This is a genomic window from Massilia putida, assembly GCF_001941825.1.
GTDB classification, from domain to species: domain Bacteria; phylum Pseudomonadota; class Gammaproteobacteria; order Burkholderiales; family Burkholderiaceae_D; genus Telluria; species Telluria putida.
Genome location: NZ_CP019038.1, coordinates 746,723 through 977,408 on the forward strand (window position 1 = coordinate 746,723; position 230,686 = coordinate 977,408).

Genomic DNA, 230,686 nt, shown 5'->3' on the forward strand with positions numbered 1-230,686 from the left:
GGTGTACGCCAGCACGCGCGCGTCCGTCGGCAGCGCGCGGCGTGCGGACGCGCTCGTGCCGAGGTCCAGCCGCACGCGGCCGAGCAGGCCGGCCACGTCGCGTTCGTGCTCGCTGCGCAGCTGTTCGAACGGCCGCGCCGCCGCGTCCGCGACCTGCGCCGTCACGCGCGCCAGCGGATGCTCGCCCTGGAAGCGCTTCGCCGCATCGGCGACGTAGCTGGTGCCGGCCCCCACGATCACGGTCAGCGCGTCGCAGCCGGAGAACACGATGCGGCCGTTCTCGACGGCCACCTTGCCGCCCTCGTTCACGACCCGCACCTGGCTCGCGTAGTCCAGAGCGTTCGTCGTGGGCGCCTCGTTCGGCAGCGTCCAGCCGGCCAGCGTGCCCGTTGCGTACAGGCTTTGCGAAGCCGCGGCCAGGTGCGCGCCGTGGCGGTCGGACAGCGCGATCGAGCCGGTGTACCGGCCCGGCTTGTCCGCCGTCAGGCGCAGCACGAGCACCTGGGCCGGATGGCTGGCCCATGCCTCGCGCAAGAACTGCACGCCGCCGCGCGTGTACGTGACGGCGTGGATGGCGTGCGCGAGATCGAGCGTGCGCCGGTAGTCGCGGGCATCCGCGTCGTGGCCCGGCAGATCGACGACGACATCGCCGAACGGCTGGAAGGCGCCCATCTCCTTCGCGTCGCCGGACCACAAGGTGATGTCGTTGAACTGCAGGTGTTCGCGCGCGAGTCCGCCGAATAGCATGGCGCCGATACGGCCGTTGCCGATCGGGAGCGCTTCCTTTTCCCAGCCCTGGTCGTTGTCCTGGGCCGGACGATCGTAACGCAAGACGAGATCCGGCGCCGCCACCGCCGTGCAAGCGATGGCCGCCACCGCGAGCGCGAGAGCCGTCTGTCGTACGACGGCGCCAAGCGGATTGGGCATCATGTGATGAAATCGATTACAACGAAAGTCCATAAAGTTCGCTTTCCAGGCGCCGTCAGTTCGTTGCGGGTCTGCCGAAGACGATGCCGCGTCCGGCAGTGCTCATGTAGACGACGCCGTAGCGGTTCATGTCGCCCACGATGAACTGGCCGTCGCCCGGTCCGCCGTACTGGTGCGTATCGTCATTGATGCGGGTCCAGGTGGCGCCGGCGTCGACCGACCGGTGGATGCCGCGCACGCCCCCGACGTCGCCCCAGATATACACCGCGGGGTAGTCGTGCCCGTCCGCGGCCTTGCCGAAACCGACGGCGCCGCAATAGCGTACCGGCGCCAGCGCGGCGACATGCTTGCCGCCGTCGACGGAGCGCGCCAGGCCGCCGTTCTTGAGCGCGATCCACACATCCCCCGCCCGGCCGGGCGCCACGCGCACGAGGTGCGATCCGCCCGCCGGCAGGCGCGCGCGCGGGGCGAACGTCGCGCCGCCGTCCGTGCTGACGAGCAGCGCGGTGTCGTCGTAGGTGTAGAAGACATCGGGGTCGACTGGGTCGCCCACGGGACGCAGGTTCGGCTTCGCGAGGCCCGCGACCGCCGTCCACGTGGCGCCGCCGTCGGCCGAGCGCCAGACCTCCTTCGCCTTTTCCGGCGCATGCAGGATGACGGCGCCGTCGGCCGACATGGCGACCTGCCCGCGCCGGCCCTTGATCGCGGCCGTCCTGCTCCACGTGGCGCCGCCGTCGTGCGTGACGAGCATGCTGTCGCCGACGCGCACCATCGTCTTCGTATCCGTGGCCGCGACGGCGAGGCCGGTCGTCGTGCCGATCTGCGGATCGTGGATGCGGCCGTGCCGTGCCGGGTCGTCGTGCACGAAGCCGTCGATATCGCCGATGGCCGACACGAGCGGGCCGCCCGGGATGCTAACGAGGGCCAGCGGGACGGTTTCTTCCAGGCCGTCCACGGTGAACGTCCACGTGGCGGGCGCCGCCTCGATATTCGCCGTACGGAACACGCCGTTGCCGGACGTGACCCACACCGCGTGCGGATCGGCCGGATCGAATTCGACGGAACCGGTCCAATGGATCCCATGCCCTTTCAGCCACGGCACGCCGGCCGCGTCGCGCACGAAGCCGCGCGCGATCACGTCGGTCCAGGACGCGCCGCCGTCGTGCGACAGGAAGATGCGGTCGCCCTTTGCGTCGCCCTGCGGCAGGAAGGTGTTGATGGTCGAGACGACGAGGCGTTGCGGATTCTTCGGATCGGCGCTGATGCCGGCGAACGGGCGCGTCCAGCCGGCCGGCGTGATGTTCGTCCAGGCGCCGCTGGCGATCGCATACTTCCACACCTGGCCGCGGTCCATCGGCTCGCGGCCACCACGGTCGGGATGCGGTCCGGCGCCGTTCGCGAACGTGACGATCAGGTTCCCCGCCCCATCCGGCACGGCGCGCTGCGGCATCAGGTCCACCGGCGCGCCGGCCACGGGCTCGAACGTGGCGCCCGCGTCGTCGCTGCGGTAAAGATTCGGTCCGACCGCGCCGAAGCGCGACACGCCGACGAACACGCGGCGCGCCTGGCCGTCGCGCACGCTGGCCGGATCGGGCACGACGAAATCGATGCCGACGTCGTTCGGCGTGGACGTCACCGGCAGGCCCGCCACGCGGGTCCACGTGCGGCCGGCGTCCACGCTTTTGAACAGGCCGTCGCGGCGCGTGCCGACGTACAGCAGCTTGCCGTTGCCGGGATCGACGACGAGGCGCTCCCCATCCTGCCGGCCCATGCCGTTGCCGTGGGTCTTGAACTGGCTCGTGACGTCGACGATGGCGAACGTCTTGCCCCCATCGGTCGAATGCAGGATCGCGGTGCGGCCGCCGTTCAGGTAGGCGATGCCGGCGAGGAGCCAGATATGGTCGGCCTCGCGGGGGTCGACGGCCAGCGCATCGATGCCAAGCAAGCCGGTCTGGTCTTCCGCCACCCAGTCGAGCAGCGGGAACCAGCGGTGCCGGCGCGGGTCCCAGCGGTAGGCGCCGCCCACGTCCGTGCGCGCGTACGCGACGCCGGGCGCGGCGCGGCTCGGCACGACGGCCGTCACGAAGCCGCCGCCGCCAATGGCCACGCTGTCCCATACGTACGGGACCTGCTGCGCACCCGCGCGTCCCGCCAGCAATGCCAGCGCAAGGCCCACCGCAGCCACCAGCTTCATCGACCTCATCGGAGCGTCTCCATCAGATATATTTTTCTAGCAGTACTTATCGCTATGCTAAGCGATGCGATGTTCGCGGCGCAAGGATAATGTTCGCGATAACATATGCTCACACCCCGATGCCCGGCGTTTAGTGTGTTGCGTGACTTCCCTACGATACGCCACGAAACGCCGTCAAAAGATACCGCTGTCACGACACGGGTGTTGTATTTCTCATACGTCAGAAAAATATTTTTGCCAGCCATGAAATCGATTGCGTATAACATCGAATCGTGATCTTACTGCTGGGCACGGCTGTAATACGCTAACACGAATACCAGCTGAGAATTGCCGTTTTCACTCGGAATATCAGAGGCTTGCCGAACGTCGTCGGAACACGCTTCGGTCCGCGCGACGGCAGCCGAGAAGTCGCTGGCGGCAGCCGTTTTTCCCACCGTGGACGCACAACGTCCTGTTGCGTTGTCACAAAACTTACACGCACGTAAGCAACCGGGAAAAATTTATGGTAGCGTATAACAACCAGTGTTAGACATCACATTGACCTGGCTTTGTTAGAGCTTGTTATAAAAAACACTACCTGATCATCGGGGGAGACAATGAGGAAGTTTCAGAAGACCGCAATTGCTGCAGCGGTTGCGCACGTAGCCGTCCTTTCCAGCGCCGCAGCATGGGCCCAGACGACCGGCGATGCCAGCGCCGGCAGCGCCCCTGCCGTCGTCCACGTGAGCGGCCAGCGCGCCGCTTTGCAGTCGGCGCAAAAACTCAAGCAGGACTCCGACGAGGTCGTCGACTCGATCGTCGCCGAAGACATCGGCAAGCTGCCGGACCGTTCGGTCACCGAGGTGCTGCAGCGTATCGCCGGCGTCACCATCGACCGCAACATGGCGGGCGACCCGAACCGCCAGTCCGTCGAAGGCTCGGGCGTGTCGGTGCGCGGCCTGACCTACGTGCGTTCGGAAATCAACGGCCGCGACGCGTTCTCGGCCGGTGGCGGCCGCTCGCTCGGCTTCGCCGACGTGGCGCCGGAGCTGATGGCCGGCGTCGACGTCTACAAGAATCCGTCCGCGGAACAGATCGAAGGCGCCGTCGCGGGCCTGGTCAATCTGCGCACGGCCATGCCGTTCGACTACAAGGGCTTCAAGGGCTCGCTGGGCGTGTCGGAATCGTATTCCACGCTGCGCAAGGGCGCGCCGTCCCCGACCGGCACGATCCTGCTGTCGAACCGCTGGAACACGTCGCTCGGCGAATTCGGCGCGCTGGTCGACTTCGCCAAGGCAAAAAGCCCGACCCGCTCGGACGGCGTGGGCGTCGACCCGTATTTCCCGCACGTGAATTCCACGGATCCGGCCAAGTACGACCGCTCCAAGACGCAGTGGATTCCGCTGGGCGTGGGCTACCGCTCGCAGGACTTCGAACGCACCCGCCGCGGCGACTATGCCGCGTTCCAGTGGCGTCCGAGCCGCGACCTCACGGCCGCGCTGACCTACTTCAAGACGAAGTACAAGGAAGACCTGGACGAGCACGTCGTCTCCTCGGCCGAGGACAAGTGGTACCAGCAGGTCGCCAGCGCCAACTCGGTCTTCGACAGCAACGGCGCGTTCCAGAGCGGCACGATCTCGAACCCGACCTATGGCGGTTCGCCGTTCAACAGCTCGCAGCGCATCAACACGCGTGAATCGAGCACACGCGACACCTCGCTGAACGTGCAATGGCGCGTGACGCCGGACCTGACCTGGACCAACGACTTCCAGCATGTCCATTCGACGACCGAAGGCTTCGACGCCGACGTGTCGACGGGCTTCATCCTGCCGAACCAGACGATGGACATGCGCGGCAGCGTCCCGCAGATCGGCCTGGGTTCGCCGGCCTATATGGCGGATCCAAACAACTACTACTGGGCCTACACCCAGGAAGCGCTGGACCACGCGGTCGCCACCCAGAAGGCATGGAAGTCCGACTTCAAGTTCCAGTTCGACGACCCGGTCCTGCGCGACGTCCGCTTCGGCTTCCGCATGGCGAACCGCGAAGGCGTCAATAACAAGGCCCAGAAGTTCTACAACTGGCAGGCAATCACGTTCCCGTGGATGGAAGGCTGGCAGATCCCGCACGTTGCCCGCCTGGGCGATCCGCGTTTCGCCGGCGGCGCCTCGCTGCAGAAGATCGACAACTTCTTCGACGGCAAATACAACCTGCCGCCGATGCTGTTCGCCGACGAGGCCGTGGTGCGCGGGTTCCCGAACGAGTGGGCCAAGATCCACGCCTACCACGATGTCCTGTGCAAGGAACAGGGTTCGAGCTGCACGCCGTGGGCCCCGGCGACGTTCAACGATCCGGCCGCCACCAACACACAGTCCGAGAAAACCCGGGCCGCCTACACGCAGCTGCGCTTCGGCTGGGACAACCTGAAGTACCCGATCGACGGTAACATCGGCGTCCGCTACGTGAAGACGAACGGCGCAGGCAGCGGCTACGTGTCGTTCACGCCGCCGCCGCCCATCACGATCGGCAACGGCGTCGCCGTGTCGGGCCAGGAAAAGCTGATCAGCATCGCCCCGATCGCGCAGGCGCAATCGTTCGAGAACTCGTACCACAACTGGCTGCCGAGCCTGAACCTGCGCATGAAGTACAGCGACAAGCTGCAGTTCCGCTTCGCCGTCGCCAAGGCGATGGCGCGGCCGGACTTCAACCAGCTCCAGGTCCAGACGACGCTGTCCGCCCAGAACCTGCAGACGACCTACAAGGACGCCACCGGCAAGACGACCGCGGTCCAGTTCAACGGCACCAGCCTGACCGGCAACAGCGACGGCAACCCGCTGCTGAAGCCGACGACGTCCACCAACGTCGACCTGACCGCGGAATGGTACTTCGCCAAGGCCGGTTCGCTGACGTTCTCGGCGTTCAACAAGGACATCAAGGACATCGTCATCACGAAGAATTACTCGTACACGGCGATGGACGTCAGCGGCAAGCCGCAGGCGTTCGTGGTGACCGGTCCGGTCAACGGCGCCAAGGGCTTCGCCCGCGGTTTCGAGATCGCCCACCAGCAGTACTACGACTTCGTGCCCGACTGGCTGCGCGGCATCGGCACCCAGGCCAGCTGGACCTATGTGTCGAGCGAGCGCAAGCTGAACGATCCGGTGTTCGAGGCATGGTGCTCGGGTAACGACGCGTCGTCGAACTTCAACCTGTTCATCAACGGCTGCGATACCGACGCCCGCGCCTTCGGCAAGACTCCGCTGCAGGGCCTGTCGCGCCACACGGTCAACTTCGCGGTCATGTACGAACAGCACGGCCTGTCGATGCGCCTGGCGTACAACTGGCGTTCGCGTTACCTGCTGGGCGTGACCCAGTGGGGCAGCCGCGGCAACAACGGCCTGAACACGAATCCGGCCGCCGATCCGAGCAGGTACCTGATCCCGACGACGAACAACGACCAGGCGTTCGGCCTGCCGCTGTACCAGGCACCGTACGGCCAGCTGGACGGCTCGATCTTCTACGACTTCACGGACAAGTTCCGTGTGGGCCTGGAAGCCACGAACCTGACCAACTCGTACACGCGCCAGATCATGGAGCAGCACGCGGGCAACTTCACCCGCCAGGTCTTCATGAGCGGTCCGCGCTACACGCTGCTGGCACAGTACTCGTTCTGATAGTCTGATAAGCAGGCCTCCGCACCGACTGGAATCCGCATGATTCGATACAATCGCTGATCCGATCCATGCGCACCGCCGCCGCGCCCTTTCCGGGTCGCGGCGGCGCTTTTTTTAACGTATCCGATAAGGAGCCCACATGAACATCCAAGGCGAAATGATCATCGGCAAGCGCGCCGTGCGCGGCAGCGCCGCGCTGCTGCGCGCCTACAACCCGGCCACGCACGCCGAGATGGAGCCCGAATTCGGCGCCGCCACCATGGACGACCTGGCTGCCGCCTGCCTGCTCGCCGAACAGGCGTTCGACGCCTACCGCGCCACGTCGCTCGAGCAGCGCGCGCGCTTCCTGGAAACCATCGCCGAGCGCATCATGGACATCGGGCCGCTGCTCATCGAGCGCGCCTCCGCCGAGTCGGGCCTGCCGGCCGCGCGGCTGGAAGGCGAGCGCGGACGCACCTGCAACCAGCTGCGCCTGTTCGCCAAGGTCGTGCGCGACGGGCACTTCCTGGAAGCGACGCTGGATTCCGCCCTGCCCCAGCGCACGCCGCCGCGTCCGGACCTCCGCATGCGCAAGATCGGCCTGGGCCCCGTCGCCGTGTTCGGCGCCTCGAACTTCCCGCTCGCGTTCTCCGTCGCCGGCGGCGACACCGCGTCCGCGCTGGCGGCCGGCTGTCCCGTCGTCGTGAAAGCCCACAACGCCCACCTTGGCACGTCGGAACTGGTCGCCAAGGCGATCCGCCAGGCCGTGGAAGATTGCGGCATGCCGGAAGGGACGTTCTCCATGCTGATCGGAACGGGCTTCGAGATCGGCCAGGCGCTCGTATCGCACCCCGCGATCAAGGCCGTCGGCTTCACCGGCTCGCGCGCGGGCGGCCTCGCGCTCGTGAACGCGGCCAACGCGCGCAAGGAACCGATCCCGGTCTATGCCGAGATGAGCAGCATTAACCCGTTCTTCCTGCTGCCGGGCGCACTGGCCGCCGGCGGCAAGAAGCTGGCGCAAGGCTTCGTCGATTCGCTGACGATGGGCGTGGGCCAGTTCTGCACGAACCCGGGCCTCGTGATCGGTCTCGCCGGCGCCGACCTGGACGCGTTCCGCACGGCCGCCACCGAAGCGCTTGGTGCCAAGGGCGCGGGCACGATGCTCACGGCCGGCATCCACCAGACCTATTTGGACGCCGTGGCGCGCCGCTCCGGGATCGACGGCGTGGAACTGGTCGCGCAAGGCAGCTCGGAAGGCTGCGGCTGCGCCGGGCAGGCCATGCTGTACCAGACGGATGCCGCCACGTTCCTGTCGAACAGCCTGCTGGAAGAAGAGATCTTCGGCCCGACCTCGCTGATGGTCACCTGCAAGGACGAGAGCGAGCTGCTCGAAGTGGCACGCCGCGTCGAGGGCCAGCTGACGGCCACGATCCACGCCACGGCGGCCGACCGCGAGCTGGCCGGCAAACTGATGCCGACCCTGGAACGCAAGGCCGGCCGCATCCTGTTCAACGGCTTCCCGACCGGCGTCGAGGTGTGCCATGCGATGGTCCACGGCGGCCCGTTCCCTGCCACGTCGGACAGCCGCACGACGTCCGTCGGCGCCACCGCCATCGAGCGCTTCCTGCGTCCGGTGTGCTACCAGGACGTGCCGGCGGAGCTGCTGCCGGAAGCGCTGCGCGATGACAATCCGCTGGGGCTCACGCGGATGGTGGACGGGACGTTGCAGTAATCGTAGGGTGGGCGGCCCTCCGCCCACGTGTGACGTTCGCAAATCGCATACGCCACCCTACGGCGTCAATGTCCAATCGACGCTGTCGACCGAGGGGCCTGCCTGCACCTCGATGCGATTGCTGCCCGGCGCCAGGCGCACCGGCCACCGGGCGATGCGGCCTTCCACAGGCCTTTCGCCCAGGTCGACGCCATTCACGCGCAGCCGCACCGCCGGCTGATTGCTGTACACCTTGACCTCGGCATCCGCCGCGGTCCGCCGCACCGCGCGCCGCGACGCGATGTGGACCATCGGCTTCTTCGACCAGTTGGCCTGGTACCAGTAATACGCATCCTTGCGCACCCGGCGGTCCATGCTGACGAGGCCCTTGTCGTTGATGCCCGGCGCATCGCCTTCGCTGCGGCCGCTCGACGCGAAATCGAAGCCGGTCCACACGAAGCTCGCCCACAGCCAGGGCGCCGCCTCGATCTGGCGCCACGCCGCTTCGTGGTACAGGGCCTGGTACTGCTCCGGATGCCAGCCACTCTTCGCCTCCGGACGGCGCGGCGGGTCTTCCTGCTGCAGTGCGCTCGCCCCCGCGCCGTACTCGCTCAGCGCCTGCGGCGTCTGCGGCCGCAGCGTGCGGTTCGCCGCCAGGAACGGGCCGAGATCCGCGAACTCCTTGTCGTACCAGCCGAAATACACGTTCGACGCGATCACGTCCGTGTGCATCGCCTGCGGTCCGTCGAGCGGCGCGCAGCAGTTCGCGTACGCGGTCGGTCGGCTCGCGTCCTCCTCGTGCACCAGGCGCTGCATCGCGTCGAGCACATGGCTGCTGACGTCATCCACCTTGTAGATCTCGTTGCCCAATCCCCAGACGAGCACGGACGGGCGGTTGACGTTCTGGCGCACGAGTTCGCGCGCCTGCTGGGCCGCGTTGGCCGCGAACGCGTCGCTGGCGCCCACTTCCGACGTCAGCGGCAGCTCCGTCCAGACCAGGAAGCCATAACGGTCGGCCAGCGCGTAGCTGTGGGCGTTGTGCTGATAGTGGGCGAAGCGCAGGCCCGTCACGCCCAGCTCTTGCAGGATGCGGTAGTCGGCATCGATGTCGGCATCCGACACCGCCGTGCCCTTGCCCGGCACAGACGTCAGGTGGACGTTGACGCCATGGACGCGGTACGGACGGCCGTTCAGCAGCAGACCCCGTTCCGGGTCGAGCCGCACGGTGCGCACGCCGACCTCGTCGTCGACGCGGTCGACCGTCGCCCCCGCCCGCGCCACCGTCACGTCGCTCTTGTACAAATAGGGATCGTCGACGCCCTGCCACAGGTGCGGCGCCGCCAGTACGGCGTCCAGCTCGACCGGGACGACGGCCCGCGCCGGCAGCGCCGCGGTTTGCCGCGCGGTCGCCACCACCCTGCCCGCCGCGTCGCGCAGGCGCGCCGTCACGAGCACGCGTCCGGAACGCGCGCGCTCGTTCGCGACGCGCACGCGCCAGTGCAGCCGGGCCGCCTTGTCCGTCACGGCCGGCGTGCTGAAATAGACGCCGGGTCCGCCGGCGTCCAGCATATCGATGTGCACGTCGGACGTCGTCACGAGCCTGACGCTGCGATACAGGCCGCCGTACAGCGTGTAATCGCCGCCCAGCGGCGCGACGTCCGGCTGGCGCGCGTTGTCGACACGGACGCGCAATTCGTTGGCGCCCGGCTTCAACCGGTCCGTGACGTCGAAGCGGAAACGCGCGAAGCCGCCCTCGTGGCGCCCGACGTGTGCGCCGTTCAGCCAGACGTCCGTCGACAGCGCGGCGCCGTCGAATTCGAGATAGACGCGGCCGCGGCCCGCGGACGGTGCGGCGAGCGTGCGCCGATACCAGGCGGGCCCGCGGTACGGATGCGGCGTCGTGGCGTCGTCCGCATTGAACGTGTGGGGCAGCCGCACGGGCGTCCACGCTGCCTGGTCGGGCGCGTCGCCCTTGACGAAGGACCAGCCGTCGTCAAGGGCAACGGTGGCGCGTGGTGCGGCCTGGGCGGCGGTGATACAGCTCAGCGCGAGGACGAGCATTCCGCAGATGCGATAGGCAAGACGACCCATGCATGACTCCGATGAGAGGAACCCCAAATGCGTCGTCCCCGCGCAGACGTGGACCCACGTTCCGCTCGCGTTTCGACAACGCGTGCGAAATGAGGGCCGGCGCCTGCGCCGGGAATCGTTTCCGGCAATGCCGGGAACGACGACTCCGTGGCAACTCAGTGGTTATGACGCGGCATGTCGTGCCCCACGCCGCGGTACGGCAGCGCGAGTTCCATGCAGGCGCCCGTGTGCAACTGGCCGACGGTGGCGCGGTAGATCTGCTGCCACGGCGTCTGGTTCGGCGGGATCGCCGGCGGCGCATCCTTGCGGCGCTTGTCCAGTTCGGCGTCGGAAATCAGCACGTCGCAGCGGCCCATGTTCAGGTCCACGCGCACGACGTCGCCCGTGCGCAGCAGCGCCAGGTTGCCGCCCGCCGCGCTTTCCGGCGACGCATTCAGGATCGACGGGCTGTCCGACGTTCCGGACTGGCGGCCGTCGCCCAGCGTCGGCAGCGCCGTGATGCCCTTCTTGATCAGCGCATCGGGCGGTTGCATGTTGACGACTTCCGCCGAGCCGGGCCAGCCCACCGGGCCCGAACCGCGGATCACGAGCATCGTGCGCTCGTCGATATTCAGGGCCGGATCGTTGATGCGGTGGTGGTAATCGTCCGAACCGTCGAACACGACGACACGGCATTCGAACGCGTTCTCCGAACCCGGCGCCGACAGATAGCGCTGCCGGAACGATTCCGAGATCACGCTCGTCTTCATGATCGCGAAGTCGAACAGGTTGCCCTTCAGGACCATGAAGCCGGCCTTTTCCTTCAGCGGCGCATCGAACGAGTAGATCATTTCGCGATCGATGCTTTCGCGGCCGACGAGGTTTTCCGCCATCGTCCTGCCGGTGACGGTCGGACGGTTCGAACGCAGCAGGCCTTTCTGCTCCAGCTCCCACATGATGGCGGGCGTGCCGCCGGCGCGGTGGTAACGCTCGCCGAGGTATTTGCCCGCCGGCTGCATGTTCAACAGCAGCGGCACGTCGTAGCCGTATTCCATCCAGTCTTCGGGGGTGATCTCGACGCCGGCGTGACGGGCCATCGCCACGATGTGCGGCTGCGCGTTGCTGGAACCGCCGATCGCGGCGTTGACGACGATGGCGTCGATGAACGCATCGCGCGTGAGGATCTGCGACGGGCGCAGGTCCTCGAACGCCATGCCGACGATGCGCTGGCCCGTCTCGTAGGCCATCTGGCCGCGCTCGCGGTACGGCGCGGGAATGGCCGAGCAGCCGGTCAGCGACATGCCGAGCGCTTCCGCGACGGCATTCATCGTCGACGCGGTGCCCATCGTGTTGCAGTGGCCGGCGGACGGCGCGGAGGCCGTCGCGATGTCGATGAATTTCTGCTCGTCGATCTCGCCCGCGGCCAGGCGGCGGCGGCCCTTCCAGATCGCGGCGCCCGAGCCGACCAGTTCACCTTCGAACCAGCCGTCCAGCATCGGACCGCCCGACAGCACGATCGCCGGAATGTCGACGGTGGCGGCGGCCATCAGCTGGGCCGGCGTCGTCTTGTCGCAGCCGGTCGTCAGCACGACGGCGTCGATCGGATAACCATGCAGGATCTCGACGAGGCCCAGGTAGGCCAGGTTGCGGTCCAGCGCCGCGGTCGGGCGGCGGCAGTTCTCGAAGATCGGGTGCAGCGGGAATTCCATCGGGATGCCGCCCGCGTCGCGGATGCCGTCGCGCACGCGCTTGGCCAGGTCCAGGTGGATGCGGTTGCATGGCGAGATGTCGCTGCCGCTCTGGGCGATACCGATGATCGGTTTGCCGGAGCGGAGCTCTTCCGGGGTGATGCCGTAGTTCATGAAGCGCTCGAGGTACAGCGCCGTCATGTCGATGCGCTCCTCGTTGTCGAACCAGTCCTGCGACCGGAAGCGCTTCGGTTTGCTGTTCTGTTGTGTCATTCCGTATTACTCCTGCAGCGCCAGCACGTGGTGCGGCAATCCGGCCGTCTCGGCGCGGAAAGTGAACAGCGCGCCCGCGAGCGGCTGCTGGGCCAGTTCCTCGGCCGACAGGCCCTTGCGGGCCGACGTCGCGTACACGGTGCGCAGATCGTCGCCGGCAAAGGCCAGCTTGGTGATGTTCGAGCAGGGGAAGCGCACTTCGCCCACCTTGCGGCCGCTTGGGGTGCGGCGCTCGATGCGCCAGCCCCTGAACACCGCGATCCAGACATGCCCTTCGGCGTCGACCGCCATCCCGTCCGGCCAGCCGCCGTCCGTGATTTCCGCGAACAGGCGCTTGTTCGACAGGCTGCCGTCTTCCGCCAGGTCGAAAGCATACACCCGTTTATCCAGCGTGTCGGTGTGGTACAGCGTGCGCCCGTCCGGACTCACGGCCGGGCCGTTCGTGATGATGTAGCCCTCGTCCATGCGGACGACGCTCTTGCCGTCGAAACGGTACAGGACACCCGTCGGTTCGGCCTCGCCGTCGTCCATCGACCCGAACCACAGGCGTCCTTGCGGATCCACGTGGCCGTCGTTGAAGCGGTTGCCCGCCACGTCCGCCTCGACTTTCACGAACGGGACGAATGCGCCCGTCGCTTCAACGAAGCGGTACAGGCCGTCCTCCAGCGAGACGACGAGGCCGCCGTCCGTGGCGCGCACGACGAAGCTCACCTGGCCCGGCGCGGCCCAGCTCTTCCGATCGGTGCCGTCGGCCGCGCAGCGGTGCAGGCGGCGCCCCTTGATGTCGACGAACCAGACCTGCCGGTTGCCGGCATCCCACAGGACACCCTCGCCCAGCGTGGCCTCGACTTCCCACAGCGGGATCGGTGCGGAGGCGATGGCGCAGTCGGTCTCCATGTTATGCGCCATACCAGCCCGCGTCGACGAAGTATTCGCGGCCGCTGATGTGGCGCGCGTTGTTCGATGCGAGGAACAGCGCCAGCGCCGCCACGTCTTCCATCTCGACGCGCTCGGGGATGCACTGGCCGGCCAGGATGCGGGCTTCTTCGTCCGGGTTGTGCCACAGCGCCTTCTGGCGCGGCGTCACGACCGCGCCCGGGACGACGGTGTTGGCGCGGATGCCGTGCGGGCCGAATTCGCGCGCCTGGCTGCGGGTCATGCCTTCGATGGCGGCCTTCGCCATCATGTACAGGCCGAGCTGCGTGTGCGGCAGGTGCCACGAGATCGAACCGAAGTTCAGCAGCACGCCGTATTTGCGTTCCTTCATGCCCGGGATGACGGCCTGCGCGCAGAAGTACTGGTGGCGCAGGTTGACGTTCATGCGGCTTTCCCAGTACGCCGGCGTGACGTTCTCGATGTCGTGGCGATCGTCGTTGGCGGCGTTGTTCAGCAGGATGTCGACGCCGCCCGCCTCTTCCTCGATGCTTGCGAAGGTGGCTTTCAGCTCATCGATGTCGGTCAGGTCGCACTTGATGAACTTGGGCGCGTGGCGCGAGGCCGCCAGCGACGCTTCCAGCGCGCGCGAGGCTTCCTCGGCGATGTCGAGGAAGTACACGCGGGCGCCCTGCTTGACGAAGGCGGCGGTCAGTTCGCTGCCGATCCCGCTGCCGCCGCCGGTGATGACGACCCGCTTGTCGGCGAGGTCCGGATACGTCGCGTAGACGAATGCTTGGTTTTGTTCAGACATGTAGTTCTCGTTATATTCAGTTCACAGCAGGCCGCGTCGGGCCAGGTTGGCGTACAGTGCCCGTACGCCGAAGGTCCACGGTGCGATCGCATCGCTGCGCTGGACCGTGTTGACCAGCGTGCCGAGGGACGGCGTGGAGATGCTCACGCGGTCGCCCGCATGGTGGGTGAAGCCGCCGCCTTGCGCATCGCGGTCCTTGATCGGCGAGAACATCGTGCCGAGGAAGAGCATGAAGCCGTCGGGGTACTGGTGATGCTTGCCGCAGGTCTGGCTGACCAGGTCCAGCGGGTCGCGGCTGATTTCGCGCATGAAGCTGGCGCCCGCCAGTTCGAAGCCGTCGTCGACGCCTTCGATCAGCATGCGCACTTCCGCGTTGCGCAGCGTGTCGACATTGAAATCGCCGTCGAACAGGCGGATGAACGGGCCGATGGCGCAGGAGCCGTTGTTGTCCTTGGCTTTACCCAGCAGCAGCGCGCTGCGGCCCTCGATGTCGCGCAGGTTGACGTCGTTGCCGAGGGTCGCGCCGACCACTTGCGCGCGGCTGTTCACGGCGAGGACGATTTCCGGTTCCGGATTGTTCCAGTGCGACGACGGGTGCAGGCCGACGGCCGCGCCGTGCCCGACCGCCGACATCGGCTGCGACTTCGTGAACACTTCCGCGTCCGGGCCGATGCCCACTTCCATGTACTGCGACCACATGCCGCGTGCCGACAGGTCGGCCTTCAGGCGCATGGCGGCCTCGCCGCCCGGTTCCAGCTCCGACAGGTTGGTGCCGATCGTCGCCTGCAGTTGCGCGCGCAGCGCGTTGGCACGGCCCGGATCGCCCTTGGCCTGTTCCTCGATCACGCGTTCCAGCAGGCTGACGGCGAACGTGACGCCGCAGGCCTTGATCGCCTGCAGGTCGCACGGTGCCAGCAGGCGCACCGGGGCACGCTCGTCGCCGGCCAGCGCGGCGGCGACGAGCGCGTTCACGTCGCCCAAGTCCTCGCCTTCCGCGCCGCGCACGATGGCGACCAGGTCGTCGCGCTCGAACAGTTCGGACACGGTCGGGGCGTGGCGCGTGATGTCGACCACGCGGCCCTTGCGCACCGCGACGACCGCGGGACCATTGGTGGGGGCGGAACGCCAGACGCGACCGACCATCAAGGCCTGGTCGAGGTCCTGGGGCAGCGGATTGGCTTGGATAGCTGTCATGTTTGTCTCTCTTGGTTTATGCCACCGTCAGCGTGGCCTTCTTCAGGTCGACGCTGTTCGGTCCTGCGAAAATGGTGAACGTCCCGGGCTCGACGACGCGTTTCATGTCGGCGTTGTAGAACCACAGGTCGGACGGTTTGATGTCGAACGTGACGGTGCGCTTTTCGCCCGGCTCCAGGGTGACGCGCCGGAAACCCTTCAGTTCGAGCAGCGGGCGGGTGACGGAGCTGACGTCGTCGCGGATGTACATCTGCACGACCTCGTCGCCGCGCACGGCGCCGGTGTTCTGCACGTCGACCTGCACCTGGGTCGTGCCGTTCGTCGCGATCCGGTCCTTCGCGAGGCGCGGCGCGGAGATGTCGAAGCGCGTGTACGACAGGCCGTAGCCGAACGGGTACAGCGGCGTCGTCACGCCGTCGATGTAGCCGCGGCGGCTGCTCGGCTTGCGGTTGTAGAACATCGGCAGCTGGCCGACGTTGCGCGCGATGGTCACGGGCAGCTTGCCGCCCGGGTTCGCGCGGCCGAAGATCAGGTCGGCGACGGCGTTCCCCGTCTCCTGCCCCATGTACCAGCATTCCATCAGCGCATCGGCGCGCTCGGCCAGGTAATTCACGGACAGCGGACGGCCGTTCAGCAGCAGCACGACGGTCGGCTTGTTCAGCGCGAAGATGGCGCGTGCGAGGTCGTTCTGCTGGCCGACCAGGTCGAGCGTGGTGCGGTCGCCCAGGTGGTTGTCGGCCCACGCTTCGCGCGCCGTCTGTTCGTTATCGCCCAGGACCATGACGATGGTGTCGGCCTTCTTCGCGGCTTCCACCGCCTCAAGGATCAGGCGCGCATTGACCTCGGGCTTGGTCCACACGATCTCGTCCTGGCCCCACACATGGCCTTCCGTCAGGCGCACGCCTTCCGAATAGTCCAGCGCGAAGCCGTGGGCCTGCGCTTCCTTCTGCAACGCCTCGTGGATGGAGACGACATGGCGCGGCTTGTCCGAATAGCCGCCGATCGGGGTGTCCTTCGCATGCGTGCCGACCAGCAGCAGCTTGCCGACCTTCTGCGGCGCGAGCGGCAACAGTCCTTTGTCGTTTTTCAGCAGCACCGCTGTACGCTGGGCCGCTTTGCGCGCGAGGGCGATCGCCTCCGGCGTGGCCGTGCGGGCCTCGGCCTGGGCGGCGTCGGCGTACGGGTTCTCGAACAGGCCCGCCTCGAACTTCAGGCGCAGGATGCGGCGCACGACGGTATCGATCTCGCGCTGCGCGATCTTGCCTTCCTTGACCAGTTCCGCCAGCACCGCATAGCCCGCCGGGTCCGGCGTCTCGATGTCGACGCCCGCCTTGAACGCGGCGAGGCCCCCTTCCTTCACGGAGCCGACGAGGTGGTGGCGGCTGCCCAATTCGGCCACCGCCATGTAGTCGGACACGGTCAGGCCCTGGAAACCCCACTCGCGGCGCAATACGTCCGTCAGCAGCCAGCGGTTGGCGTGCGACGGGATGCCGTCGATCTCGTTATACGACGGCATCACGGCCGCGATCTTCGTCTCCTTGATGATCTTTTCGAAGGGCGGGAAGAACTCTTCGCGCAGCGCGCGCTCGCCCACGTTGGCGGGGCCGATGTTGGTGCCGCTCTCCGGCTGGCCGTGGCCCGTCATGTGCTTCAGCGTCGCGTAGACCTTGTCCTTGGCCAGCGGCAGCGAGTCGCCCGAGAAGCCCAGCACCGCGGCCTTGCCCATCGCGCCGCACACGTGCGGGTCTTCGCCGTAGGTCTCTTCGATGCGGCCCCAGCGCGGCTCGCGCGCCACGTCGACGACGGGCGCCAGCGCCAGGTTGGCGCCGCGCGCACGCATTTCCTTTGCCGCGAACGAAAAGACCTGCTGGACCAGTTCCGGGTCGAACGTGGACGCCAGGCCGATCGCCTGCGGGAAGCTGGTCGCGTCGGGCGCCACGTAGCCGTGCAGCGATTCCTCGTGCATGAAGACGGGGATGCCCAGGCGCGTCTGTTCCATTGCCCACTTCTGCACGGCGTTCACGTATTCCGCCGTTTCCTTGGGGCCGCGGTTGCCGACGGCACCCGAGTTGCCCGCGTTGTTGTCGGCGCCGATCTGGCGGTCGGACGGACGCGCGAACATGCCCATGCCGTTCGGGTGCACGCGCCTGGCCTTCTCGCTCGAGAAGCTCGTGTCGGCGTTCTGCAGATCCTTTTTGGAGAGCCAGACGCACTGCAGCTGCGCGATCTTTTCATCGAGCGTCATGCGCCCCAGCAGATCTTCCACGCGCGCCGCGACGGGCGCACCTGCCTGCTTATACACCGGCGCGCCGCCCTTGACGGCCTTGGCCGCCATTGCGCCCGGCACGACGGCCATACCGGCCGCGCCGCTGACCGTGGCCAGAAATTCCCTGCGTTTGATACCCATCGACTCGTGTCTCCTGCTTGTTTTTGTATGTGCCGCCGTGTCGCCGGCGGATGGATCTGGCTGGCATGTGACCAACATTCCAATAACAGAAATGTTACCGCAACCATTCCAGTCTAATCGGCCCATTTGGCCCTTGTCAATCAATTATTCGGAAGATGTCCGGCGGAGGCGACGCAACGCGTGCCGGACGCGCGTAGAAGAGCCCACGCAATGGCGGGACCGGCTGGGAAAGCGGAAAAGCGGGATGTTAGCGTGAACAAACTGCCACACCCGGACGGGTGCGGCAGGTCATGTGGAAAGGGTACGGACGGTGCCGGCCGGACGGCGCCGGCCGGGGAGTATCAGCCGGCGCGCTTGCCGGCCGCCAGCGGCAGCAGTGCGGAAGGACGGGTGCGCGGCGCGGCGTCGGACTGGCGGCGCACCAGTTCGAAGTCCATGCGTACCTGTTCCGGTTCCGCGGCCTCGCCCTCGCGCAGCGCACGCACGCGGCGCACAAGCGATTGCACGGCTTCGCGCGCCATGCCGGCGATGGGCTGGCGCACGGTCGTCAGCTCCGGCCAGATGGTGGTGGCGAGCGCCGTGTCGTCGAAACCGGTGACCGTCAGGTCGCCCGGCACGTCCAGGCCGAGCCGGTGCGCGACGGCGACGGCGGCCGCCGCCATGTCGTCGTTGCTGGCGAAGATCGCGGTGGGACGCTCTTCCAGCGCCAGCAGGTGTTCGGCGGCGTCCAGGCCGGAGCGGTACGTGAACATGCCTTGCACGACGAGTTCGGGGGACGCGTCGGCGCCGAGTTCCGCGATCGCGGCGCGATACCCTTCGAGGCGGCGCGCGCTGGCCGTCTGGTTCGGATGACCGACGACGAAGCCGATGCGGTGGTGCCCCAGGTTGACCAGGTGGCGCGTCATCGCGTACGCGGCTTGGTAGTCGTCGATGCTGACCGCGCCCACGTGGCTGTCCGGCAGCCCGCACGCCACGACGACGGCCGGGATGTTCGCCTCCGCGATGGCGGCGAGCACTTCTTCGCTGTCGCACAGCGGCGGCGGCAGGATGATGCCGTCCAGGCCATTGTCGACGAGGCGCCGCGTCTGCTCGGCCTCGTGCTCGCCGGCCTCGCATTTTTCCACGAACAGCTGGACGTTGTTCAGGCCGGACTGGCTCAGGAGACCGACGAGGAATTCGCTCAGGTAGGCCGCGCTCGGGTTACTGTACAAGAAGCCGACGCGGATCGGCTTCGAGCCCGCGAGGTTGCGCGCTTCCTGGTTGGGCGTGTAATTCAGTGCCGCCACGGCTTCCGCGACCTTGCGCCGCGTGCTGTCGCGCACGAGGCCCTTGCCGTTCATGACGCGCGATACGGTCATCGCGGACACGCCCGCGAGCTTGGCGACGTCGGCCATCGTCGGCTGGCCCCGGCGCTCCACCTCTTCCTGGACGGACTCTACTTTGGCTTTGGTCATGTTCTCCCGATTCCCCATCGACTTTTGTTTGCGCTATCTTAACACTTGAGGGGCATGCAAAGATAGCCATAAAAATGGACGTAAACACCCAGAAATCGATTTCGCATTTTCAAAGTTTGCGCTAACATTCCTGCGCCGGGCGGGCCGCCGTATCCGGCGCCCATATAAATACAACGGAGACTACGATGGAACGATTTCTGCGGCACGCCCCTGCGCGGCTGATGGCGGCGCTCGCGCTGCACGTCCTGCTGGGGCTTGCCGGCACCGGACTTGCCCACGCCGCGCTTGACGACGGCTACGACCTCTGGCTGCGTTACCGGCCCCTCCCCGCCTCTCAACGCGCCGCGCTGCGATCCGGCGTCACCGGCATCGCAACGCCGGACGATACGCCGACCGTGCACGCCGCCAGCGCGGAACTGAAGCGCGGCCTCGCGGGCCTGCTGGGACGCGCGGAGAACGCCATCCCGTCCCTCGCCCAGCCCCGTGCCGGCAGCATCGTCCTGTCCCGCGCCGAGCTGCCGGCCGGCCTGCTCGACGCCGACGCCGTGCGCCGCGGCCTCGCCACGGCGGGCAACGACGGCTTTGTCGTGCGCCGCACGCGCATCAAGGGCGACCCGGTCACGCTCATCGCCGCCAACACGGACATCGGCCTCCTGTACGGCAGCTTCGCGTGGCTGCGCCAGTTGCAACTGGGCGCGGCACCGGACCAGATCGCGCTTCTCGACAAGCCCGCGCTGCCGCTGCGCGTGCTGAACCACTGGGACAATCTCGACCGCACCGTGGAACGCGGCTATGCGGGCGAATCGATCTGGAACTGGTGGGAGCTCCCGAACATCATCGATCCGCGTTACACGGATTATGCGCGCGCCAATGCGTCGCTGGGTATCAACGGCACGGTCCTGAACAACGTCAACGCGAAGGCCGAGGTACTGAGCCCGTCCTTCATCGCCAAGGCCGCGGCCATCGCGAACGTGCTGCGCCCGTACGGCATGCGCGTGTTCCTGTCGGTCCGCTGGTCGACGCCGCTGGAGCTGAAGGAGACGAAGACGGCCGACCCGCTCGATCCGCTCGTGGCCGCGTGGTGGGCGCGCAAGGCGGACGAGATCTACCGCAGCATCCCCGACTTCGGCGGCTTCCTCGTGAAAGCCAATTCGGAAGGCCAGCCGGGCCCGCAGGACTATGGCCGCAACCACGCGGACGGCGCCAACATGCTGGCGCGCGCGCTCGCGCCGCACCAGGGCGTCGTGATATGGCGCGCCTTCGTCTACAGCCCGCCGGCGCATCCGGATCAGGTCAGCGACCGCGCGGCCCAGGCCTACGACCAGTTCAAGCCGCTGGACGGCAAATTCGACAAGAACGTGCTCGTGCAGGTGAAGAACGGCGCCATCGACTTCCAGCCGCGCGAGCCCGCGCACCCGCTGTTCGGCGCGATGCCGGACACGCCGCTGATGATGGAATTCCAGGTGACGAAGGAATACCTCGGCTTCGCCACGCACCTCGTCTATCTCGGCCCGCTGTTCCAGGAAACGCTGCGCTTCGACACCCGCGCCGGTAACCAGTCGATGACGGTGGCGCGCGTGCTGGAAGGGGCACAGGATGGTCATGTGGGCGGCATCGCCGGCGTCGCGAACATCGGCAGCAGCCGCAACTGGACCGGCTCCACGTTCGACCAGGCCAACTGGTACGCCTTCGGCCGCCTTGCATGGAACCCGGACCTGGACAGCCGCGCCGTCGCCCGCGAATGGGCGGCCCAGACTTTCGCGCCGGATGCGCGCGTGGTCGACCCGGTCGTCGACATGATGATGCGTTCGCGCGAGGCCGCCGTCGACTACATGACGCCCCTCGGCCTGCACCACATCATGGGCACTGGCCACCACCACGGGCCGGCGCCGTGGGTCGACGACCTGGGACGCGCGGACTGGAACCCGGTGTATTACCACCGCGCGGGCAAGGACGGCATCGGCTTCGACCGCACGGCCACGGGCAGCAATGCCGTGGCCCAGTACGCGCCCGAAGTCGCGCGCCGCTTCGCCGACCCGGCCACGACACCGCCCGAATTCCTGCTGTGGTTCCACCACCTGCCGTGGGACTACCGCATGCCGGACGGCCGCACGCTGTGGACCGACCTGGTCAACCACTACGATCACGGCGTGGCCGAAGTGGAGGCGATGCAGGCCGAGTGGCAGCGCGTGCGCCCGTTCGTCGACGCGCGCCGCTTCGATGACGTGGCCCAGCGCCTCGCCCAGCAGCGCCGCGAAGCCCAGTGGTGGCGCGACGCCTGCATCGCCTATTTCCAGCACCGGGCCGGGCTGCCGCTGCCCGCCGGCGTGCGCCCGCCCGCGCAATCGCTCGATGACTACCGGAAGCTGACGTTCCCGTTCGCGCCGGGTCACGGCTGAATGTTTTACCCCACCACGTAAAAGAGAAGGACAATAGAATGACATCGAGACGAGACCTCATCAAAGCCCTTGCCGGCGCCGCCCTGCTGCCGGGCGTCGCGCCGTTCGCGCGCGCCCAGGGCCCCGCGGGCGAACCGCTCAAGGACATCGCGGCCCGCAAGGGCATGCGCTTCGGCACCGCCATCAGCGCCGGCCGCAACCAGTTCGGCGATGCCGCCTACCGCGCGCTCGTGGAACGAGAGTGCAACCTGATCGTGCTCGAAAACGAAATGAAATGGCAGGCGATCGAGCCGGCGCCGGGCAAGCCGAACTTCGGCCCGGCCGACGAGGTGGCCGCCTGGGCGAAGGACAAAGGCATCGCCGTGCGCGGCCACAACCTGTTCTGGCAGGCGGAGAAATGGCTCCCGGCCTGGGTCGCCAAGCAGAGTTTCGGCCCGCAGCCGGCCAAGGCCGTCGAACACCTGATGCGCACACACGTCAGCACCGTCTGCGGCCACTTCGGCAAGGCAATCGGCAGCTGGGACGTCGTCAACGAAGCCGTCGACCCGGCCGACGGCAAGCTGCGCCAGAACGCCCTCACGCGGCCGCTGGGCGCCGTCGAACAGATCGACCTCGCGTTCCGCCTCGCGCACGAGTACGCGCCGCACGCGCAGCTGGTCTACAACGACTACATGCGCGGCGACGCCGGCAGCGCGCGCCACCGCGCCGGCGTCCTGTCCCTGCTCGCCGACCTCAAAAAGCACGGCACGCCCATCCATGCGCTGGGCCTGCAAAGCCACATCGGCTCCTGGGACGAGACGGACAAGGGCCGCGCGGACCTGATCGAATGGCGTAAATTCCTCGACGAGGTGACGGGCATGGGCTACGACCTCCTGATCACGGAACTGGACGTGAACGACCGCCGCCTGCCCGGCGACATCGCCAAACGGGACGCCGGCGTGGCCGCGGCGACGCGCGACTACCTGGACGTGACCCTGGCGTACCCGCGCCTGCGCGACATCCTCGTGTGGGGCCTCGCCGACAACATCAGCTGGCTCCAGACCTGGGACGAGGCGCCGCGCACGGACAAGCTGCCGATGCGCCCCACGCCGTTCGACGCCCAGCTGAAAGCGAAGCCGATGCGCCAGGCCATCGCCGACGCCATCAAGGCGGCGCCGGCACGCCAGGCTTGAGGCTTCCGATATCGATTCGGGTATCGGTCGGCGCCCACAAGTGATTGGCGCGCCGGCCGATCGGTCTCTATACTCGCGCGACCTCCTTCCACTACCGCCTTCGACATGGATTCGAACCGCCGCCGCCTCCTGGCCGCCTCCCTCGCCACCGCTGCCGCAGCCGGCATGCCCTCGTTCGCCGGTGCCGCGGCGCAGAAACGGCGCGCGTCCGCGCCGGTCGCCGGCCTGGCGCCGACGCCGCCCATGGGCTGGAACAGCTGGAACTCGTTCGCGACGACGATCACCGAAGCGCAGACGCTGGAGACCGCCGACATCATGGCCGCGAAGCTGCTCCCGTTCGGGTACGACATCCTCACGGTGGACATCCAGTGGTACGAGCCGAACGCGAACAGCTATGAATACCGCAAGGATGCGGAGCTGACGATGGACCAGCACGGCCGCCTGCTGCCGGCCCCGAACCGGTTTCCGTCGGCGGCGGACGGCGCCGGCTTCAAGAAGCTCGCCGACCAGATCCATGCCCGCGGCATGAAGTTCGGTATCCACGTCATGCGCGGCATCCCGCGCCAGGCCGTGCGCCGGAACACCCCAATCCTCGGCACGAACCTCCACGCGCGCGACATCGCCGACACGGAATCGGTCTGCACGTGGAACGGCGACATGTACGGCGTCGACATGACGAAGCCCGGCGCGCAAGCCTATTACGACTCGGTCTTCAAGCAGTATGCGGCGTGGGGCGTCGACTTCGTCAAGATGGACGACATGTCGCGCCCGTATGAAAAGAACTGGCGCGAGATCGAGGGCGCGCACAAGGCCATCGCGGCCAGCGGCCGCCCCATCGTCCTGAGCCTTTCGCCGGGCGAGACCGACCTGCGCTGGGCCGACCACGTGCCGCATTACGCGCAGATGTGGCGCATCTCCGACGACTTCTGGGACGAGTGGCGCCTGCTCGCCGAACAATTCCAGCGCCTGGAAAACTGGAACCCGACCATGCGCGACAACGCGTGGCCCGACGCCGACATGCTGCCCCTTGGCCGCCTCGCGCTGGGCGCGCGCGACACCAGGTTCACACCCGACGAACAGCAGACCCTGATGACCTTGTGGAGCATCGCGCGCTCGCCGCTGATCATGGGCGGCGACCTGCGCCACCTGGATGCGAAGACGCTCGCGCTGCTGACGAACCCGGAGGTGCTCGCCGTGAACCAGCGCGGCCGCGACAACCGTCCGCACCGGGCCGATGCCGGCATGCGCATCTGGAGCGCCCGCCCGACGGACAAGCGCGGCGTGCAATACCTGGCGCTGTTCAACACGTCCGACGCGCCGGCCGGCATCGTGTTCGACCTGTCGCGCCTTGACCTGGGCGACCGCGCCGTGGCGGTACGCGATCTGTGGGCCCGGCGCGACCAGGGCACGGCCCGCGGCGCGATCCGCGCCACGCTGCCGCCGCACGGCTCGGCGCTGCTGGGCCTCACCGCCTGAGCGAAGCGCCGGCGTGACAAAGGGTGACTATTCGAAGCGCATACCCTGGCAGTATGGCGACGGTATAAAAATTAGAACATGATGGCTGTAATGGGCTCCGTCCCTGATAAGATCACACAGCCATCACGTTCCGTCTGTCGACTTCATGAGAATCCACCCGCTCACCGGCGAGTTCGCGCAGCCCGCGAACGAAACCGCCTTCCTCGTCCAGAAGCTGCCGCAGACGCGGGCGCTGCTCGGCTTCACGCTCGTATTCTGCACGCTGTTCTATCTGGCGTTCTCCGTCTCGGACCTGGCCGCGCTGGGCTATGGGACGACGTACCTGCAGCTGTGCGCGGCGCGCACGGTCGTCGCCGCGACGGCCGGCACGTGCGCCTGGCTCGCCTACCACAAGCCGCTCACCGTCGGCGCGACGCGCGTCGTTGCCTGCGTCGCGGAAGTGGTCGCGCTCGCGTGCTTCATGTTCATCGCCGTGCACCGGCCGGACGAGTTCCACTGGCACGCGATGTCGCTGGGAATCATGCTCATCGTAATCTACCTGTACATCCCGAACAGTTTCGCCAACGCGCTGCTGCTGGCGTCCGGCGCGACCGTCGTGTTTCTCGCGCTGACCTTGAAGTTCGGCCGGCTGTCGGCGGCCGACGACGTCACGATGGTCATGCTGCTGGTGCTGGCGAACGCCTTCGGCGCGCTCGCGGCGCGGCGCTTCAACCAGGTGTCGCGCGAGGAATACCTGGCGCGCGCGCAGCTCCAGCACACGGCGGCGCGCGACCACCTCACCGGCTGCTTCAACCGGCGCTACCTGCACGAGAACCTGATGCGTCCCGGCCAGGTGCGCGCGCCCGACAACGGCGGGCTGCTGACGGTGGTCCTGTGCGACATCGACCACTTCAAGCGCATCAACGACACGTACGGCCACGCCAGCGGCGACGCCGTGCTGCGCAGCTTCGCGGATCTGCTGCAACGCATGACGCGCGACGGCGTCGACAGCGTGGTGCGCTACGGCGGCGAGGAATTCCTCGCCATCCTGCCCGGCACGGACCTCGACGGCGGGGTCAGGCTGGCCGAACGCCTGCGCACGCGCTTTGCCGACACGAGCGTCATGGCCGACGACGGCACGGAGCACGTGCGCACGACGGCCAGCTTCGGCGTCGCGTGCGCCGACTTCACGGCCGGCGCCGGCGACCACGTGCTGCGTGACCTGATCGCCGTGGCCGACAAGCTGATGTACGACGCCAAGCGCGGAGGACGCGACCGCGTCCACGCGCGCTGCGCCTGCGATCACGATGCGGCCGGGCGCCGCGTCCCCGGATTGGTCAATAGGCGGTGACGGAGAAGTTGCGCGCGGCGAAATCCATGCCGCCCGACGACGACGTGATCTCGAACCCGTACTGGACGTCGCCGACGGTCACATTGCCCATCCAGCCGAGGTTCTGCAGATAGCGCATGATGGCGAGAATGTCGACCGTCGCGTTGTTGGTCTTCGACGTGCGCAGGAACGAGAACACCATGTTGCCGCCGTTATTGCCGCGATAGACGTTCCACGCGGCCCCGCCGACGTTCACGTTCGTGTACACTGGGATCGCGCAGCCCTGCGCCGTCCAGTTGTACGAAATCGGCTTGACGTTGCCGCAGCCGGCCGACGTGCCCGTGTAGTTCAGCCACAGCATGATCTCGTTGGCGTGGTTCGTGTCCCAGATATCGTAGGTCGATTCCCAGGCACCGCCGGCCGGCGTCGTGGCCGACACGACGGACGTCACGCGCGACAAGGCACTCAGCGACTTGCCGACGTAGAAGCTGATGTGCGGGTACGACTTGATGCCGCCGGTATTCGGCTGGTCCGACCACACGCCCCAGTCGGTGGGCGAATTGGCCCACAGCGTCTGGGGGCCCGCGCCCGAACCCCACACATCGTTGTTGAAGCTGTATGCGCCCATCGTGGTCGACCCGTACTGCGCAGTGGTCGACCAGGTTGCCGCCTGCGCCGGGGCGGCGAGACTTGCTGCAAGTGCCACTGCGGTCATGCCAAGTGCCTGCTTCATATCGTCTCCTTGATATTCGCCCCGCTTCGGGCGGACCAGCCTGCCGGGATCCGCAGGCGGCATCCGGGGCGCAAACGCCGCATTCTTATGATATCGATTTCATCGTAAGGAAACGGGCGGATGGAGTCAATCGAGCGGACAACCGTACGAGGCGCTTTCGCGCCGACATGCCATCTTCGTATGGCAAATGTGGATTTCGATATAGGTGGATCGTTACTCGCGCACTTTGCCGCGCATGGCCTTCACCTGCCCGCTGCGCGACTTGGCCTCGAGCCGGCGCCGCTGCGAGCCGAGCGTAGGGCGCGTCGGCCTGCGCACGGGCGCCACCGCGGTGGCGGCATCGACGAGGGCCTGCAGCCGCGCAAGCGCGTCTTCCCGGTTGCGCTCCAGGCTGCGCCAGCGCTGGGCCTTGATGACGATGACGCCCTCGCGCGTGATGCGCGCGTCCGCCAGCGCGCGCAGCCGGTCCTTCACGTACGGCGGCAGCGTGGATGCGCCGATGTCGAAGCGCGCCTGCACGGCGTTCGACACCTTGTTCACGTTCTGGCCGCCCGGCCCCTGGGCACGGATCGCGCTGAACTCGACGTCAGCAGGATCGATCGCGATGGCCATGCCCCGGTCCCGCGCGTCAGCGCACCTGGCTGCCCAGGATCGCCCCGTTCGCCGTGCCGTAGACGTAGGGACCGTTCAGCGACGAGCCGTCGGGATACGTCCGGGCGCTCTGCTGCGACCAGTCCGACAGGTCGAACGCCGCCTGCACCTTGAAGCTGTACTGCGGGGCGGACGGATACGGCGACGGCTGCGTCGGCTGGGCGCTCAGGCGGTACACCTGGATGCCGCTGGTGTCGTTCAGCGGCAGCTTGCTGGCGCATTGCGACGGCGTGCGCACGATCTTCGCGAAATAGGCGGAATTCTGCGGCGTGTACAGCGCGGTCGTGTTCTCCGCGTTGTACGGATTGGCGACCAGCTGCGCCTTCGCGCTCCCCCGTGGCCCCGATACCAGCACGGCCGTCTCTTCGTCGATACCGATGCCCAGCACCGATCCGAACGCCTCCACGCCGCCCGGACACCCGCTGCCGATGCGGGCGACGAAGCCGAACAGCCGGCCCAGGCGGTCGCGCGTATTGAAATGGTCGTCCGTGATCGTCTTTTCCAAGGTCGGGATGGCCAGGAAGCTGCCGGTCTGGACGAATTTCTTCGACGATGTGTTGAGGGGATCGATCGTCATGTATTTGTTGAACGGGTCGGCCAGCGCCTGGTCCGACGTGACGCTGCCGTTCAACGCGGCGAACGCATACTGGCCCAGCATCGCATTGCCGGCACTCGTCCCGCCGACCGGGATGCCGGCATCGACCGCATGTTGCAGCGCGGTGTCCAGCGGGGTGCCTTGCCACTCGTTGTAGTAGTCGGCCTGGTCGCCGCCGGCGATGAAGATCGCGCTGGCCTTGGCGATCACGCCCAGCACGAACGGATCCTCGGCGGCCTTGCGCGTCGGGATGATGAGCGTTTCGACGGACGTCACGCCCAGGTCGACGCCGCCGACCGTTTCGTAGTTGCGCGGCGTCGTCGTGTCGACCTGCGCGAGGCGGCTGTAGATGTACGGGTTGTACGCGTCGGTGCCCGTCGCGCGGATGATCACGAAGCGGCCGCCGGTGGCGCGCGTGATGCCCGCCTGCGCGATCATCCAGCGGAACGCCTCCGCCACGTCATAGCCGCCGCCCATCAGGACGACGGACGGCGTGCAGGCCGTGCCCCAGCACGATACCGGCTTCGCGCTCACGGGCGCGGACGGATTGCCGGCATAGCTGTAGGTATAGTTCGAACCGGCCAGCGCGGGCTGGATGGCAAGGAACGGCATGGCGGCGAGCAATGCCCGGGCTGCCTTCGTGCTGAGTGTGGATGTCATGCTGGCTCCGTATGGTTGGCAGGCTCAGCATATTAGCTTTTTTATACCGTTGGAACCAGCGTTTCGATGTATCGTCACGGTTGTCCACTTTTCACCGAAAGCATGCACGATGAGTTACGACCTGATGGTATTCGACCCGGACGCCGCACCGGCCAAGCGCCCCGCCTTCCTCGACTGGTATGACGAGCAGACGGACTGGGGCGACGATCTCGCCTATGACGACCCCGCCGTCGCCGCGCCCGCGCTGCAGGCGTTCTACGCCGACCTGGCCGCAGAATTCCCGCCCGTCCCCGACGACGGCACCGAAGGCGAAGGTGCGGCGGATTACACGATCACCCCTGCCCTGATCTACATGACCTTCGTCGACTGGGACCGGGTCGACGCGGCGTGGGAAGCCGTGCACCGCCTCGCCGCGAAGCACGAACTGGGCTTCTTCGACGTCAGTTCCGACCTCGCCGAAGCGTGGCTGCCCGACCGCAAGGGCGGGCTGCGTATCGCACACTCCGACTAGTTCGCCCCGATGCGCGGGCTCTCCTGCGGACCGAGGTAGCTCGGCTTCAGGCCGCCCGCATCGATCACGACGCGCTGCAGGACGAGGCCCGGATCGAGCGCCCAGAACTTGAGCGTGTGCGGTCCCGCCGCCTTCACCGCATGGGCCGTCGTAAACTGCGCGACGCCGTCCGACACGATCCGTTCCCAGTGCTGGAGCGATGCGTCGGCATGGACGTCGACGACCTGCGGCGCCTCGTCGTCGATCGAGACGGCATAACGCAAGCCGGCGCCCGGGCGGAATTTCAGCGTCGGCGCCAAGGTCGCCTGCACGTTCACCTTGCCCGGCTCGAACAGATAGACGTCGTACTCCAGATGCATGCCGTCCGCCGGCGCGAGGGCCGGGGCATCCACCGGCAAGGTCGTCATGCCGGACAGCGTGCGGCCCAGGCCCGGCACGCGCAGCCATTCGCGGCCGTGCGGCGCGAACGCGCGGCTGTAGTGCTCCGCCTCGATGGCGACCGTGCCGCCCGTCTCGACGAAACCGGAGACCGCCGCGTTGCGCTGGTCCGCGTGACGCAGCGGGACGTCGACGGTGGCCACCTGCCCGTCCGGACCGCTCACGAGCACGCGGCCGCCCGTCGTCCCGGGGGGCACCTGGTCCCAGCGCACGTCGACCGTGAGCCGCTTCGTCTTGTCCGTCGTCCCGGCGGACTCGCTCAGCACGATCCAGGGCTGGTCCGCGCGCGCGCTCCACGCCAGCCGCGCCGCGCCGCGGTCGAACACGTCGATGAAGCGCGCCGACTTGTCGAAGGGCTCGAAGGCCGGCAGGCGCAGACTGGTGGCGGCGGGCCACGCGGCCTCGCTGCCCTCCACCGCGACACCCAGCGCAGGCGCGGCGGGCAGCGCGATCTCGCGCACGTCCGGCATGATGTTCGTCGCCGGATCGCGCCAGCTCGTGTAGCCGATGTGCGTCTGCGCCATCATGTGGTTCCACTTGCCGCCATTGATGGCGTGGTACTCGCGCGAGATCGCGGCGTCCTGCGCGAACAGGTCGCGCGCACGCGCGGCCAGATCGTTCGTGTCCGCGCGGCCCTGGCTGGCGTGGATGCGGTTGGCCTGCACCGTCGCATACAGTTCGCCCAGCGCGCCGGCCGCGCGCACGGGATGTTCGACGAGCTGGAAGAACGCGTCGCGCTGCGCCGGCGCCAGCTTCGCTTTCACACGCGCCGCGCGCGCGGCCAGGTCGCGCCAGTCGGCGGCGATACGCTCGGACTCGCGGTAATTGGTCGCGCTGTACGTGCCGGGTTCCAGCTGTTCCGGTTTGCGGCGCCCGTTGTAGCGGGCGTACGTCTCCACGATATCGGCGATTTCCGCGGCATTCTCGGCGCCGAACTCGCGCGTCGCCCACAGTGTCAAATAATCCGGCAGGCGCGCCGCCGGCCATGCGGCCGGATTCCATGCGTAGGTGAGGAAGAACTCCGTCGGCACTTCCATCGGTTTCAAGTCGCCGACGTTCACGACCCACAGCCGGTCCGCGCCCAGGCGCCACGCGAGGTGCATCTGCTCCCACAGCTTCGGCAGCGGCGTCACGTTGATCCACTTGTACGAGCGGGGGCCGCCCACGTAATCGAAGTGGTAGTAGACGCCGGCGCCGCCGCTGCGCTTGCGCTCGTCGAGCGTCGGCAGGCGGCGGATATTGCCCCAGTTGTCGTCGCACCAGAGCAAGGTGACGTCGTCGGGCACGCGCATGCCCTTCTCGTAATACTCCTGCACTTCCTTGTACAGGGCCCAGACCTGCGGCACCTCGGGCAGCGGTTTGCCCAGCGTCTTGGCGATCATCGCGCGCTGGTCGGCCACGATCCGCTGCAGCAGCGCGACGTTGGACTCTTCCGACATCGGCTCGTCGCCGTCGCCGCGCATGCCGAGCGTGATGACCTTCTCGTAGTCCTTCGACCGGTCCAGGCCCTGCTGCCAGAATTCGCGCAGCACCAGGGCGTTGCGGCTGTAGTCCCACGGGCCCTTGCCGTACTTGGCCCATTCCGCGTGGGCGCGCATCAGGGGTTCGTGGTGCGACGTGCCCATCACGATGCCCATCTCGTCGGCCAGCGGACCGTTTTCCGGGTCGTCGTCGTAGAACGCGTTGCCCCACATCGCGGGCCACAGGTAGTTGCCGCGCATGCGCAGGATCAGCTCGAACAGCTTCCCGTAGAATTTATGATTGAAGCCGCCGAATTTCTCCTTGGCCCAGCCGGACAGCGCCGGCGCCTCGTCGTTCAGGAAGATGCCGCGGTAGCGCACGACGGGCGCATCGGCCACGCGCGTGCCGGCCGCCACCGCCAATACGTCATGGTGCGGTGCCGGCACGTCGGCCCACCAGTTCCACGGCGAGACGCCGATCTGCTCCGACACCGTGTACAGCCCGAAGATCGTGCCCCGCTTGTCGCTGCCCGCCACGACCAGCGCGCGCGCGATGCCCGGCAGCGGGTCGCGCACGGTCTGGACGAGATAGCCTTCCCACTTGCCGCGCAGGCCCTTCGCATCGATCTTGTTGTCGCGCGCGAGGCGGTCGATCAGCGCGCTTTTGCCGAGCGTGCCGACGATGACGACGTCCGACCCGCGCGGCACCGGGCCGCCGGCCTCCAGCAGCGCGGGCCGCGTGCCGGACACGCGTTCCACGTCGGCCTGCAGGTCGGCCGCCGCGCGGCGCACCCCGGCGTGGTCGTTGCGGTCGACGACGATGCGCGCGGCCTGGCCGGCACGCGCCAGCACGACGGCGTCCTTGCCTGCATCGAACGTCACGAACGGACGCTCTCCCAACGCCCATGCCTGCGGCGATGCCGCGAGCGTGAGCACGGCGGCGGCGACGAGTGATTTCATAAGTCTCCTGATGTTGTAGGTATGCTTGCGCGACTCAGTGCGCGGCGATCCGGCACGTCCTCAGTTGTTCCAGCGGGACGGCCTCGGCCATCGCCCGGTAGCCGGCCGGCGACGACGGATGCAGGCCGTCGTTGTCCAGTGCCTTCAGCAGATGATCGGGACGGGCCGGATCGCGCAGCGCCGCATCGAAGTCGACGACGCCGTCGACCACGCCCGCCGTGCGGATCCACTGGTTGTAGGAGAGACGGTCGGCCTCGTTGTCCGGGCCCGGCGCGTAATAGCCGCTGCCGCCGTACGGCCCGATGGTGCCGCCCAGGACGCACACGCCCTGCGCGTGCGCGCGGGCGACGATCTGGCGGTAAGCCTGTTTCAGGTCGTCCAGCAGGCGCGCGCGCTCCGCGGGGCAGTCTTCCTTGTTCCGGTGCTGCACGCCGAAGTCGTTCACGCCGATCATGACGATGGCGTGCGACACGCCCGGCCGCGCGAGCACGTCGCGTTCGAAGCGCGCGACGAGGTTCGGGCCCAGGCCGTCGCGCAGCATGCGGCCGCCGCCGATGCCCGCGTTGACGACGCCGATGTCCGTCATGCCGGCGCCGCGCAGGCGCGTGGCGAGACCGTCGGTCCAGCGCGCATACGTGTCGGGCTGGACGCCGTAGCCGTCCGTGATCGAATCGCCGATCGCGACGACGGTGTGCGCATCGGCGCCTCCGAGCACCTCGACGCCCGCGATCTGGTACCAGCGCGTGAACGTGTCGGCCTGCGGCCAGCTGGCGGCCGCGACCCCGTTGCCGGCGACGCGGAAGCTCGTCGCGCGGGCGCCCGGGTGGCCCGTCTGGCGCGCGGGGGCCTGGGCGAAGTGCAGCGAAATCGCGAGATCGGCGCCGGCCGCATGCGGCAGGTCGACCGGATCGCTCAGGTATTCGGCGCCGGCCGGAATCGTGACGGCCGCCGCGCCGCCGAAGCGCAGCATGCGCAGGCTGGCCGCGTCGACGTCGGCGCGGCCGGGAGCCAGTGCCAGCGCGACGCTGCCGGCGTCGATCGTGAGCGGCGCCGTGCCGAACACGTTGCTGAGTTTGACGCGCAACGTTCGTCCGCCGAGCGAGACGCGCACGATCTGGCGCAGGCTCGCGTCCTGCCATTGGGCGGCCGGCAGCTCGTTCTGGCCCTCCGGCACGAGTTGCGCACTGCCCCAGGAGGCGACCCAGTGCTCGCCTGCGGACGGCCCGGAGGCCGTTCCGCCGGGGATGGCGGCACAGCCGCCGAGGGACAAGGACAGGAGGCTGGCAGCCAGAATCGATTGACGGGGCATCGTTATTCCTTCACACTGAAACCAAATGGTTGCGCTACCATTTTAGTTTATATAAATGTTACCGGCAACCGGAACTATTTTTTTCGCATGCCCGACATCACCAGGAGACCGATATGCCCCTCATCCAGCGCGCCGCCAGCCCGATCATCACCGAGATGCAGGTGATCCCCGTGGCCGGGCGCGACAGCATGCTGCTGAACCTGTGCGGCGCCCACGCGCCCTACTTCACCCGTATCCTCGTCCTCCTCAAGGACAACGCCGGCAACACCGGCATGGGCGAAGTGCCCGGCTCGAACGGCATCCTGCGCGCGCTGGAAAACCTCGTGCCGCTCGTCACGGGCACGGAGGTCGCGCGCCACAACCGCACGCTGAACGTGCTGCGCGCCGCGATTTCCGGCGTCAGCCACCGGGTCACGTCGAGCGCCGAGGAAGCCGTCATGAAGCAGCCGCACGAGATCAACCTGCGGCTGGAGAACGTCGTGACGGCCGTCGAAGCGGCGCTGCTCGACCTGCTGGGCCAGCACCTGGGCGTGCCGCTGTGCGAACTGCTCGGCAACGGCCAGCAGCGCACGCACGTGACGATGCTGGCGTACCTGTTCTACATCGGCGACCGCACGCGCACCGATCTGCCATATGACGCAAACGAGGACGGCGCCTCGGCCAAGGACGGCTGGTACGAGGTGCGCAACGAGGAAACGTTGACGCCGGAGCGTATCGCCGACCTGGCATCGAGCGCCGTCGACAAATACGGCTTCCGCGACTTCAAGCTCAAGGGCGGCGTGATGCGGCCCGAGGACGAAGTGGCCGCCGTCGCGGCGATCAAGCGGCGTTTCCCGGATGTGCGCGCGACGCTCGATCCGAACGGCGCCTGGTCGCTGGAACAAGCCATTGCGGCCTGCAAGGGCCAGGGCCACGTGCTGGCGTATGCGGAAGACCCGTGCGGACCGGAAAACGGTTATTCGGGCCGCGAGATCATGGCGGAATTCAAGCGCGCCACCGGCATCCGCACCGCGACGAACATGGTGGCCACCGACTGGCGCCAGATGGCCCATTCACACCTGCTGGGCGCCGTCGACATCCCGCTCGCCGACCCGCACTTCTGGACGATGCAGGGCTCCGTGCGCCTGGCGCAGCTGTGCCACGACTGGGGCCTGACCTGGGGCTCGCATTCGAACAACCACTTCGACGTGTCGCTGGCGATGTTCACGCACTGCGCCGCCGCCGCGCCGGGCGACATCACGGCCATCGACACCCACTGGATCTGGCAGGAAGGCCGCGAGCGTCTCACCAAGGAACCGCTGCGGATCATCGATGGGCAGGTCGCCGTGCCGGACGCGCCGGGCCTGGGCATCGCGCCCGACATGGCGCGCATCGAGGAAGCGCACGCGCTGTACAAGAAAGTCGCGGCCGGCGCGCGCGACGACGCGATGGCGATGCGCTACCTCGTGCCCGGCTGGACCTACGATCCGAAGAAGCCGAGCTACGCCCGCTGAGTCTCCTCGGCCGGCCCGCCCGCGCACACGTCGAATACCCAGCGCCGCAGCCAGCGGTGCGCCGGATCGGCTTCCATGCGCGGGTGCCACATCATCGACACGGTGAGCAGCGGCGTCGCCACCGGCAGCTCGAACGTGTGCATGCCGTCGCGCAGCCGGGCCGTGTGGCGCTCGGGGACGTTCGCGACGAGGTCGGACGCGCGCGCCAGCGCGAGGGCCGTGGCGAACGAGCCGACCAGTACCGCCACCGGCCGCTCCAGGCCCAGCGGCGCCAGCGCCGCGTCGATGGCGCCCCGCTCGCGGCCGCGGCGCGACACGGACACGTGGCGGCACGCCGCATACCGCGCCGGCGTGATGTCGCCGGCGGCGAGCGGATGCCCGGCCCGCACGGCGCCCACGAAGCGGTCGCGGAACAGCGCGCGCGTGCGGATCTCCGGCCCCGTCTCCTCGCCGATCACGCCGATCTCCAGGTCGATGAGCCCCTCGCGCAGCGGCGCGCTGTCCTTGTTCACCTTTTGCACGAAGCGCAGACGCGCGCCGGGCGCGTCGCGGTCCAGGCGCGCGAGCAGCGCCGGCCCATAGTTTTCCACGAAGCCGTCCGTGACGCGCAGCGCGAACACGCGCGCGATCGTCGCCGGGTCGAGGTCATCGCAAGGACGCAGCATGCGCGTCGCTTCCTGCACGAGGCGGCCGGCCTCGTCGCGCAAGGCCAGCGCGCGCGGCGTGAGCACGAGGCCGCGGCCCGCGCGCACGAGCAGCGGGTCGCCGGTGACCTCGCGCAGCCGGGCCAGCGCGCGGCTCATCGCCGACGGGCTCAGTTTCAAGCGCCGCGCGGCGCCGGCCACGCTGCCTTCGGCCAGCAGCACGTCGAGGGTCACGAGCAGGTTCAGGTCGGGCATCGTCATCCGCGCACGATAGCACAGCCGCATGCCGCCCGCGCGGGCAGCGCCGGCATGGCGCCGCGTGCACGGTGTCATTGCGTCCGGCGCGCCTTCCGCCGGCGCGGCGCATGGCCTAGTCTTCACGACATACCAGACCAGGAGCCGCCATGCCGACGAAAGCCGCCACGCTGTCCCATCCCGTTCCCGCGCGCACGGCGTTGCCCGGCCTCGCCCTGTGCGTGCTGCTGTCGTCGTTCGGCGCCAGCAGCGCCAACGTGGCGCTGCCCGCGCTGCAGCGCGCGTTCGGCGCGGGCTTCGCGGCCGTCCAATGGATCGTGCTGGCCTATCTGCTGGCCGCGACGGCCGCCGCCGTGGGCGCGGGCCGCCTGGGCGACATGATCGGCCGGCGCCGCGTGCTGCTGGGCGGGATCGCACTGTTCGCGGCGGCGTCCGGCCTGTGCGCGCTGGCGCCCACGCTGCCGCTGCTCGCGGCCGGCCGCGCGCTGCAGGGGCTCGGCGCCGCCGTGATGCTCGCCCTCGGCATGGCGCTCGCCGCCGGCGGCCTGCAGCGGGGCGGAACGGGCAGCGCGATGGGCCTCCTGGGCAGCATGTCGGCCGTCGGCACGGCGCTCGGGCCGGCGCTGGGCGGGCTGTTGCTCGCGGGCCCGGGCTGGCGCGCGGTCTTCGCGGCGACGCTGCCGGCGGCGCTCGCCGCGTTCGTCCTCGTGCGGCGCGTGCCGGACGATGCGCCGGTCCCCACGGCGCGGCCGCCGTTCGACGCCGTGGGACTGCTGCTGCTGGTCGCCACGCTGCTCGCGTTCGCGCTGGCGGCCACCGGTGCGTCCGGGCGCGGCTGGCTGTCCGGCGCGGCCGTGGCGGGCGCCGTGCTGTTCGTGCGGATCGAGGCGCGGGTCGCAGCGCCGCTGGTGCCGCTCGTCCTGCTGCGCGACCGTGTGCTGGCCGGCGGCTTCGCCACGAGCGCGCTGGCGATGGCGCTGATGATGACGACGATGCTCGTCGGCCCGTTTTATCTCGGGCGTGCGCTGGGACTGACGCCGGGACAAGCCGGTCTTGCACTGGCGTGCGGTCCGCTCGTCGCGGCGCTGGCGGGCGTGCCGGCCGGGCGTCTCGTGGACCGGCGCGGCGCGCGCACGGCCGCGGCAAGCGGTCTCGCGGCGATGGCGTCGGGGTCCGGTGTGCTGGCGCTCGTGCCGGTACGGATGGGCGTCGCGGGCTGGATCGCGCCGCTGGCCGTGCTGACCGCCGGCTACGCCCTGTTCCAGGCGGCGAACAACACGGCCGTGATGGAGGCGGTAGGCAGCACGCGGCGCGGCGTGGCCGCGGGGTTGCTGAACCTCGCGCGGCATGTCGGGCTGATCGCCGGGTCCGCGCTGCTGGGCGCCGCGTTCGCGGCCCACCCGCGCGGGACGGCGGCGGAGGTCGCGGCAGCAACCCATGCGACGTTCGCGCTCGCGACCTTGCTGCCGTTGCTGGCGCTGGGTGCGGCGCGCCGCTAGCGCATCAGACGGCCATCGAGCTCGGCACCTCGCATTGGAGGAATTTGTCGAACTCCGGCAAGGCCATCGGGCGGGCGAACAGATAGCCCTGCGCTTCGTCGCAGCGGCAGTCGCGCAGCGTCTCCATCACCTCTTCCGTCTCGATGCCTTCCGCGACCACCTTCAGGCCGAGCGCATGCGCCATGTGGACCAGCGCGCCGACGAAGGCGTCGCCGTTCGCATCGAGGGACTGTTCGAGGAAGAACGAGCGGTCCAGCTTGAGCACGTCGACGGGAAAGCGCTTCAGGTACGACAGGCTCGAATAGCCCGTGCCGAAATCGTCCAGCGCGAGCTTCACGTCGAGCCGCTTGAGGCGCCGGAGCACGTCCACGGATTGTTCGGTGTCCTCGATCAGCGCGCTCTCCGTCAGCTCCAGTTCCAGCGCGCGCGCCGGGAAGCCGGACTCGCGCAGCGCCTGCTCCACCTCGGCGACGAGACCGGCCGTGCGCAGCTGGCGGGCCGACACGTTCACGGACACGTGCAGCGTCATCCCGTACTTGTCGCTCAGGTGCCTGCCCACGCGGCAGGCTTCGAACAGCACCCAGCGGCCGATCGCCTCGATGTGGCCGCGCTCCTCCGCGATCGGGATGAATTCGAAGGGCGACACCTGGCCGAGGTCCGGATGCTTCCAGCGCAGCAGCACTTCCACGCCGCGCAGGCGCAAGGTGCGCACGTCAACGCGGGGCTGGTAGTGGAGCTCGAACTGCCCGAGCTCCAGCGCGCGCCGCAGCGCCGCCTCGATCTGCAGCCGGCGCCGCGCTTCCACGCTCATCTCCGGCTCGAAGAACTGGTACGAGCTTTCGCCCAGCGCCTTCGCCTTGTACATCGCGGTGTCCGCGTTCTGGAACAACAGGTCGGCCGTCGCGGCGTCCTGGCCGGACAGGCTGATGCCGATGGAGGCGCCCACGCACATCTCCAGGCCGTCGATGTAGAACGGGACGGTCAACGTCTTGAGCAGCCGTTGCGCGATGCCGGCGGCGGCGGCGCGGCCCGTGCAGTGGGCCGCGACGACGAATTCGTCGCCCCCCAGCCGCGCCACGACGTCGCCCGGCCGCATACACGACTGCAGCCGCTGGCCCACCTGCTGCAGCAGCACGTCGCCGGCCGCGTGGCCCAGCGAATCGTTGACTTCCTTGAAGCGGTTCAGGTCGATGAACATCACGGTCGTCGCGGCCTGGCTGCGCGCCTGCGCGAGCATCGCCTTCAGGTGGTCGTTGAGCCATGCGCGGTTGGGCAGGCCCGTCAGATCGTCGCGCGTGGCCAGCTGTTCGAGGCGCTCCTCGGCGAGCTTGCGGTCGGAGATGTCGTGGAAGAACACCGACAGGCCGTCCTCGCGCGCATACACCCGGAGGCTGAGCCAGACGCCGGCCGGATCGTAGAACGCCTCGAACGACGCGTTCTCGCGCCGTTCCATGGCACGCCGGTAGACCCCGGCGATCTCCGTGCCGGCCAGCCCGGGCGCGATGTCCCACAACACATGGCCCGTCGACGTGCCCGGCTCGACGCCGGCAAACACCTCCGCCAGCGTGTTGGCGTAAGTGATCTCCCATTTCCGGTTGACCGAGAAGAAGCCGTCCTCGATGCTTTCCAGGATCGTGCGCACGTGCGCATGCGCATGCTCGACCCGGTGCAGCATCTCCCGTTCGCGCGTGATGTCGCGCGACACGAGCACGGCGCCGAACACGGCGCCGGTGACGGGGTCCGCGACCTTGCGGACCTTCGTGCCGAGCGAGATGTAATGGCCGTCGCGATGCTGTTTGCGGACCTCGATGACCTCGTCGATGTCTTCGCCGGCCAGGATGCGCGCGAGCACCACCGACGCCGCCACCTGGTCGTCCGGATGCAGGAAGCAGACGGCCGGCTGTCCCACCATCTCCGCCGCGGCGCGGCCAAGCACGGTCTCGTACGACGCCGACAAATGGATGTAGCGGCCGTCGATGCCGCAGTGCGCGATCAGGTCCATGCTGTGATCGACGATCAGGCGGTGCTCGGCCTCGCTCCTCAGTGCGCGGTCGAGCGTGGCCCTTTGTTCGGTGACGTCGGCGAAGGCGCCGCTGTAGCCGTCGCGGTGCGGCAGGCCGGACACGACGAGACGGCGCACGCCGGCAGCGCCGCATCCGATCTGGACCTCATGATGAAACGGCGCGTGCCGTGCCATTGCATCCGCGACGCAGTGCGCGACGTCCGCCCCGTCGGCGGCGGCCCAACGGTGCAGCCAGTCCGGCAGGGACGATCCGCTCGTGAAAGGCGGCAGCAGATCCGGCCCATGGTCGACCGCGGACTTGCAGATGCCCTGCGTATCCGTGGTCCAGATGCTCGCGATGAACGATGTGGGCTGATGCATGGGGTCTCGAAAAGTGGGAACCGAAGGTGTCTGCCGTCATTATGCGGCGAGACTATTGCCGTAGGAAAACTCCTACGTGTATTTGACGGGATTTGTTGCCCAGCTACAACTGAACCAGACGTGAGGGCGGTGCGGCGTGCGAGGAGGAAGAGGACGTGAGCGCGGGCCGGCCGCGTGGACCGGCCCGCGCGGGGAAGCGGGTTACTGGCGCAGCAGCGTGCGCAGCGTGCGCGACAAGTCCTCGGCCGAGAACTTGGCGACGTAGGCGTCGGCGCGCACGTTCTTGACGTGTTCCTCGTTCGTCGTGCCGGACAGCGAGGAGTGGATCACGACCGGCATGTTGCCGAAGCGGGCGTTGGACTTGATGTTGCGGGTGAGCGTGAAGCCGTCCATTTCCGGCATTTCGAGGTCGGTCAGCACCAGCGCGACCTTGTCGTGCACCGTCTTGCCCTCGGCCTCCGCGGCTTCGGCGATGTGGTTCAGCTGGTCCCAGCACTCCTTGCCGCTCTTGGTCATCACGAACGGCAGGCCCATGGCGTCCAGGCCCTGCTCGATCAGCGCGCGCGCCACGACCGAATCGTCGGCCGCGAGAATCACGGCGCCCGGCTTGAGTTTCATCTTGTTGCCGACGGCCTGTTCGATGTTCTCGGTGTGCGCGTCGGGGTTCAGGTTGCGCAGGATCGTCTCGACGTCCAGCACCTGGGCCAGGCGGGCCGGCTGGCCGTCCGCCGCTTCCAGGCGCGCGATGCTCGTGACCATGCCGCTGCCGGCGCTCTTTTCGGCCGACATCACCTGCGTCCAGTCGAGGCGCACGATTTCTTCCACGCTCTCGACGGCGAATGCCTGCGTGGTGCGCGCGAATTCCGTCACCAGCATGATGTTCAGACCGGTCTTGGGCGTGACGCCGGCGATGCCCGGCAAGTCGAGGACCTGGATGATCTGGCCACGCAGATTGACCACGCCGAGGACGTGATCGGGCGCGCCGGCCACCTTGGTGATCGTCGGCATGGCGACGATCTCGCGAATTTTAAAGACGTTGATGCCGAACAGCTCGCTGTGCTCGCCGCTGGCGTCGCCGCCGAGACGGAAGAGCAACAGCTCGAATTTGTTCGTGCCCGTGAGGTTGCTGCGCTCGTCGACTTCTTGCTGAACCGATTTCATGTCCCATCCCAAAAGGTTGATTCTTTTGGGAAATTCTAGTCGTGAACCGTGTATCGGTGTAAAGACCAGCATGAATCTCCGTCACTTTTTGGCGATTTCGCACAAAAAAACCACACCCGTTTGACGAAATCGTAACGCCCCGCCGGACCGCCAGCCGCTTTTCGCTCAGTGTCCCGTGTAAGGCAGACAACTGGTGCCGTTCTCCCTGGTGCCGACGAGGGCCGCGACGTTTTCCGGGCTGTCGCTGAACTTGACGGGCATGTGCGCGACGGTGGCCAGGTGCCGGTCCAGCACGGCCCTCAGAATGCGTGCCCGGTCGCGTCGGGCTCGCGGTGCGGGATGTCGACGTAGAACAGGTGGACCAATCCCGCCGGGGGTTGCCTTGATCAATCGTCACGCCCGGTCCGCGCGTACCGCTTACCGCGATTGTCACATCAACGGCCCCGCAAACTTTCACACTTTGTCGCGTGGCGCCCCGGCGGCACCGGCCGCATCGACCTCGCGCAGCGCCTGCCGCGCCATCTCGAGAATCCCTTCGAACGATTTGGCCGCCGCGATGAAGCGCCCGTTGTGGCAAAAGCCCGCGTCCGGCACGCCGGTGACGGCCGCCAGGTCGGCATCGCGCAGGCCGGCCCAGGCCGCGGGCAGGTCGGCGCGCGCATCGAAACTCTCGGCACTGACCGGCACCGTGTGGATCATGTGGCGCTGCTCGGCCAGGCTGTAGCTGATGACGAACAGGACTTTCGGCATTTCCTTGCGCACGACGGCCGTCCACGGCAGCGCCGCGTTCTTGAGGAACAGCACGCGGCCGCCCTCGAGCACCTCGGCGCGGCGCACCTGATCGACGGCGAGCTGCGCGCCCACGCGGTATTTGACGGCGTTGATCATCAGGTCCGTCAGCAAATCCAGCACGCGGCGGAACTGCGCGTCGCGATAGGCTTCCGCCGCCGGGCCATAGCCCAGCCGCTGCTCGTCCATCCAGTTCGGGTTGAAGCCGGATACGATGGCGGACAGGCCATAGCTGCCCGGCGCGTTGCGGGCCGCGCCGACGTCGGACAGGTCGAGGTATTGCACGACGTCGGCATCGATCGCGTAGGCCATCTGCTGGGCGGCCTCGTCCGTCAGCTTGTAGCCCGCGTGCCGCTCGGCCAGCAGCGCGACGCAGCGCGCGCCGTATTCCCGCCACACGAGGCCGGCACTGGCATACGGCACCCCGCTGGCGCGGGCGCCGTCGAAACCCTTCTGGTGGTGGTCGAAGCGGCCTTGCGCCGGATCCCACACGCCGCCCACGTCGATGGCGACGTCGGCCTTGGCGATTGACGCCGGGTCACGCGTGCGCACGAGGTCCGCCTCCGGGTACAACAACATCAGGACGGCCACCGCCCACGCATCGTCCGCGTGGAATTTGCCGCCATGGGTCACGATCAACATGCTTGCTCCAGTCTGAATATGCAAGCCCGATGATACCGGCTTTGGCGGCAACGCCGGGCACGGGTATCATGATGGGTGTTCCCAGCCGCCTCACACGACCTCGAAGGAAACGCCATGCCGATCCGCTTCCCCGCCCTGCCCCTCGCTTTCGTGCTGAGCCTCGGCCTGGCACCGGCCGCCGCGCGCACGGACGCGCAGGCGAGCGCGGGCGCGGCGAAGGGCTCGCTCGTGATCGCCGGCGGCGCGCTGCGGGCCGACAACGCCCCGGTGTGGAAAAAGATCGTGGAACTGGCCGGCGGTCCGGGCGCGCGCATCGCCGTGTTCCCGACGGCGGCCGGCAATCCGGAGCGCTCCGGCCGCGCGACGGCCGAGATCCTGGCGAGCTACGGCGCCCGTCCCTTCGTCGTGCCGCTGTCGGCGCACCTGGCCGGCACCGACGTGCACCGCGCCGCCGACGACCCGCAGCTGGCCGCCAGCGTGCGCGCGGCCGGCGGCGCGTTCTTCACCGGCGGCGACCAGGGCCGCATCACGGCCGCGCTGCGCCACGCGGACGGCGGCAACAGCGCCGTGCTGGACGCCCTGTGGGATCTGTACCGGCGCGGCGGCGTGATCGCCGGCACCAGTGCGGGCGCCGCCATCATGAGCAAGACAATGTTCTACGAAGGCCGCGCGCCGCTGCCCACGCTGCGCGACGGCATCACGGACGGCCGCGACGTCGCGCCGGGCCTCGGCTTCATCGGCGACGACGTCTTCGTCGACCAGCACCTGCTCATCCGCGGCCGCTTCGCGCGCATGCTGCCCGCCATGCTGGCCAAACATTACCGGCTGGGCCTGGGCATCGACGAGAACACGGCGGCCGTCGTCGCGCCGGACCGGTCGATCGCCGTCGTCGGCTACAAGGGCGCGCTGCTGCTCGACCTGGGCCAGGCCAGCGTGGACGCGGCGCGCGCCGGCTTCAACGTGGCGGGCGCCCGCATCAGCTATCTGGACAGCGGCGACCGCTACGACCCGGCCAGCGGCCGTTTTACCCCCGGTCCCGACAAGGAAAAGGTCGATCCCGCCGATCCGACCTATCGCGGCACGCTGTTCGCCCCGGACATCCTCGGCAACACCGCCGTCGTCGACCTCCTGATGAAGCTGTGCGACAGCGACCAGACCCGCGCCACCGGCATCGCGTTCGGCGACCCGGCCGGCGCCGCGGCGGACCGCGGTTTCGAATTCATCTTCACGCGCACGGCCGAGAGCGAGGGTTGGGAATCGAACCGGGCCGACACCTATTCCGTGTACCGCGTGCGCATGGACGTGCGGCCGGTGCGGCTGACGTTGCCGCTGTACCACGTCGAGTGAAGCTCAGCGGGCGATCGACACCGCCAGCGTCTCCTTGACCTCTTCCATCACGACATAACTCTTCGACTGGCCGCCATCGGCCACGTGCAGGATCTCGCCCAGCAGCCGGCGGTATTCCGTCATCTCCGGGATGCGCGCCTTGATCAGGTAGTCGAAATCGCCCGACACGAGGTGGCATTCCATCACCTCTGGAATCGCCAGCATCGCGCGGCGGAAACGTTCGAACGCTTGCTCGGACTTCTGGCGCAGCGTGATCTCCACGAACACGAGCACCTGCAGCCCGAGCGAGCGCGGTGTCACGCGCGCGTGGTAGCCGGCGATGACGCCGTCGCGCTCCATCCGCTTAACCCGCTCGATGCAGGGCGTCAGCGACAGGCCGACGCGCTCGGCCAGGTCCTTCATCACGATGCGGCCGTCTTCTTGCAGAATGGAGAGGATGTGCAGGTCGATGCGGTCCAGCACACGGTTCGAGTCTTTTTGCACGCGCATGATTGTTTACTAAAAAGTAAGTCGAAAACAGAAACTATTATGGCAGACCCACAACTAAAATGAAAACAATTTCTAATTCCTAAATAACCAGAGACACAGGGAAAAGCTATGCGCGTCATCGTACTCGGCAGCGGCGTGGTGGGCGTGACCACCGCTTATTACTTGGCCAGGGCCGGCCACGAGGTGTCCGTCATCGACCGTCAACCCGGTCCGGCCCTCGAGACCAGCTTCGCCAACGCGGGCCAGATCTCGCCGGGCTACGCCTCGCCGTGGGCGGCGCCGGGCATTCCGCTGAAAGCCTTCAAATGGCTGTTCCAGCGCCACGCGCCGCTGGCCATCCAGCCCGACGGTTCCCTCTTCCAGCTGCAATGGATGTGGGAAATGTATAAGAACTGCGACGCCGACCGCTATGCCATCAACAAGGAACGTATGGTACGCCTCGCCGAGTACAGCCGCGATTGCATCCGTGCGCTGCGTGCCGAGACGGGCATCGCGTACGAGGGCCGCCAGCAAGGCACCCTGCAGCTGTTCCGCACGCAGGCGCAGTTCGACGGCGCCGCCAAGGATATCGAGGTGCTGAAGGAAGCCGGCGTGCCGTTCGAGGTGCTCACGCGCGCGCAGCTGGCCAGTGCCGAGCCGGCGCTGGCCCACGTGCGCGAGAAACTGGTCGGCGGCCTGCGCCTGCCGAACGACGAGACGGGCGACTGCCAGCTGTTCACGACGCGCCTCGCGCAGATGGCGCGCGAACTCGGCGTCCGCTTCCAGTTCGACACCGCCATCGAGCGCCTGGACATCGCGAACGGCCAGGTGGTCGGCGTGCATACCGACAAGGGCCGCGTGACGGCCGACCGCTACGTGCTCGCGCTGGGCAGCTATTCGCGCCTGCTGCTGCAAGACCAGTTCCGCGTGCCCGTCTACCCGCTCAAGGGGTATTCGATCACCGTGCCGATCGTCGACGCCGCCAGGGCGCCCGTGTCCACCATCCTCGACGAGACCTATAAAATCGCCGTCACCCGCTTCGACGACCGCATCCGCGTGGGCGGCATGGCGGAGATCGCGGGCTACAGCAAGGCGTTGAATCCGCGCCGCCGCGAGACCTTGGAACTGGTCGTGAACGACCTGTTCCCGGGCGGCGGCGACGTGTCGCGCGCGACGTTCTGGACCGGACTGCGCCCGATGACGCCGGACAGCACGCCGATCGTCGGCGCCACGCCGCTGAAGAACCTGTTCCTCAACACGGGCCACGGCACCTTGGGCTGGACGATGGCATGCGGCTCGGCCAGCGTCATCGCGGATCTCGTCAGCGGCAAGGTCCCGGCGATCCACGCCGACGACCTGGCCGTGTTCCGCTACGCCGGCACGCGCCCCGCCGCCATGCGTCCTGCGCTGGCCAAGGCATGAACGCGGCCGCCCGTCCTTCCCACGTGGCGCAGGCCGCGCGCAACGGCGCCGTGCTGACGGTCGACCTGGACGCCATCGCCGCGAATTACCGCCTCCTGGTGGAGCGTGCCGGCGGCGCCGCCGTCGCCGGCGTGATGAAAGCCGACGCGTATGGCCTCGGCATGGCGCGCGTCGCGCCGGCGCTCGTGCGCGCGGGCTGCCGCGTGTTCTTCACGGCCCATGTGGACGAAGGCATCCGCCTGCGTGACATCGTCCCTGCGGATAGCGCCATTTATGTGCTCCATGGCCCGCCGCCGGGCACCGCCGCCGACTTCGTCGGGCACGGTTTGATCCCGGTGCTGAACGATCCGGGCCAGGTGCGCGAATGGAACGCCTTGTGCGCACGACTCGGCCGCCGCCTCGCGTGCGCGGTGCAGGTCGACAGCGGCATGTCGCGCATGGGGCTTTCTTCCGCCGACCTGGCGGCGCTGGGCGAGGCGCGCGACTGGCTGGCCGCGTGCGAGCCGGTCCTGTTGATGAGCCACCTGGCCTGCGCGGACATGCCCGGCCATCCGCTGAACGCACGCCAGCGCGCACGCTTCGACGCCATCCGCGCGCGGTTCCCGGCCATGCCGGCGAGCCTCGCGAATTCGTCGGCCGTCTTCCTCGGTCCGGACTTCCGCTACGACCTCGTGCGCCCGGGCGCCGCGCTGTACGGCATCAATCCGCAGCCGGACGCGCCCAATCCGCTGCGCCAGGCCGTCTCGCTCGACGCCCGCATCGTGCAGGTGCGGACGATCGAGGCCGGCGACGCCGTCGGCTACGGCGCCCGCTACGTGGCGGACGGCACGCGCCGCATCGCCACCATCGCCGTCGGCTACGCGGACGGCTGGCTGCGCGCGCTGTCGGGCCGGGGCTGCGCCTACGTCGACGGCGTGCGCGTGCCCATCGCCGGCACCGTGTCGATGGACAGCATCACGCTGGACGTCACCGGCATTCCGGAAGCGCGCCTGCAGCCCGGCATGACCGTCGAGCTGCTCGGGCCGCACCAGCATGTCGACCAGGTCGCGGCCGAAGCGGGGACGATCGGGTACGAGGTCCTGACGCGGTTGGGCGCGCGTTTCGAGCGGCGGTACGTGCACGAACGGTGACAATGTGCGTACCTGTGCCGATGGCGAACTGATATCGTTAACCCTCGTCCACAACGCATCGAAGGAATGTCGCCATGGAAGCCTTTTCCGTAGCCGTTTCGCTGGCCATGTTGACCGCGCATGCGCCGGCGTGCCCGCTGACGCAGTCCCTGGTCGACCGCTACGGCATCTCGTTCTCGGGTTTCACGAAGGCGATTCCCGCCAGTCCGGCGCCCGACACGGCGCATGGCGGGCCGTTCGCGCGGCTCGTGATCCCGGACGACAGCAAGGTTGCCGACGGCTTCCGCCACACGGTCGTCGTCGACACGAGAACGAAGAAGGCCTGGATTCTCCGCACCGGCGGCTTCGTCGGCGTGGTCGAGTGGTATGGGCCCGTCGACGCCGGCGACGCATCGGTCGCCGGCTGCCGGCTCGAGCCGAAGGCTTGATCCCATGCGCATCCTGTTGACCGGCTCCTCGGGCTGGCTCGGCCGCTTCCTCGCGCCGCTGCTGTGGCAGGCCGGGCACGATCCGTTCGGGCTCGACGTCGCCCCCGGCCGGCACACGCACCGGGTGGGCAGCGTCACCGACGCGGCCCTGGTCCGGCGCCTGTTCGCCGAACACCGCTTCGACGGCGTGATCCACGCGGCCGCGCTGCACAAGCCGGACATCGCGCGCTACCCCCGCCGGGCCTTCATCGACGTGAACGTGACCGGCACCCTGAACCTGCTGGAAGCGGCCGTCGCGCACGGGGCGAGCCGGTTCGTCTTGACCTCGACGACGTCGCTGATGATCACACAGGCCATCCGCGACGAGACCGCCCCCGCGGCCGTGTGGCTGGACGAGACCAGCGGACCGCTCCTGCCCCGCAACATCTACGGCGTGACCAAGCGCGGCGCCGAGGAGCTGGCGCGGCTCTTCCATGCGGACCACGGCCTCCCGGTGGTGGTGCTGCGGACCGCCCGCTTCTTCCCCGAGGACGACGACACGCACCGCGCGCTCGCCGGCGAGAACATGAAGGCCAACGAGTTCCTGCACCGCCGCCTGACCGTGGAAGACTGCGCCCGGGCGCACGTCGCCGCGTTCGACCGGGCGCCGGCGCTCGGCTTCGGCCTGTACATCGTGTCCGCGCCGACGCCGTTCGGCCGCGCCGACGCCGCCCAGCTCAAGGCCGATGCGCCGGCCGTGATCGCCAAATACTTCCCCGACGCCGCCGCGCTGTACGCCGCCCGGGGCTGGACGCTGCCGGCGCGCATCGGCCGCGTGTACGATGCGGCCGCGATCGAGCGCGACCTCGGCTTCCGCTGCCGGACCGACTTCGCCGCCGTGCTTGCCGCGTTGCGCGACGGCGGGCCGCTGCCCTTCGCGCACGATCCGGCCTACACCTCACCCAACGATCATTTCTTGCGATGAAGCAGGCGGGCGCTGACCGGCCTGCCCGCCACGTATTCGATGAACTCGATATGGTTGATGTCGTACACCAACGGAAAACTGATCCTGACTTCCTCGCCCGGGCTGCCGCAGCTGCCGGGGCCGAGTGTCAGCAGATACGTCGGCATGCTGCCCGGGGCGCCGGCGACGAATTTCCTGCCGCGGCCATCCCGGTACACCGTGCCGGGGCGTTCTTTCTTCTGCACGAATTCGCGGACACACGCGGGCGCCGATTTGTTCGGTTCGCGCCAGGAGATGGTCGCGTCCTTGATCGTCAGGCCCGCATAGGGGGCGTCCTGGTTCTCGTCCACCAGCCAGCGTCCGTGGAACGTCAACGGCTCGGCCATCGATGACGGGCCGCAGCCGAGGCCGAGGAAGAATGCAAGCAGGCGCGCGCGCAAAACAAGTTTCATGAAAATTGACCGGTGATCGCAAATACCGAAATACAAATGGAGAAAATCTCGCTACATATTTTGCACATTATCGGGGCTATAGTGGTGAAATCGGTTTTTCCAACAATAGGAGAGTCACCAACATGATGAAACACCTCTTGATTGCCGCCGGTGCCGCCTGTCTTCTGAGCGCCTGCGCCCAGGACCCGGCCGCCGGCGGGCAACAACCTTCGCGCGAAGACCGGGAGGCACCGACCGGTAGCATGATCCCTCGCCGCCACGCACCGGGCGGCCCCCAGGTCATCAACAAGGACCAGATCGACACGAACCAGATCTTGAATCCAGGCGCCACCCAGCCGCACGTGAAACCCTGGCCATGCGCACGCGGCGGGCGTGAATCTTGAACAAAAACCTGTTATCGTGACAACGTAATACCAAGCTACTCCACGAAACAGTTCGAGAAACACCGGAGGCCGCATGTCTGCATTCCGTTTCTCAGTCGCGGCGGCGCTCGTCCTCGCCGCCGGCGTCCATGCGCAGGTGTTGGACGGGCCGCCGGCGGTGGACGTCATGACCGCCGTTCCCGCGCCGCCCTTCAAGATCGAGACCCTGCCGCGCACCTACATGGGCAATGTCGCGGACACGGGCGAGACGCGCATCTTCGACAACGGCAGCGCCTTCGGCGTCTACCGCACCGATCCGAGACTGGTCGCCGGCATCAACCTCACGCGCCACGTCGCCATCGAGACGGGGTACACGAACCTGGTGAACCGCGGCCCCTACCTGGCCGATTACACCCGTCCGGACGATGTCGGCGGCGCGCTCGGTGTCAAGGGTTTCCACAGCTATCTGGCCACGAGACTGGAGGTGCCGCTCGACGAGCGGCTCCAGTTGATCGGCAAGCTGGGCGTGGCCCACAGCGAGTTCAACCGCCCTGTCCTGCGCAGTGCGTCGGCACGCGAGATCGACATCGGGGCCTATGTCAGCCTGGGCCTGCAATACCGGCTGGGCAGCAATGCAACGCTGGTCAGCGCCTGGGAACGATACGGCACGACCGCACAACGCTGGGGCGTCAACACCAACAACAATGGCTTCAGCATCAAGCTGAACATGGATTTCTGAGACACAATGGCCGGAGGTATGGTTCGGCGGCGGCCGAAGCGTCCCGGCGCGCGGCGCGCTAGCATGCGGGCATGGAACTCATCGATTACCTGAACACCCATTTCGTGACCCGCGCGCACCTGCTCGCGGCCTGCGCCACCGACAGTGCGCGGCTTGACGCCTGCACGCGCGCCGGCACGATGCCCGCACCGTCGTACCGGCTGAAAGTCCGGATCGACTGCGCGTCATTCTTCGGCGACCACGTCGAAGACCACGCGATCGACTGGTATGCCCGCGGCTATGTGGACTGGCTGCGCATGCTGTTGGACGGCGCGGACGATCCGTACGCCGTGTTCGCGGCGCGCTACCGGGCCGCGCTGGAGGCACAGCCTTTGCGCCACGCACTGCCGGCGCCGGAACTGGCCGCCGATGCGCATGTGCAAAGCGAGTGGCGGCACTTCATCGCCGGCACCTACGGCCTGTGCACGCGCACCGGCCTGCCCGAGGACGTCGCGGCGAAGGAACTGGCGATCCGCGTCATCCGCGCGCTGACGGACGACGGCAGGCAGCTCGACGGCGCCGGGCGCGAACGGCTGGCGGCGGCCATCGACCTGCTCGACCGTGCCAGCAGCCCGTTCGCGCCGCACGAGCGCGCGCGCAGTTCGCGCGGCCGCTACGTCGATGCGCTGCGGCCGTGAAAATGGCGCCGGACCTGTCACAAACCGGCGCACCGCCCCGTCTAATGAATAGAAGGCTGCATTCCGCAGCCTCGTTCATCGAAAGGACACATCATGTCGCACGCCGCCCGCATCAACCTGTTCACCTTGGCCCCGTCCGCCCTGAAAGCCATGATCAACCTGTCGCAGACCGTCAAACAGGGCGCGCTGGGCCCGCGCCTCGTCGAACTGGTCAACCTGCGCGTGTCGCAGCAGAACGGCTGCGGCGTCTGCGTGGACATGCACTGGCGCGACCTGATCAAGCAGGGTGCCGACCCGCGCCACCTGAACAGCGTGGCCGCGTGGCGCGAATCGCCGTTCTTCAGCGAGCGCGAACGCGCGGCGCTGGCCTGGGCCGACGCCGTCAACGCCCTGCCCCACCGCGACGACACGGACGCCGCCTGGCCTCTGGTCCGCGAGCATTTCAGCGAGTCCGAGATCGCGGAGCTGGGCTACACGATCGCCGTCATCCGCGGCTGGAACGCGATCAATCTGTCGCTGCGCAATCCGATCCCCGTCGAACCGCCGGCAGGCATGTGATCAGCATACGGCGGCCGGGTCGAACAGCGGATTCTCGATGAGCCCCAGGACGTTGCCGAACGGGTCCTTCAATTCCGCCACCTTGATGCCTTCGCCCACTTCCTGGACGGCTGCATGGACGGTCGCACCGAGGCCGACGACGCGCGCGACCTCGGCCGCGATGTCGTCCACGCCCCAAAAGGCCGTCGAGCCGTTCGTACCCGGCGTGCCGTCCGGAACGAGGCCCAGCTCGAAACCGCCCACGGCAAAGCCGACGTAGAACGGCTGGTCGAAATACGGCTGGACGCCGAACACGTCGGCGAACCAGGCTTTGGCGCGGCCGAGGTCGGCCACGGGATAGGTCACGGTGCGCAATCCTTTGATCATGGAAGTCTCCTGTCGAAAACCGACATGATGCCCGTTCCGCGCCGCCGTGGATTGGAAAAATGGAAGCCTAGCTGAACGGCAGAGCGCCCAGCAGGCCGACCAGGGTGCGCGCGTATGTCCCGTCCGGATCGAGGTCGGGATCGAACACGGTCACCGTCATGCCGGCGCAGCGCGGGTCGGGCACGAGGCCGGACAGGATGATCGCCAGGTCGGCCGGTGCGATGCCCGGCGATCCCGGGCTATCGACGGCAGGCATCACGGCCTCGTCGAGCACGTCCACGTCCAGGTGCACCCAGAAGCGCTGGCCAGGGGTCGCGCCGAGCGTGCGTCGGATGCGCTCCAGCACGGCGTGCGGCCCCATGTCGTTTGCGGCGAACACGTCGATGCGGTCGATGGCCGTGTCGTTCACGTCCGGCCAGGCGAAGTCGGGATTCCGTCCTTCCCGTTCGCCGATCTGGACGACGTGGCGGTCGTGCACGAGCGGCGACGTGACGTCCGGCCAGTCCGTCATCAGCGCCTCGCCGCGGCCCGTGGCCAGCGCGAGGTCCATGCCGGCCACGGCGCCGAGCGTCGCCGCGGGGTCGTAGTTGCCCGGATGGCGGAAGTCGCTGTGGCCGTCGATGTGGACGAGGGACAGCGGCCCGGTGCGCCGCGCGCCCGCCAATGCCCCCAGCAGGATCGAACAGTCGCCCCCGACGACGAGTGCGAATTCGCCGCGCGCGCAGACCGGCGCCACGTGGCCGGCCAGCGCCAGGTTGAAGTCGCGCATTGCCAGGCCGTTGCGTAGGCGCGTGCCCGGATCGGGGCCGGGTTTCCAGGCCGGCCGCGCCATGATGACCGGGTCGCGGGCGCCGACGGCATCCAGCAGGCCCGCCGCGAACAGGGCGGCCGGTGCGCACCAGGTACCGGGTTCGTGGCCGGGACGCAGCGGGCGCAGGCCGAGATTCGGGGGAGCGGCGATGACGATCATGGTGGGGCGGGTACGAAGGATTGCGGGGTCGCATCCGCGAACTGGCGGAACGCGTGAATGAGATGGGACTGGTCGTAGTAGCCGCAGTCGACCGCGACGCGCGCCCAGTCGACGTCGCCGGACCGGTGGCGCAGCGCGGCATGCGCACGGCGAAAGCGGCACACCATGGCGAACGTCTTCGCGGGCAAGCCGACGCGTTCGCGGAACAGCAGCGCCAGGTGCTGGCGCGAAACGCCGAGATCGGACGCCAGGTCCTCGATGCGGACGGCGCCGCCGCCCGCCTCCACCCGTGCGACGGCCGCCCACACCAGCGCGTCCGCGCGCACCGGCTCGCGCGTGCGCAGGCGCGCGAGCAAAGCGCGTTCGATGATGGCGCAACGGGCCGTCGTCGTCAGGTCGCGGGCCCACAACGATTCCGCCAGCGCCTCCGCCTGCGCGCGTGGCCACAAGTCGGCCAGCGCCGGGTGGCCATCCTGCAGTTCGCACAGGGGCAGGTCGAAAAAGGCGCGCGCGGCGCCGGGCAGGAAGCGCACCGCGACCGTCAGCACCGGCGCGGCCGTCTCCACATGGTGGGGGCGCGACATCATGCCCGCGACCTTGCCCAGCGGCGCGCAATCCTGCCACAGGATGTCGATGCAATTGTCGGGCAGTACGCGCGTGCGCACGGGCGCGCCGTCCGGGACGGCGTGGCTCGTCCACAGGCACGCCACATGAGCCGCCAGCGCGGGATGCGGCGGGAATTCGCGGTACAGGTGCATGGTGGCGTCAGTATAGCCGGCGCGGCGCCGTTCGCGGCACCACCCGATCCCGAATCGGATGCCGCCACGGCTTTGAGCGACACGAACACCCGTACGATGCGCGGGCGCGAGCTCGTACCGCCCGGCCAAGGGGCAGCCCGAGCGCGTCAACGCGCAACAGCATATGCCGGGCGTGACGCGCCTTCGCATCACTGCATCGTATAGGTCTGCAGCGCCGTGTCGACGGCGTAGTTGCGCGCCGTGTCCCAGTACGTGAAGCTGTAGCGCACGACGTCGCCGATCTTCAGGCCGCCCGCGATATACGTGTTCGTCGTGCCGTCGAGGCGCATGCGCACGTTCTGCTGGGTGCCGTTGTTCACGGTGTAGTGGACGTCGGCCCAGCTGCCGGTGGTCGCCGTGAACTGCAGGGTCGTCGCGGAAGTCTGCGTCACGTACGTCGGGCCGGACGGCGGCGGTGGCGTCGTCGTGCCCGAATCCCACACGATGTCGTCGATCGCGAACTGGAACGTGGATGCCGGCAGGTTGTTCGCGTCGCTGGAGATCATGAAGACGTCGAACAGGGACTGCAGCGCCACCTTGGTCCCGATCAGCGTGGACACGGGGATGCTCCCCTGCGCCCAGTCGCCGTTGCGCACGAGGCCATAGGCCGTCGTATTGGCCGGGAAGTTCACCCAGTTCTGGTTCGTGTACGTATCGCCCACGCCGATGTTGAACGAGACGTTCGCCGGAATCTTGATACGGAATTTCATGGTCCCGTTGCGGTAGTTCGTCAGGTCGCGGGCCTCGCGCGCCTGCACGCCGCCGCCGAACCACTGGCCGGGAGCGTTGTAGCTCCAGGCGATGACGTTGGCGCCCTCATACGGCGGCGTGTTGCCGGCGCCGGACGATGCGCTGTTCCACAGGAAGATGTCGGAACTCGTGCCGGCCACCAGCTTGTTGTTCACGGGCGTGTTGTCCGTGAACACGCCGAACTTGCCCGCCACTTCCGGGACGGTCTGGTTGCCCAGCTTGACCGACCCCTTGCCGTCCAGCTGATACACACGGATATAGTCGACGTACATCGTGCCGGGCAGCGGGGCCGTCACCTGGCCAGGGGTTGCGGCGTCCGTGAAATTGCCGCCGACGGCGAGGTTCAGCAGCAGGTAGAACGGCGCCTGCAGCGACGTCGAATTCACGGGCAGCGGCGCGTCGTACATATCGTGCTCGATCCCGTTGTCGACGGTGGTGAAACGCATTGCGCTCTCGGTCCAGTACAGCCGGTAGGTCACGAAGCGGTTCGCCAGCGACGTCGCCGGGACATACCAGTTCTTCGTCTGCCACGCGGTCGAGGCGGCGCAGCTCTCGTTGCCGGGTACGCAGGCGGCCTGCTGCCAAGTGATCACGTTCGAGCCGACGAAGTTGTTGGCCGACGGCGACCCGGCCGCCGCCCGCACGGACGCCTTGTGGCCCATCTCCATGATGTCGATCTCGCCGTTGCGCGGCCACGTCTGCGGGCTCGTGCCCAGCATCCACGCGGCCGGCCACAGGCCCGTCGCGATGTTGGGGGTGCTTATGCGGATTTCGATCATCCCGTACTGCACCTGCACCTTCCCGTGGCTGTCGATCTTCCCGGACGTGAAGACATTGCTGCCCACCGTCTGGTTCTGCGCGCGGATCGCGAGCGCGCGCGTACCCGGCTCGAACGGCACGTCGGCGATCGAGACGTTGTTCGGGCTGTAGTACTCCAGTTCCTGATTGCCGTAGCCGCACAAATTGATCTGGCAGCCGTTGCCGTCCGTGGCGGTCCAGCGCGATGCGTCCAGGCCTGGCCCGTTGAATTCCTCGGACCACAGCAGCTGGCCGATGGCCGGGCTGGTGACGCTGGCTTGCGCGTACAGGCTGCACGCCAGCAGGCCGGCGGCCGCCGCCGCGTGGAAAGCTTTCCATTTCAAGTGATGTTTCTGGTTGTCGTTATTCACTTCGACTCCTCTGTTTCACTGCACAGAATTGTGGACGTCCTTGCGGAACGTACCACGCCGGGCCGGCTCGGTTGCCGGTCTTGTTGGATTCTTGTGAAGACTGGAATTGGAAACGTTTCCAACGCGGAGACGAAAATATAGCCCGGTTTCGCCGGTGCGTCAAATCGAATCGTGCGCGACTTTGCGCGTGCCGCCCGCCGGCCGACACAGGCGAAAGACAGCTGCTACACTCACGCGATTGACCCGTCACCGACACTTGAACCGACCATGAAGCGTGCAAACAGCGGCCTCGTATATTCCACCGACGGGGGACGCATGTGCCCCGAATGCCGGCGTCCCGTCGCCTCGTGCACGTGCAAGGCCGCGGCCGTGCCCGCGGGCGACGGCGTCGTGCGCGTATCGCGCCAGACCAAGGGCCGCGGCGGCAAGAGCGTCACGCTCGTCAAGGGCCTCGCCCTCGATGCCGCCGCCCTGGCGTCGCTGGGCAAGCACTTGCGCACGGCATGCGGTTGCGGCGGCACCGTGAAGGATGGCGTGATCGAGGTGCAGGGCGACCACTGCGACCTCGTCATGGAAGTGCTCGAGAAACACGGCCATCGTGCGAAGCGCGCCGGCGGGTGAGCCGGCTCAGAACAACGCCCCCTGCGGACTGGTCAACCGGGCAAAACTGTCATCCAAAAACGGCAGGATGCCATCCGCGACGGGTTCCAGCTGCTTCGTCAGATAATGCTCGTAGTCGATGGGCGTGCGGCGCGTGTCCAGCGTGTCCAGCGGTTCCGGGCCGGCCGTCGTCATCACGTAGCGGATCCAGCCACCGTTGCGGTATTGCGCCGGCCGGCCCTGGCGCATGTGGAATTCGTCGGCCGCGCGCGCCGCGCGCACGTGCGGCGGCACGTTGCGCTCGTACTCGACCAGCGGCCGGCGCAGGCGCTTGCGGTACACGAGCTGCTCGTCGAATTCCCCGCGCAACGTACGCGCCACGTAGTCGCGCACATAGTCCTCGTACGGCTCGCCGCGGAACACGCGGCCGTACAGCTCCTGCTGGAAGGTCTGCGCCAGCGGCGTCCAGTCCGTGCGCACCGTCTCCAGGCCCTTGAAGATCATCTCCTCGCTGCCGTCCGCGCGGCGCACGAGGCCCGCGTAGCGCTTCTTGCTGCCCTCCTCCGAACCGCGCACGGTCGGCATCAGGAAGCGGCGGAAATGCGTCTCGTATTCCAGCTCCAGCGCGCTCTCGAGCTTCAGCTCGGCCAGCAGATGGTCGCGCCACCAGCCGTTGACGTGGTCGACGAGCGCGCGGCCGATGCGCTCCGCCTCGTCCTCGTCGTGCGCGCGGCCGAGCCACACGAACGTCGAATCGGTGTCGCCGTAGATCACCTGATAGCCGCGTGCCTCGATCAGCTCGCGCGTGCGGTGCATGATCTGGTGACCGCGCATCGTGATCGACGACGCCAGGCGCGGATCGAAGAAGCGGCAGCCCGTCGTGCCCAGCACGCCGTACATCGAGTTCATGATGATCTTCAGCGCCTGCGACAGCGGCGCGTTGCGTGCGCGCTTGGCGGCATCCCTGCCCTGCCACACGCGCGTGACGATGCCGGGCAGGCAGTGCTGCGTGCGCGAAAAACGCGCGCCGCGGAAGCCCGGCACCGTGTCCTCTTCCGGTTCCTCGAGACCGGCGACGAGGCCCACCGGATCGATCAGGAACGTGCGGATGATGGACGGGTACAGGCTTTTGTAGTCCAGCACGAGGACGGAATCGTACAGGCCGGAACGCGAATCCATCACGAAGCCGCCCGGGCTGTCCGCCCCCGGCACGTCGCCGATGTTCGGCGCCACGCGCCCGAGCCGGTGCATCAGCGGGATGTACGCGTGCTCGAACGCGGCCACGGAACCGCCGCTGCGGTCGGCCGCCAGGCCCGTCACGCTGGCCCGCTCCAGCAGGAAGGTCATCAGGCCGGACTTCTCGAAGATGCGCGTGACGAGCACGCAGTCCTGCAGATTGTAGGTGGCCAGAGCCGGCTTGTCCTCGTCGAACATGCGGTCGATTTCCGCCATGCGGTCGTACGGGTTGTCGATGGACTTGCCTTCGCCCAGCAGGCTTTGCGCCACGTGCTCCAGCGAGAACGACGGGAAGCTCCACGTGGCCGAACGCAGGGCCTCGATGCCGTCGATGACGAGCCGCCCGGCGATCCCGGCGAACCAGTGTTCCTGCCGCCCGCCGTGCTCGCGCCATTCGATGGCGCTGCCGTCGCGGCCCAGGCGCAGCGGGCGCTGCATCTGCTGCGCATGCTGTTGCAGGATGCGCAGGTCGAACTGCACGAGGTTCCAGCCGATGATGGCGTCCGGGTCGTAACGGCGGATCCAGTCTTCGAGACGGTCGAGCAGGTCGCGGCGCGTGGCGCACACCTCGTAGTCGAAATCGAGTGCGGACGCGTCGCCGTTCGCGGGGCCCAGCATGTACACCTGGCGCTGGCCGCAGCCTTCCAGCGCGATCGAGCGCAGCTCGCCCTGCATGGTCGTCTCGATGTCGAGCGAGACCGTCGACAGCACGGGGCGATAATCCTGCACGGGTTTCAACTGCGCGTCGACGAGCAGCAGCGGGTCGGCCGCATTGGGCGTGCCCGCGAACGCGACGGGCGCCGTGATGAAGCGCTCCATCAGGTAGCGTTCGGGAGGTCGCACATCCGCCTCGTAGACGTCGATGCCGTGCTCGCGCAGGCGCTTCTCCAGGCGCAGCAGGTGGCGGTACTGCGTGCAGTACAGGCCAAGCACGGGACGGTGGCGGAAGTCGCACAGCGACAGGTCGCGCAGCTCGGCGCCCCGTTCGCGCTGCAGCAGCAGGCGCGCCGTATCGCCCAGCTCCGCCGGGATGAAGGCGACGGCCGGCTGCGGCGCGATGCGCACGCGCCGCGGCCCGCCTGGGGTCGCGAGCCAGAACTCGACCTCGACGCCGGCGTCCGTGTCACGCCAGTGACGCGTCAGCAGAAAGCCTTGCGTGTCCATGATGTCAGGCAGTCGCGAAGCGTGCCAGCTCCGCTTCCGTGAAACCGGCCCGGCGGCGCGCCTCGACGTTGAAGGGTCCCTTGAGCACCGGAGCCTTGTACTGCACCGTCAGCGCGTCGTACGTCGCCACCGGTTCCAGGCCGCGCTGCGCGCACAGGTGGAAATACCAGCGGTTGCCGATCTCCACGTGACCCACTTCGTCGCGCAGCAGCACGTCGAGGATGCGCGCGGCCGCTTCGTCGCCGGCCTGCGCCAGCTTGGCGCGCAGCGGCGGGATGGCGTCCAGGCCGCGCGCCTCCATCGTGCGCGGCACGAGGGCCATGCGCGCGAGGACGTCGCCGCTCGTCTTGGCGACCATCTCCCACAGGCTGTCGTGGCCGGAAAAATCGCCGTACGCGCAGCCGAGCGTGCGCAGGTGCGCCGCCAGCAAGGTGAAATGATGGGCTTCTTCAAACGCCACGCGCAGCCAGTCGGTGTAGTAGGCGTGGGGCATGCCGGGGAAGCGCCAGACGGCGTCCAGCGCGAGGTTCACGGCATTGAATTCGATGTGGGCCAGCGCGTGGACGAGCATCGCGCGGCCTTCCGTTGTGGCCATCGAGCGGCGGCCGACGAGGCGCGGCGGCACCAGTTCCGGCCGCGCGGGACGGCCCGGGATCGCGGCGGCGCCGGCATCGAGGGCCGCGGCCGTGTCCAGCGCACAGACCCCGGCGCGGCTTGCCTCGGCAAGCGCCGCGACGCCCCGCGTCTTGGCGACCGGGTCGGTCTCGATCAATAACTCGAGCGCGCGTACGCGCAGCTCTGGCGGGAGCGCCATCGTGGTCCTCTGCGACAAAAGCCGGCAGTTTACCATCTGGCGCCCCCTGGCGCGGGTGCGCCCTTACTGCTGCTGGACCGGCGTCGTGCTCTGCGGCGGCTGGTTGGGCGCCTGCATGTCCGACTGGTCCGCGCGCGGCGGCGGCAGGCCGCTCGTCTGGCCGGTGGTCGGCGCGACGGCGTCGTCCTTGCCGGTGACGGTCCCCGCACCCGAGCCGGTGGCGCCGGTGCTCGAGCTGCCGTAGGCGGTGGCGCCCGGCTGGGTGGCGGTGGCCGGCGCGGCGGGCGTCGTCGAGACGACGCGTTCCGTCACCTCGCCGCGCGGGGCCGCGGCCAACAGCTGCGGCGCATGCGCCATGTCGTGCTGGTAGATCTGGCGCGCCTGTTTCAGGCAGGCGGCGCGGTTGCCGGACGCCTGATGCTTGCACGCCGCCTGCTGCTCGGCGTACGCGGCGCTGATTTCCTTCTTCAGCGTGGCCATGCGCTGGGCCTTCGTCTTGTCGCCCTGCGTCCACCGCGCCGGATCTTTCACGGCCTTGGGGTGATTCTCGGCCAGTGCGGGCACGCTGGCCGCGCACAGCGCGCACGCGATCCATGCGCCGCGCAGGATACTGGATGCTTTACTCATCACGACCTCCTGATACCGTAGAAAAGGCGACGCCACCCGGCGTCAGCCAAAACCCCGTCGAAATGACGGGCACGGGCTCAGTATAGTGCCACCGAGCGGATGACCTGCGTTCCTTTCCCCTTGTCAAATAAACAGCGGAAGTTTCACTTCTGAAAACGCCGCCATACGAATATTTCATAGGTGACGCGAAAAATGGATGGGGTCGCGGCCCCGTTTCCTGCCTAGAATCCGGAACTTGGTCGCTTGACAATAACAATACGGAAACCGATGAAGCAAACTTCTTTCGCCCTGGCGGCCGTTCCGGCCCCGGGTTTTACCCTCGCGAATGGCGCCTGAAGCGCGGAAACACGCGCGATTCTCTACCGAGACAACCTCATGAACCTGATCTCCCGCCTAGACTCCATCGTCTTCCTCATCTACTTCGTCGTGGTCGCCGGCTATGGCCTGTGGGTCTACCGCCGCAAGAATTTCGGCAAACACGGGGCGAACACCTCCGCCTCGCACGACTACTTCCTGGCCGAAGGCTCGCTCACGTGGTGGGCCATCGGCGCCTCGCTGATCGCGTCCAACATCTCGGCCGAGCAGTTCATCGGCATGAGCGGCTCGGGCTTTCGCATCGGCATGGCCATTGCCGTATACGAACTGATGGCCGCCGCCACCCTCGTCATCGTCGCCGTGTTCTTCATGCCGGTCTATTTGAAGAACCACATCTACACGATGCCCCAGTTCCTCGAGCAGCGCTACGGCAAGGCCGTCGCCACGACGATGGCGCTGTTCTGGCTCGGCCTGTACGTCGTCGTCAACCTGACCTCGATCCTGTACCTGGGCGCGCTGGCCATCGGCAGCGTCACCGGCATCGGGGTGCTGCCCTGCATGCTGTTCCTGGCCGTGTTCGCCGCCATCATCACGCTGGGCGGCATGAAGGTCATCGGCTACACCGACGTCATCCAGGTCACCTGCCTCGTCATCGGCGGCCTCGTGACCACGTGGCTGGCGCTGGACCTGGTCGCGAAACTGGGCAACGGCCACGGCGCGCTGCAGGGCTTCTCGACGCTGTACGACACGACCCGCGACCACTTCGAAATGGTGCTGGGCCGCGACAACAAGAACTACATGGACCTGCCGGGCCTGTCGACGCTGATCGGCGGCATGTGGATCGTGAACCTGAACTACTGGGGCTGCAACCAGTACATCACGCAGCGCGCCCTCGGCGCCGACCTGCCGACCGCGCGCAAGGGCCTGCTGTTCGCCGCGTTCCTGAAGCTGTTGATGCCGATGATCGTCGTCATGCCCGGCATCGCCGCGTTCGCGCTGGACCGTGCCGGCGTGCTGGGCGACGCGATGCGCGTGGGCGGCGAACTGAATCCGGACCGCGCGTATCCGACCCTGCTGGCGCTGCTGCCGTCGGGCCTGAAAGGCATCGCGTTCGCCGCGCTGACCGCCGCCGTCGTCGCCTCGCTGGCCGGCAAGGCCAACTCGATCGCCACCATCTTCACCCTCGACATCTACCAGAAGCGCTTCCACCCGGACGTCGGCGAGAAGAAGATGGTGTGGATCGGCCGCATGACCGTCATCGTGTCGATGCTGCTGGCCGTCGTGATCGCCCCGCTGATGGGCATCGACAAGAAGGGCGGCTTCCAGTACATCCAGGAATACACGGGCTTCGTCTCGCCGGGCATCCTGGCCATGTTCCTGCTGGGCTTCTTCTGGAAAAAGACGACGTCCAGCGCGGCGATGTTCGCCACCATCGGCGGCCTGGTGTTCTCGATCATCCTGAAATTCCTGCCGGCGATGATGGACCTGTCCTTCCTCGCGCCGATCGGCTTCGCCCACGACAACGGCGCGGGCGTGTACGAGATCCCGTTCCTGGACCGCATGTTCATCGTGTTCTGGCTGGTCGTGGCCGGCATGGTCCTGCTCTCCACCGTCTTCGCCCGCGGCAAGGTCAAGGCGCTGATCGTCGATACCAAGCTGTTCAAGGTCGACGGCGCGTTCGCCCTCGGCTCGGCCGTCATCTGCGTGGTGCTGGCGACGATCTACGGCATGTGGTGGTAAGCACCTCCACGTAAAAACGCTCGGTCGACGAGATCCTCGCGATCGGCGAGCGCGAGGGCTGGCGTGCCGTGCCCTGCTCGCGCGGCGGCGTGTTCGACATGGTCGAGCTGTGGCTCGAGAACAGCCTGATGTTCGAGGTGCTCACGCCGGAAATGCGGCACGATTACCGGACCGGGTGACCATGGACATGTGGCGCCTCAAGCGCCACGCGGAGCCGCTGCCGGCCTGATTCTGCGGATTGCCGGGACGCCGGCCGCGCGCCCCAGTTGCACGTGATCGAAGCGCTCGCCCGCCACGTCGTCCAGCACGACGGGCGGCCGGGCATCCGGCGCGGCGGTGCGCAAGTCGGCATGGTGCACCTCGACGTTGCGCGCATGGCGCACGTACAGGCCGTACGCGGGCGTGACGCCGAACATGCTGGGTTCCGGATAATGGTCCGGCTGCTCGGGCGGCGCCCGCCTCGCATCCGCAGCCGTGCCGCCGCCGCCGTACACGATGGTGATGTTAGCCAGCCTCACGTCCTCGACGGGCGCTTCCGGCAGGCCCGCCACGATGGACGCATACGGCGCGTTCGCCTGCGACACGACGACATTGCTGATGTTGATCCTGCGGATCGCACCGACGGGCGAGCCGGCGGGGGCGCGCAGGCGCCGGCCGAGGCGGATGAACAGCGGCGCCGTCGTCAGGTCGCGCATCGCGAGGTTGTCGACGGTGACGTCCTCGATGACGGCGCCGTCCACGCTTTCGATGGCCAGGCCGCGGCAGTGCTCGAACACGCAGTTCGCGATCGCGATATTACGGAAGCCGCCGTTCGATTCCGTGCCCAGCTTGATGCGGCCGCACACGCCCTCCTCGTCCGGCGCCTTCACCTGCGTGGTCTTGAACGTGCCGTCCAGCAGCGATCCGAGGTCGAAGCCGGACACCTGGCACCCCGTGATGGCGACGTGCTCCGTGAAGCGCGCGCGGCCCAATGCGTAGGAACTCTTCAGGCAGATCGCGTCGTCGTTCGGCGTGTTGACCGCGCAGTCGCTGATGCGCACGTTGCGGCAGCAATCGATGTCGAAGCCGTCGCGCTCCGTGTCGACGGTGACGTTCGCGATCGTCAGGTTGTCGACGCCGGTCGCCAGCAGCGCGAAGTGGCCGCACTTGAGCATGGACACGTCGCGCAGCAGCACGTTGCGGCAGTTCTTCAGCGCGATCGCCTTGTTGCCCTTGCCGTCCATCTCCGCGCCGAACACCGTGCCGGCGCGTGCGCGCTCGCCCATCGGATCCTTGTCGCCGAGCGAGGACGGCATGTCGCCCGCCTTCGACGGCCGGTTCGCGCCGGGCCCCGAACGCGTGAGGCCCCGGCCCCAGATGCGGCCGGGGCCGAGGATGGCGATGCCTTCCAGATTCTCGCCCCAGATCAGCGAGTTGTGCCAGTGGCTGTGGCCGAAGTCCTGGTAGGCGTCGTATGCGTTCGGCTCGGCGGCGTCGTAGCGGCCCGGGTCCCGCGCCGGATCGGCCGCGACGATGACGCTGCCCGCATCGAGGTACAGCGCGACGCGGCTTTGCAGGCGGATCGAAAAGCTCAGGTAGCGGCCCGCCGGAAAGCGCACCGTGCCGCCGCCGGCGGCGCCGGCGGCCGCGATGGCGGCGTTGATGGCGTCCGTGTCGAGCGTCATGCCGTCGCCGCGCGCGCCGAATGCGCGCACGTCGACGTCGGTGGACGACGCGCCAGCATACGCGGGACGCAGCGCGTTGGCGCAGGCGCCCGCGCCGAGGGCGAGCAGAAGGCGGCGCCGGGCCGTGCCGGCGGCTGTCATCGGATAGTCACGGTTCATGATACGCACCACCATAACACCGCCGCGCCACGCCGACTGCGCAAGTTGCTGATCGGTTGGATGGGTAATTTTCTTCAATACCGGCCCGGCGCCGCCCGCTATCGTCTGCCGCATCCCTCAACATGAAAGGAAACGCAGATGAGCATGTTCGCCTCGATGGCCGCTTTCGCCCTCGCCACCTCCATCTCTCCCGGTCCCGTCAACGTCGTCGCCCTCGGCAGCGGTGCCCGCCACGGCTTCGGGGCCAGCCTGGCCCACGTGACCGGCGCGACGGCCGGCTTCTGCCTGCTGCTCGTGCTGGCAGGGCTCGGCCTGCACGAAGTGGTCAGCGCCTGGCCCCAGGTGACGGCCGTCGTGCGCTGGGCCGGTGTCGTTTTTCTGCTCTACATGGCGTGGAAACTGGCCGCCGATGGGGGCGAACTGGGCGCGTCGCACACGCCGGCGCGGCCGTCGATGCTGCAAGGCGCCGCCATGCAGTGGCTGAGTCCCAAGGCCTGGCTGGCCGCGCTGGCGGGCATGGGCACGTATGCGTCCGACGGCGACGCGGCGGCCGTCTGGCTGTTCGCGGCGATTTATTTCGTCGTGTGCTGGCTGTCGGTCGCCGCCTGGGCCTGGGCCGGCAGCCGCCTGCAGGCGTGCCTGGACACGCCGCACCGGGTCCGGTTCTTCAACCGCACCATGGCGGGCATGCTCGTGATGAGCGTCGTCTACCTGGCGGCGGCGTGACGATCAGTCCCGGTACTGGCCCGGGGTCGCGGCCGTCATCCGCTTGAAGACGCGCTGGAAATGGGCCTGGTCGGAAAAGCCGACGTCCAGCGCCACCTGGGCGATCGGCGCGCCCGCACGCAGCCGCGCCTTCGCGTACTGGATGCGGCGGTTCGTCTGGTATTCGTGCGGCGCGACGCCGTAGCGCTTCTTGAACGCGCGGATCAGGTAGGAGCCGGACAGGTGCGCGGCATCGCATAAGTCCTGCAAAGGCAGGGCGTTCGCGAAATGCGCGTCGATATATTCCGCGACCCGCTCCACCTTTTGCGTCACGGCTTCCGGATGGCGTCCCGGCGCGAGTTCGCCGTCCAATAGCGCCACGAAGTCGACGACGGCGGCCTCGCGTTCGGCCACGCCGCGCCGCGCATCCGTCAGCACGCCGAACAGCCGCACGCCCGCGTCCACCACGTGCGGCGCGCGCAGCGCGGCCTGGTCGTACGGACGAAACGCGGGATCGGACTCGCCGCGCAGGCGCGCCTGGACGCGTCCCAGCCAGACAGCATCAAGGTAAAACATCACATACGACCACGGCGCATCGCCCACCGGATTGCAGCCGTGGACGTCCCCCGGATTGACGACGACGACAGCCCCCTGCTCCACCACTTCCGCATGCGTCCCGTTGACGTACGTGCTGCGGCCGCCCGTGATGACGCCGATGGAATGCGTCTCGTGCCAGTGGCGCCCGTAGTGCAGGCCGCGTCCGTCCGCGACGCGGCGGGCTTCGATGAACGGCAAGGCGGGGTCGCGCCAGAAGGTCTGCTGCGCGCGGTGTCGGTCGGGTCGGGTCATGACCTATTCTAACCAAAAAAAAGCGCCCCGCAGGGCGCCAAAGTGCCGAAACCCGTCATGTCCGTCAGGCGCGCCAGGCCTGTGCGAACGCCGCGGCGCGCTGCGCCAGTTCGTCCAGCGTCACGCCGGGCGTGAACAGCTGGCTGCCGATTCCCGCGCCCGTGGCCCCCGCCGCCCTCCACGCGGGGATCCGCCCGGGCGTCACGCCGCCCACGGGCCACAAGGGCGTTGCGGCGGGCAGCACGGACTTCATCGCCTTGAGGCCGGCGGGGCCGATGGACTCGGCCGGGAACAGTTTCAATGCGTGCGCGCCCGCGTCCAGCGCGGCGAAGGCTTCCGTCGGCGTGGCGACACCCGGCGCGCACAACATGCCGGCCGCGCGCGCGTGCGCGATCACGGCCGGGTTGCAGTTCGGTGACACGAACAGCCGGCCGCCGGCCTGCGCGACGGCATCGACGTCGGCGACGCTCAGCATCGTGCCGCCCCCCACGATGGCGTCGGGCGGCGCCATGTCGACGAGGATGCGCATGGCGTCCAGCGCGCCCGGCCGGTTCAGCGGCACTTCGAGCATGCGCCAGCCGGCGTCGAACAGCACGCGGCCCACCGCGGCGGCGTCGCCGGGGTCGAGGCCGCGCAGGATGGCGACGAAGGGCAGATCGGGGAGATTCATGGGGACATCCGGTCCAGGAAGCGCGCCAGCGCGGCGCAATACACGCGGTCCGGATCGAGGCCGGAGAGCGTCATGCCGAAATGAGCGGCGGCGCGCGCGTAGCGGCCCCGCAATGCGTCTGATCCGATGCAGGTCAGCGGCGCGTCGCCGCCGGCCGCGACGAATTCGGCGCCGACGAGCAGGCCGCTGACGAACGACCGCGCGTGCGCGGCCGGCATGCCGCCCGTGACGACGCGGGCGCGCACGCCGAACAGCGCGTTCGACAGCGGCGCGCCGCGGCGGGCTTCATCCAGGCCGGCGGCGAAGGCGCCATCGTCGCCGCCGTCTTGCGCCATCAGCGGCGCCAGCGTGCCGTGCGCGGCCAGGGTCGCGAACAGTTCGCCCGTCATGAACGTGGCGATGCGCCGGACAACGCCATCGGCCAGGAGCACCCATTTGCTGTGCGTCCCCGGCAGCACGAACCAACCGTCGCGGCGACCCAGCGCGACGGCGCCCAGCAGCTGGGTCTCTTCGCCGCGCATCACGTCCACGTGTCCGCCGCGCTGGGCGTAGCCGGGAACGACCAGGCAGGGGCGTGGGGCACGTGGATCGTCGATGCGGGACACGTGGTCCGGCAGCGCCTCCAGCGGCACGTTGACGTCGAGATAAGGGACTTCGCGCCAGCCCTGGGCGCTGCCCACCATGCCGGAAGCCACGACGGGAATACCCGGGCCCACGTCCAGCGCGGCCAGCAGTTGTGCGAACGATCCCGCGAAATCGGGGCGGGCGGCCAGCATGCCCTGGTCGTCGGCCCGTTCGGCCAGGCAGGTGCCGGCCGCGTCGACGAGGTAGGCGCGGCGGTTGCTCGTGCCCCAGTCAATGCCGAGCAGGCGCGGGGCGGTAGGTGGCGCGGACGTATCCATCCCGCCATGCTACCCGCACCACGGCCCGTCCACCCATCGCGTGTGTGCGCGCTGCTATCCGGATTTGATATAGGTGACGCGCGCCGTCGGCTTGGGCCGCGTCGCCGTCTCGCGCAGCGCGCCCAGCATGGCTTCCGCCGCCGGCGACAGCTGGTGGTGGCGGCGCGTGATGATGCCGTAGACGTCCATGCGCAGATTCAATTCGTACGGCAGCACGGCCAGCAAGCCGCTGTCCAGGTAGGGTTTCACGAGTTCCACCGACATCGGCGCGACCATGTCGCTGCCCAGCAGCAGCGTCGTCACGACGGGGAGCTCGGCCGTCGACACGGTCTCCGCCGGCTGCTCCAGGCCCTGCGTGAGGAACAGCGCCGCGATCCGGTCGCGCACCATGCTGCCGGCCGGCGGCACGATCCACGCCTGCCGCGCCAGGTCGGCCAGGTCCAGGCCGCGCGCGCCCAGCAGCGGGTGGCCGGCCCGCACGATCAGGCAGTGCGGCTCGTCGGTGATGGGCTCGAAATGGAATTCGTCGGCGATGGCGCCGTCGACGATGCGGCCGATGACGATGTCCAGGTCGCCCGCGCGCAGGCGCTCGACCAGCTGCTTGCTGCTGTCCACTTCGATCGACACGTTCAGCCGCGCATGGCGCGACTTGAGCAGGGTGACGGCGGCGGGCACCAAGGTCGTCGACGGCGTCAGGATCGCGCCGACCGCGACGCGACCGCGCAGGCCGGACATCAGTTCCATCACTTCCTGGTAGGCCGCGTCCATCTCGGCCAGAGAAGCGCCGGCGCGGCGGATCAGCACCTTGCCGTACCAGGTCGGCTCGACCCCGCGCGGCAAGCGCTCGAACAAGGTGACGCCCAGCGCGTGTTCCAGCTCGCCGAGCAGCTTCGACGCCGCCGGCTGCGTCAGGTTCGCGGCCTGGGCGGCCTGCATGATCGATCCGTGCCGGCCGAGTTCCACGAGCAGGACGAGGTGGCGCGTCTTGAGGTAGGCGCGGACGAAGCGGTCGGAACGTGGATCGGACATGGCTGTGCGGCGTGAGCCTGGAAAGTTTCCATAATGATAGTTGCCCATCCGTTCAGGGTCAAACCCCGGGCGGGTGGGCCGTATCCGGAATAACACTTAGTACGCCGGACAAACCTGCCGGTTGTCCCTGAGGTACCAAGGTCGTACACTGGGCACTTCCGACCGGGCATCTCGACATGACAAAGTTTCTTATCTCGTTCCCTGCAAGTGCGATGGATGTTCCTGCCGAAGACATGCCTGCGGTGAGTGATGCGTCGCATGCGGTCATCCGGGAAGCAAAGGCTGCCGGGGTCTACGTGTTTGGCGGCGGCATCAACAGCGAGGTCGCGCCGGTCGTCGTTGCCGCGGACGGGAGCCGCACCACCGGGACATACCCGCAGACCAGGGAGTTCGACGGCGGCTTTTGCGTGCTCGAGCTTCCGTCCAGGGCAGATGCCGTGCAATGGGCGGCCAGGCTCGCTGCGGCCTGCCGCTGTGCCCAGGAGCTGCGCGAGTTCTACTACGATCCTGACAGCTGACATCGGCCGCTGCCGATTCAGTCGTGATAAACCTGGCTCCTGCCCCCATCCACCAGCAGATCCGTCGCGTTCACGAACCGCGCCTCGTCGCTGGCGAGGAACAGCGCCGCGTTGGCCACGTCCTCCGGCTCCCCGATCCAGCCGCACGGCAGCAGTGCCGCCTGCCGGCTGCGTTCCGCTTCGGGGTCGGGGCAACTGGCCAGCCAGGCCTCGATCCGCTCCGTCATGATCAGGCCAGGCGAGATCGAATTCACGCGGATGCCCCGCGCCGCGTACTCGACGCCGAGCGAGCGCGTCAGCCCGATCAGCCCGTGCTTCGCGACGGGATAGGCAAAACAACCCTTGATCACCTTGTGGCCGTGCACGGACGCGATGTTGACGATGCTGCCTCTGCCTTCCGCCAGCATCGCCGGCAGCACGGCGCGGCAGGCGTTCCAGGCGCCGTCCAGGTCGAGCGACATGCAGCGCCGCCAGCCCTCCGCGTCCAGTTCGAGCGGATCGGCGAACACGTTGACGCCCGCATTGTTGACGAGGATGTCGATGCGGCCGAAACGCTCCAGCGCCAGTTCCGCCAGGCGCTCCGTCGCGCCGGGGTCGGTGATGTCGGCCTGGACGAACAGGCTGCGCATACCGCCCAGCTCCCCGCTCAGCGCCTGCGCGGCGGCATCCATGACGTGGCTGTTGATGACCACGCGCGCGCCTTCGCGCACGAACCGGCGCGCCACGGCGGCGCCGATACCCATGGTGGAACCGGTGACGATCGCCACCTTCCCTTCGAGTCGTCCGTTCATCTGTTCCTGCCGCTTCCCTGGTGTTGCATGTTTTTATATACCATGCATCGTACACCACGGACCGGAAGGCTTGCCATTACCACTCGGCCACGCTGCCGTCGGCGTGGCGCCAGACCGGATTGCGCCAGTCGGACGCCTCGCGGCTCGCCTCGATCACGCGTTCCTCGTCGATCTCCACGCCGAGGCCGGGCCCCGGCAGCGGCCGGATCCAGCCGGCGCTCAGGCGGAAATCGTCCTTGTTCTTCACATAATCCAGCAACTCGGCGCCCTGGTTGTAGTGGATGCCCATGCTCTGCTCCTGCAGCACGGCGTTGTGGGCGACGAAGTCGACCTGCAGGCACGACGCCAGCGCCACCGGTCCGAGCGGGCAATGGGGCGCGAGCGCGATGTCGTGCGCTTCCGCCATCGCGGCGATCTTGACGCATTCCGTGATGCCGCCCGCGTGCGACAGGTCCGGCTGCACGATGGCGAGCCCGCCCCGCTCGAACACCCGCTTGAAGTCGAAGCGCGAGTACATGCGCTCGCCGGCCGCCAGCGGAATCGACGTGGCGTCGGCCAACGCGCGGTAGTATTCGTCCTGCTCGGCCAGCACCGGTTCCTCGACGAACAGCGGCCGGTACGGCTCCAGCTCGCGCAGCAGCACCTTCGCCATCGGTGCCGACACGCGGCCGTGGAAGTCGACCCCGAACTCGATCTCGAAGCCGAATTTCGAACGCACCTCGGCCACGCGGGCGACGGCCTGGTCGACCTTGCGCGCGCTGTCGACGATGCCCAGCTCCTCGGTGCCGTTCATCTTGAACGTGTCGAAGCCGGCCTCGCGCAGCGCGGCGATGCCGGCGATCAGCTCGGCCGGACGGTCGCCGCCCACCCAGCTGTACGTCTTCATCCGGTCGCGCACCAGGCCGCCCAGCAGTTCGTACACCGGCCGGCCCAGCACCTTGCCCTTGATGTCCCACAGCGCCTGGTCGATGCCGGCGATGGCGCTCATCAGGATCGGGCCGCCGCGATAAAAGCCGGCACGGTACATCGTCTGCCACAGATCGTTGATCCGGCCAGGATCCCTGCCGACCAGGTAATCGGACAGTTCATGCACCGCCGCCTCGACCGTGCGCGCGCGGCCCTCGATGACGGGTTCGCCCCAGCCGGTGACGCCCTCGTCGGTCTCGATCTTGAGCAGCATCCAGCGCGGCGGGACGCGATAGGTGGTGAGTCGGATGATTTTCATGGCGGCCAGTGTAGCCGCGCGCGGCGGCGTCGATGCATGCGCAATCGCGGGCGAGCTATACCGTTACGATATAGACTCAGACCTTGAACTCGTCCAGCGACCGGCCGCTCGCCAGCGCCTCCGCGATCCAGCGCGGCTGGCGTCCCCGCCCCGTCCAGGTCTGGCCGCTGTCGGCCGGGTTGCGGTAGCGCGGCAACGCCTTCTGCACGAGCGCATCCAGCGGGATGCCGGCGGTGGCCGCGAGCGCGTGGATGCGGGCGCGCGCGCGCTCGCGCTCGTCGCGGCCGCGGCGCTTGATTTCCTGCTCGATGTCGAAATCCAAACCTTTCAGTTCGGCCAAGTCATAACCGCTGAGATCGATCGGCGCCATGGTTCGGGGTCCTTTGCCAGGAAGGGAACGCGGGCCTCCATTCTACTATGCCGGCGCCATCTGATATGTGAACTGCAACGTCGCCGCCGCGCCACATTCCACACATCGTAATACTTTCCGTAGGGAATTGCATGTTACGATTCTTCATCGGCGCCGACCCCAGTCCCCGGCGACGTCTTCTTTTGCGGCCCCTGCCTCGCCGCCGTTCACGCGACTGGTACGGCCATGCTGATGACCTCGACGATACCCGAAACTTCACGCCTCGCGGCCCTGACCGCGCTCGACCTGCTCGACACCCGGCCGGAGCCCCGCTTCGACCGCTTCACGCGCCTGGCCGCGATGACCTTCGGGGTCCCGATCGCGCTCATCTCGCTCGTGGACGAGCAGCGCCAGTGGTTCAAGTCGCGCTGCGGCCTGGACGTCGAACAGACGCCCCGCTCCATCGCGTTCTGCAGCCGCGCGATCGCGCAGCGCGAGATGCTCGTCGTCGAGGACACGGCGCTCGATCCCCGCTTCGCCGACAATCCGCTCGTGAAGGGCGACCCGCACATCCGGTTTTACGCCGGGCAGCCGGTCTATTGCGACGGCCACGCCGTGGGCACGCTGTGCCTCATCGACCGCAACCCGCGCCGCTTCGACCCGCCGCAGCGCCAGGCCCTGCGCGACCTGGCCGACCTCGTCGAGGTGGAACTGAACCAGGCGCGCGTCACGACGGCCCGCGTGATGGCCGAACAGGCGCTCAAGTCGCTCAACGCGGAACTGGAACAGCGGGTCGCGCAGCGCACGGCCGAACTGGAAGCGCGCCTCGTCGAACTGTCGGCGGAAGCCGCCCAGCGCAAGGCCGCCGAGCTGCTGCTCCGCGACGCGGAAAGCTGGAACCGCACGATCGTCGCGACCTCGTACAGCGCCTTCGTCGGCGCCGACTCCGAGGGCCGCATCGTCGAATGGAACCCGGCGGCGGAGCGCATCTTCGGCTGGAACCGGACCGATGCCCTCGGCCGCCCGCTGGCGGACCTGATCGTGCCGGAAGAACTGCGCGCCGCGCACGTGGCCGGCATGCGCCGCTACGTGGCGACGGGCTCCAGCAAGATCGTCGACCACCAGGTCGAACTGCCGGCGCTGACGGCGAGCGGCCGCCGCATCACGGTGGAGATGAAAGTCGGTGCCTACGAATGGCAGGGCCGGCGCTGCATCGGCGCCTTCCTCGACGACGTCTCCGAACGCAACCGCACGCGCCAACAGCTCGAGGAAAAGCAGGAACTGCTGGACGCCGTGCTGGAATCGATCGACGTCGCCGTCGTCGCCTGCGACGCGGAGGGCAATCTCACGCTGTTCAACAAGAAGGCCCGCAAGCTGCACGGCCTCGATCGCGAGTGCGTGAAATCGACCGACTGGTCCACGCACTATTCCCTGTACGAAGCCGACGGCCACACGCCGCTGGCCGCCGACGAGGTACCGCTGGTGCGCGTGCTGCGCGGCGAGGTGGTGCGCGAGCAGGCGTTGACGGTCGCGCCCGCGGGCCTGCCCGCCGCCAAGCTGCTGGCCAGCGGACGCCCGCTGCGCAGCAAGAACGGCCGCACGCTCGGCGCCGTCGTCGCCCTGCAGGACATCACGGAACGCAACGCCGCCCGCGAACAGCTGGAAGCGAGCGAGCGCCGCCTGCGCGCCGTCACGGAAAACCTGCCGGCGCTGATCGGCAAGGTCAACGCGGCCGGGAAGTTCGTGTTCCTGAACGGCCGCGCCATCCAGTTCTACGGCAAGCCGGCCGCGGCGCTCATCGGCCACGACGTACGCGACGCGTATTCGGAACAGGAATACGCCAAGCTCGAACCGCATATCCGCCGCGTCCATGCCGGCGAACGCAGCGCGTTCGAAGACGTGATCGAGGTCGGCGGCCGCCAGCTGTACTACCAGTGCGTGTTCGTGCCGCAGCGCGCGCCGGACGGCACGCCGGACGGTTATTACGCGATGGCGTTCGACATGACGGCCCGCAAGCTCAGCGAGCTGCGCCAGGCCGAGAGCGAGGAGCGGCTGCGCACCATCACCGACAACGTGCCCGTGCTGATCGCCTACCTCGACGCGGACCGCCGCTATGCGTTCGCCAACGCCGTGCACGCGTCGTGGCTGGGCGTGCGTCCGGCCCAGGTCATCGGGCTCACCGTCGAGGAAGCGTTCGGCCCCGCCTTCCACGCACCGCAGGCCAAGGCGCTGGAACAGGCCTGGATCGGCAACGCGTCGCAGTGCGAGCACGAGATCGTACGCAAGAACCACACCCGCATCGCCCACTCGACCTTCCTGCCGCAGATGCGCGACGGCCGCGTCGTCGGCGTGTACATCCTGACGACGGATGCGACGGCGTCGCGCATGCACGAGCGCAGCCTGCACGCGCTGGCGCATACCGACCCGCTCACGCAGCTGCCGAACCGGCGCCGCTTCGAGCAGGCCCTGGAAGGCGCCACCAGCCGCTCGCGCCAGGGCGACCGCGACTGCGCCCTGCTGTACCTGGACATCGACTTCTTCAAGCAGATCAACGACCGCTACGGCCACGCGACGGGCGACGACGTGCTCGTCGAATTCGCGCGCCGGCTGCGCGCCGGCGTGCGCTCGTCCGACCTCGTCGCGCGCCTGGCCGGCGACGAATTCACGGTCCTGCTGCACGACGTGCGCAGCGAGGCCGACGTCGTGCGCGTGGCCCGCAAGATCCTGGACGCCGTCGCCGAGCCATTCGTGCTGGGCACGCAGACGCTCACGGTCGGCACCACGATCGGCGTCGGGCTGGCGTCCGGGGGCACCCTCGACCCGCGCGCGCTGATGGAAACGGCCGACCGCGCGCTGTACGCGGCCAAGAAGGCCGGACGCCACACCTACGCCATCTTGCACACGGGCGAATACGCCTGAGGCGCTACGGGCGGTCGGCCCGAGCGTCCTCCGCCTTGTCTTCGCTGTCGACGCGGCGTCGCCAGATGACCTCCCCGTCGCGCAAGACCTCGCGCACGCGGTGGTAGGGAATCATGCGCGCCACGCCGTCGCGTCCGACGACGTCGAACGAGAAACGGCTGCCCTCCCCCAGCACGACGCGCTCGAACGGAATGCGCACGATGCGTTCGCGCCGGCGGTCGCGGTAGCCGATGACGAAGCTGCCGCCGCCGAATCCGGGGTCCCAGACGATGCGGTGCAGGATGTCCTGGATCGGGACCATCGCCGCTACATCACGAGGCGGGCGTCGCGCCGCAGCATGTCCCGCAGCCCGTCCTGCGCGACGGCGGCGCTGAAATAATAGCCCTGCATCTGGTCGCAGTCGTGGTCGCGCAGGAACGTCAGCTGTTCGCGCGTCTCGACGCCCTCCGCGATCACCTGCAGCTTGAGGTTGTGGCCGAGCGCGATGATGGCGCGCGTGATGACGGCGTGGCCGTCGTGCGTGTCCGTCGCACCACCGAGGAAGGAGCGGTCGATCTTGATGCAGTCGACGGGGAATTTCTGGAGGTGGCTGAGGCTCGAATAGCCGGTGCCGAAATCGTCGATCGACAGACGCACGCCCAGCAGCTTCAGCTGGGCCAGTGCCTCGCGTGCCTCGTCCGGGTGGTCCATCAGCTGGCTTTCCGTCACTTCCAGTTCCAGCCGGTGCGCCGGCACGCCGTGCCGGGCCAGCGTGTCCGCGAGGCGGTGCGCGAAGCGGCGCTGGCGCAGCTGGCGCGCCGACAGGTTCACCGCGATCGTGAAATCGTCGATACCCAGCGCGCCGAGCGCGCGCAGGGTGGCGCAGGCTTCGTCGATCACCCAGTCGCCCAGCGGCACGATGAGCCCCGTCTGTTCGGCCACGGGAATGAACACGTCGGGCGGGATGATGCCGTCGACCGGATGCTGCCAGCGCACGAGCGCCTCGGCCCCGACCACCTTGCCGGTCCGCAGATCGACCTTCGGCTGGTAGCCGAGCACCAACTCGCGATGGCGGATCGCGCGCGCCAGGCTCGCTTCGAACAGCAGGTGCTGGTGCACGACCTGGTTCAGCTCCTCCGAATAGAACTGCACGTTGTTGCGGCCCAGCGTCTTGGCGTGGTACATCGCGGCGTCGGCCGCGCGCATCACCTGGTCGACCGTGCGGCCATCCTGCGGAAACAGGCTGACGCCGATGCTCGTGCCGGGCAGGATCTCCGTGCCGGCCACGACGATCGGCGCCGACACGCTTTGCCGGATGCGTTCCACGAGGCAGGCCAGCTGGGCCAGGTCGGGCTGCTCGCCGATCACCAGCACGAACTCGTCGCCGCCCAGGCGCGCCACCGTGTCTTCGTCGCGCATGCTGTCGCGCAGGCGGGCCGCGACCTCACGCAGGACGGCGTCGCCGGCCTCATGGCCGAAGGTGTCGTTGATGTGCTTGAAGTTGTCGAGGTCGAGGAAAGCGAGCGCACCCTGCTTGTGGTTGGCCGCGGCGGTCTCGATCGCGACCTTGAGGCGTTCCTGCAGCAAGGTCCGGTTGGCCAGGCCCGTGAGTCCGTCGTGGTGGGCCAGGTGCTGCAGCCGGCGCTCGTAGTGCCGCGCTTCAGTGATGTCGCTGATCACGGCGACGAAGTGCGTGACCTCGCCGTCGATGCTGGCGACCGGGTCGATGCGCAGGTCGTTCCAGAAGATCTCGCCGTTCTTGCGCCGGTTGCGCAGGACGGCGCGCACGCTTTCCTGGCGCACCAGCGCGTCGTGGATGCGCTGGCGCTCGCCCACGTCGCAATCGTCGACCCGCAGGAAGCGCGGATTCCTGCCCTTGACCTCGGCCAGCGTATAGCCCGTGATCTGTTCGAACGCGGGATTCACGTACTCGATGACGTTGTCGGCGTTGTCGGCGCAGCACGTGATGACGATGGCGTTGACGCTCGCATACATCGCCCGCTCGCGCACGCGCAGGCCGTGTTCGGCTTCCTTGCGCGCCGTGATGTCGAGTCCGGTGCCGAACACGACGGGCAGGCTGCCCAGGTTAGCCCGGGAACAATGAAACAGGAACGCCGTACGCTTGCCCTCCCGCCCGATCAGCTCCGCCTCGTGGGACGACGAGCCGCGCTCGAACGCTTCCAGGATCTTTTGCACGATCGACGCCCGCGCGCTGACGTCGAAGAAGTTTTTGACGTTAAACGTCGGCAACTCTTCGCTCGTCATCTGGAGCGCTTCCTCGAGCTGGTGGTTCCACAACAGGAGATGCCCGCTCTGGTCGATCACGTAAAAAACACAGGGCAATTCCTCGATGATGTCGGCGATGGGCAGGTCCTGGATCAGCGCATAGCGCGTCGGCGCGAGGCCGGAGCGCGGCACGACGATCACGCTGAAGGCGCCGGGCTGGTCGGGATCGAGCGATTGCGGCGCCACCGTCACGCGCACAGGGACACGGTGTCCGTCCGCACAGATGATCTCACCCGTCGAGTCGGCATTGACGCGGTCCCGGATGGCGGTGACGGCGGCGGCGTCGTCGAACGCGACGATCGTGTCCAGCCTGCGGTCGCGGATATCGGCCGCGCCATAGCCCGCCAGCTTTTCGCAGGCGCGGTTCCAGCTCGTGATGGCGCCCGTCGCATCGACGACGAACACCGCGAGGGGCAAAGGCGATAGGTTCACGGGTTCCTCCTGAGAACCTGCCGGGCTTGCTCAGATGTCAGGTCCGGCGGGCAAACATCATAGCGCAGTCCCGATGCCGGGGGCGCCATTTTAATGTCGTATGGCGTCGCGCCCCCTGTCCGGGCCTGGTGGCTCGGTATTGGGTTGGTGTGCGGCATCTGTCGGTTAGTTCCATATTGTCCGCACGGACCGGGTCCGTGAACTTGGCGCCGTTTAGCGCGATGCCTGCGGCTCGGCCAGCCGCTCGCCACCCGCCTCCACCTGCGCGACGGCCGCGTCGTCCGGCACGGCATCCCGGCGCCGCAACGCGTACCGGTTCAGTCCCGCCATGTGGACGCGGCACAGATAGTCTTCCCAGTCGATCAGGCGCGCATCCACCGGATACAACGTGCGCCCCTCTTCCCCGAAGCGCGCGGCCAGCGCCAGCAACCCGGCATTGTGGAAACGGTAGCGCGGGTGCGCGTAAAACGCGAACGTCAACGCCAGCGTGCGCGTGGTGCGCAGCTTTTCCAGCGCGCGCGGGGCGCCGGGCGCGCCCGCGAGGCGGCGCAGCCCGTTCCACACGGTCGCGCCGAGCCCGAAGGCGCCGAGTACGAAGCGGAACGTGCCCTCGCCGACCGTGCGGAAATCGTGCTTCGGCGCGGCGTGGAACAGCCGGTCGTACTTGTGCCAGTTGCGTTTCGACTCCGTCTGCAGCAGGTGGATCAGGTCACCCAGCGCGAGCGGATTCGTCGACCCGCTGCAGCACTGGTAGATGCGCCGGCGCGGCTCGCCGGACAGCGCCTCCGCACCCGCCAGCACGATCGCGTTGGCGACCAGGTCGACGGGGACGATGTCGATGATGCCCTCGCGCCGCGCCGGGAAGAAGCTCGTCTTGCCGCGCGCATAGGCGAGGATGACGGCGTCCGCCACCTTGACGCCCTCGATCCATCCCGGCGCCGGCTCGCGCAGCGTGCTTTCGATGATCGCCGGCCGCACGATCGTCAGCATGCGCCCGTGCATGGCGCGCAGCGCGACCTGCTCGCCCAGCCATTTCGTGAACGTGTAGGTGTCGTTCCAGCCGTGGCGCTGGGCCTCGTTGACGCCGAGGTCGGTGAGGCGCCGGCGCAGCCGTTCCGGATCGTGGCAGGCGGCCCGCACCCGCTCGATCTTGCGCTGCAGCGACGCGATCAGCGCATCGACGTCGTACCAGCCGTCGCGGTGGCGCGGGATCGCCGCGCGTGCCGCGCCGGCCGGCGCCACGATCTCCTCGCGCATCTCGCCGCGGTTGTAGCCGTTCACGTAGCACGTCGACACATGCACGAGCGGCGCACCCGCCACGCGCGCGAACGCCGTCACGTGGCGCAGGCTGAGCGTGTTGATGGCCAGGGCCTGGTCGAGCGGCTCGCGGAAGTCCACGCTGGCGGCCGCGTTCACGACGATGTCCACGCCGCGCGCGAGCGCCGCGAACCGCTCGGGCGGCAGGCCGAAGCCGGGTTCCGTGATCTCGCCCGTCACGCATTCCACGCGCTCGGCCAGGAAGCGTTCCAGCCAGGCCGGCCGCACGGCGCGCAGGTGGTCGAACACGGACGATGCCGCGATCTCGCGCGTAAAGCGCGCGCGTGCGTCGCCGTGTTCGCCGGCGCGGACGAGCAGCACGATGCGGTCCAGGTCGGGCATGGTGCGGATCAGCTTTTCCAGCAAGACCTTCGCGACGAAACCCGTCGCGCCCGTGAGGAGGATGCGCTTGCCTGCGAAGGCGTTGCGCACGTCCGGCATCCCGGCGGGCGCCTCCACCCCGGCCGCATCCGCGGCCGTCTCGTTGATCGATGTCGTCATGGTGTCTCCGTTGGATGATGGGCCTAGATGATCCGCGTCAGGCGGAACATGGCCGTCATGGCGAGGGCCGGCAGCGCGTGCCGGTGGCAGCAATACGTCTTCTCGACGCGCCCCTGGAAGCGCGACTTGGCGAATTCCAGCCCCTTGAAGTTGTACAGGAAGTCCATCCGCTCGCGGATCACGGACAGGGTCGTGCGCAGCAGGCGCGATTCCTGCGGCTCGATCTCGTCGGCCAGCATCAGCGGCGTCAGGCCCAGGTCGATGAACGGCACGCCTTCTTCCTGGAAGCGCGCCATCGCATGCGCCATCAGCGCGTACCACAGCCCTTGGCGGAAGTTGGCGGACGAGCGCGAGATGTTCGGCACGTAGCCGACGAGGCGCCCGTCGCGGTAGAGCGGATCGAAGAACACGAAGCCGACCGCATCGACGCCGCGATAGGCATAGAAGTAGCGCGTGCCTTCGCGGTAATCGACGATCATCGGCCGGATCAGGAAGCGGATCTCGTTGTTCTTGCACCGGCGCGTGCGGATCCACGCGTCGGAAATACGGCGCACGTCGTGGTCGAAGCCGCTCTCGCGGATCTCGATGCCGCCTTCCCGCGCCGCGTTGATGGCGGTGCGGATGACCTGCTTGCGCGCGCCGCGCAGCGACCAGCCGTCGAGGTCGATGCGCGCCTCGCTGCCGAACTGCGTGCCGTAATAGCCATGGCGCGCATGCAGGTGGTCGACGACGTCCTTGCCCACCTGGACGAAGACGGCGTCCGGATGGCGCTCGAGGAACGCGTCGAGCATGGCGTCGCGCAGGTGCGGCGGGCACACGGGCTCGCCCAGCGCGAAGCGCATGCCCCAGTACTTCGCGTACGCGATATAGCCGACGCCGGGTACTTCGAAATACGACATCCCCGGCTGCATGGTGCAGAACGACAGCGCATGGCTGCCGTACTGGCGCAGGCAGGCGGCGCGTCGCGCCGTGTCGTGATGGGACAGGTCGGCGGCGATACGCCGGTCCAGCGCAACAGCGTTTTGGCTCATGTGGGCTCCGGTGGATTCGATGCACCGTCGTTCCCGCGGACGCGGACATCCATACCGAGTGGGCCGGGGCCGCTCGGCATGGATTTCCGCCTGCGCGGGAATGACGGCTCAGGGCCTCAGGCCGGCTTGCGGCCGAGGACGGACCAGTAGCAGTCGAGCAGCAGCAGCTTGTAGTGCTTCTGTTCGCTGACCTGCAGGCCGAATTTCTTCATCCACTCCGGATAGTTGTAGATGTTATGGAAGGCGTTCCCGGCGAATAGCCAGAAGAAGCCGACGGCCCCGTACCAGTACAGGGTCTTGATGACGCGGCTGAACACGTTCCCGCTCGGGAACGAGAAATCGCCGACGACGATGTGGGCGCCCGGGCGGCCCAGGCGGATCAGGTGCGCCAGCACGCGCAGCATCATCTCCTGGCTGAACACGTTCAGGAAGAAGTTCGCCACGACCATGTCGTACTGCTCGAATTCCTCGACGAGCATGATGTCGCTGTGCACCTGGCGGATGCGCACCGTGACGCCTTCGCGGTCGAGGTTCGCCTGGAACTTCTTCAGCATGGTGGCCGACAGGTCGACCACGGTCACGTCGGCGCCCAGGCGCGCCGCATGGACCGCGTCGCGGCCGTGGCCGACGCCGGCGAACAGCACCCGGTCGCCCGGACGCAGCTTGTCCAGCATCGCGACCTTGCAGCGGTGGATCGATTTGCCGCTGTAGAAAGCGCTGAGCCAGTCGTAGATCGGCCCTACGAGCTTGTACTTGTCTCTCATGTTTGCCCTTCCGGTCTTTCCGACCTTGATATGTGTCTCCTCTACCCCGTCCACGTTGCATGAACGGCAAGCACCATTAGAGTAATTGAAAGCACGCGCCCGCCAGGGTCCGGCGCTCTGTCCTTGGAAGCCAAAACACTGGCTTTGCGGGTCACGCCGTCCATACCGTCCGCTCAACGCGCTGATTAAATGCGGCGCGACGCCGCCCGTTCGTTGACACCTCTGCCATCCCGAATCGATACTCGGCGGGCATGCTCCCGAGATCCCTCAACCGCCGCAATCGAACGAACGATGAACCTTCCCGCACATCGCCGCCTGTCGCTGTTCGCCCTCGCCGCCGTCGCCACCGCCGCCCCGGCGGCCGAACGCCTGACCATCACCGTCGCCCAGGACCTGTCCATCGCGCGCCCGTCCGAGACCATCGCCGTGCCGTGGAAGAGCGTCAACGACGCGCTGCCGCACGCCGGCATCCAGCACATCGTCGTGAGGGACGCTAGCGGCCGCGTGCTGCCGCACCAGGTGACGAACGTGGCGCCGGAAGCGAAGGACCCGCAACGCAACGGCGTGGCGTACGGCGACCTGCTGTTCCAGCATGACTTCGCGCCCGGCGAAAAGAGCGCCACGTTCACGGTCGAGAAGAGCGACGCCGTCGTGCCGCCGTTCCCGACCAAGGTCTCGGCCCGCATCGTGCCCGAGCGCCTGGACGACTTCGCGTGGGAAAACGACAAGATCGCGCACCGCACCTACGGTCCCGCCCTCGCCGCGCCGGCGCCGGCCGGCTCCGACAAGGAGGTACTCAAGACGAGCGGCCTCGATATCTGGTTCAAGCGCGTGCCCTACCCGATCGTCGACCGCTGGTACAACATCGGCCACGACCACTACCACCACGACGAGGGCGAAGGCATCGACATGTACAACGTCGGCACGACCCTCGGCGCCGGCGGCACCGGCATCTGGGCCGGCGGCAAGCTGTACTCGGGCATCAACTTCACGCACTGGAAGGTGCTCGCCAACGGGCCCGTGCGCGCCATCTTCGAGCTCACGTACGACGGCTGGGACGCGGCCGGCACGCAAGTCTCGGAAGTCAAGCGCTTCACCGTCGACGCCGGCCACTACTTCGACCGCATCGACAGCACCTTCATGTTCGCCGGCGGACATCCGCTGCAGGTGGCCGTGGGCCTGAACAAGGACCCGGCCGACAAGGGCGAGGAAGCGCGGGCCACGCTCGCCGAGGACAAGGCGTCGAAGGCGCTCGTGCAATGGGTCGCGCAGAAGAAGATGGGTGATTTCGGCGTGGCCGTGATCGTGCCGTCGGCCGCGCAGTCCCCGAATTCGCCCGCGTACGGATCCGACGCCCGCAACGCGTTCATGCTGGCCCCCGTCACTTCCGGCCAGCCGCTGCGCTACTACGTGGGCGCCGCGTGGACGCGCGCCGGCGAGATTACGTCCGAGCAGCAGTGGAAGCGCTATGTGTCCGACGAGGCGGCGCGCGTCGCGTCGCCCGTGCGCGTGAGCCTGTCCGCGCGCTGACGATGGACGGCCGGACACCAGACCCATGGGTCAGCACGAACGAGACGGCGCAGTGGGGCCTCGCCGCCATCCAGAACCTGGCGCTCATCGGCGACGCTCTGCCCCGCATCTAGGAGATCATCTTGCTGAATCGTTTCATCGGCGCGGCGGCCTGCGTTGCGGCCTTCCCGGCCTGCGCCGCGACCTATTATGTGGCACCGGCGGGCAGCGACGCCGCGGCCGGCACCGAGGCCGCGCCCTGGCAATCGTTCGCGCACGCGCAGGCCGTCGCGCAGCCCGGCGACACCGTCTACTTCCGCGGCGGCCGCTACGTCTACACGCATGCGACGGCGGGCTGCGCGTCGCGCCGCGCGACCGTGTCCGGCATCGTCCTCGACAAGAGCGGCACGGAGAACCGGCCGATCCGCTACTGGGCCTATCCGGGCGAGACGCCCGTGTTCGATTTCGCCGGCATGAAGGACGATTGCCGCGTGAAGGGCATCGAGGTCGTCGCCGACTGGATTCATTTGAAAGGCCTGGAGATCACGGGCGCGCCGCAGCAGCCGGAGAATCGCCTGAACCACGAATCGTGGGGCGTGTGGATCAACGGGAACCACGATGTCTTCGAACAGCTCGATCTGCACCACAATATGGGGCCCGGCCTGTTCATCAAGGACGGCGGCTGGAACCTCGTGCTGAACAGCGACTCGCACCACAACTACGACCCGTACACGTCGAACGGTGCGGGCCAGAGCGCGGACGGCTTCGGCGCCCACGTCAGCGCGGGCCATCCGGGCAACGTCTTCCGCGGCTGCCGCGCGTGGGCCAACACGGACGACGGCTTCGACCTGATCAACGCGTATTCTCCCGTGACGGTCGAGTATTCCTGGGCCTGGCAGCACGGCTATCTGCCGGGCACGCACACGCCTTTGGACGCGGGCAACGGCAACGGCATCAAGGCCGGCGGCTACGGCGGCAAATATGTCCCCGACGGCGTGGTTCACGTCGTGCGCTATTCGGTCGCCTTCGACAACAAGGTATCCGGCTTCTATGCGAACCATCACCCGCTGGCGCTGGACTTCTTCCACAACACGGCGTTCGGCAATGCCGTCGACTTCAATATGCTGGGCGTCGCGCCGGACGGCAGTCCGGTCTACCTGGGCCGGCTGCGCGACAACCTCGCCTACCCGTCGGGCGCCCGGTTGAAGGTGGCGGGCGCGGACAGCGCGGACAATTCCTGGGACCTGGGCCTGGCCTTGACGCCGGCGGATTTCGAGAGCGTCGCGACGACCGGCTGGGACGCGCCGCGCAAGCCGGACGGCAGCCTGCCCGACGTGCCCATGTTCCATCCGACAGCGTGCAGCGCGGCCGCCGGCCTGGGCGCGTTCCCGGCCGGCGTCCGGCGATTCGCGTTCGGCCCCGGCCCGGCGCCGGCCGGCTACACGCGCGTCGACGGCGTGTACACGGCCGCACGCGGCTACGGCTTCGAGCCCGGCAGCCGGCCGGACGGCGCCCGTCCGTACTACTTCTCGGTCGCTCTCCCGGAAGGCAATTACGCGGTGACGGTCACGCTGGGCGACGACAACGCCGCCGCCACGACGACCGTGAAATCCGAGCTGCGCCGCCTGATGCTGGAAAACGTGCAGACGCGACCCGGCGAGATCGTGACCAAGACGTTCGACGTCAACGTGCGCACACCGGCGATCGCCGCCGTGGATGGCGTCGCGGCCGGCGAGGTAAAACTGAAGGCGCCGCGCGAAACGGTCGAGGAAGCGTGGAACTGGGATGCTCACCTGACGCTGGAAATCAACGGCACGCGCCCGGCCGTGCGTACGATCGCGATTGCGCCCGCCGCCGTGCCGACGTTATTCCTGCTGGGCGATTCGACGGTGTGCGACCAGCCGGCGGAGCCCTACAACAGCTGGGGCCAGATGCTGCCGCGCTTCTTCAAGCCGGGCATCGCCGTCGCCAACCACGGCGAATCGGGCGAGACCTACCGCGACTCGCTCGCGCGCCGGCGCCTCGACAAGATTCTCAGCGTGATGAAGCCGGGCGACATGGTCGTCATGCAGTTCGGCCACAACGACCAGAAGCAGATCAAGGATGGCAAGGGCGGACCGTTCACGACGTACAAGGCGGAGATCAAGGCGCACGTGGCCGCCATCCGCGCGCACGGCGGCCTGCCCGTGATCGTCTCGCCGATGGAGCGCCGCGGCTTCGACGCGGGCGGCCACGTGATCCCGTCGCTCAAGGATTATGCGGACGCCGCGCGGCAGTCCGCGCACGAGCTGGGCGTGCCGTTCATCGACCTGAACGCGATGAGCAAGACACTCTATGAAGCCCTCGGGCCGGAAGGTTCGACAGCCGCGTTCGCGGAACCGGCGCCGGGCCGGCTGGACAACACCCACCACGACAGCTACGGCAGCTACGAGCTGGCGCGGGCCGTCGTGCTGGGCCTGCGCCAGGCACGCGTGCCGGCGGCCGCGTTCATCGTCGACGGTTTCGATTTCGATCCCGCCCATCCGGACCCGGTCGCGACCTTCGCCGTGCCCCCGAGCCCGCACCGCACCGAACGGCGCCCGCTCGGCGACGAGGGGCACAACGAGGGGAGCGAATGAGGCGGCGCGCGGCGTTGGCCGCGCTCGCGGCAGGCGCGCTGGCAGGCTGCGCGAGCCGCGCGCCGGCACGCTCCGGCGACGCCTACCTCTTCGCCTACTTCATCGGCAACGGCGAAGACGGCCTGCACCTGGCCGGCAGCCGCGACGGCTACCGCTGGGACGCGCTGAACGGCGGCCGCAGCTTCCTCGTGCCCACGGTCGGCAAGGCGCAGCTGTTGCGCGACCCGTGCATCCTGCGCGGCCCGGACGGGATCTACCGCATGGTGTGGACGAGCGGGTGGAACGAGACAGGCATCGGCTACGCGTCATCGCACGACCTCGTGCACTGGTCGCCGCAGCGCGAACTGCCCGTGATGGCGCACGAACCGACGACGCTGAACGCATGGGCGCCGGAAATCGCCTGGGACGACCGGCGCGGCGAATACCTGATCTTCTGGTCGTCGACGATCCCCGGCCGCTTTCCGGCGTCCGAGGCCGCCGGCGACAGCACGGCTGACGGCGGGGGCGCGAACAAGTACAACCACCGCATCTACGCGACGACGACGCGCGACTTCGTCACGTTCACGCCCACGCGCCTGTTCTACGATCCGGGCTTTTCCGTCATCGACGCCACGTTCGTCCGCACGACACGGGGCGACTGGCTGCTCGTGAAGGACGAGACCCGCCACCCGCCCCGCAAATACCTGCAGCTGGCGCGCGCAGCCGGCCTGCAGGGGCCGTTCGCGCCGCCGGGCGCGCCGATCACGCCCGCGGACCTGTGGACGGAAGGGCCGACGGCGCTGCAGGTGGGCGACGACGTCATCGTGTACTACGACGCTTACACGGCGAAGCACTACGGCGCGCTGCGCTCGCGCGACCTCGTGCATTGGGAAGACGTGACGGCGCGGATGCGGTTCCCGGACGAAGGCACGGCAAGGCGCATGCGGCACGGGACGGCGCTGCGGGTGCCGGCCGACCTGCTCGACGTGCTGCGCGCACGCTGACGCCGCGATCCTCGGCCGCTTGTTGAAGGGCAACGGTGCGCGGACAGTCGGCCGGTTGGAGTACGCTCGTCCTTCCATGTCGTGATCCCGGAGGCCGACCGTGTCGATGAACCCATCAGAACCCGATCAGGAAAAACAGGAGCTCGTGCGGGTTCCCGTTGTCCGCGAGGAGGCGTGGGTCGAGAAACGGATCGTCGATACGGGACGCGGCGTACGCATCCATAAGACCGTCGCCGAACATCCGTGCCGGATCGACGAGCGCCTGCTGCGCGACGATGTACAGGTCAACCATGTGCCGGTGGACCGCATCGTCCCGCTCGACCAGGCCCCCGCGACCCGCTACGAAGGGGATACGCTCGTGATACCGATCCTCGAGGAAGTGCTGGTCGTCGAACGGCGCCTGCGCATCAAGGAAGAGCTCCACATCACCCGCACCCGCCACGAAGAACGCCACGTCGACACCGTCGTGCTCAAGTCCGAGCAGGTCAGCGTGGAACGCTTCGACGAGCGCGGCGACACCACACCCACGTGACAATCACCGGAGGACGCATCATGCAACATACCCTAGTCGCGGTTTTCGACAACCGCACCGATGCCCAGAGCGCGATGGACGAACTGCTGGCGTCGGGCTTCACACGCGACAACGTCAACCTGTCCAGCGCCGACCTGGCCGGCACCACGACCACCACCGGCGCGACGCTCGGCACGACCCATGAGGCCCATGAAGAAGGCGTCGGCGCCTCGATCAAGCACTTCTTCGAAAACCTGTTCGGCGCCGACCACGACGAACACGCCACCCGTTATTCGAACGCCGTCACGGGCGGCCAGCACGTGCTGACCCTCACCACCGATTCCGAACCGGAAGTGGAACGCGCGGCCGACCTGATCGAGCGCTTCGGCCCGGTCGACATCGACGAGCGCCACGACCTGTCGGGCAATGCCGCCTCGCTCGGTGCGGGCGCCTACCAGCCGGCCACGTCGCCGTCCGTTTCGACCGGATCGATGCAGTCCGGCACGCAAGCCGGCAACCTGTCGGGCAACCTGTCGGGCAACCTGTCGGACAACCCGTCGGGTAACCTGTCGGGTAACCTGTCCGACAGCCGCACCGATTCGCTGCAGCGCGAGACGGCCGCCCAACCGACCGGCAACGCCGCCATCCCGGTCGTCCGCGAAGAAGTCCAGGTCGGCAAGCGACTGGTCGAACGGGGCGGCGTGCGCGTGTTCTCGCGCGTCGTCGAGACGCCCGTCAACGAAACGGTGAACCTGCGCGAGGAACACGTCAGCGTCGAGCGCCGGCCCGTGGACCAGCCGATCAACCCGGCCGACGCCACCGCGTTCAACGACAAGACGATCGAGCTGCGCGAAACGGCCGAGGAAGCCGTCGTGCAGAAAACCGCGCGCGTCGTGGAGGAAGTCGTCGTCGGCAAGGAAGTCAGCCAGCGCCAGCAGCAGATCCAGGACACGGTGCGCCATACGGAAGTCGACGTGCAGCCGCTGCAGGGCGCGGCCACCGATGACGACACCTACTACCGCAACGACTGGCAGACGAATTACGCGCGCCTCGGCGGCACCTACGACGACTACGCGCCGGCCTACCGCTACGGCAACGAGATGCGCCGCGACGCCCGCTACCAGGGCCGCAACTGGGACGACGTGGAATCCGACCTGCGCAGCGACTGGGATACGCGCTACGGCAGCAGCGGCACGTCGACGTGGGAGCGCATGAAAGCGGCCGTGCGCTCGGGGTGGGATCGGATGACGTCGTAATACACGCGTGCCGGCCGGACATGAGCGGTACAATGCCGCCATGTCCGCTCCCCCCTCCTCCTTCGACGTCGCCGTGGCCGGCACCGGCCCCGGCGGCGCCAGCGTCGCGCGCGAACTCGCGCGGGCCGGCGCGCGCGTGCTGATGCTGGAAGCGGGCGGCGCCGCGCCGCTCGCGGGCACGCTCGCGCAGATGGCCGGCATGGCGGCCGTGCCCGGCCAGGGCGCGTTCCTGCACCGCGACCTGTCGCTGCTCGTGTGCGCGCTGACGACGGGCGGCACATCGACGATCAACTTCGCCACCGCCGCGCCGCCGCCGGCCGCCATGTTCGCCGCCCACGGCATCGACCTGGCGCCGGCGCTGGCCGCCTGGCGCGCGGAGCTGCCGATGGCGCCGCTGCCGGACGACCTCGTCGGACCGATGGCCGCGCGCATCATGGCGGCGGCGCAGGCGCGCGGCCTCGCCTGGCACAAGCTGGACAAGATGATCCGCCCGGCCGGCTGCCGCCCGGGATGCTGGCGCTGCGTCTACGGCTGTCCGTTCGGCGCCAAGTGGTCGGCGCGCGAGCTGGTCGACGACGCCCGCGCGCACGGCGCCACGCTGCTGACGGATGCGCGCGTGACGCGCGTCGTGCTGGAAGGCGGGCGCGCAACCGGGGTCGAAGCCGTCATCAAAGGCCGGACGAAGACGTTCCGCGCCGGCCATGTCGTGGTCGCCGCCGGCGGCATCGGCAGTCCGCGCATCCTGCGGGCGTCCGGGCTGCTCACCGGTCGCGTCCCGTTCTTCAGCGATCCCGTCGTGGCCGTGATGGGCACGGTCGACGGCATCGCAGGGGGCGGCGCCGAGGTGCCGATGGCGGCCGGCGTCGGCATGCCTGCCGCCGGCATCACGCTGTCCGACCTCACGCTGCCCCGCCCCATGTACCAGGCGTTCGCGGCGCAGGCGGGCCGCGTCGATCGCCTGTTTGCCCATGACCGCACGCTGACGATCATGGTCAAGATCCGCGACGAGATCCGGGGCAACGTCGGGCCCCGCTGGGTCGACAAGACGCTGCATGCCGACGACCGCCGCCGCCTCGACGACGGCATCGCCATCGCGCGCGGGGTCCTGGAGCAGGCCGGCGCGCGCCACATCTTCGCCAGCCACCACTTCGCCGCGCATCCGGGCGGTACGGTGCGTATCGGCGATGCGCTGGATGCCGACCTGCGCACGTCCACACCCGGCCTGTCCGTCTGCGACGCGTCCGTGATCCCCGCGCCGTGGGGCCTGCCGCCGACGCTGACCCTGCTGTGCCTGGGCTGGCGCCTCGGCCGCCATCTGGCGCGCGCGACGGCCCGTCCGACACATCCAGCCGGCACCGTGAATGCATCGGCCGTCCCCGCGCAGGCGAGCACCTAGATGCCGAGCTTGGGAGGATAGCGCCGGTGGCGCTATCCCGCCTGCGCGGGAACGACGTTTTTTACGCGACAGGACCAACGTGCCAGACCAGGTCACGCATCCTTTCGCTTCGGCCAGACAGACCCTAGCGCCCTACCGGCAATGTCGTCGTCAGCTTGATGTCGGCCGACGACTCGCCGACCATCAGCTTCACGGGCACCGTCTCCACGTCGAATCGTCCTGCCTGGGTGTTCCAGTAAGCGAGGCGCCGCGCCGCGAGCGGGATGCGCGCGGTACGCGTCTCGCCAGGTTTCAGGTTCACGCGCGCAAAGCCGACGAGGACCTGGCGCGGCCGCTCCACCTGCGACTTGGGCCAAGCCGCGTACAGCTCGACGACGCTGTCGCCCGCCACCCTGCCGGTGTTCGTCACGTCGACGTCGACGGTGACGCTGCCGCTTGCGGCCAGCGCCGGGGCGCTCGTGCGCAGCTTCGCGTACTTGAACGTCGTATACGAGAGCCCGTGCCCGAACGGGAACAGCGGCTGTCCCTTGAAGTACATGTAGGTGCGGCCGTGGCGGATATCGTAGTCCATCATGGGGGGTAGCTGCGATTCCGCCGCCGGCCACGTCGCCACGAGCTTGCCGCCGGGGTTGTAGTCGCCGAACAGCACCTGCGCCAGCGCCGTGCCCTGGTCCTGCGAGGAATGCGCCATCTGCACGATCGCGGGCACGTGCTCTTTCGCCCAGTTGATCGTGTACGGGGAGCTCGACACCAGCACCATCACCGTGCGCCGATTCGCCGCCAGCACCTGTTTCACGAGACCTTCCTGCGCGAGCGCCAGCGTCTCGCGGTCGCGGCCCTCGCGGCCGTCGCCGGGATCGGCGCAGGGTTTCGTGCCGGCGTCCGTCCAGTCGTGCGCCATGTTCGGGCCGCAGGTCGGGTCGTTGCCGACGACGACGATGGCCACGTCCGCGTCGCGCGCCGCCTTCACGGCCGCGTCGCCGGCGTTGTCGGCGGCAAAAGTCACCTTCACGCCCGGGCCGACGGCGGCCTTGATGCCGTCCAGCGCCGTCACCTTGTACGGCGGCAGGCCGCCATACCAGTCCCAGTGTACGCTGTCCGCATGGGGGCCGATCACGGCGATGCGCTTGACGCGGTCCTTCGCGAGCGGCAGCGCATGGCCGTCGTTCTTCATCAGCACGATGGATTCCAGCGCCATGCGCAGCGACACGGCCTTGTGCGCCGTCCCGTCCCACGGGGCCGGGCCGTCCTTGATGGCGGCGTAGGGGTTGCCGGCCGGCGGGTCGATGAGACCGAGCTTGACCGTCGTGCGGAATTTGCGGGCCAGCGCCTCGTCGAGGTCGGCCACGGTGATGGTGCCCTCCTTCAGCGCGGCGCGCAGCTCGTCCTGGTATTTGTCGAGGTACTGGTTGATGCCGGCCTTCAGGGCCGCCACGGCCGCCGTCTTCTGGTCCGGATACCGTTTATACAGTTTCACCAGGTTGCCGATGGCGCCGCCGTCGCTCGAGATCACGTCCGCGCCCCACCGGTCGATGACGAGGCTGCGCAGCACGGGATGTACGCCCATCGGCGTGCCGTTCCACGCGTTGTACGATGCCATCAGGGCGCGCGCGCCGCCGTCCTCGAACGCCATGCGGAACGGCGCCGCATAGTATTCGTGGAACAGGCGCTCGTCGAAGTCGGACGACGAGTTGCCGCGCCCGTTCTCGTTGCTGTTGGCGAGGAAGTGCTTCAGCAATGCGGCGCCGCGCCAATACTTCGGATCGTCGCCCTGGATGCCGCGCGTGAACGCCGTCGCCATCGTCCCGACGAGGAACGGGTCTTCGCCATACACCTCTTCGCTGCGGCCCCAGCGCGGGTCGCGCGCGAGGTCGGACTGCGGGCCCCATTGCATCAGCATCGGATGCTTGTATCTGCCGCTTTGCGTGATGTAGCGGGCCTCCGTCGACTGCACGGCGCCGGCCTCGCGCACGAGGTCCGGATCCCAGCTGGCGCCCATGCCGGGCGGCTGCGAGAACTGCGTCGTCGTGATGGGCTCGCGCTGGCGCTTCGATTCGCCCCGCTGGACGACCCCGTGGATGCCCTCGGTGCTGCCGAAGCTGGGAACGCCGAGGCGCGCCACGCCGGAATCCGTCGACAGCGCATCGATCTTCTCGTCGGGCGTCATCAACGACAGGATATTGGCGATGCGCTGCCGCAGGGGCAGGTTCGGGTCCTGGAACGGGTACGTGGCGGCCCGCGCCGGCATGGCCGCGGCGGCGCACAGCGCGCCCGCCAGGGCCGTGGCGCGGATGATGTTCGTCTGCATGCTTGTCTCCATGTGTGAACGTTTGTTGTTAGCGCGAACATCAGCATGATAACCCAGTAATGAAACCGTTTTCACAACCTCAGTTCAAATCTCCATGTCATACGCTAAAAGTTTCTTGCATGCCGTAAAGACATCGGTACAATCAGCATGCATACAAGAGGAGACAGCATGACTTACGAACGCATCGTGGTCCTCGGCGGCGGCACGGCCGGCTGGATGACCGCAGCGGCCCTGGCCACGGGCCTCAAGGGCAAGACGGTGGAACTGGTGGAGTCGGAGGACATCGGCACGGTCGGTGTCGGCGAAGCCACGTTCCCATCGATCCGCGCCTACCACCAGATCCTCGGCATCTCCGAGGCCGACTTCCTGCGCGCCACGAACGGCACGTTCAAGCTGGGGATCAAGTTCCGCGACTGGCGCGTGCGCGGCGAAGACTACTATCACACGTTCGGCGATTTCGGCCAGTTGAGCGGGGCCGAGGCGCTGTGGGGCCAGTACCGCCGCCACGTGAACGCGGGCCTGGCCACGTTCGGCGAGCAATGCCTGCCGACCGTGATGGCGATGCACGACCGCTTCTGCGCGCCCGGCAAGGACGCCGCCGGTTTCAACTACGCCTACCACTTCGACGCCAGCCTGTACGCCCGCTTCCTGCGCGACCACGCGATGGCACGCGGCGTGCGCCGCACCGAGGGCAAGGTCGTCGACGTGGCGCGCAGGCCCGACGGCGGCGTCGCATCCCTTACGCTGCACGACGGCCGCGTCATCAAGGGGGATCTGTTCATCGACTGCTCCGGCTTCGCCTCGCTGCTGCTGGGCCGCACGCTGGGCGAACCGTTCGTGGATTTCAGCCGCTGGCTGCCCGTCGACCGCGCCTGGGCGGTGCCGTCCGCGCGCGTCGGCGAAGGCCTGACGCCCTACACCCGCGCGACGGCGCTCAGCGCCGGCTGGGCGTGGCGCATCCCGCTGCAGGACCGCACGGGCAACGGCCACGTGTTCTCCACCCGCTTCATCGACGAGGACGCGGCGCGCGAAGAGCTGCTGCGGCAGCTGGATGGCGAACCCCTTGCGGAGCCGCGCCTGCTGCGCTTCACGACGGGTCACCGCGCGCGCTTCTGGTCGCACAACGTCGTCGGCATTGGCCTCGCGACGGGCTTCCTGGAACCGCTGGAATCGACCAGCATCTACCTCGTGCAGGTCGGGGTCGGCCGCCTCATGACGTTGCTGCAGCGGGGCGGCACGGTCCCCGAGGCGCTCATCGACGCCTATAACACGGGCCTCGTGCGCCAGTTCGAACGCATCCGCGACTTCATCCTGCTGCACTACTGCCTGACCGCGCGCCGCGACACGCCGTTCTGGAACGCGATGGCGGCCACCGAACTGCCCGAGACGCTGGCGTACAAGCTGCACGCGTGGCGCCAGACCGGCGCACTGCACCAGTACGACGAGGAAGGATTCGACGGCCACAGCTGGCTCGCGATCCACGCGGGCATGCACCACTGGCCGGAACGCAGCGACCCGACGCACGCACAGATTCCCCTCGAGAAGTCGCTAGAATGGGTGCGCGAGCGCCAGCAACAGCTGGCCGGGGCGGTCGCGTCGGTGTCCACGCACGAAGAGTACCTCGCGCACATCCTCGGGCGCTGAACGTACCGCGGACGTCACGCGCGGGCACGGGGGCCGGCGCTGGCGGCGTGCCAGACCGTAGGGTGGGGTCATTGACGCCTCGGGCGTCCATCACGTGCCCGCGCGGACGTTCGCATCGCGCCTGCGTTGCGCGTCCGCTCTTGTGAAAAAAGCCATTGTCAATAAAGGCAATACAGTTTTCGTTATAGTGCCTATTCACAGGTCGCATGACCTGCCGGTCGACTTCGGCTCTAAGCTTCCTATCTCATAATGACGAGACACCCGGCGAAGCGCCCGCACGGCGTAGTAGACGGGCCATAACACAGGAGCAGACGCCATGTCCCAGCCTCAAGTCCAGCGCGTAGAACGCGTGGATACCTTCACGTCCTCACAGCCCGCCACCGGCAAAATCGACCAGTATTTCGAGATCACGGCGCGCGGCAGCACGCAGCGCCGCGAAGTCATCGCCGGCATCACGACCTTCCTCGCGATGGTGTATTCCGTCTTCGTCGTGCCGGGCATGCTGGGCCAGGCCGGCTTCGACGTCAGCGCCGTGTTCGTCGCGGTGTGCCTCACCGCGGCCTTCGGTTCGCTGGCGATGGGCCTGTGGGCACGGCTCCCCATCGCGGTCGGCTGCGCCATTTCGCTGACCGCCTTCACCGCCTTCGGCCTCGTGCTGGGCAAAGGTCTCTCGCCCGCCATCGCACTGGGCGCCGTGTTCCTGATGGGCGTGATCTTCACGGCGATCTCCGTCACCGGCCTGCGCTCGTGGATCCTGCAAAACCTCCCCGCCGGCGTCGCGCACGGCACCGGCGTGGGCATCGGTCTGTTCCTCTTGATGATCGCGTCCAGCGAAGTGGGCTTGATCGTCAAGAATGCGTCGCCCGGCCTGCCGGTGGCGCTGGGCCAGATCACCTCGTTCCCGGTCGTGATGAGCATCCTGGGCCTGGCCGCCATCTTCGGCCTGGAACAGCGCAAGGTGCCGGGCGGTATCCTGCTGGTCGTGATCGCCGTGTCCATCCTCGGCCTGGCGTTCGATCCCAAGGTGCACTTCACCGGCGTGTTCTCGTGGCCGCAGCTGAGCGCACCGGGCCACGCATCGCTGATCGGCGCGATGGACATCAAGGGCGCGCTGAGCATGGCCGTGCTGCCGAGCGTCCTGGCCCTCGTCATGACCGCCGTGTTCGACGCCACCGGCACCATCCGCGCCGTCGCCGGCCAGGCGGGCCAGGTCGACGCGAAGGGTTACATCCACAACGGCGGCAAGGCCCTGACGGCCGACTCGCTGAGCTCCATCTTTTCCAGCCTCGTGGGCGGCGCGCCTGCCGCGGCCTACATCGAATCCGGCGTCGGCACCGCCGCCGGCGCCCGGACCGGCCTGACCGCGGTCGTCGTCGGCCTGCTGTTCCTCGTCCTGATCTTCTTCTCGCCGCTGGCCGGCCTGGTGCCGTCGTATGCCACCGCACCGGCGCTGATGTACGTCGGCCTGCTGATGCTGAGCAGCGTGGCGCACATGAAGATGGACGACAAGCTGGATGCGCTGGCCGGCCTGGTGTGCGCCGTGTTCATCCTGCTGAGCTGCAATATCGTCACCGGCATCATGCTGGGCTTCTGCACCCTTGTGATCGGCCGCCTGCTGGCCGGTGAATGGCGCAAGCTGAACTTCGGCACCGTCAGCATCGCCGTCGCGCTGGCCGTGTTCTACGCCGGCGGCTGGGCAATCTGACCCGGCCTAGAACATCCCGTCCCGGTTCGCCATCGGGACGGGCGCCGCCTGGGCGATGTCCCACATCTCGGCGATACGTCCCTCCTCGAAGCGCAGGATGTGGACGATCGCCAGCTCCATACCTCCCTCTTCCATCACGGCACGCGAATGCACGGCCACCAGCGGGCCCTCGGCGATCGCGCGCTGCACCTCGAACACCATGTGCGGGAAGCGTCCCGCATTCTCCTTCATCGCCGCCCGCAACGTGTCCGCATCGGCACCGACATGCGGATTGTGGTGCCGGAAACCCGGCGCCGTGTAGCGCGCGAACGCCTCGTCGACTTGTCCGCGCGCGGTCAACCGCAGGAAGTCGGTTGCCGTTTCTTTCAGTGTGATCGTGTCGCTCATGCCGGTCTCCTTGTCGTGATCGATCCGGCATGATGCCGGCCCAACCGTATCGTACGCCGCATCTTTACGAAATTGTGTAATCTAAGTGACAACTACTTACAGGAGAACATCATGAAAGCCACCACCATTTCGAGCATCATGCTTGCCGTCGCCGTCCTCGTCACCGGTTGCCACAAGGCCCAGGACAAGAACGGCATGGGTCCGGCCCAGTCGGCCGGCAAGACCATCGACGACGCCGGCGCCAAGGCCGCCGCCGAGTCGAAGGAAGCCGCCGCCAACGCCAATGCCGCCGCCCAGCAGGCCGGCGCGAACGCGAAGGAAGCGGCCCACGAGGCCAACGAAAACGCCAAGGTCGCGGTCGACAAGGCCAACGACAAGATGCACCAGGCCGGCGCCGAAGTCCGCCAGGACACGCACGAAGCCGCCCAGAACGTGAAGGAAGGCGCGAAGGATGCGACGGCCGCCACGGGCCGCGGCCTGGAACGTGCCGGCGAGAAAATGCAGAACGCGGCCGGCAAGTAAGGCACATCACCGGATGCGCGCGGCGGAGTGACACCGGAGACGGTATACTCCGGCGATGCGCATCCAGCTCTTTTCCGACCTTCACCTCGAACGCGACCCCGGGTTCCAGCCGACGATCTTCGCCGACACGGACGTCGTCGTCCTTGCCGGCGACATCGGCTCATACCAGGCCCGTTCGCGCCTGGCCACGGACGACTTCGGGCTCGCCCGTTTCGCACCGGGCCACACGGGCGCCGCCGCGCGCGTGCTGTACGTGCCCGGCAACCATGAATTCGATGGCCTCGACTTCGCCGAGACGCAGGCGCGCCTGCGCGCGACGTGCGCCGCGCTGGACATCACGTGGCTCGACCGCGCAACCGTCACCATCGGCGACGTGCGCTTCATCGGCACCACGTTATGGGCCGATTTCGATGCGCTCGCGTCCAGCGAAACCGACATCGCGCGCCAGCTCAAGCAGCGCGAAAAAGCCTTCCGCGCCGCGAACTACTACCTGAGCGGCAACACGACGCTCGTGGACGGGGTGCCGCTGCTGGCCGAGGGCCAGCGCGAGCTGTCGTTCGCATGCCAGGCGTGGCTGCGGGACGCGCTGGCCACGCCGTTCGAAGGCACCACCATCGCCGTCACCCACTACGCCCCGAGCCTGCGCAGCGCCGACCCGCGCTACGGCATCACGCCCGGCACGGCGGGCTTCTGCAACGCCATGGACGACCTGCTGCCGTTCGCCGACATCTGGATGCACGGGCACCTGCATTGCGCCAACGACTACGTGGTCGAAGGCGCGGGCTGGCGCTGCCGCGTCGTGGCGAATCCGCTCGGATATGCGAGCAAGGGGGAGCAGGCGGCGTTCCGGGAAGATCTCGTGATCGAGGTCTGAGGCCACGACCGCGGGAATGACGCTGGCTTTCGTGCGCCGTCATGTCGGCACGGCGGCTACCCCTATTCCCGCACACCCTGGTACATCAAGGCACTGTCGTTCATCCCGAACTTGAATCTGCGGTTCATCGCGATGATCTCGGCGCCCGCCAGCAGCGTGGGCCCGTAGCCGTGCGCCGCCTTCACGCTCGTCGGACGATAGGCGTAGAACGCGGGATCGAAGGCCATGCCCGTGCCCACGCAGATGCCTTCGATCTGCCCGTTCGGCAGCACCTTGCTCGCGACCGCATTCCACGCCAGGTTCGCCATCGGCCCGTAGGCCTGCGCATCGACATAGCCCCGGTTGACGGCGCGCGCGATGGCGTAGGCGTAGATCGCCGTCGCCGACGTTTCCTGGTACGTGTCGTCGCGGTCGATGAGCTGGTGCCAGAAGCCATCGTTCGTCTGGTAGCTGGCAAGCCCCTTGATATGGGCACGCAGCTGTTGCAGCACGGCCTTGTAATCCTTGTGATCCTTCGGCAGCACTTCCAGCACCTCGACCATGGACATCACGGCCCAGCCGTTGGCACGCGCCCAGTGCATCTCGGGATGATCGCGCAAGCCTTCCACATAGCCGTGCATATAGATGCCCAGGCGCGGATTGAACATGCGCTTCGAGAACTGCAGCACCTGGCGCGCCGCGTCGTCGTAGTGCTTGCGGTCGCCCGTCGCCTTGCCCAGCCAGGCGATGGTCGGCACGCCCATGAACATATCGTCCAGCCACAGCGTATCCGGCAACGGACGCATCTTCACGCCGCCTTGACCGTCCGGGCCGCCCCGCGCGAGCGTGCCGTCCTTCAGCCGGTATTCCTTGTTCGTGACGAAGTCGCCGCAGATGTCGATCATCTGCGTGTAGTCCACCGGCGAGCCGGCCAGCTTCGCCTCGATGAAGCTCTGGCACAACGCACCGGCGTCGTCCAGCGCGTGCGGGTTCAGGAAACTCTTGATCGGGGCCGCCGCGTGTTCGCGGTCGGCCTGCACCAGCGGCAGATACGTCTTCGTCAGCCCGGCAAGCAACCGGTGCCGCCGGATCGTGTAATCCGTGAAGCGCCGGTCGCCCGTGGCGGCGCCCGCGGCCAGCATCCCGGTGTACGTCACGCCCCATTCATAACTCGTCAGGCGGAAGTCGCCCGGCTTCAGGACCGCATTCGGATCCGGTGTCGACAAGTCCGTGATGGGCGCGCCCGTCCGCTGGTCGATCACCTCCGCGGGCGTGGCCTTGTCCAGGTAATCGAACACGCGGTCCAGCACGGCCTTGACCTCGGCCGCGTCCATCGCGTAATAAGGCGTCGGGTAGTGGACTTCCAGCGCGTGCAGCATCGCATCGGCCGCGACCGTTCCCTTTCCCTGCGGGGCCGGCGCCTGCTGCGCGTGCGCGTCCAGCGCGAAGGCTGCGGCCAGGGCCAGCGCGCACCGCGACATCGATCGTTTCATCAACCTGTCTCTTGTCATTCGAGTCTTCGTATCGTGAGATCGTCCACCGTCTGGCGCGACCAGGTCGTGCGCAACCCCAGGTGGCCGCGCGTGAGCGGATGCGGATCGCGGTAGGTGAACCATGTGTCGCCGTCCACGCGCACGCGCGTGCAGCCGTCGTAGACCGCGATCTCGATCCGGTAATCGCGGTTCGGCGCCAGCAGGTGCGCGGCGTCGGTGTATTCGCCGACGAGCGCCCGCCGGCCGTCGCCATAGCGGCGCAGGCGCGTCGTCGTGTTGCGGTTGCCGCCGATGCCCACGTAGTACATCGACAGATCGTCGTAGTCCCCGAACTTGCCGCTGCGCGTGAACAGGTTCTCGCGTTCGGGATCGTGCGCCATCCAGAACACGTTCAGGTCGGACAGCCGGTCGTGCTGGGAGCCGGCGACGACGACGCGGCGCGTGAAGCTGATCAGGATGTTCCCGGACAGCGGCTTGTCCAGCCACATGGTGGCGCCGCCGGCGACGTCCATCAGCAGCCGGCCGCCGCGGTTTCCCACCACGTTGCCGGGCTTGCGCGCATACCCGGCGACCCAGCCGGTGAGCGGTCCGCTGAAATCGTCCCGGACCAGCACCGCGCCCGGCCTGCCCCACTCCGTGCACGCCGCGGGTTCGGCTGCCCCGGCCGGCGCGGCGGCGGCGGACTGTGCGGCCAGCGCCGCCAGCACGGCAAACGCGAGCCTCATTGCGCCGCCACCGTCCTGTCGGCAAAGTAGGCGCCGAGCGGATTGCCCGGCAGCGCTTTCAACCCCGCCACGACGCGCTCCGCGTTGAACTCGGCCCCGAGCGCATTCGTGTGCGTGCGCGCATCCGCGAACATGGTGTCGACCCGCTCCGCGCCGATCCGCTTGTAGCCGTCGGCCACGAGCACCGTCAAGTCCATGAACAGCGCGCCGTTCGCGTCGGCGACCTGGCGGTCCCAGTCGGCGAACGTCGCGAAATCGCGGCCTTCCTGCCAGCGGTCGCGGTGCGGCACCGGCGCCACGAGGACGACGGTCGCGCCCTTCGCCTTCGCATCCACGACGTAGCGCGCCATATACCAGCCGAAGCTGTGCACCTGCTCCTTCGTGCCGTCGGGACGCGTGTCGTCGACCGTCTCCGGCCCGATGCCCGGCCTTGATGCGCGGTTCTTCATCGCCGGGTCGCCGATGCGGCCGCCGTCGTTGTGGCCGAACTGGATCAGCACGACGTCGCCGCGCTTCAACTGGTCGCGCACCTTGTCCCAGCGGCCTTCCGTGAAGTACGTGCGGCTGCTGCGGCCGCCGATGGCGGCGTTCACCACATTGATCTTGCGGGCGTCGAAGTAGGGCGCGATGCGCTCGCCCCAGCCGATGGCGCCGTTCACGCCGCCGCTGTTCACCGTCGAATCGCCGACGAGGTACAGGGTCGGCAGGCCCGCATTGCGCGGCGTCTCGTCGCGGAGCGTAGCGGCGTCGACGACGGGACGCGCATCGTCACGCGCAGGCGGCTGCGGGTTCTCCGGCGCCTGCGGTTTCAGCCACGCGGCGATGCGCGGATCGCCCAGCGCCTTGAGCCCGTCGACGACGACCTGCGCGTTCAGTACGGCGCCGGCCCAGTTGGTGTGCGTGTGCTCGTCCGGCGTCGTGTGCGGGAACAGCTGCACGACCGCCGCCATGCCCAGCGCGTCGTAGCGGCGCGCGACGCCCTCGTTCAGGTCGATGAAGCCGACGCCTTCCGCTCGCGCGACCGCCGCGGCCCAGCCGCCATACGTGTCGCGGTCGCGCTTCGCGTGGCCTTGCGCGTCCCACTGCTTGTGCGGGATCGGTGAGCAGATGACGGGGGTGGCGCCCTTTGCGCGGATGTCGGCCACGTAGTTGCGCAGATACCAGCCGTAGCTGTGCACCACCTCGTGCTTGTGCGTGAGGAGGTTGTTGATCTCCTCCGTCTCGTCCCCCACGCCGCGGATCGTCCCGCGCGCCCGGCTCGTGTCGTTGAAGGCGCCCGCGTCGTTATGGCCGAACTGCATGACGACGATATCGCCCCGCTTGACGAAGGCGAGCGTCCGTTCCCAGTGTCCGCTCGTGATGTAGGTGCGGCTGGACAGCCCGCCGACGGCGCGGTTCACGACGTTCACCCGCGCCGGATCGAACCACGCGGTGAGCGGATTCCCCCATCCCCACTGGCCCGCCGCGCCCTTCCCCTGGCCGTCGTCGCGGCCGTTGCGGACCGTCGAATCGCCGATCAGGATCAAGGAAGGCAGCTGCGGATTCGCGGGTTCCGGCAGCGTGACCTGCGCACGCGCCGGGTCGGTATTGACGGCGGACGGCAGTGTCTGGGCGTGGGCATGGGCGACGGCCAGGAGGATAAGCGCGACGGCGGCGCGCATCAGGCGGGAAAGCGGCGGCATGGCGGTGTTCCGGTCTCGTTGTTCTGTTCCGCGTCGATTCTATGCGAGCCGCGTCGCCCCTCGAGACCCATCCTGTTAAAGAATCAGGAAAATGATCGGTTGACGACCGCCGCCGCTGCAACAATGGCTGGATTCGCACGACAAGGAGAGCACCCGATGCGTCCACCCGCCGCAGCTTCGACGCCGTTACAAACGCTCGACGCGCAGGTTGCGCAACTCGTACGGCGTGCCCTCGAGCTGGAAGCCGATGCGGCCCGTGGCCGGCTGCGCGATCGTGACGCCGTTCTGTTTGACGCCGTTGATCGTCACGTCGATGCAGCCGCCGCGCACCAGCACGTCCATGCTGTTCCACTCGCCCGGCGCGCGCTCGCTGTCGGCCGCCGTGCGCGCCTTGATCGGCGGATAGGCGCCGGGGGCGGTCGTCAGCGGCTCGTTGAACGTGGCGCCCGCCATCGGCAGCAGGTCGCCGGCCGAGCCGTGCTTCGTCTGCACCTGGATGCTGAGCGGCCACACGCCGTCCTTGGGACCGGACGCCACGTGCAGCAGCACGCCGCCGTTGCCCGGCTTGCCGGGCCAGCGCCATTCCACATGCAGACGATAATCCGTGTACGTGTCGCGCGTCGCGATGAACCCGGACGGCTTGCCCGCCACCGCGATGACGCCGTCGGGACGCGCCTGCCAGACGCCGTCCAGCTCGGCGTACGGCGTCGTCACGATATCCAGCGCGCCCAGCGCCGAACCGGCCGGCGCCTGCGGCGCCGACGCGCATCCCCCCAGGCTCGCGCACAACAGCGCGCCGCCCAACCACCCAAGCTTTACCATGTCAGGACCTCATGATGAATCGTTCGAATGAAAACAGGAGACTTTGCATGAAACTCGTCGCCGGCGCCCTGCTCGCCGGTTCCGCCGGTTCGATATCCGCCGCGCCTCAGCTCCCCGCCGCCGCCGTGATCCCGCTGTGGCCCGAGGGCGTGCCCGATGCGAAACCGGGACTCGGCCCCGAGCACGTCGACGACGGCCGCACGTCCAACGTCAGCGAACCGACATTGACCGTGTACGGCCCCGCCGTCGACCGCCCGAACGGCACGGCCGTCATCGTCTGCCCGGGCGGCGGCTACGTGCGGCTGTCCACGCAGCGCGAGGGCGAACAGTACGCGGCGTGGCTCGGCACGCTCGGCATCACGAGCTTCGTCCTCAAATACCGCATGCAGGAATTCGGCCACCCGGCCCCGCTGCGCGACGTGCTGCGCGCCGTGCGCATCGTCCGTTCGCAAGCGGCACGGTACCACATCCGCCCGGACCGCATCGGCGTGATGGGCAGCTCGGCCGGCGGCCACGTGGCAGCGAGCGCCGGCACCCTGTTCGACCATCCGCTGGGCCGCACCGGCGCGGAGCTCGACAAGGTGAGCGCCCGTCCCGACTTCCTCATGCTGATGTACCCCGTCATCACGATGGAGGCCCCGGCCGCGCACGCGGGCTCGCGCAAGGCGCTGCTGGGTGCGAACCCGGCGGCGGCGGACGTCCAGCTGATGTCGCTCGAGAAGCAGGCGACGTCCGCCACGCCGCCCACGCTGCTGATCCACACGCAGGAAGACCAGACGGTGCCCGTCGAGAACAGCATCCTGTTCTACCAGGCGCTCACGCGGGCGAAGGTGCCGGCCGAGATGTATTTGTTCGAGCACGGGTCGCACGGCATGGGGATGCGGGCCGGCCTCGGGACGGCATCCGATTGGCCGAAACGGGCGGAGGAATGGTTGAAGGCGCGGGGGTTGCTCGACCCTGCAACATAGAACACCATTCCCGAGGAAGCGGGAATCCATGCGTCGCGTGCTCATCGCTTCAGTATGGATTCCCGCCCTCGCGGGAAGTCATGTCCGGCAGTGCCGCAAATGACGGCTCTAAGGTTCACTCGAGATAAAACACCCGCTTCAACGCCCTCTCCCTCGGCCGGTTCCCCGGCTCCACCTCCATCAGCGGCGCCATGTGATCCCACCAGCGCCGCATGACCGGATGGTCCGGCAGCGCGGCGACCGTGTGGCCGGGCCGCAGCTTCAGCACCGCGAACAACTGCAGCGTATCCTCGTCAAGGAAAATCGAATAATCGTGGATGCCGGAGTCACGCAGCAGGTCGGCCAGCTCCGGCCAGATGGCGTCATGGCGGCGCTTGTATTCGTCGACATGGCCCGCCTTGAGCTGCATGATGAACGCACGCGTGGTCGCTGCGCTCATCGCACGCCGCCCTGCGCCATGCGCTTGAGTTCCGCCGCGGCCAGCATGAACCCGCCGACGCCGTAGTCGTAGCTGGATGTGGGCCGGTAGAACGCCGGCTCGGCGCCCGTCTGCTGGATGTTGCCGACGCGGCCGTCCGCATACACGTTCTTCAGGATCCCGGCCCACGCCTTCGCGATCACGGGCCGGTATGTCGCGCCGTCGAGCAGGCCGTGGTTCACGCCGTAGGCCATGCCGTACACGAACAGCGCGGAGCCCGAGATCTCCGGCAGCGGGTACGCCTTCGGGTCGAGCAGGCCTGCGTGCCACAGGCCGTCCGCCCCCTGCAGCGACGCGATTCTCTCCGACATCTCGCGCAGCTGCTGCACGTAGAAGCCGCGCTGCGGATCGTCCGCCGGCACATAGTCCAGCACGCGCGCAAGACCCCCCATCACCCAGCCTTCGCCGCGCGACCAGAAGATCTTCTTGCCGTTCGCCTCGCGCTTGTCCTTGTAGCTCGCGTCGCGCGCGTACAGGTGCTCGTCCTTGTCGTACAGGAGGTCGGTCGTGCGCTTCCAGTTCAGGTGCATGTAGTCGAGGTATTTACGCTCGCCCGTCGCCTTGAACATCTTCGCCCACACGGGCGGCGCCATGAACAGGGCGTCGCACCACCACCACGGGATGCGCGGATCGCCCGGTTTCAGCGTCGCCAGCGGCAGCAGGTCTTCCATTTCCGCCTTCGTCAGGCGCAGCATGCCGGGGTTCTTCTCCTGGAAGTACAGGTCGAGATAGGTCTGGGCGATGGAGAGGTCGTCCGCGTTCGGCAGGCGGTCGCGTTCCTGGAAATCGAAGTGGCGCGCCATCGCGAGCATCGCGTCGCGATATCTCGCATCGCCGGTCGCCTCGGAGGCGGCCATGAATCCCGTGTACATCACGCTCTCCGTCCAGATGCGCGAGAAATACGGTTGCGAGCGTGCCAGCTGCCAGTCGGCCACCTTGCGCAACGCCTTGTCGATGGCGGCCGGCGTCAGCTCGGGCGACAGGTCCGTCGCGAGGGGGCCCGCATCGATGGGCGCGTCGCCGAAATGGCGGGCGATGTCCTTGTCGATGACGGCTTGCATCGCCGGCGTCGGTTGCGGATGGTTGGACGCGGTCTGCGCGAAGGCGGGCAGCGCCAGCGCGATGGCCGCGGCCAGCAGGGAAAGTCGTCGGTTCATATCGTTCTTGTCCTGTTCCGTGTTGATCATCGGGCGCCCTCGCCCAACAGCTTGACGGGTCCCAGCAGGCCTGCCGGCTGCGGCGCGATCAGCGCCGTGTCCTGCAGGACGAAGCGCTGGCCGTAGCGGGCGGACAGCAGGCGGTAGTCCGGCAACGCGTGTCCCGCGAGCGCGTTCAGCGCGAGATTGCCGACACGGACCTCGATGCGGTTGCGGCCCGGCTGCAGGAATCCCGTGACGTCCACGGCATACGGCGGGTGCCAGACGGCGCCCGCGTAGCGGCCGTTCACATACACCTGCGCCGCTTCGCGCACGGGACTGTCGAACATCGCGCGCATCCCGGCGGGGACGGCGGGCGTCGTCGCGAGCGGCCTGCCCGGGCCGAAATCGAGCACGAGGCGAGGCGACGCGAGTTGCGCGGCCGTGAACTCGACGTCCTTGTCGTACGTGGCGACGCCCGAGAAATAGCGGGTCGCGTCGAAGTCGGTCCAGGAACGCAGCGCGTCGAGACGCAGCGCCTGCGGCCGGCCGGGAAAGCGCAGCGTCCAGTCCCGGCCCAAGTCCGCGATCTCCATCGTGGCCGCGGCGGGCGCCGGCGCGGCCGGCAACGCATCGGCCAGCACGAGCACGCGCGATTCGTACGGCGCCAAGTCCAGCCGGGCCGGCAGCGTGGCCGCCGTCATGCGGCCGCTGTCCGGCGCGATCCACACGGCCGCGCGCCGCACCGATGCGAAGGTGGCCTCGGCATGCACCGCGCGGTTGCTCGTATTCGCGATGAAATAGATATCGGCATCGCGCAGCCTGCGGCGCACGAACCCGACGTCGGACACCTGTACAGCCACATTCGTCGACAGCTTCATGTCCGGCGCCAGCACCGCCTGCAGCGCGGCGCCGACCGCGTCGTCGTCCGCCACGACGCGTACGTTCGCCTGCGCGAACAGCGCCTTCGCTTTCGCCGCGACGGTCGCGGACACGCGCGCCGCATCCTGAAACCCTGGCGCCAGCGACGGCGCACCACCCACCGCCACGATCTTCCCGCCGCCGCGCACGTAGTCCGCGAGCTTGTCGATCACCTCGGGCGCCAGCCGCGTCACGTGCGGCATCACGAGCACGGGATACTTGACCCCCAGCGCGAGGATCGCCTCGGCGTCGATGTAGTCGAGGTTCTGGCCCGCGTCCAGGATCTGGCCGGTGAGCGCCGGCGTCACATATCGATGCATCTCGGCCGACAGCGACACCTTGCCCGGCACGAGCGCCGCGTACACGTCGTCGTTCGGCAGCAGCACGGCGACCTGGTTCGCGGGTTCGCCCTGGCGCATCAGCCAGCTCAACCGCGTGAGGTAGGCCGTCACGTCGGGCATCACGTTCCACCACGGGTTGTGGTCGTTGAACACGGCGGCCGCGTAGAACGCGTACCCCGGTTCGAGCGTGCCCGGCGGCGTGTACGGCCAGCCGTGGCCGACGAACTGGTTGACGCCTTCGAGCAGCATGCGGTCCGCTTCCGCCTTCATGTCCAGCGGCGTCGCGGCGAACGCGGGCGAGTGCAGCCACGTCCACGTCTCGGCCGAGATCACGGGACGGCCATACAAATGCCCCGCCGACGTTGCAAGACGCGTGAACGAGAATTCGCGGAATTGCGGCCCCTCGCCTTCCGGCAGCGCGACGAGGCGGTTGCTGGACAGCGACACGGCCGGCTCGCCATAGGTCTGCGAACGGAATCGCGTGCCGTGCTTCCTGGCCCAGTCGTCGATCGGCACGAGATAGCGCTCGTTCACGAGCTCCGTCTGCGTCAGCGCCCAGTCGTGCCGCACGGCCGCCGCATCCGGTCCCTGCCCCGTGAATATGGCCGGCAGGTGCGGCACGATGTCGTACCCGCGCCGCTTCCTGAATTCGGCGGCGAAATCACTCGTCCAATCCGTGTTGTAGACCTCGAGGCTGTCCGAGAACACGGCATACGGCGGGGCGTCGCCGAACGCCTTCATCAGCGGTTCGGCGACGGTGGCCAGGTGATGGTCGACGGCCTTGCGGCTCAGGTGGTCGAGCACGAACCCTTCCGCCCCCAGCGCCGCGCGCTTGACCTGCTGGCCCGTGCGGCTGGCGATGTAGGCGACGACCTTGCGCGGATCGCTTGCCGGCGCGATGCGCGCGCGGCCGTCGGCGCCCTCCTGCGCCTGCAGCGGCTTCAATGCGGCGGGGTCCACGCTCGCGCCGACGAAGGTCGCGATCAGTGTCTCGCCGCTCATCACGGCCGGCAGCGCGAAGCTGGACGCGCCGGCCGGCACGTCGACGACGGCCTGGCGCAGGCGCGACGCGGCCTCGTCGACCGTGACGTGCGGTCCGCCGTACGGCCAGCCGCTGGCCAGGGTCATGTCGACACGTAAGCCGTTGGCGCGGCCCGTGCGGTTGGCGAAGCTGACGGCGTCGAGGAATTCGGGCGACAGATACGGCACGTTATGGATACCGCGCGCGGCATCGTCCAGCTCCATCGGATACACGGGCTGGATCTCGAAGCCGCCGATCCCGCCGGCCTTCATCGCGAGGATTTCGCGTTCCAGCTCGGGTTTCTGGACGGCGGGGCCGAACCACCACCAGCGCATCATCGGACGCGCGTCCGGCGGTGGCTCCGATAGGCGTGCGGCGACGTCGGCGAACGTGGCCGACGGGCCGGCGGCATGCGCGGCGCAGGCGCACGACAGCACGGCGGCCAATACAGGCTTGCGCGGGGAGCGCTTGCTCATGCGGGGACTCCTGGCGAGTGAACGGTGACCACCGTCATTCCCGCGGAAGCGGAAATGACGGCCTTGAGCGTGTACCGGTACTGCTCAGACAATCCCGCTGCCGCTCGCCCCGGCCTTGGCCGGCCGGGCGCTGGCAACACGATCACGATACCCGCTCGCCCGATAGCACGCCACCGGATCCGCCGCGCCGCCCGCACGCACGCGCGCCATCGCGAGGATGGGCGACACGTCCGTCCGGAACGCCGCCTTGAGCGCCTGGGCCGACTGCAGCGCGTCGTTCGCTTCCTGCAGCGCCGCCAGCTGCGCGCGGTTGACGAGCGCCGCCTGTACGTACGCGCGCTGCACTTCGACCGCGCTGTTCATCAGGCTCTCGATCGGATCGGTCACGTTGTGCGACTGGTCCAGCATGTACGCCGGCGCGAACGACGGGCCCTCGCGCAGCGCCGCGTCGGCCAGTTCGTTGAAGACCAGGAACAGCTGGAACGGATTGATCGAACCGGAATCCAGGTCGTCGTCGCCGTATTTGCTGTCGTTGAAGTGGAAGCCGCCCAGCTTGCCGAACTGCGCGAGGCGAGCGACGATCATCTCGATGTTCGTGTTCGGCGCATGGTGGCCCAGGTCGACGAGGCATTTCGCCTTCGGGCCAAGTTCGGTGGCGCACGCGAAGCTGGTGCCCCAGTCGGCGATGGTGGTCGCGTAGAACGCCGGCTCGAACAGCTTGTGTTCGATGAAGACGCTCCAGTCGTCCGGCAGCGCGGCGTAGATGCTGCGCATGCTCTCCAGGTAGCGCTCCAGCGCGCCGCGCAGATTGTGCTGGCCGGGGAAGTTGGCGCCGTCGCCGACCCACACCGTCAGCGCCTTCGACCCGAGCTCGCGGCCCAGTTCGATGCAATCGATGTTGTGCGCGACGGCCTGCGCGCGCGTCGCCGCGCTATTGGCCGTCAGGCTGCCGTATTTATACGTGTGTTCCTGGCCCTGCTGGTCCTGGAAGGTGTTCGAGTTGACGGCATCGAACGCGAGGCCCAGCGCATCGGCGTGCTGGCGCAGCTCCTTCGCATCGGTGGGCCGGTCCCACGGGAAGTGCGGCGACACGGCCGGCGTCGCGCGCGTGAGCTGGTTGATCACGCCGCAGTCGTCGAGCTTTTCGAACACGTTGCGCGGCTCGCCGCGGCCCGGGAAGCGCGCGAAGCGGGTGCCGCCCGTGCCCACGCCCCAGCTGGGCACGGCCACGGCGAAGCGCTGCGCGAGCGCCGTCAAGTCTTCGATATCGCGGCCGCGGCGCGCCAGCATGCCGCCTAACGCGTCATAGTCGGCCTGCAGCTGGGATGCGGTCTTGGCGTTGTGGTCGGCCACAAATCCGGCATCGATAAGGGTCGTCATTCCTGTCTCCTGGTCGTCGGCGGCACCGCACGGCGGGGCCGCTCATATTCTGGGTTTGAATTATCGCGTGAAAGCGGCCGCGTTGCCCGCATCGACGTTCAGCACGTTGCCCGTGCTCTTGCCGGATTTTTCGCTGGCGAAGAAGTACACGGCTTCCGCGATATCTTCCGGGAACACGCTCTTCTTCAGCATGCTGCGCTTGCGGTAGAACTCCTCGACGTCGTCGGCGTCGATCTTGTTCGATGCGGCGCGCTCTTCCTTCCACTTGCCGTCCCAGATGCGCGAGCCGCGGATGACGGCGTCCGGGTTGACGACGTTGACGCGGATGCCGTGCTCCGCGCCTTCCAGCGCGATGCAGCGGGCCAGGTGGATCTCGGCCGCCTTCGCCGTGCAATAGGCCGACGCGCCGCTTGAGGCCACGAGGCCGTTCTTGCTGCCGACGAAGATCATGCTGCCGCCCAGCTTTTGCCGCTTCATGATCTGGAACGCGTCGCGCGAGACGAGGAAGTAGCCGGTGACGAGGATGTCCTGGTTGCGCTTCCAGACCTCCAGCGACGTTTCGTCCAGCGGCGCGGCCGACGCGATACCCGCGTTGGACACGAGCAGGTCCACGCCGCCGAAGCGCAACGCGGTGGCGGACAGGATGCCCCCCACGTCGTCCTCGATCGTGATGTTCGCCTGCACGGCCGCCACGTTGTCCTTGCCCGCGGCCTTGACGAGATTCTGCCTGGCGCCTTCCAGCGCTTCGGCATCGATATCGGTCAGCATCACGCACGCGCCTTCCTGCAGCAGCTGGCGCGCCACGGCCTGGCCGATGCCGCCGGCGCCGCCCGTGACGACGGCGATGCGGCCCGCGAGGCTTTTCGGCTTCGGCATGCGCTGCAGCTTCGCTTCTTCCAGCAGCCAGTATTCGATGTCGAACGCTTCCTGTTCCGGCAGGCCGACGTATTCGTCGACGCCGTTCGCGCCGCGCATCACGTTGATCGCGTTGACGTAGAACTCGCCGGCGATGCGCGCCGTCGCCTTGTCCTTCGCGAACGACAGCATGCCCACGCCCGGGATCAGGTAGATGATCGGGTTGGCATCGCGGATCGCCGGCGACGTGTCGCGCTTGCAGCGCTCGTAATACGCGGTGTAGTCGGCGCGGTAATCGCTCAGGGCCTGATCGAGACCGCTCACCAACTGATCGAACGCGCGATCGGCATCGGGGGCGGCGGAGTCGAAATCGAGCACCAGCGGGCGGATCTTCGTGCGCAGGAAGTGGTCCGGGCACGAGGTGCCCAGCGCGGCCAACGGCGCGAGGTCGGCGCTGCACACGAATTCCAGCACGGCGTCGGAATCGTCGAAGTGACCGAGCTTGTATTCCTGCTGGCTGATCTTCCCGCGCAGCAGCGGCATCAGGCGGGCGGCGAGGGCCGCGCGCGCATCCGCCGGCAGCGGATCGGCGACCCGGCCGCCGAACACGGGCTGCCTGACGTTCGCGGCCAGCCATTCCTCGGCGCGCTTGATCATCGCCAGCGTCGTCTCGTAGCACGACCTGGCCGTGTCGCCCCAGGTGAACAGGCCGTGGCCTTCCAGGATGATGCCCTTCAGCTGCGGCTGTTCCTGCGACAGCTTTTCCAGTTTCAGACCGAGGTCGTAGCCGGGACGCTGCCACGGCAGCCACCCCAGCTCGCCCTCGAAGATTTTCTCGGTCAGCGCGCGGCTGTTCTTGCACGCGGCGATCGCGATGACCGCATCCGGGTGCATGTGGTCGACGTGTTTACGGGCGATATAGGCATGCAGCGGCGTGTCGATCGACGCGGCGCGCGGGTTCAGGTTGAACGTGCAGTGCGGCAGGTAGCCGACCATCTCGTCCTCGTGTTCCAGGCCGCGGTAGCGGGCTTTCAGGGCCTGCAGCTTGTCCATGTACAGCGTCGAGAAGCCATCCAGCTTGATGGAACCCAGGTCGCCGCCCGAGCCCTTCACCCACAGCACCTCGACCTGTTCGCCGCTGAGCGGATCCGTCATCGCGACCTTGGCCGACGTGTTGCCACCGCCGAAGTTCGTGATGCGCAGGTCGGAACCGAGCAGATTGGAACGGTACAGCAGCAGTTCCGGCTCGCTCAGCGTGGCGGCGTGCTGGTCGTCCCAGCGCGACGTGATCGGTTCCTTGTGCTTCGTGTCGCTCGTTGCGCCCATTCAAAAATCTCCATGTATATGCGTTGTCTGTCGTCGCTCGACGGCGATCCCGTCTTCTTCACCCGCCCCGTAACGACGTACGGTCGCGGCATCCGGGCACAGTAGAATTCAGCGGGCCAAGCAGTGTCAACGCGGAATCGATCAACATCGTGAGCAAGAACGATTTAATCATCCGGTTGATCGAAACGCGCGTTTCGCGCCGTTCCGGCGGCCAAATAATCAATTGTTTGATCATTTAACGATTGACGGCCTTTCGACTCCTCATTACTCTTTTTCCCAGACAACGCGACCTCTGCGTCGACGCTGTCCCGCCGAATCACAAAAACAGACCGGACATCGCAACACCCTCGCAACGGGTCGTTCGACGTCCGGGACGGCAACAGGAGGAGACAATGGTGAATCACAAACGCCGCAAGCGTTTGCTGAAACTGCTCGCCGAGCACCAGACGGCGACGGTCCAGCAGCTCGTCGAATGGCTCAATGCGTCCCCGGCGACGGTCCGGCGCGACATCAGCTGGCTCGCAGCCCGCAACCTGCTCACCCGCACCCGCGGCGGCGCGGAGAACCTGCTGCCCAAGAAGCGCCAGTTCCCGCTGTCGAGCGAAACGTTCCAGAACAATATCCAGTGTTACGCGGCGCGCAAGCGGGCCATCGCGCGGCACGCGGCCGGCATGTGCACGGACGGCGAAACGATCATCATCAACGGCGGCACGACGACGTTCATGATGGCCGAATTCCTGGCCGATAAGCACCTCAAGATCCTGACCAATTCCTTCCTGATGGCCGAGCGCCTGCTCGTCTCCAGCGAGAACGAGATCATCGTCCCCGGCGGGAAGGTCTACCGCGAGCAGAACGTGATCCTCTCGCCGTTCGACAACGACATCACCCAGCACCACTACGCCGGCAAGATGTTCATGAGCGTCTACGGCCTGTCGCTGCTCGGCCTGATGGAAGCGGACCCGCTGCTGATCCAGGCCGAGAAGCGCCTGATCAGCCAGGCCGAGGAACTGATCGTCCTGGCCGACAGTTCCAAGTTCGCGCGCAAGGCGGGCCTGATCCTGTGCGGCCTCGATCGCGTCTCCACCGTCATCACGGACACGGGCGCCTCCGACAAGGCCGTGCAGACGCTCGAGCAATACGGCGTCAAGGTCGTCACCGTCGAACCGGACGAAGTGGCACCGAACGTCGGTGCGCCTTTTTTTAATCCGCAGTTCGACCTGCAGTCCGCCGCGCTGTTCCACCTGGACGCGCAGCTCGATCCGCGGCTGGATTCGCAACTGGAGGCAGCGCATTGAAAGCCAAACACCTGTTACTCGCGCTGGCGGCCGTCGGCATCGTGGCCGGCACGGCCGGCTGCGGGCAGAAGAAGCCTGAAAAGACGCGCATCGCGATGGTCGTGAAAAACCTCGGCAACGGCTTCTTCGACGCGGCCCACACGGGCGCCGACGAAGCCGCGAAGCAGCTCGGCGACGTCGAAGTGATCTATACGGGTCCGACGACGCCCAGCGCCGAAGGCCAGATCGAGATCATCAACTCGCTGATCAGCCAGAAGGTGGACGCCATCGTCATCTCCGCCAACGATCCGAACGCGCTGGTGCCGATCGCGAAGAAGGCCATGCAGCGCGGGATCAAGGTCGTCTCGTTCGACAGTGGCATCGCGCCCGAGGGCCGCCAGATGCAGCTCAATCCGTCGAACGCGGAACTGATCGGCGAAAAGCAGATCCAGATGGCGGCCGACGAGATCGGGGGCGCGGGCGAGGTCGCGATCCTGTCCGCGTCGGCACAGGCCACGAACCAGAACATCTGGATCGGCGTGATGAAGAAGGTGCTGGCCAAGCCGGAATATTCGAAGATCAAGCTGGTCGCCACCGTGTACGGCGACGACCAGTCGGACAAAAGCTACCGCGAGGCGATCGGCCTGCTGCGCAGCCATCCGGACCTCAAGGCGATCATCGCCCCGACGACGGTGGGCATCGTCGCCGCCAGCAAGGCCGTCTCCGACGAGCACCTGGTCGGCAAGGTCCACGTGACGGGCCTCGGCCTGCCGTCCGAAATGGCCGGCCACGTGAAGAGCGGCGCCGTGAAGGAATTCGCGATCTGGAACCCGATCGACCTGGGCTACGCGGCCACGTACGCGGCCGACCAGTTCGTGAAGGGCAAGGCCGAGGCGAAGCCGGGCGCCAGCGTGTCCGTGGGGCGCCTGGGGAACGTGACGCTCGATGCGAATCGCGAAGCGGCGCTCGGGCCGCCGTTCACGTACGACGCCGGGAACGTGGACAAGTTCGCGAAGTTGTTCTAAGCCGTTACCTTTCGACGTCGTTCCCGCGAAAAGGGAGGTCCATACTGAGCGGCCAGAGTCGACTCAGCATGGATTCCCGCATGCGCGGGAATGACGGTGCTTATGCTAACTAGTCAGCAAGACCCTATGCCAGCCACTCAACACCAACGCCCGCAAGCGCACGCCACCCCGGTCCTGCAACTGACCGGCATCAGCAAACGCTTCAACGGCATCCATGCCCTGAACGACGTGAACATCACGATCCGTGCCGGCGAATGCATGGCCCTGATCGGCGAGAACGGCGCCGGCAAGTCCACGCTCGTGAAGACCCTGACCGGCATCTACCGCCCGGATGCCGGCATCATGGCGCTGGACGGCCGTCCCGTCACGTTCGCGAGCCCGCAGGAAGCGATGGCCGCCGGGATCACGGCCGTGCACCAGGAGACCGTGATGTTCGACGAACTGTCGGTGGCCGAAAACATCTACGTCGGCCGCCAGCCCGTGCGTGCGGGCCGCATCGACTGGGCGCGGATCGAGCGCGAGGCGGAAGCCCTGTTCGCGCGCCTGGAAGTCGCGCTGCCCGTCAAGGCGCGCGTGAAAGACCTGTCGGTGGCCCAGCGCCACTTCGTCGAGATCGCCCGCGCCCTCGCCCAGGATGCCCGCGTCGTCATCATGGACGAACCGACGGCCGCGCTGTCGCAGCGCGAGATCCGCGAACTGTACCGCATCATCGGACAGCTGAAGGCCACCGGCACGGCCGTCATCTTCATCTCGCACAAATTCGACGAGATCTTCGAAGTGGCCGACCGCTACACGGTGCTGCGCGACGGCCAGTTCGTCGCAAAAGGCCGCCTGGCCGACATCACCGAGCAGGAACTGGTCGCGCTGATGGTCGGCCGCGCCGTGCACCAGGCCTATCCGAAACCGGATGCCGAGATCGGCGAGCCGCTGCTCGTCGTGCAAAACCTGTCGCACCCCACCGAGTTCGACGACGTCAGTTTCACCTTGCGCCGCGGCGAGATCCTCGGCTTCTACGGCCTGGTCGGCGCCGGCCGCTCGGAAGTGATGCAGGCCCTGTTCGGCCTGACGTCCCAGCTGAGCGGCTGCGTCACGCTCGACGGCAAGCCGGTGATGGCGCGCTCGCCCGGCGAAGCGATCGGCCTCGGCATCGCCTACGTGCCGGAAGACCGCCAGCACCACGGCGCGCACCTCACGATGCCGATCCAACAGAACATCACACTGCCCATCCTGTCGCGCTTCGGCTTCTTCCTGCGCGGCCGGCGCAGCCAGGAGACCGCCATCGCCCGCCATTTCGCGGAACAGCTCGAACTGAAGGCGAGCCACCTCACGCAGCACGTGGCCGAGCTCTCGGGCGGCAACCAGCAGAAGGTCGTCCTCGGCAAATGGCTCGCCACGGATCCGAAAGTGATCATCCTCGACGAACCGACGAAGGGCATCGACATCGGCTCGAAGGCGGCCGTGCACCGCTTCATCGGCCAGCTCGTGGCGCGCGGCCTGTCCGTGATCCTCGTCTCGTCCGAGCTGCCGGAAGTGCTGGGGATGGCGGACCGCATCGTCGTCATGCACCACGGCCGCGTGCAGCGCGAATTCCTGCGCGAGGAAGCGACGCCGGAATCGGTGGTCGCCGCCGCATCCGGCCTCGCGCTCGATACCGTCACCGCGACGGAGGCCGCATGACTCTGTTCAAACAACGCGAACCGCTGCTGGCCGCGATGGTCGTCCTGCTGATCATGGCGGTCGGGCTCAAGGAACCCGCGTTCCTGTCCGCCGGCTCGCTGGCCAACGTCGTCACGGACAGTACCCTGCTCGTGATGCTGGCGCTGACGCAAATGCTCGTCATCGTGACGCGCGGCGTCGATCTGTCCGTCGCGTCGAACCTGGCGCTGTCGGGCATGGTCGCCGCGATGCTCGGCGCCAACGTGCCCGGCCTGCCGCTGCCGCTGATCGTGCTGACGGCCGTCGCCGTCGGCCTGCTGCTTGGCCTCGTCAACGGCTGGCTGATCGGGTACCTTGAACTGCCGCCCATCGTCGTCACCCTGGGCACGATGAGCGTCTACCGCGGCGCCGTGTTCGTGCTGTCGGGCGGCGCGTGGGTGTCCGCACACCAGATGCCCGCGCCCTTCATCGCCTTCCCGCTCGAGCGCCTTCTGGGCCTGCCGCACCTCGTGTGGATCGCGGCCGCCACGCTGGCGCTCATGGCCTGGGTGGCGCGCGACACGCGCTTCGGACGCGACCTGTACGCCATCGGCAACGCCCCGCAATGCGCGGGCTATATCGGCATCGCCAGCCACAAGCGCCTGCTGTGGACGTACGCGCTGTCGGGCGCCGTCGCCGGCCTGTGCGGCTACCTGTGGGTCGCGCGCTATGCCGTCGCCTATACCGAGATCGCCTACGGCTTCGAGTTCACCGTGATCGCCGCGTGCGTGATCGGCGGCGTGTCCATCGGCGGCGGCGTGGGCACGGTGCTCGGTGCCGCCTTGGGCGCCCTCTTCCTCACCGTGATCGGCAATGCGCTGCCCGTGCTGCAGGTGTCGCCGTTCTGGCAAAGCGCCCTCACCGGCCTCGTGATCCTCGTCGCCGTCCTGATCAACGCCCGCGGCACCGGCCGCCGCAGCCGCCAGATCCTGCCGCTGCACGGCCTCGACGCCAAACCTCACCGGAGCGCCGCGTGAACCCCACCACCGCAATGCAAACAGAATCCAAGACGTCGCCGTCGCGCTACACGATCCTCGACCGCGAAACCCCGCGCCTGAAGACCCTGCTCGGGCGCTGGGAAAGCCTGCTGGCGATGCTGTTCATCGTCGTCTTCGCGGCCAACAGCATCGCGCTGCCGCACTTCCTCGACCTCTACAACCTGCTGGACGGCACCCAGAACTTCAGCGAGAAAGCGCTGATCGCGCTGCCGATGGCGCTCTTGATCATCTGCCGCGAGATCGACATCTCCGTCGCCGGCGCGCTCGCGCTGTCGTCCGTCGCGATGGGTGCCGCGATGGGCGCGGGCTTCCCGGCCGAAAGCCTGCCCCTCGTCGCGCTGGCGACAGGCACCGCCTGCGGCTTCCTGAACGGCGTGCTCGTCACGCGCTTCGCGCTGCCGTCGATCGTCGTCACCATCGGCACCGTCTCGCTGTACCGCGGCCTGGCCAGCGTCGTCCTCGGCGACAACGCGTTCACGGGCTATCCGCAACTGATGGCCGACTGGGGCCAGGGCTACTTCTTCGGCATCGTGCCGCGCGAATTCGTCGTGTTGCTCGTGTGCGCCGCGCTGTTCGCCGTCCTGCTGCACACCACGAGCTGGGGCCGCCGCATCTACGCCATCGGCAACAACCCGGAAGCGGCGCGCTTTTCCGGCATCGCCGTCGACCGCTACCGCCTCGCCCTGTTCATGCTGACCGGCGCGATGGCCGGCCTGGCCGCCTTCCTGCTGACGGGCCGCATCGGCAGCACGCGGCCCAACATCGCCACCGGCTGGGAACTGGAAGTGATCACGATGGTGATCCTGGGCGGCGTGTCCATCGCGGGCGGCGCCGGCACCATCGCCGGCGTGATGCTCGCCGTGCTCACGATGGGCACCGTCACGTACGGGCTGTCCCTCGCCAACATCCCCGGCATCTACATGACGATCGTCGTCGGCGTGCTGCTGCTCGCGACCATCGCGCTGCCGAAACTCCTGCGCATGCGGCGCGCACGATGAGCACCATGAACGACGCCCTCATCGTCCTCGACATCGGCAAGACGAACGCCAAGCTGGCGCTGATCGATGCGGCCGGCCGTGTGCTCGCCGAGCAGCGCCGCCCGAACGCCGTGCTGACCGACGGGCCTTACGCCCATCACGACACGGACGGCTTGTGGGACTGGATACGGGCGACCAGCCGCTCGTTCGCGACGCAGGCGCGCGTGTCGGCCATCGTACCGGTCACGCACGGCGCGACGGCCGCGCTGGTCGACGACGACGGCCTCGTGCTGCCCGTGCTCGACTACGAAGCGGAGCTGCCCGGCCTCGACTACGCCGCGCTGCGCCCGCCGTACGACGAGACGCTGTCCCCCGACCTGCCCGCGGGCCTGAACCTGGGCCGGCAGCTGGCGTGGCTGCAGGCCCGCTTCCCGGCCGACTTCGGGCGCGCGCGCCGCATCCTCATGTATCCGCAGTACTGGGCGTGGCGCCTGTGCGGCGCGGCCGCGTCGGAAGCGACCTCGCTGGGCTGCCATACCGACTTGTGGGATCCGCGCGCACAGACGTATTCGAGCCTCGTCGCCGGCATGGGCTGGACTTCCCTGATGCCGCCGCTGGCCCCGGCCCATGCGGCGCTGGGCACGCTGCGCCCCGAGGTCGCTGCGGCCACCGGCCTGCCGGCGGATTGCGAAGTCCTGTGCGGCATCCACGACAGCAATGCGTCGCTGCTGCGCTACCTGGGCAATGACAACGGCACGGTACTGTCGACGGGCACGTGGATGATCGCCACCGCATTCGGCGCGCCGCTTGCCGGCTTGCGCGAGGATGCCGACATGCTGGCCAACACGAACGCGCTGGGCCGGCCCGTGGCGTGCATGCGCTTCATGGGCGGGCGCGAATTCGGCGAGCTGGCCGGCGCCGCACCCGTGACGTGCGGCTTCGACGACATCGAGCGTCTCGTCGCGCGCGGCACGTTCGCGCTGCCATGCTTCGCCGCGACGGGCGGCCCGTTCGCCGACCGCGCAGGCAGCATCGAAGGTCCGCCGCCTCTCGACGCGCGCGAACGCTATGCGCTGGCCACGCTGTACTGCGTGCTGATGACGGATTACTGCCTGGATGCGCTGGACGCCACCGGCCCGCTGGCCGTCGAAGGCAGTTTTACCGCGAACCCGTGGTTCGGCCCCTTGCTGGCCGCGCTGCGGCCGGCGCAGCCGGTGTCGTATTCGATTGACGCGAGCGGCACCACCTGCGGCGGCTGGATGCTGCGCTACCGCGACGCCGCGCCGCCCGGCACCGGCACGGCAATCGCGGCGCGCGCGCCGTCGGGTCTCGGCGCGTACCGGGCCCGCTGGCGCGCCGCATTATCTTGAAGCCGATGGTAGACTGGACGGATTACACGCCACGGACACCACGATGAGCCTCGCCTCCGTCACCGCCTTCTTCGCCACCCACGCGCCCGACATCGCGATCGAGCGCTATGCCACCAGCACCGCGACCGTCGCCCTCGCCGCCCAGGCGCTGGGCGTGGCGCCGGGGCAGATCGCCAAGACGCTGTCGCTGCGTCTGGACGACGAGGTCGTGCTGCTCGTCGCGCGCGGCGACGCCCGCCTGGACAACCGCAAATACAAGGAGCGCTTCGGCCAGAAGGCCAAGCTGCTGAACCTCGACGAGGTGGAGATCGAAACGGGCCACCCGGTCGGCGGCGTATGCCCGTTCGGCCTGGCGCGGCCGCTGCGCGTGTTCTGCGATGTGTCGCTGCGCGCGTTCGGCGAGGTGTTTCCCGCCGCCGGCGCGCCCGATGCGGCCGTACGCATCACGCCCGAGCGTCTTGCTGTGCTGACGCACGCGGAATGGGTCGACGTCGCGCAGGACGTGGCCGTCACGGCCTGAGCGGCGTTACGCCTTGCGCGCCAAGCGCGCAATCAGGTCCGCCAGCGGCAACGGCCGGCAATACAGATAGCCCTGCATGCACGGCCGCCCGTTCTCCGCCAGGAAGCGCGCCTGCGCTTCCGTCTCGATGCCTTCCGCGACGACCCGCAGGCCTAGGTGGTCGGCCATCGCGAGGATCGTCTGCACGATTGCCGTGCCGTTCGCGTCGTGCGGCGTGTCGCGCATGAAGCTCTTGTCGATCTTGAGTTCGTACAGCGGCATCTTCTTCAGGTAGCCGAGGCTCGAATAGCCGGTGCCGAAATCGTCGATCGAGAAGCGGATACCCAGCGCCGCGAGTTCGCGCATCTTCGCCGTGATGGCGTCGAAGTCTTCCACGAGCAGGCCCTCCGTCACTTCGAACACGAATGCGTGCGGCGACACGCCCGTCTGGTCGAACGCGGCGCGCACCTGCGCGACGAAGTCCGCCTGGCGGAACTGGCGCGGGCTGACGTTGATGGACAGCTGCAGCGGATGCCCGGCCTGCTCCAGCGCCAGGCGCGCTTCGCAGGCCTGGCGCAGCACCCACTGGCCGAGGGGAACGATGAGACCCGTCGTTTCCGCCACGGGGATGAAGACGTCGGGCGGAACGAACGTGCCGTCGCCGCGGCGCCAGCGCATCAGCATCTCGGCGCCCACCGGCTGGCCCGCGTGGTCGACCTGCAGCTGCAGGTGCATGGACAGTTCGCCGTTGTCGAGTGCCGCGGACAGGTCGCGGCCCAGCGTGAGCTGGCGTTCGGCCGCGGCCAGCATGGGCGTCTCGAACACGGACACGCCGTTGCGCCCCGCCGCCTTCGCATGGTACATGGCGAGGTCGGCGTCGCGCAGCAGGTCGGCGACGGACTGGCCCGGCCGGGTCGGCAGCGCGACGCCGATGCTGGCCGTCGAGTGGTAGGTCTGGTCGTCGATCACGACGTCGTTGGACAACGCCGCGCGGATCTTGTCCGACACGCACAGCGCGGCGTTCGTCGCGGCGGCGGCATCCGGTCCCAGGCCGTCGAGCAGCACGACGAATTCGTCGCCGCCCAGGCGCGCCACCGTGTCGCCCTTGCGCACCACCTGGGCAAGAGTCTTCGCCGCGTGCTTGAGGAGCGCGTCGCCCGTCGCGTGGCCGCGCGCGTCGTTCACGTGCTTGAAGTTGTCCAGGTCGATGTACAGCACGGCGCCGAGCCCGCGTCCGGCGTTCGCCGCCGCGACCATCGCGTCCAGCCGCTCCGTCATCAGGCGCCGGTTGGGCAGGCCCGTGAGGACGTCGTAGTATGCGAGGCGGTGGATCGCATCGGCCGAGTGGCGGCGCTCGGTGATGTCGCGTCCCACGACGACCCAGTGGCTGATCCGGCCCGCGTCGTCCGTGAACGGCATCATTTCCATCTCGACCCAGTACGGGTCGCCGGACTTGGTGTAGTTGACCAGTTCCGCCGTCGCCCGCTGGCCGTTGCGCATCGACTCGACGATGCGGTCCACGACGGCCGGATCCGTGCCCGGCCCGTGCAGCACGCGCATGCTGCGGCCGACGATGTCGGCGTCGCCGTACCCCGTGCGGCGCTGGAACGCTTCGTTGGAAAAGATGATGGGCTGCTCGCGCTCGGGCGAGTCCACCGCCTTCGCGATCAGCACCATGTCGTTCAGGCGGGACAGCGCGGCCGACGTCAGGCGCAGTTCGGCGTTCAGCGCCTGCAGCGCGTCCTGCCCTCTCTCCAGCGACTTGGCGAAGCCGCGCACCTCGTCCAGCGATCGCGAGAGCCCCTTCAGCAAGGTGCTGCAGGTGAGCGTCAGCAGCGCGCCCACGCAGGTGAAATTGAGCGCGACGAGCAGCGATGTCACCAGCGGGTCGTGTCCCATGTCCACCAGCGCGGACTGGAAGTGGCCGATCCCGAGGATGAGGATCGTGGCGCTGGCGACGAGAGCCGCCAGCGCCGGCGCCGTCCCGAGCAGGATCGCCGCCAGCACGGGCGGCGCCATCAGGTAATTCTGGCTGAACGGTCCCACTTTGAACATCAGGCAGATGGCCACCATGTAGATGATGACCAGGAAGTTCAACACGCGGAAGGTGTATGGCAGGCGCTCCAGCCGCCACAGGACGAACAGCCAGGTCAGTGCGATGCCGTCCATCGCGGCCACGATCCATACGCCGTGGCGCACCACGACCGCCATGCTGGGAATGGCGGCGATCGTACCGAGGACGAGCACTATCCACAACAGGCGCGAGAAGATCCGCGCGCGCCATTGTGAAATGTCGTCTAACCCTAGCATCAACTGTATCCTCGGCCCGGCCAATGTTCTCGTAAGGAAACATTGTAAGGGGCAGACCGAGGATCTGTCACGTTCTTTACCGCAAGGTGTTGCAACAGCGTGACTGATAGTTCAATAACTCGGTCCGGGCTGACCGCTTCCCGCATCGCCGGCCACCCCGCCGCGGACGGCGCGCAACACCACCAGGCGCACGGGCTCCAGCGCGTTGGCGGGCTTGCCGTCCGTCGTCACGGCGAGGGCGATCGTATTGTCGCCGTTCGGGTCCAGGATGCCCGGCGGGATCACGAACACGCGCTGCGGCCCGACGTGGGCGATGAACTGCCCCATGTTCCAGCCGTTGACGAAGATGAGGGCGCGGTTGTCGCGGTCCGAGCGGGGCCGGGTCGTGTCGCCGAACGCGAGGCCCAGCTGCACGTCATGCCCGCGCGGCAGGTCCAGCTTCACATGCGCGCGCAGCCAGTAGGTGCCGGGTCCCGGCGGCGCGTCGCCGGGGCGCGCCGTCGACCAGCCCGCTCCCGGTGCGCCCGGCAGGTGCCAGAGCGCGCGCTCGCCGTACAAGCCGCCGTTGTTGAGCGGGCCGCGCATGCGGTCGGCGATGTCCTCGCCGCCGCTGTTGCCCTGGATGCGCCAGCGGATCGGCACCGCGAACCGCCGGCCGCCATGCGCCGTCAGCGACGCCGCGATCAACCCGCGCGCCTCGCGGTGGGCATCGTCCGCCATCAGGTCCCAGTTGTGCGAATCGTTGCGCACCATGACGGCGACGACGTGCGGCCCCGGCGCGAGCTTGCCGAGATCGAAGCGCACGCTGTCCGTCGTCTCCGGAAACGAGCGGCCCGTGTCCAGCTCGTGCTGGCCGAGGAAGCGCCCGTCGATCCACGCCTGCAGCATGCCCGCGCCCCCGCCGCCGTAGAAGAGTTCCAGCCGGTTCGCGGCCGCGTCGAGCGCGTCGAAACGGCCGCGATACCACACGTCGCCGTGATGAAAACCGTAGTCGCTCATCGCCAGCGTCGGCTGGCCGCGTTCCGGCAGCGTCCACGTCTGCGCGGCGGACGGGCGCCCGTCCGCCTGCACCCAGTCGCGGTCGTCGAAGCGGGGGCGCGCCTCGGGGCTGTCCATGCGCCGCGTCCACGCCAGCGTGCGCAGGTCCGGCACGGCGACGCGGTCCGGTCCCGCCAGGGTGCCCGCGCGCAGGCTGCCGTCAGGCTGGCGCGTCAGGCGCAGCGCCGCACCGTTGAACGAAGCCGCCGCGATGCCCGCAGGTCCCCAGATCTCGAGCCGGCTGTCGCTGTCCGTGTCGCCCGTCAGATGCAGGCGGCCGCCGTCGACGCGCGCGGTCCGGACCAGCGCCGGCGTCAGTTCGAGCACGCGGCCAGCCGGCGTGTCCTGCGTCCAGAAGCGCTGCGACGTGGCCTCGTCCGCGATCAAGAGCAGCAGCGGCGCCCGACCGCCGCCCGTGATGCGCACGCGCGCCAGGCCCGCATGCGCATACGCGAGCGTCAGGTCGCCCCGCGCCGCGTCGAACGTCGCACTGACGCTGCCCGCCAGCACCTCGACCCGCGGCGCCGACGCGTAGCGCAGCACGGTGTCGCCGTTCTCGCCGGCGCGGCCGTGCAGCAGCGCGACGTCGCGCGCAGTACCGTTCTCCTCGTCGCGGAAATGCGCCTGCAGCTCGGATGTGGAATACACGAGGTGCTGGCGCTCCATGTCGTACGCGGCCAGCAGCATTTTCGCGTCCTGCCCGCGCAGGCACGACGCGATCGTGTAGCGGCCGTCGCGCGTCTCCAGCTCGAACGAGAAGGCGTCATCCGTCAGCCGGTCGGACGGGCCGTGGACGGCGAACAGCACGTGCGTGCCGAGCTCCTGGTTGACGTTGTGGTACAGGCGAACAAGCGGCGACGTCGTCTTGATCTCCGGTCCCTTGTCCATGCGCGCCAGCACGGCGCCGGCCGCCTGCACGAACATGCCTTGCTGCTTCAGGGCCAGCGCCTTCGGTCGCAGCCCGCGGTCTTCCGCGATCGGCGCCCCGTAATCGTAGGATGTGTAGACGATGGGACCCGGCAGCCAGCCCCACGAGGTGCCGCCGAACGCCATATAGATGTTGTGGATCGTGATGCGGTTGATGAGGTTCGTCCCGTAGAACACGCGCTGGTAGCCCTTGCCCTGGCGTTCGGCCGTGCAGCCGTATGTCCCGTTCGAGCCCCAGTAATCGAACCAGCCGCCGCCGACTTCCGCCGCGAAGCCGGGCGTGTCCGGTGAGGACGGCGCGCCGGCCTTGGGACCGGGTGCCGCATAGATGCCCCAGTCGGGCGCCTTGTTCGGGCCCGTAGGATCCGCATGGACATCGCAGGCGCCGCCCGGGTAGCCGTCGAACGCATACAGGTCCGTCGGTCCAGGATTCGCCCACGGTGCGCTCGACGTTGGCGGCGTCCAGTCGGGCAGACGGCCGGCCGCGTTGTGGAAGAACGGGACCGTGATGCCGTCCGCGCGCGCCTTCGCGGCCAGGTGGGCCATCTGGCGCGCGTGCTTGGGCTCCACCTTCCCCAGTTCATTCTCGATCTGGTACGCGATGACGGTGCCGCCGCCCGTCGTCACCTGGTGGCGCGCGACGATGGCGTCGATCTGCGTCATCCATTCGTCGACGGCCGCGAGATAGGCCGGATCGTCCGTGCGGGCTTCCGCGCGGTTGCGGAACATCCAGCCCGGGAAGCCGCCGCCGGACAACTCGGCGTTGACGTACGGCCCCGTGCGCGCGATCACGTACATCCCCTCTTCTGCCGCGATCTCGAGTGCCCGCTCGACGTTGCGCACGCCGGAAAAGTCGTACACGCCGGGGGCCGGCGAGTGATACGCCCAGTCGAAATAGAACGATACGCCGTTGAAGCCGAGCGCCTTCATCTTCTGGATCACGTCGCGCCACTGCGCGGGATCCGGCAGGCGGAACGGGTGGATCTCGCCCGACCACACGACGACGCGCTTGCCGCCGACGGTCAAGGAGTACTGGTCCCAGCCGACTTGTTGCGGCGCGCGTGCCGGCTTGACGGCGGCGACGTCGCCCGCCCGCTCGGCCAGCACGGCCGGCGATCGCACGCCCGCCGCGACGCCGGTCAGGGCCCGCTTCGGCGTCCACGTCTGCAAGCCGTCGTCGCTGTCCGCCCGCCACGCGTGGCCGGCCGCATCGGCGAAGACGGCGCGCCAATGCCCGTCGGGCAGGCGCACGAGGCTGGCGCCGGCGGCCGCCGGTCCCCAGGCGTCGACGGCGCGTTCCACGGTCCACGGACCGCCGACGTCGCGCGCCCGCGCCAGCGCGAGGAGGCCGTCGGCGCGCCGGCGCACGAGAGCCACATAACCGTCGCCATCGACGACGATGGCCGCATCGTCGTGCGTGTCCTGCAAGCCTGCCAAGGGACGCGGCGCCGGCCAGCGGGCCAGGCCGGCGTCGGGCGCCAGCAGCACCGGCCGATACGGCGCCGCACCACCGTGGGACAACGCCACGACGAGCGTCAAGCTGCCGTCGCGCGCGCGCAGCCAGCGCGGCGTGCGCACGGGCCCCGGCATCGGCACGGACCGCACGTACGTCCAGTGTTTGAGGTCGGGCGAGCGCGCCAGGCCGATCCCGCTGCCGTCGCCGTCCGCATACGCGACCCAGTACGCGCCGTCGTGGCGCGCGATCGCCGGGTCGCGCAGCACGCCGCGCGGCGGCGCGTACGCTTCCGACGCCTGCGTGACGAATCGCGTCCCGTCGTCCGAGCGGAACACGCTCAACCGGTCCGGCAGGCCCGGCGCGACGGCGGCCATCAGCCACACGGTATCCGCCGCCTGCCGGCGGTCCTGCGCCGGGGCCGCCGTGCCGGACGATTGCGGAATGCCCAGTTCCTGCGCGGCGGCCGCCATGCCGACGATGGCCGCGCACAGGCCGGCGAGAATGTGCGCCGCGACGCCGACGCGCCACGCGGCGCGGTCGCGGCAGCACTTCACGGCGACGGCAAGGCCGGCGCGCGGCGGCGCGCGCCGTGGGATGGAACTGGGCACCGGTTGTCTCCTTTGATTGTGCAGCGCGCACGCGATGAGCGCGGATGCGTGCCGCCGTCCATATTGTGCCGCCTGCGCGAGCGCCGTTGTCGGTTCGCCATGCAAGCGCTCAATAACGTGATTATTGCCGCGATCCGGCCGGAAGACCGGTTCGCGGCGCGATCCTTGGCGCTACCATGCCCCCGTCAATATGACCCTACGAGAAGTCGATAACAACATGGAGACAACAACGATGCGTTCACCTTCCCACTCCCGGGCCCTTCATCCTCTGGCACGCCGCACCGGCGTCAGCCTCGGCGTGCTGGCCATGCTCGCCTCGCTGCACGCGCACGGCCAGGAGACGGCGGCCGCCGCCGACGCCGCCCCGGCCGCGACGACAACCGCCGACGGCAAATCGACGGACAGCGTCGTCGTCGTGACGGGCTTTCGCGCAAGCCTGAACAGCGCCCTGAACACGAAGAAGAACAGCGACGGCATCGTCGACGTCATCAAGGCCGAGGACATCGCCAAGTTCCCCGACGCGAACCTGGCCGAATCGCTGCAGCGCGTGCCCGGCGTGGCGCTGGCGCGCGGCGACGGCGGCGAAGGCAAGCAGATCACCGTGCGCGGCCTGAACGCGGGCTTCACGCGCGTGCGCATCAACGGCATCGAGGGCGTGGCGGCGACGGGCGCGTCCGACATCAACGGCAGCACCAACCGCGGCCGCGGCTTCGACTTTTCCGTGTTCGCGTCCGAACTGTTCAACAGCCTGGAAGTGCGCAAGACGTCGGAAGCGGACATCGAGGAAGGCTCGCTGGGCGCCACGGTCGACCTGCGCACGGCGCGCCCGTTCGACTTCAAGGGCCGCACGTTCAGCATCGGCGGCCAGGAAAGCCACAACTCCCTGTCCGGAAAGACGCAACCGCGCGTGACGGCGCTGCTGTCGGACCGCTGGGACACCGGCTACGGCAAGGTCGGCGCGCTGCTGTCGGCCGCGTACTCGAAACGCCGCGCCACCGAGGAAGGCTACGAGGCCGTGGAACTGCTTTCCGCGAGCAATGACGGCGGCTTCTGTTCGCCGGTCGGGGTGACGCCGCAGAACCCGGGCAACGACGCCGTCAAGGGCATCACGGCGACGACGTGCGGCACCGGCATGCCGCGCACGCTTGACCCGACCGCGTACAACAACGTCATGGGCCGCAAGGACAATTACGGCGGCACGGTCGCGAATCCGGCCCCCGGCTCGGGCGCGTTCGCCCCGCGCATCCCGCGCTACCGCCGCTCGCAGACGGACTACGAGCGCACCGGCATCACCAACTCCTACCAGTGGCGCAATGCGGACAGCGAATTGAATCTGGACCTCATGTACGGCAAGTTCGCGAACAAGCGCTACGACAACTACATCGAGGCGATCTCGTTCGGCCGCAACCTGGGATCGAACGGCAAGCCGCAGACGTCGATCCTCGACGCCCACTTCGACCAGAACGGCAGCTGGGACTACGGCAAGTTCAACGGCGTCGACGTGCGCACGGAAGGCCTGCTCGACGTCTTCACGACCAAGTTCCGCCAGCACGTGCTGTCCGGCAGCCACAAATTCAGCGACACCGTGAAGGCCGACTTCATGGCCGGCAACTCGAACTCGAACCTGAACGAGCCGATGCGCGCCACCGTGCAGTTCGACGCGCCAAACGTGAACGGCTTCGCCTGGGACTTCCGCGACAACCGCAACGTCCCGACGCTCAACTTCGGCATCGACGTGGCGAATCCGGCCAACTTCCAGTTCGCCCCGCAGGACGCCGCCGGCAACGTGCGCGGCATGTTCGTGGGCCGCTACCTGGACACGACCAACAAGCTGCAGACGCAGGCCGCCAACCTGCACTGGGAAATCAACGACCACCTGACGAGCCACGTCGGCATCTCCAGCCGCAAGAACATCTGGACCAACTACGAGATCGGCGACAGCGCCAACGCCGTGGCGCTGCCGGCGGGCGTGTCGATGGCCGACATCTCGCGCCAGATCAGCGGCTTCGGTTCCGGCCTTGGCGGAACCGGCGTGCCGTCGTCGTGGGCCGCGGTCGACCTGCCGAAATTCCTCGGCGTCGTCAACACCGAGTGCCACTGCGACGCGGTCCCGGGTTCGCAGTACAACTACCTGAACCAGACCAACCGCCGCGTCGAGGAAAAGATCGACGCGTTGTACGGCATGGTCGACTTCAACTACGACTTCGCCAACATCACCTGGCGCGGCAACGTCGGCGTGCGCGGCGCGGAAACCACCGCCACCTCGACGGCGATGATCAACGTGCAGGGCAAGCTGCAGCCGAATACGGGCACGAAGAAATACCGCGACTGGCTGCCCGCGTTCAACCTGACGGCGCAGCTGCCGAAGGACGTGTTCCTGCGCTTCTCGGCCGGCAGGACACTGTCGCGCCCCGAGTACACGGACCTGGCCCCGAACGCCACCGTGTCGCCGATCTCGCAATCGGTCTCGATCGGCAACCCGAACCTCGACCCGATCCGCGCCAACACCTACGACCTGCAGGCCGAGTGGTATTACGCGAAGAACGCGATGATCTCGCTCGGGCACTTCCGCAAGGACATCAAGAGCTTCATCCAGAGCGTCAACGAGCGCGTGCCCTACAACACGCTCGGCCTGCCCAACGAACTCCTGATCCTGAACGGCTGCTCGCTGACGGGCGCCCCGATCTGCCAGACCTTGCCCACGACGGAAGTCAACGTGAGCCGCAAGGTCAACACCGCGGGCGGTCCGCTCAAGGGCTACGAATTCAACCTGCAGGCGCCGTTCAGCTTCCTGCCCGGCCTCTGGAGCAATTTCGGCCTGCTCGCGAACGCGACGCGCGTGAAGTCGCGCATCACGTACATCACGCGCGTGGACAACCCGGCCACGCCGCAGAACGAGCAGCTGACGCAGGTCGCGGACTTCACGGGCCTGTCGCCGCGCACGCACAACCTCACCCTGTACTACGAGGATGCGAAGTTCAGCGCGCGCGTGTCGGCGGCGCACCGCTCCAGCTACATCTACGCGGTGCTGGGCGACGTGGCCGGCCACGACTACACGATGGTGGACGGCTCGACCAATATCGACATGAGTGTGTCGTACAACATCACGCCGCAGTTGCGCCTGTCGCTGGAAGGCCAGAACCTGAACGACACGCCGCTGCGCTACGGCCGCGACACGCAGCGCAACGACACGCTGCTGTACGTGCACTCGGGCCGCTCGTTCGTGCTGGGGCTGAACTACAAGTACTGATCGCCCCCGGCCAGGCGCTTTCCCGCGGCCCCGCCGCGGGAAAGCGCGAACCTTGGCGCGCGGCGATCTGGTATGCTCTCCGTTTTCCGACATCGCTTGCGCGTCATGTATACCCTGTCCCGCGTCACCCCCGTCCTGCGCATCTTCGACGAAGCGAAGGCGCGCGAATTCTATATCGATTTCCTCGGCTTCAAGGTCGATTGGGAGCACCGCTTCGAGGGCGGCGACTACCCCGTCTACATGCAGGTCTCGCTGGGCGACTGCGTACTGCACCTGTCCGAGCACTACGGCGACGGCAGCCCGGGCGCGTCGATCCGCGTCGCCGTGCGCGACCTCGACGGCTATCACGCCACGCTGCTGGCCAAGGAATTCAAGTATTCGCGCCCCGGCATCCAGACGATGCCGTGGGGGACGCGCGAGATGACGATCCGCGATCCGTCGCATAACCGCCTGTCGTTCGAAGAACCGGTAACGCCCGAGGCTTGACGCCCGACCGGTACAGTTTGCGCCGGACCGGCGATACAGTGCCGGTCACATTTCGCCGACTGTTCCTGTCCCCGCACGGCGCCGCCACGTAGACTCGTCGCATCTTCACACCGCGAGATCCCCATGGCACGCCACCCGTTCAAAACCGTCGACGTCTTCACCGCCATCCCGTTCCAGGGCAATCCGCTCGCCGTCGTCTTCGATGCGGACGACCTCTCGACCGCGCAGATGCAACGGATCGCCAACTGGACGAACCTGTCCGAAACGACGTTCGTGCTGCGGCCGACACAGGCCGGCGCCGACTACCGCGTGCGCATCTTCACGCCCGGCGCCGAGCTGCCGTTCGCCGGCCATCCCACGATCGGCACCGCGCACGCGCTGCTGGAAGCGGGCGCGATCGCCCCGCGCGGCGGCCGCATCCATCAGGAATGCGCGGCGGGCCTGGTCCGGCTGGACATCCGGCATGCGATCGACGGCGCGCGCTGGCTGTCGTTCGAGCTGCCGCCGCACACCATCACGCCGCTGGACGACGCCGCCGCCGCCGAACTGGCGCAGATCCTCGGCACGCCGCTGGTGGCGCCGCCCCGCCTCGTCGACGCCGGTGCGCGCTGGGTCGTCGCGCAGCTGCCGGATGCCGCCGCCGTGCTGGCCGCCACGCCGGACCTTTACCGCATGAAGGCCCGCGACAAGGACAGCGGGAACACCGGCGTGATCGTCTTCGGCCCGCACGCCGCCGGCAGCGCCGCACGCATCGAAGTGCGCGCCTTCGCCCCCGCGCACGGCATCGACGAGGATCCCGTCTGCGGCAGCGGCAACGGCGCCGTCGCGGCCTACCTGCGCCATACGGGCCAGGTCGACGCGTTCGGATCGGACTTCCTGTCCAGCCAGGGCGCGGCGCTCGGACGGGCCGGCATCGTGCGCCTGACCATCGGCGCCGCTGCGATCGGCGTCGGCGGCAATGCGGTCACCTGCGTGGACGGCCATCTGGCCTTTTGATCGGCCTTTTGATCGCGCTTGATCGGGCGCCGCGTTCCGGCTACGCTGGCGGCTTCGCTCACGACATCGAAGGACGAACATGGCAACGGATCGCAGCTTCATCGACTATGTCGCGGAAGTGGTGGGACTGGGCGCGCGGCTGACGCACAGGAAGATGTTCGGCGAATATGCGCTGTACGTGGACGACAAGGTGGTCGCCTTCGCCTGCGACGGCAGCCTGTTCGTCAAGCCGTCCGAGGCCGCTGCACGCCTCGCGCCCGACCTGCCGCAAGGGCCGCCCTACCCCGGCGCGAAGGATTATCCGGTCGCCGACGAATTGCTCGACGATCCGGAAGCGTTGCGCCGGCTGCTGCTGGAAACGGCGGCGGCCATGCCCCCGCCCAAGCCGAAAAAGCCTGCTGGCACCCGCACCAAACGGGCGCCGCGATGAATGTTAGTTATCGATATCATTTCGTACGGAAGCTGTGCTAGCATGACGAACTTTCCACTTCATCCACGACACCGATGCGCGTTCCAGTCCGTTACCTTGCCGCCCTGATTCCCGCCTTGTCGATCGCGTGCGCCGCGCAGGCGACGACGCCGCCGGTGGGCCGTCCCATCTCGTCCCGTTTCAACGCCGACCCGTCGCCCCACTGGTTCCCCGCCGCGAAAGGCTTTTATCTGTATGCGACGGACGACGCGTCGAACTCCGGCAAATACTGGGATTCCGTGACGTGGCGGCTGTACACGTCGCCGGACATGACGACGTGGCGCGACGCCGGCGCGCCGCTCGCCGTCACCGTGTTCAAATGGGCGCGGCCGGGCGCCAAGGCCTGGGCTCCGGAGGCTGCGTACCGCAACGGGAAGTATTATTTCTATGCGCCCGTCGGCGGCGACAAGATCGGCGTCGCCGTGTCCGACCGGCCCGACGGCGGCTTCGTCGACGCCCGCAACGATCCGCTCGTCGATCGCGAGCGCGACGTGAATGCGGGCGACGAGCCGATCGATCCGGCCGTGTTCGTCGACAAGGACGGGCAGGCGTATATGTATTTCGGCACGCGCGTGCCGAAGGTCGTGAAGCTGAAGCCCGACATGATCTCGCTGGACGGCCCGATCCGGATCGTCAAGATCGACGGCCTGCCCGCGTCGGACCCGAGGAAGAAATACGGCGAGGCGCCATTCATGCACGAGCATGACGGCACCTATTACTTCACGTTTTCGTCCGGCTGGCCGGGCCAGATCCTGTACGCGACGGCCAGTTCCCCGCTCGGCCCCTTCACCTACCGGGGCGTCGTCATCGACTACCTGAAGATCTCGACGAACCACCAGGCCATCCTCGAACACGACGGCAAGAGCTGGGTGTTCTACCACGACGCCCTGCTGCCGGGCGGCGGCGGCTACCGCCGTTCGATCGCCATCGCGCCGCTGGAATACGGCGCGGACGGCTCGATCAAACAGGTGGCGGTGACGCCCGGCCAGCCGAACGACTGACCGGGTCCGGCGCGTCAGGCGGCTGTCTTGCCGGACAGGCGCTTGAGGCGCTCCAGCGCGCTCTCGCCGGCGGTCTCCGGCTGGCTCACGGACTTGCGGATCGCATCGAGTTCCGCCTGCTGGTCCAGCGGCTTCTGGCCGATGTCGGCGACGATGCGCAGGCCCGACGCCTCGTTCGTCACGGCCTGGGCGCGGCGCGTCAGGGCGGAGAGGGCCGTCGAGTTGCCGTGCATGCTCGTCAGGCCGTTCAACTGTTCCTGGCGCTCGATGCGCAGTTCCTGCAAGTCCTTCTGGGCCTTGGCCGCGGCCAGCGCCTGCATCGCCTTTTTCGCCTGGGCGTCGAATTCGGCCAGCTGCCTGGACAGCGCGTCGACGATCTTCTGCAGCTCGTCCATATAGGCCTTCGCATCCGCTTCTTCCTGGATTTCCTGCGGCAGGCGCGCCTTGTTCGCTTCCAGCTCGTCGCAGAACATCGTCACGGTCGCTTCCGAGATCGTGCCGGCAGCCAGGCGCTCGGCCAGCTTTTCGGCGGCCCGTTCATCGCCCGCGATCAGGTTCTGCAGGTTCACGACGTCGCCGTGTTCCTTGTCGAACGACGCGCGCGCCGTCGCCAGCAGTTGCGCGGTCTCGCGCAGCGTGGCGACCAGGCGGTCGCGGTCCGCCTCGGTCGCGGTCTCGGGGTCGAAGTTGGCGATGACTTCGGCGATGCGGTTGCCTAAAGCGCCGAAATGCTTCGTGACCAGCCGTGCGGTCAGGCCCCATCCACTAGCGTTGCTCATTGTTGTTCCTTTCGTGCCTGATGAAAACGTTCTAAAAGTCAGGAACCTCGAAAAACCGTCGCGAGCGACAGCAGTGTTGCCTGAGAAGCGCAGCTGTACGAGGAGTACAGCGGGCATCGCAAGGCGACAATGCAACGCGCAGCAGGTTTTCCGACGTTCCCTACTGGATGACGATGCGTTCCTGCTCCACCGGGATGCCGATGACGAAGTCGACATGGATGCCGCGCTTGCCCGCGTCGCCGTCGACGCTCTCCACGATCTCCGTCGTGATCAATAAATATTCGCGGCTGCCGTCCGCCAACTGGCGCACGTACGGCATGAAATACATCTCCTGGCGCAGGCCGCGCATGCCCCCGGCGTCGTCGATGCGCGTCTCACGGCCATGGAACGGGGCGACGAATTGCGCGTCGGGGGCGCCGGCGTCGCAGGTGTAATCCAGGCGGTCTGCGGTACCGAAGACGGTTTCCAGTCCGGCCGCGTCCAGCATGTCGGCCAGCTGTTCGCGCCACAGCGTATAGCCCGCGTCACCCAGCCCGTAGCCCGCGGTGCCCATGTACGCGTCCTGGTCGTCGGCCGTCTCGGGAATCACGCGCGCCAGCTGCGTGCAGTACAAGACCTCGGCCACCTTGCCGTCGTCGCCGCAGAACACTTGCAGGAATTTTTCCTTCGCGTCGCCCTCGCCCTTGTCAAGGTAGAGGCGGTACAGTTCCGTGTCGGGCTCGAGGCGGATCTGCGACACCGCGAGGATGCGCGTGTCGGCGGCCGACGGCTGCGCGATCAGCGAGCCGTTCGTCTGCGCGCGGATGACCGGCGACATTTGAAGCTGCACGACGCTGCCGATGCGCGCGCCCAGCGGCACGCCGTCGTCGGCGTGATGTTCGTCCTGCGTCACCCCCTTGTCGGCCGCGACGGCACGCACGTAGCTGAAGACATCCTTCCAGGCCATCGTCTCAATTCCTTTCGAACGAATAATTCGGTTTCTTGGCTTCGCGGCCGCGGCGCAGGCGGCGCCACGCGAAATACAGCCCCCAGCCGGCGAGCGCCAGCACGCACAAGGTCACGAACACGCCGAGGAACGACGTGCCGCCGCCGTGCGCGGGCGCCGATCCGCCGCCCGGCGTGGTCGGATACCCGCCGGGATACCCGTTGTTGTTCGCATGCGCGCCGCGCACGGCGTTCGCCAGCACGGCGCCCGCGATCACGTGACCGAGGCCGCTGTCCTGGCGGACGATGATCGGCGCCTGCGGCTGCTGAGGTGGCGCAGGCTGCGGTGGAGGTGCATACGTCGGCGCGGGCTGGGACGAAGCCCCGCGTTCGTAACCCGGCACCGGCCGCGTATCGCGCGCCGCATCGGACTGCGCCTGGCGCCGCGCATCCAGCGTGCGCAGCGCATTCGCTTCCGCTGCGTTCCTGTTCAGGTTTTGCGACAGCGCGGAATCGGATTTCTGCGGTGCGGCCGCCGCGCCGCCGAACGAGCCGAATCCGCCCGGCGACCGGGCCGGCGCCGCCGGCTGCGCCGGGGCATCGGTCGGCGACGACCGCCGGCCGAACGAGCCGAAGCTGCCCGGCTTCGCCGACGAATACGACGGCGTGGGCGATGCCGGATGCTGCGACGAGAAGCCGCTCTTGAAGGAACCCGACGACGTCGCCGGCCTGGCGCCGGCGTCGCCGACGTGGGCCAGCGGCAGCGACAGCGACAGCGACAGGACGAATGCGACTGGATAAGTCTTCAGCATGGTCAGGAAGGCGATCGAAAGTTAGAATAAGCTTAACGACCGGATGGTCGCACGCAACGGTAAAATTAGCAAAGGATTACCATGACCCGCCGTTACCTCGACATGAACCAGCACGACGCGCTCTATACGGTAGCGCGCAAATATCCGGGCGGTATTGATGCGCTCGCGCGCGAGCTGGGGATGTCGGCCAACGTCCTGCGCAACAAGCTGTCGCCGACGATCGCGTCGCACTACCCGTCGTTCGAGGAGGTGTCGCTGATCGTCGAGTGCTGCCACAAGGCGGGCGTGCCGGACGCGCACCTGCCGCTGCACGCGCTGCTGGTGCGCCACGGGATGGCGGCCTTCGTCGTGCCGCAGCCGGACGCGGCGCGCCAGGACGACCTGTCACAGACCGTCTGCCGCGTGATGAGCGATGTGGGCGCCGTGGCCGAGGCGGTGTCCGCCGCCCTGCTCGACGGCATCGTCACCCCGGCCGAGGCCGACCTGATCGAACGTAAATTTCAAGCCGCGCTGTCGGCGCTGGGCGCCTGGCGCGCGCGTCTGCGCCAGGAGACCGGGGCGGGAATCCGCTGATCAGGAACGCAGGCGGCGTGCGGGCGCCGCCTCGTCGTCGCGGGCGGCGCTGCGCAGCGAGCGCAAAGACAGCCCGCGGCCGCCGAACGCCAGCGCGAGGATGCCGATGAGTTCAAACGCCGACATCGTGCGCAGCAATATGTTCACGGACGCGATCGCGCCGAACACGAGGCACGCGAACGCGCCGACCGACGGGAGCCAGCCCGGCGCGCTCTTGGCGTCATGGAAGATCATCGCGATGCCGATCGCGAGGGGAACCAGGACGATCCCGCCCGTGATGCCATAGCCGCCCACCCCGAACAGGCGCGTGCCGAGGCCGAAGCTGGCGCTCACCACGACGCTGTTCAGCAGCAGATAGAAGCCGCCGCACATCAGGATCAGGCCGAGGAAAAACTGGCCCGTGCCGCCGCTCGTTCCGCCCGCACCGTTCATGGTGTCCTCCGTCTTTGGTGTTGCGACGGCGACAACGAGACCAGACGTTCCGGTCACATTGCCAGTGGGCCGGACGGTAAACCCAATGATCTATTACCGGGGCATATCCGCGACCGGTTCGCCAAAATCCGGCATGCCGTCCGGCCGCCAGCGGATGGCCTGCGCGCGCGTGTGGCGGTTCGGGTCGTGCAGCGAGTCGCCCTGGATCTCGCGGTAGTTGCGCGCGTGGTAGACCAGCACGTCGGTCTTGCCGTCCGGCGTCGTCGTGAACGCATTGTGGCCCGGGCCCCACTGGCCGTTCTTCTCGCTGCTCTTGAAGACGGGTTCCGGCAGCTTGGTCCACGATTTCTGGTCGAGCAGGTCGGCGTCCGCCGGCGCGCTGATCATGCCGAGGCAGTAGTTCGCATCCGTGGCGCTCGCGGAGAATGTGATGAACACGCGGCCGTGGCTGACCAGCACGGCGGGCCCCTCGTCGACGGCGAACTTCACCTTCTCCCATGCATATTCCGGTTTCGACAGCAGCACGGCCGGGCCCTTGATCGACAGCGGCGTGTCCATCTTCGCGATGTAGATGTTGGTGCCGGGGCTGGAGTCGGGCGCCGTCTGCGTCCACACGAGGTAGCGCTGGCCGCGGTGTTCGAACGTGGTGGCGTCCAGCGAGAACGACTCCCAGCCCGTCTTGACCTGGCCGCGCTCGACCCACTCGCCCTGGAACGGATCGGCGGACGCGTTTTCCAGCGCGTACAGGCGGATTTCCCACGGATGTTCCGCGCTGCCGGCCGTGAAATAGATATACCACTTGCCGTCGATGCGGTGCATTTCCGGCGCCCAGATATGCGCGCCCATCACGCCGGTCGCATGCTTGCGCCACACGGTCTGCGCCGGCGCCGCGCCCAGGTCGTCGAGCGATCGGGCGCGGCGGATCTCGATGCGGTCGTATTCCGGCACGGTTGCCGTGAAGTAGTACCAGCCGTCCGGCTGCAGGCTGACCTGCGGATCGGCGCGCTGCAGCACCAGCGGGTTGTGGAACACGGGTTGCGCGGCGCGGGCGGGCGACAACGCGGCGGAAAGGCACAAGGCCAGCGCCGGCAAGGCGCGGACGGTAAAGCGAGACATCGATACTCCCGATAAGGTCAGCTTCGCGATGATAGCCCCGAGGCGGACGAGCGGCCAATGAATTTTTTCGCGCCACCGATACTTTTTATGTGCGGCGGCCTCACTGCGCCGGTTGCCGTCCCCGCCGCGGCTTGTCGTCCATGCCCGCCTCGTCGACGTCGGCCGACGTCGAGCGCGAGCGCTTGTATTCCAGTTCTCCCGCTTCCTCGGGCAGCGCGGGACCGGTGTACAGGACCGCCACGTCGGCCAGCGCGCTGACGCGGTCCTCGCCGAAGCCGGACAAGGACGTCAGCCGCAGCCAGCGTGCCGTCACGGTCCGGCCGAAACGCACGGTCTGCGGGTCGAAAGTCGAACCCAACACCGGCCGCGCGACGTCGCGCCAGACCTGCCCGTCGTCGCTCGCCTGGATCAACCATTCGCGCACGTCGCCCTCGTGGTCGCGGTGGTTCTGGCGCGGCATCAGCACCAGGCCGTCGAACGGCACGGGCTGCGCGAAGGCGATCGTCAGCGCCGGCTGCGGCCGCGGTCCAGCGCCCTTCACCACGACAAGGCTGACCGTGTTCGGATCGCCGTCGACGGCGTTCGCGGCGTCCGGCCAGCCGCTGGCGACGGCACCCAGCTTTTTCATCACGCGCGTGTCGAACAGGCGCGCGCGCAGCGCGGCCGGGTCGATGGACGTCGCCGGCTGGAAGCGCGCGCCCGCCATATAGTCCAGCAGCGAGCGGCGCAGCTGGCGCGCGGCCGGGCGCTCGTCGAGCCGGCTCTCCAGGTCGAACGTCGACACGACGAGCCGGCCGCCGCCCACCTTCGCCTCGAACACCGCGCCGAGCCGGTAGTTGCGGTTCCAGTCGTCGATGGGCTGGACGATGGGCCGCAGGCCGGCCGGCAGGCGCTCCAGGTTGAAGGCGCGGGCGCCCGCCACCAGTTCGCTCCACTGCCAGTCCATGTGATCAAGCGTGGGAAAGCCCGCCAGCGCCGGGTGGGCCCGGTCGACCCACAGGCCCAGCATGCGCGACCATCCCGGATTCATCAGGCGGTTCCAGAATACGGGCACGTCGGCGAGCGGCGGCGACGTCCAGTCCAGGTCCGCCTTGCGCGGCAGGTACAGCACGCTGCCGCCCTGCGCCAGGCGCGCCTCGGCGTCACGCCACGCATGCGTCACGAGCACGCCGGCGGGAACGGCCGGGTCGACCTTGTCCGGATACAGCCAGAAGTTCCAGTCGTTCGCAACGGACGTCCCGTCGAGCCCCACGACGAGCTTGTAGTGCGCGGGTGCCGGCAGCCTGGCGAGATCGACCTGCACGCGGCCCAGCGGGATGTTCTTGCCGATCGCGATGTCGCGCACGGCGAAGCGCCCTGCCGCGACGGCCCGTCCGCCGTCGTCCTCGATACGCCACCAGGGCCTGCTGCCTGCCAGCGGCTGCGCGCCGTAATGCGCGATCTCGACCGGGACGTCGAACGTGTCGCGCGTCGTCAGGACCGTGCGCGTGAGCCGGGCCAGCGGCACGGTCGCGCCGTTGAAGCGCCGGAAGGCTTCCGGCGTCGCATATCCCTTCGACTCCCAGAAGGTATCGAGAATGCCCACGAGCGCCGTGCCCTGGCCGAGGTAGTCGTGCAGGTCCAGCAGCTGGTAGCCGCTCATGCCCGGTGTGCGCATCGCCGCCTCGATCTCTTCCTTGTAGCACGCGAGCTGCCAGCGGCCCGACGCGAGCGCGAAGTCGCGGTTGCGATCCAGCACGCCATGGCGGCGGGCCGACTCGCGGAAGATCTCGTAATTCCCGGGCCGCAGATAGCCGGTGAATTTGTCGATGATAGCGAAATCCGGATACGCGACCCATTGCCCCATCTCGTGCGCGACGACGGGTACCTTAATGCCGTCCAGCGACGCCGCGTAGTCGCGCCCGAACCAGCCCGTCTTGTTGCGCAACGGCTTCGGGCCGATGCGCTGCACGGCGAGATAGTCCGTGTCCTGGTCGAGGTCCGGCACGACGGGCTCCGTGTGGCCCGTGCCGTTCGTGTACAGGCGGCGCGGGTCTTCGGCGCGGAAGCGCGCGATCCACTTCGCGAACACCTCCTTCCAGCGGCCGGACGGCTCGTTGCTGGGGCTCAGCAACAGGAACGACGGGTGATTGCCGTAAGCGCGGATCAGGCGTTCCGTCTCGTCATACAACGCCGCCTCGATGGGGGAGCCGGGCTCGAAGCGGTTCCACATGCCGGGCTCCGGCTGCAGGTAGATGCCTGTTTCGTCCGCCGCCTGGAACGCGGCTTCCGGCGGCGTAAACGAGTGGAAGCGGATGTGGTTGATGCCCCACGCCTTGTTGATGGCGAAGATCGTCTTCCAGTACGCGACGTCCGTCGGCGGGTAACCCGTGAGCGGAAAATCGCCGCCGTGGTGCGTCCCGCGCAGGAAGACGGGGCGGCCGTTGACGAGGATGTCGGGGCCATGCGCCGCGATCTGCACGAAGCCGAACGACACCGTGCGCGCGTCGTCCGCACCCGGGCCTTGCAAACTCAGTTTCAGCGACTGCAGGACGGGGTGGAATTCGTCCCACGTCGCCGCATCCTTCGGGTACCGCACGCGCAATTCGGCGCTGCCGCCGTCCGCGGTCCACCGCACCGGCACCTGGCGGCCGTTGGCGGCGAGGGTCCCTGCCCCGGCCTTGCCGCCGTCGTTGCCGACCTTGATCTTCACGACCACGCTGCGGCTGGCCACGTCTGGAAAGACCTGCGCATCGTCGATGTACACGGGCGACGTCGCGCGCAGCCCGGCCTTGCCGACGATGCCGTTCCAGCTCATGCCGAGCGAATCGGAGATGCTGTGCGAGTCCGGCCGGTACGCCATCAACACGCGCGAATCGACGCGCACCGTCACGCGGTGCCTGCCCGGCGCCAGCATGCCCACGTCGTAGTCGTGCGGCGCCACGAGGCTCAGGTTCGAACCGAGCGCGCGGCCGTCGATCCACGCACTGGAACCCCAGCGCGGCCGTTCCAGGTGCAGGACGACGCGCTTGCCGCGCCAGCCACGCGGCACCTCGACGTCGCGCTGGTACCACGCCGCGCCCAGGTAGTGGCGCGGCGGCTGGCTCAGGAACGGCACCTTCACCTGGCCCGGCGTCGTGAACGGTTTGTAGTCCTCGCGCAGGTTCCAGTGTTTGTCGTACAGCGACAGCACCCAGGGCGTCTGCGCCGTGATCTCGTCGCCATGGCCCTGCGCGTTCACGATGCCGGGGATACGGATGCGGTCCGGCAGCGCGCGCGCGTCCCAATGCTCGGCCACGCCGACGTCGTCGCGGTCGAGCGCGAAGCGCCAGTCGCCGGCAAGGTCGATCGTCTCGGCCGCGCCGGCCGAGACGGCCCAGGCCAGCGCGGCGGCGCACGACAGGCTCTTCATGCATCAACCGCCGAAGCGGAAGTCCGCGCCCACCATGATGCGGCGGCCGGCGTAGCTGTAGTCCAGGATGCTCGGGGTGCCGTTCGAGAACGGCACGTAGGAACCCTGGCTGTTGCTGGTCGCGGCATTGCCCAGGTTGCGGCCTTCGATGAAGACGTCGATCTGCGGCGTGATGCGGTATTGGATCTTGGCGTCGACGTAGCGCGTCGCGTCGCGGAAGTTCGGCGAACCCGGGTTGTACGCCGGCGGACGGGTGTTGCCGCTGGCGTTCGGATAGTTGTTCAGGTAATTGCTGCTCGAACCCGCGATGTTGTTGAAGAAGCTGGCCACGCCCTGCACCGCGACGCGCGCCAGCAGGCGGCCGTCGTCGTACCAGAGCGCCCAGTTGTACTGGAACTTCGACTCGCGCAGCGGCGGCAGCGGCGTGCCGGTCAGCAGGTCCACGATGTTCTGCGTCGACGTAACCGAGGCCAGCTTCGTGTAGTTGCCGTCGAAGCCCAGATAGCGCAGGCGCCACGGCAGGAACGTGAACGCGGTCTTGGTGTTGAACTCCCAGCCCTTGCGGGTGGTCGGCACGCCGTTCTCGTAGGTCGGGAACGAGAACGGCAGCTCGGCCAGCGACTTGCCGGTGGTCGGGTCGACCAGGGCCAGGCCGAGCGTACCGTTCTCGGTCTGCACGAGCGACGGGCCGACGATGCCGCGCTGGTTGAAGTAGGACAGCGAGAACATCGTGTCCTTGCTCGGATAGTATTCCGCGCTCCAGTTCTGATTCAGGTTCTTCTGGGCCTGCAGGGCCGGATTGCCGACGGTCTTCGTGCAGGTCTGGGTGCCCTGGACGTCGAGGCGCTCGTCGTAGCGGCACAGGCCCGACGGCAGGAGGTTGGTGACCGGCGGACGGGCCACGGTGCGGGCGCGGTTGTAGCGCACCACGAACTTGTCCGGCACGAGCCACGCGGCGAGGTTGTAGATCGGCAGGAAGTCGTGCGTCGTGGCGTCCACGGCGGTGTTGGTGGACACCGTCACGTCGTTGATGCCGCCGGCCGCGTTCGGGTTGGCCGGATCGAAGGTGGCGGTGCGGGTGATCGACTCGAACTGCATGTTGCCGACACCGTGCACCTTGGTGCGGACGTAGCGGTAGCCCAGATTGCCTTCCAGCGCCCAGTCGAACGGCAGCGAACGCGTGGTGAACGGGATCCGGTCGATATTGAAATCCCCCATCACGTACAGGGCTTCGGAGCGCTCGCTCATCCGCGTCACCGGGGCCTCGTAGATCTTGCCGTCGGTCCCCTTGCAGCTGTCGATGCAATCGAGGTTCGCGTTCGTGATGCCGGCCAGCTTGAACACCTTCTGCACATCGATGTTCGGCCAGTTGGCGACGGCGCCGCCGAACTGCCCGTTGGCGCCGTTGAAGAACCGGGTCTTCGTGATATCCCCGTTGAGCGACTGGGCGACGATGTCCTGGAACTGCTGCGGCGTCACCGTCACGGTGCCCGAGCTCTGGCTGTCCCAGCGGTTGCTCGGCACGTAGCCGTACTGGCACTTGTTGCCGCCGGCGCCCAGCGAACCCGCCGTGTCCTGGCAGCCCACGAGGGTGCTGCGCACGAGGCCCGGGATCGCATAGACGATCGGGTTCGTGCTCACCTGGTAGCCGTTGCCGCCGCGGGTATCGAAGCGGGTATCGCGGAAATTGAAGCCGGTCTTGAAGCGGGTGAAGAACGGGATGGTTTCCGGCACCTGGAACGTGAAGTCCGCCTTGGCCGTGCGCTCCTCGGTGGCGGTCTTCGTCGGCGTATAGGTCAGCTGCGGCTGCGAATACGTCAGCAGCGGCTGCTGGGCCTGCGTATACGCCGGCACGTTGTTGATGTAAGTGGTCCCGCTGGTGACGGCCGCCGCCGCGCCCGGCTGTACGAGGCGCGCGTAATTGGCCGGGTTGTACAGGTCGAAGCTCGACCCCTGCGGGAAGCTGTACGCCCACAGGCCGGTCGGCGTCACCGACAGCTGCGCGGCGCCATAGTACGACGCGAACGACGTGCGGAAAAATTCGGTCGTGTAGTCCGACTTGGCGTCGCCGATCATCCACTCGGCCTTCACCCCGTCGTGATTCCATTCGCCGCCGGTCTGGAAGTACTTGGTGATGATGTCGGACTTCTGGAAGATCTGGTCCACGCCGGCGGCGCCGTCGCTGATGCCGAAGCTGGTCACGTGGTGGCTCGCGTCCACGGTGACCGTCGACGGGTCGACGTTGGCGACGGCGCCCTGCACGGCCGGACCGCCGCTCAGGAAGCTGGCCGTGGTCGGGTACAGATAGTAGCCCGCGCCGTTCGCGCCCGGGGCGACCGCACGCACGCCGTTCGTGTCCGTGAACGTCTTGGCCGTGTTGACGTTCAGGCCGCCCAGGTTCAGGTAGGACGTGTTGTTGTCGGTGTGGCGCTTCGAATAGCTGCCCTTGGCGTACACGGTCAGCTCGCGGTTGACCTTGAAGTCGGCGCGCAGGTCCAGGTCCTGGCGGCGGTCGATCTCGGTCTGGATCTTGTTGCGGATCAGCGAAGGCGTGTAGTCGTTCCACTGGTTCAGGCAGCTGATCAGTTCATTCTGGCGCTCGTTCACCGCGTTGGTACGGTTGGTCGCGCTCAGGTTTTTCAGCGAGGCGTCGGCGGCCGCCAGCTGCGGGAAGGCCGAATAGCATGCCGCCTTGGTCTGGGCGGCGGCCGACTTGGTCAGGATTTCGTACGGCGTGTAGGTGTTGTAGTTGCCGGTGCCGTTCGTGTACGGATAGATGCCCGTGGAACCGGCCACGGGCGCCGCCGGCGTCGTCGACGCCGGATCCGCCATGTTCAGCGTGGCCGGGTTGTACGTGAAGGTCTTGTCCGGCGAGTTGTCGAAGTCGATCAGGCGCGCGTAGCCGGCGGCCGCGCTGGTCGCGACCTGCATCTGGTGCTGCTCGTTGGCGGTCGTCGACTTCGACGCATTCAGGATGACACCCAAGCGGTCGTCGAAGAATTTGCGCGACAGGATGACGTTGGTGTCGGGCTCCCACTTCTTGTTCAGGTTATTCGTGGTGCCGGCGACGCGCACCGACACGAACGGCTCCTTGAAATCCAGGCCGGTGCGGGTCTTGATGATGATGCCGCCGCCCAGCGAGCCCTCGACCATGTCGGCGGTCGAGCCCTTGACCACGTCCACGCTCTTGATCAGGTCCGCCGACAGCTGACGGAATTCGCTGCCGCGGCCGCCGGCGGCGTTATTGGCCGACTGCACGGCCTGGCCGTCGATCTCGACTCGGGTGAGGTCCGGGCCGTTGCCACGCACCGCGACGGTGACGCCCTCGCCGAAGTCGCCGCGGTCCAGCGCGATGCCGGCCATGCGCGAGATCGCCTCGCCGATGTTCCGGTCGGGCAGCGAGCCGACGTCCTCGGCCACGATCGAATCGAGCGCGGTGGCCGCGTTCTTCTTGCGGGCGATCGACGATTGCTGCGACTTGCGGGTCGAGACGACGACGGTCGCGATGCCGCTCGCGATCTCGTTGTTGCCCTGCGGGGCCGCGCTTGCGCCGGTGCCGGCGGCCGGCGCCGGCGCGTTGGTGGCGTCCTGCGGCGCCGGCGTGTCCTGCGCCAGCGCGGCGTGGCCCGCCACCAGCGAGGCGAGCGCCAGCGAGACGGCGTACGCGAGGCGTGTCGGACGGATGACGGTTCGGATGTTCTGCATGGCTGTCTCCTAGGTGGACCGCGGCGAGCGGCCTGTCTTTTTTCGAGGTGACGCCGCCGTTCCGGCGCTGCGGTCGTCGACTCGTCGGCTTGGGAAACAGTGTAGGGTTGCTCACCCGCGCTGTGATATATCACAGGAAAATACTCATCGGCGTGAGCGAAGTGCGTGCGCAATCGACACGGGTTCCGCTCAAATTCGCGATTGCGATGTCGCTTTCGCGCGGATCTGCGGTTCCGGCGCGCCGGCGGTTATCGCGGCGCGTAAGTATGCGCCACCGTGACGTCCGAACGATCACCCCGTGATCGATCCGGACCGACACTCCGCGCGCGCGTCGCTCACGGCCGTTCGTAGAACTCCGCCTCGACGATGGACAGGGTAGCCGTCGACAAGCCCGTCGATCCCGTCGCCGTATTCGCCTGGTCGGCGACTTCCGTCAGCCGCATGCCGCCACCCTCTTGCAAGCCTGGCATCGGCGGCGCCGCCGTCGGCCTGGGCATCCTGCGCGACAACCTCGCGTGGCAGGGTACGCCCGTGATGAACATGGCGGGCGCGGACGTCGCCAACAACAGCCGGAATCGCGCCGGCGTGCCCGTCGCGAGCGCGGACTTCCAGAGCACGTCATTGGACGGCTGGGACGCCCCGCGCCTGCCGGACGGCAGCCTGCCCGCGCTGCCTTAGCTCCCGACGTACCACGTGGCCATCGACACGCACGGCTACGCCGGCCAGTCCGGCCACCTCGACTTCCTGATCCCCGGCCAGGCCGCCAGTCCGGTGCACGCGACGCTGACCGGCTTTTCCGGCATCGACGACGACGACAGCGCGCCGCAGATCGCCCCGGCGACGTGAGCGGATCGACGGCGTCCGGCATCGATCTCGGCAACGGCACGGGCTGGAACGAATCCGGGCAATGGACGCGCCTTGGCGGTCATCTCGCGTTTCTTGTCACCCTTGACGTCGCGTTCGACATCGGTCAAACGCCCGGCGCGGGCAGCACGCTGGAAGTGGCGCTGCTCGACGCCGGCCAGAACCATCCGGGCGCCGGCGGGGACGTGCCGACGTTCGCGGCGCTGCCCGGCATGGAGCCGGTCGTAACGGCGACGGACGCCGTGCGCCTGCCCGAGGGGCCCGCCCCGGCGCCGTGCCTGACGGGCCTCGCGCTGCTCGGGCTGAGCCGCCGCCGTAGGCGCGGTTGAACCGGACGGACTGGCCAACGGCACGGGAACGCTGTTAGCATGGCGGCACGCGGACGCGCCGCGTGTCCGCCTTTCCTTTCCCGTACCAATGTAACCAACGATGACGAAACCATTCAAACGCATCCTGTTCACCGGCGCCGCCGGTAACCTGGGCCGCCGCCTGCGCGAGCGCCTGCACGAATTCGCCGACATCGTGCGCCTGTCCGACGTGGCCGATTTCGGCCCGGCCGCGCAGCACGAGGAAATCGTCCTGTGCGACCTGGGCGACCGCGACGCCGTCATGCGCATGTGCGAAGGCGTCGACGCCATCCTGCACTTCGGCGGCATCTCCACCGAAGAGGAATGGGCGCCGATCATGCAGGCCAACATCCTCGGCATGGTCAATCTGTACGAGGCCGTGCACAAACTCGGCATCCGCCGCGTGGTCTTCGCCAGCACGAACCACACGATGGGCATGTACAAGACGACCGACCTCGTCGACGCCACGATGCCGCCGCGCGCGGACGGCTATTACGGCGTGTCGAAGGTGTTCGGCGAGACGCTGTCGCGCTATTACTGGGACCGTTTCGGCGTGGAGACCGTGTGCATCCGCATCGGCTACTGCTGGCCGGAAGCGACGAACTACCGCCAGATGGTGACGTGGCTCTCCCTCGACGACCTCGTGCAGCTGCTGCACCGCTCCCTCGTCACGCCGCGCGTGGGCCACACGATCGCGTTCGGCATCTCGGACAACGAGGGCCGCTGGTGGGACGACCGCCACGCCGCGTTCCTGCGCTACAAGCCGAAAGACAGCTCGCAGCAATTCGCGCACAAGCTGCCGCAGACGGTGGAATATCCGCCCGCCGACGACATCACGACGTTCTACCAGGGCGGCGTGTTCCTGCACAACGGGCCGAAGTACAAGCCCTGAACGGCCCGTAAAACGCGCTTCGGCACGCCGGATGTCGTCTGACGTCCGACCTGATATGTCATCCCGGCATTGCCGGAAACGACTTCCGGCGAAAGCAGAAACCCGTACCGAGGCCCAGGATTCGGTGAGTCCCCGAAACTCGGGGCCCTCGACGAGTCGACGTCGGCACTTCGGTATGGGTTCCCGCCTTCGCAGGAACGACGGATCATTCGCAATTTTTTTGCAAAGTTGTCAGACAAGCGAGTCCGCCCCGCTATAATCGTGGCCTGGACCCACTGTTTACCACGCCCGCATGAACTCGCCGACCGCCCTGCTGCCCGCCCGCAAGAAATACCGCAACCTCGCCCAGGGCGTGGTGGAAGAACTGAGCGCGCGCATCCGCCGCTCCGAATTCAACCCCGGCGACAAGCTGCCGCCGGAAGCGGCGATCATGGAAGAGTACGGCGTCAGCCGCACGGTGGTGCGCGAGGCGATCTCGCAGCTGCAGGCGAGCGGCCTCGTGCAGACGCGCCACGGCATCGGCACCTTCGTGCTGGAACCGCCCGCGACGACGCTCGGCATCGGCACGGACAGCGTCGTGACCGTGCGCGACGTGCTCGCGATCCTCGAACTGCGCATCAGCATGGAGACCGAGGCCGCCTGGCTGGCGGCGTCGCGCCGCACCGACGAACAGGTGGCGCGCATGGGCGAGGCGCTGAACGAGATGCAGCGCGCGCTGGTGAACGGGCACACGTCCGTGGAGGCCGACGTGCGCTTCCACCAGCTGATCGCGGAAGCGACCGACAACCGCTATTTCGTCGAGCTGCTGGGCCAACTGGGCAGCGCCATCATCCCGCGCGCGCGCCTGAACACGCCGGGCTTCGGCGAGGACAAGCCAGCCGACTACCTGGAACGCGTCAACCGCGAACACGAAGACATCTACAAGGCGATCCTGCGGCGCGATCCGGAAGCGGCGCGCGCCGCCATGCGCACCCATTTGTCGAACAGCCGCGAGAGGCTCCGCGAGGCGCAGCAGCGCCTGCAGGAACGCCCGGCGGGATAAGAACCCGTAGGGTGGGCACGCCGTGCCCACGCGTGACGTGTGCGGCTACGCGGCGTTCCGCGCGGGCGGAGGTCCGCCCACCCTACGGCGGATCAGCGGTATTGCAGGGCGACAGGCCGCACGACGGTCAGCTTCGGGCGCGCGCGTGGCGCCCCGGTGCGCTCCAGCGTGAAGATCCCGACGGCCTGCAGCAGCGCCTGCGCCTGCTTCTTCAGGCTTTCGGCCGCCGCCGCCGCTTCTTCCACGAGCGCCGCGTTCTGCTGCGTGATGCCGTCCATCTGATGCACCGCGGTGCTCACGTCGGCGATGCCGTGGCCCTGCTCGGCGCTGGCGCGCGCGATGTCGGCCAGGATGCCGGACACCTGGCGGATCGCGTCCATGATCTCGTTCATGGTATTGCCGGCCTGGTCGACGAGGCGGCTGCCCGTCTCGACGCTCTGCACGGAATCGCTGATCAGGCCCTTGATTTCCTTGGCGGCGCCCGCGCTGCGCTGGGCCAGGGCGCGCACTTCCGACGCCACCACCGCGAAGCCGCGTCCCTGCTCGCCGGCTCTGGCCGCTTCCACGGCCGCGTTCAACGCGAGGATATTCGTCTGGAAGGCGATGCTGTCGATGACGCCGATGATGTCGCTGATGCGCGCCGAGCCGTCCTTGATCCGCCCCATCGTCGACACCACCTGCGTCATCACGTCCTCGCCCTTGCCCGCCACGGTGGTGGCGCGCGCCGCGAGCTCGTTGGCGCTCTGCGCGTTGGCGGCGTTGCGCTGCACGGTCTGCGTCAACGTCTCCATCGCGCTGGCGCTCTCCTGCAGCGAACCGGCCGCCGCTTCCGTGCGCGCCGACAGATCGGCGTTGCCCGTCGCGATTTCGTCCGTCGCCGTCGCCATGTTTTCCGTGCTCGCGCGGATCTTGGCCAGCATGTCGTGCAGGTTGCCGTTGATGGTGGCGATGGCCGCCATCAGCCGCCCCACTTCGTCGTCGAATTCGACGGCGACCTCGCCGGACAGGTCGCCGCCGGCGATGCGGTCGGCGGCGTCGACCGCCTTGTTCAGGTTGCGCATGATGTAGCGGTACACCATGTACAGCGCGGTCGTCGTCAGCACGAGCGACACGATCATCAGCACGATGGCCGCCGCCATCGCGGTGCGCGTGCCCTGCCCAGCTTCCGCGACGGCCTTGCCCGTGCGCTCGTCCAGCAGGCGCAGGAACTCGTTCAACGGCACCATGATGCGCGCCTTGTTCTGGTGGTAGGCCGCGTCGTGCATGATGGTCCGCGCGAATTCGGGATTCGGTTCGGCCTTGCGCGTGAAGCCGCCGTGGCCGTCGTCGAACAGGCCCTTCACGGCATTCATCGCGACGACTTCCGTCTTGACGAGCGCGTCGGATACATCCTGCGCCTCCTTCAGCTTCGCGAACTCCTGGTCGGAAAAGCCGGCCTGACGCATGAGCTGCTGCAACGGGACCGCCTGCCCGCTGGACGGCGGCACCGGCACGCCGCCGGCGACGAGGTCCCAGTAGATCCGTTCGTAGTGTTCGGGCCGCGGCTTGGTGCCGTTGCGGATGGCGAGAATGCCCATGTACTGCTCTTCGTAGCGCGCGTCGCCCGTGACGACGTAGGTGCGGGCGAGGCGCGTGAGATCGTCGGAACTCTGGCGCAGCTCGTCGGCCAGCAGATAGGAACGGTAGCGGGCGTCGCTCGCGTCCGTCGCGCGGCTTTGCGCAGCCGAGAGGCGCAGCAGCGCCACCAGCATGAGGCCGGCCATGAGCAAGGTCAGGGCCAGCAGGGTGATGAACGTCTGTTTGATCGTAAGATGCCGCATGGTTGTCTCCTCCTCGACATCTACAATCTATCCAAATCTATCCGTCTACAATAGCCGGGATGGCATAAATAATCGGAAAATGTTTTTTACGCGCAACAGTATTTACTTTTCTGAAATTTTCATAAACAGCCCGGGGCGACGGGCGGCCCCGGGCGCTTCCGTCAGAAGCTCATGCGCACGCCGGCCCGGTACGTCCGGCCGATCACGTCGTAGATGGCGGGGTTGATACCGATGCTCAGGTTCGTTTGCGGGACGAGCACTGGCCCGCGGTCGGCCAGGTTGTCGATCTTAAAGTACAGCATCGAGTCCTTGGCGAAGTTGTACGTCGCGCCGAAGTCGACGTAGGTGGCGCCCGCCAGATGGTTGTCGTAGATGGTCGGATGCGCGGCCGTCGGCAGCGGGCAGTTGGTCTGGCATTCGATGAATTCGTTGCTGAACACACCGGCGCTGACCCAGCGCTCCGTCAGGCTGACGCCCAGCTTGCCGTTCTCCCACGACTCGGTCACGAGCGCTTTCCACTTGGGCGTACTGCCCGCCATATTGCCCGCGCCTTCGCTCGGCGTGGTGCCGGGCACGCCGGGGTCGGACACGGCGTGGATCGTCCGCGTGGCCATGCCGCGCAGCGTGAACGCACCCGGCAGCCCGTAGCCGCGCAGGTTCGTGCGGTACGCCGTCTCGATGTCGACGCCCTTCGTGTGCAGCGACGCGAAATTGAAGCTCTGGGCCAGCACGTAGTTCGTGCCGGCCGGACCGTTGATCGACACCGCGCCGCACACGTTCTGGTAGCCGGCGTAGCACAGGTCCACTTCCTGCTGGGGCCCGAGCGAGTTGATCACGTTTTTGACCTTGATGTCGTAATAGTCGACGGACAGGTTGAAGCCGCGCGCCCAGCCGGGCTGGCTCAGCACGATGCCGAACGAATTGTTGCGGGCGACTTCCGGCTTCAGTTCAGGATTGCCGACATTGCGCTGCTGGATCTGCACCGAGGAGCCCTGAGAATTGTTCACGGCCTGGTTGGTCACCGTCATGGCCGCGTACAGCTCGGACAGGTTCGGCGCGCGCACGTCCTTCGAACTGACGGCGCGCAGGCGCAGGCCGTCGACCGGCGTCTTCCACGTCGCGCCGATCTTCCAGGCATTGGCATTGCCCGCCGTGCTGTATTTTTCCTGGCGGTCGGCGATGTTCAGGTTGGCCTCGCCCAAGGCCGCCGATTTGAGGAACGGGATATTGAATTCGACGTAGGCTTCCTTCACGTTGAACGCGCCGCGGCCGTTGTGGTAGTTCCCGGCGAACCAGTTGTCGCCGCCCGTCGACAGGGTCGTGTCGAGCGGATAGTCCGGCCCGTAGCGCGACTGCAGGTCCACGCCGGCGCCGTACGGGTCGCCGTGCACCGAGTAGTCTTCGCGGCGCCACTCGGCACCGGCCGCCATCGAGACCGGACCCGCCCAGCCTTCCATGACGTCGCCGTGCACGTTCGCGCTGACCACGTTCTGGCTCGAATCGGTGTGCTGCATCGGACTGTTTTGCGGCGCGATGTACGACCACCCCGCCATATTGATCGGCACGTCGCCGAAGATGTCGATCGGCTGGCAGCCGTTGGCGCGCGCGGCGGCGTCGCGGCAGACGATGTTGCCGCTCGCGTCGCGGACCGCATCGATCGCATAGTTGTAGCGGCGGTTCAGCGTGATGTCCCGCACGTGGATCACGGTCGTGTTCTCGCCATGCTCCGCGTACGCATCGTACGACCAGTCCTTGCCGAACAGCGCGAAGCGGCCGTCGGCGCCGACGACGGCACGGCGCTGGGTGCGCGTCGGATGCACGGTGATATTGGCCGGGAATTCCGCGTTCGCGGTGCCGACCTGCATCACGCCGCTCGGATAACCGGACGCGCAGCCCGCGGCGATGGATGCCGGCAGATACGCGTTGTCGCACTTGATGCCGAGGTTGCCCTGCTTGGCCGCGCCCGGGTTCGGCGAGAACACGGACGTCACCTGCGCCCAGTTGCCGGTGACGTAGATCTCGTTGTCCGCGTCGAGATCCCACGACACGCGCGTGTAGGCGACCTGGCGCTTGAAGTTCATCGCGAGGTTCGTACCCGCGCCCACGCTGCCGGACAGGTCGCCGCCCACGCAGAAATTGCCGACGCAATTCGTCCCGTACTGGTACGGATGCGGCGTGCCGCCCGGGCCGAACGCCGTGCCTTTGAGCGGGCCGTCCGTGATCAGGCCGTATTTCGCATACTGGATGTGCTGCGCGTGCAGGATGCTTTTATAACGCGGCGCGCCCGCGGCCTGCATCGCCTTCGTCGATTCCTGCAAGGCCGGATTCTTGTACCAGCTGCGGCCGTTCGCGCCCACTTCGCCGAAGCCCGGCGAATCGATGCCGTTCTCCTTCGTGAACTCGCCGCTCACTTCGACGTGCAGCCGGTCGTCCGCGAAGCCGCGGCCCCATGCCGCCTGCAGCGTGCCGTTCTTGTCGTCGTGGTAGCGCGTCATGCCGCCTTCGGCATTGAACTTGAACCCGTTGAACTTCTTGTCGGTGATGAAGTTGACGACGCCGCCCACCGCGTCCGAGCCATACGACGCCGACGCGCCGCCCGTCACGACGTCCACGCGCTTGACGAGCAGTTGCGGGAACTGGCTCACGTCCGTGACGCCGGTGACGTTGGCGCCGACGACGCGCTGGCCGTCCAGCAGGGTCAGCGTGCGGATCGTGCCGAGGCCGCGCAGCGACAGCGACGACAAGCCCTGGACGCCGCTCGACGTACTGTACGTGAACGTCGTGCGGCCCGTGCTGCCTTGCAGGGCAGGCAGTTCGGTGAGCGTCTCGAACAGGTTGGGCTTGGCGGCCTTGGCCAGGTCTTCCGCCGTCAGCGTCGTCGTCGGCGTCGGCTGGCTGAAGCCGCGCGCGGCGATGCGCGAGCCGGATACGACGACGGTGCTCACGCCGTCCGGCGCGGCCGCGGGGGGTGCCTGGGTCTCCTGCGCATGACCCGTGATGGCGGGAACGCCGCAGGCGCTTGCAACGGCAAGGTGAATCAAGGTTTTGCGAAACTGCGTTGGCATACTGTCTCCGTTTTTTATTGTGTCGGTGTGGTTCGCGTGCGAACCGCGATGCCCGGACCGGTGTTTGCCAGTGCATCCGGTTCGCTGCCTCTGCTGCTGTTTCTTTGCTATGCTATGTTAGTGATACCGCTACCTGTTACCGCTACCATTGCATGATTTGAATTGGAACCGATCTGTAAATATCCGTCCAATAAATTTTATTCATCGAGTGATACCAGGATCGATATCACAAGCGATGTCTTCCGCGCCGGGCGAATTTTCCACTTGCCCTTTTGGCGACGCACTTGTACGATGACTGACAATTGTAGAGAGATTATCTCGTCGAACCGCCCCCCATCATTGGAGCTTCCATGAACCCGCAAGAACTCAAACAGGTCATTTCGTCCGGCCTGCTGTCCTTCCCCATCACCGACTTCGACGCCGAAGGCAACTTCCGTCCCAGCACCTATATCGAACGCCTGGAATGGCTCGCCCCGTACGGCGCCACCGCCCTGTTCGCGGCCGGCGGCACGGGCGAATTCTTCTCGCTGACGCACGACGACTATTCGCAAGTGATCAAAACTGCGGTCGACACCTGCGCCGGCAAGGTGCCCATCCTCGCAGGCGCCGGCGGCCCGACCCGCAGCGCCATCGCGTTCGCCCAGGAAGCCGAACGCCTCGGCGCCAAGGGCGTGCTGCTGCTGCCGCACTACCTGACGGAAGCGAGCCAGGACGGCCTCGTCGCCCACGTGGAACAAGTCTGCAAATCGGTGAATATCGGCGTCGTCGTGTACAACCGCGCGCAATGCCGCCTGACGCCGGATTCGCTGGAGAAGCTGGCCGACCGCTGCCCCAACCTGATCGGCTTCAAGGACGGCATCGGCGACATCGAACTGATGGTGTCGATCTGGCGCCGCATGGGCGACCGCTTCAGTTACCTGGGCGGCCTGCCGACGGCGGAAGTCTATGCCGCCGCGTATAAAGCGCTGGGCGTGCCCGTGTATTCGTCGGCCGTGTTCAACTTCATGCCGCAACTGGCGATGGATTTTTATCACGCGATCGCGAAAGACGACCACGCGACGACGAACCGGCTGCTGGACGAATTCTTCCTGCCCTACCTCGCGATCCGCAACCGCAAGGCCGGCTACGCCGTGTCGATCGTCAAGGCCGGCGCCCGCCTCGTGGGCCACGACGGCGGCCCGGTGCGCGCGCCGCTGACCGACCTGACGGCCGAGGAGTGCGACATGCTGCACAAACTGATCGTCGCGCAAGGCGCGCAATAACCAGCGGTATCGGAGACCACCACATGACCATCCAAGGTGAAATGATCATCGGCCGCCGCACCGTGCGCGGCGCCGCCGGCACGACGCGTGCCTTCAACCCGGCGACCCGCAGCAATATGGAGCCGGAATTCGGCCTCGCGACCGAGCAGGACGTCGCGGCCGCGTGCGAGCTCGCCGAACAGGCGTTCGACGCCTACCGCGCCACGTCGCTCGAGCAGCGCGCGCGCTTCCTGGAAACCATCGCCGACCGCATCATGGACATCGGCCCGCTGCTCATCGAGCGCGCCTGCGCCGAGTCGGGCCTGCCCACGGCCCGCCTGGAAGGCGAGCGCGGACGCACCTGCAACCAGCTGCGCCTGTTCGCCAAGGTCGTGCGCGACGGGTACTTCCTCGACGCGACACTGGATTCGGCCCTGCCGCAGCGCACCCCGCCCCGTTCCGACCTGCGCATGCGCAAGATCCCGCTGGGCCCCGTCGCCGTGTTCGGCGCATCGAACTTCCCGCTCGCGTTCTCCGTGGCCGGCGGCGACACCGCGTCCGCGCTGGCGGCCGGCTGCCCCGTCGTGGTGAAGGCGCACAGCGCCCACCTGGGCACGTCGGAACTGGTCGGCAAGGCCGTGCGCCAGGCGGCCGCAGATTGCGACATGCCGGACGGCGTGTTCTCGATGCTGATCGGCGAAGGCCGCGTGGCCGGCCAGGCGCTGGCCGCGCATCCCGCCATCAAGGCCGTCGGTTTCACCGGTTCGCGCCAGGGCGGCCTCGCCCTCGTGCGCACGGCGAACGCGCGCCACGAACCGATCCCGGTCTACGCCGAAATGAGCAGCATCAATCCGGTGTTCCTGCTGCCGGGCGCCCTCGCCGCGGGCGGCGCGAAGCTGGCCAGCGCCTTCGTCGATTCGCTGACGCTGGGCGTCGGCCAGTTCTGCACCAATCCCGGCCTCGTCATCGGCCTGGCCGGCAAAGAACTGGACGCGTTCCGCGCCTCCGCCGCCGAAGCACTGGCGGCCAAGGGCGCGGGCACGATGCTCACGGCCGGCATCCACCAGGCTTACGTCGACGCCGTCGGCCGCCGCGCCGGCATCGACGGCGTGGAACTGGTCGCACAGGGCAGCGCGGAAGGCACCGGCTGCGCCGCGCAGGCCGCGCTGTACGCCACCGACGCCGCCACGTACATGGCCAGCCCGGCGCTGGACGAGGAGATCTTCGGCCCGGCATCGCTGCTGATCGCCTGCCGCGACGAGGCGGAGATGCAGGCCGTCGCGCGCCACCTGGAAGGCCAGCTGACGGCCACCGTGCACGCGACCTCGCTTGATCGGGACCTGGCCGCCGGCCTGCTGCCGACGCTGGAGCGCAAGGCGGGCCGCGTGCTGTTCAACGGCTTCCCGACCGGTGTCGAAGTGTCGCACGCGATGGTGCACGGCGGCCCGTTCCCGGCCACGTCGGACAGCCGTTCGACGTCCGTCGGCGCCACCGCCATCGACCGCTTCCTGCGTCCGGTGTGCTACCAGGACGTGCCGGCCGACCTCTTGCCGGCCGAGCTGCGCGACGACAATCCGCTACGCCTCGCGCGCATGGTGGACGGCGCCCTGCTGAGCGCGAAATAATCAATTTGTAGACATTTAGCAGCATCGGGTGGCTGGTACCATGTGCCGGTCGCCCGCCGCAGCCGCCCACGCGGCGGCTGCGGCAACGGCCGGGGGAGACACCGGCCGCGCACAAGTCGGCACAACCAAATACAAGGCCTGACCATGACTCACAATCGCACGAGCGACGCCGCGGCTCACGCCGGCGGCAACTTCCGGTGGACCATCTGCGCCCTGCTGTTCTTCGCCACCACCGTCAACTACCTCGACCGCCAGGTGCTGAGCCTTCTCGCACCGTCACTGTCGAAGGAGTTCGGCTGGTCGAACACGGACTATGCCAACATCGCCGCCGCCTTCCAGTTCATGTATGCCATCGCCCTGCTGTTCGCGGGCCGCATCGTCGACCGCCTCGGCACCAAGACCGCGTACACGCTCGCCATCGTCATCTGGTCCGGCGGCGCCATCGCCCACGCGTACTCGATCGAACTGGGCGCCGGCGTCAAGGCCATGCTGGGCCTCGCCGTGCCGGCCTCCGTCGTCGGCTTCATCGTCGCGCGCACGATCCTGGCGATCGGCGAAGCGGGCAACTTCCCCGCCGCGATCCGCGCGACCGCCGAATACTTTCCCAAGTCCGAGCGCTCGTTCGCGACCGGCATCTTCAATTCCGGCGCCAACATCGGCGCGATCCTGGCCCCGCTGACCGTGCCCGTGCTGGCCGCGATCTGGGGCTGGCAGGCGGCGTTCATCTGGATCGGCGCCATCGGCTTCTTGTGGGTCGTGTTCTGGGCCTTCCTGTTCGACGAACCGGCACGCCAGCGGCGCCTGTCGCAGGCCGAACTCTCGTACATCCGCAGCGACGACCTGGGCGCCGCGCCGGTGGCCTTCACCGGCCCCGCGCCCGGCTGGCGCACCCTGCTCGGCCTGCGCCAGACGTGGGCGTTCGTCGTCGGCAAATTCCTGACCGACGGCGTATGGTGGTTCTTCCTCTTCTGGCTGCCCAAATACCTGACCGACAAATACGGCATGGCGACCTCGAGCCTCGTGTTGCCGCTGGCCGTCCTGTACAGCATGACCATGGTCGGCAGCATCGGCGGCGGCGCGCTGCCGTCGCGCTTCATGCGCCACGGCCACGCGCCATACGACAGCCGCATGAAGGCCATGCTGCTGATCGCGTTCTTCCCGCTCGTCGTGCTGCTGGCGCAGCCGCTGGGCCACCTCGGCTACTGGGTGCCCGTGATCCTGATCGGCATCGGCGCCTCCGCGCACCAGGCGTGGTCGGCCAACCTGCTGACGATCACGTCCGACCTGTTCCCCCGTCATTGCGTCGCGTCCGTCGTCGGCATCGGCGGCCTGGCCGGCGGCATCGGCGGCGTGCTCGTCACGAAGGTGGGCGGCAGGCTGTTCGACTATTACGGGGCCCAAGGCCAGATCCAGACCGGCTATATGATCATGTTCGCGTTCTGCGCGCTGGCATACCTGCTGGCCTGGGCCATCATGAAGACGCTCGTGCCGGCGCAAGCGACGGCCCGGCTGCCGGAGGAGCTGGCGCATGCTTGAGGCCGTCGTCGAACACGTCCGCGGCGTGCGCTGCGCCGTGGGCGAGAGCCCCGTGTGGCACGCGCTCGAACAGGCCTGGTACTGGGTCGACATCCCCGCGCGCCGCATCTGGCGCCTGGATCACGCGACCGGCGCGACGCGCCACTGGACGGCGGCCGAGATGGTGGCCTGTATCGCGCCGCGCGCCCAGGGCGGCCTGATCGCCGGCATGGAGACGGGCATCTTCGCCGTCGACCTGCAGGATGACGGCACCGTGCGCGCCAAGCGGCTGGCCGCGCCGCCCGAACTGGCGCCCGGCATGCGCTTCAACGACGGCCGTACCGACCGCCAGGGCCGCTTCTGGAGCGGCACGATGTGGATGGACATGGCCGCGGCGCTGCCCATCGGGCGCCTGTACCGCTACGACACGGACGGCCTGTCGGCGCCGCTCGTTTCCGGCCTCGTCACGCAAAACGGCCTCGCGTGGTCGCCGGACGGGCGCACGATGTACCTGTCCGACTCGCATCCGACGCGCCGGCGCGTGTGGGCGTTCGATTACGACGTCGACGCGGGCGTGCCGCACGACCGGCGCCTGTTCGTCGACATGGCCGCGTACGCGGGCCGGCCGGATGGCGCGGCGATGGACAGCGACGGTTGCTACTGGGTCGCCGGGAACGACGGTTCCAGCCTGCTGCGGTTCACGCCGGACGGGAAGCCGGACCGGGAGCTGGCGCTGCCTGTCGCGAAGCCGTCCATGCCGTGCTTCGGGGGGGCGGAGCTGGATACCTTGCTCGTGACGTCGATCGTGCAGCCGGGGCGCGAGGACGACGCGCTGGCGGGGGCGGTGTTGCTGGTGCGGCCGGGGGCGCGTGGGGTCGCCGAGGTGGCGTTTGCCGGCTGATCATACGGTGGTTGAACGCGTGGACGGCAGCGCCGTCCACCCTACACGCGACGGCACATGTCGGTTAGTTGCATAATGATGCAAGACGGCCTGTCCGGCAACGCGGCCCGCGCCGATGCGGTATCGTGTCGCCGATGAACGACCACATCCATTTCTACGAACCGCGCGCCGGCCACGGCCTGCCGCACGATCCCTTCAATGCCATCGTCGGCCCCCGCCCCATCGGCTGGATCTCGTCGCGCAGCCGCGCCGGCATCCTCAACCTGGCGCCGTACAGCTTCTTCAACGCGTTCAACTACACGCCGCCGATCGTCGGTTTCGCCAGCATCGGCTACAAGGACACCGTCCGCAACGTCGAGGAAACGGGCGCGTTCTGCTGGAACCTGGCCACGCGCGCCCTCGCCGACCGCATGAACGCCACGTGCGCGGCCGTGCCGCCCGACGTCGACGAGTTCGCGCTGGCCGGCCTCACGCCCGCCGCGTCGCGCCTCGTCGACGTGCCGCGCGTGGCCGAGGCGCCGGTCTCGTTCGAATGCCGGCTCACCCAGGTCGTGCGCCTGCACGGCGCGGACGGGCAGCCGGCGCCGAGCTGGCTCGTGCTGGGCGAAGTCGTCGGCGTGCACATCGCCCGGGCCATGCTCAGGGACGGCGTCTACGACACGGCGCGCGCGGGCCACATCCTGCGCGGCGGCGGGCCGGCCGACTATTTCGAGGTCGGGCCGGACCAGCTCTTCCGCATGTTCAGGCCGCAGTGATATACCGAATATCTGGCGAGCTAAGCAACAACCGCCGCGATCACGTATGATCGCGTATCGCCGTCGACGACGGTGCCCCCGTTCGCGCCAGCGCCAGAAGCGCGCGCAGTGCCCCGGCCATCCACACCGCGCGGGCCGGATTCGGAATGCGGCGCACGTCCCGGCACACGTCCCCCGCGCGGTCCCTGCCGCGCTGCGGGACACCAGCATCGAATACATAACATCGTCCGCACAGCGGCATAGGAGAAACAATGACTACCGAAAGCAGCCTGAACGAGGCTAAAGACACCCAGTTGCGCGCCGACGCGCTCGAATACCACCGCAGCCCCGTGCGCGGCAAGATCGAGGTCGTGGCGACGAAACCCCTGTCGAACCAGCGCGACCTGTCGCTCGCCTATTCGCCCGGCGTCGCCTACGCCTGCGAGGAAATCGCCGCCGATCCGGCCACCGCCGCCGATTACACGTCGCGCGCCAACCTGGTCGCCGTGATCTCGAACGGCACCGCCGTCCTGGGCCTGGGCAATATCGGCCCGCTGGCCTCCAAGCCCGTCATGGAAGGCAAAGGCTGCCTGTTCAAGAAATTCGCCGGCGTCGACGTGTTCGACCTGGAACTGGCCGAGAACGATCCCGATAAACTCATCGACGCGATCGCGATGCTCGAGCCGACCGTCGGCGGCATCAACCTGGAAGACATCAAGGCGCCGGAATGCTTCTACATCGAGAAGAAGCTGTCCGAGCGCATGAACATCCCCGTCTTCCACGACGACCAGCACGGCACCGCCATCATCTCCAGCGCCGCGCTGCTGAACGCGCTGAAGGTCGTCGGCAAGGACATCGGCACCGTCAAGCTGGTGGCGTCGGGCGCCGGCGCGGCGGCCATCGCCTGCCTCGACATGATGGTGAGCCTGGGCGTCAAGCGCGAGAACGTCTACGTCACCGACTCGAAGGGCGTGATCTGGCAGGGCCGCGAAGCGAACATGGAAGCCAACAAGGCCAGGTACGCGCAGGACACGAGCGCACGCACGCTGGCCGACATCGTCAACGGCGCCGACGTGTTCCTCGGCTGCTCGACCGCGGGCGTGCTGACGGGCGAGATGGTCAAGACGATGGCCGACCGCCCCGTCATCCTGGCGCTCGCGAACCCGGAACCGGAAATCCGGCCGGAAGTGGCGAAGGCCGCCCGTCCGGACTGCATCGTCGCGACCGGCCGTTCGGACTATCCGAACCAGGTCAACAACGTACTGTGCTTCCCGTACATCTTCCGCGGCGCGCTCGATTGCGGCGCCACGCGCATCACGACCGAGATGAAGCTCGCCTGCGTGAGCGCGATCGCCGAACTGGCCGAAGCGGAAGCGAACGACGCCGTCGCCGCCGCGTACGCCGGCCAGGACCTGAACTTCGGTCCCGACTACATCATCCCGAAACCGTTCGACCCGCGCCTGATGGCCGCCATCGCGCCGGCCGTCGCCAAGGCCGCGGAAGCGTCGGGCGTCGCCACGCGTCCGATCGCCGACATGGATGCCTACCGCGACAAGCTGGGCGAGATGATCTACCACACCGGCTTCTTCATGAAGCCCGTGTTCGCCAAGGCCAAGGCCGCGCCGAAGCGCGTCGCCTACGCGGACGGCAGCGAGCCGCGCGTCCTGCGCGCCGTGCAGACCGTCGTCGACGAGGGCCTCGCGAAGCCCGTGCTGATCGGCCGCGCGGCGGAAGTCGAAAAAGCGATCAAGCAGTCCGGCCTGCGCCTGAAGGCGGGCGTCGACTACACGCTGGTGGAAGCGGAAGGCGACACCACGCTGCAAGGTGCGCGCCTGCTGAACGCGGGTGAAGTGGATTCCCTGATCTGCGGCATGCAGGGCAGCTACGACAGCCACCTGGCGCACGTCAAGAACGAGATCGGTCTCGCGCCGGGCGCCGAGGTGCTGGCTGCGATGAACGCGCTGGTGCTCGACAAGATGACCCTGTTCATCACCGACACCTACGTCAACGACAACCCGTCGGCGCAGGAACTGGCGGCGATCACGAAGCTGGCCGCGACGGAGATGCGCCATTTCGGCCTCGAGCCGAAGGCGGCGCTCGTGTCGCACTCGATCTTCGGCTCGTCGCAGCGCCCGTCCGCGCAGCGCATGCGCGACGCGCGCGCCCTGCTCGCGCAAACGGCGCCGGAACTGCCGGTGCTGGGCGAAGTGCACGGTGACGCCGCGCTGTCGGAAGACATCCGGAGCATCTACCGGCAGAAGAATGAGATGCGGGACGATTTCGGCGGCAGCGCCAACCTGCTCGTGATGCCGTCGCTGGATGCCGCCAACATCCTGTTCAACGTGCTGAAGGTCACGTCGGGCAAGGGCGTGACGGTCGGCCCGATCCTGCTGGGCGCCGCGAAGTCGGTGCACATCCTGAGCCCCAGCGCGACGGTGCGCCGGATCGTCAACATGACGGCGCTGGCTGTCGCCGAAGCCTGACCGGCGATGGCCTTCGCTCCGACCGGCCGGCTGCGCGCCGCCATCAACCTGGGCAACCCGATCCTGGCGCACGCGGTCGGTGACGGCGGCGCGGGCGGCGTCTCCGTCGACCTCGCCCGCGAGTTCGCGCGGCGGCTCGGCGTGGAACTGGACCTCGTCGTCGTCGACACCGCCGGCAAATCGGTGGATGCCGTCGCAAACGAGCGCGCGGACATCGGCTTCTTCGCCATCGACCCCGCGCGCGGCGCCGACATCGCGTTCACGGCGCCGTACGTGCTGATCGAGGGCAGCTACCTCGTGCGGGACGATTCGCCCATCCGCGCCAACGACGACGTCGACCAGGCGGCGCACCGCGTCGTCGTCGGCAAGGGCAGCGCCTACGACCTGTTCCTGACCCGGCACCTCCGGCACGCGCAGATCGTGCGCGCGCCCTCCTCGCCCGCCGTCGTGCCGGTCTTCCTCGAGCAAGACGCGGACGTGGCGGCGGGCGTACGCCAGCAACTGGAAGCGGATGCGCGAGGCCGAGCCGGCCTGCGCCTCCTCGATGGCCGCTTCATGGTCATCCGCCAGGCGATGGGCGTGCCGAAGTCACGCGGCGAGCAAGCGGCTGCCTTCCTCGCCGCGTTCGTCGAGGAGATGAAGGCGAGCGGCTTCGTGGCGGCCGCGCTGGCCCGCCATGGAATCGAAGGCGCATCCGTCGCCCCGCCCGGGTGAATCTTTGCTAAGCTGTCGGTCTGAAACCGATTTCACAAGACCCGACAGCTTATGCCCACTCCAACCCGAACCGCTACGGCGCTGGCCCTGTCCTGCGCTCTCTCGGCCGCCGCACAGGCGGCCGATCTCCCCCTCCTCACCCTCGACAACGGCACCGTGCGCGCGACCCTCACCGACGCCATCGGCGGGCGGTTGCTGTCGTTCGCGCTGGCGGGAAAATCCAGCTTTCTCAAGCTCGATACGAACGCCGGCGATCCCGACGCGCCCGTCACTGCCACGACGGACAACGTCGGCTGGCTCGGCCACGAGATCTGGGTCGGCCCGCAGAAGGAATGGTGGTCGCACCAGGACGTGAACCCGGCGCGCGCCGGCCTGCCCTGGCCGCCCGACCCGTGGCTGAGCCTCGCCCGCTACAAGGTCGAGGACAAGCGCGGCGACGCGGTCACGCTCGCGAGCCCGGCCAGCCCCGTCAACGGCCTGCAGCTCGTCAAGCGCTACAGCCTCGTCCCGGGCAAGCCGCACAGCCTGCGCCTGGATGTCGACGCGGCCAACGTGCGCAAGGCACAGGTGGCGTGGGACATCTGGTTCAACACGCGCGCCCACGGGGACACGCGCGTGTACGTACCCGTCGCGCGCAGTGAGGACGTGCGCCAGCAGGCCATCGAACCGAAGCCGGACATGGTGCCGCTGACGTGGACGCTGGCGGACGGCCTGTTCTCGCTCGACGCCTACCCGGCCGGCAAAGGCCGGCCGCACCGCAACGGCAAGATGCTGCTGCAGCCATCGAGCGGCTGGATGGCGGGCTTCCACAAGGGCCAGGTGCTGGTGATCCAGTTCGCGCACCAGCCGCGCGCGGCCATCCATCCGGACCAGGGCCAGATCGAGCTGTACAACGACTGGCAGCCGGAGGCACCGGAGAAGGGATTGATGGAGATGGAAGTGCACGCGCCGTACGTGACGCTGGCGCCGGGGCGGCACATGCAGGCGTCCGAGCTGTGGACCCTGCTGCCCTACGATGGGCCGGATACGCGGGCCGCGCAGGTGGCGTTCCTGCGCTCGCATGCGAAGGAGTTGGGGTTGGAGGGCATCTAAAACGCCATCCCCCGCGCGGGCGGGATAGCGCCACCGGCGCGACCCCGCCATGCTGAGTTTCCAATGCCGGGGCACCAGCAGTATCGCGGTGCCCCGACATACGGATTCTGCGGCTCGGTATGGGTCCCCGCTTTCGCGGGGACGACGTGGTCTGCTTAGAAGCTGTAGCGGATCTTGGCCGTATAACGCGGACCCGACACGAACCATGCGCGGCCCTTGAACCCGATACCCTGCTGCATCAGCTGGCGGGCCTTGGAATCGGTCAGGTTCTGCGCTTCCAGGCCCAACGACAGGTTAGGCGTGAAGTTGTAGAACAGCGACGCATCCAGCTGGCCGTAGCCGTCCGCCCACGTCGGCAGCGCCCAGGCCACGTTGTGCTGGCCGAAGGTCGGGCTGTTCGGGTTGGTATCGGTACCGTCCGTGCCCTGCGTGCCGTTGACGTTCACGTTCTGCAGGTTCTTCGAGCGCCAGTTCCACGCCAGGCGCGCCGACAGCGGGCCCTTGTCGTACAGGAGCGCCAGATTGTACGACTGGCGCGACAGGCCGATCAGCGGCAGATCGCCGAACGTCTTGCCGTCCACGTCGCAACCGTTCAGGTTCAGGTTGAAGTTGTCGGCCGTATTGCCGCCCGAGCAGTACACGGCGTGCACCGGCCGGTGCAGGTCCGTCTTGCTGTCCACGTACGTGTAGTTCGCCTGAACGCCGAAGCCCGACAACCAGCCCGGCAGCTTGTCGAAGTATTGCTGGTACGCGATCTCGGCACCGCGCGCATGGCCGTCCGCGCCGTTCACCGGACCGGTCACGGTGTACGTGTACGCCTTCCCGGTCGTGTCCGCGACGTCATAGCCGTACGACTGCTTGATGATCACGTCCTTCAGCTGCTTGTTGAAAAGCGCCAGCGTGAGCGAGCCGGTCGGGGCGAAGTACCATTCGCCCGTCAGGTCGAACTGGTGCGAACGGATGGGGCGCAGGTTCGGATTGCCCGTGCCGGTACCCGTGTAGGTGACCTGGCCGGTGTTCTTGTCCACGTTCTGCGACAGCGTCGTGTAGCCCTGCAGGTCGGTGAAGTCCGGACGCGAGATACCGGTGGCCATCGCGAGGCGGAACTGCAGCTTGTCGGACGCCTTCATGCGCAGATTCAGGCTCGGCAACACGTTGTTGTAGTCGTTGCTGAAGTCCTGCTTCTTGGCGAACGCCGTGAACACCGGGACGCCGGCCGGCGTCTGCGTGGCCGGGGTGAACGTCGTGTAGCCGTGCGCCGTCATTTGCGTCTTCACGTAGCGCAGGCCGACATTGCCGTCGATCGGATACTTCAGGTCGTCGAAGCCGAAGCGCAGCTGCGTGAAGGCGGCACCCGTGCGTTCCTTCTGGTCGTTCGTGCCGGCAGGATCGGTGCCGAAGGTCGCCGGTTTCCAGGCCGCGCAGTTGCCGTTCGGGCCGTTCTGCTCATGGCACAGGATGTCGTGATAACTGTGCAGCGTCGCGTACGTGCCCGGGTAGCCGGTGGTCAGCGCCACGTTCGGGAACACCAGCGCCGGCACCGACGTGTTGTTGTTGAAGAAGTTGTTGAACGAGTGGACCTGGATGCCGTTCGCGAAGCGCGGATCGCCCAGGTAGGCGAGCTTGCTGATATCCCAGCCCAATTGCCACGGCTGCGACACGGCGGCCCAGTTGTAGCTCGGGTTCGAGTTCTGCGTCACCGCATTGCGGTCGGTGAAGCGCACGCCGAAGCGGATGTCGCGCAGGACCGGATGGTCGAACGTGAACCTGGCATCCTGCTTGAAGGCCCATTCGCCGGCATGGCTGCGGTCCTGGTGCTCCATCGTGAACGCCCAGTAGTAATTGGCCGGGTTGGCCAGGTAGGCGCGCTGCGCGTCGGTGAACGACAGCGTCGGCACGTCGCCGCGCAGATCGATGGTCTCGGACGGCATCTGGATGCCGGTCGCCACCGTCGAGTCGAAGCTCGAAGTCGTCGCGCGGATGTGCTGGATGTCGGTGTCGAACGCCCAGTCGCTGTTCGGACGCCAGCTGATGTGCCAGGCCACGTCGGTGGTGTCGGACTTGCGGTCCGCGGAACGGGTGTCGGCGCCGAAATTGATGCCGTTGTCGGCCGGATCGGTCAGCGTGCCAGTCAGCAGCGCACCCTTCGAATCGAAGGTGGCGTCGGGACTCACCTTGATGTTGTAGGGGCTGGACTGGGCGAAGATCGCCTGCTCGTCCCAATGCATCTTGTAGCGCGACTTGAAGAACGTCAGCGAGGAGCTCAGCGTCGCATCCTTCTTCCATTGCAGGGCGCCGTAGGCACCTTCGCGCTTGCGGTTGAATTCCAGCGTACGCCACTGCGACCCCTTCGGGATCCACACGGTCTTGCCGGACACCACCTCGCTGCGCGGATAATACGGCTCGACCTGGAACGCGTCCGTACGGGTGCCGCTTTCCGAATACGCGAGGTCGATCAGGGCACCGAATTCGCCGAAGCCCGTCTTCCAACGGTTCGAGAACATGACCGAGCCGGACGGCGACGTCTTGCCCTTCTTGAGCTCCGAGTAGGTTTTGTCCAGCGACACAGCAAACTTGCGGCCCGAGAAATCGAAAGGCAGCGCGGTACGCAGGTTCACCAGGCCGCCGACGGCGCCTTCGATCTGTTCCGCCGACGGATTCTTGTAGACGTCGACGCCTGCCATCAGTTCCGGCGGCACGTCTTCGAAGTTCAGCGAGCGGCCGCCGTTCGCGGAGAACGAATCGCGACCGTTCAGCTCCGAACGCACATAGGACAGGCCGCGCACGTTCACGCCCGAGCCCTCGACCGAATAGTGCTCGGGGTCGCCCTTGGACATCGTGCGGTCGATCGTGATGCCGACCACGCGCTGCAGCACTTCCGTCACCGAGCGGTCCGGCAGCTTGCCGATGTCGTCGGCGACGATCGAATCGACCACCTCGTCGGCGTTCTGCTTGAGTTTCTGCGCCGACTGCAGGGCTGCGCGCTGGCCCGTCACGACGACGACGTTGGCGCCGGACGCGTTCTGACCGGCGTCGGTCTGCGCCAGCGCGGCACCGCCGGCGAGCAGTGCGATCTGGCCGGCTGCCACGGCGATCGCGGTTCTCTTGAATCGAATCATGGTGTCTCCTGTGCTCTGTTTGAGGCGCCCCGCTTCAACGGGCGGGGCTGGTTACGACTGCTGCTGAATACGGCCCCAATACGGCGGCCGCGAAATCGTTCAATACGAAAGATGGCGTCGCGATTGAAATAAACGGGGAATAAACGGATGGGTCCGCATGTTTGTCTCCACGCTATATTTATTGCCCTCGCGTCGTAGTCGTTAGGGCTATGTAATCGTTTTCATGAGTGTAGTTATTTAGCGTGATTTTTGTCAAACCTCATAACATCACTGTTGTACGCTAACATCGTACGTATATATATATTTTGAAAAAAACTATGCTGAAAATTTATAGGTCGACAATTCGTCCGGAAACCGCCAACGCGTGAGATCGGCGTGCGGACTCGATGCGGAACGCGGAAAGGGCAATTGAATGGGACACGACCGAAACAACCGATCCGGCAGAGCCGTACGACGGCGCGGGAGGCGGCTGCGACGGCGCCGACAGGCGTGGTTGCGGCAAGATCGCAGCGGTTCGCAGGCGTTCGTTACGTTACCTCAGGCAAACGAACTGAGCGTAATCGTGATAGCGCTAGCACGCCGATACGTGATATCCGATATTGGCGCCGTTTCTCCAATAAGACGACATTCGACGGCGAGCCAAATTCGAAACACTCATTTGGTAGCGCAATCAATTAAATCTGAGCATAAATCGGGAAACGATTTAGGCTTCCGGCGAGCATTTGCGGAAAAATGAAATGGTATCTTGTCGCTACGCATGAGACGACGTAGAGTCCAATTGATTCATTTCGATACGCGATCCCATCCAAATAGGAGAGCGCAATAAAAGACATGACAAATTTTCAGAATCTCGGGAATGACCCGCCGGCGGAGCCACCCAAGCGCACACGCCGCACGAAAGGCGGCCTCACGCTCGTGGACGTGGCGCGCGTCGCGGGCGTCGCGCCGATCACGGTGTCGCGCGTGCTGAACTCCCCGGAGAAGGTCTCGCCCGACCTCGTGCAGAAAGTGCGCTCCGCGATCGAACGCACGGGTTACGTGCCGAACCTGCTGGCGGGCAGCCTGGCGTCGACGAAGAGCCGCATGGTCGCGGCGATCCTGCCGACCATCGCGGGCTCCGTGTTCATCGATACCGTCCAGGCGCTGACGGAGAGCCTCGCCGCCGCCGGGTATCAGCTGATCCTGGGCCAGTCGGGCTACGAGAATTCACGCGAGGACGAGTTGCTGGAAGCGATCATCGGGCGCCGGCCGGACGGCATCGTCCTCGCCGGCATCATGCGCTCCGCGCAGGGGCGGCGCCGGCTGCAGGCGAGCGCGATCCCCCTCGTCGAGACATGGGACCTGACGCCCACGCCGGCCGACATGCTGGTCGGCTTTTCGCACGAGGATATCGGCCAGGCGGTGGCCGAATTCCTGTCCCAGCGCGGACGGCGCCGCGTGGCCGTGATCAGCGCCTCGGACGAGCGCGCCCAGCGCCGCAACCGCGCCTTCGCGCAGGCGGCCGTACGCCTGGACATGCAGGGCCCGGACGGCACCGTCCCCTTCCACACGATCCCCGCGCCCGGCACGGCGGCGGGAGGCCGGGCGGGTCTGCGCGCATTGCTGGCGGCCGATCCCGGCATCGACGCCGTATTCTGCAGCTCCGACATGGTGGCGCTGGGGGTGCTCACGGAAGCGCACAAGCTCGGCATCGAGGTTCCCGGCCGGCTCGCGGTCGTCGGCCTCGGCGACCAGGCGTTCGCGGCCGAGATGTACCCGGCCCTCACGACGGTCCACCTGGACGGCCGCAGGATGGGCCAGATCGCGGCGCAGTTCCTCATCGACCGCATCGCGGGCACGCCCGTTACCGACGTCGTGCGCGATATCGGCTTCACCATCGTCGAGCGGGACAGCGCGTAATAAAATTACCTCGACCTTGACACCCGCTCGTTTAAAGCAAAGCTTTACTTGGCTGCATTTAAGTAGTTAAATTACGTCCTTGGCGTACCAACGACAAGGACAACCATGGATGTGCGATTTCGCGCCGCCCCGAACGTCGAACCGCGCGGCGTGCGCTATACGTTCGATGCCGCGCGCGGCACCCGCAGCGGCGCGCAGGCAGGCGCATCGGGCGGCTGGGCGGAGGACGTCGGCATGACGGAACGCGCATCGCCCACGGACCGGCACCGAAAAAAAAGGGCGCCACGAGGGCGCCCTGAAGTGATATCGAGAGTAAGTAAGTCGAGGCCGTGCTGATGGCCACCACGCCACCGCACGAGTCACCATGTTAATGCGCCGCCGCATGCACCGCCCATCATTTATTCGCCATTTGTTATCACATTTTGATATAGCCAGCGCGGGGCCGGCCAGCCCGCGCAGCCCCTTGCCGGCAACCACGCCGGCCCGGTGTACAATCGTCTGTTCCAGGACACAGGCGCCCCCATCCCGCCCGACCGCGGCGTCGCCGCCCGGCCATAAGCCGGCCCGCAACGTCCGCCGCCGCACGCTGGCCGCCCCGACACACGGGTCCGCAGCGGGTTGCATCCGTCATGCCCTGCCCGGCAATGCGTCCCCGCCGGGACCGTAATGCGTACCGGGCAACCACCTCAACTTCGAAGATTCAGAACAACATGCAGACCCACTCGACAGAAGCAGACAACGGCCTCCCCCTCGACATGATCATCTTCGGCGGCATGGGCGACCTTGCGATGCGCAAGCTCCTGCCGGCCCTGTATATGGCCTTCCTGCACGGCAATCTGGCGCCGACGACGCGCATCCTGTCCACCGGGCGCCAGGACTTCGACCGCGAAGCCTATCTCGCCCACATCGAGGCGAATTCGCGCTCGTTCATCGCCGCCAGCAATTTCAACGAGAAGACCTGGGACGGCTTCCTCAAACTGCTCGAGTACGTGCGCCTGGACGTGCAGGCCGCGTCCGATTTCTCCGCGCTGGCCCGCGCCTCGCGCGCCGGCGCCCAGCGCGTGTTCTACCTGTCGACGGCACCTTCGCTGTTCACCACCATCTGCGACAAGCTGGCCGCGAGCAACCTCGTCGACGCCCATGCCCGCGTCGTGCTGGAAAAGCCCCTCGGCACGGACCTCGCGTCCGCGATCGCCATCAACGAAGACGTCGGCCGCCACTTCGCCGAATCGCAGATCTACCGCATCGACCACTACCTGGGCAAGGAAACCGTGCAGAACCTGATGGTGCTGCGCTTCGGTAACTCGATCCTGGAACCGCTGTGGCGCGCGCCGAACATTTCCAGCGTGCAGATCACCGTCGCCGAGGAAGTCGGTGTCGGCAGCCGCGCCGGCTTCTACGACGGCGCCGGCGCGATGCGCGACATGGTCCAGAACCACTTGCTGCAGCTGCTGTGCATCGTCGCGATGGAACCGCCGACGTCGCTGTCGCCGGACGCCGTGCGCGACGAAAAACTGAAAGTGCTGCGCTCGCTGCGCCGCATGACCCTGGCCGACATCGCGCGCGACACGATCCGCGGCCAGTACATCCGCGGCGTCTCCGGCAACCAGGAAGTGCCCGGCTACCACGAAGAGAAGAACGTCCCGCAGGACAGCAAGACGGAAACCTTCGTCGCCCTGCGCGCCTTCATCGACACGTGGCGCTGGTCCAAGGTCCCGTTCTACCTGCGTACCGGCAAGCGCATGGCGCGCCGCTCGTCGAAGATCGTCGTCGAGTTCGCGAATCCGCCGTTCCCGCTGTTCCCCCAGACGGCCGGCGCCATCGCCAACCGCCTCGTCATCGAACTGCAGCCGGAAGAAGCGATCAAGCTGCAGATCATGGCCAAGCAGCCCGGCAGCGGTATGGAGATGCAGCAGGTCGCGCTGAACCTCGACCTGCAATCCGCGTTCCAGCAGCGCCGCGCCGAAGCGTATGAACGCCTCCTGATCGACGTCGTGCGCGGCCGCCTGACCCACTTCATGCGCCGCGACGAACTGGAAGCCGCGTGGGAATGGGCCGATCCGATCATCGCGGGCTGGCAGACGCTGGACGAGAAGCCGCATCCGTACGCGGCCGGCTCGTGGGGTCCGGCCGAGTCGTTCGCGCTGCTCGCGCGCGACGGCCACAGCTGGGTCGAGTAAGCACGACCTGGGCGGCGGACGTGCGCCGCCGCCTGTGTGAATCGTGCACAATAGCCTGCAAGCATCGACCACGCCGTTGTTTTAATGCTTCGCAAACGCAAGCAGTATTCCATTCGCGCGCGATTGGAGCCGGCGGGCAGGTGGCGTAAAGTGCGATGTCTTCCACTCTGACCTCGGACGAATCGCCATGCAGGCAAGCAACTGGAACGCTACGATGGGCACGCTCGGCGCGCAAGCCCTCAAGAATATGGACCGCAGCCGCCGGGCGCGCGGCGACATGCTGGAACGGGCCGGCTACGGCCCGCAGCAGACGCCCTCGACGGTCCTGCACACGGAACCCGGCCTGAACGTGCGCCGCTACGGCGCGCCGGCCGACATTACCGCGAACGGCGGCCCGGCCGTGCTTATCGTGCCGGCGCCCATCAAGCGCCCCTACATCTGGGACCTCGCGCCCGAGGTCAGCGTCGTGCGGCGCTGGCTGGAGCACGGCTACCGGGTCTACCTGGCCGAATGGGTGGCGCTGCCCGACACCCACGACCATTTCGGCCTGGACGACTACGGCGACCACCTGCTGGCCGCCTGCCGCCGCGCCATCGCGGCCGACGGCGGGCCGGACCAGGTCGTCCTCGCCGGCCATTCGCTGGGCGGCATCCTGACCGCCATCCACAGCTGCCTGCACCCGGATGCCGTGCGCGCGACGATCCTGCTGGAATCGCCGCTGCACTTCACGCCGGCGTCGAGCTGCTTCGCGCGCCTGATCGACGCGACGCCGCACGCCCGCCCCATCGCCGACACGTTCCGCCAGGTGCCCGGCGTCTTCCTCAACATGATGAGCGCGATGGCCGAGCCGCAGGCGTTCCAGTGGGAGCGCTGGACCGACCGCTGGCTGTCGATGACGGACCCGAAAGCCATGGTCACGCACATGCGCGTGGAGCGCTGGACGCACGACGAATTCCCGCTGCCCGGCCGGCTGTTCACCGAGATCGTCGAATCGCTGTACCGCCACGACGCCTTCATGCAGGGCAAGCTCGCGATCGGCAACCGCACGATCGGCCCGTGCGACCTGACGTCGCCGCTGGTCTCCGTGGTCGACCCGCGCAGCAAGCTGATTCCGCCTGACGCCCTGATCCCGTTCCACGACGCGACGTCGAGCCCGCGCAAGCAGGTGCTGGACTACGAGGGCGACGTCGGCGTCAACCTGCAGCACGTGGGCGTGCTGGTGGGGCGCAACGCGCATGCGCGCATCTGGCCTCGGATTTTCGATTGGCTGGACGGGAACGACGTCCCCGCCGCGTGAATCACACCCGCTCGATCGCCACCGCGATCCCCTGCCCCACGCCGATGCACATGGTACACAGGGCAAACCGCCCGCCGGTCCGCTGCAACTGGTACGTGGCGGCCGTGACGAGCCGCGCCCCGCTCATTCCGAGCGGATGCCCGAGGGCGATCGCGCCGCCGTTCGGATTGACGCGCGGATCGTTGTCGGCGATGCCCAGCAGCCGCAGCACGGCCAGGCCCTGCGACGCGAACGCCTCGTTCAACTCGATCACGTCGAACTGATCCAGGGTCATGCCGGTCTGGCGCAGCAGCTTCTGCACGGCGGGCGCCGGGCCGATGCCCATGACGCGCGGCGGCACGCCGGCCGTCGCCATGCCGATGATGCGGGCGCGCGGCGTGAGGCCGTATTGCGACGCCGCCTCGGCGTTCGCCAGCAGCAGTGCGCACGCGCCATCGTTCACGCCCGACGCATTGCCGGCGGTGACCGTGCCGTCCGCCCGCACCACGGGTTTCAGCTTCGCCAGCGCTTCCAGGCTCGTCTCGCGCGGATGCTCGTCCTTCGCGAACCGGACCGGATCGCCTTTTTTCTGGGGGATCAAGACCGGCACGATCTCGGCTTCGTACGTGCCGTCGTGCTGCGCACGCGCGGCCTTCGCCTGGCTCGCCAGCGCGAACGCATCCTGGTCGGCCCGCGAGATCTTGTAGTCGTCCGCGACGTTCTCCGCCGTCGCCGGCATCGCATCCGTGCCGTACAGCTTGTGCATCAGCGGGTTCGGGAAGCGCCAGCCGATCGTCGTGTCGTAGATGTTCGCGTTACGGGAGAACGCGGATTCCGCCTTGCCCATCACGAACGGCGCGCGCGTCATCGATTCGACGCCGCCCGCGATCATCAGGCGCGCCTCGCCGCTCTTGATGGCGCGCGCGGCGATGCCCACCGCGTCCAGGCCCGAGCCGCACAGGCGGTTGACGGTGGACCCCGGCACCTCTTGCGGCAGGCCGGCCAGCAGCGCCGACATGCGCGCGACGTTGCGGTTGTCCTCGCCGGCCTGGTTCGCGCAGCCGTAGATGACGTCGTCGATGTCGGACCAGTCGACGTCCGGGTTGCGGCGCATGAGTTCGCGGATGGGGATGGCGCCCAGGTCGTCCGCGCGCACGTCCTTCAGCGCGCCGCCGTAGCGGCCGATGGGGGTGCGGATGGCGTCGACGATGAATGCGTCGGTCATGTTCGTTCTCCAGTCTTAATCGTTCGTGGGCGCCAGCAGCGGCGCGGCGGTGACGGCCTGCAGGTCGGCCAGCGTGAGCCCCGGCGCCATCTCGCGCACGCGCAGGCCCTGCGGGGTGACGTCGAGCACGGCCAGGTCGGTATAGATGCGGCTCACGCACCCGATGCCCGTCAGCGGATACGTGCAGCGCTCGACGATCTTGCTGTCTCCCGTCTTGGTCTGGTGCTCCATCATGACGAACACCTGCTTGGCGCCGATCGCGAGGTCCATGGCGCCGCCGACGGCGGGAATCGAGTCCGGCGCGCCCGTGTGCCAGTTGGCCAGGTCGCCCGTGTGCGACACCTGGAAGGCGCCGAGCACGCAGATGTCCAGGTGGCCGCCGCGCATCATCGCGAACGAGTCGGCGTGGTGGAAGTACGCTCCGCCCGTCAGCAGGGTCACCGGCTGCTTGCCGGCGTTGATCAGGTCTTCGTCTTCCTCGCCGGGCGCCGGCGCGGGGCCCATGCCCAGCAGGCCGTTCTCGCTGTGCAGGAACACTTCGCGTTCACGCGGCAGGTAGTTGGCGACCTTCGTGGGCAGGCCGATGCCCAGGTTGACGTAGGCGCCCTCCGGGATGTCCTGGGCGACGCGAGCGGCCATCTGGTCGCGGGTATAACGGGTGGTACTCATGCTGCCTCCTTGACGACGCGCTGGACGAAGATCCCGGGAGTGACGATCGCTTCCGGATCGAGCTCGCCGAGCGGCACGATGTCGACGACCTGCGCGATGGTGGTCTTCGCGGCCATGGCCATGATCGGGCCGAAGTTGCGGGCCGTCTTGCGGTACACGAGATTGCCCCAGCGGTCGCCGCGCAGCGCCTTGATCAGCGCGAAGTCGGCGTGGATCGGCGTTTCGAACACATAGTTCTTGCCATCGATGACGCGCGTCTCCTTGCCCTCCGCCAGCAGCGTGCCATAGCCGGTCGGGGTGAAAAAGCCGCCGATGCCGGCGCCGGCCGCGCGGATGCGTTCGGCCAGATTGCCCTGCGGCGTCAATTCCAGCTCGATCTCGCCCGCGCGGTACAGCGCGTCGAAATGCCAGGAGTCGGACTGGCGCGGGAACGAGCAGACGATCTTGCGCACGCGCTTTTCCTTGATGAGGGCGGCCAGGCCCGTGTCGCCGTTGCCGGCATTGTTGTTCACGATGGTGAGTTCGCGCGCGCCGTGGGCGATCAGCGCGTCGATGAGGGCGGAGGGCATGCCCGCATTGCCGAAGCCGCCGATCATGACGGTGGCGCCATCGTGGATGTCGGCCACGGCCCGCTCCAGCGATTCACAGGTTTTGTCGATCATGGGTTTTACCTTTTGGCTCAGATGTGCGATTATCGAACAAGTGCTCGTCTACCGCACAAAAAGTGTACGCCCGCCCCGCGCCGCCCGTCAAGCGCTTCCTGGCGCCCCACCGCCATCGATTACAATTCCGACATGTCATCCAACACAGCAACCCCAGCCGGCCCGCGCAGCATTGCCGAAGAAATCGACGCCCTCGCCGATCCGGACTTCATGACGTCGCTCGCCCGCGGCCTGGCCGTGCTGCGCGCGTTCGCGGACTCGCGCAAGCCCCAGACCATCGCCCAGATCAGCCAGCAGACGGGCATCCCGCGCGCGGCCGTGCGCCGCTGCCTGCACACGCTCAGGCAGCTCGGTTACGTCGACGCGGAACTGAACAACTTCAGCCTGCGGCCGAAAGTGCTGACGCTGGGATACTCGTACCTGTCGTCGACGCCGCTGACGGCCGCCGCGCAGCCCTGCCTGAACGGCGTCAGCAAGGCGCTGGGCGAATCGAGTTCGCTGGCCGTGCTCGAAGAAGACCAGGTGCTGTACGTGGCGCGCGCGGCGACGTCGCGCGTGATGTCGGTGTCGCTGACCGCCGGCAGCCGCCTGCCCGCGTATTGCAGCTCGCTGGGCCGCGTGCTGCTGGCGCACCTGCCGCAGGACGAGCTGGACGCCTACCTGGCGCGCACGACCTTGACGCCCATGACGGAGCGCACCGTGACGGATCCGGCCCGGCTGCGCGAGATCCTGGCGCAGGTGCGCCGCGACGGTTATGCCGTCAACAACGAGGAACTGGAACTGGGATTGCGCTCGATCGCCGTGCCGGTGCGCGGCGCCTCGGGCCGCGTGCTGGCGGCGCTGAACGTGGGCGCGCACGCGGCGCGCGTGACGCCGGAGCGCATGGTGGACGAATTCCTGCCGGTCCTGCGCCAGGGCGCGCAGGAACTGGCGATGCTGCTGCCCTGACGGGGCTATCAGAAGCCGTCGACGGCGGCCGCGAAGTGGCTGACGACGGGCGCGCCGTCGAAGCAGTGCCCGACGAGACGGCGCCATTCCTGGAAATCGTCGCTCTCGCGGAAGTGGACCATGTGGTCCTCGACCGTCTCCCAGTCCACGAGCAGGCGATAGGCGCGCGGATTTTCCACGCCGCGTTGCAGGCGCATGCCCTGACAGCCGCGCGCCCGTCGGAACAGCGGGCCTGCCGCCCGCACGCCCGCTTCGAATTGTTCTTCCATGCCGGCCTTGACCAGGATTTCCGCGCTTTCCACGACCATCGTGTTTCCTTTCGTTAGAGTTCGACGTGGCCGATTATGCCACCGACAGCCCGGTGACGCCGCGCCCCGTCTCGATCGAATTGAAACTGAACGGCGCCATCGGCAGCTCGGCATTCGTCGGCAGGCCGCGTGCGACCTCCAGCATGATCCCGCGCAGCCAGATATGGCAAGGATCGTTTTCCTGGAAGCGGTGCCATTGCAGGCATTCGGCCAGCGGCGGCAGATCATACGGCAGCGGCAGCACGCGGATCGGCAGGCGGCGCGCGCACGCGAGCGCGAGGCGCGTGTGCATCGTCGCGACGAGGTCCGTGCCGACGAGCGCCGTCGCCATGCTGTAGAAATCGCTGGTGATCACGCGGATGCGGCGCTTGACGTTCTGCGCCTGCAGCAGCAGTTCTTCCATCGTCGGCGAGCGCGGACGGCCTAGCATCGGCGCGATGTGCGACAGGCGTTCGTACGTGGCGGCGTCGAGGACGTCCCCCACGTGCGTGTTGCCTTCCCAGATCACGGCGCAGTAGTGGTCTTCGAACAGCGTGCGCTGCGGATGCTCGGGATCGAGGAAGTTGCGCGGGATGATCAGAAAATCGTTCTCGCCGCGGCGCAGCTTCTCCGCCGCGTCGTCCGCGAGGGGCACCAGTTCCAACGTCATATTGGGCGCGTCGCGCAGCACGCGCGCCACCACCTGGTTCAGGAACACTTCGGTGGCGTAGTCCGACACCATGATCTTCATGCAGCGCGTCTCGCGCGCCGGGTCGAACGTCACGCGGATGCCGACCGTCGCATGCACGTGCAGGATCAGGTCGCGCACGGGGCCGACCAGCTGCTTGCCGAGGACCGTCAGCTCCATGTTGCGGCCGACCGCAGCGAGCAGGTCGTCCTCGAAGAATTCGCGCAGGCGCGCCAGCATGCCGCTCATGGCGGACTGGCTGACGTTCACGCGCGCCGCCGCGCGGGTGATGTTCTGTTCCTCCAGCAGCGCGTCGAGCGCCAGCAGCAGGTTCAGGTCCAGGCGGTTGAATCGCATCGGTTGTCTCCTTGTTATCGTGTGGCCCGGGCAGCCGTTTTATCCTTCACTGTATGGAGTTTTCATGCGACTGTCATCCAAAAAAAGCGCTGGCTACGCTCGCGGTGCGCGCACGAAGGCCAGCAGAGGACCGGCCAGCGCGTCGTCGCCGCTGTTGATCGCATATACCTGGCTCAGATGATTGTGATTCGCGATCACGCCAATGCGCGGCGCGAAACCGTGGCGCGTGACGAGCCGCGCGAACAATTCGCCGGCCTGCGCCTGCATCTGCACCGGGTCCAGTTCCGCATACGTGAGCGCGAGCGGGAACGGCGCGGCGTCGATCAGCGCCACCGTCGACATCGTGCGATAGCGTTCGAAGTCGGTGCCGAAATAGGCCTCGTTGCGCGGATCCGGCGTCGCGATCCCAAGCTGCGCGCGCGCCAGCAATTCCAGTTCCGCGTTGTACACACCCGACGCGAGGAAGGCGCCTGCGATCTTCAGCCCTTCGGCCGGATGGAAGCGCTTGATCAGCGTGGCGGCCGCGACATGGGCCGCGCCGGCCGATTCACCCGCGAGCACGATGTGATCCGGATCGCCGCCATGCGCCGCCACGTTGGCGCGCGCCCACGCCAGCACGCTAGCCACGTCTTGCGCGCCCGCGGGCCAGCGATGGCGCGGTCCGAGCCGGTAATTCGGCAGCACGGCGAGCACGCCGTGGCGCGAAAAATAATGGCCGACGGCTTCCCGGTCCGATTTGTCGCCGCGGATGAAGCCGCCGCCGTGCAGGAACACGACGACGGGCGTCCTGCCCGCCGCGTCGACGGGCGGGTACACGTCCAGGCGATGCCGTTCATCGGCGCCGTAGGCGATGTCGCGCAGCGGTTCGCGGCCGCGCGGCATGTCGGCCAGCAGCGGCGCGTACAGCGCCTTGGCGGCCGGCGGGTCGATCACGGGGCCGGCCGCGCGGACGGCGCGCAGGATCTCCGCATGCTTGTCAGTCAGCGTCATCGCTTCTCCTTACAGCGCGGCCAGCGCCGGGTCCTTGTGGAAGCGCCCGTCCTTCATGATGGCGCGCAGGCGCTTGCGGTCCTGCAGCACCGTCACGTCGAGCGTCGGGTCCCCGTCGACGAGCAGGAGGTCGGCAAGGAAGCCTTGCTTCACCTGTCCCAGTTCGTCGCCCATGCCCATCAGTTCCCCGCCCTGCAAGGTCGCGGCGGACAGCGCCTCCTCGGGCGTGAAGCCCAGCAGATCGACGAACAGTTCGAGGTCGCGCGCGTTGCGGCCGTTCGGATTGAACGGAAAGCCGTAGTCGCCGCCCGGCAGCACGCGCAGGCCGCGCCGGCGCAATTCCGGCACGAGCTTCTTCTGCAGGTCCAGCACCTCTGCCGCGCTCTTCTTCATGTGGCTCATGTCGAAGTGCGGCGGCGGCGCCGCGTCCAGCGTGGCCTGGATGATGCCGATGGCCGGCGCGATGAAGATCTCGTCGCGCTTCGCTTCCAGCAGGTCCAGCGCTTCCTCGTCCGCGTACGTGCAGTGGTACAGCACGCGGAAGCCCGCGCGCAAGCCCATCTTGACGGCGCTTGAGGCCTGCGCGTGGCACGCGAGCCAGACGCCCGATTCGCGTGCCTGTTCGCCGGCGGCGTCGGCCTCTTCCTGCGTGTACATCAACTGTTGCGACGCGCCCGGCATCAGCGCATCCTCGCCCGACAGCAGGAACTTGACCGACTTGGCGCCGATCGCCGCGCACTCTTTCACGAACGCGCGCACGGCAGCGGGACCGCGGCCATGCTCGGCCACCTTGCCCGGATCGAGTTCCTCGATGCTCACCGGCTCGCGCTCGATCGACGACGCGACCAGGCGCGGCCCCGGCATGCCGCCGCTCGTGATGAAGGTGTTCAGCACCGTCTCTACGGATTTGCTCAGCGCGCCGGCCGAATACGCGCTCGTGAAGCCGTGGTCGAGCAGGATGCGCGCGTTGCGGGCCGTCGTCAGCACGAGGTCTTCCGGCGGCAGCGCCATGCCGGGCACGAAGCGTTCGACGGAACTGGGCCACGACAGATGCGCATGGGCTTCGACGAGGCCCGGCATCAACGTGCCGCCCTGGCCGTCGATGACGCGGTCGCCCGCCAGCGCCGCGATGCCGCGCGCACCGATCGCCACCTCGGCGATGCGGTTGCCCTCCACGCGCACCGCGCCGGTCCCCTGGCGCATCTGGCTGCCGTCGAAGATCCTTACGTTTTCAAAAATGATACCGCCCACGTTGTGTCTCCCTGTTGTTCGTTCAGATAGGGTCAGCTTATCGGCTGAAATGGTCCGACCAAAGCCTATTTTGGCGATACCTGCTATCGCCGCTTCATGCCGCGCTGCCGTTCCCCTGCGCGATCTTCCCGAGCACGCGCGCGCTCGGCTTGACGGTACGCTTCATCGTCGCGCGGTCGACCGCGATCAGGCCGTAGTGCGGGCCGAATCCGAAGATCCACTCGAAGTTGTCGAGCAGCGACCAGTGGATATAGCTCTTCACGGGGATGCCGTCCTTCAGGCAGTTGGCGACGCCGTCCACGGCCGTGCGGATGTACGCGATGCGCTGGGTATCGTCGTCAGTCGATATACCGTTTTCCGTCACGTACACCGGCAGCTTCACGCGATGCGCGGTGTAGCGGATCGTCGCCTCCAGCGCCTGCGGGTAGTACTCCATGTGCGCCGACGTGAACCTGGCGTCCTTCGGCGGGGGACGCACGCCGTCCGGCCCGATCAATTCGCGCGTATAGGTCTGCACGCCGATGAAATCGCCGTGTTCGGAAATCGCCCGGAACCACGGCTCGTACGCGATGGCGCGCTTGCGCGCGACCATCGCCTCGCCGCCGTCGACGGCCTGGTCGTCCGCGATCGCGATCGAAAAGCCGACCGGCAATTGCGGGCGCACGGCCTTGATGGCCTGGAAGCCGGCGGCATGTGCCCGCAGCAGGCCCGCTTCGATCTTCGCGAAGTCGCCGAAGATCCACGACGACCATCTGCCGGTACCGGCCAGCCGGCCCGCCTTCGCGAGCATCTCTTTCATGCGCGGGTTGTCGGCCATGCCGGACAGCGGTCCCGGAATGCCGAACAACAGGCGCGGCAGGTTCGGTTCGTTGAACGTCGTCGCCACATCGATCAAGTCGCCCAGGTGACGCGCCACCTTGTCGCAGTAGCGCGCGTACAGCTGCGCCAAATCGTCCGATTCCCAGCCGCCGCGTGCCGCGAACCAGGCCGGCGTGACGAAGTGGTTGAAGCTGACCATCGCCTTGACCCGATGCTTGCGGCAGGACAGCAGCACGTCGCGGTAATGCTCCAGCGCGGCCACCGAGAACATGCCCTCCACGGGTTCCACGCGCGCCCACTCGATCGAGAAGCGGAAGGTGTTGAGGCCCAGCGATGCGAGCGTCGCGATGTCCTGGTCGTACAGGCGGTAGTGGTCGACGGCCGATCCGGACGGCTCCTTGAATTCCGTCGGCTGGATGTTTTCCAGCAGCCAGGCGTCGCTCGCGACATTGTCGCCTTCGGCCTGATGGCCCGCGATCGCGGCGCCCCACAGGAAGCCTTGCGGGAACGGACCGCGCGCGGCGGCGGCACGCGCGGCGCCCGCCGGCAGCAGTGCGGCGCCGGCCAGCGCCGTGCCCAATCCCAGCAAGGTGCGGCGGCGGGCATCGTGTTCTTGGTGATCCATGGTGTCTCCTTAGTGATGTTGTTATGTTGATGACAGCGTATAGGCTAAACGCGCGGCGAGGCCGTACAGCGCAGGACCATCGTCGGCCTCGCCGTAGACGTCGTGGCCGGGACGGACGACGGCCGCGCGGGATCGCGTGGGCGTGCACCTCGAGACCGCAAGCGCGGCCGGGGCGGTGCATGGCGCTCATGCGGCACCAGTCCCGCCGCGCTCACGCCGGCCGTGCGGATCGCCTCGTCCTGCGCGCCCGCGCCGCCGCGAGGGCTGCCTCGATGATCGCGTTGGCCTGCCCCAGGGTGAGGTTGATGGGTTCGTACATGGTGACCTCCTTCATTGACGGGTGGGCGCGGCCGCCGGCGCCTGCGCGGTAGCACGGCGCGCCACGAAGGCGAAGCACAGCGTGGCGGCGGTGCCGACGACCACGGCCAGCAGCGCCTGACCGCCGAAGCCCGCGCGCATCGCGACCGAGCCGGCCAGCGCGGAACCGATCGCGGAGCCGGTCATCATCATCGCCGGCGTCGACGCCAGCGCGCGGCCGCTCGGGTCCAGCCGGGCGATCAGGCCGAACAGAAATGTGTGCGTAAAAATCAGCACGGCGGGATACACGGCGCCGGCGAGCGCATACGGCAGGAAGTCGGCGGACAGCGTGACGGTCAACGCCAGCGCCGCCTGCACAGGCGCCGCGACGAGCGCCACCCGCACGGGATTCAGGCGCTGCTGCAGGAGGCCCGCGACGGCGGCGGGCAGCAGGTTGACGAGGCCGCACACGACGAGCAGGCCGTTGACCCGGTCCTGGCCGAAGCCGCGCAGCACGCCGATGCGGTCCAGCATGCTGAACGTGAGCGCCTGGTTCAGCGCCATGCACGCCACGCCCAGGATCGCGCACCATGCCGCACGCGGCAGCGGGGCCGCCGCGGCCCGCTCACGACCGCCGGTCGCTACCCGCGGGAAACCGACGGTGCAGGCCAGCGCCGCCGCGCCCATCAGGCCGGCGAACACGAGGAACAGAAACGAGCCGCCATACGCGGCCACGACGGGCGGCACGGCACCATAGAAGATCACCGCGCCGATACCCAGCGACGTCCCGGCCATGGCGAACAGGCGGTGCGGGTTGGCGCTGCGACCGATCGTACCGTGCGTGACCGACAATGCGGTGCCCGTCGCGATGCCGGCCACGAGGTGCAGCGGCACGAGCGCGCCGAAGCCGGACACGTGCGACGCGGCCAGGAACGCCAGCGCCGCGATGCCATAGCCCCCGAAGGCGCAGGCGGCGCGTGGCAGCCTGTTATACAGCGGCGCCGCCGCGAGGCTCGCGGCAACCGCTCCCGACAGGAATGCGGTGACGATCATGCCGGCGTGCTCCAGGTCGTAGCCGTAGTGCTGGGCCAGCGTGCCGACCCAGACGGGCAGCGCGACCAGGTCGACCATACCGGCGACATGGCAAAGCATGAGCGTGGCGCGGCCGCGCCCCGTCTCCGGGGTGATGTGCATGGATGTCTCCTTCGTGTTTTTTGAAAACGATAGCAGCGCGTCCCGCAATCGCTAAGGCCAGAGTTTCGATAGGACGTATCAGCGATTCCGATCGATCAGCCGGTTGATCATGACCCGCGAACGTCGATAGCAGGTATCACGGAATACGGCTTTGGAATGGATGAGGTGCGTACCTATACTCGACTCGCATCGAGACAACAGGCCGGCACCGACCGGCCCGACCATGCCGGTCCGGTGACCGGCAAACATCAGGAGACAATATGCAAGCACCCCGTACCCCGTCGACGCTCGGTTCGCTGACCGTCCTGTCCATGAGCCTCGCCGCGATCTGGAACCCCGCCCTCGCCCAGAGCGCCGACAGCGGCGCCGGCCTCGATGCGACCGCGAAGATCGAAAAGGGCATCGAGACCGTCGTCGTCACCGCGCAAAAGCGCAGCCAGAGCATCAAGGAAGTCCCCGTCGCCATCACGGTCGTCAACGCCGCGCAGCTGGAACGCGCCGGCGTCAAGGACATCGGCGACCTCGCCAAGACGGCGGCGTCGCTCGAATTCGGCGACCAGTCGACCGGCGGCGCCGGCGGCAGCGCATCGATCCGCGGCATCGGCACGGCGGTGTTCACGCAATCGGCGGAAAGCTCGGTCGGCGTGGTCGTCGACGGCGTGCCGCAGGGTGCGACCGCAAGCGGCTTGATGTTCGACCTCGCCCGCGTCGAAGTGCTGCGCGGGCCGCAGGGCACGCTGTTCGGCAAGAACGCCTCGGCAGGCGTTCTGAATATGGCGACGCAGGAACCGATCATCGGCGACCGTGGCGGCAATGTGCAGGTCGAATTCAAGGGCGACCATGGCGAAGCCGTGCGCGCCACCGGCAACGTCCCGCTGAACGACATGTCGGCACTGCGCATCGCCGCCGTGGCCGAGCGCAACAAGGGCGTCTATCACAACGTCCTGACCGACAAGGACAGTGTGACGAACAACGGCGGCGCGCGCCTGCGCTACCTGCTCAAGCCGAACCGCGACGTCAGCGTCAACCTGATCGCGGACGCGTCGAACCAGCGCAACGAGAACGCCGTGTTCTTCGCGCCATCGGTGGCGTATGCGACCAACGCCGCCGGCAACCATCATCCGGCGGCGGAATTCGCATCGTGCGGCGTCACGGTCTCGAAGACCAACAACCAGGTGTGCTCGGATGGTCCGGAAATCCAGCATTCGAAGGTGCGCGGCCTGTCCGGCCAGGTCGACTGGACGCTCGGCAGCGGCGACACGCTGACGTCGATCACCGCCTACCGCACGCGCAAGCAGGGCCCGGACAGCGTCAACATCGGCATGTCGAACACGTACGACAAGGTCTACAACTTCAATCCGCACCAGGACGCGCGCCAGTTCTCGCAGGAGCTGCGGATCGCCTCGCCGGGCAAGCAAGCGCTCGACTACGTCGGCGGCCTGTTCTACGCCGACTCGCACAACGACAAGGATTCCACCACGACGATCCTGCCGAGCACCTTCCTGCCTTCGCCGCCCGTGCCGCGCTCGATCGCGACCGACGCGATCCAGCACGCCCGGCTCACCACGAAGGCGCTGTTCGGTCAGGCGACGTACCACGTGACCGACGCCACCGGCATCATCGCCGGCCTGCGCTACACCCGCGACACCGTCACGGCCGACGAGTCGCAATCCAGCGTCGTCGCGTTCGACGGCTTCGCCTTGCCGGCCTCCGTCAAGGCGGCCAGCGGCAGCGCGAACCAGTCCAACGTCTCGGGCAAGATCGGCCTGCAGCACACGGTCTCGAAGAACGTCAACGTCTACGCCACGCTCAGCCGCGGCTACAAGGGCCCGCAGATCGACAACGATACGCCGATCAATGCCGCCTCCGCAGCCGGCAACTTCGCCGGCAACATCGTCAAGCCCGAGCTGCCGACCAGCGTGGAAATCGGTTCCAAGATGTCGTTCCTGAACCGCCGCCTGGACGTCGACGTGGCCGCGTTCCACACGAAGATCAAGGATTTCCAGGAGCAGAACTGTACGCTGACGGCCGTCGGCGCACTCTCCTGCATTCCGCTGAACGTGCCGAACGTGACGAGCAAGGGCATCGAGGCCGACGTGCGCGCCCGCCCGCTGCCGGAACTGCAGCTGGGGCTGTCCGTCGCGATGATCCTCGACACCGCCTACCCGGCCGGCTTCACGTTCGACAACGCCAACGTCGGCGGCCAGCGCCTGCTGTACTCGCCCCGCAACAAGGCCACGCTGAACGGCGACTACAGCTGGTCGCTGCCGGGCGACTATGAACTGAAACTGGGTGGCGACATCGTCTACAAGAGCCGCGTCCGGTTCTGCAACACGTTCGATACGGAATGCGGCTACGGCGGCCATTCCGTCGCCTCGCTGCGTCTTGCGCTGCGTTCGCCGGACGACAAATGGGGCGTGGAGCTGTACGACCGCAACCTGGGCGACAAGCGCGTGCCGAACGCCATCATCTATCCGCTGCCCGGCAAGGGCGCCGGTTCGGGCTTCGCGTACAGCCTGGGCGAGAATTCGTTCCGTCGCATCGGCGTGACGCTGGACTACCGCTTCTGACCATGGCAGCGCACATCCACGCGATGCGCCGCATCGCCCTGGCCGCCGCCCTCGCCTGCCTGTCCGCACCCGCCTGGGCGGGCGATCCGATCGCGTCCGGCTTCGCGCAGCCCCCGCAAAGCGCCCGTCCCCGCGTCTGGTGGCATTGGCTGAACGGGAACATCACGAAGGAAGGCATCGACAAGGACATCGCCTGGATGGCCCGCTCGGGCCTCGGCGGCCTGCAGAACTTCGACGCCGAGATGATGACGCCGCAGCTGGTGCCCAAGCGGCTGCCGTACATGAGTCCCGGCTGGGCCGACGCGTTCCGCTTCGCCGCACAGCAGGCGGAACGGAACGGCCTGGAATTCGGCATCGCGGCGTCGCCCGGCTGGAGCGAGACGGGCGGGCCGTGGGTGCGGCCGGAGGACGGCATGAAGAAAGTCGTGTGGAGCGAGACGACCGTCGAGGGCGGCCAGGCGGTGACGCTGCCCGCCGTCCCGCGCACGACCGGGCCGTTCCAGGACCTGTTCGTCCAGCCCGATATCATGGGCCAGCGTCCGGGCCGGGACAAGCTCGCGCGCACTGGTGGCGAGATCGCCGTCTACGCGTATCCCGCCACGCGCGCCGCGCTGCCGGCGCCGGCGGTCCATGCGGGCGCGCAATCGCTCGATGCGTACAGGCTGGCAACGCTCGGTGAAGACGCGGTCGCCGACCTCGCCGCGCCGGCGGCCGACCGCCCCGTCGTCATCACGCTGGATTACCCGACACCGCAGACCATCCGCTCCGCCACGATCTTCGCGCCCGGCGCGGCCTCGATGTTCGACGGCGCCGGTTATGCGGCTGCCCTGGAAGCGAGCGACGACGCCACGATGTGGCGCAAGGTGGTCGACCTGCCGCTGGCCCTTGTGCCCGCGAGCGCCGGTTTCGCGCCCGTGACGGCCGCACACTTCCGCGTCGTCGTCAGCGCGCGGCCGGCCGCGCCGAATCCGCAGTTCATGCCCGTGCCGGGCGCCGACACGGGCGCGTTCGGGTCCATCGGGCAGGCCAAGGAACTGCGCCTGGCGACACTGCTCCTGTCGGCCGAACCGAAGGTCAACCAGTTCGAGACCAAGGCCGGCTTCGCGACGGCCGACGATTACTACGCGCTGGACGCCGGGCTCGATCCGCGCGAACCCGGCGTCGACCCGGACGCCATCGTCGACCTGACGGACAAGCTGCGCGTGGACGGCACGCTCGCGTGGACACCGCCCGCCGGCACGTGGAAAATCGTCCGCCTCGGCTGGTCGCTGACCGGCACGGAAAACCATCCGGCCACGCCGGAAGCGACGGGCCTGGAGGTCGACAAATACGATGGCAAGGCCGTCCGCACCTACCTGGAAACCTATCTGGCGAAGTACGAGCAGGCGGCCGGCCGTGACCTGATCGGCGCGCATGGCGTACGTGCCCTCGTCACGGACAGCATCGAAGTGGGATCGTCCAACTGGACGCCGCGCCTGCTCGAACAGTTCCAGCGGCTGCGCGGCTACGACGCGCGTCCATGGCTGCCTGCACTGACGGGCGTGGTCATCGGCAATCGCGCCCGCACGGACGCCTTCCTGTACGACTACCGCCGCACCCTCGCCGACCTGTTGGCGAGCGAGCACTATGGCACGGTGGCGACGGTGGCGCGCGAGCATGGCCTGAAGGTGTACGGCGAGGCGCTGGAAAGCGCCCGCGTCACGCTCGGCGACGACATGGCGATGCGCAGCCACGCGAACGTGCCGATGGCGGCGATGTGGACGTACCGCCCCGAATTCGGGCCGAACCCGATGGCCATCGCGGACATGCGCGGCGCCGCCTCCGTCGCGCATGTGTACGGTCAAAATCTCGTCGCAGCCGAATCCTTGACGAGCGCCATGGCCCCGTGGGCATTCGCGCCCGCCGACCTGCGGCCCATGATCGACATGGAATTCGCCAGCGGCGTGAACCTGCCCGTCATCCACACGTCGGTGCACCAGCCGCTGGACGACGACAAGAAGCCCGGGCTGTCGCTGGCGATCTTCGGCCAGTACTTCAACCGCAACGAGACGTGGGCCGGCATGGCGCGGCCGTGGGTCGATTACATGGCGCGGAGCGCTTATCTGCTGCAGCAGGGTCGCTTCTATGCCGACGTCGCGTATTTCTACGGCGAGGAGGCGCCCCTCGTCGCCCTGTACAAGCACGGCCAGCCGGCGGACGCGCCGCGCCGCTACGCCTACGACTTCGTCAACGCGGACGCCGTGCTGCACCGGCTGTCCGTCAAGGATGGGGACCTGGTGGCGGCCGGCGGCGCGCGCTATCGCGTGCTGTACCTCGGCGGATCGAGCAGCCGCATGACGCTGGCCACGCTGCGCCGCGTGCGCGCGCTGGCTGCCGACGGCGCGACGATCGTCGGACCGGCACCCGTCGCCGCACCCGGCCTGGCCGACGACCCGGCCGCGTTCGCGGCACTCGTCAGGACGATGTGGAGCGGCGCGCCCGTCACCCGTATCGGCAAGGGCCGCGTCATCGCCGGCCGCGACGTGGAAGCGGCGCTGTCCCGGGTCGGCCAGGCGCCGGACTTCAGCCATGCGGCGGCCGGCGACGCGCCGCTGCCGTTCGTGCATCGGCGGCTGGCTGACGGCGACCTGTACTTCGTCGCCAACCGCTCCGCGCAGCCAATGCACACGGAAGCCCGCTTCAACGTGCGCGGCAAGGCGGCCGAGTTCTGGCACGCGGACACGGGACGCGCCGAGCCGGCCAGCTACCGCACGGACCAGGACGGGACGGTGGTGCCGCTGGCGCTGGGCGCGAACGAATCCGTGTTCGTCGTGTTCCGCCGGCCGGCCACCGCACGCGCCGTGACGGTCACGCCTACGACCTGGTCGCCCGTCGCCACGCTGGCGGGGAACTGGACGATCCGGTTCGACGGCCTCGGCGCGCCCGGTGCCATCGCGCACGGCGCGCCGGGGTCCCTGGCCGCGAGCGGCGACCCGCAGGTCCGGTATTTTTCGGGGATCTCCGTGTACCGGACGACGTTCACGCTGCCGTCCGGCGTCAAGCCCGGCGCGCCGCTCAAGCTGGATCTCGGCCAGGTCGGCGACGTGGCCGACGTCATCGTCAACGGCAAGCCGGCCGGTATCGCGTGGAAGCCGCCGTATGCCGTCGACGTGGACGCCCTCGTCGTCGCCGGCACGAACACGGTGGAGGTCAGGGTCGCCAACCTGTGGGTGAACCGCCTGATCGGCGACGCGCAACCGGGCGCCGCCAAGGTCGCGTTCACGGCCGCGCCCACGTACAAGGCGGACGCGCCGCTGCGGCCGTCCGGCCTGATCGGCCCCGTCACGCTCGAGGTGCCCCGGTGAGGCGGCGCCACCTGCTGGGCTGTCTCGCGGCGCTGCCCCTGGCGCATGCGCCGGGCCGCCCTGCCGGCATCGTCCAGCGCCCGCTGGCCCGCGTGATCGTTGACAACGATTTCGCGGGCGATCCGGACGGCCTCGTCGCGCTGGCGCACCAATTGCTGGCACCGACGACGCGCACCGTGCTCGTCACGACGTCCCCGCTCGACGCGAAGCTGGCGGCGCTGGCCGGCTTGGACGCCGGCCGCACGGCGGCTGCCGGCGCGCGCCTTGCCGGCGAATTGCTGCGCTTCGTGCGGCCGGCCGCACGGCCGCCCATCGTCGCGGGCGACGACGCGGGCGCGGCGCGGGCGATTGTCGCGGAAGCCCTGCGCGACGACCCGCTACCCCTCGTCCTGACGTGCGGCGGGCCCTTGACGAACGTCGCCGCCGCGCTGCGCCTGCGGCCCGACATCGCGACGCGCATGCGGCTCGTGTGGATCGGCGGGTCGGCGGCCGACGATGCGGGTACCGAGTACAACCTCATGACCGACCTCGCGGCGGCCCGCTACGTGTTCGAGGACACGCGCATCCCCATCCTGCAGATTCCAGTCGAAGAATACCGGCGCTTCCAGGTCTCCGTCGCGGAGCTGGACGCCGGCTTCCGAGCCGCGTCGCCGCTCGCGCGCTGGCTCTACGACCGGTACCGCCACCTGCCGCCGTTCGTGCAGCCGGGCGGCACGCTGACGTTCGGCGACAGCCCCCTCGTCACCGCAACGGCATTCGACCCGGCGGCGACGCCCTTCACGGTGCGCCGCGTCAAGGAGCGCGAGGTCCGCATGGCGCATTCGCTCGATCCGCGCCTGAACTACGCGGACCTCGTCGCGCTGCTGCGCCTGGATCAGAAGGCGCCGACGTAGTTCTCCGCCAGCGCGGTCGCCAGCGCGCGCGAGTTCGCGACGTTCTCGAGTTCCGCGCGCTGCACCTCGCGCTGGAACGGCGACGCGTCGGCGAACGTGTGGAGCATGCTCGTCATCCACCACGAGAAGTACTCGGCGCGCCAGATGCGTTTCAGCGCGTCGTCCGTATAGCGGTCCAGGCGCGCCGTCTCGCCCCGGCGGTAGAAGGCGTCCAGGCCCGCCGCCAGCAGGCGCACGTCGGACACGGCCAGGTTCATGCCCTTCGCACCCGTCGGGGGCACGATGTGGGCGGCGTCGCCCGCGAGGAAGAGGCGGCCCGACTGCATCGGCGTCGAGACGAAGCTGCGCATCGCGACGATGTTCTTCTGGAAGATCTTCCCTTCCGTGACCCGCCAGCCGTCGCGATTCTCCAGCCGCGCGTGCAGCTCGGCCCAGATGCGGTCGTCCGACCAGTTGTCGACACTGTCCTTCGGGTCGCACTGGAAGTACATGCGCTGCACGGTCGGGGAGCGCGTGCTGACGAGGGCGAAGCCGCGGTCGTGGCGCGCATAGATCAGTTCCGGCGCCGACGGCGGCGCTTCCACGAGAATGCCGAACCACCCGAACGGATACACACGCTGGTAATCGTTGCGGCCCTGCTGCGGCAGCGCGGGACGCGTGACGCCATGGAAGCCGTCGCAGCCCGCGACGAAGTCGGCGTCGATGCGCTGCGCCTCGGCGTCCTGCGTGAACGTGACATAAGGTCGATCGGTCTCGACGCCGTGCACGGCGACGTCGCGCACGCCGAACAGCATCTGCGCGCCGGCCGCGTCGCGCGCCGCGACGAGGTCCTTGATGACTTCATGCTGGGCATACACGGTGATCGACTTGCCCGTCAGTTCGGTCAGGTCGATGCGGTGGCGGCGGCCGTCGAACGCGAGCTCGAAGCCGTGGTGCAGCGCGCCCTCGGCACGCATGCGGGCGCCGACGCCCGTCTCGTTGAGGATGTCCATCGTGCCCTGCTCCAGCACGCCGGCACGGATCGTCGATTCGATCTCGTCGCGACTGCGGGTCTCGAGCACGATCGACTCGATGCCCTGCCGGTGCAACAGATGGGACAGCAACAGTCCGGCCGGGCCGGCGCCGATGATGGCGACCTGGGTACGCATATTCGTCTCCTTGAAAAATAGTTGTCGACATCCATGCTAGTGGCGGCGTGCCGTGATTAGAATGGATGAAATTATCGATTTCTTGTACTTTTTTGACATGGCCTTGTTTCCCCGCTTCGCCCTGTACGGCGAGCAGACGCCGGCGGAAGCCGTACACATCGAACTGATCGAGACGCGCAGCCGCCTGCACGACTGGCACATCGGGCGCCACACGCATCCGGGCCTGTTCCAGGTACTTTTTCTACTCAAGGGCAGCGTGCGCGCGGCGATCGAGGAAGCCGTATGGGAACGCAAGGGCCCGGTCGCGATCACCGTGCACCCGTCCGTCGTGCATGGCTTCGACTTCGCGGAAGGGGCGCAGGGTTATGTGCTGACGGTGGACCAGAACGTGCTCTTCGCCACGCCCGACCACCACGACGAACTGTTCTCGCCGCTGTTCGTCGAACCGCTGTCGCTCGCGCTGGCGCGCCAGCCGCGCGCGCGCATCGAGGCGCTGCTGAAGAATATGGTCGAGGAGGCGGCGTGGCCGCAGCAGGGCAATGCGCTGATGCTGGAATGGCTCGCGCGCAGCGTATTGTTGCTGCTGGCGCGCACGTATGCCGAACAGAGTGTGGCCAGCCAGTCGGGCCACGGCGAATTCCGCCTGTTCGCGGCGTTCCGCGCGGCCGTCGAGCAGCACTACAAGGACGCGGCGCCGGTCGCGCACTATGCCGACCTGCTGCGCGTCACGCCCGTGCGGCTGAACCGCCTGTGCCTGAAGCTGGCGGGCAAGTCCGCGTTCGACATCGTGCAGGACCGCCTGATGCTGGAAGCCTGCCGCAAGCTGACCTACGCCCCGTCGAGCGTGGCCAGCATTGCCTACGAATTGGGCTTCCAGGACCCGGCGTACTTCAGCCGCGCGTTCAAGCGCCACGCGGGGATGACGCCGAAGGCATACCGCGAACGCCGTCAGAAGTGATGGCGCAGGCCGGCCATGAAGCCGTTCTGCGTCTTGCCCGTGCCGACGCTGCCGCTGGCGTCGAGCGGCACGGCCGAGGTGCCGTCGTTCGCCATGCGGCCGACGCCCGTGTACACGTACGTCCGCTTCGACAACGCGTACGTCAGCCGGGCGACGAGCATCGTCGCGTCCGCCTCCGCATGGCGGATCACGCGCTTCGCCCACTGCCCGTCGACGACGAACGCGCCGAACGGGTAGCTGGCACCAAGGTAATACAAGTCGGATTCCGTGCGGCCCGCGGCGGCCTTCGTGTCGCGGTCGATGACGCCGGCGCCGATCTTCGTCGCGCCCAGCATCGCGTAGCCGTTGAGGGTCATGCGCGTATCCGTGTTGCCGCTACCCGTCAGGCCGCCCGCCGCGCCGGTATTGCCGTGCATGCGGTCGTACGATGTATTCACGCCCCAGGCCTTCGTCTCGTAGCCGACAAGACCGGTGTACTGACGGCAGGCCTGCGCATTGCCGGGCACCTCGCCCGCGCAATTGGTGGCGGGCGGTCCGCCCGCGTTCGACGCGTCGCGTCCCAGGCTGTACGTGGCGCCGATGACGACGGGGCCGAAGTTCCCCATGTAGCCGATCGCGTTGTCGCTGCGCGCATTCGGCAGGTACGGGTCGATGCTGCCGAGCGCGAACAGGCTGGGGCCGAGGACATCGGCCTTTTGCGGCGCGATATACGTCATGTTCTGCTGGCGGCCCAGCGTCAGCGTGCCCCACGCGCCTTTCAACCCCACGTTGGCGGCGCGGCCGAACAGGCGGTTGCCCTGCCCCGTCATGCCGGTATCGAGCGACAGGCCGTTCTCCAGCACGAAGAACGCCTGCAGGCCGTTCCCGAGGTCCTCCATGCCGCGGAAGCCGATACGCGACGGTAGCTCGCCAGTGACGGAATTCATCTTCGTCACGGCGTGGCCCGCCGCGTCGACGTTCGTCAGGTAGGACAAGCTGGTGTCGACGACGCCGTAGATCTGCACGGTCGTCTGTGCGAAAGCGGCCGGCGCGGCCAGGATGCAGACAAGTACCGTCGCTGCATGGATGGGATTGCGTTTCATATTGTCTCCTCGGTGTTCAAATTGTCGTTATTGGCAGGTGAAGCTCGCGGCCTGTTCCACGTCGCCGGATCCCTTGTACTTCGCGACTTTCGGATAGGCGCACAGCGGCCGCGTGCGCGACGCCGACCACGACGCCGGCACATCGGCGTTCACCCCGCCCGCGTTGCCCGCCCCGCGTGCACCGGCCTGCAGGGCGTCCGGCGCCTGGCCCTTTTCGACCCAGGCCACGAGCGGCGTCAGTGCGTCGAACTGGTCGGTCGACGGACCGCCCGCGCAGTGGTTCATGCCGGGAATGCGGAAGAAGCGCGCGAAGCTCGATGCGTCGGCGCCGTTGGCCGCGCGCAGGGCGTCGTACCACGCCGTCGTGTCGTCGCTGGAAAAGATCGGATCGCTCGTGCCGTGGTAGACGAGCAACTTGGCGCCGCGGTTTTTCAGCTTCGCGAGGTTCGTCGCGTCGGGCGGCAGCATGAACGACAACGCGGACTCCGGATACGTGGCGCTCGTCGCGCCCACGCGCGCGAGCATGGTGTCCAGGTTGCCCTTCAGGGCGAACGCCGGACCGTCGAACGTCGCGGGATTCTCCGGCGGGACGGACCAGATCAGGCCGACGGCGCCCGCGTCGCGGGTCAGCGGCGAACTGAATTTCCAGCTCGCCCAGCCGTCGGTGGCCAGGCCCGCGTCCCACGGGAAGCTGCTGTAGATCTTCGCGCCCGTTTCCGTCTTCGCGCCGGCGAACAGGCCGGCGATGGCGCTCTTCTGCGCGGCGCTCAGGCAGGTGCCGTCGCGCGCGCCGCTGCATGTCGGGACGTCGCGTGCGATATCGAACGCGGCTTGGCACGCGCCTGTGTCCTGCACGAGGCCATCCGCCACGCCTTCCGGCGCATCGCATTTGGCCAGCACGGCGTTCGAGACGAGCTTGCGTTCGGCGAGCGTGAAGCCCGAGCCCAGGTCGCCCGGCGTGCTCGCGAGCGTCGCGTACATCTTGGCGCCGGCGATGTTCGCGATGGCGGCCAGCGGCAGCCGGAAGCCAGGGTCGCCGACGAGGAAGCCGTCGTATTGGTCCGCATAGCGCGCCGCCGCGACCATCGTGTGGCGCCCGCCGTTCGAGCAGCCGCCGATGTACGAACGGTCCGGCGCCTTGCCGTAGGCCGTCCGGATCACCGCCTTGGCCATCGGCGTCAGCTTGCCGACGGCCTGGTAACCGTAGTCGAGGCGGGCCTGCGGGTCGATGCCGAAGTCCGGCGTGGGGCCGGCGTGGCCCGCGTCCGAGCTGAGGACGGCGAAGCCCTGGTTCAGCGCGTTGTCGAGCGGACCGCCGCCGCCGACCGGGCCCGTGGCCGTGACGACGCTGCCGTCGATGCCGCCGTTGGCCTGGTAAAAGAAGCGGCCGTTCCAGGCGACGGGCAGGCGCATCTCGAAGCCGATCGCGTAGCCCTTCCCATCGGCGCCCGTGCGGCGCAGCATCTCGCCCTTCACCTGGCAATGCGCCGGCACGGGCTTGCCGCCCACGGTCAGGACGCCGGCCGCGATGGCGTTCGCCGCCGTGATCGTGGTGTCGGGATAGACGATGCGGGCCGCCAGCTCGGCGCAGCCGGTCAAGGTGCCGCCGGTCGCCTGGGTCAGTTGCGGCAGCAGCTGCGCCGCCGGTGGGTTGGTGTCGTGGCTCGTGCCGCAGCCGGCCAGGCCGAGGGCGGCCAGCAAGGCGGCCGTATGGTGTCGGTTCATCGTGTGCTCCTGAATGCTTTGCGAAACGTGGGGACGAGCGGACCCGGCACAGTCCATGGCCGGACTGCGCGCACCGCTCGCTACGGATGAATCAGAGGTGGCTCAGTGCGTGCCGACCGCCTGCGCGGCGCCCGCCTGCGGGTCGGCGCGGCGCGACAGCTTCCATGCACACAGGGACGCCACGACCAGACCGGGGGCGGCGGACAACATCACACCCGCCGCGCCGGCGCCGGTCGCCAGCACCTGCCCGGCCACCAGCGGGCCGGCAATGGCACCCAGGCGGCCGATGGAGATCGACGCGCCCACGCCGGTGGCGCGGATGCCCGTTCCGTACAGGGCCGGGGCGCGGGCGTACAGCACGGCCTGGGCACCGATGGCGCAGTACCCGGCCGCGAAGCCGGCGGCCATCGTCAGGCCGAAACTGCCGGACAAGCCGAGGCCCGCCAGCGACAACAGCATGCCCGCATACGTGATCGCGACGGCGAGGCCGGGACGGTCGCGGTCGACGAGGCGCCCGCTCAACACGGAACCGGCCGCCCCGCCGATATTGAAGAGGATTTGCACGACGCCGGCCTGGGGACGCGTGTAGCCCTGCCCGATCAGCAGCGACGGCAGCCAGTTGAGCAACATGTACAGGACGGTCAGCGTGAAGAAGCATGCGACCCACAGCAGCAGGGTCGAGCCGAGGGCGCTGCCGGCGAACAGCGCGCCGATGCGGCGGTCGGCCGGCGCGTGGTTCGCGGCCTGGTGGCGGAAGCTGGCGGATTCGGTCAGCAGCAGCACGAGCAGCAGCGCCACGCCGACCGGCACGAGGCCGCCGACATAGAAGATGGTGCGCCAGCCCGCCTCGAACTTCGTCATGCCGATGACGGACGCGATGGCGCCGCCCAGCGGCACGCCGCAATAGGTCAGGCTGACGGCGGTGCTGCGCATCGCCGGGTCGGCCGCTTCGGAGGTCAGCGCGATCAGCAGCGGCAGCGCGGCGCCGAGGCCGAGCCCCGTGAACACGCGCGCCGCGAGCAGGCTGTGGAAGTCCCGCACATGCGCGGTCGCGAAGGAAAACACGCCGAACAGCAGCACCGCGCCGACGAGCACGCGCTTGCGCCCGATGCGGTCCGCGAGCCAGCCGCCGACGAAGGCGCCCGGCAGCAGGCCGACGAGGCCAGCGCTGAACACCCAGCCCATCATGGCGGGCGCCAGTTTGAATTCGGCGCCGATGCCCGGCGCGGCGATGCCGGTCGACTGCAGGTCGAGCCCTTCCAGTAATGCGGTGATAAAGCACAGCGCGATCGTCGCCGCACCGCGCGGCAGATAGCCTCGGTGGTTCATGATGTGTCTCCTCTAAAGCGATTTATCGTTTTGGTGTTCGCTGATGGATCGTCGGGTCGTCAGGTCGTCAGGTCGTCGTGCGCGCCCCTCCTGCGCCGGCGCGGATGGCGAGTTGCGCGCGGTCCGCATACAGGTCGTCGACCAGGGCCGCGCGCCGCGCCAGCACGGCCGCCTGGTTGATCGAGCCCTTGTCGGCCAATTCCCGGTGGTCGATCGAAGGCGGTTCGGTCAGCGGCAGCAGGCGTTCGATTCGCATCGACGAGCCGCTCGCGCCCGCGTTCAGGTCGTCGAGCAGCCGTGCGAACATGGCGCGTACCGGGGCGCTGGCCAACACCTGCGCCGCCTCGGCATCCGCCGGCAGATCGGCCAGCGCACGGCAATGCTCCATGCGCGGGAACACGAGCAGGCCGACGGTCTCGCGGTTCAGGCCGGTGACGACGGCATCCAGCACGTACGGCGCGCCCAGGCTGACGACGCGCGCCCGCAGCGGCCCGACGCTGACGAACGTCCCGGTCGACAGCTTGAAGTCTTCCGCGATGCGGCCGTCGAACACGAACCCGAGCTCCGGGCGCGCCGCATCGTAGAAGCGCAGCGCGTCGCCCGTGCGGTAGAAACCCTCGTCGTCGAACGCTTCCGTCGTGAGATGCGGCGCGCGCCAATAGCCCGGCATCACGTGCGGGCCGGCGAAGCGGGCTTCGAACTTGCTGTCCACCGGCACCAGCTTCACGCGGCACCCCGGCGCCGGCACGCCGACGTAGCCCGCCTGCACGACGTCGCCCGTGCCGAACGTGCAGGACGGCGACGTTTCCGTCATGCCGAGGCCCGTCATGATGCGGATCGCTTCGCCGCAGTGCGCAACCGCGACGGCGTCGAGCCGGTCCCACGCCGCCTGCGACAGTCCCGCGCCCGCGCAAAAGAACAGTTTGACGCGCGAGAAGAAGGTCGCGCGCAGACCGGCGTCGCGCTCCAATGCCTCCGTCAGCATCTCGAAGCCTTTCGGCACGTTGAAGTAGACGGTGGGCGCGATCTCGCGCAAATTGTCCAGCGTCTGCCCGAATTCCCTCGGCGTCGGCTTGCCGTCGTCCAGGTACAAGGTGCCGCCGTTGTACAACGCGATGCCGACGTTGTGGCTGCCGCCGAAGCAGTGGTTCCACGGCAGCCAGTCGACGAGCACGGGCGGCTCCTCGGCCAGGAACGCGAAGGTTTGCAACAGCATCTGCTGGTTCGCGGCGAGCATGCCGTGCGTCGTGACGACGGCCTTCGGCTTCTTCGTCGATCCGGACGTGAACAGGAATTTCAGGATCGTGTCCGGCCCGACGGCGGCGTTGGCCGCGTCGACGTCGCGAACCGGCGTGTCGAGCAGGCTGCCGAAGCGGGTCCAGGAACGCTCGGCGTAGTCGCCGCTGCCGACGATCAGCTCCGCATCGCCGGGCAACACCGCGTCGAGTGCCTTTGCGTACGCGCCGCCATCCGCGACGTAGACGGCCCCCGGCGTCAGCTGGGCTATCAGGTCGCGCAGCTTGCCGTAGTCGGTGGCGACGAGCGAGTACGCGGGCGAGACCGGCGCGAACGGAATGCCCGCGTACGCGGCGCCCAGCGCCAGCTGGTAGTGTTCGAGGTCGTTCCCGGACAGGATCGCGAGCGGCCGCTCGGCCGACAAGCCGCGGTCCAGCAGCGCCTGGCCGATGTGGCGCGCGCGGCGCAGCATGTCGGCATAGCCGATGCGGATCCAGCCGCCGTCCGGCCCGCGCCGGGCGACCAGCGTGCGTTCCGGATGCGCGGCCGCGCCGCTGACGAGGCGGTCCGTCCAGCGACGTGGCACGGGGCCGAGCGGCGTGACGGCGTCGACGTGCCAGACGTCGCCGTCGCGCCACGCGCGGATTTCCGGGTTCCCGAGGAGGACGGGACGGCGCCGTCCTTCCGACTGCATAGGATGCATGCCGGTCTCCTCAGATCGGGTAGTGGCGCGGGCCGGTCTGCACGGTGATCCAGCGCAGGTCGGTGAATTCCGCGATGGCCGCCTTGCCCCCGAAGCGCCCGTAACCGCTGCCCTTGACGCCGCCGAACGGCATCTGCGCCTCGTCCGTGCACGGTCGGGCCGTTGATGTGGCAGATGCCCGATTCGATGCGCTGCGCCACCGCCATGGCGCGGCCGATGTCGCGCGAGAACACGGCTGCCGACAAGCCGTATTCGCTGTCGTTGGCGAGCCGGATCGCTTCCTCGTCCGTGTCGAAGCGCAGCACCGAGACGATGGGGCCGAACGACTCTTCCCGGTACACGCGCATGGCGGGCGTGACGCCGTCCACGATTGCGGGCTGCAGCACATTGCCTTCCAGGCCGCCGGACTGGATGATGGTGGCGCCACGCTCGCGCGCGTCCGCCAGCATGGCGTCCACGCGGCTTGCGGCGGCCGGATCGATCATGCCGGCCAGCGGCGCGTCCGCGTGGGCGGCGCGCAGGGTCGCCGTCTTCGCGGCCAGCTTCTCGATGAAGCCTGGCGCGATCTTGCGGTCGACGAGGATGCGGTCGGCGGACATGCAGATCTGGCCCTGGTTGAAGAAGGCGCTGAACGCGGCGGCATCGACGGCCGCGTCGAGGTCGGCGTCGTCCAGCACGACGACCGGGTTCTTGCCGCCCAGTTCCAGCAGCACGGGTTTCAGGTGCTCGGCGGCCAGCTTCGCGATGATGCGGCCCACGCGGGTCGATCCGGTGAAGTTGATGCGCCGGACCGCCGGGTGCGCGACGAGGCGCTCGACGATCCACGGCGCGTCGTCGGGCGCGTTCGAGATGAAGTTGACGACCCCGGGCGGGAAGCCGGCGTCGGCGAATGCCTGCGCGATCAGCCGGTGCACGGCCGGGCACAGCTCGGACGCCTTGAGGATCACGGTATTGCCGCAGGCGAGCGGCATGGCGACGGCGCGCGTGCCAAGGATCACGGGCGCGTTCCACGGCGCGATGCCGACGACGACGCCGCACGGCTGGCGCACGCCCAGCGCGAGCGAGCCCGGGACGTCGGACGGAATGACTTCGCCGGCGATCTGGGTCGTCATCGATGCCGCTTCGCGCAGCATGTTGGCGGCGAGCGTCACGTTGAACTGGTACCAGACGGGCGCACCGCCCGCTTCGCGGATGGCGGCCTCCACGATGCGCGGGCGCAGCGCTTCCATCGCGTCGGCCGCGGCGAGCAGCAAGGCGCGGCGCGCGCCCGGCTGCACGGCGGACCAGGCCGGGAAAGCGTCGCGCGCCGCGGCGACGGCGGCATCGACGTCGTCGAGAGTGGCCGCGGCGGCGCGCGTGGCGACGGTGCCGCTGGCTGGATCGCGCCGCTCGTACGCAGCGCCGTTGGATGCCGGGCGGGCCTGCCCGGCGATCAGCAGATCGGTGTCGAACATCAGAGGTCTCCTTTGTCGTCTCTGATTAGGGGGGCTTCGGTTCGGGCGGAACGCGTCTTACGCGCGCTTGTAGCTCTGCAGGCCAGGCTTGATCGTCTTATCGTCCAGGAACTGCTTCAGGCCTTCCTTGCGGCCCTTTTCCGGGTCGCGGTAATTCGACTGGTCGGTCTTCGCGTACAGGTAATCCTCATTCTGGTCCCACGTCAGTTCGCGGCAGCGCTTGAAGCCCTGCTTCGCGTAGCGCAGCACGACCGGGTTCTTTTCCAGCAGATTCTGCGCCAGTTTCGTCACTTCTTCGCGCAGCTGGGCCTTCGGTACCGCCTTGTTGACGAGGCCCATCTCGGCGGCCTGGCTGCCCGTGAACGTCTCGCCCGTCATGATGTAGTACAGCGCCTGGCGGTGGCCCATCGTATCCGCGACGGCTTTCGACACCAGATTGCCCGGCGGGATACCCCAGTTCACTTCCGACAGGCCGAACACGGCGTCGTCGGCGGCGATGGCGAGGTCGCAGGCGACGAGCGGCGAGAACGCGCCGCCGAAGCACCAGCCGTTCACCATCGCGATCGTCGACTTGCTGTACATGCGCAGCAGCTTCCACTGCCATTGCGAACAGTCGCGGCGGATGCGCTCCTGTGTGATCTCGGGCTTGCCGTCGGTCTCGCGGAAGTATTCCTTCAGGTCCATGCCGGCGGTCCAGGCGTCGCCGGCGCCGGTCAGCACGATCACTTCCGCGTCGTCGTCCAGCTCCAGCGTCTCGAGCACGTCGATCATCTCGCGGTTCAGCGTCGGGCTCATCGCATTGCGCTTTTCCGGGCGGTTCAGGGTGATCCAGCCGATGCGGTTCTCGACGTCGACCTTCACGGTCTGCCAACGGCCTTCGTATTTGGACATACAATGTCTCCTAGTGTGTGTGGAATGTATCAGGTAACCTGATATGAGATTTATACTAGACCTGCCTGCACGCTTTGACAAGAAAAATTTTCATGCCATCGAAAAAACCAGTCGCGGCCGCCCAGGCCGACAACAAGCCCACGGGCCTGGCCTACATCGTCGGCCGGCTCGACCACGTCCTCAACAAGCGCCTGCGCGACGGCCTCGCGCCGCTGGGCATGACGGTGCCCCACTACACGGCGCTGTCCGTGTTCCGCGTGCTCGGCACGCTGTCGAACGCCCAGCTGGCGGAACGCACGATGATGTCGCCGCAATCGGCGAACGAAATGGTGAAGGCGATGGAGGCGAAGGGATGGATCGCGCGCACGCCCGATCCGGACCACGGCCGCATCATCCGCATCAGCCTGACGGACGACGGCGTGGCCGTTCTGGGGCGCTGCGACGAGGTGGTGAAGCAGGTCGAGGACACCATGTTCCCGGACCTCGCCGCCGACGAGCGCGCGTGGCTGCATGCGCAGCTGCGCAGTGCCGTGAAGGCGCTCAGCCTGCACGGCATCTGACGTCACCTACAACAGTGCGTTGAGCTCGACCTGGTACTTGATGAGGGTCGGCAGGCAGCGCTCGACCATCTGCTCCACGCTCATGCGGCCCGCGTGCACGCTGATGTTCATCGCGGCCACCACGTCGCCGCGGAAGTTCTTGACCGGGACCGCGATCGTGCGCAGGCCCAATTCCAGCTCCTGGTCGACCACGGCATAGCCGCGCTCGCGGGCCCGCGCGATCTCCTCGCCGAGCCGCGCGCGGTCGACGATCGTGTGCGACGTGATGGGTTCCGGCGCCGCGCGCGCGAGAAAGCGTTCGACCTGATCGTGCGCCAGGCTCGCGAGCAGCATGCGCCCGTTCGCCGTGCAGTACGCGGGCACGCGCGTGCCCGGCTGCAGCGTGGCCGAGATCAGTTGGCCCGCGCTGACGGCCGCCACGCAGACGAGGTCGTCGTGGTCGAGCACCCCGACCGACGCCGCCTCGCCGAGCGCGTACGCGAGCCGGTACAGCAGCGGCTGCGCGATGCGCGGCAGCCGCGCCGAATGCAGGTACGACTGCCCGAGGCGCAGGATCTTGGGCGTCAACGTGAACTGCTTGTTCTCGTGCCGCATATAGCCGAGCGCCGTCAAGGTCAGCAGATAGCGCCGCGCGGCCGCGCGCGTGAGGCCCGTGCGCTCGGCCACCTCGGCGATCGTCAGGCGCGAACGCTCCTGGTCGAATGCCTCGATCACCTGCAGGCCCTTGTCGAGGCCTGCCACCATGTCGCGTTTCGCGGGTGCGGGAAAGTCGTCGTCCTGGTCCATTGTGCAGAAAAATGGGATTTTGAGCGAGTATCGCACACAGCGTGCGAATAGCGGAAGTCCGGCGACAGCGCCGTCTTGCCGGGCACGGGCCGTTTTTCTACGATGGATCGGCTCGCACAACCCTTCCGACATCAGGAGACAACGTGAAATTCGACGACGTGCAACCCGGCGTGTGGCCGGAGCTCATCTACCCCGCCTACAAATCGACGGTGAAGCGCGGCCCGCTGCAACCCGCCCTGCGCATCGACGCGCGGGTACCGGTCAGCCGCAACATCGATCCGGCGCCGCGCATCCTCCTTCCGCACGACACGGACCTGACGCGCCGCGGCGAGAAAGCCCCGCTGGGCGAAAAGATCGTCGTCACGGGCCGTGTCGTCGACGAGGACGGCAAGCCGGTGCGCAATTCGCTGATCGAAGTGTGGCAGGCCAATTCGGCGGGCCGCTACTGGCACCAGCGCGACAACCACGACGCCCCGCTCGACCCGAACTTCTTCGGCTTCGGCAAGATGATGACGGACGACGACGGCCGCTACCGCTTCGTCTCCATCAAGCCGGGCCCGTACCCGTGGAAGAACCACGACAAGGCGTGGCGCCCCGCGCACATCCACTTCTCGCTGTTCGGGAACGTGTACGCGCAGCGCCTCGTCACGCAGATGTACTTCCCGAGCGATCCGCTGTTCCCGTACGACCCGATCTTCAACAGCATCCCGGACGAAGCGGCACGCCAGCGCCTGATCGCGCGCTTCTCGCTCGACCACACGGTGGGCGACGAGATGCTGGGCTATGAATTCGACATCGTCCTGCGCGGCCGTGGCGCCACGCCGTTCGGACTCTGAAGGAGCAAACATGAGCAACACGGATTACCAAATCACGACCTCCCAGACCATCGGCCCGTTCTCGCACGAAGGCTGGCAATGGGCGGTGGACTTCTGCGCCCCCGCGCGCCTGGAGACGAGCGCGCCGACCGTCGTCGTGCACGGCGTCCTGTACGACGGCGACGGCAATCCCATCGACGACGCCCAGATCGAAGCCTGGCTGCCCGAAGCGGCGGCCGTGGAGGCGTCCCAGGAAATCCCGGGCTTCCGCCGCACGCCGACCGGCAAGGCCGGTGAATTCAGCCTGCGCCTGTCGATGCCCGAACGTCCGGCGGGCGAACCCGCGGCCTACGTGACCGTGTTCGCGCGCGGGCTGACCAAGCATCAGTTCACGGCGGTCTTCCTCGAGGACGATGCCACGCTGGCGCAATCGGCTATCCTGGCGCAGGTGCCGGCCGAACGGCGCGACACGCTCGTCGCGCGCAAGGACGGCGACGGCCGGTATCGTTGGGATATCTGGATGCAGACGGACAAAGAGACGGTGTTCTTCGACTATCGTTGACCGGAGGGTGGGCACCCGAGGCCGGGGCCTCGGACGACACGTGCCCACACGTTCGACGGTCGCCGGCACCGGCGCGACGTGCTTCACGGCGCGCATCACCGCGTGGGCTCGGCGAGCCCATCCTACAAAAACGGAGACACCTTGGCTGTATCACTTTTCGACACCCTGCTGAGCACCCCCGACATGATCGCCGCCTTCGACGACGCGGCGTTCATCCAGGCAATGCTCGATTTCGAAGCGGCGCTGGCCGCGGCGCAGGCGGACGAAGGCCTGCTGCCGCGCGCCGCCGCGCAGGCCATCGCGGCCGCCTGCCGGGCCGACCGCATCGACACCGCCTCCCTCGTCGCGGCCGGCCGCCGTTCCGGCACGCTGGCCGTGCCGCTCGTGAAGGAACTGACGCGCCTCGTCGCGGAAAGCGACAAGGACGCGTCCACGCTCGTCCACTGGGGCAGCACGAGCCAGGACGTGCAGGACAGCGCGATGGTGCTCGTCACGCGCACGGCGCTGCGCCTGCTCGACGACGACCTGGCCGTGCTGTGCGCGCACCTGCTGAAGCTGGGCGAGGCCCACCTGGCCACGCCCGTGCTGGCACGCACCTTGCTGCAGCCGGCCCAGGTGATGGGCTTCGGCTTCAAGGTCGCCGGCTGGCTCGCGCCGCTCGTGCGCGCCCGCGCGCGCCTGCGCGACGCCGCCCTCGACGCGCTGCAGTTGCAGCTGGGCGGGGCCGTCGGCACGCTGGCCGTGATGGGCGAACGCGGTCCCGCCGTCGCGCACCGGATGGCGCAGGCGCTCGGCCTCAAGACGCCGGCCGCCACGTGGCACACGCAGCGCGACGAATGGGTGCGCCTGGGACTGGAAGTCGCGCTGCTGACGGGCAGTCTCGGCAAGATCGCGGCGGACCTCGCGCTGATGGCGCAGGGCGAAGTCGGCGAGCTGGCGGAACCGTCGGGCGGCGGCCGCGGCGGCTCGTCCGCGATGCCGCACAAGAGAAACCCGGTCTCGTCGATGATCGCCCTGGCCGCCGCCACGCGCACGCCGCATCACGCGGCCACGCTCCTTGCCGCGATGGGCCAGCAGCACGAGCGCGGCCTGGGCAACTGGCAGGCGGAGCTGGCCGAGTGGCCGACGCCGTTCCTGTCCGCCCACGGCGCGCTGCGGGCGCTGAACGACGCCTTCGACGGCCTGACGGTGGATACCGTCCGCATGCGCGCCAACATCGACGCGCTGCACGGCCTCGTCTCGGCCGAGGCGCTGTCGATCTGGCTCGCGGGCGCCATCGGGCGTCCCGCCGCCCACGCGGCGGTCGAAAAGATGACGCAGACCGCCGTCGCCGAAGGCCGCCATCTGCGCGACGTCGCCCGCGCGGCCATCGCCGCCGATCCGGCGCTCGCGCACCTGGACGCCACGCAGCTGGACGCCATCTTCGACCCGGTCGCCGCCACCGCACCGGCCCAACGCCTCGCGCGCCAACGCCTGGCCGCACTCAAGCAGGACACACCATGAGCTTCGATCCCCTCAACCATGACCTGATCCGCGGCCTCGAACAGCGCCGCGCCGTCCTCGGCGACGCCTGGGTCGAGCGTTCCCTGGCGAACGCCAACACCTTCACCGCCGACTTCCAGAACTTCATCACGCGCTATGCGTGGCACGACATCTGGGACCGTCCGGGCCTGGAGCGCAAGACGCGCCGCACGATCGTCCTCGCCATCACCATCGCGCTCGGCCGCTGGGAAGAATACGAGCTGCACGTGCGCGCCGCGCTGCTGGGCGACGCCGACAGCCGGCTCACGCCGGACGAGTTGAAGGAAGTGCTGATGCAGTCGGCGATCTACGCCGGCGTCCCGGCCGCGAACACGGCGTTCGCGCACGCGACGGCGATCCTGCGCGAGGTCGGACCGCAGATCGGCTACGCACTAGAACCGGCATCGCCGCTGGATGCCGTGCATCCCGGCGTGGGCCGCGAAGGCCGTACCGCCGGCTTGCCCGCCCTGCACTACAGCGTACGCGAACCGCGCAGCGGCAAGCGGCCGCGCCACACGGTCGTGCTGAGCCATGCGCTCGGCTGCGACCTGACGATGTGGGACGCCCTCGCCAACCTGCTGGCCGGCGACTGCCGCGTGATCGCCTACGACCATCGCGGCCACGGCAGCTCCGACGCGCCGGCCGGTCCGTACGGGATGGCCGACCTGGCCGACGACGCCGCGCGCCTGCTGCGCGAACTGGACACGGGCCCCGTCGTGTGGGTCGGCCTGTCGATGGGCGGCATGGTGGGCCAGGAGCTGGCGCTGCGCCACCCGTCCCTGGTCGGCGCGCTCGTGCTGGCGCATACGACGTCGGGCTATCCCGATGCGGCGCGCGACGTCTGGCGCCAGCGCATCGTCACCGTCCGCGAGCACGGCATCGAGGCGATCGCGGACGCCGTCATGGGCCGTTACTTCCATGAAGGCTTCCGCACCGCGCATCCGGCCACGGTCGCCCGCTTCCGCCAGCGCCTCGTCACCACCGATGCCGAAGGTTATGCCGGCTGCTGCGCGGCCGTGGGCGGCGTCGACACGACGGCGCGCCTGCCGCAGATCGCCGTGCCGACGCTCGTACTGGCCGGTGAACTGGACCAGGGCACGCCGGTCGAGATGGCGCAAACGCTCGCAAGCGGTATTCCGGATGCGCGCCTGCAGGTGCTGGCCGAGGCATCGCATCTGGGCGCGATCGAACGGCCGGCGGCGTTCGCACAGGCGGTGACGGCATTCGTCGACGCGCTGTAACCGGCGCGGCCGGCAGTCGCCGGCTCGCCATCCACCCTTCGGTCAGCCGTCCCCGGTGCCCGGGCTGGCCAGCGGCACGCGGCTCTGCGCGTTGTTGCCGTCCACGAGCTTGGTCAAGAGGGCCATGAACTTGCGCCGCTCGGCGGGCGCCAGGGGTGCCAGCAGGCGGTCGCGCAGGCGCTGGGCCCCCGCTTCCAGCTCCGCCAGCAGGCGGACGCCGGCCGGCGTGATCGTCAGCGCGCGCTGGCGCCGGTTATGCGGAATCACCTTCCGCTCCAACAGTCCCTTTTCCTCGAGCCGCACGCAGACCGTGGCGCCGGTCGACGTATCGATCGCGGCAAGCCCCGCCAGCGACACCTGGTCGATGCCGGGATGCTCGGCGAGCCGGCTCAGGATCGCATACTGCACCGGCGTCAGTTCGGTGCCCAGCTCGTCGTAGAACAGCGCCACCGAAATCTGCTGGGCGCGGCGCAGCAAATGGCCCGGATGCTGGTAGAGGTCGAGATGGTCGGGGATGGGTTCGGTGGTCATGGGTGCGGCGTGAAGAGTGAAACCGCAGTTTACTTCTTCACGCAAAAGGATGATACTTTCCCACACATTCAGTACACTGAATATCAACAACCGAGACAGGAGACGACCGATGTTCCCGAAAAACGCGTGGTACGTGGCATGTACGCCCGATGAAATCGCGGAGAAGCCACTGGGCCGGCAGATCTGCGGCGAAAAGATCGTGTTCTACCGCGGCCAAGGCGGCAAGGTCGCCGCGGTCGAGGATTTCTGCCCGCACCGCGGCGCCCCGCTGTCGCTGGGCTTCGTCCGCGACGGCAACCTCGTGTGCGGCTACCACGGCCTGGAGATGGGCTGCGAAGGCCGGGCCGTCGCGATGCCCGGACAGCGTGTGCGCGGCTTTCCCTGGATCCGCAGCTACGCGGTCGAGGAGCGCCACGGTTTCATCTGGGTCTGGCCCGGTGACCGGGAACAGGCCGACCCGGCCGCCATCCACCACCTCGAATGGGCGGACAATCCGGAATGGGCCTATGGCGGCGGGCTGTATCACATCGCTTGCGACTACCGGCTGATGGTCGACAACCTGATGGACCTGACCCACGAGACCTATGTGCACGCGTCGAGCATCGGACAAAAGGAGATCGACGAGGCGCCCGTGACGACGAAGGTCGACGGCGAGCAGGTGATCACGAGCCGCTTCATGGAGAACATCATGGCCCCGCCGTTCTGGCGCGCCGCGCTGCGCGGCAACGGCCTGCCCGATGACGTGCCGGTCGACCGCTGGCAGATCTGCCGCTTCAACCCGCCCAGCCACGTGATGATCGAGGTGGGCGTGGCCCACGCCGGCAAGGGCGGCTACCATGCGGCCCCGGAACACAAGGCGTCCAGCATCGTCGTCGATTTCATCACCCCGGAGACCGAGACGTCGCACTGGTATTTCTGGGGCATGGCGCGCAATTTCAGGCCGCACGACACAGCGCTCACGGACACGATCCGCGACGGCCAGGGCAAGATTTTCAGCGAGGACCGCGCCATGCTCGAACTGCAGCAGCAGAACATCCTGCGCCATCCCGAGCGCAAGCTCTTGATGCTGAACATCGACGCCGGGGGCGTCCAGTCGCGCCGCATCATCGACCGGTGGCTGGCCCGCGAACAGCATGGGGAGCAGACGGCATGAGCACCATCGACGTCATCGTCGCCGCCCGCACGCGCGAGGCCGACGGCATCTTCAGCTACGAACTGGTGCGGGTCGACGGCGGTGCGCTGCCGGCGTTCGAGGCCGGGGCCCACATCGACGTGCATCTGGGCGATGGGCTGGTGCGCCAGTATTCGCTGTGCAATCCGCCGTCCGAAACGCACCGCTACCTGATCGGCGTCCTGCGCGACGCCGCGTCGCGCGGCGGCTCGCAGGCCATGCACGAGCGCGTGCACGCTGGCACCCGGTTGGCGATCAGCGCGCCGAAAAACCACTTCCCGCTCGTGCCGGCGCCGCGCACGCTGTTGCTGGCGGGCGGCATCGGCATCACACCCCTCCTCGCGATGGCGGAAACGTTGGCGGCGCGCGACGCGGCGTTCGAGCTGCATTACTGCGCCCGCTCGGCCGCGCGGGCCGCGTTCCGGGAGCGCATCCTGTCGTCCGGTTTCGCCGACCGCGCGCATTTCCACTTCGACGACGCGCCGAGCGGGCAGCTCGATGCGGCCACCCTGCTGGCGCAACCGGACGCGAACGCCCGTCTCTACGTGTGCGGGCCGGCGGGCTTCATCGAGCATGTGCTGGCGACCGCGCGGGCGCAGGGCTGGACGCAGTCGCAGCTGCACGTGGAGTATTTCGCGGGCGCGGCCGTCGACACGAGCCGTGATGGGGCGTTCGACGTCGAGCTGGCATCCAGCGGCAAGGTGGTGACGGTACCGGCCGGCCGCACGGTCATCCAGGTCCTGGCCGAGCATGGCGTCGACATCCCGTATTCATGCCAAGAAGGCATGTGCGGCACGTGCCTGACACGCGTCCTGGACGGCAGGCCCGACCACCGCGACATGTACCTGACCGACGAGGAACACGCCGCCAACGACCAGTTCACGCCGTGCTGCTCGCGCGCCAGGAGCGCAAGGCTCGTCCTCGATCTTTGAGACGGTACGTGCGCGCCCGGCCCGGATCGGACCTGACGGCGCATGCCTGGTTCTATCTGCCTGCGTTCGGTGCGGCATCCCGCCGTCGTCCCCGCCAAGGGGACGCCTAGTGCGGGAACGACGGCGATTGCGACACCTTCACAGTTCCGCAATGCCTGGCGAACTGAAAAAATCCGGTGCGGGCGCTTGCGCGCCAGGCACCGGCGAAGAGACAACGTGAAAGGTCAGGCGCGCACGACCCGCTGGTCGATGACGCCGAACGGCGAGTCGCCATCCGCGCCGCGTGCGCACATGCGCACGCGGTCGCCGAAGCGCATGAAGCCCGTCCTCGGTTCGCCATGGTCGATGATCTCGATGACGCGGCGCTCCGCGATGCAGGCCGAGCCCGCGGCGCGGTCCGCGTTCGACACGGTGCCGGAACCGACGATCGTGCCCGCGCCCAGCCTGCGCGTGCGCGCCGCGTGCGCGACCAGCTCGCCGAAGCCGAAATTCATCTCGCGGCCGTTCGGGCGCCCGAACGGCTGTCCATTCCATTCGACCTCGAGGTCGAGGTGCACGCGGCCATCGCGCCACGCGTCGCCCAGTTCGTCCGGCGTGACGGCGACGGGCGCGAAGCTCGTCGACGGCTTCGCCTGCAGGAAGCCGAAGCCGCTCTTCATCTCGCGCGGGCCCAGCGCGCGCAGGCTCCAGTCGTTCAGTTGCACCACCAGGCGTACGGCCGATAACGCCTGCGCGGGCGTGGCGCCCATCGCCGCGCGGTCGACGACGACGCCGAACTCGCCCTCGAAGTCGATGCCCAGCGCCTCGTCCGGCAGCGGCACGTCGTCGCACGGGCCGAGGAAATCGTCGGACGCCCCCTGGTACATCACGGGCACCGTGTCGAAATCGGGAATCGGCGGTGTATTGAACGCGCGCTCCATCAGACGGCCGTGGTTCAGGAAGGCGGAGGCGTCGCACCACTGGAACGTGCGCGGCAGCGGGGCCATGCAGCGGGCCGGTTCGAACACGAAGCTGGCGGGCGCCGCGCCCTCGTTCAGCATGTCCGACAGCCGCTGCAGGGCCGTAGCGGCGCTGTCCCAGCGCTCCAGCGCCATCAACAGGTTCGGTGCGATCGTGCCGGCGTCGGCGGCGCGGCGCAGGTCGCGCGAGACGACGAGCAGGCGGCCGTCGGGCGAACCGTCGCGATAGGTGGCCAGTTTCATGCGGTCTCCTTCAGCGGCGCGGCAACGCGAGCAGGGCGTCGTCGACGATAGCCACGGCGCGTGTCCAGCCGGCCGATCCCGCGCGCACCTTGTGCGGGAAGCAGGAAACATAAAAACCGTGCCCCGGCAGCGCTTCCAGGTTGTGCAGCTTCTCCAGGTGGCAGTAGCCGATGTCGCGGCCGGCCTTGTGCCCTTCCCAGATCAGCGACACATCGCCCGTCTCGGCGATCTTCTTCGCCGTGTACGAGAACGGCGCGTCCCAGCTCCACGCGTCCGTCCCGGTCAGGCGCACGCCCCGCTCCAGCAGATACATCGTCGCTTCGTAGCCCATGCCGCAGCCGGCCGACACGTAATCGTTGTGGCCGTAGCGACTGCCGGCGCGGGTGTTGACCATGACGATGTCCAGCGGCTGCAGGTCGTGGCCGATGCGCTTCAGTTCCGCTTCCACGTCGGCCGCGGTGGCGACGTAGCCGTCCGGGAAGTGACGGAAATCCAGCTTCACGCCGGGCTGGAAACACCACTCGAGCGGCACTTCGTCGATGGTGATCGAGCGCTTCTTCTCCCCCGTCTTCGCGTCCATCGTCGAGTGGAAGTGGTACGGGGCGTCCAGGTGCGTGCCGCTGTGCGTCGTCATCGTGACCCATTCCGCGGCCGCCGCTTCGCCGTCCGGATAGTCCGCAGGCGTGGTACCGGGGATCATGGCCATGAATTCGTGCAGCGTGTCCTGATGCTTCTGGTACGTGATCTTCGGCGCCAGCGGCGGCGGATCGGACAGGACTTCGTTTTCCAGATAGATCGACAAGTCGATGAAGTGGCGGGGCATGTTGTCTCCTCAGATGGGTGCCGCGAGCGCGGCCAGCGTCGCGCGCATGATGCGGGCATGTTCTTCCTTGTCGCCGCCGGCGATCTCGATCTCGCCCAGCCGGCCCGAATTCTGCACGACCAGGCGGCAACGTTCCCAGCGCCGCGCCAGGTAGCGGTCGAGCGCCTGGTCGATGCTACCGGCCCGCGCCAGTTCGTCGGCCAGCACGAGCGCATCCTCGATGCCGATGCAGGCACCGGACGCCATGTGCGGCGTCGTCGCGTGCACGGTATCGCCGATCAGCACGACGCGGCCCTTGTACCAGGGGCTCGGCATCAAGAGGCTTTCCAGCGGGCGGTAGATGATCTGCGAATCGTCGTTCAGCTGGTCGCGCACGCGCTGCAGCCGGGGGTCGGGGAACGGCGCCAGCAGCGCTTTTACGCGCGCCAGGAATTCTGACGGGTCGATGAAATCGTTCGTCGCGCGGTCTTCCGTCACGAACAAATACATGGCGTCCTTCGACACCGGATTCAGACCCGGCTTGATCTTCGGTCCGAGCCACATCATCGTGCCGTTCACGTCGACAGGCCGCGGCAGCACGGCGCGCCAGACGCCCTGGCCGCTGTAGGCGGGCCTGGGCGCGTCCGGGAACACGGTCTCGCGCACTTTCGAGTAGAGGCCGTCGGCGCCGATCACGAGGTCGTAGCGGCCCGTGGTGCCGTCGGTGAACGTCACGTCGACGCCTGCGCCGTCCTGCTCGATCTTCGTGAACGTGCAGCCCAGGCGCACGTTGGCGCCGGACGCGCGGGTGGCATCGGCCAGGATGCGCGCCAGCGCGGGCCGCATGATGGCGCCGTTGCCCGGAATGTCGGGACCCGCCAGGCGGGGCGTCGGCAGCTCGGCGACCTTCTGCCCCGTCGGGATGTGGATCTCGACCCCGTCCGACGCCGCGCCCTCGGCCAAAAAGGCATGGATCACGCCCAGTTGCACGAGCGCGCGCATCGTCGCGCCGCCCAGGCTGATGCCGGCGCCGTAGGAACGCCAGCCCGGATCGATCTCGACCAGGTCGACGTCGACGTCCCGCTTGCGCAATTCGATGGCGGCGGCCATGCCGGAAAAACCGCCGCCGATGATCAGAACTTTGTTGACTGGCGCTGCCATGTCATGTCTCCCGAATGTGAATCTCGTCGTCGCGGACCTCCAGTCCGACCGGCTGCAGGCGCTGGCCGAGGCACGGCCCGAGCGTGCAGACGCCGGTCCCGATGTCGAACCGGGCGCCGTGGGCCGCGCACACGATGCGGTCGCGCGCGGCGTTCAGGTAGGCGTCCTTGCGCCAGGCCATCGGCGTGCCGCCGTGGTGCGGGCAGGCGTCGCGCCAGCCTTAGACGACATCGGCGCGGCGCACCACCAGCACGGTGTCCTGGCCGGTCCGTCCCGGATCGAAGCCGCGCGCGTCTCCGTCCGGCAGGTCGTCGAGCCGGCACAGGAACACGTCAATGCCTTTCGCCGGCACCGGCCGCACCGGGCGGCGGTCCTCCCGGCGCCCATTTATCTCTCTGCTGGAACAGGAACAGCTGCGAGGCATCGGCGCTCATCGGCACGGCGCGCGCCATCCACGATGTGTCGTGCAAGTCCATGTCGGCGTCGTACTCGACGTGGCAACCGAGTGGGCTGTTGAAGTACCAGAACCAGTTCGAACCCATCTTGTGACGGCCCGGCCCCCAGAACGACTGGTAGCCCTTGTTCACGAAGCGCGTGCCCGCCTGCAGGACTTCCGTCGGCCCGCCCAGGTGGAACGTGAAGTGTTCGCAGCCTTTCATGAACGGCGGCGTCTGGATCAGGAACAGCGTGTGGTGATCGGGTGTGCCGGCCGGCTTCAGGAACGGCCCCGCGCCCAGCAGGCGGTCGGTGCATGCGAAGCCCAGGCGTTCGACATAGAACGCTTCGGCCTTGGCTGCGTCCGGCACGAAGTAGACGACGTGCGACAGGGTGCGCGGCAGCGCGGGCGCGTTCTCGTCGACGGCCGTGTGGTTGATGGGACGGTTGTAGGCACCGGGCGCATTCACGGCTTCCGCCGGCAGGTCCAGCGGACGGCGCACCGTCACCTGGAAGCCGAGCACGAAGCCCATATCGTCCGTGGTTTCGAGGCTGCCGTCGGCCAGCGTGTGCACGTCGCGGTCGCGGCCCAGTTCCACCGCGATGGCGGACAGCGCCTGCGCGTCGGCCACGCCGTAGACCGTCTTGCGCAGCATACTGGCCGTGCCGAGCCCCGCGGGCAGCGACGTGTCGTCCTTGTGCTTCACGACGATCGCCGTGCCGTCGAGCGCCTCGAAGCGCCCTTCGCCCACCGGGGTGAGGCCGTAGTCGGTCAGGTATTGCGTGCACGCCGCGACGTCGTCGACGCCGAAGACCAGCGCGTCGGGTCCGATGATATTCATGTGATTCTCTCTGTCGTATCAATGTTCAGAGGGCGGTGCGGCCGCCCAGGGTTTCGGCCACCCAGTCGGCGATGTACGCACCGGCATTGGCCGAGTTGTCGAAGCTGGAGTGCTGCACGCCGCCTTCGCGCTCCGTGAATACCTTCAGTTCGCGCTTCGGGCTGTTGACCAGCTGCTCGTACGTGCGCTCGGCCCAGTGCAGCGGAATCTGGGAATCCTTCTGGCCGTGCGTGACGAGGAACGGCACCTTGATGCGGTCGAGGATACCGTCCAGGTGCACGTTCTCGGCGATGCGCATGAAGTCGTCCTGGTCCCTGGCCCCCCACACCCAGCGCACGTGTTCCCAGTAGTGCGGCACGGGAAAGCTGCCCTCTTTCGCCAGGCGCTTCTTCTGCACGTCGCGCCAGTCGTGGTTCGCCCCCCAGACGACACCCATCGCGAACCGCGGCTCGAACGCCACGGCGCGCGGGCAGTAATAGCCGCCCAGCGACACGCCTTCCAGGCCGATGCGCTTCGGGTCGACATCGGCGCGCGTCTCGAGCCAGTCGATAACCTTGCTGGCCCAGCGCTCGCTGTCGTACACGGCGTGCATGCCGTGCAGCCGCAGCGCTTCGCCGGTGCCCGGCTGGTCGATCACGAGCGAGGACACGCCGCGCTTCGCCAGCCAGGCCGGCAGGCCCACGCGGTACTTCATTTCCTTGGTCGAGTCGAGGCCGTTGACCTGGACGAGGATCGGCGCCGGGCCGGTGACACTTTCGGCCCGTACGTACAAGCCCGGGATGTGCGCATCGCCATACGGGATTTCGACGCGCTCGCAGTTCTCGCCCGACAGCTTCACGCCGCGGGCGAACACGTCGAGGAACTGTCGGTACAGTTCGACCCGGCCCGGCGCGCCATGCGCTTGCAGCCGTTCGGCGGTCAGCAGGTAGATCGCGGCGCGGTTGTACTTGTCGCCGGCGGAGATCAGCCGGCCGCGCGCCTCGTCCTCTTCCGCGAGGCCGCACAGCTTGTCGGCCATGCGCGACCAGGTTTCGCGGAAGGCCCTCGTGCCGGCGGCGTCGGGCTGCTTCGCCGCTTCCTGCAACGGCGCGCACATGGCCTCGATCTCGCCGATCCGGGCTCCCATCTCGATCGCGAGATCGACCGAAAGGTTCCAGACGTAATTGGTGGGAAAATACTTGAACATGCTCGATACCTGGCTTTAGATCAGAAGTTGTATCCGACACGCGCGCCGTAAGTGCGCGGATCGCTGACGAAGAAGCCGCCCGGTACCCGGCTCTCGATCTTGATCGTGTCCTCGATGTTGCGGACGTAGGCCTGCACGGTCCAGTGGCCGCCACCGTCCGTGTAGGTGACCGACGCGTCCGATTTATGGGTGGCCGGCTGGCGGTAGCGCACGTTCGCGGCCAGGTCGCTGATCAGGTAGGCGCCCATGAAATGCGTGCCGATCGTGGCGGCGACGTCGCCGCCGCTGGCGACCGCGAAGTGGTGCGTGTACGCCAGGTTCGCGGTGGAGGTCGGCGCGCGATCCAGGTGCTGGCCCGAGTCGTCGACGGTCGCCGACGGCTTGTAGTTCTTGAACTGGGCATCCGTGAGCGACAGCGAGGCGCGCACTTCGCCGTCGTCGCCGACGCGCATTTTGCCTTCCAGCTCGACGCCGTCGACCTTGGAGTTCGCCGCGTTCACCGTGTACGAATCGCAGGTGCTCGGGTCGTTCGTCCGGCACGACGTCGTCGTCAGTTGCTGGTCCTTGTAGTCGTAGTGGAAGACGTTGGCGGACAGCTGCAGCGTGTTCTCGAGGAAGCGGCCCTTGATGCCGGCCTCGTAGGCGCGCAGCGTCTCCGGCTTGTAGCTGCCGGCCGCCTTGGCGCTGTTGAAGCCGCCGGCCTTGTAGCCCGTCGACACGTTCGCGTACACCATGATGTTGCGCATCAGGTCGTGGTCGAGGCCCACCTTCCAGCTGGTGTTCCGGAAGCGCACGTCCGCCGTATAGGCCTGGTCGCTCGTCGTGGCGCCCGGCTTGGCCGGCGCGCCGCCGAGCGGGTCTTCGCCCGTCTTGCGGTCGCGGGTGCCGCGCAGTCCCAAGGTCAGGCGCGTGTCCGGGCGCAGGTCGTACGTCAGCTGGCCGAACGCCGCGTTCGACTTGTTCGTGATGACGGAATTGAACGGCTGGGTGACGGTGAAGCTGCCGAACGGCGCGGTGATGTACGTGTTGTACGAGGAATCGCGGTGGATCGTCTCGTTGAAGTAGTACAGCCCCGCGACCCAGCGCAGGGGACCGGTGCCCATCGAATTGAAACGCAATTCGTGCGAGATCGCGCGGCTGTCGCCCGTGAGCGGATTGGTGAACGGGAAGCCGAAGTAGATACCGTTGTTCACCTGGTCCAGGTACAGGTTCATGCTGGCGACCTGGTACGTCATGTCGACAGCGCTCAGGCGCGTCTTGAACTCGCCGCGGAAGGAATCGGCGCGGTTGTCGCGGTGCGCGTTCGCGTCCTGCTTGAACGGCGCGCCAGTCGTGCGCTGCGTGTCCGAGCCGCGGTCCACGTACACCGGGTTCTGGATGTTGTTGCCGGTACCCGGCGGCGAGAACGGCAGGTTCTCGACCAGCGTGCCCGCGAAGAAGTTCGTGTTCGGCACCGGCGCCGGCGGACCGCCCTGGATCTTGCTCGATTCCGCCGTCAGCAGCAGGCTGGTGTCGGCGTTGAACCTGCCGAGCAGGTGGACGCGGCCGGACTTGTCGTCCTGGCTCTCCAGCGGAACCTTGTTCGGACCCGGCTTGAGGTAGGTGTCGTGCTTGTTCGTATTGACGGCGGCGCGCAGGGCCCACATCGAATTGATCGGGACGTTGATCACGCCATCGATGCGGCGGGTGTTGTAGTTGCCGATGTCGACGCCCACGCTGCCTTCCAGCTTGTTGGTCGGCTTGTTGGTGATCAGGTTGATGGCGCCGGCCGTCGCGTTGCGGCCGTACAGCGTGCCCTGCGGCCCGCGCAGGACTTCGATGCGATCGAGGTCGAAGAACGCGGCCGTCTGCGCCTCGTAGCGCGGCACGTAGGCGCCGTCGATGTGGAACGCGGCGGACGGGTCGCCCTTTTCCGTCATGTCCAGGCTCGTCACGCCCCGGATCGCCACCTGCAGCATGCCGCTCTCCTTCGAGATCTCCACATTCGGCAGCATCTCGGCCATCGAACGGGCGTCGGTCACGCCGGCGTCCTTCAGGTCTTCGCCGGACATCACGGACAGCGCGACGGGCGTCTTGCTGGCCGGCTGGGCGACTTTCTGCGCGGTGATGATGACTTCCGCGATGCCTTTGGATTTCGGTGCGGCCTCGGTTTTCACTTCGTCGGTCTGCGCGAATGCGGCGCTCGACGCGGACAGGTAACCGGCCGCGAACAGGGATTGCGCGAGGACGGACAGCGTGGGGCTCTTCATGGTGGGTCTCCAATTAATCCGGCAGTTCTGATGGCTGCCGTGGGCTGATGTCATGCGAAAAATGGTATGTGTTTTGCCCGGTTTTCCCAATCCGATAATTTGGATTCGAGCTATCGATGCCGTGGATATGCAAACGTGAACGGATCGATGACACGGCGGGGAAACCTGTCCCGTCGGGACGCGCGGACCCGCCGGGTGCGCGGGCGCCCGTCCGGATCCGTGTGACTACGTTCGATGCTTATTGCGCAGGAAGCGGCAGCCAGGCGCCGCCTTCGCACGACGACGCCTGCACCGTCTCGATGAACAGGACGCCGCGCAGGCCGTCGGCGATGGTCGGGAACCATGCCTCGCCGAGGTCAGGTTGCGCGGAACCGCCGCGCCGTGCCAGCAGATGCCGCGCCACCTCCGCGTACAGCGCCGCGAACGCGTCGATATAGCCTTCCGTGTGGCCGGCCGGCACGCGACTCAGGCGCCGCGCGGCGGGATAAGTGCCCGGACCGCCCCGTTCGAGAATGCGGGTGGGCTCACCCAGCGGTGTCCACAGCAATTCGTTCGGCTGCTGCTGGCGCCACTCGATGCCGCCTTTGCTGCCGAACACGCGTATGCGCAGGTCGTTCGCGTGACCCGGCGCCACCTGGCTGGCCCACAGTATGCCGCGCGCGCCGCCGGCATACCGCAGCAGCACCTGCACGTCGTCATCGATGGCGCGGCCGGGCACGAAGGTGTTCAGCTGGGCGCACAGCGATTCGACCGGCACGCCGACGATGGTATCGGCCAGGTGCCAGGCATGCGAGCCGATGTCGCCGATGGCGCCGCCGCCGGCGCGTGCCGGATCCGTGCGCCAGGCGGCCTGCTTCTGGCCGGTCTGTTCCAGCGGCTCCGCGAGCCAGTCCTGGGCGTATTCGACCTGCACGACGCGGATGTCGCCGAGCTGGCCCTCCCTCACCATCGCGCGGGCCTGGCGCACCATCGGGTACGCCGAGTAGTTATGGGTGACGGCGAAGATCAGGCCGCGCTCTTCGGCAAGGGCCTGCAGCGCGCGGGCGTCGCCGCTATTCGTCGTCACCGGCTTGTCGCAGATGACGTGGATGCCCGCTTCCAGGAACGCGCGGGCCACCGGCGCATGCATGTGGTTCGGTGTGACGATGCTGACAGCCTCGATGCCATCGTCGCGCCGGGCTTCCTCGCGCGCCATCTGCGCATAATCCGCATAGACGCGCGCCGGGTCGAGCCCGAGCGCCGCGCCCGAGCGGCGCGACGTGTCGGCGTTCGACGAGAACGCGCCGGCCACCAGTTCATACCGGTTGTCGAGCCATGCGGCGTGGCGGTGCACGGCGCCGATGAATGCGCCCTCGCCGCCGCCGACCATGCCGAGGCGGATGCGGCCGGCCGTCATCGCGCACCTCCCGCGATGCCCAGCAGGCGTGCGTTGCGCTCCGCGTCGGAGGCGGCGCCCGCGAAATCGTCGAACGCCTTGTCCGTCACGCGGATGATGTGGTCGCGGATGAAGCGCGCGCCCTCTTCCGCGCCCTGCTCCGGATGCTTCAGGCAGCATTCCCATTCGAGCACGGCCCAGCCGGGAAAGTCGTACTGCGCCAGCTTGCTGAAGATGGCCTTGAAATCGACCTGGCCGTCGCCGAGTGACCGGAAGCGGCCGGCCCGGTCGGCCCACGGCTGGTAGCCGGAATACACGCCCTGGCGCGCGTCGGGACGGAACTCGGCATCCTTCACGTGCACGACCTTGATGCGCTCGTGGTAACGGTCGATGAAGCCCAGATAGTCCAGCTGCTGCAGCAGGAAATGCGACGGGTCGTACGCGATGTTCAGGCGCGGATGTCGGCCGACGCGCTCCAGCAGCATCTCGAACGTGGCGCCGTCGAACAGGTCTTCGCCCGGGTGCAGCTCGAACGCGAGGTCCACGCCGGCGTCGTCGTAGGCGTCGAGGATCGGGCGCCAGCGCCGCGCCAGTTCGTCGAACGCGGTCTCGATCAGGCCTGCCGGGCGCTGCGGCCACGGATAGACGAACGGCCAGGCCAGCGCGCCGGAAAAGCTGATCGATGCCGCGAGGCCCAGATTCGCCGACGCCCTCGCGGCCAGCAGCATCTGCTCCACGGCCCAGCGCTGGCGCGCCGCCGGGTTGCCGCGCAGGTCCGCGGGCGCGAAGCCGTCGAACGCTTCGTCGTAGGCCGGATGCACGGCCACCAGCTGGCCCTGCAAGTGGGTGCTCAGCTCCGTGATCGCGACGCCGCTTTCCGCCGCGATGCCGGCGACCTCGTCGCAATACGTTTTACTTTCCGCCGCGCGGGCGAGATCGAACAGACGGCGGTCGTTCGACGGCACCTGCACGCCCTTGTAGCCAAGGCTGCCGGCCCAGCGCGTGATCGCCGCCCAGTCGTTGAACGGCGCGGCGTCGCCGGCGAACTGCGCGAGGAAGATGGCCGGACCTTTGATCGTCGTGCTCATGCGCCGCCTCCCGTTACGCTGCGATGGACAATTCGGTCGTGCAGGACGTCACCGGGCTCCAGGGCAGGTACGAGATCCGCAACTGCACGGCGGCCGTGACACTGTGCTTGCCCGGCGCGAGGCCGCCGGCCTGGCGCACGGACACGTCGGCCACTTCGCCGAATTCCCAGCGCTCGTCGTAGGTCGTTTCCAGTTCGTCCAGCGTCCACGTCTTGCCGCGCACGGTGAAGCGTACGTCGTCGCGCGGCACCTTGTGGCCGTCGACGGCGAGCGCGATGTCTTCCACGGCCGACAGCACCTGGCCGCGGTAGTAAGGCAGGCGTACGCCGATGCGCCAGCCGTCGCCGTCGTTGCGCAGCGAATCGGGGTAAATGATGTGTTTGTCGTACATGCTGCGCTCCTCGTTATGCCGCTTCGCCCAACAGGCGCTTGAACATCTCTTGCTGGCGCCGCACCTGCTCGCGGCCATCCACCTCGAACGCGTCCTCGATGTGACGCTGGCCCTCGTATTCGCTCGACAGGTGGCCGTCGTAGCCGCCCTCGATCAGCACGGGGATGATCTCGTCGTACGGGATCGCGGGCTCGTTGCCGGTGTCGTCGATCTCGTAGAACTTGGCGTGGATGTGGAAGATCCACGGCATGAATTCGAGCATGCGGCGCGGATTGCTCCAGATGTTGTGGCGCAGCGTCTCGGCCATCTGCAGGTCGACCGGATTGCCGCCCAGCTTGCGCACATCCATGATCACATAGTCCGGCAGCACGCGCGCCTCGTGCGCCTGCAGGATGAATTCGACGATCTTCGGGGTCGCGCCCATGCGCAGGAAGCGGTCGCGGAAGACGGGCGGGTAGTGTTTGATGTACATCCCCATGTCCGGCACGTAGCCCACGTGGTTCGAGCCCGTGGCGCGCGTGATCTCCGTATAACGCAGGATCCACGGGTGGTCGAAGTGGAACGGCGAGTGCACCTCGATACCCATGCGGATGTCCAGCTTTTCCGCCAGCGGCACGCAGGCGACGACCACTTCCGGCGGCGTGTTGACGATGATGCGCACCGTCGGGCAACCGATGCGCTTGGCGAAGTGCAGGTCGCGCTCCAGCGACGCGACCATCTCGTCGAAGTTCAGGCGACGGTCCTTGTACAGCTTGATGTCCATGAACATGTCGTGACATTGGGCGTAGGCGCCGTGGCGGTCGAGCGATGCGAACCAGTTGGCGATTTGCGCCTCCGGGACGTCCGGAAAGCCGGTGAACGATTGTTCGCTGACGACTTCGATGCCGCGCGCTCCGAGGCCGGCGGCGTGGGCGATGCAGTCGTCGAGCGTCATCTTGCGCAGGAAGGTCTCGTACTGGTAGCTGTACAGCGAGACGCCTCGCTTGATGCGATGCTGGGTAGTCATGGGGTCCTCGATTGCTGGCGTGGAAAAAGTGGCTTACATGCCCGGTTGCGGGCGGGCGGAACGCGACGCCCGGTAATGCAGCAGGCAGGCCCCGACGGCGCATGCCGCCGCGATGAGGCCGAACGCCAGGAAGGCGCCCTGCAGGTTGCCGACCGACGCGCGCATCACATTGACGACGGCCGGCGACAGGAATTGCGCGACGAAGAACGAGCTCGCCCACCAGCCCATGCCGCGGCCGCGGTGCTCGAACGAGAACTTGCTTTGCGCCCAGGCGATCAGCGCCGGCACGATCAGGCCGTTGGCCAGTTGCTGCACGAAGGCGAACGCCAGCGCCACCTTGTAGTCCGGCGCCAGGCCGATGCCGGCGAGCCCGATCGCATAGCCGAGGAATACGAGGAAGATCTGGGTACCGGCACCGAAGCGCGTCGTCATCTTGAAGAGAATCGCGCCCAGCGGCACGCCGATGCTGGGCAGCGCCATCGACAGGCCGATCGACTTGGGATCGGTGACGCCGAGGTCCTTCAGCAGCACGGAAAAGTTGATGACCTGGACGTAGTAGATGGTCGAGAGCAGCACGGTCACGCCGGTCACCATCAGCGCGACGGCGTACGGGAACCGGGTCGCCGCGGGCTGCGTGGCACCGGCCTGCTTGCGGCGCGGTTCCGGTTCGAACAGGAATGCGAGGCTGGCCAGCAGGATCGGGATCGCGACGCCGTACACGAGGAACGGATATTGCCAGCCCCGCGCGGCCAGGAAGCCCGATCCGGCGATGGTGACGGTGCCCAGCACGGACCCGACCACGCCCTGGATCATCAGCCAGCGGTGGCGTTCCTTCTCTTCGAAGTAGTCGGCCAGCAGCGTGTTCACGACCGTGAGCACGCCCGCCTCGCCGAAGCCGATGACGAAGCGGCCGGCGACGACGGCCCAGAAGTTATCGATGAAGAACGGTACGAGGCCGCCGGCGCCGTAGAACGCCATGGACCACAGCAGCAGCGGGCGGCGGCCGAAGCGGTCCGCGATGACGCCGGCGCCGGGCGCGAACAGCGCGATGCAGGCGCTGGGCGCGGTGATCAACAGGGGCACCATCAGGGACGGGTTGGGCACGTTGCGGAAGTGACCCAGCAGGGTGGGCAGGGTGGGCGCCAGCGCGATGATCGCCATCACGGGCAGGAAGCCGGAGATCACGAGGATCCAGCCCTGGCGCCAGTCGGCCTGGCGCTTGGTGGGAACGGCCGCGGAGGACCGTGGGGGGTTGCTGCGCATCGTGTGTCTCCTTGTCGTTATCCTGTCTTGCGCAGGAAATAGAACCAGAATTATGATATCGACTTATTCCCGTTTTCCCAAGTGAAAAATTGCGGGTGTCGGGCGATTGTTTGGATAGCTGCTATCGACCCCGTGGATAGGCGTCCATCGCGCGTACGAGTCGCGCCGCGCCGAACGCGCCCGCCCCCAGCAAGCCGAGCAACAGGGGCAGCACGTGCAGATAGGCGCGCCGGCACCCCTCGGCCGCCGTCGCATCCAGGCCGTGGAAGAACACGAGCCCGGCCAGCGCCACGCCGAACGCGGCCGCGACCTGCTGCACGGTCGTCAGCAACCCCGCCGCGACGCCCGCGGACGACACGGGCACGTCACGCAACGTGGCGTACGACAGCTGCGGCCCGCACAGGCCCAGGCCGATACCCATGCCGAATTGCGCCGCCACGAGCAGCGGCCAGGACAGGCCGCCGCGCAAGGCCAGCGCGCACAGGATGAGACTCGTCGCGGACACCGCGATCCCGGCCAGCAGCGTGCGCACGCCGATGCGCCGGTTCAGCCGGGGTCCCAGCAGCGTGATCCCGGTCATCGCGCCGAACGCGATCGGCGCGCAGGCATAGACCATCTGCGACGCCGACAGGCCCCTGCCCGTCTGCAGCACGAACGTCATCACGAGCAGGTAGCCCGGCATGATCGGGTTCACGCACAGGGTGCACAGCAGCCCGAGTCCGACCTTCCGCAGCCGGAACAGCGCGGGGTCGACGAGCGCGTCGCCGTGGCGGGCCTGGCGCGCGGCCAGGTGGCGCCACGTGATCCAGCCCAGCGGCACGGCGCCCAGCAGCAGCGCGGTCAAGGCCGGCGGCCAGCCGCGCGCCGGTCCTTCGATCAGGGGCGTCAGCAGCGCGAACAGCACCAGTACGGACAGCAAGGCGCCGCGCACGTCGACGGCGACCGGATGCACGCCGCGGCCCGGCGGCAGCAGCAGCGCGCCCGCGACGAGGCTGACGAGTCCCAGCGGCAGGTTGATGAGGAACGTGAGGCGCCAGCCCAGGCCGAGCCAGTCGGCATCGATCAGCAGGCCCCCCACGATGGGTCCCAGCGCGGCCGAGAAGCCGCCGAGGAAGCCGAACACGGTATAGACCTTGTAGCGCTCCTCCGGCGGATACATCACCTGCACGAGAGCCATCACCTGCGGCACCATCAGCGCGGCGGCGGCGCCCTGCAGCAGGCGCCCGACCTGCAGGCTCAGGGTGTCCGGCGCCAGGCCGCAGGCGACGGACGTCGTCGTGAACGTGGCGATCCCGAGCAGGAACATGCGGCGGTAGCCGTGGCTGTCGCCGAGCCGGCCGCCGACGATCAGCAGCACGGCGAACGCCGTGGCATAGCCGGCCACGATCCACTCCAGCGCCGCCTTCGGTGCGTGCAGTGTCGTGCCGATGGACGGGACGGCGACGTTGACGATGGTCGTGTCGAGCAGGTCGATCACGAACGCGAGGGCAACGGCGATCAGCGCCAGCGTGCGCCGGCGGTGGCTGTACTGCGCGGCGGCATGGTGAGCGCTGCCCTCCGCGCTGGAAACGGATTCGATCATTCCGGGACTCTTAATAAGGTTAGACGTCGCGGGCGACGTCGACGAACAGGTCGCGCAGCCAGCGGATGGCCGGGTCGTTGTTGCGATGGCGGTGCCATTGCAGCGACTGGACGAGGCGCGGGATGCGCGGCGGCGGTTCCCACACCCTGATCGGCAGCGATTCCAGCGCGCGCAGCGCGATGCGGCGGTGCACGGTAGCGATGCGGTCGGTGCCGACGACGAGCGACGGCAGCCCGGTCATCGTCGGCGCCGTGACTTCCACGCGGCGCTTGACGTCGTAGCTTTCGATGAACCAGCCGTCCAGCGTCGGCAACGGGTTGGCGCTCGCGAACGTGGGGATGACGTGACCGCAGGACAGGTAGTCGTCGAACGTCAGGCTGTGCTGGATGCGGCTGTGGCCTTCCCAGGTCACGCACAGATAGTCTTCCTCGAACAGTACGGCGGACGGGTGTTCCTTCGCGAGGTATTGCGACGGGATCACGAGGAAGTCGGCGTCGCCCTGCTCCAGCACGTCCGCCGGCTGGCGGTCGTACTGGTGGCGCAGGCTTACGCGCACGCCGGGCGCCTGGCGGTACAGCGCTTCCAGCAGCGGCGGCACCAGCACGGCCATCGTGTAGTCGGAGACGAGGATCGTGAACGTCCGCGTCTCGGTGGCCGGCTCGAACTGGGGCTGCGTGGCGATGGTGCTGTCGATCCGCATCAGCACTTCGCGCACCGGCTCGACGAGTTCCTTCGCGCGCGGCGTCAGCGCCAGCTGGCGCCCCGAGCTGACGAGCAGCTCGTCGTTGAAATAGTCGCGCAGACGGGCGAGCGCGCTGCTCGTCGCCGACTGGCTCAGGAAGATCTTCTCCGCCGCGCGGCTGATGTTGCACTCGGTGAGGAGCGCGTTCAGGACGACGAGCAGGTTCAGGTCGAGCTTATTGAAGCGCATCGCGTGCCGCCTTCCCGGGTTACGCCAGGCCCAGCGCGCGCCGGCTGAGCGCCAGCGATTCCGCGTCGCCGGCGCCGGGAAAGTATTCCAGGCCGATGGCGCCCGCGTAGCCCTTCTCGCGCAGCACGCCCATCACGGCGGGCCAGGCGATGGTGCCGGTGCCCGGCTCGTGGCGGCCTGGCGTGTCGGCCACCTGCACGTGCGCGATATGGCGCATGCGGTCGCCGATGGCCGCAGCCAGGTCTTCATTCGTCTGCGCGGCATGATAGACGTCGGCCAGCAGGCGCAGGCCCGGGCTGTCGACGGCCGCGACGATATCCAGACCGCGCGCGATGGTGTCCACGAACATGCGCTGGCCGTTCAGCAGCATGTGGACGGCTTCCAGCCACAGCACGACCCCGGCGTCATGCGCCATAGCGGCCGCGCGGCGCAGCACGGCGACGGCGGCGTCGAGCTGGTCCTGCGCGGGCACGTCCGGCCGCGTGAAGCCGGACGCCACCACCATGCCGGCGCCGGCGAAGCGCTGCGCGACGGGGATCGCATCGGCGACGGCGGCCAGCACCTTGTCGTGCTCCAGCGGGTCGACGAGGCTGCAGCGGGGCTCGACGCAGAAGCTGACCAGCCGTACGCCGGTCTCGTTCAACGCCTTCTCGATCGCGTCGAGGTCCTTCTCGCGCCACAGGTGGAACTCCACGCCCGGCACGCCGGCCGCGTGGGCGGCGCGGATGCGCGACGCGAGGTCGGCGTTCCCGTTGGCGAACATCCATTCGATACAAGCTGCGAATTGCATATTGGTCTTTCTTCTTTAAGTCATTGAGTGAGCGGGTGCCGCGCCGCCGTTGACGCGGCCAGAACCACGGCGGCGATCAGACAGATCGTGCCGACGACGGCGACGCTGGCCAGGAACGTGCCGGCCGCGCCCTGGACCAGGGTCATCAGCGGCGCGCTGAGGAACTGCCCGAGGAAGAACGAGCCACCCCACAGTCCCATGCCGCGGCCGCGGTGCTCGAACCGGTAGTGCGTGAGCGCCCACGCGATCAGTGCCGGCAGCAGCAGGCCGCCGCCGACCTGGCCCAGCGCGTCGAGCGGCAGGCCGACCGAGGGATTCGGCGCCCACGCCACGCCGACGTAGCACACGCCGTACAAGGCCAGGCTGATCGCGAGACGCAGCGGAACGGACACGCCGCCGAGGCGCTTGAACAGATAGCCGCCGGCGACCGTGCCCAGGCTGGCGATGGTCACGAGCACGCTGATGCGCTCGGGCGATGCGACGCCCATGTCGCCGAAGATGCGTCCGTGCTGCACGGCCTGCACGAAGAACACCATCGAGAACAGCACGGTGACGCCGCACACGAACAGCGTGGAGCGCCAAGGGAAAGCCGCGGCGGCGGAGCCCTGCGCGGGCGCCGCATGGTCGCGTTCCGGCTCCCAGCACGCGAACCACGCCAGCGCAAACACGGCCAGTCCGACGAGGTACAGCAGGAACGGGTAGCGCCAGTGCACGCCCGCCAGCAGGCCGCCCGACAGGATGATGGCGGAACCGATCAGCGGCGACAGCATGTTCTGGTAGCCGAGCCACTTCTCGCGCTGCGCGCCCTCGAAGTAATCGCCCATCAGCGCATTGCCGACCGTGAGGATCGCGGCTTCCGCCACGCCCACGATCACGCGGCTGGCGACGATCAACGGCAGGCTGTCGAACATCAGCGGCGCCAGGCCCAGCAGCGAGAACGCGAGCAGCGCGACCAGCAGCAGGTTGCGGCGCCCGAAGCGGTCCGCCAGCATGCCCGTGAAGCCCGACATCAGCGCCACGCACAGCGACGGCACCGTGATGATCATCGGGACGAGCAGCTGGAAGTGCGGCACGTTCGAGAAGTGCTGGAACAGCAGGGGCAGGCCCGGCACCAGCGCGGACAGCGCCAGCGACGGCATGTTCACGATGGCCATCAGCGCGATGCCCTGCGCGAGACCGCCGTGACGGCGCGGCGTGGCGCCCGTGGGCAGCGCCGGCATGGCGGCGGAAGACGTCAGTTCAACGGGATTCACGGCGATCCTTTCTCGGCGGGTCAGTCCAGGCAGCGGTCCAGCACGCGCTGTTTGTACCAGCTGTTGAGCATCATGCCGGTCGCGATCGGCGCCGGCCCCTTGTCGCTTTCGACGATGACCCAGCCGGCGTAACCCAGTTCGCGCATGACGGCCAGCAGCGCGGGGAAGTCGACGAGTCCCGTGCCCATCTCGCCGAACCAACGCTCGATCTCGCGTTCGCCGCCGGCCGCGATCAGCGCCCGCTCGGCGTTCGGCAGCTTGTACTCCTCGAGCGTATCCGTCGCCAGCGCATCCTTGAACTGGAAGTGCCACACGCGCTCGTGGAAGCGGCGGTACAGCGCGACGACGTCGTGGCCGGCGATCGTCAGTTCGGCCGTGTCGAAGCACAGGCCGACGTTGGCGCGGTCGCACAGGGACATCAGGCGCTCCAGCTCCTCGACCGTGCGCAGCGCGGACAGCGCGTCCACGTGCAGCACCGTCTTCAGGCCCAGTTCCGCCGTCATCGCGCCGACCGCGTTCCAGCAATCGGCCGCCGCGGCGATGCGTTCGGCGTTCAATCCCCCCTCCTTCCACCACGAAGGGAACGGCCGCACGACGAGGCAATCGCCTTTCAGCTCGGCCAGCAGTTCCGCATGCACGCGCGCCTGGGCGAGGATGCGCGGATGGTCGGCGGGCTGGGTGCTATTCAAACCGAAGTGCAGTTCCTCGAAGCTCATCACGGTCGGATCGAAGAAGGTGCTCGCGACCCGGCGGATGCCCCAGTCCTTCAGCTTCAGGCGGAAGTGGTCGCTGGAGCCGAAATTGACGGTGATGTTTTCCGGACGGCCGATCGGGTCCCAGCGGCCGCTGCCCGCGTTCAGTTCCACGGCGTCGAAGCCGCAGGCGGCCGTCACCTTGAAGGCGCGCTCGATTTCTTCCATGCGCGCGAAGCTCGTGAAGCCGGCCTTCCACTGGTTCAGGGCGTAGCCCCATTTGATCTGTTTCTGCATGCTGGTCTTCCGTTCAGGCGTAGATGTTTTTCAGGACGTGCTGGATATACCAGGCGGAGAGCGCCGTGCTTTCTGGGTAGTTGCCGCCGCCGACGTCGGCCTTGTCGTGCTCCACGCCGACCCAGCCCTCGTAGCCGCACTCCTTCATCGCCGCCATCAGCGCGGGAAAGTCGACGAGGCCGCCCGGTGTGCCCATCTCGTGGAACCAGCGCGGCGTCGTCGGCGCCATCACTTCGGCGTCCGGGCGGCGGCGGTAGTCGCCCGTCAGGTCCACGTTCAGCGTGTCCTTCATGTGGAAGCCGCCGCAGCGGTCGTGCAGTTTGAGGTACAGGTCGACCGGGTCGACACCCGCGATCACATGCTGCGCCGTGTCGCAATAGAAGAACACGTAGCGCGGATCGGTCCACTCGTAGAACTTGCGCAGCTGTTCGGCGGTGCGGATCCCGCAGAAGAACTCGTGGTGGCAGCACGTTTTGACGCCGTATTTCTGCGTCATCTCGCCAACGCGGTTCCACAGCTCGGCGCACGCGCGGATCTTGTCGTCCGTGACCGGCTCGACGTCGTAGTACAGCCCCGCCGGCATGACGATGAAGTTTTCGACGCCCAGGCCCTGGCTGGAGCGCATGATGTGTTCCGCGTAGCCCACGATATGGTCGTGCGTCGAGCGGACGTGCGGCGCGCTCTGGCGCTCGTCATACATCACGGCGTGAAACAGGCTCAGGACCTTGTCGATGCCGCGCGACTGCATGAAGGCGCGCGCGTTTTCCAGGCTCCCGAACAGTTCGCGCAGCGGTCCGAGGTGGAAGTCGAAGGTCTCGATCGCCTCGTAGCCGATGGCCGCGATCTGCTTGAGGAAATCGTCGAAGCGCTGCACCGACGTGTATTGCGACAGCTGCCCCTGCGGCGTGTCGATGCGCCAGTGATCCATATAGGCCCAGCGGAGTTTATTGGTCGTCATATATGTAATTAGAATTCTGGTTATGTTCAATATCAAAAAGATGGCGGCAACAAGCCGCCCTCGTTCAACGTTCCGGCACGAACAGCAGGTAGGCCAGCATCATGTCGCTCAGGTCTTCCAGCAATTCGCGCCAGCCGCGCGCTTCTCCCTTGCCGCCGAAGCTGTCCAGGCCGAGGAAACGGGCCTGGGTCGCATAGATCAGCAGCATGCTCGCCTCGATCGCGCGCGCCGGATTCGGATGCCGGATCTCGGCGCTGCACGCTTCGACGAGGCGGCTGAACTTGGCGTGGTTCTCGTGCGCGGATTTCTTGCCGGCCGCGCCGATGACTTCATCCGCAGCGCCGCGCAGCATGAAGGAGCGCAGCACGCTGGCGTTCTCCTTCAGCAGGTTGCCGAGGCCCGCCACGACGGCCGGCACGACCTGCGCGAGACCGTGCGCCTCGACCGAGATGCGCTGCGCCTCCGCCGTGAACGCCGCGTCCAGGCGCTCGAAGAACCGCACCTGCACGGCACGCAGCAGTTCGTCCTTGCCGGTGACGCGGCCATACAGCGCCCCGGTCGAGACGCCCGCAAGCTGGCAGATCTCCGCCAGCGTGATCTGGTCGTAAGGCCGTTCGCGCAGCAGGTCGATGGTCGCCTCGATGATGCGATCGAACGATTGCCGGCTGCGGCCCTGCTTGGGCGCCCTGGCGTGGGCGGTTGAGGTCTCCATGGGTATCGTCAATTCGTCGTGTTAGAGTAAAGGCGGATTCTAGCCGAAATCACAGCGCGCCCGCCTTCAGTTGCGCCACGGCGTAATCGGCCGCGCGCGCCGTCAGCGCCATGTACGTCAGCGACGGATTCACGGTGCCGGACGACGCCATCGCGGCACCGTCCGTGACGAACAGGTTCGGTACGCCGTGCACCTGGTTGTGCGCGTTCAGCACCGATTCCGCCGGGTCGTGGCCCATGCGCGCGCCGCCCATCTCGTGGATCGACACGCCGGGTATCGCCCGCACGGGAATCGTCACGACGTGCTTGGCGCCCGCCGCGACGAGCATCTGCTCCGCCTGTTTCGCCGCATCGAGCTTCATGCGGCGCTCGTTCTCGCCGTACGCGACGTCGAAACTAAGCTGCGGCAGGCCGAAGCCGCCCCGCTTGTTCTCGTTCAGGACGACGCGGTTGTCCTTCTGCGGCAGCTGTTCGCAGAAGGCGCCGAGGAACGCGATCCACTTGCCTGGTCGCGCGATCTGGTGCTTCATGTCCGCGCCGAAGCCGTCGGTCTGGGCCGCCGTGTTCGTCCAGTCGTCGCGCATCGCGCCGCCCTGGAAGCCGTAGCCGCGCGTGAAATCGGCGTCCGCATCCTGGCCGCCGATATTGCGGAAGCGCGGCACGAGGATGCCGGTCGGCCGCCGGCCCTCGTAATTGCGGTCCTCGAAACCGGGGATCTCGGCGAACACGCCGACGCCCGCGTGATCGACGAGGTAGCGCCCCAGCACGTCGCTGTGGTTGCCGATGCCGTTCGGATGCGCCGCGCTCCTCGACTGCAGCAGCACCTGCAAGGTACCGTACGTCGACGCATTCAGGAAGATCACCTTCGCGCCAAAGCGCAAGCGCTCGCCCGACTTGGCGTCGATGACCCGCACGCCGGTCGCCTTTTTTGTGGCAGGATCGACGTCGATCGCTTCCACGACGCTGTCCGTGCGGATCGTCAGCAGGCCCGTTTTCTGCGCGGCCGGCAAGGTGGAACTGAGCGAGCTGAAATACGCGCCGAACGAGCAGCCGCGGTTGCAGATGGCGCGGCGCTGGCACGGGCCACGGCCTTCATGGGCTTCCGTCAAGTTAGCCACGCGGCCGATCGTCACGCGGCGGTCCGTCCACTTCGCCTCGACGGTGCGCTTGAGGTGTTTTTCCAGCGCCGTCATTTCGAACGGCGGCAGGTAGTGCCCGTCCGGGAAATTCTCCAGCCCTTCCGGCGCGCCGCTCACGCCGATGAATTTTTCCACGTGCGTGTACCACGGTTCCAGGTCGGTGTAGCGGATCGGCCAGTCGTTGCCGTGGCCGTCGCGCTTGTTCTGCAGGAAGTCGTCGGGCCCCCAGCGGTAGGACTGGCGGCCCCACGTCAGCGAGCGGCCGCCCAGCACGTCGGTGCGGTGCCAGCGGAACGGTTTCACCTGCTCGTACGGGTTCTTGCGGTCGTTGATCCAGTAGTGGCGGTTCGCCCAGCTGAACGCGCCGCGCTCGATCTTGCTCTGGATTTCGTAGTCGCGCGCGTCGAGCTGGCGGTCCGGCAGGCCTTGCATCGGCGCCTGCCACGGCGCGGTGAATTCGTGGATATAGCCCTTCTGGTGTTCGAGCGGCTTGCCGCGTTCAAGCACGAGCACCTTCAGGCCCTTCTCCGTGAGTTCCTTGGCGGCCCAGCCGCCGGTGATCCCGGAGCCGATGACGATGGCGTCGAATTCGGTCGTTTGATTCATGATGTCCTTTCGCGCGCGGTCAGATGACGTTCTGGTACGGCCACGTCTTGATGTCGACGTCGCCGTCGAAACGCCCCGGCACGGCCACGTAGCGCAACTCCTTCGTGCTGCCGATCTCCGAGGTGAAATAGCCGTAGACGACCAGGTCGCGCAGGCGCAGGTAGAACGGCGATTGCGGGTCCTCGATGCGGGCGGCCAGCTCGAACGTATGGCCCTCGTACGGGCTCGATGCGCGCAGCGCCTGCAGGATCTCCGTGGCCTGGGCTTGTGTGCACGCCGCGAAGCCCTTCTTGTAGCGCTGGCGCGCGCTCGCGTCGAGGCTTGCCAGGCCGGTGCGGAACTGCGCCAGTTCGGCAGGCAGCATCCAGTGTTTCGCCAGCGCGTCGATGAAGTGCGGGACGCCGGCCGCGATGGCGCCCGGCGTGTCGGTGACGGGCACGATGGCGTCGGCGGCCACCGTCAGTATCTTGAGTTCGGGCTGCGTGAACCCGGGGTTGCGCGGCGTCGCGGCCGCGCCGGCATGCTGCAGCGCGGCGGCGGCCGAGGCGCTGGTCCAGGCGCCAGCCGTGGCGGCACCTACCAGCAATGCGCCCAGCATGGTGCGGCGGGACGGGCTCGCCGGGCGCGCCTCGCGTACGATATCGATCTTCATCTTTGTCTGTCTCCGAGTGGATCGTTTTTTTTAGGATAGCACAGGTTTCATAACAATAATTCTGATTTTTTATTACCTCGTGCAAGCACGCCGGCCGGGTTGACGACCTGCTCCGCCAGCAGCTTCAGACTGGCCGTGACCTGCGCGTCCAGGCACTGTCCCTGCGCGTCGAACAGCTTCACGCCGGCCGTGTTCAGGGTCACGCCCAGCGGCGTGGGCCAGCCGCGCAGCGCGTGCACGATCGAGCGCAGCGCGCCGAGGGTCGTGTTGCAGCCCTGCCAGCCGGCGGCCGTGACGATGCAGCCGACCGGCATGCCGTCCAGGTACACGCGCTCGTCCGCGCGCAGGTCTTCCAGCAGGTCGATGGCGTTTTTCACCAGGCCTGAGACGCCGCCGTGGTAGCCGGGCGACGCGAAGATGACGGCGTCGGCCCTGCGCACGGCGTCGACGATGGCGCGCTGCGCGGGGCTGCGCTCGCGCTGCTCGGGCGAATACACCTCGAGCGTACTGAGGGCTTCGCCGCCGAACAGCTGCGTGCGCGCGCCCAGCTCTTCGGCGAAGTGCAGCGCCGTGCGCAGCGCGCTTTCCGTGCTGGAGCCGGGACGGGTCGTGCCGCCGATGCCGACGATGAAGGGACGTTCCCGGTCGGCGAAATTGGTGTCGATGGCGTTCATGGTATCTCCTGTTGGGTGCAGCAATCAGTTCACATTCACTTGTACGGCGAGCGGCAGGTCGGCGCTGGAGCGGCCCACGAGCAGGTCGACGGTGCCCGGAAGATCGGTCCAGCCGCCCTCCCACACCTGCAGCCGGCGGCGGTCGATGGCGACGCGTAACGTGCGTGCCTCGCCCGGCGCGAGCGTGACCTTGTCGAAGCCGACGAGCGTCAGTTCGGGCACCGTGCGGTAGACCTGCGCCACTTCGGCGCCGGTGCGCGTGCCCGTGTTGCGCACGGTGACGGTGACCGTCCAGCCATCGGCGCCATCCGGCTCGACCGCGGCGCCGCTAAGTGCAAACGTCGTGTAGCCGAAGCCCGCGCCGAAGGCCTGCCGCGGTGCGACGCCGCGCGCCGCCAGGCCGCGATAGCCGATCCGCGTACCTTCGTCGTAGCGCAGGTCGCCGTTCACATCGGGCTGCAGCGACAGCGCGGGATAGTCGGTGTCCGTGCAAGCGATCGTCACGGGCATGCGTCCACCCGGTTCGCGGTCGCCCGCCAGGACGTGCGCCAGCGCGCGGCCGAATTCCTCGCCCGGATACCAGCAGTGCAGCACGGCCTTCGCCTGCGTCTCCCAGCGCGTGTCGAACGCGTGGCCGACGTTGGTGACGATCACCGTGTTCGCGTTGGCCGCGCACACCCGGTCGATCAGCGCGAGCTGCTCGACCGGCAGGCGCGTATCGATGCGGTCGCGGCTTTCGACGCTGGCGTCCGACGTCTCGCCCACCACCAGCACGACGGCATCCGCCGCGCGGGCGGCCGCGACGGCGCGGGCCATCATCGCCTCATTGCTGTCCGGACCGCGCACGCCGTACCAGAGGCCCTGGCAGCGGGCAGCCGTGTAACGCAACTCCACGACGACGTCGACTTCCTGCCCGGCGCGGAGGTCGACGGTCACGCAGTCGGCGTCGCCGCTTTTCAATCGGCCCATGACGTCGCCGGGCGCCAATTGCTCGTCGCGGCGGAAGACTTCCATGTCGCCGACGACGAGGCGCAGCGCGCCCGTGCCGCCCACATAGAAGCGGTGCGGGCCGTCTGCCGTCGCCGTGACGACGCCGCTGGCGCGCGTCGCCGCGGCCCGCTGCAGCGCGCCGGCCGCGTGCACGCCGTGGAACCACGTGAGCGAATTCGTGTCGCGGGTCTCGCTCAGCAGCGGGCTGCCTTCGCAGTCCGCGTTGTCGAAATAATCGAGCGTCATGCCGCGCGTGCAGCCGTCATCGAGGTCGCGCGCGGGACGGGCGGGCATGCGCGGCAGCCTCGGTTGCGGATCGACGCCCGGCTCGTAGTCCACGATGGCGTCGCCGAGGCGTGCGCGCAGCGCGTCGATGGGCAGCAGCGCGTCGGGGCGCACCGCGATCTTGGCGAATGTGCCGCCCTGGAAGCACGGCGCGCTCGCGTTCGGACCGATGACGGCGATCCGAGGGAATCGCGCCGGGTCCAGCGGCAGGATCGCGTCCTCGTTGCGCACGAGCGTGAAACCGGCGGCGGCCGCCTCGACGAGCAGCGCGCCGGCCTCCAGCGCCGGCAGCGGCTGGCCTTTCCCGGCGCCGAACCGGCGCGCCGTGGCGGCGACGCGTTCGGCCGCGTCGCGCAGGCGTGCCGCGTCAACCTGGCCCTCGGCGACAGCGGCTGCGCTCTTCGCGCCGAGGAAGCGCGCGGGGCTCGGCATTTCCAGGTCGAGACCACCGTTCAAGGAACCGCGCGTGGAATGCGTGCCGAACCAGTCGCTCATGAACACGCCGTCGAACTTCCACTCGGCCTTGGCGACGTCGCGCACGATCTGTCCCGCTTCCGCGCACCACGCGCCGTTCACCTTGTTGTACGCCGTGAGCATGCCCGCGCATCCGGCCTTGGCGGCCATCTCGAACGGCTGCAGATACACTTCGCGCAAGGTGCGCGCGTCGACGACGGCGTTCATGCTGTCGCGCGCCGTCTCGCTGTCGTTGCAGACGAGGTGCTTCGCGACGGCGCCGGTGCCGACGGACTGGCAGCCCTGGATCCACGCTGCGCCCAGCACGCCGCACAGCAGCGGGTCTTCGGAAAAATATTCGAACGCACGCCCCGCCAGCGGGCTGCGCGCCAGGTTCAGGTTCGGCGCCAGCATCAGGTCGACCTTGCGCCGGATCGCTTCCCCGCCGACGAGGCGCCCTATCTTCCGTACGAGTTCCTTGTCCCAGCTGGCGCCCAGCGCGACGGGCGCGGGCGTCAGCAGCGAGACGTCGCGTTCGTCCACGCGCGGGCCGGCCACGCCCATCGGGCCGTCGGCCATCGCGAGCGATGGAATGCCGGCGTGCGGGATGGCGGCCGTGGCCCACATCGACGCGCCCGCCGTCAGCGTCGCCATCTCGTCCACGGTCAGTTCGGTCATGGCTTTCATTGGAACGCCGGGAACACGTGTTCGGCCAGCAGGCGCAGGGTCTGGTCCGCATAGGCGAGGCGCTTCGCCGTCAGGGGACCGGTCACGGTGCCGCACAGGATATTGCCGATGCCGACGGCCTGATACGCGCGCAGCTTGTCGATCACGGTCGCCGGGCTGCCGTACAGGCACCACGTGGCCATCCATTCTTCGGTCAGCGCGCTGCCGGTGCGGTCGGTCTTCTTGTTCGCCTCGTCGCTTTCCGCCTTGGCGTTGAACGCGGCTTCACGGTCGATGGCTTCCTGGTACGACGCCAGGATCTCCAGCACTTCCGCGCGCGCCTGCTCGTCGGTCGGCGCCAGGTGCACGCACTGGTAGCTGTGCGTCGTCCACGACAGCGCGTCGGCCACCGTCTCGGCCGGATGCCCCGCGGCCAGCAGCTGCTCGTGGTATTTGGCGAAGTATTTTTTCACGTGCGACAGCGGTTCCAGGCCGCCGATCTGCGGCGGCGTGAACGCGGGGATGAAGGCCGGCCAGCCATTGACGGCGGCGCGCGCGATGCTCGCATCCTTCATCGCCACCGGCATCAGGCGCGCATGCTTGACGCCATACGGGCTCGGGGCGATGCGCTGCAGCACGCGGCCCTTGTGGAAGCCGTCCAGTTCGATCGCCTCGTCTTCCATCCGCTTGTTCCACAGGGCTTCCGCGGCCGTCAGGTTCTCGTCCGCGATGCGGCCCGCGTCCTTGTAGTTCACGCCGAAGCCGATCATCTCTTCCGGCGTCGTGCCCGACCCCACGCCCACCAGCAGCTTGCCCTTCGTGAGATGGTCGAGGATATTGATGCGCTCGACGAAACGCACCGGATGATGCAGCGGCACGGTCGTGACGGAAAAGCCGAAATGCATGTCCGGCAGCTTGGCCGCGAGGTACGACGCGAACATGAAGCTGTCGCTGGCGACGGGCATGTAGCCGTTGAAATGGTGGTCCGGCAGGAAAATGGCATCGAAGCCGAGCTTGCCCGCCAACAAGGCGTGCTGCTCCAGGTCGACGATGAGCTGGCGGTCGGCGTCCGGCGTCATGGTGCGGGCGTTGAGGAAGACGGAAAAGCGCATACAAATCCCTTCTGGGTGGGTCGAGGAATCGCCGGATTGGCTACCGGCGTGAAACAATAATCGTAATTATGATTATGGTAGATGGGGAAATCGGCTTCGTCAATCTCTTTTATTCGATGGCGCAAGCGGCTAAGATCGGGCTGCGCACACGGCGCTCATCGCTCAACTGACGAGGAAACGGACATGGACCTGATTCTGTGGCGTCACGCCGAAGCCGAAGACACCGAGCCGGACCTGACACGCAACCTGACCGACAAGGGCCGCAACCAGGCGCGGAGCATAGCGCAATGGCTGCATGGCTTCCTCCCCGGTCAGGTGCGCATCGTGTGCAGTCCGGCCAACCGCACGCGGCAGACGGCGGATGCCCTCGGGCTGCCCTACGACATCCGCAACGATATCGCGCCAGGCGCCTCCTGGGACGATCTGCTGAAAGCCACGGGCTGGCCCAGGGGCGACGGCGTCGTCATGCTCGTCGGCCACAACCCGGCCATCAGCGAGCTGGCCACACGGCTGCTGGCCGGCAAGCCGTTTCCGATGTCGCTGTGCAAAGCCGGCGTGGTGTGGCTGGGCACCGGCACGCGCGACGACGAGCCGGGCGTCATCCTGAAAGCCGCGATGGTGCCGGCCATGCTGAAGCCGCGTTGACGATGCGCCCGCGACAAAAAACGCATATCCATAGAACCCTCGCCGGGATATGAATATCGCGACTTAATCGTTCTGCATTCGCGTGTCCCTTCGTAAGATGCCCTCACTCATCCATTACGAAAGGGACATCATGACCGCCAGCACAGGACGCCGCCAGGCCCGCCTCTCCCATCGACAGCAACAGGCACGCCGCCTGCAAACCTGCGTCCTGCTGGCCCTGTGCATGTTGCCGGTGGCGGCCGCCTTCGCGGCGCCCAGCGTGTTCCCGACGGGCGTCACCCGCTACGAACCGCGCAACGCGTGGAACGGTTACGTGCTGTTCTCGGGCCAGGACAAGAAGACGCACCTGATCGACATGAACGGCAATGAGGTGCACCGGTGGACGCAGGAAGGCTTCCCGCCCGTGCTGCCGGCGCCGGACAAGACGGGCGGTGCGCGCGGCCACGTGCTGCTGCAGCTGGCGCAGCTGCCGGGCGTGCACGCCGCCGGCAATGGCCTGGGCAATGCCGCGGTCGGCGAGCTCGATTGAGACGGCAACTCCGTCCGGCGCTGGGCGCCGCCGCGCGCCGGCCCGTGTCGATTTCCAAGCACGGCACCACCATGAGCGAACCCG

The 230,686-nt window shown here is 68.1% G+C and carries 182 protein-coding genes and 2 pseudogenes (1 of these 184 only partly in view); 78 read left to right on the forward strand and 106 right to left on the reverse strand.

The window, feature by feature from the left end; genetic code table 11:
- Both BVG12_RS05750 and BVG12_RS05755 read right to left on the reverse strand, forming a co-directional pair.
- Positions 1-930 carry the 5' end (the start) of a glycoside hydrolase family 95 protein gene (locus BVG12_RS05750; RefSeq protein ID WP_229503819.1) on the reverse strand. 1,500 nt of this gene lie to the left of the window's left edge, so 930 of the gene's 2,430 nt are visible here — the first part of the coding sequence; its start codon is at positions 928-930; the stop codon falls past the left edge of the window.
- A 52-nt stretch (positions 931-982) separates the two neighbouring features.
- Complete coding sequence (locus tag BVG12_RS05755; protein ID WP_075791579.1) at positions 983-3,130, reverse strand: beta propeller repeat protein; 2,148 nt, start codon at positions 3,128-3,130, stop codon at positions 983-985.
- 587 nt (positions 3,131-3,717) lie between these two features.
- Here BVG12_RS05755 and BVG12_RS05760 point away from each other — a divergent pair.
- Positions 3,718-6,771, forward strand: a complete 3,054-nt coding sequence (locus BVG12_RS05760) for a TonB-dependent receptor (RefSeq protein ID WP_075791580.1) — start codon at positions 3,718-3,720, stop codon at positions 6,769-6,771.
- A 139-nt stretch (positions 6,772-6,910) separates the two neighbouring features.
- Positions 6,911-8,482 carry an aldehyde dehydrogenase (NADP(+)) gene (locus tag BVG12_RS05765; RefSeq protein ID WP_075791581.1) on the forward strand — a complete coding sequence of 524 codons (1,572 nt, stop codon included), beginning with the start codon at positions 6,911-6,913 and terminating at the stop codon, positions 8,480-8,482.
- A gap of 57 nt (positions 8,483-8,539) precedes the next feature.
- On the opposite strand, the gene BVG12_RS05770 is transcribed toward BVG12_RS05765, so the two are convergent.
- The 7 genes from BVG12_RS05770 to BVG12_RS05795 form a co-directional block, all read right to left on the reverse strand.
- Positions 8,540-10,552: a glycoside hydrolase family 2 protein gene (locus tag BVG12_RS05770; protein ID WP_075791582.1), complete on the reverse strand. Its 2,013-nt coding sequence runs from the start codon at positions 10,550-10,552 to the stop codon at positions 8,540-8,542.
- 155 nt (positions 10,553-10,707) lie between these two features.
- Complete coding sequence (locus BVG12_RS05775; protein WP_075791583.1) at positions 10,708-12,492, reverse strand: IlvD/Edd family dehydratase; 1,785 nt, start codon at positions 12,490-12,492, stop codon at positions 10,708-10,710.
- 6 nt (positions 12,493-12,498) lie between these two features.
- Positions 12,499-13,389: an SMP-30/gluconolactonase/LRE family protein gene (locus tag BVG12_RS05780; protein WP_075791584.1), complete on the reverse strand. Its 891-nt coding sequence runs from the start codon at positions 13,387-13,389 to the stop codon at positions 12,499-12,501.
- A 1-nt stretch (position 13,390) separates the two neighbouring features.
- Entirely contained in the window at positions 13,391-14,179 is a 789-nt protein-coding gene (gene xylB / locus BVG12_RS34960) for a D-xylose 1-dehydrogenase (RefSeq protein ID WP_083684638.1), read from the reverse strand.
- Positions 14,180-14,200: 21 nt separating this feature from the next.
- On the reverse strand, positions 14,201-15,373 hold the full coding sequence (locus BVG12_RS34965) for a fumarylacetoacetate hydrolase family protein (RefSeq protein ID WP_083684641.1): 1,173 nt from the start codon (positions 15,371-15,373) through the stop codon (positions 14,201-14,203).
- A 16-nt stretch (positions 15,374-15,389) separates the two neighbouring features.
- Positions 15,390-17,780 (reverse strand): glycoside hydrolase family 3 N-terminal domain-containing protein, encoded by a 2,391-nt coding sequence (locus tag BVG12_RS05790; RefSeq protein WP_075791585.1) that lies wholly within the window; start codon positions 17,778-17,780, stop codon positions 15,390-15,392.
- 341 nt (positions 17,781-18,121) lie between these two features.
- Positions 18,122-19,234 (reverse strand): LacI family DNA-binding transcriptional regulator, encoded by a 1,113-nt coding sequence (locus BVG12_RS05795; protein ID WP_075791586.1) that lies wholly within the window; start codon positions 19,232-19,234, stop codon positions 18,122-18,124.
- 185 nt (positions 19,235-19,419) lie between these two features.
- Here BVG12_RS05795 and BVG12_RS05800 point away from each other — a divergent pair, with 185 nt between their 5' ends.
- From BVG12_RS05800 to BVG12_RS05815, 4 genes are all read left to right on the forward strand, one after another.
- On the forward strand, positions 19,420-21,633 hold the full coding sequence (locus tag BVG12_RS05800; protein WP_083684644.1) for an alpha-glucuronidase family glycosyl hydrolase: 2,214 nt from the start codon (positions 19,420-19,422) through the stop codon (positions 21,631-21,633).
- A 38-nt stretch (positions 21,634-21,671) separates the two neighbouring features.
- Positions 21,672-22,805 carry an endo-1,4-beta-xylanase gene (locus BVG12_RS05805; protein ID WP_075791588.1) on the forward strand — a complete coding sequence of 378 codons (1,134 nt, stop codon included), beginning with the start codon at positions 21,672-21,674 and terminating at the stop codon, positions 22,803-22,805.
- A 105-nt stretch (positions 22,806-22,910) separates the two neighbouring features.
- Positions 22,911-24,281 carry a glycoside hydrolase family 27 protein gene (locus BVG12_RS05810; protein WP_075791589.1) on the forward strand — a complete coding sequence of 457 codons (1,371 nt, stop codon included), beginning with the start codon at positions 22,911-22,913 and terminating at the stop codon, positions 24,279-24,281.
- Positions 24,282-24,426: 145 nt separating this feature from the next.
- Positions 24,427-25,611, forward strand: a complete 1,185-nt coding sequence (locus BVG12_RS05815) for a GGDEF domain-containing protein (protein ID WP_075791590.1) — start codon at positions 24,427-24,429, stop codon at positions 25,609-25,611.
- On the opposite strand, the gene BVG12_RS05820 is transcribed toward BVG12_RS05815, so the two are convergent.
- The 3 genes from BVG12_RS05820 to BVG12_RS05830 all read right to left on the reverse strand — a co-directional run bounded on the left by BVG12_RS05820 (position 25,598) and on the right by BVG12_RS05830 (position 28,229).
- Complete coding sequence (locus BVG12_RS05820) at positions 25,598-26,323, reverse strand: GH12 family glycosyl hydrolase domain-containing protein (protein ID WP_075791591.1); 726 nt, start codon at positions 26,321-26,323, stop codon at positions 25,598-25,600. The genes BVG12_RS05815 and BVG12_RS05820 overlap by 14 nt on opposite strands.
- A gap of 213 nt (positions 26,324-26,536) precedes the next feature.
- Complete coding sequence (gene arfB / locus BVG12_RS05825) at positions 26,537-26,935, reverse strand: alternative ribosome rescue aminoacyl-tRNA hydrolase ArfB (protein ID WP_075791592.1); 399 nt, start codon at positions 26,933-26,935, stop codon at positions 26,537-26,539.
- A 16-nt stretch (positions 26,936-26,951) separates the two neighbouring features.
- A complete protein-coding gene (locus tag BVG12_RS05830) occupies positions 26,952-28,229 on the reverse strand; it encodes a cyanophycinase (RefSeq protein WP_083684647.1) in 1,278 nt (425 codons plus the stop codon).
- Between the two features lie 109 nt (positions 28,230-28,338).
- Between BVG12_RS05830 and BVG12_RS05835 the strand changes: the two genes are divergently transcribed.
- Positions 28,339-28,740 (forward strand): hypothetical protein, encoded by a 402-nt coding sequence (locus BVG12_RS05835; RefSeq protein ID WP_075791594.1) that lies wholly within the window; start codon positions 28,339-28,341, stop codon positions 28,738-28,740.
- Here BVG12_RS05835 and BVG12_RS05840 read toward each other — a convergent pair.
- Both BVG12_RS05840 and BVG12_RS05845 read right to left on the reverse strand, forming a co-directional pair.
- The gene (locus BVG12_RS05840; protein WP_075791595.1) at positions 28,737-31,598 is read right to left on the reverse strand and encodes a glycosyl hydrolase 115 family protein; all 2,862 of its coding nucleotides are present in this window, start codon (positions 31,596-31,598) and stop codon (positions 28,737-28,739) included. The genes BVG12_RS05835 and BVG12_RS05840 overlap by 4 nt on opposite strands.
- A gap of 34 nt (positions 31,599-31,632) precedes the next feature.
- Positions 31,633-32,907, reverse strand: a complete 1,275-nt coding sequence (locus BVG12_RS05845) for an SGNH/GDSL hydrolase family protein (protein ID WP_075791596.1) — start codon at positions 32,905-32,907, stop codon at positions 31,633-31,635.
- Positions 32,908-33,020: 113 nt separating this feature from the next.
- On the opposite strand from BVG12_RS05845, the gene BVG12_RS05850 reads away from it, so the two are divergent.
- Positions 33,021-34,400, forward strand: a complete 1,380-nt coding sequence (locus BVG12_RS05850; protein ID WP_075791597.1) for an enolase C-terminal domain-like protein — start codon at positions 33,021-33,023, stop codon at positions 34,398-34,400.
- Here BVG12_RS05850 and BVG12_RS05855 read toward each other — a convergent pair.
- Complete coding sequence (locus BVG12_RS05855) at positions 34,388-35,305, reverse strand: LysR family transcriptional regulator (RefSeq protein ID WP_075796222.1); 918 nt, start codon at positions 35,303-35,305, stop codon at positions 34,388-34,390. The genes BVG12_RS05850 and BVG12_RS05855 overlap by 13 nt on opposite strands.
- A 143-nt stretch (positions 35,306-35,448) precedes the next feature.
- On the opposite strand from BVG12_RS05855, the gene BVG12_RS05860 reads away from it, so the two are divergent.
- The gene (locus tag BVG12_RS05860; protein WP_075791598.1) at positions 35,449-36,798 is read left to right on the forward strand and encodes an MFS transporter; all 1,350 of its coding nucleotides are present in this window, start codon (positions 35,449-35,451) and stop codon (positions 36,796-36,798) included.
- Between the two features lie 4 nt (positions 36,799-36,802).
- Here the strand turns inward: BVG12_RS05860 and BVG12_RS05865 are convergent, their stop codons facing one another.
- From BVG12_RS05865 to BVG12_RS05875, 4 genes are all read right to left on the reverse strand, one after another.
- Positions 36,803-39,181 (reverse strand): putative bifunctional diguanylate cyclase/phosphodiesterase, encoded by a 2,379-nt coding sequence (locus BVG12_RS05865; protein ID WP_075791599.1) that lies wholly within the window; start codon positions 39,179-39,181, stop codon positions 36,803-36,805.
- A gap of 201 nt (positions 39,182-39,382) precedes the next feature.
- Complete coding sequence (locus BVG12_RS05870; protein WP_075791600.1) at positions 39,383-40,342, reverse strand: chemotaxis protein; 960 nt, start codon at positions 40,340-40,342, stop codon at positions 39,383-39,385.
- A gap of 165 nt (positions 40,343-40,507) precedes the next feature.
- Positions 40,508-40,636 carry a hypothetical protein gene (locus BVG12_RS35495; RefSeq protein ID WP_267877477.1) on the reverse strand — a complete coding sequence of 43 codons (129 nt, stop codon included), beginning with the start codon at positions 40,634-40,636 and terminating at the stop codon, positions 40,508-40,510.
- Between the two features lie 159 nt (positions 40,637-40,795).
- Entirely contained in the window at positions 40,796-41,773 is a 978-nt protein-coding gene (locus BVG12_RS05875; protein ID WP_075791601.1) for an MYG1 family protein, read from the reverse strand.
- 114 nt (positions 41,774-41,887) lie between these two features.
- Here BVG12_RS05875 and BVG12_RS05880 point away from each other — a divergent pair, with 114 nt between their 5' ends.
- Positions 41,888-43,120, forward strand: coding sequence for a cyanophycinase (locus tag BVG12_RS05880; RefSeq protein WP_075791602.1), 1,233 nt, complete (start codon positions 41,888-41,890; stop codon positions 43,118-43,120).
- 3 nt (positions 43,121-43,123) lie between these two features.
- On the opposite strand, the gene BVG12_RS05885 is transcribed toward BVG12_RS05880, so the two are convergent.
- Positions 43,124-43,609, reverse strand: a complete 486-nt coding sequence (locus BVG12_RS05885) for an Lrp/AsnC ligand binding domain-containing protein (protein ID WP_075791603.1) — start codon at positions 43,607-43,609, stop codon at positions 43,124-43,126.
- A 108-nt stretch (positions 43,610-43,717) separates the two neighbouring features.
- On the opposite strand from BVG12_RS05885, the gene BVG12_RS05890 reads away from it, so the two are divergent.
- From BVG12_RS05890 to BVG12_RS05905, 4 genes are all read left to right on the forward strand, one after another.
- On the forward strand, positions 43,718-45,010 hold the full coding sequence (locus BVG12_RS05890; RefSeq protein ID WP_075791604.1) for a D-amino acid dehydrogenase: 1,293 nt from the start codon (positions 43,718-43,720) through the stop codon (positions 45,008-45,010).
- Positions 45,007-46,140: an alanine racemase gene (alr, locus tag BVG12_RS05895; protein ID WP_075791605.1), complete on the forward strand. Its 1,134-nt coding sequence runs from the start codon at positions 45,007-45,009 to the stop codon at positions 46,138-46,140. Before BVG12_RS05890 ends, alr begins: the two co-directional genes overlap by 4 nt.
- 74 nt (positions 46,141-46,214) lie before the next feature.
- Positions 46,215-46,568 carry a hypothetical protein gene (locus tag BVG12_RS05900; RefSeq protein WP_075791606.1) on the forward strand — a complete coding sequence of 118 codons (354 nt, stop codon included), beginning with the start codon at positions 46,215-46,217 and terminating at the stop codon, positions 46,566-46,568.
- Between the two features lie 4 nt (positions 46,569-46,572).
- On the forward strand, positions 46,573-47,532 hold the full coding sequence (locus tag BVG12_RS05905; RefSeq protein WP_075791607.1) for an NAD-dependent epimerase/dehydratase family protein: 960 nt from the start codon (positions 46,573-46,575) through the stop codon (positions 47,530-47,532).
- Here BVG12_RS05905 and BVG12_RS05910 read toward each other — a convergent pair.
- Positions 47,517-47,963: a hypothetical protein gene (locus BVG12_RS05910; RefSeq protein ID WP_156895557.1), complete on the reverse strand. Its 447-nt coding sequence runs from the start codon at positions 47,961-47,963 to the stop codon at positions 47,517-47,519. The genes BVG12_RS05905 and BVG12_RS05910 overlap by 16 nt on opposite strands.
- Before the next feature lie 122 nt (positions 47,964-48,085).
- On the opposite strand from BVG12_RS05910, the gene BVG12_RS05915 reads away from it, so the two are divergent.
- From BVG12_RS05915 to BVG12_RS05930, 4 genes are all read left to right on the forward strand, one after another.
- Positions 48,086-48,346, forward strand: a complete 261-nt coding sequence (locus tag BVG12_RS05915) for a putative periplasmic lipoprotein (RefSeq protein ID WP_075791609.1) — start codon at positions 48,086-48,088, stop codon at positions 48,344-48,346.
- 73 nt (positions 48,347-48,419) lie between these two features.
- Positions 48,420-49,064, forward strand: coding sequence for a putative outer membrane beta-barrel protein (locus BVG12_RS05920; protein WP_075791610.1), 645 nt, complete (start codon positions 48,420-48,422; stop codon positions 49,062-49,064).
- A gap of 71 nt (positions 49,065-49,135) precedes the next feature.
- The gene (locus BVG12_RS05925; protein WP_075791611.1) at positions 49,136-49,741 is read left to right on the forward strand and encodes a DUF6058 family natural product biosynthesis protein; all 606 of its coding nucleotides are present in this window, start codon (positions 49,136-49,138) and stop codon (positions 49,739-49,741) included.
- A gap of 93 nt (positions 49,742-49,834) precedes the next feature.
- Positions 49,835-50,299, forward strand: a complete 465-nt coding sequence (locus BVG12_RS05930) for a carboxymuconolactone decarboxylase family protein (RefSeq protein ID WP_075791612.1) — start codon at positions 49,835-49,837, stop codon at positions 50,297-50,299.
- On the opposite strand, the gene BVG12_RS05935 is transcribed toward BVG12_RS05930, so the two are convergent.
- From BVG12_RS05935 to BVG12_RS05950, 4 genes are all read right to left on the reverse strand, one after another.
- Positions 50,300-50,665 carry a VOC family protein gene (locus tag BVG12_RS05935; RefSeq protein ID WP_075791613.1) on the reverse strand — a complete coding sequence of 122 codons (366 nt, stop codon included), beginning with the start codon at positions 50,663-50,665 and terminating at the stop codon, positions 50,300-50,302.
- Positions 50,666-50,732: 67 nt separating this feature from the next.
- Positions 50,733-51,635 (reverse strand): arginase family protein, encoded by a 903-nt coding sequence (locus tag BVG12_RS05940; protein WP_075791614.1) that lies wholly within the window; start codon positions 51,633-51,635, stop codon positions 50,733-50,735.
- Positions 51,632-52,393, reverse strand: a complete 762-nt coding sequence (locus BVG12_RS05945) for a helix-turn-helix transcriptional regulator (protein WP_075791615.1) — start codon at positions 52,391-52,393, stop codon at positions 51,632-51,634. Before BVG12_RS05945 ends, BVG12_RS05940 begins: the two co-directional genes overlap by 4 nt.
- 188 nt (positions 52,394-52,581) lie before the next feature.
- Positions 52,582-54,351 (reverse strand): glycoside hydrolase family 16 protein, encoded by a 1,770-nt coding sequence (locus tag BVG12_RS05950; protein ID WP_075791616.1) that lies wholly within the window; start codon positions 54,349-54,351, stop codon positions 52,582-52,584.
- Positions 54,352-54,618: 267 nt separating this feature from the next.
- Here BVG12_RS05950 and BVG12_RS05955 point away from each other — a divergent pair, with 267 nt between their 5' ends.
- A complete protein-coding gene (locus BVG12_RS05955; protein WP_075791617.1) occupies positions 54,619-54,972 on the forward strand; it encodes a translation initiation factor Sui1 in 354 nt (117 codons plus the stop codon).
- 6 nt (positions 54,973-54,978) lie between these two features.
- Here the strand turns inward: BVG12_RS05955 and BVG12_RS05960 are convergent, their stop codons facing one another.
- The 3 genes from BVG12_RS05960 to BVG12_RS05970 all read right to left on the reverse strand — a co-directional run bounded on the left by BVG12_RS05960 (position 54,979) and on the right by BVG12_RS05970 (position 58,792).
- Complete coding sequence (locus BVG12_RS05960; RefSeq protein ID WP_075791618.1) at positions 54,979-57,351, reverse strand: DNA polymerase II; 2,373 nt, start codon at positions 57,349-57,351, stop codon at positions 54,979-54,981.
- A 4-nt stretch (positions 57,352-57,355) separates the two neighbouring features.
- Positions 57,356-58,165: a ferritin-like domain-containing protein gene (locus BVG12_RS05965; RefSeq protein ID WP_075791619.1), complete on the reverse strand. Its 810-nt coding sequence runs from the start codon at positions 58,163-58,165 to the stop codon at positions 57,356-57,358.
- 63 nt (positions 58,166-58,228) lie between these two features.
- Entirely contained in the window at positions 58,229-58,792 is a 564-nt protein-coding gene (locus BVG12_RS05970) for a hypothetical protein (protein WP_075791620.1), read from the reverse strand.
- 375 nt (positions 58,793-59,167) lie between these two features.
- Here BVG12_RS05970 and BVG12_RS05975 point away from each other — a divergent pair, with 375 nt between their 5' ends.
- A complete protein-coding gene (locus BVG12_RS05975) occupies positions 59,168-60,847 on the forward strand; it encodes a sodium:solute symporter family transporter (RefSeq protein WP_075791621.1) in 1,680 nt (559 codons plus the stop codon).
- Between the two features lie 197 nt (positions 60,848-61,044).
- Here the strand turns inward: BVG12_RS05975 and BVG12_RS05980 are convergent, their stop codons facing one another.
- Entirely contained in the window at positions 61,045-62,670 is a 1,626-nt protein-coding gene (locus BVG12_RS05980; RefSeq protein ID WP_218921047.1) for a rhamnogalacturonidase, read from the reverse strand.
- Positions 62,671-62,808: 138 nt separating this feature from the next.
- Between BVG12_RS05980 and BVG12_RS05985 the strand changes: the two genes are divergently transcribed.
- Entirely contained in the window at positions 62,809-63,396 is a 588-nt protein-coding gene (locus tag BVG12_RS05985; RefSeq protein ID WP_075791623.1) for a LysE family translocator, read from the forward strand.
- Between the two features lie 3 nt (positions 63,397-63,399).
- On the opposite strand, the gene BVG12_RS05990 is transcribed toward BVG12_RS05985, so the two are convergent.
- From BVG12_RS05990 to BVG12_RS06005, 4 genes are all read right to left on the reverse strand, one after another.
- Positions 63,400-64,224: a helix-turn-helix transcriptional regulator gene (locus tag BVG12_RS05990; RefSeq protein ID WP_075791624.1), complete on the reverse strand. Its 825-nt coding sequence runs from the start codon at positions 64,222-64,224 to the stop codon at positions 63,400-63,402.
- Positions 64,225-64,288: 64 nt separating this feature from the next.
- On the reverse strand, positions 64,289-64,894 hold the full coding sequence (locus BVG12_RS05995; protein ID WP_075791625.1) for a 2-dehydro-3-deoxy-6-phosphogalactonate aldolase: 606 nt from the start codon (positions 64,892-64,894) through the stop codon (positions 64,289-64,291).
- Entirely contained in the window at positions 64,891-65,796 is a 906-nt protein-coding gene (locus BVG12_RS06000; protein ID WP_075791626.1) for a 2-dehydro-3-deoxygalactonokinase, read from the reverse strand. The genes BVG12_RS05995 and BVG12_RS06000 overlap by 4 nt, the downstream gene beginning before the upstream one ends.
- Positions 65,797-65,850: 54 nt before the next feature.
- Positions 65,851-66,825, reverse strand: coding sequence for a LysR substrate-binding domain-containing protein (locus tag BVG12_RS06005; protein ID WP_075791627.1), 975 nt, complete (start codon positions 66,823-66,825; stop codon positions 65,851-65,853).
- A 176-nt stretch (positions 66,826-67,001) separates the two neighbouring features.
- Between BVG12_RS06005 and BVG12_RS06010 the strand changes: the two genes are divergently transcribed.
- The gene (locus BVG12_RS06010) at positions 67,002-67,343 is read left to right on the forward strand and encodes a YciI family protein (protein ID WP_075791628.1); all 342 of its coding nucleotides are present in this window, start codon (positions 67,002-67,004) and stop codon (positions 67,341-67,343) included.
- A gap of 17 nt (positions 67,344-67,360) precedes the next feature.
- Here BVG12_RS06010 and BVG12_RS06015 read toward each other — a convergent pair whose 3' ends face one another.
- The 3 genes from BVG12_RS06015 to BVG12_RS06025 form a co-directional block, all read right to left on the reverse strand.
- Positions 67,361-68,134, reverse strand: coding sequence for an SDR family oxidoreductase (locus tag BVG12_RS06015; protein WP_075791629.1), 774 nt, complete (start codon positions 68,132-68,134; stop codon positions 67,361-67,363).
- A gap of 76 nt (positions 68,135-68,210) precedes the next feature.
- Complete coding sequence (gene dgoD, locus BVG12_RS06020) at positions 68,211-69,359, reverse strand: galactonate dehydratase (RefSeq protein WP_075791630.1); 1,149 nt, start codon at positions 69,357-69,359, stop codon at positions 68,211-68,213.
- Positions 69,360-69,435: 76 nt separating this feature from the next.
- Positions 69,436-69,729: an H-NS histone family protein gene (locus tag BVG12_RS06025; protein WP_075791631.1), complete on the reverse strand. Its 294-nt coding sequence runs from the start codon at positions 69,727-69,729 to the stop codon at positions 69,436-69,438.
- Between the two features lie 231 nt (positions 69,730-69,960).
- On the opposite strand from BVG12_RS06025, the gene BVG12_RS06030 reads away from it, so the two are divergent.
- A complete protein-coding gene (locus tag BVG12_RS06030; protein WP_169926799.1) occupies positions 69,961-72,627 on the forward strand; it encodes a sensor domain-containing diguanylate cyclase in 2,667 nt (888 codons plus the stop codon).
- 4 nt (positions 72,628-72,631) lie between these two features.
- Here the strand turns inward: BVG12_RS06030 and BVG12_RS06035 are convergent, their stop codons facing one another.
- The 5 genes from BVG12_RS06035 to BVG12_RS06055 all read right to left on the reverse strand — a co-directional run bounded on the left by BVG12_RS06035 (position 72,632) and on the right by BVG12_RS06055 (position 78,937).
- Entirely contained in the window at positions 72,632-72,928 is a 297-nt protein-coding gene (locus BVG12_RS06035) for a DUF504 domain-containing protein (protein ID WP_075791633.1), read from the reverse strand.
- A gap of 5 nt (positions 72,929-72,933) precedes the next feature.
- A complete protein-coding gene (locus BVG12_RS06040; RefSeq protein WP_075791634.1) occupies positions 72,934-75,324 on the reverse strand; it encodes a sensor domain-containing protein in 2,391 nt (796 codons plus the stop codon).
- Between the two features lie 213 nt (positions 75,325-75,537).
- Complete coding sequence (locus BVG12_RS06045; RefSeq protein ID WP_083684650.1) at positions 75,538-77,142, reverse strand: fatty acyl-CoA reductase; 1,605 nt, start codon at positions 77,140-77,142, stop codon at positions 75,538-75,540.
- A 23-nt stretch (positions 77,143-77,165) separates the two neighbouring features.
- Entirely contained in the window at positions 77,166-78,173 is a 1,008-nt protein-coding gene (locus BVG12_RS06050) for a DUF2156 domain-containing protein (RefSeq protein WP_075791635.1), read from the reverse strand.
- A gap of 116 nt (positions 78,174-78,289) precedes the next feature.
- On the reverse strand, positions 78,290-78,937 hold the full coding sequence (locus BVG12_RS06055; RefSeq protein WP_075791636.1) for a class I SAM-dependent methyltransferase: 648 nt from the start codon (positions 78,935-78,937) through the stop codon (positions 78,290-78,292).
- A gap of 291 nt (positions 78,938-79,228) precedes the next feature.
- On the opposite strand from BVG12_RS06055, the gene BVG12_RS06060 reads away from it, so the two are divergent.
- The 7 genes from BVG12_RS06060 to BVG12_RS06085 all read left to right on the forward strand — a co-directional run bounded on the left by BVG12_RS06060 (position 79,229) and on the right by BVG12_RS06085 (position 87,210).
- Entirely contained in the window at positions 79,229-80,467 is a 1,239-nt protein-coding gene (locus BVG12_RS06060) for a BT3233 family polysaccharide utilization protein (RefSeq protein WP_075791637.1), read from the forward strand.
- 2 nt (positions 80,468-80,469) lie between these two features.
- On the forward strand, positions 80,470-80,580 hold the full coding sequence (locus BVG12_RS34975; RefSeq protein ID WP_229503820.1) for an exo-rhamnogalacturonan lyase family protein: 111 nt from the start codon (positions 80,470-80,472) through the stop codon (positions 80,578-80,580).
- 9 nt (positions 80,581-80,589) lie between these two features.
- On the forward strand, positions 80,590-83,064 hold the full coding sequence (locus BVG12_RS34980) for a right-handed parallel beta-helix repeat-containing protein (RefSeq protein WP_075791638.1): 2,475 nt from the start codon (positions 80,590-80,592) through the stop codon (positions 83,062-83,064).
- A complete protein-coding gene (locus BVG12_RS06070) occupies positions 83,061-84,047 on the forward strand; it encodes a glycoside hydrolase family 43 protein (RefSeq protein WP_075791639.1) in 987 nt (328 codons plus the stop codon). Before BVG12_RS34980 ends, BVG12_RS06070 begins: the two co-directional genes overlap by 4 nt.
- A 106-nt stretch (positions 84,048-84,153) precedes the next feature.
- Positions 84,154-84,579 (forward strand): DUF2382 domain-containing protein, encoded by a 426-nt coding sequence (locus BVG12_RS06075; protein ID WP_075791640.1) that lies wholly within the window; start codon positions 84,154-84,156, stop codon positions 84,577-84,579.
- A gap of 20 nt (positions 84,580-84,599) precedes the next feature.
- Complete coding sequence (locus BVG12_RS06080) at positions 84,600-85,814, forward strand: DUF2382 domain-containing protein (RefSeq protein ID WP_075791641.1); 1,215 nt, start codon at positions 84,600-84,602, stop codon at positions 85,812-85,814.
- A gap of 40 nt (positions 85,815-85,854) precedes the next feature.
- On the forward strand, positions 85,855-87,210 hold the full coding sequence (locus tag BVG12_RS06085) for a GMC family oxidoreductase N-terminal domain-containing protein (RefSeq protein ID WP_075791642.1): 1,356 nt from the start codon (positions 85,855-85,857) through the stop codon (positions 87,208-87,210).
- Between the two features lie 124 nt (positions 87,211-87,334).
- Here the strand turns inward: BVG12_RS06085 and BVG12_RS06090 are convergent, their stop codons facing one another.
- Positions 87,335-89,518 (reverse strand): glycoside hydrolase family 3 C-terminal domain-containing protein, encoded by a 2,184-nt coding sequence (locus tag BVG12_RS06090; RefSeq protein WP_075791643.1) that lies wholly within the window; start codon positions 89,516-89,518, stop codon positions 87,335-87,337.
- Between the two features lie 168 nt (positions 89,519-89,686).
- Between BVG12_RS06090 and BVG12_RS06095 the strand changes: the two genes are divergently transcribed.
- Together BVG12_RS06095 and BVG12_RS06100 are read left to right on the forward strand one after the other, a co-directional pair.
- A complete protein-coding gene (locus BVG12_RS06095; RefSeq protein ID WP_075791644.1) occupies positions 89,687-91,162 on the forward strand; it encodes a tryptophan halogenase family protein in 1,476 nt (491 codons plus the stop codon).
- Between the two features lie 316 nt (positions 91,163-91,478).
- The gene (locus BVG12_RS06100; RefSeq protein ID WP_083684656.1) at positions 91,479-92,867 is read left to right on the forward strand and encodes an NCS2 family permease; all 1,389 of its coding nucleotides are present in this window, start codon (positions 91,479-91,481) and stop codon (positions 92,865-92,867) included.
- 6 nt (positions 92,868-92,873) lie between these two features.
- Here BVG12_RS06100 and BVG12_RS06105 read toward each other — a convergent pair whose 3' ends face one another.
- On the reverse strand, positions 92,874-93,254 hold the full coding sequence (locus BVG12_RS06105) for a nuclear transport factor 2 family protein (RefSeq protein WP_075791645.1): 381 nt from the start codon (positions 93,252-93,254) through the stop codon (positions 92,874-92,876).
- 111 nt (positions 93,255-93,365) lie between these two features.
- Here BVG12_RS06105 and BVG12_RS06110 point away from each other — a divergent pair, with 111 nt between their 5' ends.
- Positions 93,366-93,776, forward strand: a complete 411-nt coding sequence (locus BVG12_RS06110) for a hypothetical protein (protein WP_229503821.1) — start codon at positions 93,366-93,368, stop codon at positions 93,774-93,776.
- Positions 93,777-93,831: 55 nt separating this feature from the next.
- Positions 93,832-94,650 (forward strand): metallophosphoesterase, encoded by an 819-nt coding sequence (locus BVG12_RS06115; protein ID WP_075791646.1) that lies wholly within the window; start codon positions 93,832-93,834, stop codon positions 94,648-94,650.
- Positions 94,651-94,712: 62 nt separating this feature from the next.
- Here BVG12_RS06115 and BVG12_RS06120 read toward each other — a convergent pair whose 3' ends face one another.
- From BVG12_RS06120 to BVG12_RS06135, 4 genes are all read right to left on the reverse strand, one after another.
- Positions 94,713-96,122, reverse strand: a complete 1,410-nt coding sequence (locus BVG12_RS06120; RefSeq protein WP_075791647.1) for a glycoside hydrolase family 88/105 protein — start codon at positions 96,120-96,122, stop codon at positions 94,713-94,715.
- Between the two features lie 14 nt (positions 96,123-96,136).
- Positions 96,137-96,847, reverse strand: coding sequence for a DUF6250 domain-containing protein (locus BVG12_RS06125; RefSeq protein ID WP_075791648.1), 711 nt, complete (start codon positions 96,845-96,847; stop codon positions 96,137-96,139).
- Positions 96,844-98,529 carry a rhamnogalacturonan acetylesterase gene (locus BVG12_RS06130; RefSeq protein ID WP_075791649.1) on the reverse strand — a complete coding sequence of 562 codons (1,686 nt, stop codon included), beginning with the start codon at positions 98,527-98,529 and terminating at the stop codon, positions 96,844-96,846. Before BVG12_RS06130 ends, BVG12_RS06125 begins: the two co-directional genes overlap by 4 nt.
- Positions 98,530-98,715: 186 nt before the next feature.
- Positions 98,716-99,351: a 3-keto-disaccharide hydrolase gene (locus BVG12_RS06135; RefSeq protein WP_083684662.1), complete on the reverse strand. Its 636-nt coding sequence runs from the start codon at positions 99,349-99,351 to the stop codon at positions 98,716-98,718.
- A gap of 47 nt (positions 99,352-99,398) precedes the next feature.
- Here BVG12_RS06135 and BVG12_RS06140 point away from each other — a divergent pair, with 47 nt between their 5' ends.
- Positions 99,399-100,319, forward strand: a complete 921-nt coding sequence (locus BVG12_RS06140; RefSeq protein WP_075791651.1) for an alpha/beta hydrolase — start codon at positions 99,399-99,401, stop codon at positions 100,317-100,319.
- Between the two features lie 115 nt (positions 100,320-100,434).
- Here the strand turns inward: BVG12_RS06140 and rhaM are convergent, their stop codons facing one another.
- The 5 genes from rhaM to BVG12_RS06165 all read right to left on the reverse strand — a co-directional run bounded on the left by rhaM (position 100,435) and on the right by BVG12_RS06165 (position 108,253).
- Positions 100,435-100,758: an L-rhamnose mutarotase gene (gene rhaM, locus BVG12_RS06145; RefSeq protein ID WP_075791652.1), complete on the reverse strand. Its 324-nt coding sequence runs from the start codon at positions 100,756-100,758 to the stop codon at positions 100,435-100,437.
- Positions 100,755-101,954, reverse strand: a complete 1,200-nt coding sequence (locus BVG12_RS06150; RefSeq protein WP_075796226.1) for a glycoside hydrolase family 88/105 protein — start codon at positions 101,952-101,954, stop codon at positions 100,755-100,757. Before BVG12_RS06150 ends, rhaM begins: the two co-directional genes overlap by 4 nt.
- A gap of 26 nt (positions 101,955-101,980) precedes the next feature.
- A complete protein-coding gene (locus tag BVG12_RS06155; protein WP_075791653.1) occupies positions 101,981-104,692 on the reverse strand; it encodes a glycosyl hydrolase in 2,712 nt (903 codons plus the stop codon).
- 84 nt (positions 104,693-104,776) lie between these two features.
- Positions 104,777-106,072, reverse strand: coding sequence for an L-rhamnose catabolism isomerase (gene rhaI, locus BVG12_RS06160; protein ID WP_075791654.1), 1,296 nt, complete (start codon positions 106,070-106,072; stop codon positions 104,777-104,779).
- A 60-nt stretch (positions 106,073-106,132) separates the two neighbouring features.
- Positions 106,133-108,253 (reverse strand): bifunctional rhamnulose-1-phosphate aldolase/short-chain dehydrogenase, encoded by a 2,121-nt coding sequence (locus BVG12_RS06165; protein WP_075791655.1) that lies wholly within the window; start codon positions 108,251-108,253, stop codon positions 106,133-106,135.
- Positions 108,254-108,645: 392 nt separating this feature from the next.
- On the opposite strand from BVG12_RS06165, the gene BVG12_RS06170 reads away from it, so the two are divergent.
- The 7 genes from BVG12_RS06170 (at position 108,646) to BVG12_RS06200 (ending at position 116,112) form a co-directional block, all read left to right on the forward strand.
- Entirely contained in the window at positions 108,646-109,548 is a 903-nt protein-coding gene (locus BVG12_RS06170; RefSeq protein ID WP_075791656.1) for a DeoR/GlpR family DNA-binding transcription regulator, read from the forward strand.
- Positions 109,545-110,552, forward strand: a complete 1,008-nt coding sequence (gene rhaS / locus BVG12_RS06175) for a rhamnose ABC transporter substrate-binding protein (protein WP_075791657.1) — start codon at positions 109,545-109,547, stop codon at positions 110,550-110,552. The genes BVG12_RS06170 and rhaS overlap by 4 nt, the downstream gene beginning before the upstream one ends.
- 126 nt (positions 110,553-110,678) lie before the next feature.
- A complete protein-coding gene (locus BVG12_RS06180) occupies positions 110,679-112,229 on the forward strand; it encodes a sugar ABC transporter ATP-binding protein (protein ID WP_075791658.1) in 1,551 nt (516 codons plus the stop codon).
- Complete coding sequence (locus tag BVG12_RS06185) at positions 112,226-113,224, forward strand: ABC transporter permease (RefSeq protein ID WP_075791659.1); 999 nt, start codon at positions 112,226-112,228, stop codon at positions 113,222-113,224. The genes BVG12_RS06180 and BVG12_RS06185 overlap by 4 nt, the downstream gene beginning before the upstream one ends.
- Positions 113,221-114,243, forward strand: coding sequence for an ABC transporter permease (locus BVG12_RS06190; RefSeq protein WP_370662826.1), 1,023 nt, complete (start codon positions 113,221-113,223; stop codon positions 114,241-114,243). The genes BVG12_RS06185 and BVG12_RS06190 overlap by 4 nt, the downstream gene beginning before the upstream one ends.
- The gene (locus tag BVG12_RS06195; RefSeq protein WP_075791661.1) at positions 114,240-115,592 is read left to right on the forward strand and encodes an FGGY-family carbohydrate kinase; all 1,353 of its coding nucleotides are present in this window, start codon (positions 114,240-114,242) and stop codon (positions 115,590-115,592) included. Before BVG12_RS06190 ends, BVG12_RS06195 begins: the two co-directional genes overlap by 4 nt.
- Positions 115,593-115,635: 43 nt before the next feature.
- On the forward strand, positions 115,636-116,112 hold the full coding sequence (locus BVG12_RS06200) for a YbaK/EbsC family protein (protein ID WP_075791662.1): 477 nt from the start codon (positions 115,636-115,638) through the stop codon (positions 116,110-116,112).
- A 6-nt stretch (positions 116,113-116,118) separates the two neighbouring features.
- Here the strand turns inward: BVG12_RS06200 and BVG12_RS06205 are convergent, their stop codons facing one another.
- Both BVG12_RS06205 and BVG12_RS06210 read right to left on the reverse strand, forming a co-directional pair.
- Positions 116,119-118,401 (reverse strand): putative bifunctional diguanylate cyclase/phosphodiesterase, encoded by a 2,283-nt coding sequence (locus BVG12_RS06205; RefSeq protein WP_075791663.1) that lies wholly within the window; start codon positions 118,399-118,401, stop codon positions 116,119-116,121.
- A 111-nt stretch (positions 118,402-118,512) separates the two neighbouring features.
- A complete protein-coding gene (locus BVG12_RS06210; protein ID WP_229503822.1) occupies positions 118,513-122,430 on the reverse strand; it encodes a beta-galactosidase in 3,918 nt (1,305 codons plus the stop codon).
- A 232-nt stretch (positions 122,431-122,662) separates the two neighbouring features.
- Between BVG12_RS06210 and BVG12_RS06215 the strand changes: the two genes are divergently transcribed.
- The 5 genes from BVG12_RS06215 (at position 122,663) to BVG12_RS06235 (ending at position 128,632) form a co-directional block, all read left to right on the forward strand.
- The gene (locus BVG12_RS06215; RefSeq protein WP_075791664.1) at positions 122,663-125,680 is read left to right on the forward strand and encodes a TonB-dependent receptor; all 3,018 of its coding nucleotides are present in this window, start codon (positions 122,663-122,665) and stop codon (positions 125,678-125,680) included.
- A 105-nt stretch (positions 125,681-125,785) separates the two neighbouring features.
- On the forward strand, positions 125,786-126,166 hold the full coding sequence (locus tag BVG12_RS06220; protein ID WP_075791665.1) for a glyoxalase superfamily protein: 381 nt from the start codon (positions 125,786-125,788) through the stop codon (positions 126,164-126,166).
- A gap of 123 nt (positions 126,167-126,289) precedes the next feature.
- Positions 126,290-127,162: a PhzF family phenazine biosynthesis protein gene (locus BVG12_RS06225; RefSeq protein WP_075791666.1), complete on the forward strand. Its 873-nt coding sequence runs from the start codon at positions 126,290-126,292 to the stop codon at positions 127,160-127,162.
- 79 nt (positions 127,163-127,241) lie between these two features.
- Positions 127,242-127,592 carry a TfoX/Sxy family protein gene (locus BVG12_RS06230; protein ID WP_075791667.1) on the forward strand — a complete coding sequence of 117 codons (351 nt, stop codon included), beginning with the start codon at positions 127,242-127,244 and terminating at the stop codon, positions 127,590-127,592.
- Between the two features lie 74 nt (positions 127,593-127,666).
- Positions 127,667-128,632, forward strand: a complete 966-nt coding sequence (locus BVG12_RS06235) for a family 43 glycosylhydrolase (protein ID WP_083684666.1) — start codon at positions 127,667-127,669, stop codon at positions 128,630-128,632.
- A 14-nt stretch (positions 128,633-128,646) separates the two neighbouring features.
- Here the strand turns inward: BVG12_RS06235 and BVG12_RS06240 are convergent, their stop codons facing one another.
- The 3 genes from BVG12_RS06240 to BVG12_RS06250 all read right to left on the reverse strand — a co-directional run bounded on the left by BVG12_RS06240 (position 128,647) and on the right by BVG12_RS06250 (position 131,147).
- Positions 128,647-129,411 carry a hypothetical protein gene (locus BVG12_RS06240; RefSeq protein WP_075791668.1) on the reverse strand — a complete coding sequence of 255 codons (765 nt, stop codon included), beginning with the start codon at positions 129,409-129,411 and terminating at the stop codon, positions 128,647-128,649.
- A gap of 160 nt (positions 129,412-129,571) precedes the next feature.
- Complete coding sequence (locus BVG12_RS06245; RefSeq protein WP_075791669.1) at positions 129,572-130,357, reverse strand: DUF2491 family protein; 786 nt, start codon at positions 130,355-130,357, stop codon at positions 129,572-129,574.
- 4 nt (positions 130,358-130,361) lie between these two features.
- The gene (locus BVG12_RS06250) at positions 130,362-131,147 is read right to left on the reverse strand and encodes a hypothetical protein (protein WP_075791670.1); all 786 of its coding nucleotides are present in this window, start codon (positions 131,145-131,147) and stop codon (positions 130,362-130,364) included.
- Positions 131,148-131,228: 81 nt separating this feature from the next.
- Between BVG12_RS06250 and BVG12_RS06255 the strand changes: the two genes are divergently transcribed.
- On the forward strand, positions 131,229-131,720 hold the full coding sequence (locus tag BVG12_RS06255) for a phage regulatory CII family protein (protein ID WP_075791671.1): 492 nt from the start codon (positions 131,229-131,231) through the stop codon (positions 131,718-131,720).
- On the opposite strand, the gene BVG12_RS06260 is transcribed toward BVG12_RS06255, so the two are convergent.
- The 4 genes from BVG12_RS06260 to BVG12_RS06275 all read right to left on the reverse strand — a co-directional run bounded on the left by BVG12_RS06260 (position 131,721) and on the right by BVG12_RS06275 (position 140,364).
- Entirely contained in the window at positions 131,721-132,152 is a 432-nt protein-coding gene (locus BVG12_RS06260) for a hypothetical protein (RefSeq protein WP_075791672.1), read from the reverse strand.
- A 93-nt stretch (positions 132,153-132,245) separates the two neighbouring features.
- Complete coding sequence (locus BVG12_RS06265) at positions 132,246-133,268, reverse strand: glycoside hydrolase family 43 protein (protein ID WP_075791673.1); 1,023 nt, start codon at positions 133,266-133,268, stop codon at positions 132,246-132,248.
- 100 nt (positions 133,269-133,368) lie between these two features.
- Positions 133,369-136,659: a DUF8487 domain-containing protein gene (locus tag BVG12_RS06270; RefSeq protein ID WP_075791674.1), complete on the reverse strand. Its 3,291-nt coding sequence runs from the start codon at positions 136,657-136,659 to the stop codon at positions 133,369-133,371.
- Between the two features lie 3 nt (positions 136,660-136,662).
- Positions 136,663-140,364 (reverse strand): TonB-dependent receptor, encoded by a 3,702-nt coding sequence (locus tag BVG12_RS06275; protein ID WP_229503823.1) that lies wholly within the window; start codon positions 140,362-140,364, stop codon positions 136,663-136,665.
- 441 nt (positions 140,365-140,805) lie between these two features.
- Here BVG12_RS06275 and BVG12_RS06280 point away from each other — a divergent pair, with 441 nt between their 5' ends.
- From BVG12_RS06280 to BVG12_RS06295, 5 genes are all read left to right on the forward strand, one after another.
- Entirely contained in the window at positions 140,806-141,042 is a 237-nt protein-coding gene (locus BVG12_RS06280) for a hypothetical protein (RefSeq protein ID WP_156895559.1), read from the forward strand.
- A gap of 15 nt (positions 141,043-141,057) precedes the next feature.
- Complete coding sequence (locus BVG12_RS33870) at positions 141,058-141,210, forward strand: hypothetical protein (RefSeq protein ID WP_156895560.1); 153 nt, start codon at positions 141,058-141,060, stop codon at positions 141,208-141,210.
- On the forward strand, positions 141,207-141,557 hold the full coding sequence (locus BVG12_RS06285; protein ID WP_075791676.1) for a hypothetical protein: 351 nt from the start codon (positions 141,207-141,209) through the stop codon (positions 141,555-141,557). The genes BVG12_RS33870 and BVG12_RS06285 overlap by 4 nt, the downstream gene beginning before the upstream one ends.
- 100 nt (positions 141,558-141,657) lie before the next feature.
- Positions 141,658-142,467 (forward strand): NAD-dependent epimerase/dehydratase family protein, encoded by an 810-nt coding sequence (locus BVG12_RS06290; protein WP_075791677.1) that lies wholly within the window; start codon positions 141,658-141,660, stop codon positions 142,465-142,467.
- 292 nt (positions 142,468-142,759) lie between these two features.
- Positions 142,760-143,509 carry a FadR/GntR family transcriptional regulator gene (locus BVG12_RS06295; protein WP_075791678.1) on the forward strand — a complete coding sequence of 250 codons (750 nt, stop codon included), beginning with the start codon at positions 142,760-142,762 and terminating at the stop codon, positions 143,507-143,509.
- 92 nt (positions 143,510-143,601) lie between these two features.
- Here BVG12_RS06295 and BVG12_RS06300 read toward each other — a convergent pair whose 3' ends face one another.
- Entirely contained in the window at positions 143,602-145,329 is a 1,728-nt protein-coding gene (locus tag BVG12_RS06300) for a methyl-accepting chemotaxis protein (RefSeq protein ID WP_075791679.1), read from the reverse strand.
- 161 nt (positions 145,330-145,490) lie between these two features.
- Positions 145,491-148,394 carry a TonB-dependent receptor plug domain-containing protein gene (locus BVG12_RS06305; RefSeq protein WP_075791680.1) on the reverse strand — a complete coding sequence of 968 codons (2,904 nt, stop codon included), beginning with the start codon at positions 148,392-148,394 and terminating at the stop codon, positions 145,491-145,493.
- A 350-nt stretch (positions 148,395-148,744) separates the two neighbouring features.
- Between BVG12_RS06305 and kdgD the strand changes: the two genes are divergently transcribed.
- The 8 genes from kdgD to BVG12_RS06345 all read left to right on the forward strand — a co-directional run bounded on the left by kdgD (position 148,745) and on the right by BVG12_RS06345 (position 158,699).
- Positions 148,745-149,656: a 5-dehydro-4-deoxyglucarate dehydratase gene (gene kdgD, locus BVG12_RS06310; RefSeq protein ID WP_075791681.1), complete on the forward strand. Its 912-nt coding sequence runs from the start codon at positions 148,745-148,747 to the stop codon at positions 149,654-149,656.
- Positions 149,657-149,679: 23 nt separating this feature from the next.
- Positions 149,680-151,260 (forward strand): aldehyde dehydrogenase (NADP(+)), encoded by a 1,581-nt coding sequence (locus BVG12_RS06315; protein WP_075791682.1) that lies wholly within the window; start codon positions 149,680-149,682, stop codon positions 151,258-151,260.
- A 144-nt stretch (positions 151,261-151,404) separates the two neighbouring features.
- Positions 151,405-152,796: an MFS transporter gene (locus BVG12_RS06320; RefSeq protein ID WP_075791683.1), complete on the forward strand. Its 1,392-nt coding sequence runs from the start codon at positions 151,405-151,407 to the stop codon at positions 152,794-152,796.
- Positions 152,789-153,676 (forward strand): SMP-30/gluconolactonase/LRE family protein, encoded by an 888-nt coding sequence (locus BVG12_RS06325; protein ID WP_075791684.1) that lies wholly within the window; start codon positions 152,789-152,791, stop codon positions 153,674-153,676. Before BVG12_RS06320 ends, BVG12_RS06325 begins: the two co-directional genes overlap by 8 nt.
- A gap of 134 nt (positions 153,677-153,810) precedes the next feature.
- Entirely contained in the window at positions 153,811-154,431 is a 621-nt protein-coding gene (locus BVG12_RS06330) for a flavin reductase family protein (RefSeq protein ID WP_179966253.1), read from the forward strand.
- Positions 154,432-154,682: 251 nt separating this feature from the next.
- Positions 154,683-156,893: an NADP-dependent malic enzyme gene (locus BVG12_RS06335; RefSeq protein WP_075791686.1), complete on the forward strand. Its 2,211-nt coding sequence runs from the start codon at positions 154,683-154,685 to the stop codon at positions 156,891-156,893.
- 6 nt (positions 156,894-156,899) lie between these two features.
- Positions 156,900-157,607 carry an ABC transporter substrate-binding protein gene (locus tag BVG12_RS06340; RefSeq protein WP_075791687.1) on the forward strand — a complete coding sequence of 236 codons (708 nt, stop codon included), beginning with the start codon at positions 156,900-156,902 and terminating at the stop codon, positions 157,605-157,607.
- Between the two features lie 51 nt (positions 157,608-157,658).
- The gene (locus BVG12_RS06345) at positions 157,659-158,699 is read left to right on the forward strand and encodes a DUF4380 domain-containing protein (RefSeq protein ID WP_075791688.1); all 1,041 of its coding nucleotides are present in this window, start codon (positions 157,659-157,661) and stop codon (positions 158,697-158,699) included.
- A 155-nt stretch (positions 158,700-158,854) separates the two neighbouring features.
- Here BVG12_RS06345 and BVG12_RS06350 read toward each other — a convergent pair whose 3' ends face one another.
- Positions 158,855-161,818 (reverse strand): TonB-dependent receptor, encoded by a 2,964-nt coding sequence (locus BVG12_RS06350; RefSeq protein ID WP_075791689.1) that lies wholly within the window; start codon positions 161,816-161,818, stop codon positions 158,855-158,857.
- A gap of 831 nt (positions 161,819-162,649) precedes the next feature.
- Between BVG12_RS06350 and BVG12_RS06355 the strand changes: the two genes are divergently transcribed.
- From BVG12_RS06355 to BVG12_RS06365, 3 genes are all read left to right on the forward strand, one after another.
- Positions 162,650-163,717 (forward strand): LacI family DNA-binding transcriptional regulator, encoded by a 1,068-nt coding sequence (locus BVG12_RS06355; RefSeq protein WP_075791690.1) that lies wholly within the window; start codon positions 162,650-162,652, stop codon positions 163,715-163,717.
- 710 nt (positions 163,718-164,427) lie between these two features.
- Positions 164,428-165,897 (forward strand): glucose-6-phosphate dehydrogenase, encoded by a 1,470-nt coding sequence (gene zwf / locus BVG12_RS06360; protein ID WP_075791691.1) that lies wholly within the window; start codon positions 164,428-164,430, stop codon positions 165,895-165,897.
- Between the two features lie 187 nt (positions 165,898-166,084).
- Positions 166,085-167,194: an alpha/beta fold hydrolase gene (locus BVG12_RS06365; protein ID WP_075791692.1), complete on the forward strand. Its 1,110-nt coding sequence runs from the start codon at positions 166,085-166,087 to the stop codon at positions 167,192-167,194.
- Between the two features lies 1 nt (position 167,195).
- Here BVG12_RS06365 and pcaF read toward each other — a convergent pair whose 3' ends face one another.
- Genes pcaF through BVG12_RS06380 form a run of 3 tightly spaced genes read right to left on the reverse strand, consistent with a single transcriptional unit; the run spans position 167,196 to position 169,729 of the window.
- Positions 167,196-168,398, reverse strand: a complete 1,203-nt coding sequence (gene pcaF, locus BVG12_RS06370) for a 3-oxoadipyl-CoA thiolase (RefSeq protein ID WP_075791693.1) — start codon at positions 168,396-168,398, stop codon at positions 167,196-167,198.
- A gap of 15 nt (positions 168,399-168,413) precedes the next feature.
- Positions 168,414-169,067, reverse strand: coding sequence for a CoA transferase subunit B (locus BVG12_RS06375; protein WP_075791694.1), 654 nt, complete (start codon positions 169,065-169,067; stop codon positions 168,414-168,416).
- Positions 169,064-169,729 carry a 3-oxoacid CoA-transferase subunit A gene (locus BVG12_RS06380; protein ID WP_075791695.1) on the reverse strand — a complete coding sequence of 222 codons (666 nt, stop codon included), beginning with the start codon at positions 169,727-169,729 and terminating at the stop codon, positions 169,064-169,066. The genes BVG12_RS06375 and BVG12_RS06380 overlap by 4 nt, the downstream gene beginning before the upstream one ends.
- A 132-nt stretch (positions 169,730-169,861) precedes the next feature.
- Between BVG12_RS06380 and BVG12_RS06385 the strand changes: the two genes are divergently transcribed.
- Positions 169,862-170,677 carry an IclR family transcriptional regulator domain-containing protein gene (locus BVG12_RS06385; RefSeq protein ID WP_156895561.1) on the forward strand — a complete coding sequence of 272 codons (816 nt, stop codon included), beginning with the start codon at positions 169,862-169,864 and terminating at the stop codon, positions 170,675-170,677.
- Between the two features lie 8 nt (positions 170,678-170,685).
- Here the strand turns inward: BVG12_RS06385 and BVG12_RS06390 are convergent, their stop codons facing one another.
- The 6 genes from BVG12_RS06390 to BVG12_RS06415 form a co-directional block, all read right to left on the reverse strand.
- Positions 170,686-170,985, reverse strand: a complete 300-nt coding sequence (locus tag BVG12_RS06390) for an antibiotic biosynthesis monooxygenase family protein (RefSeq protein ID WP_075791697.1) — start codon at positions 170,983-170,985, stop codon at positions 170,686-170,688.
- A 34-nt stretch (positions 170,986-171,019) separates the two neighbouring features.
- Positions 171,020-172,009: a LysR substrate-binding domain-containing protein gene (locus BVG12_RS06395; protein ID WP_075791698.1), complete on the reverse strand. Its 990-nt coding sequence runs from the start codon at positions 172,007-172,009 to the stop codon at positions 171,020-171,022.
- Positions 172,010-172,102: 93 nt separating this feature from the next.
- Entirely contained in the window at positions 172,103-172,999 is an 897-nt protein-coding gene (locus BVG12_RS06400) for an alpha/beta hydrolase (protein WP_075791699.1), read from the reverse strand.
- 9 nt (positions 173,000-173,008) lie between these two features.
- Entirely contained in the window at positions 173,009-174,250 is a 1,242-nt protein-coding gene (locus BVG12_RS06405; RefSeq protein WP_218921048.1) for an amidohydrolase family protein, read from the reverse strand.
- Positions 174,251-174,344: 94 nt separating this feature from the next.
- Positions 174,345-175,694 carry a glycoside hydrolase family 1 protein gene (locus BVG12_RS06410; protein WP_083684671.1) on the reverse strand — a complete coding sequence of 450 codons (1,350 nt, stop codon included), beginning with the start codon at positions 175,692-175,694 and terminating at the stop codon, positions 174,345-174,347.
- 330 nt (positions 175,695-176,024) lie between these two features.
- Positions 176,025-177,185, reverse strand: a complete 1,161-nt coding sequence (locus tag BVG12_RS06415; protein WP_179966254.1) for an MFS transporter — start codon at positions 177,183-177,185, stop codon at positions 176,025-176,027.
- Positions 177,186-177,445: 260 nt separating this feature from the next.
- On the opposite strand from BVG12_RS06415, the gene BVG12_RS06420 reads away from it, so the two are divergent.
- The 3 genes from BVG12_RS06420 to BVG12_RS06430 are packed head-to-tail and all read left to right on the forward strand — an operon-like array spanning position 177,446 to position 183,992.
- Positions 177,446-179,755, forward strand: a complete 2,310-nt coding sequence (locus tag BVG12_RS06420; protein ID WP_075791700.1) for a TonB-dependent receptor — start codon at positions 177,446-177,448, stop codon at positions 179,753-179,755.
- Positions 179,756-179,757: 2 nt separating this feature from the next.
- A complete protein-coding gene (locus BVG12_RS06425) occupies positions 179,758-183,099 on the forward strand; it encodes a glycosyl hydrolase (RefSeq protein WP_075791701.1) in 3,342 nt (1,113 codons plus the stop codon).
- A complete protein-coding gene (locus BVG12_RS06430) occupies positions 183,096-183,992 on the forward strand; it encodes a nucleoside hydrolase (RefSeq protein WP_083684674.1) in 897 nt (298 codons plus the stop codon). The genes BVG12_RS06425 and BVG12_RS06430 overlap by 4 nt, the downstream gene beginning before the upstream one ends.
- Here BVG12_RS06430 and BVG12_RS06435 read toward each other — a convergent pair.
- The gene (locus tag BVG12_RS06435; protein ID WP_075791702.1) at positions 183,974-185,140 is read right to left on the reverse strand and encodes a 4-hydroxybenzoate 3-monooxygenase; all 1,167 of its coding nucleotides are present in this window, start codon (positions 185,138-185,140) and stop codon (positions 183,974-183,976) included. The two genes, BVG12_RS06430 and BVG12_RS06435, sit on opposite strands and share 19 nt — an antisense overlap.
- A gap of 97 nt (positions 185,141-185,237) precedes the next feature.
- On the opposite strand from BVG12_RS06435, the gene BVG12_RS06440 reads away from it, so the two are divergent.
- Positions 185,238-186,098, forward strand: a complete 861-nt coding sequence (locus BVG12_RS06440) for a helix-turn-helix domain-containing protein (protein ID WP_075791703.1) — start codon at positions 185,238-185,240, stop codon at positions 186,096-186,098.
- Here the strand turns inward: BVG12_RS06440 and BVG12_RS06445 are convergent.
- From BVG12_RS06445 to BVG12_RS06470, 6 genes and pseudogenes are all read right to left on the reverse strand, one after another.
- Positions 186,089-187,180: a porin gene (locus tag BVG12_RS06445; RefSeq protein ID WP_075791704.1), complete on the reverse strand. Its 1,092-nt coding sequence runs from the start codon at positions 187,178-187,180 to the stop codon at positions 186,089-186,091. The genes BVG12_RS06440 and BVG12_RS06445 overlap by 10 nt on opposite strands.
- A 27-nt stretch (positions 187,181-187,207) precedes the next feature.
- Positions 187,208-188,905: a tannase/feruloyl esterase family alpha/beta hydrolase gene (locus BVG12_RS06450; RefSeq protein WP_075791705.1), complete on the reverse strand. Its 1,698-nt coding sequence runs from the start codon at positions 188,903-188,905 to the stop codon at positions 187,208-187,210.
- A 102-nt stretch (positions 188,906-189,007) separates the two neighbouring features.
- Positions 189,008-190,234, reverse strand: coding sequence for a 3-(3-hydroxy-phenyl)propionate transporter MhpT (gene mhpT / locus BVG12_RS06455; RefSeq protein WP_075791706.1), 1,227 nt, complete (start codon positions 190,232-190,234; stop codon positions 189,008-189,010).
- Positions 190,235-190,301: 67 nt separating this feature from the next.
- Positions 190,302-192,164: a feruloyl-CoA synthase gene (locus tag BVG12_RS06460; RefSeq protein ID WP_229503975.1), complete on the reverse strand. Its 1,863-nt coding sequence runs from the start codon at positions 192,162-192,164 to the stop codon at positions 190,302-190,304.
- Between the two features lie 19 nt (positions 192,165-192,183).
- Positions 192,184-193,627 (reverse strand): annotated as a pseudogene (locus BVG12_RS06465) (aldehyde dehydrogenase).
- A 57-nt stretch (positions 193,628-193,684) separates the two neighbouring features.
- Positions 193,685-194,518 carry a p-hydroxycinnamoyl CoA hydratase/lyase gene (locus BVG12_RS06470; RefSeq protein WP_075791708.1) on the reverse strand — a complete coding sequence of 278 codons (834 nt, stop codon included), beginning with the start codon at positions 194,516-194,518 and terminating at the stop codon, positions 193,685-193,687.
- Positions 194,519-194,610: 92 nt separating this feature from the next.
- Here BVG12_RS06470 and BVG12_RS06475 point away from each other — a divergent pair, with 92 nt between their 5' ends.
- The gene (locus tag BVG12_RS06475; RefSeq protein ID WP_075791709.1) at positions 194,611-195,078 is read left to right on the forward strand and encodes a MarR family winged helix-turn-helix transcriptional regulator; all 468 of its coding nucleotides are present in this window, start codon (positions 194,611-194,613) and stop codon (positions 195,076-195,078) included.
- Positions 195,079-195,084: 6 nt separating this feature from the next.
- On the opposite strand, the gene BVG12_RS06480 is transcribed toward BVG12_RS06475, so the two are convergent.
- Positions 195,085-195,864, reverse strand: a complete 780-nt coding sequence (locus BVG12_RS06480; RefSeq protein ID WP_075791710.1) for an IclR family transcriptional regulator domain-containing protein — start codon at positions 195,862-195,864, stop codon at positions 195,085-195,087.
- A gap of 143 nt (positions 195,865-196,007) precedes the next feature.
- On the opposite strand from BVG12_RS06480, the gene pcaH reads away from it, so the two are divergent.
- The 4 genes from pcaH to pcaCD all read left to right on the forward strand — a co-directional run bounded on the left by pcaH (position 196,008) and on the right by pcaCD (position 200,003).
- Entirely contained in the window at positions 196,008-196,700 is a 693-nt protein-coding gene (gene pcaH, locus BVG12_RS06485) for a protocatechuate 3,4-dioxygenase subunit beta (protein ID WP_075791711.1), read from the forward strand.
- A 10-nt stretch (positions 196,701-196,710) separates the two neighbouring features.
- A complete protein-coding gene (locus tag BVG12_RS06490; RefSeq protein ID WP_075791712.1) occupies positions 196,711-197,241 on the forward strand; it encodes a peptidase associated/transthyretin-like domain-containing protein in 531 nt (176 codons plus the stop codon).
- Between the two features lie 141 nt (positions 197,242-197,382).
- Positions 197,383-198,744 carry a 3-carboxy-cis,cis-muconate cycloisomerase gene (pcaB, locus tag BVG12_RS06495; RefSeq protein WP_075791713.1) on the forward strand — a complete coding sequence of 454 codons (1,362 nt, stop codon included), beginning with the start codon at positions 197,383-197,385 and terminating at the stop codon, positions 198,742-198,744.
- The gene (gene pcaCD / locus BVG12_RS06500) at positions 198,741-200,003 is read left to right on the forward strand and encodes a bifunctional 4-carboxymuconolactone decarboxylase/3-oxoadipate enol-lactonase PcaCD (RefSeq protein WP_075791714.1); all 1,263 of its coding nucleotides are present in this window, start codon (positions 198,741-198,743) and stop codon (positions 200,001-200,003) included. Before pcaB ends, pcaCD begins: the two co-directional genes overlap by 4 nt.
- A gap of 42 nt (positions 200,004-200,045) precedes the next feature.
- Here pcaCD and BVG12_RS06505 read toward each other — a convergent pair whose 3' ends face one another.
- Positions 200,046-200,534 (reverse strand): MarR family winged helix-turn-helix transcriptional regulator, encoded by a 489-nt coding sequence (locus tag BVG12_RS06505; protein WP_075791715.1) that lies wholly within the window; start codon positions 200,532-200,534, stop codon positions 200,046-200,048.
- A gap of 109 nt (positions 200,535-200,643) precedes the next feature.
- Here BVG12_RS06505 and BVG12_RS06510 point away from each other — a divergent pair, with 109 nt between their 5' ends.
- Both BVG12_RS06510 and BVG12_RS06515 read left to right on the forward strand, forming a co-directional pair.
- Positions 200,644-201,687 (forward strand): Rieske 2Fe-2S domain-containing protein, encoded by a 1,044-nt coding sequence (locus tag BVG12_RS06510; RefSeq protein WP_075791716.1) that lies wholly within the window; start codon positions 200,644-200,646, stop codon positions 201,685-201,687.
- Positions 201,684-202,637: a PDR/VanB family oxidoreductase gene (locus BVG12_RS06515; protein ID WP_075791717.1), complete on the forward strand. Its 954-nt coding sequence runs from the start codon at positions 201,684-201,686 to the stop codon at positions 202,635-202,637. Before BVG12_RS06510 ends, BVG12_RS06515 begins: the two co-directional genes overlap by 4 nt.
- A 224-nt stretch (positions 202,638-202,861) precedes the next feature.
- Here the strand turns inward: BVG12_RS06515 and BVG12_RS06520 are convergent, their stop codons facing one another.
- The 24 genes and pseudogenes from BVG12_RS06520 to BVG12_RS06635 all read right to left on the reverse strand — a co-directional run bounded on the left by BVG12_RS06520 (position 202,862) and on the right by BVG12_RS06635 (position 229,428).
- Positions 202,862-203,839, reverse strand: coding sequence for a fumarylacetoacetate hydrolase family protein (locus BVG12_RS06520; RefSeq protein ID WP_075791718.1), 978 nt, complete (start codon positions 203,837-203,839; stop codon positions 202,862-202,864).
- 10 nt (positions 203,840-203,849) lie between these two features.
- Positions 203,850-204,662 carry a cyclase family protein gene (locus BVG12_RS06525; protein WP_075791719.1) on the reverse strand — a complete coding sequence of 271 codons (813 nt, stop codon included), beginning with the start codon at positions 204,660-204,662 and terminating at the stop codon, positions 203,850-203,852.
- A gap of 9 nt (positions 204,663-204,671) precedes the next feature.
- Complete coding sequence (locus tag BVG12_RS06530) at positions 204,672-205,802, reverse strand: FAD-dependent oxidoreductase (RefSeq protein ID WP_075791720.1); 1,131 nt, start codon at positions 205,800-205,802, stop codon at positions 204,672-204,674.
- A 1-nt stretch (position 205,803) separates the two neighbouring features.
- Positions 205,804-206,133, reverse strand: a pseudogene (locus tag BVG12_RS06535) (Rieske (2Fe-2S) protein).
- A gap of 1 nt (position 206,134) precedes the next feature.
- Positions 206,135-207,079 carry a VOC family protein gene (locus BVG12_RS06540; RefSeq protein ID WP_075791721.1) on the reverse strand — a complete coding sequence of 315 codons (945 nt, stop codon included), beginning with the start codon at positions 207,077-207,079 and terminating at the stop codon, positions 206,135-206,137.
- 25 nt (positions 207,080-207,104) lie between these two features.
- Complete coding sequence (locus BVG12_RS06545) at positions 207,105-208,265, reverse strand: alpha/beta hydrolase family protein (RefSeq protein ID WP_075791722.1); 1,161 nt, start codon at positions 208,263-208,265, stop codon at positions 207,105-207,107.
- Positions 208,266-208,285: 20 nt separating this feature from the next.
- A complete protein-coding gene (locus BVG12_RS06550) occupies positions 208,286-210,514 on the reverse strand; it encodes a TonB-dependent receptor (RefSeq protein ID WP_075791723.1) in 2,229 nt (742 codons plus the stop codon).
- Positions 210,515-210,752: 238 nt separating this feature from the next.
- Positions 210,753-211,910 (reverse strand): Gfo/Idh/MocA family protein, encoded by a 1,158-nt coding sequence (locus tag BVG12_RS06555; protein WP_075791724.1) that lies wholly within the window; start codon positions 211,908-211,910, stop codon positions 210,753-210,755.
- Positions 211,907-212,977 carry a sugar phosphate isomerase/epimerase family protein gene (locus BVG12_RS06560; RefSeq protein WP_075791725.1) on the reverse strand — a complete coding sequence of 357 codons (1,071 nt, stop codon included), beginning with the start codon at positions 212,975-212,977 and terminating at the stop codon, positions 211,907-211,909. The genes BVG12_RS06555 and BVG12_RS06560 overlap by 4 nt, the downstream gene beginning before the upstream one ends.
- A 13-nt stretch (positions 212,978-212,990) precedes the next feature.
- Positions 212,991-213,368 carry a C-glycoside deglycosidase beta subunit domain-containing protein gene (locus BVG12_RS06565; protein WP_075791726.1) on the reverse strand — a complete coding sequence of 126 codons (378 nt, stop codon included), beginning with the start codon at positions 213,366-213,368 and terminating at the stop codon, positions 212,991-212,993.
- 13 nt (positions 213,369-213,381) lie between these two features.
- Positions 213,382-214,374 carry a sugar phosphate isomerase/epimerase family protein gene (locus tag BVG12_RS06570; RefSeq protein WP_075791727.1) on the reverse strand — a complete coding sequence of 331 codons (993 nt, stop codon included), beginning with the start codon at positions 214,372-214,374 and terminating at the stop codon, positions 213,382-213,384.
- 33 nt (positions 214,375-214,407) lie between these two features.
- Positions 214,408-215,637, reverse strand: a complete 1,230-nt coding sequence (locus BVG12_RS06575) for an MFS transporter (RefSeq protein ID WP_075791728.1) — start codon at positions 215,635-215,637, stop codon at positions 214,408-214,410.
- Between the two features lie 121 nt (positions 215,638-215,758).
- Positions 215,759-217,219: an MFS transporter gene (locus tag BVG12_RS06580; RefSeq protein WP_075791729.1), complete on the reverse strand. Its 1,461-nt coding sequence runs from the start codon at positions 217,217-217,219 to the stop codon at positions 215,759-215,761.
- A 19-nt stretch (positions 217,220-217,238) separates the two neighbouring features.
- Positions 217,239-218,150 (reverse strand): LysR family transcriptional regulator, encoded by a 912-nt coding sequence (locus tag BVG12_RS06585; protein WP_075791730.1) that lies wholly within the window; start codon positions 218,148-218,150, stop codon positions 217,239-217,241.
- A 19-nt stretch (positions 218,151-218,169) separates the two neighbouring features.
- Complete coding sequence (locus BVG12_RS06590; RefSeq protein WP_075791731.1) at positions 218,170-218,940, reverse strand: TIM barrel protein; 771 nt, start codon at positions 218,938-218,940, stop codon at positions 218,170-218,172.
- A gap of 20 nt (positions 218,941-218,960) precedes the next feature.
- Positions 218,961-220,193, reverse strand: a complete 1,233-nt coding sequence (locus BVG12_RS06595) for an MFS transporter (protein ID WP_075791732.1) — start codon at positions 220,191-220,193, stop codon at positions 218,961-218,963.
- A gap of 20 nt (positions 220,194-220,213) precedes the next feature.
- Positions 220,214-221,182 carry a sugar phosphate isomerase/epimerase family protein gene (locus BVG12_RS06600; RefSeq protein WP_075791733.1) on the reverse strand — a complete coding sequence of 323 codons (969 nt, stop codon included), beginning with the start codon at positions 221,180-221,182 and terminating at the stop codon, positions 220,214-220,216.
- A gap of 13 nt (positions 221,183-221,195) precedes the next feature.
- Positions 221,196-222,140, reverse strand: coding sequence for a sugar phosphate isomerase/epimerase family protein (locus BVG12_RS06605; RefSeq protein ID WP_229503824.1), 945 nt, complete (start codon positions 222,138-222,140; stop codon positions 221,196-221,198).
- Between the two features lie 64 nt (positions 222,141-222,204).
- Positions 222,205-222,852 carry a TetR/AcrR family transcriptional regulator gene (locus BVG12_RS06610; RefSeq protein WP_075791734.1) on the reverse strand — a complete coding sequence of 216 codons (648 nt, stop codon included), beginning with the start codon at positions 222,850-222,852 and terminating at the stop codon, positions 222,205-222,207.
- Positions 222,853-222,901: 49 nt separating this feature from the next.
- Entirely contained in the window at positions 222,902-224,596 is a 1,695-nt protein-coding gene (locus tag BVG12_RS06615) for an FAD-dependent oxidoreductase (protein ID WP_075791735.1), read from the reverse strand.
- Between the two features lie 19 nt (positions 224,597-224,615).
- The gene (locus tag BVG12_RS06620; protein WP_075791736.1) at positions 224,616-225,248 is read right to left on the reverse strand and encodes a gluconate 2-dehydrogenase subunit 3 family protein; all 633 of its coding nucleotides are present in this window, start codon (positions 225,246-225,248) and stop codon (positions 224,616-224,618) included.
- A 47-nt stretch (positions 225,249-225,295) separates the two neighbouring features.
- Positions 225,296-225,922, reverse strand: a complete 627-nt coding sequence (locus BVG12_RS06625) for an NADPH-dependent FMN reductase (RefSeq protein WP_075791737.1) — start codon at positions 225,920-225,922, stop codon at positions 225,296-225,298.
- A gap of 24 nt (positions 225,923-225,946) precedes the next feature.
- Positions 225,947-228,328: a beta-glucosidase gene (locus tag BVG12_RS06630; protein WP_075791738.1), complete on the reverse strand. Its 2,382-nt coding sequence runs from the start codon at positions 228,326-228,328 to the stop codon at positions 225,947-225,949.
- A gap of 5 nt (positions 228,329-228,333) precedes the next feature.
- Entirely contained in the window at positions 228,334-229,428 is a 1,095-nt protein-coding gene (locus BVG12_RS06635) for an LLM class flavin-dependent oxidoreductase (protein ID WP_075791739.1), read from the reverse strand.
- 183 nt (positions 229,429-229,611) lie between these two features.
- On the opposite strand from BVG12_RS06635, the gene BVG12_RS06640 reads away from it, so the two are divergent.
- Both BVG12_RS06640 and BVG12_RS06645 read left to right on the forward strand, forming a co-directional pair.
- Positions 229,612-230,073 (forward strand): SixA phosphatase family protein, encoded by a 462-nt coding sequence (locus BVG12_RS06640; protein ID WP_075791740.1) that lies wholly within the window; start codon positions 229,612-229,614, stop codon positions 230,071-230,073.
- 130 nt (positions 230,074-230,203) lie between these two features.
- Positions 230,204-230,602, forward strand: coding sequence for a hypothetical protein (locus tag BVG12_RS06645; RefSeq protein WP_075791741.1), 399 nt, complete (start codon positions 230,204-230,206; stop codon positions 230,600-230,602).
- Positions 230,603-230,686 lie beyond the last annotated feature (84 nt).

What these genes read in the sequence shown, in the direction of transcription:
- BVG12_RS05755 (WP_075791579.1), bottom strand. Translation starts at nt 3,130, where the DNA reads ATGAGGTCGATGAAGCTGGTGGCTGCGGTGGGCCTTGCGCTGGCATTG.
- BVG12_RS05760 (WP_075791580.1), top strand. Translation starts at nt 3,718, where the DNA reads ATGAGGAAGTTTCAGAAGACCGCAATTGCTGCAGCGGTTGCGCACGTA.
- BVG12_RS05765 (WP_075791581.1), top strand. Translation starts at nt 6,911, where the DNA reads ATGAACATCCAAGGCGAAATGATCATCGGCAAGCGCGCCGTGCGCGGC.
- BVG12_RS05770 (WP_075791582.1), bottom strand. Translation starts at nt 10,552, where the DNA reads ATGGGTCGTCTTGCCTATCGCATCTGCGGAATGCTCGTCCTCGCGCTG.
- BVG12_RS05775 (WP_075791583.1), bottom strand. Translation starts at nt 12,492, where the DNA reads ATGACACAACAGAACAGCAAACCGAAGCGCTTCCGGTCGCAGGACTGG.
- BVG12_RS05780 (WP_075791584.1), bottom strand. Translation starts at nt 13,389, where the DNA reads ATGGAGACCGACTGCGCCATCGCCTCCGCACCGATCCCGCTGTGGGAA.
- xylB (WP_083684638.1), bottom strand. Translation starts at nt 14,179, where the DNA reads ATGTCTGAACAAAACCAAGCATTCGTCTACGCGACGTATCCGGACCTC.
- BVG12_RS34965 (WP_083684641.1), bottom strand. Translation starts at nt 15,373, where the DNA reads ATGACAGCTATCCAAGCCAATCCGCTGCCCCAGGACCTCGACCAGGCC.
- BVG12_RS05790 (WP_075791585.1), bottom strand. Translation starts at nt 17,780, where the DNA reads ATGGGTATCAAACGCAGGGAATTTCTGGCCACGGTCAGCGGCGCGGCC.
- BVG12_RS05795 (WP_075791586.1), bottom strand. Translation starts at nt 19,234, where the DNA reads ATGACCAAAGCCAAAGTAGAGTCCGTCCAGGAAGAGGTGGAGCGCCGG.
- BVG12_RS05800 (WP_083684644.1), top strand. Translation starts at nt 19,420, where the DNA reads ATGGAACGATTTCTGCGGCACGCCCCTGCGCGGCTGATGGCGGCGCTC.
- BVG12_RS05805 (WP_075791588.1), top strand. Translation starts at nt 21,672, where the DNA reads ATGACATCGAGACGAGACCTCATCAAAGCCCTTGCCGGCGCCGCCCTG.
- BVG12_RS05810 (WP_075791589.1), top strand. Translation starts at nt 22,911, where the DNA reads ATGGATTCGAACCGCCGCCGCCTCCTGGCCGCCTCCCTCGCCACCGCT.
- BVG12_RS05815 (WP_075791590.1), top strand. Translation starts at nt 24,427, where the DNA reads ATGAGAATCCACCCGCTCACCGGCGAGTTCGCGCAGCCCGCGAACGAA.
- BVG12_RS05820 (WP_075791591.1), bottom strand. Translation starts at nt 26,323, where the DNA reads ATGAAGCAGGCACTTGGCATGACCGCAGTGGCACTTGCAGCAAGTCTC.
- arfB (WP_075791592.1), bottom strand. Translation starts at nt 26,935, where the DNA reads ATGGCCATCGCGATCGATCCTGCTGACGTCGAGTTCAGCGCGATCCGT.
- BVG12_RS05830 (WP_083684647.1), bottom strand. Translation starts at nt 28,229, where the DNA reads ATGACATCCACACTCAGCACGAAGGCAGCCCGGGCATTGCTCGCCGCC.
- BVG12_RS05835 (WP_075791594.1), top strand. Translation starts at nt 28,339, where the DNA reads ATGAGTTACGACCTGATGGTATTCGACCCGGACGCCGCACCGGCCAAG.
- BVG12_RS05840 (WP_075791595.1), bottom strand. Translation starts at nt 31,598, where the DNA reads ATGAAATCACTCGTCGCCGCCGCCGTGCTCACGCTCGCGGCATCGCCG.
- BVG12_RS05845 (WP_075791596.1), bottom strand. Translation starts at nt 32,907, where the DNA reads ATGCCCCGTCAATCGATTCTGGCTGCCAGCCTCCTGTCCTTGTCCCTC.
- BVG12_RS05850 (WP_075791597.1), top strand. Translation starts at nt 33,021, where the DNA reads ATGCCCCTCATCCAGCGCGCCGCCAGCCCGATCATCACCGAGATGCAG.
- BVG12_RS05855 (WP_075796222.1), bottom strand. Translation starts at nt 35,305, where the DNA reads ATGACGATGCCCGACCTGAACCTGCTCGTGACCCTCGACGTGCTGCTG.
- BVG12_RS05860 (WP_075791598.1), top strand. Translation starts at nt 35,449, where the DNA reads ATGCCGACGAAAGCCGCCACGCTGTCCCATCCCGTTCCCGCGCGCACG.
- BVG12_RS05865 (WP_075791599.1), bottom strand. Translation starts at nt 39,181, where the DNA reads ATGCATCAGCCCACATCGTTCATCGCGAGCATCTGGACCACGGATACG.
- BVG12_RS05870 (WP_075791600.1), bottom strand. Translation starts at nt 40,342, where the DNA reads ATGAAATCGGTTCAGCAAGAAGTCGACGAGCGCAGCAACCTCACGGGC.
- BVG12_RS05875 (WP_075791601.1), bottom strand. Translation starts at nt 41,773, where the DNA reads ATGTTGATCGTGACCCATGGCGGCAAATTCCACGCGGACGATGCGTGG.
- BVG12_RS05880 (WP_075791602.1), top strand. Translation starts at nt 41,888, where the DNA reads ATGCCGATCCGCTTCCCCGCCCTGCCCCTCGCTTTCGTGCTGAGCCTC.
- BVG12_RS05885 (WP_075791603.1), bottom strand. Translation starts at nt 43,609, where the DNA reads ATGCGCGTGCAAAAAGACTCGAACCGTGTGCTGGACCGCATCGACCTG.
- BVG12_RS05890 (WP_075791604.1), top strand. Translation starts at nt 43,718, where the DNA reads ATGCGCGTCATCGTACTCGGCAGCGGCGTGGTGGGCGTGACCACCGCT.
- alr (WP_075791605.1), top strand. Translation starts at nt 45,007, where the DNA reads ATGAACGCGGCCGCCCGTCCTTCCCACGTGGCGCAGGCCGCGCGCAAC.
- BVG12_RS05900 (WP_075791606.1), top strand. Translation starts at nt 46,215, where the DNA reads ATGGAAGCCTTTTCCGTAGCCGTTTCGCTGGCCATGTTGACCGCGCAT.
- BVG12_RS05905 (WP_075791607.1), top strand. Translation starts at nt 46,573, where the DNA reads ATGCGCATCCTGTTGACCGGCTCCTCGGGCTGGCTCGGCCGCTTCCTC.
- BVG12_RS05910 (WP_156895557.1), bottom strand. Translation starts at nt 47,963, where the DNA reads ATGAAACTTGTTTTGCGCGCGCGCCTGCTTGCATTCTTCCTCGGCCTC.
- BVG12_RS05915 (WP_075791609.1), top strand. Translation starts at nt 48,086, where the DNA reads ATGATGAAACACCTCTTGATTGCCGCCGGTGCCGCCTGTCTTCTGAGC.
- BVG12_RS05920 (WP_075791610.1), top strand. Translation starts at nt 48,420, where the DNA reads ATGTCTGCATTCCGTTTCTCAGTCGCGGCGGCGCTCGTCCTCGCCGCC.
- BVG12_RS05925 (WP_075791611.1), top strand. Translation starts at nt 49,136, where the DNA reads ATGGAACTCATCGATTACCTGAACACCCATTTCGTGACCCGCGCGCAC.
- BVG12_RS05930 (WP_075791612.1), top strand. Translation starts at nt 49,835, where the DNA reads ATGTCGCACGCCGCCCGCATCAACCTGTTCACCTTGGCCCCGTCCGCC.
- BVG12_RS05935 (WP_075791613.1), bottom strand. Translation starts at nt 50,665, where the DNA reads ATGATCAAAGGATTGCGCACCGTGACCTATCCCGTGGCCGACCTCGGC.
- BVG12_RS05940 (WP_075791614.1), bottom strand. Translation starts at nt 51,635, where the DNA reads ATGATCGTCATCGCCGCTCCCCCGAATCTCGGCCTGCGCCCGCTGCGT.
- BVG12_RS05945 (WP_075791615.1), bottom strand. Translation starts at nt 52,393, where the DNA reads ATGCACCTGTACCGCGAATTCCCGCCGCATCCCGCGCTGGCGGCTCAT.
- BVG12_RS05955 (WP_075791617.1), top strand. Translation starts at nt 54,619, where the DNA reads ATGAAGCGTGCAAACAGCGGCCTCGTATATTCCACCGACGGGGGACGC.
- BVG12_RS05960 (WP_075791618.1), bottom strand. Translation starts at nt 57,351, where the DNA reads ATGGACACGCAAGGCTTTCTGCTGACGCGTCACTGGCGTGACACGGAC.
- BVG12_RS05965 (WP_075791619.1), bottom strand. Translation starts at nt 58,165, where the DNA reads ATGGCGCTCCCGCCAGAGCTGCGCGTACGCGCGCTCGAGTTATTGATC.
- BVG12_RS05970 (WP_075791620.1), bottom strand. Translation starts at nt 58,792, where the DNA reads ATGAGTAAAGCATCCAGTATCCTGCGCGGCGCATGGATCGCGTGCGCG.
- BVG12_RS05975 (WP_075791621.1), top strand. Translation starts at nt 59,168, where the DNA reads ATGAACCTGATCTCCCGCCTAGACTCCATCGTCTTCCTCATCTACTTC.
- BVG12_RS05980 (WP_218921047.1), bottom strand. Translation starts at nt 62,670, where the DNA reads ATGAACCGTGACTATCCGATGACAGCCGCCGGCACGGCCCGGCGCCGC.
- BVG12_RS05985 (WP_075791623.1), top strand. Translation starts at nt 62,809, where the DNA reads ATGAGCATGTTCGCCTCGATGGCCGCTTTCGCCCTCGCCACCTCCATC.
- BVG12_RS05990 (WP_075791624.1), bottom strand. Translation starts at nt 64,224, where the DNA reads ATGACCCGACCCGACCGACACCGCGCGCAGCAGACCTTCTGGCGCGAC.
- BVG12_RS05995 (WP_075791625.1), bottom strand. Translation starts at nt 64,894, where the DNA reads ATGAATCTCCCCGATCTGCCCTTCGTCGCCATCCTGCGCGGCCTCGAC.
- BVG12_RS06000 (WP_075791626.1), bottom strand. Translation starts at nt 65,796, where the DNA reads ATGGATACGTCCGCGCCACCTACCGCCCCGCGCCTGCTCGGCATTGAC.
- BVG12_RS06005 (WP_075791627.1), bottom strand. Translation starts at nt 66,825, where the DNA reads ATGTCCGATCCACGTTCCGACCGCTTCGTCCGCGCCTACCTCAAGACG.
- BVG12_RS06010 (WP_075791628.1), top strand. Translation starts at nt 67,002, where the DNA reads ATGACAAAGTTTCTTATCTCGTTCCCTGCAAGTGCGATGGATGTTCCT.
- BVG12_RS06015 (WP_075791629.1), bottom strand. Translation starts at nt 68,134, where the DNA reads ATGAACGGACGACTCGAAGGGAAGGTGGCGATCGTCACCGGTTCCACC.
- dgoD (WP_075791630.1), bottom strand. Translation starts at nt 69,359, where the DNA reads ATGAAAATCATCCGACTCACCACCTATCGCGTCCCGCCGCGCTGGATG.
- BVG12_RS06025 (WP_075791631.1), bottom strand. Translation starts at nt 69,729, where the DNA reads ATGGCGCCGATCGATCTCAGCGGTTATGACTTGGCCGAACTGAAAGGT.
- BVG12_RS06030 (WP_169926799.1), top strand. Translation starts at nt 69,961, where the DNA reads ATGACCTCGACGATACCCGAAACTTCACGCCTCGCGGCCCTGACCGCG.
- BVG12_RS06035 (WP_075791633.1), bottom strand. Translation starts at nt 72,928, where the DNA reads ATGGTCCCGATCCAGGACATCCTGCACCGCATCGTCTGGGACCCCGGA.
- BVG12_RS06045 (WP_083684650.1), bottom strand. Translation starts at nt 77,142, where the DNA reads ATGACGACATCGATCAACGAGACGGCCGCGGATGCGGCCGGGGTGGAG.
- BVG12_RS06050 (WP_075791635.1), bottom strand. Translation starts at nt 78,173, where the DNA reads ATGAGCCAAAACGCTGTTGCGCTGGACCGGCGTATCGCCGCCGACCTG.
- BVG12_RS06055 (WP_075791636.1), bottom strand. Translation starts at nt 78,937, where the DNA reads ATGAGAGACAAGTACAAGCTCGTAGGGCCGATCTACGACTGGCTCAGC.
- BVG12_RS06060 (WP_075791637.1), top strand. Translation starts at nt 79,229, where the DNA reads ATGAACCTTCCCGCACATCGCCGCCTGTCGCTGTTCGCCCTCGCCGCC.
- BVG12_RS34975 (WP_229503820.1), top strand. Translation starts at nt 80,470, where the DNA reads ATGGACGGCCGGACACCAGACCCATGGGTCAGCACGAACGAGACGGCG.
- BVG12_RS06070 (WP_075791639.1), top strand. Translation starts at nt 83,061, where the DNA reads ATGAGGCGGCGCGCGGCGTTGGCCGCGCTCGCGGCAGGCGCGCTGGCA.
- BVG12_RS06075 (WP_075791640.1), top strand. Translation starts at nt 84,154, where the DNA reads ATGAACCCATCAGAACCCGATCAGGAAAAACAGGAGCTCGTGCGGGTT.
- BVG12_RS06080 (WP_075791641.1), top strand. Translation starts at nt 84,600, where the DNA reads ATGCAACATACCCTAGTCGCGGTTTTCGACAACCGCACCGATGCCCAG.
- BVG12_RS06085 (WP_075791642.1), top strand. Translation starts at nt 85,855, where the DNA reads ATGTCCGCTCCCCCCTCCTCCTTCGACGTCGCCGTGGCCGGCACCGGC.
- BVG12_RS06090 (WP_075791643.1), bottom strand. Translation starts at nt 89,518, where the DNA reads ATGCAGACGAACATCATCCGCGCCACGGCCCTGGCGGGCGCGCTGTGC.
- BVG12_RS06095 (WP_075791644.1), top strand. Translation starts at nt 89,687, where the DNA reads ATGACTTACGAACGCATCGTGGTCCTCGGCGGCGGCACGGCCGGCTGG.
- BVG12_RS06100 (WP_083684656.1), top strand. Translation starts at nt 91,479, where the DNA reads ATGTCCCAGCCTCAAGTCCAGCGCGTAGAACGCGTGGATACCTTCACG.
- BVG12_RS06105 (WP_075791645.1), bottom strand. Translation starts at nt 93,254, where the DNA reads ATGAGCGACACGATCACACTGAAAGAAACGGCAACCGACTTCCTGCGG.
- BVG12_RS06110 (WP_229503821.1), top strand. Translation starts at nt 93,366, where the DNA reads ATGAAAGCCACCACCATTTCGAGCATCATGCTTGCCGTCGCCGTCCTC.
- BVG12_RS06115 (WP_075791646.1), top strand. Translation starts at nt 93,832, where the DNA reads ATGCGCATCCAGCTCTTTTCCGACCTTCACCTCGAACGCGACCCCGGG.
- BVG12_RS06120 (WP_075791647.1), bottom strand. Translation starts at nt 96,122, where the DNA reads ATGAAACGATCGATGTCGCGGTGCGCGCTGGCCCTGGCCGCAGCCTTC.
- BVG12_RS06125 (WP_075791648.1), bottom strand. Translation starts at nt 96,847, where the DNA reads ATGAGGCTCGCGTTTGCCGTGCTGGCGGCGCTGGCCGCACAGTCCGCC.
- BVG12_RS06130 (WP_075791649.1), bottom strand. Translation starts at nt 98,529, where the DNA reads ATGCCGCCGCTTTCCCGCCTGATGCGCGCCGCCGTCGCGCTTATCCTC.
- BVG12_RS06135 (WP_083684662.1), bottom strand. Translation starts at nt 99,351, where the DNA reads ATGGTAAAGCTTGGGTGGTTGGGCGGCGCGCTGTTGTGCGCGAGCCTG.
- BVG12_RS06140 (WP_075791651.1), top strand. Translation starts at nt 99,399, where the DNA reads ATGAAACTCGTCGCCGGCGCCCTGCTCGCCGGTTCCGCCGGTTCGATA.
- rhaM (WP_075791652.1), bottom strand. Translation starts at nt 100,758, where the DNA reads ATGAGCGCAGCGACCACGCGTGCGTTCATCATGCAGCTCAAGGCGGGC.
- BVG12_RS06150 (WP_075796226.1), bottom strand. Translation starts at nt 101,954, where the DNA reads ATGAACCGACGACTTTCCCTGCTGGCCGCGGCCATCGCGCTGGCGCTG.
- BVG12_RS06155 (WP_075791653.1), bottom strand. Translation starts at nt 104,692, where the DNA reads ATGAGCAAGCGCTCCCCGCGCAAGCCTGTATTGGCCGCCGTGCTGTCG.
- rhaI (WP_075791654.1), bottom strand. Translation starts at nt 106,072, where the DNA reads ATGACGACCCTTATCGATGCCGGATTTGTGGCCGACCACAACGCCAAG.
- BVG12_RS06165 (WP_075791655.1), bottom strand. Translation starts at nt 108,253, where the DNA reads ATGGGCGCAACGAGCGACACGAAGCACAAGGAACCGATCACGTCGCGC.
- BVG12_RS06170 (WP_075791656.1), top strand. Translation starts at nt 108,646, where the DNA reads ATGGTGAATCACAAACGCCGCAAGCGTTTGCTGAAACTGCTCGCCGAG.
- BVG12_RS06180 (WP_075791658.1), top strand. Translation starts at nt 110,679, where the DNA reads ATGCCAGCCACTCAACACCAACGCCCGCAAGCGCACGCCACCCCGGTC.
- BVG12_RS06185 (WP_075791659.1), top strand. Translation starts at nt 112,226, where the DNA reads ATGACTCTGTTCAAACAACGCGAACCGCTGCTGGCCGCGATGGTCGTC.
- BVG12_RS06195 (WP_075791661.1), top strand. Translation starts at nt 114,240, where the DNA reads ATGAGCACCATGAACGACGCCCTCATCGTCCTCGACATCGGCAAGACG.
- BVG12_RS06200 (WP_075791662.1), top strand. Translation starts at nt 115,636, where the DNA reads ATGAGCCTCGCCTCCGTCACCGCCTTCTTCGCCACCCACGCGCCCGAC.
- BVG12_RS06205 (WP_075791663.1), bottom strand. Translation starts at nt 118,401, where the DNA reads ATGCTAGGGTTAGACGACATTTCACAATGGCGCGCGCGGATCTTCTCG.
- BVG12_RS06215 (WP_075791664.1), top strand. Translation starts at nt 122,663, where the DNA reads ATGCGTTCACCTTCCCACTCCCGGGCCCTTCATCCTCTGGCACGCCGC.
- BVG12_RS06220 (WP_075791665.1), top strand. Translation starts at nt 125,786, where the DNA reads ATGTATACCCTGTCCCGCGTCACCCCCGTCCTGCGCATCTTCGACGAA.
- BVG12_RS06225 (WP_075791666.1), top strand. Translation starts at nt 126,290, where the DNA reads ATGGCACGCCACCCGTTCAAAACCGTCGACGTCTTCACCGCCATCCCG.
- BVG12_RS06230 (WP_075791667.1), top strand. Translation starts at nt 127,242, where the DNA reads ATGGCAACGGATCGCAGCTTCATCGACTATGTCGCGGAAGTGGTGGGA.
- BVG12_RS06235 (WP_083684666.1), top strand. Translation starts at nt 127,667, where the DNA reads ATGCGCGTTCCAGTCCGTTACCTTGCCGCCCTGATTCCCGCCTTGTCG.
- BVG12_RS06240 (WP_075791668.1), bottom strand. Translation starts at nt 129,411, where the DNA reads ATGAGCAACGCTAGTGGATGGGGCCTGACCGCACGGCTGGTCACGAAG.
- BVG12_RS06245 (WP_075791669.1), bottom strand. Translation starts at nt 130,357, where the DNA reads ATGGCCTGGAAGGATGTCTTCAGCTACGTGCGTGCCGTCGCGGCCGAC.
- BVG12_RS06250 (WP_075791670.1), bottom strand. Translation starts at nt 131,147, where the DNA reads ATGCTGAAGACTTATCCAGTCGCATTCGTCCTGTCGCTGTCGCTGTCG.
- BVG12_RS06255 (WP_075791671.1), top strand. Translation starts at nt 131,229, where the DNA reads ATGACCCGCCGTTACCTCGACATGAACCAGCACGACGCGCTCTATACG.
- BVG12_RS06260 (WP_075791672.1), bottom strand. Translation starts at nt 132,152, where the DNA reads ATGAACGGTGCGGGCGGAACGAGCGGCGGCACGGGCCAGTTTTTCCTC.
- BVG12_RS06265 (WP_075791673.1), bottom strand. Translation starts at nt 133,268, where the DNA reads ATGTCTCGCTTTACCGTCCGCGCCTTGCCGGCGCTGGCCTTGTGCCTT.
- BVG12_RS06270 (WP_075791674.1), bottom strand. Translation starts at nt 136,659, where the DNA reads ATGAAGAGCCTGTCGTGCGCCGCCGCGCTGGCCTGGGCCGTCTCGGCC.
- BVG12_RS06275 (WP_229503823.1), bottom strand. Translation starts at nt 140,364, where the DNA reads ATGCAGAACATCCGAACCGTCATCCGTCCGACACGCCTCGCGTACGCC.
- BVG12_RS06280 (WP_156895559.1), top strand. Translation starts at nt 140,806, where the DNA reads ATGCCGCCACCCTCTTGCAAGCCTGGCATCGGCGGCGCCGCCGTCGGC.
- BVG12_RS06290 (WP_075791677.1), top strand. Translation starts at nt 141,658, where the DNA reads ATGACGAAACCATTCAAACGCATCCTGTTCACCGGCGCCGCCGGTAAC.
- BVG12_RS06295 (WP_075791678.1), top strand. Translation starts at nt 142,760, where the DNA reads ATGAACTCGCCGACCGCCCTGCTGCCCGCCCGCAAGAAATACCGCAAC.
- BVG12_RS06300 (WP_075791679.1), bottom strand. Translation starts at nt 145,329, where the DNA reads ATGCGGCATCTTACGATCAAACAGACGTTCATCACCCTGCTGGCCCTG.
- BVG12_RS06305 (WP_075791680.1), bottom strand. Translation starts at nt 148,394, where the DNA reads ATGCCAACGCAGTTTCGCAAAACCTTGATTCACCTTGCCGTTGCAAGC.
- kdgD (WP_075791681.1), top strand. Translation starts at nt 148,745, where the DNA reads ATGAACCCGCAAGAACTCAAACAGGTCATTTCGTCCGGCCTGCTGTCC.
- BVG12_RS06315 (WP_075791682.1), top strand. Translation starts at nt 149,680, where the DNA reads ATGACCATCCAAGGTGAAATGATCATCGGCCGCCGCACCGTGCGCGGC.
- BVG12_RS06320 (WP_075791683.1), top strand. Translation starts at nt 151,405, where the DNA reads ATGACTCACAATCGCACGAGCGACGCCGCGGCTCACGCCGGCGGCAAC.
- BVG12_RS06325 (WP_075791684.1), top strand. Translation starts at nt 152,789, where the DNA reads ATGCTTGAGGCCGTCGTCGAACACGTCCGCGGCGTGCGCTGCGCCGTG.
- BVG12_RS06330 (WP_179966253.1), top strand. Translation starts at nt 153,811, where the DNA reads ATGAACGACCACATCCATTTCTACGAACCGCGCGCCGGCCACGGCCTG.
- BVG12_RS06335 (WP_075791686.1), top strand. Translation starts at nt 154,683, where the DNA reads ATGACTACCGAAAGCAGCCTGAACGAGGCTAAAGACACCCAGTTGCGC.
- BVG12_RS06340 (WP_075791687.1), top strand. Translation starts at nt 156,900, where the DNA reads ATGGCCTTCGCTCCGACCGGCCGGCTGCGCGCCGCCATCAACCTGGGC.
- BVG12_RS06345 (WP_075791688.1), top strand. Translation starts at nt 157,659, where the DNA reads ATGCCCACTCCAACCCGAACCGCTACGGCGCTGGCCCTGTCCTGCGCT.
- BVG12_RS06350 (WP_075791689.1), bottom strand. Translation starts at nt 161,818, where the DNA reads ATGATTCGATTCAAGAGAACCGCGATCGCCGTGGCAGCCGGCCAGATC.
- BVG12_RS06355 (WP_075791690.1), top strand. Translation starts at nt 162,650, where the DNA reads ATGACAAATTTTCAGAATCTCGGGAATGACCCGCCGGCGGAGCCACCC.
- zwf (WP_075791691.1), top strand. Translation starts at nt 164,428, where the DNA reads ATGCAGACCCACTCGACAGAAGCAGACAACGGCCTCCCCCTCGACATG.
- BVG12_RS06365 (WP_075791692.1), top strand. Translation starts at nt 166,085, where the DNA reads ATGCAGGCAAGCAACTGGAACGCTACGATGGGCACGCTCGGCGCGCAA.
- pcaF (WP_075791693.1), bottom strand. Translation starts at nt 168,398, where the DNA reads ATGACCGACGCATTCATCGTCGACGCCATCCGCACCCCCATCGGCCGC.
- BVG12_RS06375 (WP_075791694.1), bottom strand. Translation starts at nt 169,067, where the DNA reads ATGAGTACCACCCGTTATACCCGCGACCAGATGGCCGCTCGCGTCGCC.
- BVG12_RS06380 (WP_075791695.1), bottom strand. Translation starts at nt 169,729, where the DNA reads ATGATCGACAAAACCTGTGAATCGCTGGAGCGGGCCGTGGCCGACATC.
- BVG12_RS06385 (WP_156895561.1), top strand. Translation starts at nt 169,862, where the DNA reads ATGTCATCCAACACAGCAACCCCAGCCGGCCCGCGCAGCATTGCCGAA.
- BVG12_RS06390 (WP_075791697.1), bottom strand. Translation starts at nt 170,985, where the DNA reads ATGGTCGTGGAAAGCGCGGAAATCCTGGTCAAGGCCGGCATGGAAGAA.
- BVG12_RS06395 (WP_075791698.1), bottom strand. Translation starts at nt 172,009, where the DNA reads ATGCGATTCAACCGCCTGGACCTGAACCTGCTGCTGGCGCTCGACGCG.
- BVG12_RS06400 (WP_075791699.1), bottom strand. Translation starts at nt 172,999, where the DNA reads ATGACGCTGACTGACAAGCATGCGGAGATCCTGCGCGCCGTCCGCGCG.
- BVG12_RS06410 (WP_083684671.1), bottom strand. Translation starts at nt 175,694, where the DNA reads ATGGATCACCAAGAACACGATGCCCGCCGCCGCACCTTGCTGGGATTG.
- BVG12_RS06415 (WP_179966254.1), bottom strand. Translation starts at nt 177,185, where the DNA reads ATGCACATCACCCCGGAGACGGGGCGCGGCCGCGCCACGCTCATGCTT.
- BVG12_RS06420 (WP_075791700.1), top strand. Translation starts at nt 177,446, where the DNA reads ATGCAAGCACCCCGTACCCCGTCGACGCTCGGTTCGCTGACCGTCCTG.
- BVG12_RS06425 (WP_075791701.1), top strand. Translation starts at nt 179,758, where the DNA reads ATGGCAGCGCACATCCACGCGATGCGCCGCATCGCCCTGGCCGCCGCC.
- BVG12_RS06435 (WP_075791702.1), bottom strand. Translation starts at nt 185,140, where the DNA reads ATGCGTACCCAGGTCGCCATCATCGGCGCCGGCCCGGCCGGACTGTTG.
- BVG12_RS06440 (WP_075791703.1), top strand. Translation starts at nt 185,238, where the DNA reads ATGGCCTTGTTTCCCCGCTTCGCCCTGTACGGCGAGCAGACGCCGGCG.
- BVG12_RS06445 (WP_075791704.1), bottom strand. Translation starts at nt 187,180, where the DNA reads ATGAAACGCAATCCCATCCATGCAGCGACGGTACTTGTCTGCATCCTG.
- BVG12_RS06450 (WP_075791705.1), bottom strand. Translation starts at nt 188,905, where the DNA reads ATGAACCGACACCATACGGCCGCCTTGCTGGCCGCCCTCGGCCTGGCC.
- mhpT (WP_075791706.1), bottom strand. Translation starts at nt 190,234, where the DNA reads ATGAACCACCGAGGCTATCTGCCGCGCGGTGCGGCGACGATCGCGCTG.
- BVG12_RS06460 (WP_229503975.1), bottom strand. Translation starts at nt 192,164, where the DNA reads ATGCAGTCGGAAGGACGGCGCCGTCCCGTCCTCCTCGGGAACCCGGAA.
- BVG12_RS06470 (WP_075791708.1), bottom strand. Translation starts at nt 194,518, where the DNA reads ATGTCCAAATACGAAGGCCGTTGGCAGACCGTGAAGGTCGACGTCGAG.
- BVG12_RS06475 (WP_075791709.1), top strand. Translation starts at nt 194,611, where the DNA reads ATGCCATCGAAAAAACCAGTCGCGGCCGCCCAGGCCGACAACAAGCCC.
- BVG12_RS06480 (WP_075791710.1), bottom strand. Translation starts at nt 195,864, where the DNA reads ATGGACCAGGACGACGACTTTCCCGCACCCGCGAAACGCGACATGGTG.
- BVG12_RS06490 (WP_075791712.1), top strand. Translation starts at nt 196,711, where the DNA reads ATGAGCAACACGGATTACCAAATCACGACCTCCCAGACCATCGGCCCG.
- pcaCD (WP_075791714.1), top strand. Translation starts at nt 198,741, where the DNA reads ATGAGCTTCGATCCCCTCAACCATGACCTGATCCGCGGCCTCGAACAG.
- BVG12_RS06505 (WP_075791715.1), bottom strand. Translation starts at nt 200,534, where the DNA reads ATGACCACCGAACCCATCCCCGACCATCTCGACCTCTACCAGCATCCG.
- BVG12_RS06510 (WP_075791716.1), top strand. Translation starts at nt 200,644, where the DNA reads ATGTTCCCGAAAAACGCGTGGTACGTGGCATGTACGCCCGATGAAATC.
- BVG12_RS06515 (WP_075791717.1), top strand. Translation starts at nt 201,684, where the DNA reads ATGAGCACCATCGACGTCATCGTCGCCGCCCGCACGCGCGAGGCCGAC.
- BVG12_RS06520 (WP_075791718.1), bottom strand. Translation starts at nt 203,839, where the DNA reads ATGAAACTGGCCACCTATCGCGACGGTTCGCCCGACGGCCGCCTGCTC.
- BVG12_RS06525 (WP_075791719.1), bottom strand. Translation starts at nt 204,662, where the DNA reads ATGCCCCGCCACTTCATCGACTTGTCGATCTATCTGGAAAACGAAGTC.
- BVG12_RS06530 (WP_075791720.1), bottom strand. Translation starts at nt 205,802, where the DNA reads ATGGCAGCGCCAGTCAACAAAGTTCTGATCATCGGCGGCGGTTTTTCC.
- BVG12_RS06540 (WP_075791721.1), bottom strand. Translation starts at nt 207,079, where the DNA reads ATGAATATCATCGGACCCGACGCGCTGGTCTTCGGCGTCGACGACGTC.
- BVG12_RS06545 (WP_075791722.1), bottom strand. Translation starts at nt 208,265, where the DNA reads ATGTTCAAGTATTTTCCCACCAATTACGTCTGGAACCTTTCGGTCGAT.
- BVG12_RS06550 (WP_075791723.1), bottom strand. Translation starts at nt 210,514, where the DNA reads ATGAAGAGCCCCACGCTGTCCGTCCTCGCGCAATCCCTGTTCGCGGCC.
- BVG12_RS06555 (WP_075791724.1), bottom strand. Translation starts at nt 211,910, where the DNA reads ATGACGGCCGGCCGCATCCGCCTCGGCATGGTCGGCGGCGGCGAGGGC.
- BVG12_RS06560 (WP_075791725.1), bottom strand. Translation starts at nt 212,977, where the DNA reads ATGAGCACGACGATCAAAGGTCCGGCCATCTTCCTCGCGCAGTTCGCC.
- BVG12_RS06565 (WP_075791726.1), bottom strand. Translation starts at nt 213,368, where the DNA reads ATGTACGACAAACACATCATTTACCCCGATTCGCTGCGCAACGACGGC.
- BVG12_RS06570 (WP_075791727.1), bottom strand. Translation starts at nt 214,374, where the DNA reads ATGACTACCCAGCATCGCATCAAGCGAGGCGTCTCGCTGTACAGCTAC.
- BVG12_RS06575 (WP_075791728.1), bottom strand. Translation starts at nt 215,637, where the DNA reads ATGCGCAGCAACCCCCCACGGTCCTCCGCGGCCGTTCCCACCAAGCGC.
- BVG12_RS06580 (WP_075791729.1), bottom strand. Translation starts at nt 217,219, where the DNA reads ATGATCGAATCCGTTTCCAGCGCGGAGGGCAGCGCTCACCATGCCGCC.
- BVG12_RS06585 (WP_075791730.1), bottom strand. Translation starts at nt 218,150, where the DNA reads ATGCGCTTCAATAAGCTCGACCTGAACCTGCTCGTCGTCCTGAACGCG.
- BVG12_RS06590 (WP_075791731.1), bottom strand. Translation starts at nt 218,940, where the DNA reads ATGCAATTCGCAGCTTGTATCGAATGGATGTTCGCCAACGGGAACGCC.
- BVG12_RS06600 (WP_075791733.1), bottom strand. Translation starts at nt 221,182, where the DNA reads ATGCAGAAACAGATCAAATGGGGCTACGCCCTGAACCAGTGGAAGGCC.
- BVG12_RS06605 (WP_229503824.1), bottom strand. Translation starts at nt 222,140, where the DNA reads ATGACGACCAATAAACTCCGCTGGGCCTATATGGATCACTGGCGCATC.
- BVG12_RS06610 (WP_075791734.1), bottom strand. Translation starts at nt 222,852, where the DNA reads ATGGAGACCTCAACCGCCCACGCCAGGGCGCCCAAGCAGGGCCGCAGC.
- BVG12_RS06615 (WP_075791735.1), bottom strand. Translation starts at nt 224,596, where the DNA reads ATGAATCAAACGACCGAATTCGACGCCATCGTCATCGGCTCCGGGATC.
- BVG12_RS06620 (WP_075791736.1), bottom strand. Translation starts at nt 225,248, where the DNA reads ATGAAGATCGATATCGTACGCGAGGCGCGCCCGGCGAGCCCGTCCCGC.
- BVG12_RS06625 (WP_075791737.1), bottom strand. Translation starts at nt 225,922, where the DNA reads ATGAACGCCATCGACACCAATTTCGCCGACCGGGAACGTCCCTTCATC.
- BVG12_RS06630 (WP_075791738.1), bottom strand. Translation starts at nt 228,328, where the DNA reads ATGACCGAACTGACCGTGGACGAGATGGCGACGCTGACGGCGGGCGCG.
- BVG12_RS06635 (WP_075791739.1), bottom strand. Translation starts at nt 229,428, where the DNA reads ATGCGCTTTTCCGTCTTCCTCAACGCCCGCACCATGACGCCGGACGCC.
- BVG12_RS06640 (WP_075791740.1), top strand. Translation starts at nt 229,612, where the DNA reads ATGGACCTGATTCTGTGGCGTCACGCCGAAGCCGAAGACACCGAGCCG.
- BVG12_RS06645 (WP_075791741.1), top strand. Translation starts at nt 230,204, where the DNA reads ATGACCGCCAGCACAGGACGCCGCCAGGCCCGCCTCTCCCATCGACAG.